Source organism: Pseudomonas sp. PDM28, from assembly GCF_019219115.1.
Taxonomy (GTDB): domain Bacteria; phylum Pseudomonadota; class Gammaproteobacteria; order Pseudomonadales; family Pseudomonadaceae; genus Aquipseudomonas; species Aquipseudomonas laurylsulfatiphila.
In genome coordinates this window covers 1-230686 of record NZ_JAHUWG010000005.1, presented here as the reverse complement: position 1 = coordinate 230686, position 230686 = coordinate 1, and the positions used below count along the sequence as shown (strand labels likewise).

Here is a 230686-nt window from a genome sequence, read left to right as displayed (position 1 = left end):
AGATCCTTCAGCGAGCTGTTCGCATCGCGACGGATGTTGCGCACGGCAACACGGGCATCTTCAGCCACATCGCGAGCCTGCTTGGTGAAACCGCGACGGGTTTCTTCGGTCAGGGCCGGCATGCTGATCAGCAGCAGCTCACCAAGGTTGGTCGGGTTCAGGTTCAGGCCTGCACTACCGATCGCCTTGTCGACGGCGCCCAACATGTTGCGCTCGAAGGCAACGACTTGCAGGGTACGGGCATCTTTGACGGTGATGTTGGCCACTTGCTTGATCGGGGTGTCGGAACCGTAGTACGGCACCATCACGCCTTCCAGAATGCTCGGGTGCGCCTGACCGGTACGAATGCGGCCGAAGTTGTGCGCCAGCGATTCCACGGACTTCTGCATGCGCTCTTTAGCGTCTTTCTTGATTTCGTTGATCATTGTTGGCCTTCCTCGATCAGGGTTCCTTCAGCGCCGCCATGCACGATATTCAGCAGGGCGCCGGGCTTGTTCATGTTAAATACGCGTAGAGGCATCTTGTGGTCGCGGCACAGGCAAATGGCCGTCAGATCCATCACACCCAGCTTGCGATCCAGCACTTCATCGTAAGTCAGATGATCGAACTTCTCGGCATGCGGGTCTTTGAACGGATCAGCGGTGTAGACGCCGTCAACCTTGGTCGCCTTGAGCACGACATCGGCATCGATTTCGATTGCACGCAGGCAGGCAGCCGAATCCGTCGTAAAGAACGGGTTGCCGGTACCGGCCGCGAAAATCACCACGTCCTTGGAATTCAAGTGACGCATGGCCTTGCGGCGATCATAGTGATCGGTCACCCCAACCATGGAAATAGCGGACATCACGATGGCCGAGATGTTGGCGCGCTCAAGGGCGTCGCGCATGGCCAGGGCGTTCATCACAGTGGCCAGCATGCCCATGTGGTCGCCAGTGACCCGATCCATGCCAGCCTTGCTCAGCGCTTCACCGCGGAACAGGTTGCCACCACCGATAACCAGACCGACCTGCACACCGATGCCGACCAGTTGGCCAACTTCCAATGCCATGCGATCCAGAACTTTCGGATCGATCCCGAACTCTTCCGAGCCCATCAGGGCCTCGCCGCTGAGCTTGAGTAGAATGCGTTTATAGCGAGCCTGATAACCACTGCCCTGCTGAGCCATTGCGAATCTCTCCTGCGGCGTATTTTAAAAATTCTTTGCGAGCTGTTTACAGCTGGCGTTCACTCTAGCTTGGCGCTGCTTCAGCGCCATCGGAACATGGCTTTGTAAGCCAGTTCCAAAAGGAAACCAATAAAAATTGGTGCCCCATCTGAAAAGAGGCTGCGCGCGTGAGCGGGCAGCCTCTTCTGGGCGACAGTTAAAAAACCGTCTTATTGCTTGGCGGCAGCCAGCTGGGCAGCAACTTCTTCTGCGAAGTTGTCCACTGGCTTCTCGATGCCTTCGCCTACCTTGAAGTAAGTGAAGGAAACGATTTCAGCGCCGGCTTTCTTGGCCAGAGCACCAACGGTAACTTCCGGGTTCATCACGAAAGCTTGCTCGACCAGGCTGGCTTCAGCCAGGAACTTGGTGATACGACCAGCGATCATCTTCTCGACGATTTCAGCTGGCTTGCCTTTCATCTTGTCTTCGTTCAAAGACAGGAAAACGGCTTTTTCGCGCTCGATGGCTTCTGGCGAAACCTGCGATGGCAGCAGGAACTCAGGATTGCTTGCCGCCACGTGCATGGCGATCTCTTTGGCCAGCTGAACATCGCCGCCCTTGAGAACAACAGCAACACCGATCTTGTTACCGTGCAGGTAGGTGCCGACAACGTCGCCCTCTACGCGCACCAGGCGACGGATGTTGACGTTTTCGCCAACTTTGGCAACCAGTGCTTCACGAGCCGATTCCTGAGCGGCGATCAGCGGAGCTGCGTCGGTCAGTTTTTCGTCGAAGGCTTTCTCTACGCTGGCAGCAACGAAGTTCTTGAAGTCGTCTTGCAGGGCCAGGAAGTCGGTCTGCGAGTTGACTTCCAGCAGCACGGCTGCCTTGTCGTCAGCCTTGATGGCGATAGCGCCTTCAGCGGCTACGTTGCCGGCTTTCTTGGCGGCCTTGATGGCGCCCGAAGCACGCATGTCATCAATAGCTTTCTCGATGTCGCCGCCAGCCTTGGTCAAGGCCTTTTTGCAATCCATCATGCCTTCGCCAGTACGCTCGCGCAGTTCTTTGACCAACGCTGCAGTAATCTCTGCCATTTCAAAATCCTCTTGGATAGGTTTTCAACCATTCCACCCGATCGAACGGGCGATCAATTCTTCCCGAACCACCCTTGTTAGCTGCCGCACGTTACAGATAGAGCGGTGGGCGCCGACAAATGGTTTTCGAGGTGGCAAAAAGGGGGCCAAGCCCCCTTTTTGCTTACTGAGTCAACGCCAAGGCGTCAATTACTCAGCTGCTGCTACCGGAGCTTCTTCAACGAACACTTCGGTGCCGCCGGCAACGTTGTTGCGGCCACGGATCACAGCGTCAGCCATCGAACCCATGTACAGCTGGATAGCGCGGATTGCGTCATCGTTGCCTGGGATGATGTAGTCAACGCCTTCCGGGCTGCTGTTGGTATCGACTACGCCGATGACCGGGATGCCCAGCTTGTTGGCTTCGGTGATCGCGATGCGCTCGTGATCAACGTCGATAACGAACAGAGCGTCTGGCAGACCGCCCATGTCCTTGATACCACCCAGGGAACGATCCAGCTTTTCCAGGTCACGAGTGCGCATCAGCGCTTCTTTCTTGGTCAGCTTGGCGAAAGTACCGTCTTCGGCTTGAACTTCAAGGTCACGCAGACGCTTGATGGAAGCACGGATGGTCTTGAAGTTGGTCAGCATGCCGCCCAACCAGCGGTGATCGACGTACGGCGAACCGCAACGTGCTGCTTCTTCAGCAACGATCTTGCCAGCGGAACGCTTGGTGCCGACGAACAGAATCTTGTTTTTGCCCTGGGCCAGACGCTCTACGAAAGTCAGAGCTTCGTTGAACATTGGCAGGGTTTTTTCAAGGTTGATGATGTGGATCTTGTTACGCGCGCCGAAAATGTACTTGCCCATTTTCGGGTTCCAGTAACGGGTCTGGTGACCGAAGTGCACACCGGCCTTCAGCATATCGCGCATGTTGACTTGGGACATGATAGTTCCTTAATAAGTCGGGTTTGGCCTCCACGTATCCCAATGACCAACCAGCAGCATCAGCTGAAGGCACCCAGGTCATCGTGTCGACACGTGTGTGGATTTAGGCTTTTCGGGACATCCCCGGAAAGCGGCGCATTTTATATCACAAGGCAGGGCAAAACGGAACCCGGATTCTGAAATCCTGGCGAGCGCTTTGCGCCATCCCTTGGAATCCTCCAAGAATGCACCATTCTATAGAGAGAAGCGATGCACACAGGCGCAGATTTGCGCTGATCGTCTGGTAGAATCGTATTTTTCAGGGCTGCGAAGATCCATCGCGCAATGCCCTTTCCGTTCAGAAAGCGCCGCCTGGCGCAGAGAGAGCCTGTATGACCGTCACCCTCAAAACGCCCGAGGATATCGCCAAAATGCGTATCGCCGGCAAACTGGCCGCCGATGTGCTGGAAATGATTGCCGAACATGTCAAGCCGGGCGTTACCACTGATCAACTGAACCAGATCTGCCACGACTACATCGTCAATGAGCAGAAAGCCATCCCTGCCCCGCTCAACTACAAGGGCTATCCAAAGTCGATCTGCACGTCGATCAACCATGTGGTCTGCCACGGCATCCCGAACGACAAGCCGCTCAAAGACGGCGACACCCTGAACATCGACGTCACCGTCATCAAGGACGGCTACCACGGCGACACCAGCCGCATGTTCCATGTCGGCAGCGTGCCGGTCTGGGCCGAGCGCCTGTCCCAGGTGACCCAGGAATGCATGTACAAGGCGATTGAAATCGTCAAGCCCGGCTGCCGCCTGGGCGACATCGGCGAAATCATCCAGAAGCACGCTGAAAAGAACGGATTCTCGGTGGTCCGCGAGTTCTGCGGCCACGGTATCGGCAAGGTGTTCCACGAAGAGCCGCAGATCCTGCACTACGGCCGCGCCGGCACCGGCATGGAACTCAAGGCCGGCATGACCTTCACCATCGAGCCGATGATCAACCAGGGCAAAGCCGACACCAAGGTTCTGGGTGACGGCTGGACCGCGATCACCAAGGACCGCAAGCTCTCGGCACAATGGGAACACACCCTGCTGGTGACCGAAACCGGTTACGAGATCTTCACCCTGCGCAGCGATGACACCATCCCTCGCGTTTCGGCCTGATCTCGCCAGCGTATCTCGCCTATAGAAAGGAAAGCCAATCGATGCCGCAGGTGGATCCCGAACTCTTCGACCGAGGCCAGTTCCAGGCTGAACTGGCCCTGAAGGCAAGCCCGATCGCGGCCTTCAAGAAGGCGATCCGCCAGGCCCGCGAGGTGCTCGACGCACGTTTTCGCAATGGCCGGGACATTCGTCGACTGATCGAGGATCGCGCCTGGTTCGTCGACAACATCCTGCAAAAGGCCTGGGAGCAGTTCAGCTGGAGCGAGGACGCCGACATCGCGCTGGTCGCGGTCGGTGGCTACGGCCGCGGTGAATTGCACCCTTATTCCGACATCGATTTGCTGATCCTGCTGGACAGCGCGGACCACGAAGTTTTCCGCGACTCCATCGAGCGCTTTCTGACACTGTTGTGGGACATCGGCCTGGAGGTCGGTCAGAGCGTTCGCTCGGTCGAAGAGTGCGCCGTCGAGGCCCGCGCCGACCTGACGGTCGTCACCAACCTGATGGAAAGCCGCACCATCGCCGGCCCCGAGCGTTTGCGCCAGCGCATGCTGGACGTCACCAGCACCGGGCACATGTGGCCGAGCAAGGACTTCTTCCTGGCCAAGCGTGCCGAACAAAAGGCCCGGCACCACAAGTACAACGACACCGAATACAACCTGGAACCCAACGTCAAAGGTTCACCCGGTGGCCTGCGGGATATCCAGACCATTCTTTGGGTTGCTCGTCGCGAGTACGGCACCCTGAACCTGCGGGCACTGGCCGGCGAAGGCTTCCTGGTCGAGAGTGAAAACGCCCTGCTAGCCTCTTCCCAGGAATTCCTGTGGAAAGTTCGCTATGCCCTGCACATGCTCGCCGGTCGCGCCGAAGACCGCCTGCTGTTCGATCACCAGCGCACCATTGCCGGGCTGCTGGGCTTCAAAGGCGACGACGCCAAGCAAGCCATCGAAAATTTCATGCAGCAGTATTACCGGGTGGTGATGAGCATCGCCCAGCTCAGCGACCTGATCATCCAGCACTTCGAGGAAGTCATCCTCGCACCGGAAGACGAGGCACCACCGCAGCCGATCAACTCGCGCTTCCAGCTGCATGATGGCTATATCGAAGCACGCAACCACAACGTTTTCCGCCGCACGCCGTTCGCCATGCTGGAAATTTTCGTATTGATGGCCCAGCAGCCGGAAATCAAGGGCGTACGTGCAGACACCATTCGCATGCTGCGGGAAAGCCGTCACCTGATCGACGACGACTTCCGCAACGACATTCGCAATACCAGCCTGTTTATCGAGCTGTTCAAGTGCAAGATCGGTATCCACCGCAACCTGCGACGAATGAATCGCTACGGCATCCTGGGTCGTTATCTGCCCGAATTCGGCTTTATCGTCGGGCAGATGCAGCATGACCTGTTCCACATCTATACGGTCGATGCCCATACCCTGAACCTGATCAAGCACCTGCGTAAGTTGCAGTACACCCAGGTGTCGGAAAAATTCCCACTGGCCAGCAAGCTCATGGGCAAGCTGCCCAAACCCGAGCTGATCTACATGGCCGGCCTGTACCACGACATCGGCAAAGGCCGGCATGGCGACCACTCGGACGTCGGCGCGGTCGACGCCGAGGCGTTTTGCCAACGTCACCAGTTGCCAGTGTGGGACAGCCGCCTGATCGTGTGGCTGGTGCAAAACCATCTGGTGATGTCGACCACCGCCCAGCGCAAGGACCTGTCCGACCCGCAGGTGATCCACGACTTCGCACAGATCGTCGGCGACGAAACCCGCCTTGACTATCTGTATGTGCTGACCGTTGCCGACATCAACGCCACCAACCCGACGCTGTGGAACTCCTGGCGCGCCAGCCTGCTGCGCCAGCTCTACACCGAAACCAAGCGCGCCCTGCGACGTGGCCTGGAGAATCCGGTGGATCGCGAAGAGCAGATCCGCCAGACCCAGAGCGCCGCCCTGGACATTCTGGTGCGCGGCGGCACCGATCCGGACGATGTCGAGCAACTGTGGGCGCAGTTGGGTGATGACTATTTCCTGCGTCACACCGCCGGCGATGTGGCCTGGCACAGCGACGCGATCCTCCAGCAACCGGCTGATGGCGGACCACTGGTGCTGATCAAGGAGACCACCCAGCGCGAGTTCGAAGGCGGGACCCAGATTTTCATCTACGCCCCCGACCAGCACGACTTCTTCGCCGTGACCGTGGCCGCGATGGACCAGCTCAACCTGAACATCCATGACGCCCGGGTCATCACCTCCAGCAGCCAGTTCACCCTCGACACCTACATCGTGCTCGACACCGACGGCGACTCGATCGGCGACAACCCGGCACGGGTCAAACAGATCCGCGACGGCCTGACCGAGGCCCTGCGCAACCCGGACGACTACCCGACCATCATCCAGCGCCGGGTACCGCGCCAGCTCAAGCATTTCGCCTTTGCACCACAGGTGACGATCCACAACGACGCCCAGCGGCCGGTGACGGTGCTGGAACTCACGGCGCCCGACCGCCCGGGACTGCTGGCGCGGATCGGCACGATTTTCCTGGAGTTCGATCTGTCGCTGCAAAACGCCAAGATCGCCACCCTCGGCGAGCGCGTGGAAGACGTGTTCTTCATCACCGACGCCCACAATCAGCCGCTGTCCGACCCGCTGCTGTGCAGCCGGTTACAAGATGCAATCGTCGAACAGTTGAGCGTCAACCAGGAACCCGATATCAAACTGTCGCGCATCAGCATCTGACTTAACAACGGCCCGCCTTTTGTAGGAGCGAGCTTGCTCGCGATGAACTCAAATACACCGCGTTATTCTGGGAAGAACGCGTTATCGTTGACGACCATCGCGAGCAAGCTCGCTCCTACAGGGACCAGCGCCGCTCCAACACCGAACGAGATTTATCGATGAACAACGCTCTGTCCCAGCTCCAGCCTTACCCGTTCGAAAAACTCCGCGCCTTGCTCGGCAGTGTCACGCCCAACCCGGACAAGCGCCCTATTGCGCTGTCGATTGGCGAGCCTAAACACCGCTCGCCAAGCTTCGTCGCCGAAGCCCTGGCCAGCAATCTCGATCAGATGGCCGTGTACCCGACCACCCTCGGCATCCCGACCCTGCGCGAAGCCATCGCCGCCTGGTGTGAACGTCGTTTCGATGTCCCCAAGGGCTGGATCGATCCCGCGCGCAACGTGCTGCCGGTCAACGGCACCCGCGAAGCGCTGTTCGCCTTCACCCAGACCGTGGTCAACCGTGGCGATGACGCGCTGGTGGTCAGCCCGAATCCGTTCTACCAGATCTACGAAGGCGCGGCGTTCCTCGCCGGGGCCAAGCCGCATTACCTGCCGTGCCTGGACGAAAACGGTTTCAACCCGGATTTCGACGCGGTTTCGCCGGACATCTGGAAACGCTGCCAGATCCTGTTCCTGTGCTCGCCAGGCAACCCGACCGGCGCACTGATTCCGGTCGAGACCCTGAAAAAACTGATCGCCCTGGCCGATGAGTACGACTTCGTGATTGCCGCGGACGAGTGCTACAGCGAACTCTACTTCGACGAACAAACGCCGCCACCAGGCCTGCTCAGCGCCTGCGCAGAACTGGGCCGCAAGGACTTCAAGCGCTGCGTGGTGTTCCACAGCCTGTCCAAGCGTTCGAACCTGCCAGGCCTGCGCTCCGGTTTTGTCGCCGGTGACGCCGACATTCTCAAAGGCTTCCTGCTTTACCGCACCTACCACGGCTGCGCGATGCCGGTTCAAACCCAACTGGCCAGCGTTGCTGCATGGAATGACGAAGTGCATGTGCGCGCCAACCGTGCGTTGTATCGCGAGAAGTTTGATGCGGTACTGGAAATCCTCAGCCCGGTGCTGGACGTACAGCGTCCGGACGGCAGTTTCTACCTGTGGCCGAATGTGGCCGGTGACGACGCAGCGTTCTGCCGCGACCTGTTCGAGCAGGAGCACGTGACCGTGGTGCCGGGTTCTTACCTGTCGCGGGATGTCGATGGCGTCAATCCAGGCGCCGGGCGCGTGCGCATGGCGCTGGTTGCACCATTATCAGAATGCGTTGAAGCGGCGGAACGTATTCGCGACTTTATCACTCGCCGCAACTGACACTAACAAGGCCTGTGCTGTGCAACGCAGTACAGGCCGCTCATCCGCAACAACATCTCACATACAGCAACTTTACAGCGCGACTCTCATTTAAATAATCTCCAACTCGAAACCAATTAATTGAGCAAATTAAACCTCGAGAAGGAGAGTAAAAATTCCAGATCAAGCCCCCTGCAAAACTATATAAAAGCCCCATCAACAAACCGTAAACAAACCAAACCAAAAATTCTCACTCCAAACAAACCACAACCGACAAAAGACATGGACGTCACCCCTTATGAAAATTGGAACTTGCAGTATCCTTGAAAGCATTGACCCAATTGCAGCCTATGAGGCCGCGATCAGTGAGCGCAGTGATAATGTCGAACCCAACACTTCCAGACGCGCCAAGAGAAGTGTCGCTGCGCATACTAAATTCTGGAAGCCTGGTCGAACCCTGAAAATAGCCATGTACGACGAAGACCAGAAAACCATCGACAAAGTCAAAAGCATTGCGAGCAAATGGATAGAGCATGCCAATTTGAAGTTTGAATTCGTTTCAGGAGCAGAGGGCGATATTCGTATAAAAATCGAGCAAACCCAATACGGCGATTCTTACTCCTATCTCGGTACAGATGCGCTCACCCGCCCCCCTGAAAAAGAAACAATGCAAATAGGGCTGCCTTTAGAAGATGATGAGTTTGAATTCAGCGTATTACATGAGTTTGGACACGCACTTGGCCTCGCCCATGAACATCAGCACCCGGACGCAGATATTCCTTGGGATCGGGAAAAAGTTTACGCATGGTATAAAGAAGAATTCAACCTTGAACGCGATCAAGTTGACAGAGACGTTCTCCCACTACCCCGCAACACAAACTACACCTACGGTGATTACGACTCCTTGTCAATCATGCACTACGACATCGATAGCAGACTTACCATAAACAACTGGAGCCACCCAGGAGGCTCCACACTAAGCAGGAAAGACCTGGAGGTAGTCAGTAAGATTTACCCTCACGGGACACCATACATACCCCACTCACTGATTGAGTTACTTAACAAAATAAAGGCGCCATTTACTGGCAGTTCCAATTAAAACATCCTGAAGATATCCTCCAACAAACTGATCGTTTCTTGAGGACTATTATTTTCAATGCATCTTCCATGTACGCCACGCAACAATGGAAACATGTACATTATTACTTGACCGTTCCAAGCTTGGCCTCACTCAGATCAAGCTCCCCCAGCACCTCACGCAACACGTCATCGCCAATCTGGTGCTGACGACTGAGTCTGTACAACTCTAGGCGCTGCGCCCGCAGCGCCTTCAAGCGCAAGCGCCGCTCCAGCAAGTCCATCTGAAAGGCCAGGGCCTGGGCTTCGGCTGAATCGTTGAACACCTCCAACTGGTGTCGGTACTCGGACATGATCCGTGCCTTGAGTTCGGCGGCCAGCGCGGACTCGGCAGCGTCCTGCGGGTTGACCTCTTCTGTCTCAAGCGCATGAATGGCCGCTTCGGCGGTCTTGCGCCAGGCGTCGCGCACTTCATTGCGCCGCTTGTCGTCCGGGCTGGCTTCGATGCCGCGCAACAACAGTGGCAGCGCGATGCAGGCCGTAATCAACGACAGCAGAATCACGCCGGCGGCGATGAATATCAGCAGATCGCGCTCGGGAAACGCACTGGCCCCCATGAGCATTGGCACCGACATCACACCCGCCAGCGTCACGGCCCCACGCACACCCGCCACAGTCAGTAACCAACAGGATCGTGCCGTCGGCACCTGGGTCACCTCACCCTTGCCGCGCAGGCGCCGCAGCAGCACCGACAGCCGCCAGATGCTTTGCACCCAGACGAACCGCAAAACCAGCAGCACCAGGAAAATCGCCACCACGTCCAGCCCGCGATACAACAACGTCGGCCAAAGCGAGGTTTCGTGACTGGCCACCGCCTTGATGATGTCCGGCAACTGCAGGCCCAACAGCAGGAAAATCAAGCCGTTGAAAGCGAACTCCAGCAATGACCAGACACTGCGATTGAGCAGGCGCGTGTTGGTCTGGCGCGGCAGCAGATCGAGCCAGCTCTGCATCATCCCCGCCGCCACCGCCGAGAGAATGCCCGATACCTCCATGCGCTCGGCCAGCACGTAGGCCGCAAACGGCAGCAACAACATGAACACCACGTGCGTCGCGGGGTCATCCCAGCCGCGCGCGATCATCCACGCCCGCAGACGGCCAACCAGCCAGCTCAAGGCCACGCCGACGGCCAGCCCGCCGACGGCGACCAGCACGAACGTCAGGCTGGCATTGGCCAGTGAGAACACGCCGGTGACCGCCGCCACCAAGGCAAACTTGAACGTCACCAGGCCCGAGGCGTCGTTCATCAGCGCCTCACCCTGCAAGATGTGCATCAATGGCGTGGGCAGCCGATTGCGGGAGATGGCCGACACCGCCACCGCATCCGTCGGCGACAGCACCGCCGCCAGGGCAAACGCCACCGGCAACGGCACACCGGGCAGCAGCCAATGAATGAAATAGCCGGCGCCCACCACGGTAAACAACACCAGGCCCACCGCCAGGGTCAGGATCGGTCCGCGCAGGTGCCAGAATTCGCGCTTGGGCATGCGCCAGCCGTCGGAGAACAGCAACGGTGGCAGGAACAGAAACAGGAACAACTCGGGATCCAGGGCCACATGCAACCCCAGAGTCGGCCACGCAAGCAATGCCCCGGCGGCGATTTGCACCAGCGGCAACGGCAGCGGGATCACCCGTCCGATCAGGCGCGAAACGCCCACCAGCATCAACAGGATCAGGACGGTGTAGGCGGTTTGCATAAAGCGTGGTTCCCGGACAATCGACAGCATTGAAGTGCCATATTAGCTGCTTAGACTGCTTGGGGACCCTTGCACCAATGTCGCACAACGGAATATCGCCTTCCTGTAGGAGCAGCCGGTCGACGCTCGATTGATCGCGATGGTCGTCAACGATGACGCGGGCTGCCTGATACCCCGCGGCGCTCTCGGGTTCATCGCGAGCAAGCTCGCTCCTACAAGGGATTTATGGCATGACACCCATACAAACCCGACCACAGCCGCCGCGAAACCGTCCGGCCATGGCATAATCCTCCACCTTTTATTTCCAGCACCTGCAAAGGGGGCAATTCCTTGACCGTTTCAAGCAAAACGTTGCACCTTTTCGGCATCAAAGCCTGCGACACCATGAAAAAGGCGCGCACCTGGCTCGATGAACACGCTGTCAGCTATGACTTTCATGATTACAAAGCGGTCGGTATCGACCGTGAACACCTGACCCAATGGTGCAGCGAGCACGGCTGGGAAGTGGTGTTGAACCGTGCAGGCACGACCTTTCGCAAGCTCGACGACGAACGCAAAGCCGATCTCGACCAGACGAAAGCCATCGAACTGATGCTCGCACAACCTTCGATGATCAAGCGCCCGGTGCTCGATCTCGGTGACCGAACCCTGATTGGCTTCAAGCCAGATATCTACGCGGCCGCGCTCAAGTAAGCAGCCCGTTCAATTTTGTTAGAGGTATTCACATGTCCGCTACCCTGTTCAGCCTGGCCTTCGGCGTCGGCACTCAAAACCGTCAAGGCGCATGGCTGGAAGTGTTCTACGCCGCCCCGGTTCTCAAGCCATCGGCTGAAGTCGTCGCCGCTATCGCACCGATCCTGGGCTACACCGAAGGCAATCAGGCCATCGCATTCAGCACCGCCCAGGCCTCGCAACTGGCCGAGGCCCTCAAAGGCGTCGACGCCGCCCAGGCTGCCCTGCTGACCCGCCTGGCCGAGAGCCACAAGCCGCTGGTCGCCACCCTGCTGGCTGAAGATGCCCAGCTGTCGTCCACCCCGGAGGCGTACCTCAAGCTGCACCTGCTGAGCCATCGCCTGGTCAAGCCTCACGGCCTGAACCTGGCCGGGATCTTCCCGCTGCTGCCGAACGTGGCCTGGACCAGCCAGGGCGCTGTCGACCTGAGCGAGCTGGCCGAGTTGCAACTCGAAGCCCGCCTGCGCGGCGAGCTGCTGGAAGTGTTCTCGGTGGACAAGTTCCCGAAAATGACCGACTACGTGGTTCCGGCCGGCGTGCGTATCGCTGACGCTGCGCGCCTGCGCCTGGGCGCTTACGTGGGCGAAGGCACCACCGTGATGCACGAAGGTTTCATCAACTTCAACGCCGGCACCGAAGGCCCGGGCATGATCGAAGGCCGTGTATCCGCCGGCGTATTCGTCGGCAAGGGTTCGGACCTGGGCGGCGGCTGCTCGACCATGGGCACCCTGTCGGGCGGCGGCAACATCGTGATCAAGGTTGGCGAAGGCTGCCTGATCGGCGCCAACGCCGGTATCGGTATCCCGTTGGGCGACCGCAACACCGTCGAGTCGGGCCTGTACGTGACCGCCGGTACCAAAGTCGCGCTGCTGGACGAAAACAACCAGCTGGTCAAAGTGGTCAAGGCCCGTGAACTGGCCGGCCAGCCGGACCTGCTGTTCCGTCGCAATTCGGAAACCGGTGCCGTGGAATGCAAAACCCACAAATCGGCCATCGAGTTGAACGAAGCGCTGCACGCCCACAACTAAGCGTCACCTGTACCTGTAGGAGCGAGCCTGCTCGCGATGATCAAATGAACGACACGGGATGTCTGGTACCCCGCGTTATCGTTGAGGTCCATCGCGAGCAGGCTCGCTCCTACAGGGGTCAGGCGTACAGGCGAACACCATGATGATTCTCTCTCCCTGGCGCGCCGATTTTCCGGCCATCGCCGCCCTGCAGCGCCAAGGCCAGACCTATCTGGACAACGCCGCCACCACGCAAAAACCTCAAGCCCTGCTGGACGCCCTGGCGCACTACTACGCCAATGGCGCGGCCAACGTGCATCGGGCGCAACACTTGCCCGGCGCCCACGCCACCCAGGCGTTCGAGGACAGCCGTCGCAAAGTCGCGCAATGGCTCAATGCCGGCGATTGCGGGCAGATCATCTTTACCCACGGCGCGACGTCCGCGCTGAATCTCCTGGCCTATGGCCTGGAACCTCTTTTCAATCCGGGCGACGAAATCGTCATCAGCGCCCTGGAGCATCACGCCAACCTTTTGCCGTGGCAGCAACTGGCGCACCGTCGCGAGCTGAAGCTGGTGATCCTGCCGCTGGGCGCCGACGGCGTGATCGACCTTGAAGCCGCCGCCGGTTTGATCGGTCCACGCACGCGTCTGCTGGCCGTCAGTCAACTGTCCAACGTGATTGGCGCGTGGCAACCGCTGCCTCAATTGCTGGCACTGGCCAAGGTGCACAACGCCCTGACCGTGATTGATGGCGCCCAGGGCGTGGTCCATGGCCGCCACGACGTACAAGCATTGGGCTGCGATTTTTATGTGTTCTCCAGCCACAAGCTCTACGGCCCCGATGGCCTGGGCGTGCTGTTCGGGCGCAATGCAGCGCTGCAACAGCTGCGTCCCTGGCAGTTCGGCGGTGAAATGGTGCTGGATGCCAATTATCACGACGCACGCTTTCGCCCGGCCCCCCTGGGCTTCGAGGCCGGGACGCCGCCGATTGCCAGTGTGATCGGCCTGGGAGCAACCCTCGATTACCTCGCCGGGCTTGATCAGGACGCCGTGTCCGCCCATGAAACGGCGCTGCATGCCTGTCTGCTCAAGGGTCTTGAGGCACGTCACGGCATCCGCTTGCTGGGCAAGCCGCAAGTGGCACTGGCCAGTTTTACCGTCGAGGGTGTACATAACGCCGACCTGGCGCATTTGCTGACTGAGCAAGGGATTGCAGTGCGCGCTGGCCATCACTGCGCCATGCCGTTGCTCAAACACTTTGAACTGGCGGGGGCGATTCGGGTGTCGTTGGCGCTGTACAACGACTCCGAAGACCTGCAACGGTTTTTTGAAGCCCTGGATCAGGCGCTGGAGCTGCTGCGATGAACCTGCCTGCCGATGCCGTGACCGCACTCGATACCTTTGGCAAAGCCGCCGGCTGGGAACAACGGGCACGCCTGCTGATGCAATGGGGCGAGCGCCTGCATGCCTTGAGCGACGCGCAAATGTGCGACGCCAACCGGGTGCACGGCTGTGAAAGCCAGGTGTGGCTGGTGGGCGAATTGCGCGACGGCCATTGGCAGTTCAGCGCCAACAGCGATGCACGGTTGATTCGCGGGTTGGTGGCGTTGCTGCTGGCGCGGGTCAACGGCTTGTCGGCGGCTGAATTGCAGCAGGTGGATTTGCCGGACTGGTTCAATCAGCTGGGATTGGGGCGGCAATTGTCCGAATCCCGAAGCAATGGCTTGAATGCGGTGCTACAGCGGATGCGTGAGCTGGCCGCCTGATCGCCCCCAAACGCCCTGTAGGAGCTGCCGCAGGCTGCGATCTTTTGATCTTGTTTTTAAAAGGGCAAAGTCAAAAGATCGCAGCCTGCGGCAGCTCCTACAGGTCGAGCTTAGGCTTGGGGTTTGATGCGCTCCGCCGGCCGCCGCACTCCCGCCACGATCTTGTCCACAGCCTTGGTCGCCGCGACCATGCCGAAGGTCGCCGTCACCATCATCACCGCGCCAAACCCGCCGGCGCAGTCGAGCTTCACGCCATCACCGACAAAACTCTTCTGCAGGCAAATGCTGCCGTCCGGTTTCGGATAACGCAGCTGCTCGGTGGAAAACACGCACGGCACGCTGTAATGGCGGGTCACGGTGCGTGAGAAACCGTAGTCGCGGCGCAGCGTTGAGCGCACTTTCGACGCCAGCGGGTCGTTGAACGTGCGGTTCAGATCGCAGACCTGAATCAAGGTCGGGTCGATCTGCCCTCCCGCGCCGCCGGTGGTGATGATCTGGATCTTGCGACGCTTGCACCAGGCGATCAGCGCAGCCTTGGCGTTGACGCTGTCGATGCAGTCGATCACGCAGTCGATGTTCGGCGTGATGTACTCGGCCATGGTGTCGCGGGTGACGAAGTCCGGCACCGCGTGCACCGTGCAGTCCGGATTGATCCCGCGCAGACGCTCGGCCATCACCTCGACCTTGGGTTTGCCGACGGTACTGTCCAGCGCGTGCAACTGACGGTTGGCGTTGCTGACGCAGACGTCGTCCAGATCGAACAGCGATATCTCGCCCACGCCACAACGGGCCATGGCTTCCGCCGCCCAGGAACCGACACCACCGACGCCGACAATCGCCACATGGGCTGCGCGCAGGCGCTCAAGGCCTTCGATGCCATACAAACGGGCAATGCCGGCAAAACGCGGATCTTCAGTACTCATGACCATTACCCCAAAAACCGGCGGGCATTATATGGCGATATGAAGACAAAATCAGTTACAGGAAAAATAGAAAGAACTTTAACGAAATCAGATTGCCCAACGTCCGGCAATTCCCTGTCCGCCGTAGGACCAGAGAATGCCCGGTATAGGATGCGCGCCCCTTGGCGACGGCCGACCGTTCCTCCGTTCCACAGTCTTTGGAACCCGAAATAGCTATGTCATCGCGTAAATTTGGACTCAACCTGGTCGTGGTGCTCGCCATCGCGGCCTTGTTTACCGGCTTCTGGGCGCTGATCAACCGTCCGGTCACCGCCCCCAACTGGCCTGAACAGATCTCCGGCTTCTCGTACTCGCCATTCCAGCAGGGCCAGTTCCCGCAGAAAGACCAGTACCCGACCGACGATCAAATGCGTCGCGACCTGGAGATCATGAGCAAGCTGACGGACAACATCCGCATCTACTCGGTCGATGGCACCCTGCAAGACATCCCGAAACTGGCGGAAGAGTTCGGCTTGCGGGTAACACTGGGGATCTGGATCAGCCCGGACCAGGAACGCAACGAACGGGAAATCACCCGCGCCATCGAAATCGCCAACTCCTCGCGCAGCGTGGTTCGTGTGGTGGTCGGCAACGAAGCGATCTTCCGCAAGGAAATCACCGCCGCTGAGCTGAGCGTGATGCTCGACCGAGTCCGTGCTGCCGTGAAGGTGCCGGTGACCACGTCCGAGCAATGGCACGTCTGGGAGGAACACCCGGAACTGGCCAAGCACGTCGACCTGATCGCCGCGCACGTCCTGCCTTACTGGGAATTCATTCCAGTGGACAAGGCCCAGCAGTTCGTTCTGGATCGCGCTCGCGACCTGAAAAAGATGTTCCCGAAAAAGCCGCTGCTGCTGTCCGAAGTGGGCTGGCCGAGCAACGGCCGCATGCGCGGTGGCGCCGATGCGTCACCGGCAGACCAGGCGATCTACCTGCGAACCCTGGTCAACAAGCTCAATCGCCAGGGCTTCAACTACTTCGTGATCGAAGCGTTTGACCAGCCGTGGAAAGCCAGCGACGAAGGTTCCGTAGGGGCCTATTGGGGCGTGTTCAACGCCGCGCGCCAGCAAAAGTTCAACTTCGAAGGCCCGGTGGTGGCGATTCCACAGTGGCGCGTACTTGCCGTTGGTTCGGTGGTATTGGCGCTGTTGTCGCTGACACTGCTGATGATCGACGGCTCGGCCCTGCGCCAGCGTGGTCGCACCTTCCTGACCTTCATCGCGTTCCTCTGTGGTTCGGTGCTGGTGTGGATCGGCTACGACTACAGCCTGCAATACAGCACCTGGTTCAGCCTGACAGTGGGTTTCCTGCTTGCCCTCGGTGCGCTTGGGGTGTTCATCGTGCTGCTGACCGAAGCCCATGAACTGGCCGAAGCGGTGTGGGTGCACAAGCGCCGGCGTGAATTCCTGCCGGTGGAAGGCGATTCCGGCTACCGCCCGAAAGTGTCGATTCACGTGCCCTGCTACAACGAACCGCCGGAGATGGTCAAACAGACCCTCAACGCCCTGGCCAACCTCGACTATCCGGATTTCGAAGTCCTGATCATCGACAACAACACCAAGGACCCGGCGGTCTGGGAACCTGTGCGCGACTATTGTGAAACCCTCGGCCCGCGCTTCAAGTTCTTCCACGTGGCACCGCTGGCCGGCTTCAAGGGTGGCGCGCTGAACTACCTGATTCCGCACACCGCCAAGGACGCCGAAGTGATTGCCGTGATCGACTCGGACTACTGCGTCGACCGCAACTGGCTCAAGCACATGGTGCCGCACTTCGCCGACCCGAAAATCGCCGTGGTGCAGTCGCCGCAGGACTACCGCGACCAGAACGAAAGCACCTTCAAGAAGCTCTGCTACGCGGAATACAAAGGCTTCTTCCATATCGGAATGGTCACCCGCAACGACCGCGACGCGATCATCCAGCACGGCACCATGACCATGACCCGCCGCTCGGTGCTCGAAGAACTGGGCTGGGCCGACTGGTGTATCTGTGAAGACGCCGAGCTGGGCCTGCGCGTATTCGAGAAAGGCCTGTCGGCGGCGTACTACCACACCAGCTACGGCAAAGGCCTGATGCCCGATACCTTCATCGACTTCAAGAAACAGCGTTTCCGCTGGGCCTACGGAGCGATTCAGATCATCAAGCGCCACACCGCCAGCCTGCTGCGCGGCAAGGACACCGAGCTGACCCGCGGCCAGCGTTATCACTTCCTCGCGGGCTGGTTGCCGTGGGTGGCGGACGGCATGAACATCTTCTTCACCGTCGGTGCACTGTTGTGGTCGGCGGCAATGATCATCGTGCCGCAACGGGTCGATCCACCGCTGCTGATCTTCGCCATCCCGCCGTTGGCGCTGTTCGTGTTCAAGGTGGCCAAGATCATCTTCCTCTACCGTCGTGCGGTCGGGGTGAACTTGAAGGATGCCTTCTGCGCGGCGCTGGCCGGTCTGGCGTTGTCCCACACCATCGCCAAAGCGGTGCTGTACGGCTTCTTCACCAGCAGCATTCCGTTCTTCCGCACACCGAAAAACGCCGACAACCATGGTTTCTGGGTGGCGATTTCGGAAGCACGCGAAGAGCTGTTCATCATGCTGCTGTTGTGGAGCGCGGCGCTGGGGATTTATCTGGTCAACGGCATGCCGAGCAACGACATGCGCTTCTGGGTCACCATGCTGCTGGTGCAGTCGCTGCCGTATCTGGCGGCGCTGATCATGGCGTTCCTGTCGTCGCTGCCGAAACCGGCCGCCGAGCCTGAAACGGCACCTGTCGTCTAAATATCCGCGGAAACACTAAACGGCGGCCAATGGTCGCCGTTTTGCTTTAAGATAACCGCCATTTTGCGGGGCTTGGGCATGTCGCGGTTTACCAATCGCCCCCAATTCCTGTGGGAGCGGGCTTGCTCGCGAATGTGTTGTAACAGTTGAGGCATATATTGACTGACACACCGCTTTCGCGAGCAAGCCCGCTCCCACATTGAAGCCCAAGCCCATATCTCATGATTCCGGAGTTTTCCATGACGGCCCACGCCGACCTTTCGCCGACCCTTCAACTCGCCATCGACCTGATCCGCCGTCCGTCCGTGACGCCGGTCGACGCCGATTGCCAGAAGCAGATGATGCAGCGCCTGGGCGATGCCGGTTTCACCCTGGAACCGATGCGCATCGAGGATGTGGATAACTTCTGGGCCACCCACGGCCAGGACGACGGTCCGGTGCTGTGCTTCGCCGGCCACACCGACGTGGTCCCGACCGGCCCGGTAACGGCCTGGCAGATCGAGCCGTTCAACGCGCTGATCGACGAACACGGCATGCTCTGCGGCCGTGGCGCCGCCGACATGAAAGGCAGTCTCGCCGCCATGACCGTCGCGTCCGAGCGTTTTGTCACCGACTACCCGAATCACAAGGGCAAAGTCGCGTTCCTGATCACCAGCGATGAAGAAGGCCCGGCGCACCACGGCACCAAGGCAGTGGTCGAACGCCTCGCCGCGCGCAAGGAGCGTCTGGACTGGTGCATCGTCGGCGAACCGTCGAGCACCACCCTGGTGGGTGACGTGGTCAAGAATGGCCGTCGCGGCTCCCTCGGCGCCAAGTTGACCGTGCGCGGCGTGCAAGGTCACGTGGCTTACCCGCACTTGGCCAAGAATCCGATCCACCTCGCCGCACCGGCCCTGGCAGAACTGGCCGCCGAGCATTGGGACCACGGCAACGATTTCTTCCCGCCGACCAGCTTCCAGATCTCCAACGTCAACTCCGGCACCGGTGCGACCAACGTGATCCCGGGTGACCTGGTGGCGGTGTTCAACTTCCGTTTTTCCACCGAGTCCACGGTCGAGGGCCTGCAAAAGCGCGTCGCCGACATCCTCGACAAACATGGCCTGGACTGGCACGTCGACTGGGCCTTGTCCGGCCTGCCGTTCCTCACCGAGCCGGGCGCGCTGCTGGACGCGGTGTCGTCGAGCATCAAGGACGTCACCGGCCGCGACACCAAGGCGTCCACCAGCGGCGGCACCTCCGACGGGCGCTTCATCGCGACCATGGGCACGCAAGTGGTTGAGCTGGGTCCGGTCAACGCGACCATCCACCAGGTCAACGAACGCGTGCTGGCAGCCGACCTCGATGTGCTGACTGAAATCTACTACCAGACCCTGATCAAGTTGCTCGCCTGATGCTTGCCTGCCCTATCTGCAGCGCACCGCTCAATGCGGTGGACAACGGTGTGGTCTGCCCCGCCGGGCATCGTTTCGACCGTGCGCGCCAGGGTTACCTGAACCTGCTGCCGGTGCAGCACAAGAACAGCCGCGACCCTGGGGATAACCAGGCGATGGTCGAAGCCCGCCGTGACTTCCTGAATGCCGGGCACTATGCGCCGGTGGCCAGGCGTCTGGCGGAGCTGGCCGCCAGCTATGCGCCGCAACGCTGGCTGGACATCGGCTGTGGCGAGGGCTACTACACCGCGCAGATCGCCGAGGCGCTGCCGGATGCCGAAGGTTATGCCCTGGACATCTCCCGCGAAGCGGTCAAACGCGCCTGCAAACGCAACCCGCAGCTCACCTGGTTGATCGCCAGCATGGCGCGGGTGCCGTTGGCTTCCGGCAGTTGCCAGTTCCTCGCCAGCGTCTTCAGCCCGCTGGACTGGGAAGAAGCCAAACGCCTGCTCAGCGTCGGCGGCGGCCTGATGAAAGTCGGGCCGACCAGCGGCCACCTGATGGAATTGCGCGAGCGGCTGTACGATGAGGTCCGCGAGTACATCGACGACAAGCACCTGGACCTGGTACCGGAAGGCATGGCGCTGGCGCACAGCGAAACCCTGGAATTCAAGCTGACGCTCCACAGTGGTCAGGACCGGGCGAACCTGCTGGCCATGACGCCCCACGGCTGGCGCGCCAGTGCCGAACGCCGTGCTGCCGTTATCGAGCAGGCCGAGCCGTTCGAGGTCACCGTGTCGATGCGCTACGATTATTTCGTTCTTCAATAACTTCAAACATTTTTGGTCTTGGGCAATGGCTCAAGACCGGCTAAATCCGCGAATGGATTTTTCAGACCCGCAGTGAGGACATCCATGCGCCAACCCGATATCGAGATTTACCTGAAAGACGCCGACGTCGATCACAAAGCCATTGCCGCCTGGCTCGGCGCGGCACTTGGCCCATGTTCGGATTGGGTCCAGAAGGGCCAGACCTACAAGTGCAAGGCCGGCAACGTGCCGGTGACCTGGCTGCCAAAAGCGGTCGGCAAGTGGAACAGCCTGTACCTGGAAAGCGACCAGACCCCATGGGACGACGACATCGCCTGCGCCCGCGCTGCATTTGCCGCGCTGAACGTCGAAGTGCGTTGCGCGCCGGGAACCTGGGTCGAGGAAGAAGGTGAAGAGACGGCGGACCGCTGGATTCGCATCAGCGCCGACGGTGAAGAAGAGATCACCTGGAAAACAGCTTAATAGCCAACAACACCGATCAAATGTGGGAGCGGGCTTGCTCGCGAATGCGGTGGATCAGCCGGCATCAACTGCGACTGGCACACCGCATTCGCGAGCAAGCCCGCTCCCACAATGGTTTTGCGTGATTACAGACCTACAACATCCTCAGCCTGCAACCCCTTCTGCCCTTCGACCACCGCATACTCAACCTGCTGGCCTTCGGTCAGTGAACGGTGCCCCTCGCCACGAATCGCGCGGTAGTGCACGAACACGTCCACCCCGTCCTCGCGCTGAATAAAGCCGTAGCCCTTGGCGTCGTTGAACCACTTCACGTTGCCGGTTTCGCGTGTTGCCATTTGTTCATACTCCCTTTTTATTATTGATCGGGCTTTTCGCAGGAAAGCCTCGGGAACGTCAGCCTGCGCATACCGGTCCCATGAGGGCAACGGCGACAGAGCGCCGAGTATATGACAGACGCTGAAACTCTCAATAGCACTTTACTTCGCCGCTTTTTTGCCGATTTTCGACGAATCCGGCACACTACGCAGCGCCCGAGCAAACGCTTGGTTTCATTCACTCATGCAGAAGCCGTATGACCCGCTCCCCGTTCCGCCGTCTTGTGTTTGGCACCCTGCGCCGACTGCTGTACCTCTGGGTTCGCTCGGAGACGATCAACCAGTCGTCGTTCACCCTCAACCTCGACCGCAGTCGTCCGGTGTTCTACGTCCTGCAAAACCCTTCGTTGACCGACCTTGCCGTGGTTGACACCGAGTGCAGCAAGGCCGGTCTGCCGCGCCCCGTGCTACCGGTATCGGTGGGCAACCTGCTGGAACCGGCCGCGTTCTTCTACCTGACGCCGGACCCGGACTGGCTCGGCCGTCAGGACAAGCGCGGCGCGCCGCCAACCTTGACCCGCCTGGTCAGCGCCCTGAGCCAGAACGCCGCCGAAGACGCGCAGATCATTCCGGTCAGCGTGTTCTGGGGTCAGTCGCCGGACAGCGAAAACAGCCCGTGGAAACTCCTGTTCGCCGATAGCTGGGCGGTGACCGGGCGTCTGCGGCGCTTGCTGAGCATCATCGTATTGGGGCGCAAGACCCGCGTGCAGTTCTCCGCGCCGATCCACCTGCGCGAACTGATCGAGCACAACAAGGGGCACGAGCGCACCGTGCGCATGGCCCAGCGCATCCTGCGGGTGCATTTTCGCAACCTGAAGGCGGCGGTGATCGGCCCGGACATTTCCCACCGTCGCAACCTGGTCAAGGGCCTGCTGAACCAGCCGCAGGTCAGACAAGCGATCCTCGACGAAGCCGAACGCGAGAACATTTCACCGGAAAAAGCCAAGGCCCAGGCCCTGCGCTATGGCAACGAAATCGCCTCGGACTACACCTACACGGCCATCCGTTTTATGGAAGTGGTGCTGAGCTGGTTCTGGAACAAGATCTACGACGGCATCAAGGTCAACCACATCGAAGGCGTGCAGAAGATCGCCCAGGGTCACGAAGTGATCTACGTCCCCTGCCACCGCAGCCATATCGATTATCTGCTGCTGTCCTACCTGCTGTTCCGCAACGGCCTGACCCCGCCGCACATCGCCGCCGGGATCAACCTGAACATGCCGGTGATCGGCGGCCTGCTGCGTCGTGGCGGCGCGTTCTTCATGCGCCGAACGTTCAAGGGCAACCCGCTGTACACCTCGGTGTTCAACGAATACCTGCATACCCTGTTCACCAAGGGCTTCCCGGTGGAGTATTTCGTCGAGGGCGGCCGTTCGCGCACCGGGCGCATGCTGCAACCGAAAACCGGGATGCTGGCGATCACCCTGCGCAGCTTCCTGCGCTCATCGCGCATGCCCATCGTCTTCGTGCCGGTATACATCGGCTACGAGCGCGTACTGGAAGGTCGGACCTATCTTGGCGAGTTACGTGGTGCGGCCAAGAAGAAAGAATCGATCTTCGACATCTTCAAAGTCATCGGCGCACTCAAGCAGCGCTTCGGCCAGGTCGCGGTGAACTTCGGCGAACCGATCAAACTGGCGCAATTCCTCGACAGCGAACAGCCAGACTGGCGCCAACAGGAACTCGGCCCGCAGTTCAGACCGGCCTGGCTCAACGAAACCACCAACCGCCTCGGCGAGAAGGTCGCCCGACATCTGAACGAAGCCGCAGCAATCAACCCGGTCAACCTCGTTGCCCTCGCACTGCTGTCCACCAGCCGCCTGGCCCTGGACGACCGCGCCATGGCACGGGTGCTCGACCTGTATCTGGCGCTGCTGCGCAAGGTGCCGTACTCGCCGCACACCACCCTGCCGGACGGTGACGGCCGGGCGTTGATCGAGCACGTGAAGGACATGGACCTGCTGTCCGAGCAGAGCGATGCCCTGGGCAAGATTCTGTATCTGGATGAGCAGAACGCCGTCCTGATGACCTACTACCGCAACAACGTGTTGCACATCTTCGCCCTGCCGGCACTGCTGGCGAGCTTCTTCCAGAGTGCCTCGCGCATGAGTCGCGAACAGATCCTGCGCTACACCCGCGCGCTGTACCCGTACCTGCAAGCGGAGCTGTTCATTCGCTGGTCGCTGGACGAACTGGACGGGGTGATCGATCAATGGCTGGAGGCGTTCGTCGAACAAGGCCTGCTGCGTTTCGAGAAGGATGTGTACCTGCGCCCGGCGCCAAGCTCACGGCATTTCGTGTTGCTGACGCTGCTGTCGAAAAGCATCGCCCAGACCCTGCAGCGCTTCTACATGACCGTGTCCCTGCTGCTCAACAGTGGCCAGAACAGCATCAGCGCCGAAGAACTGGAAGACCTGTGCACGGTCATGGCCCAGCGCCTGTCGATCCTGCATGGCCTGAATGCCCCTGAGTTCTTCGACAAGAGCCTGTTCCGCCACTTCATCCAGACCCTGCTCGACCTCGAAGTGCTCAAGCGCGACGAAGCGGGCAAGCTCAGTTATCACGAACTGCTCGGCGAACTGGCCGAAGGCGCGGCCAAACGGGTGTTGCCGGCGGAGATCCGCCTGTCTATCCGGCAAGTGGCGTTGCATCGCAGTGAAGATGCGGCGGAGTTGGTAACGCCAATCTGATACAGCGATGTAAAGGCCTTACAGAAGCAAGGAAGCTTCTCACCCATCCCGCTATACATTCGCTACCGATCGCAGGACTTCCCCTACGCGGGATTCGGCGCCCAAGCGATACGCTGCCAGCTCGTCACTATCGACGAATCATTGGATAAGGAAATCAAAATGAGCAACGACACCGTCATCAATATCAGCGGCAACGTGTATTACCTTGAACGAATTGCGCTGCTGCCGAATTCGACACTTTATGTGAGCCTGCTGGATGTCACCGTCTCCGGTGTGCCCGGCAAATTACTCGACCAGCAAGTCACCCCTGATGCAGATATGGCCGGGTTGAAGTTTACCCTGTCGTATCGTGCATCTGACGCCGTGCCTGGCCGCCAGTATGCGATCAGCGCCCAAATCAAAAATGACGACAAACTGATTTTCGTAACCGCCAAACGTCACTCGGTGATACTGGATGGCACTAGTCTGCCTCCTCAGGAAGTGCTGGTCCGTGCAGGCAACGGAAATGGCAGCGTCCGCAATCCTGATCGTCCATGACCCTTGGAAGTTGCCGGTCGATATTGCCAGCAAAATTCGCTGGAATGATGCTGCGGAATTGGTAATGCCCCTGTGAATCACTCCCATGACTGCGCGTGGGTTTTATGGCTGAAGCAAGGACGCTTCTGACCCATGCCACTTGCTTTTCGCCCCTGCTCGCAAGAGTTCCCCTACATAACAAACGCTGCCTCGACCCTATGCTGGGCCCTCGTCACTACCGACGATCAATCGATAAGGAAATCAATATGAGCAACGAACTCCTCAGCATCAGCGGTAAAGTGTATTTCCTGGAAAATACTGTACTGCGGCGTAACTCGACTCTTTATGTCCGTCTGGAGGATGTCAGTCTGCAAGATGTCGCAGCAAAAGAGCTGGCCGTACAGATCACTACCAATGCAGAAAAAGCCGGGCTGAACTTCAACCTGACGTACAAGCTTGCTGATGTCCTGCCCGGCCATCGCTATGCACTCAGCGCGCGCATCAACCACGAAGACCATCTGCACTTCATCTCCACGCAAACTCACCCGGTGGAACTGGGTGTCGATCATGTGAAGGAACAGGAAGTGCTGGTCCAGCTCGTCTGAGAACACTCCCCAGGCAAGTTAGGCGATATCCTCGGTAAAATCCGTTAAATTGTCGTTGGCGCCGGTCTTCTTCGGGCGCCAATGACAAGGATCCGCTTCATGAAAAAACTCTCTCTCCTCGGGCTTACGGTTTTGCTCGGCGCCTGCCAATCCCTGCAACCGGCCCCGAAAGCCAGCCTCGACGGCGAAGTCTTTTACCTGCAACGCAGCGCCCTGCCGCCCACCGCTACCCTGAGCGTGAGCTTGCAGGACGTGTCCCTGGCCGACGCACCGGCCATTGTCCTCGACGAACAGAACGGCCCGGTCAAAGGCCAGGTGCCACTGCCGTTTCATCTGAGCTACGATCCGGCGCAGGTCAAACCCGGCCATCGCTACTCGGTCAGCGCGCGCATCGAAGTCGACGGAAAACTGATGTTCATCAGCACCGAAAACCATGCCGTGCGTCTTGATGGCAAGGACCCGCAACCGCTGAAAATCCGCGTTGACGCCGTTCGCTAACTCTCTCTTTTCTGAACAAGGAAGCTGCCATGCTCCGCCCTACCCTTCGTTTTGCCGGCCTGTGCGCAGGTTTGATGATCTGTGCCAACGCCCTGGCGCTGTCCCTCAGCGACCTGTCGCAGAAAGACGCCACCGGCGGGCTCAAGGACGCACTCACCCAAGGCGCGCAACTGGCCGTGAAACAACTCGGCACCCCGGGCGGCTTCAGCAACAACCCGGAAGTAAAAATCGAACTGCCGGGCAAGCTGGGCAAGGTCGCCAGCAAAATGAAACAGTTCGGCATGGGTGACCAGGTCGATGAACTGGAAGCCAGCATGAACAAGGCGGCCGAAACCGCCGTGACCCAGGCCCAGCCAATCCTCGTCGACGCCGTGAAGAAAATGACCGTGGAAGACGCCAAGGGCATCCTCAGCGGCGGCAACGACTCGGCCACCCAATACCTGAACAAGACCAGCCGCGAACAGATCCGCGCCAAGTTCCTGCCGATCGTCAAGCAAGCCACCGACAAGGTGGGCCTGGCCCAGCAGTACAACTCGTTCGCCGGGCAAGCGGCGACCATGGGCGTAGTGGACGCGAAGAATGCCAACGTCGAAAACTACGTTACCGAACAGGCGTTGAATGGCTTGTTCGAAATGATCGGCAAACAGGAAGAAACCATCCGCCAGAACCCCGCGGCGGCGGCGACCAGTTTGGCGAAGAAGGTATTCGGCACGCTCTAGGTCCCAAGAAACCGCTGTGGTAGCGAGCCTGAACTGGTGGGCTGCATTGTAGTGAAGATGCGGCGGATCTTGTCGAACGCAACTGACCGTCACCTTTCCCGGAAACAGGGACGTTTCCGATCAATCCCATATGCGATTCGCCTTCTCACAGAGAGCTTTTCCTACGCAAGGCTTGATTGCGTTGGGGGTACGCTCAGCGCTCGTCATTTCGACGAACCAACGGATAAGGAAATCATTATGACGCAACATACAATCAACGCACTTTTGCACTTTCCTCCGGACTACGAAGTACCGGAAGGCTGCGACATCAATATCAGAGTACAAAACGTTACCGACAGAACTATGCCGACCCTTCACGGGATATGGGGCAGCAACACACTTCCCTCGGCACGCCCCATCAATTTCGCTGTCCATGTCCCTTCAAACCGGTATGACGTCGGAAGTCGCTTTGTCATCAACGTAAAAATCTCCCATCAGAACACCGCGCTCTTGCTGGATATAGAGCGAGAGTTCCATTGGGCAGGTGGGGATCACGATGCAGACATTTACTTGAGCCCCTTGGGCTACATCGCCGTGGAAAAGACCTGGATGCCGAGGATTGGTTACCCTGCGGACTCGAAACTGTATGTAAATCTGATTGAACCCGTTAGCGATGAGAACGACGAGACCCTTGTGTGTGAAGGGGTCGGCTTGACCGCGGAACCCAATTTCTATCTGAAATATGACCCCTCCATGATCAAACCGGGCCGACGTTACACGCTGGTCGGTTCATTTTAGACCTATGGCCAGCGTCGACTGTCGCTGGGACTTCATCCAAACAATCTGATACTGAAACCAAATGATGTTGTTCCTCTTCCAGGTTTCGGTGCCTCTACCTAAAAGCCTGCGGATCGACACTTGACGCAAGATCCACTTATTTCATGTCACCGGCGTCAGTACTCTACTGGCGCCTTCGATATGGCGTTGCTCATAAAAACACTGATCCTGCGCCAAGGGCATCCTCAGCGGCAACCACGGGCGTAGTGGACGCGAAGAATGCCAACGTCGGGAGTGGGCCTGCTCGCTCCCACATTGGTTCAGGTCACGGAGGCAGGTCGTAGAAAAAACACCCACTCCTGTCCCATCTTCCGTTTCTCAAATAACTTCAACTCGACCAGCCCATTCAATGTGGCTGATGCCGTGTTGTAAGAGCACCCCAGATTTTCCTTCACATTGACCGCAGTAAATTCCTTGGCCATTCCGCTCTTGGCCACTTGAAACACGGCCCGCTGATTCTCCGTGAGTTGCTCGAGAAAACCACTTTCCCGCAACCATCGATCAAAGCACTCGGCATCAACCAGACTTTTCCGATACGCCTCGGTAAAACTGGCCACGGCACGCAGCACCACCGAACACTGGAAATCGATGAAATACGTCAGATCCAGATCATCCGCCTCGGTATCCAGGTATGAGCGCCCGTACTTCACCGGTGCATTGCGTAACAAGACGCTGATCGCGATGTAGCGAAACGCCGAGAAGTCATTCTTGAACATGAACCAGTAAAACAGCGCCCGCGCGACCCGACCGTTGCCGTCACGAAAAGGATGCTCATAACCCAGGGCAAAATGCAGAGCGATGCCTTTGATCAAAGGATGAAGGTAATCCGCTTGATGGAGGTTGTTATGGGAATGGTTGATCCATTGCGCCAGCGCCTGCAAACGCGACCCAATGCCTGCTGCGGGCGGTGGTGTATGAACGGTGTTGCCCTCGCCATCCTGCACCACGACATCATCACGGCTTCTGAACACCCCCGGCGAATACTGCAGATCATCGATGCCCTCGACGCCAACGCGGTGCATCGCCGCGATCAACTCAACGCTCAGAGGCTCGTAGCGCTGCTCCCAGGCGAAGTTCATCATCTTGAAATTACCGATGACCATTCGCTCGTCCGGCGTGCGCGGCAGGCGGTGACGCTTGAGCATGTCCTTGGCCACACGTGTCGTGGTTGCCGCGCCTTCGAGCTGGCTGCTACTGATGGCTTCATCTTCAATCAGGTCATTGAGCAGATAACTGAAGTGCGCACGCTCGCCGATCTGGCTGGTCATGTACTCCAGCACGGCCGTAGTGGTTTGCCGGTCTACCGCGGAAATAGCCTTTTGCGCCAGCGGCGTCAGCACGAATTGCAGCCACCGCACCGGATCACCCAATGGCAAAAGACTCGAATACTGCGCCGTCCGGGCTTTCTTGACCAAGGCCCAGCACAAACTGGAATCCAGACCCGGCGCCCAGCGATAGCGCAACGCATCGAATGGCAGATAACGCCCCTGATCGTCCAGGGGCTTGAGCAGAGCCAAGTAATCCGCGAGACGTTCCTTGTGAGGCGACTGCCCTAGCCGATCAAACACCGGGTCGGTCCGTCCCCGCAACTTGGGTGGGTTCTTCATACGCACTGTCTCAAACATTCACAAAACCGGGGTTTGAGTACAACACCTGGCCTCATGAGCCTCAATATCAGACGAGTCCGAGATAAATGTAGGAACAATGAGGGCCCGCTGATGGGTACGGGTTCAGCGGGCTTCTTCCTATTGCTATTGCTGCTGATCCAACTGATCGAGGACGCGATTCACTGATAGTTGCGCGAGGACAATCATCTGCTGAATGCCGAGTACCAGATTGCAGGTTGGGCCGTTCAGGATGGACGACAGTTCGGTTGCCATTACATTGGCTGAGGCGAGGGTTTCGTAGGCATGGACCAGCAAGGTTTCGGAGTCGACGCCTGGGTGGATGGTGAAAATTGGGCAGGGGCGGTTTGAAATTCTCGTTTGTTTCTCGGATTCAGAGGCAGAGTAATCAGGACTGTCTTTGATCATTGCGAAGCTCCCAAAGTAGGCGCCTAACGACTATTCGCGGGCTTGCAGTCCCGGTCGCTGAATTGGCAGCGACGGACAAAGGCTAGAGATCGTGCTTCTGACGGGCAAGCTGAAAGTCTTGTGGGAATGGTCTGAATGGTTGGCTTTGGCGGTAAACGTTGTTGACTGTTGGGCAGCCATCGCGAGCAAGCTCGCTCCCACAGTTGGGCCGGGGACACCTGAAAGAAATTGGTTGGCTGGCAGGACGCCTTCGCGGGCAAGCCCACTCCCACAATTTGACCGAGTACATCTGAAAGAAATTGGTCGGCTGTCAGGCCGCCTTCGCGAGCAAGCTCGCTCCCACAGTTGGGCCGGGGACACCTGAAAGAAATTGGTTGGCTGGCAGGACGCCTTCGCGGGCAAGCCCGCTCCCACAATTTGACCGAGTACATCTGAAAGAAATTGGTCGGCTGTCAGGCCGCCTTCGCGAGCAGGCTCGCTCCCACAGAAGAGCAAAGGCAGATCGGCGTACACCCACGCTTCTCACCACTCATCAGGTCGAGCGTTAGCTCGCCTGCAGCTTTTGATCTACCCGCCCCCTCGGCAGGCTGAGTGGAGGCGTTCATCCGGGGGTGGGCGCGCAGCGCCGTTCGGCGCAGCCGAACTCATTGCATGTAGGTCGAAGCGAAGCCGACCGGAGGGCAATGCCCCCGGATGAATGCCGGAGCGAAGGAACCCCGAGCCTAAGCGAGGGGCCGTACGTTCGGGGCGAGCGTTTTTTTGGTTACTTTTTTTAGGCGCTTGTAAAAAAAGTGACTCGCCGTAAGGGCGAAACCGCCAGCCGCCGTTACCGAAGAAACGGATATGCCCCCGATCAAACGGACTCCTTCCTGACCCGAAACCAAGCCGCATAAAGCGCAGGCAAAAACAGCAGCGTCAACGCCGTGGCCACAATCAACCCCCCCATGATCGCCACCGCCATCGGCCCAAAGAACACACTACGCGACAACGGAATCATCGCCAAAACAGCAGCAAGTGCCGTCAACACAATCGGCCGGAACCGCCGCACCGTCGCCTCGATGATCGCCTGCCAAGGCTTCAACCCGGCAGCAATATCCTGCTCGATCTGATCCACCAGAATCACCGAGTTACGCATGATCATTCCCGACAAGGCGATAGTCCCCAGCATCGCCACGAAACCGAACGGCTGGCGGAACACCAACAGAAACAGCGTCACCCCGATCAACCCCAGCGGCGCCGTCAGAAACACCATCGCCGTGCGCGAGAAACTGCGCAGTTGCAGCATCAGCAGGGTCAACACCACCACGATGAACAACGGTACGCCGGCCTTCACCGAGTTCTGTCCACGCGCCGAGTCTTCAACGGTGCCGCCGACATCCAGCAAGTAGCCGTCAGGCAGTTCGGCGCGGATCGGATCGAGGGTCGGCATGATCTGCTGCACCAGTGTCGCCGGTTGCTGCTTGTCATAGATGTCGGCGCGAACCGTCACGTTAGGCAGGCGGTTGCGGTGCCAGATGATGCCCTCTTCAAAGCCGTACTCCAGGGTCGCGATCTGCGACAGCGCGACGCTGCGACCGTTATCGGTCGGCACCGCCAGGCTCGGCAGCAATGACAGCTCGGTGCGTTCATGCACGGTGCCGCGCAACAGGATCTCGATCAACTCGTTGTCTTCACGGTACTGGCTGACGCTGGAACCGGTGAGGGAGCTTTGCAGGAACTTCGACAGGTTCGCCGTGCTCACGCCCAGCGCCCGCGCGCGGTCCTGATCGATGTTCAGGTACACCACCTTGCTCGGTTCTTCCCAATCCAGGTGGACGTTGACCACATGCGGGTTCTCGCGAACCTTGGCCGCCACTTTGCGCGCCAGCGCCCGCACCTCCTCGATGTGTTCCCCGGTCACGCGGAACTGTACCGGGTAGCCAACCGGCGGACCGTTTTCCAGACGCGTGACCCGCGAGCGCAGAGCGGGGAATTGCTCGTTGAGGGTTGAGATCAACCAGGTGCGCAGGGCTTCCCGTTCTTCGATGGTTTTCGCCAGGACGACAAACTGGGCGAAGCTCGCCGCCGGCAGTTGCTGATCCAGCGGCAGGTAAAAGCGCGGTGAACCGGTGCCGACGTACGCCACGTAATTGTCGATCCCCGCCTTGTCCTTGAGCAGCGCTTCAAGGCGTTTGACCTCGTCGGCGGTGTTGCTCAGCGAAGCACCTTCGGCCAGTTTCAGGTCGACCATCAACTCCAGGCGACCCGATGCCGGGAAGAACTGCTGCGGCACAAACTTGAACAGCACAATGGATGCGATGAACAACAGCACAGTCGCGGCGATCACGGTTTTGCGCCAGCGCACGCACCACTCCACCAGACGCCGGACGCGCTGGTAGAACGGCGTGCCATACGGATCGGGTTGGCCGGCACCGTGCTTGGCGGCGTGGATTTTCGCCAGATCCGGCAGGAGTTTTTCCCCGAGATAGGGTACGAAAACCACCGCAGCCACCCACGACGCCAACAACGCGATGGTGACCACCTCGAAGATCGAACGGGTGTATTCGCCAGTGCCCGATTGCGCCGTGGCAATCGGCAGGAAGCCGGCCGCGGTGATCAGCGTACCGGTGAGCATCGGGAACGCTGTGCTGGTCCAGGCGTAACTCGCGGCTTTGACCCGGTCGAACCCCTGCTCCATTTTGATCGCCATCATTTCCACGGCGATGATCGCGTCGTCCACCAGCAAGCCCAGCGCCAGTACCAATGCACCGAGAGAAATCTTGTGCAGGCCGATGCCCAGGTAATACATGCTGGCAAACGTCATCGCCAGCACCAGCGGAATCGCCAGGGCCACCACCATGCCGGTGCGCACGCCGAGGGAGAAGAAACTTACCAGCAACACGATGGCCAGCGCCTCGACCAGCACTTGCACGAACTCGCCAACCCCGGTTTTCACCGCCGCCGGCTGGTCGGAGACCTTGCGCAGCTCCATACCGGCCGGGAGGTTTTTCTGGATGCGGGCGAATTCGACTTCCAGTGCCTTGCCCAATACCAGGATGTCACCGCCGTCTTTCATCGCCACCGCCAGGCCGATGGCGTCTTGCGCCATGAAGCGCATGCGCGGCGCCGGCGGATCATTGAAACCACGCCGTACATCGGCCACATCGGAGATACGGAAGGTGCGATCACCGACTCGGATCGGGAAGTTCTTGATCTCGTCGACCGTCTGAAAATTCCCTGTCACCCGTAACTGCAAGCGCTCGCTGCTGGTTTCGAAGAAGCCTGCCGTGGACACTGCGTTCTGCTCTTCAAGGGCTTGCTGGACAGCCGCTAGCGGCAAGCCAAGGGTGGCAAGCTTGACGTTGGAGAGTTCGATCCAGATTTTTTCGTCCTGCAACCCCAGCAGTTCGACCTTGCCCACATCCTTGACCCGTTGCAGCTGGATCTGGATACGGTCGGCGTAATCCTTGAGCACGGCGTAGTCGAAACCCGCGCCGGTCAGGGCGTAGATGTTGCCGAACGTGGTACCGAACTCATCGTTGAAGAACGGCCCCTGAATCCCCGGCGGCAGGGTATGACGGATGTCGCTGATTTTCTTGCGCACCTGATACCAGAGCTCCGGGATCTCTGCCGAGTGCATGGAATCACGCGCAATGAAGGTGACCTGGGATTCCCCGGGCCGCGAGAACGAAACAATGCGCTCGTACTCGCCGGTTTCCATCAGCTTTTTTTCGATGCGTTCGGTGACCTGGCGCGAGACTTCCTCGGCGGTCGCGCCCGGCCAGTTGGTGCGAATCACCATGGCCTTGAAGGTGAACGGCGGGTCTTCACTCTGGCCGAGCTTGGTGTAGGAAAGTGCGCCGACGATGGCCAGCAACAGCATCAGGAACAGGACGATCTGGCGATTACGCAGCGCCCATTCGGAAACGTTGAAGCGCATCGGGGCTTACTCCTTGTTCGCCAGATTGACCACGCGATTGGAGCGATCCACCGGACGCACCTGCTGCCCTTCGAGAAGCACATGGACACCGGCGGCCACGACCCAGTCGCTGGCGTTGAGCCCCTCGAGCACCGGTACGGTTTTCTCACCGAAGGCACCCACTCGCACCGGGGTTTTCTTCAAGGTGTTGTTGGCGCTGACGACCCAGACATAGGTCACGCCGTTTTCTGCGGTCAACGCCGACAGCGGAACGGACAGAGGTACCACGTCGGCGGCCTGCACGAACACCCGGGCGCTCTGGCCCAGCTCCACCGGCACCTTGCCGGAGGTGAAGGCGATGCGCGCCGCGAAGGTGCGGGACTTTGGATCAGCCGCTGGCGACAGCTCACGGATGCGCCCTTCGAAACGCTGGCCGGGCTGGGTCCAGAGCTCCACCGCCACCGCTTCACCGACCTTGAAGCGGCCGAAGTTCTGCTCCGGCAGGCTGATCAACACTTCACGCTCGCCATCGGTCGCCAGTGTGAATACCGTTTGCCCCGCAGCCACGACTTGCCCGACTTCCACCAGACGCTTGGCAACGACGCCGTCCTGCGGCGCACGCAGCACGGCGTAGCTGGCCTGGTTGTTGGAAACGTTGAATTCGGCCTTGATTTGCTTGAGGCGCGCTTCGCCAGAGCGGTAGAGGTTTTCGTGATTGTCGTACTGCGAACGGCTGACCAGCTGACGCTCCATCAGGGTTTTGTAGCGATCACGCTCGGCACGCACCATGCTCAGATTCGCTTCAGCTGCAGCGACCTGCGCCCGGGTGGCCTCCAGTTGCAGGCGCACGTCCTGAGGATCGAGCTCCGCCAAGGGTTGATCGGCCTTGACCCGCTGCCCTTCCTCGACCAGTCGTCGGCTGACTTTACCGCCAATACGGAACGCCAGGTCCGGCTCATAACGCGCACGGACTTCCCCTGGATAACTTTCCATGGACTGTGCCGAAGGCTCTGGCTGAACCACCATGGCCGGGCGCACGCTGACTGGCGGCACTTCGTCGGAGCCACACGCAGACAGTAAAAAAGCCAGGGTGACTGGCAACGCGAGGGGCAAGGCATAGCGGAACATGGTGAAGGACCTTTCGCTAATGGTGCTTTGAATAATTATACTGAGCAGTATGTTATTAATAGCAAACTCACCAGTCCAGTAATAAAAGCGAATATGCCAAACAATCTTTCAGCACCCAATGGCCCAGGCAGACCCAAGGATCTGGTCAAGCGCCAGGCGATTCTCGATGCGGCGAAAGTGCTGTTTCTGAGTAAGGGTTATGCCAATACCAGCATGGATGCCGTCGCAGCCGAGGCCGGTGTATCGAAGCTGACGGTCTACAGCCACTTCAACGACAAGGAGACGCTGTTCTCCTCCGCCGTGGTGGCCAAGTGCGAGGAACAGTTGCCCCCGCTGTTCTTCGAGTTGCCCGAAGGCGTGGCGGTGGAAACCGTGCTGCTGAACATCGCGCGCGGCTTTCATCAGCTGATCAACAGTGATGAATCAGTGAACCTGCACCGACTGATGATGACCTTGGGCAGCCAGGACCCGAAACTCGCGCAAATCTTCTTTGAGGCGGGCCCGGAGCGCATGCTGCATGGCATGGAACGCCTGCTGAGCCGGATCGACGAGAGTGGCGTGCTGAGCATCGACAAGCCACACAACGCCGCCGAGCACTTCTTCTGCCTGCTCAAGGGCGCCGGGAATTTCCGCTTGCTGTATGGCTGCGGCGAGCCGCCGGTCGGTGAGGAGGCGGAGAGCCATGTGCGGGAAGTGGTGGGGTTGTTTATGCGGGCTTATCGGCCTCAGTGAGCCTGACAGCATTGCGTTGACTGTACCGACGCCTTCGCGGGCAAGCCCGCTCCCACAGGGTCCGAGGTGTACTCGAATTTTGAACCCGGCACAAAACCTGTGGGAGCGTGGCTTGCCCGCGATGAAGGCGACTCGGTCTTAAGGCTTGAGCGCTTTCTTCGGATAAATATCGTACCGGCTCGACTTGCCATCCAGCGCATGGCTCGGCTTCGGTCCGTCGATGCACGGCGCCTTGCGCGGGCGCTTGACCACCACCCGGTGGCTGGCCAGGGCCAACGCCGCTTCGAGCAAGGCCGGCGCATCCGGGTCATCGCCCACCAGTGGCCGGAACAGGCGCATTTCCTTCTTCACCAGCGCGGTTTTCTCACGGTGCGGGAACATCGGGTCCAGGTAGATCACCTGTGGCGGTTCACCCTCCCAATTGCGCATCACCTCGATCGAGTTGCCCTTGAGCAGCCGCATGCGCGCCACGATCGGCGCCACGTCGAAGTCTTCCGCGCCACGGGCCAGGCCATCCTCCAGCAAGGCGCCGATCAGCGGCTGACGCTCGATCAGGCTCATCTCGCAACCGAGGCTGGCCAGCACGAACGCGTCCTTGCCCAGCCCTGCCGTGGCATCCAGTACCCGCGGGCGCACGCCCTGGGCGACACCAACAGCCTTGGCGATCATCTGCCCGCTGCCGCCGCCGTACAACCGGCGATGGGCCGCACCACCCTCGACGAAATCCACCCGCACCGGCCCCGGCGCGTCCGGCCCCAGCTGTTGCAACTGCAAACCCTGGTCGCCCACCTGCAAGGCAAATTCGCCGTCCGCCACTTGCATCGGCAAGCCCAGGCGCTCGGCCCATTGCTCGGCTTGTGACTCGAAAGCCGCGTCCAGGGCCTGGACATGGATGCGGCAGGCCGCGGGTTGATCAATCATCGGAAAACACGCTCAAAAAATTAATGATCGGCAAAAACTGCCGATAACAAAACTATCGAGCATTTTGCCAGAGCTGAGCGTCGACCGAGAGAAATGTCAGACATTCAACCCACAATCACAGGTTTTATATCGCCCTACGGCAATTACAACCTGCGAAATACCCAGGCACTGAGCGGTGTCAGTCACATCTGGCAGGATTTCTTTGCCCGTGCGCTGGCCGATCAGTCGGGTGATGTGCTGCCTGAATCACTGAATTTCCCGCCGGTCGATCTCGAAAGCCCGGTCGAGCCGACCGTTGGCAGCGATCTGCTGGAACACATCGTTTCCCAGCGTGAGTGCGACGTCAAAGAGACCGAGGTCCGCCCGCCAGAGCCTCTGTTCCTGCCAATTGCCGAATTCGAAATGGACCTGGCCGACAAGCCATTCCCACCGTTCCCGGCGGATGAAATCATCGCCCAGCAAAAACAACAGGACTTCGAAAGCGGCTGGGTTCGCCCGCTCGTGCTCAACGCCGGTCAGCCACTGCCGGAAGCCGGCCCTGCCCCGCAACCGCGCCCGCTGCACCTGCCGATTGCCGAATTCGAACTCGATCTGCTCGACAAGCCGTTCCCGCCGTTCTCTCCGGAAGAATTGGTGGAACAGCAGAAACAACTCGATTTCGACAATGGTTGGGCGCGCCCGATCATCCTGCAAAACCTGCGCATCGCCGCCTGACCCTCAGCCTTTGAAGAACTGATTGGCCTTCTGGTAGGGCATCGACCGTGAAGTGAAGCCGAACGTGCCTGATGTCTGGATTTCTTCGGCAGCGCGGAAGAATTCACCATAGGCCGCCAACGCCAGCGCCGAACCGACGCTGATGCGTTTGACGCCCATTTCAGCCAACTGCGCGACCGTCAGCTTCAAGCCGCCCGACATCAACACATTCACTGGCTTGGGCGCCACCGCGCGCACCACCGCCAACACATCCTCGGCACTGCGCAGACCGGGTGCGTAAAGCACATCGGCACCGGCCTCGGCGAATGCCTGCAAGCGGCGGATGGTGTCGGCCAGATCAGGATTGCCGTGCAGGAAGTTTTCGGCCCGGGCGGTCAATGTGAAGGGGAACGGCAAACTGCGAGCGGCAGCCACAGAGGCCTCGATGCGCGCCACAGCATGGTCGAAACAGTAGATCGGACCTTCTTCGCGGCCGGTGGCGTCTTCAATCGAACCCCCGACGGCTCCGACCTCTGCCGCGCGCAAGATGCTTTTCGCGCAGTCGGCCGGGTTGTCGGCAAAGCCGTTTTCCAGGTCCACGGCAACCGGCAGGTCAGTGGCGGCGACAATCGCCTGAACGTTCATCAGGGTATCGTCGAGGCTCAAGCCGCCATCGGCACGCCCCTGGGAAAAGGCATAACCGGCACTGGTGGTCGCCAGCGCCTCGAAGCCGAGGCTGGCGAGCATCTTCGCTGAACCGGCATCCCACGGATTGGGAATCACAAAAGCGCCGGAGCGTTCGTGAAGGGCTTTGAACGCCTGGGCTCGAAGGGTTTGCGCATCCATGGGGCAGCTCCTGAAGAGGGGGAAAGAATCCGCTTCAGAGCAGGCCAAGTTGCTCGGCGGCGGGTTCTCTGTATAGCTCAGGCAGCGCCGGCAAGCCAGGCAGACGCCGCATCAGCCTGGCGTGAAAACGCTGCGCCAGTTTCGCGGCCAGCAGGTTGTCGGCGGTGTGCAGGAAGATATACGGCGTGCGCCCTTCTTCGATCCACAGCGCGATTTTCTCGACCCAGGGCTCCAGGAACGGATCGTTGGCCTCAAGCACCGGATGGCCGATAAAACGCACCTGCGGACACTGCGTGAACGCCGCCGGACGCGGAGGCACACGGGGCTTCTTCGATTGAGCGTGAAGCACTGACGGCTCGGTCGATGTGCAACTGAACAACGCTCGGGGGTCAAGACAGATGCGTTCAACACCGCGATCCAGCAGCAGACGATTGAGCATCCGCTCGCTGTCACCCTTGGCGAAAAAATCGCCATGGCGCACTTCAACGGCCAGCGGGCGCTGCAGGGCATCGATAAATCCGGCCAGCTCGGGCAAGCGTTGGGGCGTGAAGTTTTTCGACAGCTGCAACCACAATGGCGACACCCGATCACCCAGCGGACTGAGCAATTGCAGGAAGGTTTCGGCGGCTGTCAGCTGTTCGCGCAGATCGCCACCGTGACTGATCTCGCCGGGAAACTTGGCGGTAAAGCGAAAGTGCTGCGGCATGGTTTCGGCCCAACGCTGCACGGTGCTGGCAGCCGGGCTGGCGTAGAAGGTCGTGTTGCCTTCTACGGCATTGAATACCTGGCAATAGAGATCAAGAAATTCAGCGGGTCGGGCGTGCGGTGGATACAGGTAATCGCGCCAGGCGTTCTCGCTCCAGGACGGGCAACCGAGGTAATACGGCAGCACCATCAGATGTACAGGTCGAGACCCAGCACGTCCGTATCCCAATCGACGAAACCGGCGGTACTCAGGTAGCTGGCCAACGCCGTCGCCACGCTTTTGCTCATGGCTCGGTGGTAAAGCATGTCTTGCTGACGGGCGGGAAGATTGCTCAGTTTTTGCGCAGAGGCTTTGGCGGCGCGGGCAGCCAGTTGCTCTTCAGTCGGGAATTCGGCCTCGCCTTCGATATCAATGGCGTCGTCTTCCACCACACGGACTTTGCGTGGCTTGCGCTTGATGGGGTAGGACTGAGAGGAAACGCCGTCGATACGCATACGTGCATACTCGGAATCAGTGATGGCAGTTTAGTGGCGCAAAACCCACTTCGCAAACCGCCGAGTGATAACTAGAACACATAAAAGGCAAAAGGTTTAAAAGCTGGGGTTAGAAAATGACGATTGGCAGAATTAGAGCAGAACACCAACTCTGTGGGAGCGGGCTTGCTCGCGAAGACGGTGTGTCAGGCAACAGAAATGTCGAATGTCATACCGCCTTCGCGAGCAAGCCCGCTCCCACAGGTACTGCGTGAATCAACGCGCTTTAGGCGTCGCCACTTTGTCCCGCAGATAAACCGGCTGTGCCTCGTCGGCCACGATCGCCTCGCCACGCGCCCAGGCAAATTGCGCCAGGGTCAACAGGTCTTCAGCGTGAGGCAACATGGCCGCGTCCTGGCCGCTCAGGTTGACCGCGATGCGTTCGCCATACCCCCAACCGGTGCCAGCGCCGAACCACTCGCCGCCGGCATCGGCCGGCAATGCCGCGGACTCCGGCGGCAGTACCGCTTCAGCGCCAACAAGACGCATCTCCCCGGTCGTTTCGCGGTAGCAACCCCAATACACTTCATCCATGCGCGCATCGATGGCAGCGGCGACCTGAGTGGCGCCATGTTCGCGCAATGCACGTTGCGCCAGCACGGCCAGGTTCGATACCGGCAGCACCGGGCGATCCAGGGCAAACGCCAGACCTTGCACCACGCCGATGGCGATGCGCACACCGGTGAAGGCACCCGGGCCACGGCCGAACGCAATGGCATCGACCGCTTGCAGGGTGGTGCCAGCATCGGCCAGCAATTGCTTGATCATCGGCAACAGCTTCTGCGCGTGCAGGCGCGGGATCACCTCGTAATGGCTCGTGACCTTGCCGTCATGCAGCAAGGCAACGGAGCAAGCTTCAGTCGCGGTGTCCAGGGCCAGCAAGGTGCTCATCGATGTATCCGTAACAAGAGGTCAGAAAAAGTGCGTCAGTATAAACAACTACGGCCCGCAAGCGGGCCGTGGATGATGAAGCGATTCAGACTTTTCAGCTCAGGGCTGCAAGCACCTTGGCGGTGATCGCTTCAACCGAACCGACGCCTTCGATATGGCTGTACTTCGGCTTGCCATTGGCAGCCGACAGCGTCTGGTAGAACTCCACCAGCGGCTTGGTCTGGGAGTGGTAGACCGACAGGCGATGACGCACGGTTTCTTCAGTGTCGTCCTTGCGCTGTACCAGCTCTTCACCGGTGATGTCGTCCTTGCCGGCGATTTTCGGCGGGTTGTAGACAATGTGGTACACGCGGCCGCTGGCCTCGTGAACACGACGACCGGCGATACGCTGGACGATTTCTTCGTCCTCGACGGCGATTTCAACCACTGCGTCCAGCTCGACGCCGGCAGTCACCAGGGCTTCGGCCTGGGGAATGGTGCGCGGGAAGCCGTCGAACAGGAAACCGTTGGCGCAGTCGGACTGGGCAATGCGGTCCTTGACCAGTGCGATGATCAGGTCATCGGACACCAGGCCACCGGCATCCATGATGCTCTTGGCCTTGATGCCCAGCTCGGTGCCGGCCTTGACCGCTGCACGCAGCATGTCGCCGGTGGAAATTTGCGGAATACCGAATTTTTCGGTGATGAACTTAGCCTGAGTACCTTTACCGGCCCCGGGAGCTCCCAGCAGAATGACGCGCATCGATGTGCTCCTCAATTTTTTATATGGATAACGTCAGATTCGCCTCGTGGGGCCAATCTCAAAAAAAGGGTCGTGGCCGCCCAAACGGCCAAAGGCTGATCAAGATACACAGCAGGCTGCGCCCACACAAGACGCCAAAAGTCGGAGAAACCGCTGCCTCCTGCGACCATTGCGCACGGTTCCCCAAGTCGCAACCCCAACATTAACTGTCGCCTGACAGCACTTTTCAACCCGTCCTGCGGCGGCATCCGCCTCACCTGCCGGATGCCTGCCCCCAAGGCAAAAACCTTAGCCGGTGTTACGCAAACCGGCGGCAATCCCCGCGACAGACACCAGCAGGGCCTGTTCTACCGGGCTGCCCTGCGCCACGTCCTGCACGCGTGAACGGGCCAGCAACTCGGCCTGCAATAGATGAAGCGGGTCGAGGTAAGTGTTGCGCAAGCGGATGAATTCAAGGGTCGCTGGGCTATGTGCCAGCAGCTGCGACTGCCCGGTCAGGCCGAGGACGATGGAGCACGCCTGCGACAATAGGTCGCGTAAGTGCGCACCCAATGGCAACAGATTCGGCTCCACCAGACGCTCGTCATAGGACTGGGCAATGTCGGCATCCGCCTTGGCCAGGACCATCTCCAGCATATCGATGCGGGTGCGGAAGAACGGCCATTGCTCACGCATCTGCCCCAGCAGTTCACCTTCACCACGCTCCAGTGCCTTGCTCAGGGCGGCTTCCCAACCCAGCCAGGCCGGCAACATCAGGCGCGTCTGGGTCCAGCCGAAGATCCACGGAATCGCCCGCAGGCTTTCGATCCCCCCGGCCCGGCGCTTGGCCGGACGACTGCCCAGGGGCAATCGACCGAGTTCCTGCTCCGGCGTGGACTGGCGGAAATACTCCACGAACTGCGGATTCTCCCGCACCACGGCGCGGTAGGCGCTGACACCGTCTGCGGCCAGTTCGTCCATCAAATGGCGCCACTCAGGCGTCGGTGGCGGCGGCGGCAGCAAGGTCGCCTCAAGCACGGCGGCCAGGTACAGGTTGAGGTTTTGCTCGGCGATGTCCGGCAGGCCGAATTTGAATCGAATCATTTCGCCCTGTTCGGTGGTGCGGAACCGCCCCGCCACCGAACCCGGCGGCTGCGACAGGATCGCCGCATGGGCCGGGCCGCCGCCACGCCCCACGGTGCCGCCGCGACCGTGGAACAGCAGCAGCTCCACTTGTTGTTCGCGGCAGATATCCACCAGTCGTTCCTGCGCCCGGTACTGCGCCCAGGCCGCCGCAGTGGTGCCGGCGTCCTTGGCCGAATCGGAATAGCCGATCATCACTTCCTGCGGCCCTTGCAGACGCGAGCGATAGCCGGGCAACAGCAGCAGTTTCTCGATCACCGGGCCGGCATTGTCGAGATCGGCCAGGGTTTCGAACAGCGGCACCACGCGCATCGGCCGCAGCACGCCGGATTCCTTGAGCAACAATTGCACCGCCAGCACATCGGAAGCGGCACCGGCCATCGAGATCACATAGGAACCGAGGGACGCCCCCGGTGCAGCGGCGATTTCCCGGCAGGTCGCCAGCACTTCGGCGGTATCGGCGGAGGGTTTGAAGTACGCCGGCAGCAACGGCCGGCGGTTATTCAGTTCACGCATCAGGAAGGCGATGCGTTCTTCCTCGCTCCAGTCCTCGTAGCGCCCCAGGCCGAGGTAGTCGGTGATTTCGGTCATGGCAGCGGTGTGTCGCGACGAATCCTGGCGCACATCCAGACGAACCAGGAACAGGCCAAAGGTCACCGCCCGGCGCAGGCAGTCGAGCAACGGTCCGTCGGCAATCACGCCCATGCCGCACTCGTGCAACGAGTGGTAGCACAGCTCCAGCGGGTCGAGCAGTTCGCGGTTGTTTTGCAGCACATCGGCCGGTGCCGGTGTGGGTGTCGACAACGAGGTGTGCGCCCAGTTGCGCGTCGCGCGCAGGCGTTCGCGCAGCTGTTTGAGCACTGCCCGGTAAGGTTCGGCGCTGTCACCCGCCTTGGCCTTCAATTCATCGCTGGCCTGCTGCATCGACAGTTCAGCCGCCAGGTGATCGACATCGCGCAGGTACAGATCAGCCGCCATCCAGCGCGCCAACAGTAAAACCTCTCGGGTCACCGCCGCCGTCACATTAGGGTTGCCGTCGCGGTCGCCGCCCATCCACGAGGCAAAGCGAATCGGCGCCGCCTCCAGTGGCAAGCGCAGGCCGGTAGCGGCGTGCAGGGCCTGGTCGGCCTTGCGCAGGTAATTGGGAATGGCCTGCCACAGCGAATGCTCGATCACCGCGAAACCCCACTTGGCTTCATCCACTGGTGTCGGACGCGTGCGGCGGATTTCCTCGGTGTGCCAGGCTTCGGCGATCAGGCGCTGCAAGGTGGCTTTGATCTGCTCGCGCTCGGCACGGGTCAGGTCACGGTGATCCTGCGCCGCCAGTTGCGCGGCGATGGCGTCGTACTTCTGGATCAGCGTGCGGCGCGCGACTTCGGTCGGGTGCGCGGTCAGCACCAGTTCAATCTCCAGTCGCCCCAATTGCCGGGCCAGTGCATCGGCACCATGGCCCTCGGCACGCAGGCGAGCGAGCAATTCGGGCAACACCCGGGCTTCGAACGGCGCCGGTTGAGACTCCTCCCGACGGTGAATCAACTGGTATTGCTCGGCGATATTGGCCAGGTTGAGAAACTGGTTGAACGCCCGCGCTACTGGCAACAGTTCGTCTTCGCTCAACTGGTTGAGGCTGGCGCTGAGCTCGGCGTCCATGGAGCCGCGCCGGTCCGCCTTGGCGCCCTTGCGGATCTGCTCGATCTTGTCGAGAAAACCGTCACCATATTGTTCACGAATGGTGTTGCCCAACAGCTCACCCAACAGGTGAACGTCCTCGCGCAAGCGTGCATCAATATCGGTCATCAGCAGGTCTCCAGCAAAAAATCCGGGCGGCTTGGAACCTAGAGAGTGCCGTCCCAGACAGGTTCTTACAAGCAAGTCGACGAAGGGCCTTCAAACCTTGCCTGTTGAAGCTAGTCTGAAGATAAGCCGTACAACGGCTATCGCCGGCCAACGCCGGACACTCACCCTGCCCGCCACGAGCGGTCGCGCCATGAGGTCACTATGAAAATCCGCGAGCTTGCCCACCACTGGGAAGAAAACGCCAAGGGTCGCCTGACCGACACCGGCTACTCGATTCATCTGGATGTGGAGTCTGCCGCACGGCTGGCCGCGCTCGTCGAGATGTACCCCAAGCGGCATCCCGAAGAACTGCTCGGCGATCTGATTGGCGCCGCACTCGAAGAGCTGGAAAGAAGCTTCCCGTACATCAAGGGCTCGACCGTGGTCGCCACTGACGAAGAAGGCGACCCGCTGTACGAAGACATCGGACCGACCCCGCGTTTTCTGGCGCTGTCCCGTCGGCATCTGCACGACATGTCGGTGCCGGACGACAAACAGAAACACTAATTATCCACAGAACCTGTGGGAGCGGGCTTGCTCGCGAAGGCGGTTTAACATTCAACATCTATGTTGATTGATACACCGCCTTCGCGAGCAAGCCCGCTCCCACACTGGCCCGTTTTTCACTTCAAAAATTGCGTTACTCCGGGCCTGAAAAGGTCCGGTATAGCGCTGTGCGTGACGTAAATCCCCGTCTTAGAGCCCTGTCGACCCGGTCAAAGTTTTTTCGATAGCTGGCTAAATTCTCTGAACTTTCAAAAAACGCCTCGGGTCAACCCAAGTAACCACGCCTGGGACGAGCGTTTCAAAACACCCCGCAATTGATGGCTTCAGCGCCCTGCCCAGGATGGATTCAATGCTTTTCAGGAGTTAGCCCAATGGAGTTGAAGACCATGAAAACCCGAACCGGCACATCCTCGTTCACTCATTCGCGCGGCCTCCAATTGGCGGCGCTGGCCCTCGGCAGCAGCCTGATCCTGGCCGGTTGCGCCGGTAATCCGCCGACCGAGCAGTACGCGGTGACCCAATCGGCCGTCAACGACGCCGTGAGCGCCGGCGGCACCGAGTTCGCCGCGGTGGAAATGAAGTCGGCCCAGGACAAGCTCAAGCAAGCCGAAATTGCCATGCACGACAAAAAATATGACCAGGCCCGGACACTTGCCGAACAGGCCGAGTGGGACGCTCGTGTCGCCGAGCGCAAGGCCCAGGCGATGAAGGCCGAACAATCCGTGAAGGACGCGCAGAAAGGCGTTCAGGAATTGCGTCAGGAAAGCCAGCGCACTGTTCAGTAAGCGGCGCGGCGCCACGCATTCCCACTCGACTAAAAGGACGAAATCATGAAACGCATTCAACTGATGATCCCAACCCTGCTGGCTGCCACCGTCGCTCTGGCGGCCTGCTCCACGCCGCCCAACGCCAACCTCGAACAGGCCCGCACCAACTACACCGGCCTGCAAGCTGACCCGCAGGCCAGCAAAGTCGCAGCCCTGGAAACCAAGGAGGCCAGCGATTATCTGGACAAGGCCGACCAGGCCTACAGGGACAAGCAAGACGCAGCCAAGGTTGACCAGCTTGCCTATCTGACCAACCAGCGGGTTGAAGTGGCCAAGCAGACCATTGCCCTGCGCACCGCTGAAGCCAATCTGAAAAACACTTCGGCACAACGGGCCGAGGCCCGTCTGGCAGGCCGCGATCAGCAGATCAAACAACTGAAGGACAGCCTCAACGCCAGGCAGACCGAGCGCGGGACACTGGTAACTTTCGGGGATGTGCTGTTCGCCACGGACAAGGCCGAACTGAAATCCAACGGCCTGATGAACATCAACAAACTGGCGCAGTACCTCCAGGAAAACCCCGACCGCAAAGTGATTGTCGAGGGTTATACCGACAGCACCGGTACCGCATCGCACAACCAGTCGCTCTCGGAACGTCGTGCGGATTCCGTGCGAGCGGCTCTGGTGAAGATGGGCGTCGACCCGGCGCGTATCGTTGCCCAGGGGTACGGCAAGGAGTATCCGGTGGCGGATAACTCAAGCACCTCTGGCCGGGCGATGAACCGCCGGGTGGAAGTGACGATTTCCAATGACAACCAGCCGGTGATGCCGCGTTCGGCGGTGAGCGCGAACACTCAATAGTTGGCCGGTGAACTAAACAAAAGCCCCGTCTGATCTGTTCAGACGGGGCTTTTTGTTTTTACTTCGTCGTCACTGTTATTTTTGATAGCAGATAAAACTCCTCGCAAAAGTTATGAAGGGCTTCAAAACTTTGAGGAAGGAACCATGAAACTGTCAGCTGCTTTATTACTGTCCTGTTTGATCGCAACAACGATGGCTTACGCGAACGCACCAGATGCCGTGAACAACGATGCCATTCTTACCGACATCCCCCTGCCTGAAACCGGCGTTGACCAGCGGCCCGTTGTTGGGGAAAAGACCGTCTTGTTGATAGCCACTCACTGGCAAGACAGTAAAGGAATAGACATGCAAAAACTTTATGCAGACACCGCCTCAGAACAACCCGGGTCTCTAAGTGATTACATACGACAAGCCTCAATGGGCAAATTAACGTTTAAATGGACGACGACTACCGTGAGGATTCCTATGCCGTATCCAGGATGGGCAACCGCTATCAGGGACGCTGCAGAGGAGGCCCTGAAACAGGGCCATGATTTTAAACAGTACGACTTCTTTATGGTTATCGAAAACGGCCCTGGCGGAGGTCAAGCATGGATGCCGGGGAGCTCGCTGATTGTGCGCGGGCAGTATGGAGGCCACTATTTATGGGCACATGAGTTCGGTCATAACCTCGGATTCAATCACGGAGAAACCTACACGAAATGTCCAAAAGACAACGATACGGTCTTTGCTCCCGATCAATGCGAGATCAAACCGGCTATCCCCGCAACCGACACCGGGGATCCGGTATCACAGGGAAGAGGCCTCTATCCTGCAAATTATCGTTGGTATGCCGGTTGGCTGGATAACTCTCAAGTAGCGGTAATCGAGCGCTCTGGCATCTATCGCCTGGGTGTACTGGGCCAAAGTGGACCGCAACTGTACCTCATCAATCGCACTGGATTGACTCCGAGGCAAATCGCACTTGAGTACCGCCAGCCCAGCTACTACGACAACTTCCCACTTACCGACAATCGAGTGAACGGCGTTTGGGTGAGATATACAAGCATCGGAGGAACCGTAAGTAACATTCAACTCGATGCTACACCGGAAACTGCCACGACGAGTGACCCGACATTACAACCGGGAAGAACATTGGTTGATGACAGCGCCAAAATAAAAGTCAAGGTTTGCTCCACTGATACGTCGGGGGCCTCGATAGCCGTCTCCGTCGGCGGAGAAACATTACCTGACTGTGATCCTCCAACATAAGTATCCACTGCAAGATGCAGTTACCGGTCCTGTCCCGATGTTTCCGGCGGCTCTTCATTACCAGCTGCCACAATTACTGTAATTACAGGGACTGGTACATCGAAAAGCCTGTCACTAACAGACAGGCCTTCCTCATCCTCAGCTAAAAAACTAGGGTTCGAGCTTCTGCGGCGTCTCCTGCCCCATGCAACGCACGGCTTTTTTCTTGCTGTCGACCAGCACGCCCGTCAGGCCTTTCTGTTCCATGTCAAACAGCACCAGCACGCCATCGATGCACTGCGCCACTTGTGCCGCCGGTTCCAGTGAGACCTTGTAGTCTTCGCCCGGAATGGTCTTGAGCATGGTGAATTCGTTGAGCAGCAACGCATCCTCAGGCTTGGCGAAGTGCAGGTAGCCGTACCACCACAGGGCACCGACGGTGCCGAGGATGCTGCAGATACCGGTGATTATCAGCGGGATGGCGTTACGTTCTTCACTCATTGCGGACTCTCTGGTGGTTCATCTTCAGAATTCGGGGGTGCCGGGTAATTGGGGATTTCACCCAGGCGGCGCAGGCCGTTGAAATGCTGCGGGTCATCGAGATAGCGCAGCATGACGTTACGCCAGACCGGGTCGGCGAACGTCTGCACGTGACCGCCACGGGTCAGTTGCAACACCCGCGGCGGCGGCGCAGCTTGATACAGTCGGATGCCGTTGGAAAGAGGCACGATCGGATCGTCGATGCTGTGGTAGATCAGTTTCGGCACGTCTTTAAGCTGCGCCATGGAGTTGATCGCGCTGTCGCCGTCCGGCACCAGCCACGACAACGGCACCTGGAACGTCCAGAACACCCATGAATTACTCAACGCATAGCGACCGACGCTGCGGTAACTGGCGGGTACGCCGTCGAGGACAAAAGCCTTGAGTTGTTTCTGCCGTTGCGGGTGCTGGACCAGGTAATGCACGGCCATCGAGCCACCGAGACTCTGGCCGAGCAGGATCAGCGGCTTGCCTTGAACCTCCGGCGCCTTGTCCAGCCAGGCGAACGCCGCATCGATGTCCTGGTAGATGGCCGGCAGGCTCGGTTCGCCTTCGGACAGGCCGTAACCGCGATAGTCCACAAGCAACACCTGGTAACCATTTTTCGGCAACCAGAAGCTGCCGCCAAGGTGCATGGGCAGGTTTCCGCCATTGCCGTGCAAGTGCAGCACCGTACCCTTGACCTCAACCCCCTGCTTCACCGGCAGCCACCAGGCATTCAGCTTGAGGCCATCGGCGGTGTTCAAGGTGATGGTGCGATACTCGAGCCCGGCCTTTTCCGGGGTGAACAACTGGCCGGGTTCCGGGTAGAACAGTAGCGAGCTGCAGCCATTCAAGACCAGGAAAAGGCAAAGGATGCCGAGGATTCTCATCCGTTGAAACCTCGCAAGTATTGAGTTGGAACACATCACCTGTGGGAGCGAGCTTGCTCGCGATGGCGGTGTATCAGACAACAGAAGTGTTGAATGTGAGACCGCTATCGCGAGCAAGCTCGCTCCCACAGGGGAATTCATTGTTCACAGGATATTGGAGTAATCCGCCTCGATCCGGTCCAGGCTCAAGTGGTTCAAGAAGTTCGAGAAGCACATCCACGCCGACAACGCGTTCATGTCGCGGAACTGTTCCGGCAGGTACTTGGGCGGCACCACCAGCCCTTCATCCACCAACTGGCGCAAGGTACGCATGTCTTCTAGGGTGGTCTTGCCGCAGAACAACAGCGGTATCTGCTCCAGCTTGCCTTTGCGCACGGCCAGTTGAATGTAGTTGTAAATCATGATGAAGCCCTTGAGGTAGGACAAGTCTTTGGTAAATGGCAGACCTGTCGGCACCGAGCCGCGGAACACGCGGCTGGCGTTGCTGTAGCTCTCGGGCATCTCGAAGCCTTGCTCACGGAAGAACTCGAACACCTGCAGGAAATCCGCGCCCTCTTCCACCATGTGAATCGCACGCGTACGGTTGGTCAGTTTGCGCAGACGGCTCGGGTACGAGGCGAAGGTGATGATTTCCATCAGGATCGCCAGACCTTCCTGGGTGACTGTCGACGAAGGCGGGCCTTTGGCGAGGAAGGTGCAAATCGGCTGGTTCAGGCCGTTGAGCGTGGTGCCGACGTGCACCAGCCCTTCATGGACCTCCAGGGCGCGCACATCGCGCTGGTTGAACATCGCGTCGGAGCGGATCTTGATGTAGTCGGCGCCGGCCGCCGCATCGGCGACGATGCCGTCGGACTCGAACACCCGGATGGTTTCCTCGGCTTCGCCAAACACCTTGTTCAACCGGTGCTGCAACAGGTCGACCGCATCCTTGGCCGTCAGCGTCTTCGGTTCGTCCTTGAGGTCGCCACGGCCGTCGATGTTGTTCAGGTATTCGGACAGCATCATGCCCAGGTCGGACAGGGTCGGGTCGCCGGCATGGAATGCGTCGGACGCGGCGCCGTACAACTCCTGTGAAATCAGACCGAAATCCTCGGTGCCGCGCGCTTCGAGCATGCGCACCACCATGCGGTACTCCTTGCACATGCGCCGCATGATCTGGCCGACAGGGTTGAACTGGCCGAGCTGGCGGGTGATGTCGCGCTCGATGTTCTGGAACTCCAGCTTCACTTTGCTGGAGTCGAACGCCAGCGGCCGGTTGAGGTAGTAGTCGCGGTCCACCGCCGGCATTTCCTTGCCCTTGGCCTTGAGGAAGCCCTTGCGAATGTTGTCGTCCCATTTGACCGCATCGAGTACGCGGATCGGCGTCTGTGCCAGCACGATGCGATCGGACAAAATGCGTATCGACTGTTGGTAATCGTCCACGCGAAACTCCTGTAGAAACCTGTGGGTGCTGCTTACTTGGCTTTGGCCTGGCGCTGATAGCGCACCGCTTCGACGAACACATCGGAATTGGCCGGGTCGTCGAGGTAGGCGGTGACTTGATTCATGTGGCTGTCGATCAATACGCCATCACCATCGCTGGTCTGGAAGCTTTCACCGCTCAGGGCGTTCTGCTTGATGGCCTGGTTGATCTGTTCGAGGTCGAGGTTGTAGACCACCAACTCATGTTTGTCGGTCAGCTCAAAACCGCCGAGGGTGAAATGCCCGCCGAACTGCGCCGGCACCTTTGCCGACAGGTACCAGCGGCTGCCATGACGCGACACTGTGAAAGGATAGGCCTCCCGCGCCCCGGGCCTGGCCCGGTAATAGCTGACGGCCTGATAGCGGTTGTCGCCGATGCGGGTCAGTTCGAGGTTGAGCGCTTCGCCCCAGGCATTGGTGCTGGTCCATTTGCCGAGTAATCCTTTGGGCGCGGGGTCGCTTGCAGGCAGCGGCTCCTTGAAGGACACCAGACAGCCACTGAGCAGCAAGAACGACAAGGCGATCACAACGACACGCCAGGCTTTCATTCAATACTCCCTATGAATACACACCGCCCTAAGGTCGACACATTCCCCTGTGGGAGCGAGCTTGCTCGCGATGACGGTGTGTCAGACAACATTAATGTTGAATGGTAAACCGCTATCGCGAGCAAGCTCGCTCCCACAGGGGAAAGCACCAGCCGGGACTACTCCGACGCCAGCACCAGGTGCATGTAGCGCGTCAGGATGCCGAGCATTTCCTCTTCGGCGGCAGGCTCGTCTACGTTGAGCAGGCCCTGATATTCCATCCGGCCGATAATCGCCGTCAACACCTTGGCATCCTGATGCGGCTCCCGCGAGCCCAGCACCTGGAACAGCTGGCAAGAGCCCTGCAACAGGATTTGCTGATGCGAACGCACCAGTTCGGCCAGGCGCGGGTTAAGCAACGCCTCTTGGCGGAACGCCTGCTCGGCCATCAGGTGTTCGCGGCGATTGATCAGTTGCCGGTGAACGTAATCGGTCATCAGCCGTGCAATATCGTCCGCCAGTTTCGAGCGCGCCTGCGGGCTGCCATCGCCACTGGCGATCATGTCACGCAGCAGGCCCTCGTTGTTCACCCACAGCTTGCCCATGTACGCGGCACTGCGCTCCACGTATTGGGCGAAGGTATCGGTGAGCAGGTCATCGATATCCTTGAAATAGTAAGTGGTTGCCGACAACGGCACCTGCGCCTCGGCGGCCACCGCACGGTGCCGTACGGCGCGCACGCCGTCGCGCACGACAATGCGCATCGCAGCGTCGAGAATGTCCTGTCGACGCTGCTCACTGCCCTGTCGGCTGGCCTTGCGACCCTGGTACTGAACACTTTCAGCGACCGCAGTGGCGATACCCGCTGCACCTTCTTGAGCCATTGCACGAATCACGACAGGTATTTCCTCTCAGATGAAAGTAACAAGTTGATACGTTTGTACCAGACAGGCAATAAAAAAGCCGCCTGAAAAGGCGGCTTTTTTAATTGAAACACTTACGCTTGCGGCCGCATGTGCGGGAACAGGATCACGTCGCGGATCGACGGGGAGTTGGTCAGCAGCATCACCAGACGGTCGATACCGATGCCTTCACCCGCCGTTGGCGGCATGCCGTACTCGAGCGCACGCACGAAGTCGGCGTCGTAGTGCATGGCTTCGTCGTCGCCGGCGTCCTTGTCGGCCACCTGGGCCATGAAACGCTCGGCCTGGTCTTCCGCGTCGTTCAACTCGGAGTAGGCGTTGGCGATTTCACGACCACCGATGAACAGCTCGAATCGGTCGGTGACGTTCGGGTTGTCGTCGTTACGACGGGCCAGCGGCGACACTTCGAACGGGTACTGGGTAATGAAGTGCGGCTGTTCCAGCTTGTGCTCGACCAGCTCTTCGAAAATCATCACCTGCAGCTTGCCCAGGCCTTCGAAGCCCAGCACCTTGGCGCCGGCTTTCTTGGCGATGGCGCGAGCCTTGTCGATGTCGTTCAGGTCGTCGGCGGTCAGCTCGGGGTTGTACTTGAGGATCGAGTCGAACACCGACAGGCGCACGAACGGCTCGCCGAAGTGAAACACCTTGTCGCCGTACGGCACGTCGGTGCTGCCCAGAACCAGCTGCGCCAGTTCACGGAACAGTTCTTCGGTCAGGTCCATGTTGTCTTCGTAGTCGGCGTAGGCCTGGTAGAACTCCAACATGGTGAATTCAGGGTTGTGACGAGTCGAAACGCCTTCGTTACGGAAGTTGCGGTTGATCTCGAACACCTTCTCGAACCCGCCAACAACAAGCCGCTTGAGGTACAACTCCGGTGCAATGCGCAAGAACATTTCCATGTCCAGCGCGTTGTGGTGGGTTTCGAACGGCTTGGCTGCCGCGCCGCCCGGAATGGTCTGCAGCATCGGCGTTTCCACTTCCAGGAAATCACGCTTCATCAGGAAGCTGCGGATGTGGGCGATGACTTGCGAACGCACGCGGAACGTCTGGCGCACGTCTTCGTTGACGATCAGGTCAACGTAGCGCTGGCGGTAGCGCTGTTCGGTGTCGGTCAGGCCGTGGTGCTTGTCCGGCAGCGGACGCAGGGATTTGGTCAGCAGGCGCACGCTGGTCATTTCAACGTACAGGTCACCTTTGCCGGAACGGGCCAGGGTGCCTTCGGCGGCAATGATGTCGCCCATGTCCCAGGTTTTCACCGCGGCCAGGGTTTCTTCGGACAGGGTCTTGCGATTGACGTAGACCTGGATACGACCGGTCATGTCCTGGATCACCATGAACGAGCCACGGTTGAGCATGATACGACCGGCAACCTTGACCGGGATCGCAGCCTCTGCCAGCTCTTCCTTGGTCTTGTCCGCGTACTGTTTCTGCAGTGCATCGCAGTAGTTTTCGCGGCGGAAGTCATTCGGGAAGGCATTGCCCTTGGCGCGCTCGGCAGCAAGCTTTTCCTTGCGCAGGGCGATCAGGGAGTTTTCTTCCTGTTGCAGGGCTTGCGGGTCGAGTTCTAGGTCGCTCATGTCTTTAAATATTCCATCTGGTTCGTTTTCCCCGGCCTGCGGCCGGGGATCGCCGGCAAGCCGGCTCCTACAGGGGATCGCGGTGTGTCAGTAACTTACAGCCCGGACTTCAGGCTCGCTTCCAGGTATTCGTCGATGTCGCCATCGAGCACCTTGTCACAGTCGCTGCGTTCGATGTTGGTGCGCAGATCCTTGATCCGCGAGGCATCGAGCACGTACGAACGGATCTGATGACCCCAGCCGATATCGGACTTGGTGTCTTCCAGCGCCTGGGACGCCGCGTTGCGTTTCTGCATTTCCTGCTCGTACAACTTGGCCCGCAGCATTTTCATGGCGGTGTCCTTGTTGGCGTGCTGGGAACGTTCGTTCTGGCAGCTGACCACGGTGTTGGTCGGTACGTGGGTGATACGTACGGCCGAGTCGGTGGTGTTTACGTGCTGACCACCGGCACCCGAGGAACGATAGGTGTCGATCCGCAAGTCTGCCGGGTTGATTTCGATTTCCACCTTGTCATCGATCTCTGGCGAGACGAACACCGCGGAAAACGAGGTGTGGCGACGGTTGCCGGAGTCGAACGGGCTCTTGCGCACCAGACGGTGCACGCCGATCTCGGTACGCAACCAGCCAAACGCATACTCGCCCTTGATGTGCACGGTCGCGCCCTTGATCCCGGCGACTTCACCGGCGGACAGTTCCATGATGGTCGCGTCGAAACCGCGCTTGTCGGCCCAGCGCAGGTACATGCGCAGCAGGATGTTGGCCCAGTCCTGGGCTTCGGTGCCGCCGGAACCGGCCTGGATGTCCAGGTAGGCGTTGTTCGGGTCCATTTCGTGGCTGAACATGCGACGGAATTCCAGCTTGGCCAGACTTTCCTCGAGACGGGCCAGCTCGGCGACGACATCGTCCACTGCGCCTTCGTCGTTTTCTTCGACAGCCATGTCCAGCAGGTCGCGGCAATCGGCCAGACCGGTGTTCAGTTCGTCCAGGGTATCGACGATCTGCGCCAGCGCAGCGCGCTCGCGGCCCAACTCCTGGGCGTATTCAGGCTTGTTCCAGACACTCGGATCTTCAAGCTCGCGATTGACTTCGGTCAGACGCTCATGCTTTTGATCGTAGTCAAAGATACCCCCGAATGGTTTCGGAGCGCTCGGACAGGTCCTTGATGGTGTTCAGGATCGGGTTGATTTCCATGACGGGCAGCACTCGTTGGCGAACTTTTGAAAGCCGGCGAGTATACCGGGAAACAGCCGAAAACGGCAGTCCGCTTGGCCGAAATGCCAAGTCCCTGTAGGAGCGAGCTTGCTCGCGAGAAACGCTCAGGCACCGCGTTTATTCAGATAGCCATCGTCATCGTTAACGACCATCGCGAGCAGGCTCGCTCCTACGGGGGCGTGGTGTTCAGCCGATTCCCACCTGATTACGCCCATTGTTCTTCGCCAAATACAGCCCCTTGTCCGCCGCCAGGATCAGGTCGCGGCAGTTGCTGCCCGCTTTCGGGGTGATGGTCGACAGGCCGATGCTGATGGTCAGGCTCGACCCTTCGGTTGGCGAGTTATGCGGGATCTTCAGGGCTGCCACGGTCTGGCGCAGCTTCTCGGCGACAAGCCGCGCGCCGCCCTGGGAGGTATTGGGCAGCACCAGGGCAAATTCTTCGCCTCCGTAGCGGGCCGGCAGGTCCGAAGGGCGGGCACTGGCCTCCTTGATCGCCGTGGCGACCTTGCGCAGGGCTTCATCGCCTTCCAGGTGGCCGAAACTGTCGTTGTAGGTCTTGAAGTAGTCGACATCGATCATCAGCAACGACAACTGGCTCTGCTCACGCAGCGAGCGGCGCCACTCCAGTTCCATGTACTCGTCGAAGTGCCGACGGTTCGACAACCCGGTCAGGCCATCAGAGTTCATCAGGCGTTGCAGGACCAGGTTGGTGTCGAGCAGTTGCTGCTGGCTGACCCGCAACGCGCGGTAGGCCGCGTCCCGTTGCAGCAGGGTCATGTAGGACCGTGAGTGATAGCGGATGCGCGCGACCAGTTCGATGTTGTCCGGTAGCTTGACCAGGTAATCGTTGGCCCCGGCCGCGAAGGCCGCGCTCTTGATCAGCGGGTCTTCCTTGGTCGACAGGACGATGATCGGAATGTCCTTGGTCGCCGGGTGATTGCGGTATTCGCGCACCAGGCTCAGGCCGTCAAGGCCGGGCATGACCAGATCCTGCAGGATGACCGTCGGCTTGATGCGCACCGCGTGGGCGATGGCCTGGTGTGGATCGGCGCAGAAGTGGAAATCGATGTTCTCTTCGTTCGCCAGGCCCCGGCGCACGGCTTCGCCGATCATGGCCTGATCGTCCACCAGCAACACCATGGCGGCGTTTTCGTCGGTCTTGAAGTCATCGAGCTGTAATTCATTCATGTGCGGTCACCTGAGTACTACCTGAGCCAGGAATGAGGAAAAAAGTGCTCATTTGGCGAAAATCTCCAGCAATCGTGGCGCTATCTTGTCCAGCGGGCGAATCTCCACGGCAGCGTCGATGGCTGCGGCCGCCTTCGGCATGCCGTACACCGCACTGCTGCCCTGGTCTTGTGCGATGGTCAGGTAGCCCTGTTGGCGCATGAGTTTAAGCCCCTGGGCGCCATCACGCCCCATACCGGTGAGTAAAACCCCCACGGCGTCACCGTTCCAGTAACTGGCCACGCTCTCGAAGAACACATCGATGGAGGGCCGGTAGATCTCGTTGACCGGTTCGGCGGTGTAGGCCAGCGTGCCGTTTTTCAGCAAGCGAATATGGTGATTGGTGCCGGCCAGCAATACCGTGCCGCTTTGCGGCGGCTCGCCTTCCTCGGCCAGGCGCACGTTGAGGCCGCTGGCACTGCCGAGCCATTCAGCCATGCCGGCGGCAAACACCTGGTCAACGTGCTGCACCAGCACGATGGCCGGAGAGAAATCACGCGGCAGGCCCTTGAGCAAGACTTCCAGCGCCGCCGGCCCACCGGCGGATGAGCCAATGGCGATCAGGCTCTGGCGCGAGCCAGAACTGCGCAACGGTGCCGGCGCCGGGCGCGGGCGATTGCCCTTGTCGCCGATCAGCCAGCCGATGTTCATGATCTTGCGCAACAACGGCGCAGCCGCGTCCTGGGCATTGCCGGCGCCGACGGTCGGGGTGTCGACCACGTCCAGTGCACCGTGGCCCATGGCCTCGAACACCCGGTGCACGTTCTGCTGGCGATCCACGGTGACGATGACAATGGCGCACGGGCTCTCGGCCATGATCCGCCGCGTGGCCTCGACGCCATCCATCACCGGCATGATCAGGTCCATCAGGATCAGGTCCGGTGTGTCCTGCGCGCACAGGCGCACCGCTTCGGCGCCATTGCCGGCGACCCAGACCACCTCATGTGTCGGCTCGAATGCCAGGGCGCGGCGCAGGGCCTCCACCGCCATGGGCATGTCGTTGACGATTGCGATCCTCATGCCCGCGCTCCTCCGATGAGCTCGACCACTGCATCGAGCAAGGCGTCGTCATGAAAACTGGCCTTGGCTAGATAATAGTCGGCGCCGGCATCCAGTCCACGGCGCCGGTCCTCCTCACGATCCTTGTAGGACACCACCATCACCGGCAGCGATTGCAGGCGATTGTCCCGACGCAGCAACGTAACCAGTTCGATGCCGTCCATGCGCGGCATATCGATGTCGGTGATCAGCAGATCGAAATCCTCCGAACGCAACGCGTTCCAGCCGTCCATGCCGTCTACCGCAACCGCCACGTCGTATCCGCGATTGAGCAACAGCTTGCGCTGCAACTCTCGCACGGTCAGGGAATCGTCCACCACCAGAATTCGTTTGCGGGCCGCCTCGACCACCTGGTTGCTGTGGCGGGCGATGCGTTCCAGGCGCCCGGTGTTGAGCAGTTTTTCCACCGAACGCAGCATGTCTTCGACGTCGACGATCAGCACCACCGAGCCGTCGTCGAGCAGGGCCCCGGCGGAAATGTCCTGCACCTTGCCCAGACGTTCATCCAGCGGCAGTACCACCAATGTCCGCTCACCGATAAACCGCTCCACGGCCACGCCGTAGATCGCATCGCGCTCGCGAATCACCACGACTTTCAGGGTTTGCCCGCTGTTCTGGCTGGCCGGGCGATGCAGCAACTGACTGGCCGCCACCAGCCCGACATGCCGGCCTTCGTGCCAGAAATGCTGGCGACCTTCGACCTGCACGATGTCCGCCGGCTCCAGATCACACATGCGCTCAATGTGCGCCAGCGGAAAGGCATAGGCCTCGTCGCCGACTTCCACCACCAGGCTGCGCACCACCGACAGGGTCAACGGCACTTCAAGATGGAAGCGACTGCCCTCGCCCGCCGTCTGCTCCAGCACCACCGCACCGCGCAACTGCCGGACCATGTGCTGCACCGCATCCAGGCCGACGCCACGACCGGACACCTCGGTGACCCTGTCGCGCAGACTGAAACCGGGCAGGAACAGGAACGTCAGCAGTTCTTCTTCGCTCAACTGCGCGGCGGTTTCTGCGGGGGACAGATTTCGTTCAACGATACTGCGACGGACTTTCTCCAGGTCCACGCCGTTACCGTCATCGCTCAATTCAAGCACCAGCAAACCGGCCTGATGCGACGCTCGCAGGCGAATCAAACCTTCCGCCGGCTTGCCGGCCAGCAGGCGTTGTTCCGGAAGTTCGATGCCGTGATCGACCGCGTTGCGCAACAGGTGAGTCAGCGGCGCCTCGAGCTTTTCCAGCACGTCGCGATCGACCTGAGTCTTCTCGCCTTCAATCTCCAGTCGCACCTGTTTGCCCAGGTCGCGCCCCAGATCACGGACCATGCGCACCTGCCCGGTCAACACATCGGCAAAGGGCCGCATGCGGCAAGCCAGCGCCGTGTCGTACAACACCTGCGCCCGCTGGCTGGCCTGCCAGGCGAACTCATCGAGTTCGGCGTTCTTTTCCATGAGCAATTGCTGGGATTGCGCGAGCAAGCGCCGCGCATCCTCAAGGGCCTCCTGGGCTTCCAGGCTCAAGGCGTGATCCTTGAGATGAACATTGAGATTCTCCAGCGCTCGCAGGCTGTTGCTCTGCATGCGCTTAAGTCGCTGCATGGTCGCCAGGTGCGGCTTCAGGCGCTGGGTTTCCACCAGGGATTTACTGGACAGATCAAGCAGGCTGTTCAGGCGCTCGGCGGTGACGCGCAACACACGTTCGCCATTTTCGGTAGTGCGCTTGGTCTTGCGCGGGGCTGGTGCCGGAGGCGGTTCGACGACAGACGTCGGCGGCTCGACCTTGGGGGCAGGTGCTTCGAGCATGAGCTCGGCGATAATCGATTCGGCCATGACCGGTTCGGCAGGCGCAACCAGCGGCGCTGTCGGATCCAGCAAGCGTGCCATCAAGGATACGTAAGCCTCAATGTCCGAGGCCTGCGGGTTATTGCCCGGCGTGGCGATGCGCATCAGCAGATCGGTGCCTTGCAGCAACGCATCGATGTGTTCGGGGCGCAGCAACAGGCGTCCTTCCTGGGCACTGACCAGGCAATCCTCCATGACGTGGGCGACGCTGACCCCGGCATCGACGCCCACGATCCGCGCCGCGCCCTTGAGCGAGTGCGCCGCACGCATGCACGATTCAAGCTGATCGGCCAGGGTCGGATCGCGCTCAAGCGCCAGCAGGCCGGCACTCAAGACCTGGGTCTGGGCTTCGGCCTCCAGGCTGAACAGCTCCAGCAAAGAGGCGTCGCGCATTTGCTCGGGGGTCATGTGAGGCTCCGGGTCACGGCGGACAACAGCTGTTCTTCATCCAGCCAACGCAGGCTGCGACCTTTGAATTGCAATACGCCACGGGTGTATCTGGCGCTGGCCTGGGCCCCCGAGCGCGATGCGCTATCGAGGACATGCTCGTCGATGGCGTGAATCCCGTCGACTTCGTCCACCGGCACCACCACCGGCCCGCCGTGGGCCGCGATGATCAGCATGCGCGGCATGACTCGCGCACCCGGTGCCACATTGCCGGTGCCGTCGAGCCCGAGCAGCTCCACCAGCGACAGGCAGGCGACCAGCGCGCCGCGCACATTCGCCACGCCGAGCAAGGCCCGGGAGCGTTGGTGCGGCAAAGAGTGAATCGCCTGCAACGGCGACACTTCCACCAAGCTGCGCGTGGCCAGGCCCAACCACTCCTCCCCCAGACGGAACATCAACAACGAGCGGGTTTTCACCTCACTCTCGAGCGCGACGGACACTGGCCCGCGCTCTTGCTGCTGCAAGGCATAACGATCGAGCAGACGCGTCGCAGCGGCCGAATACACCGCACAATTGCGACAATGAATATGTTCGGCCAGCAACGGGCAGGACTTGTCGCCGTGGATACCGATGCGGTTCCAGCAATCGTCGATGGCCTGGGCATCCCGGGTGACGCTTAAGGTGTCGGAGGCGATCATCGTTTACGCTCACTGTCGGCGGCGCGTGCGCTGCGGGCGGCACGTTCCTGCAATCGTCTGGCCCCCGCCGCGTCACCTTGAGCCTGCAGCAAGGCGGCCAGGTGCATCAACGCTTCGGGATGTTGCGGTTCGAGGTACAACGCCTTGCGATAAAAGCCCTGGGCTTCCAGGACATTTCCCGCTACATCGCTGAGCAGGCCCAGCCAATAGAACACCTGGGCTACCGGTTCATGACTGCGCAAATAGCTGTCACACGCGGCCTTTGCCTCGGCGCTTTTGCCTTCGTTGGCCAGCCCTGCGATGTTCGCCAGCAGCACGGCTGTATCGGTGCCAGTGGTTTTCGGCACAGGCGCCAGTGGCACAACACCGGCGAACGGACGGCTGCGCACCGGCGCTGTTGGTCGATTGCGCAACGGTTGCGGCACAGGCAAGGGGGTTGGAACGAATGTCGGCAGGGGTTCAGGCTCCGCAGCCCCTTGTCGACTGAAGGCGAAGGACTGCGCGATACCGATCGAGCGCATCCCCAAACGCCCCAGCAGACTGCCTTCGGCCGGGCCGATAAACAGCACGCCGTCATCGTGGGTCAGGCGCTTGAGCACTTCAAAGACTTGCTTCTGGGTCGGCTGGTCGAAATAGATCAGCAGGTTGCGACAAAACACGAAGTCGAATGGCGGTTCACCGGCCAGCAAGGCCGGGTCCAGCAGATTGCCGACCTGCAAGCGCACCTGTTCCTGCACGCGCGGGTCCAGGCGATAGCCGTCGCCTTCGGCAATGAAATGGCGGTCGCGATATGCAATGTCGTCGCCCCGAAAGGAATTCTTGCCGTACAAGGCTCGCCTGGCTTTATCCACCGACAACGGACTGACGTCCATGCCGTCGACCTTGAACTGGTGCGGCTTGAGTCCGGCATCGAGCAACGCCATGGCGATTGAGTACGGCTCTTCACCGGTGGAACACGGCAGGCTGAGAATCCGCAGTGCGCGCAGGTTGTTGATTTCGCCCAGACGCTTGTTCGCCAGTTTCGCCAGGGTGGCGAAGGATTCCGGATACCGGAAGAACCAGGTTTCCGGAACGATCACCGCTTCGATCAATGCCTGCTGCTCGTCCCGTGAGCCCTGCAAGGCATGCCAATACTCATCGGCCGAGGCTGCTTGCGCAGCCACGCTGCGCTGGCGCACCGCCCGCTCGATGATGGCCGGCCCCACCGAGGTCACGTCGAGTCCGATACGCTCCTTGAGGAAGTCGAAAAAACGCTGATCGCTGCTCATCGCCGCACCTCCAGCAACACCGGATCCATTGGCGGCGAAGGAAACAACAAGGCGCGCACCTGATCGTTCAGCAGATCACTGACCCGTACCCATTGCAGCAAGCCTTGCTCGTCCTTGCGCACCGGTCCCAGGTAAGGCGCCTGGCGATTGTCCAGGCCGTAGGGCTGGAAGTCCGAAGGATCGCAGCGCAAGGTGTCGGTCGCCTGCTCCAGAATCAGCCCGAGCAGTTGTGTCTCGCCTGCTTCATCCGGGCGGTAGTTGACCAACACCAGCCGGGTGCTGGTACGGGCCTGTGCCGGCGCGCCAAACGTCAGTGCACTCAAGTCGATCACCGGCACCACGGCACCCCGATAGGCGAACACCCCGGCGACCCACTCGGGGGCATGGGCAATGGGCTTCAAGGGCAGGCGCGGCAGCACTTCAGCCACTTCGACAGCCTTCAAGGCATAGCGCTCGCTGCCGATGCGAAACACCAGAAACAATGCATGCAGCGCCTGCTTCACGGCAGAGCGCTTGGCCGTGATTTCGCTCATCAGACTTTGAATCGCGAAACGCCGCTGCGCAGCCCGACGGCCACCTGGCTCAGTTCATCGATGGCGAAACTGGCCTGGCGCAGAGACTCGACTGTCTGGCTGCTGGCATCACCCAACTGCACCAGCGCATGGTTGATCTGCTCGGCACCGGTAGCCTGGGCCTGCATCCCTTCGTTGACCATCAGCACCCGCGGCGCCAGCGCCTGGACCTGATGGATGATCTGAGACAATTGCTCGCCGACCTGCTGTACCTCGGACATGCCGCGACGCACTTCTTCGGAAAACTTGTCCATGCCCATGACCCCGGCCGAGACCGCTGACTGGATCTCGCGCACCATTTGCTCGATGTCGTAGGTGGCCACCGCCGTCTGGTCCGCCAGGCGCCGTACTTCGGTGGCGACCACGGCAAAACCGCGCCCGTACTCACCGGCCTTCTCGGCCTCGATGGCGGCGTTGAGCGACAACAGGTTGGTCTGGTCGGCCACCTTGACGATGGTCACCACCACCTGATTGATGTTGCCGGCCTTCTCGTTGAGGATCGCCAGCTTGGCATTGACCAGGTCGGCAGCGCCCATCACCGAGTGCATGGTTTCCTCCATGCGCGCCAGGCCCTGCTGCCCGGAGCCGGCGGCCACGGAAGCCTGATCGGCGGCGGTGGAGACCTCGGTCATGGTGCGCACCAGATCCCGGGAGGTGGCGGCGATTTCACGGGAGGTCGCGCCGATTTCCGTGGTGGTGGCGGCGGTTTCCGTGGCAGTGGCCTGCTGCTGCTTGGAGGTGGCGGCGATCTCGGTGACCGACGTGGTCACCTGCACCGATGAGCGCTGTGCCTGGGACACCAGTGAAGTGAGCTCGGCCATCATGTCGTTGAAACCGGTCTCCACCGCACCGAATTCGTCCTTGCGCTCCAGGTTGAGACGGCGGCTGAGATCGCCCGTACGCATGACTTCGAGGATCTGCACGATACGGTTCATCGGCGCCATGATCGCGCGCATCAACAACAGACCGCATAGACCGGCAGCCAGTACCGCCACCAGCAGGGAAATGCCCATGATGGTTTTTGCTGTGAGCACCGCATCATCGATGGCCGCAACATCCTGGTCTGCCACCGATTTATTATGATGCAGAATTTCACTGAGCTTCATTCGACCAGCCGTCCAGGCCGGGGTCAGTTCTTCGTTGAACATCTTGATGGCTTCGGCGTCCTGGTTGCGTTTATGCAACTCGGCAACGGAAAGCAGGATCCGGTGGTAATCCTTGTGGATGATTTCAAACGCGGCGTACTCGACCCTGTCCTCATCCGTTGTGATCGTTTCACGATAAAGCTCCATCTGCTCTTGCAGACGCGCGGAAAAATCCTTGAAGTCCGACGCATCCTTGTCGGTGAAGCCCTGTCCATGCTCCAGCCCCAGCATCCCCATCATCCGCAAATAACTGTCGGACCAGGCGCCGCGGATCATCGAGCTGTAATACAACCCGGGCAGAGCATCCTCACGAACGCTGGCTTCGCTGCTTTCGATCTTCAACAACCGCGAATACGAGACGACCACCATCAGCAGCATGATGGCGATAATGACCGCAAAACTCGCCAAAATGCGTTGGCGCAATGTCCAGTTCTTCACAGTCAATCCTCAGGCCTGATTCGAAATGCGGGGAGTATAGCCGAGGGCGGTGTTTCATTTATAAGACGGATGCACGCCACTTCTCATCCCGTTGAAAAAAGGCGGGATGGGCTCTGGAGGGGACTGTCCGCTAATTGAGGGAAGGGGTGTTAGGGGTGATTGGGTAGAATCGGGCGATGGATCGACCATTAGGGATGTGCCGTGGCTGAAAACGAGGACCTGTGGGAGCTGGTTTGCCAGCGAAAGCGTCGTGTCAGACAACCGATTACTGACTGAATGACCGCCTTCGCTGGCAAGCCAGCTCCCACAATTACATCGAAGCCTGGCGAACCTGCTTCTCCAGTTCAGCCTTCAACCCCGGTTCCAGCTTGAGTTGCCGTGCCAGTTCATCCAGGTAGGACTTCTCCATGAAGTTCTCCTCGTCGACCATCATCACACTCGCGATGTACATCTCGGCGGCAGTCTCCGGCGTACGCGCGGCACGGGCGACGTCGGCGGGGTCCAGCGGTTTGTTGAGTTCGGCATGCAGCCAGTGTTGCAGCTCCTGGTCATTGTCGAGCTTGACGAACTCGCCCTCGATCAGTGCGCGCTCACGTTCGTCGACATGCCCATCAGCCTTGGCCGCGGCCACCAGCGCCTTGAGAATCGCCTGGCTGTGCTGCTCGACTTGCGCGGCAGGCAAGCGGTCGAGGGTTTGCGGTTCAGTTTCTGGCGCAATGCCCTGCTGGGCCTGCCAGTTGCCGTAGGCCTTGTAGGCCAGCACGCCCAACGCGGCGAGGCCGCCGTAGACCGCAACCTTGCCGCCCACCTTGCGGGCCTTCTTGCTGCCGAGCAGCAAGCCCATGGCGCCTGCTGCCAATGCCCCGCCGCTCGCGCCGGAAAGCAAACCGCCGAGGGCACCGGTGCCAGCGCTCGCGCCCTTTGGCTGTGAGCCACCGACCTTGTTCTGCAGCAGGTCCTGGCCGGACTTGAGTAGTTGATCGAGCAATCCACGGGTGTTCATTTGCTGCCTCCACAGGACGTTTAACCTGAAATCAAGGGCACCAGCCTAGATCGAAAGTGCCGACGCCCCGTGCGCGAGAGTGCTTCCAGATGTTGCATCGCCAAGGCACCTGGCGCTGACCATCGAAAAAAAAGATATACACTCCAACAAATCGATAAAAACAGCCCACCGGGTGCTTCCCCCATGATGACCTTGCGTCAGATTCGCCATTTCATCGCTGTGGCCGAGACCGGTTCGATCTCCGCCGCCGCGCAAACCGCGTTCATTTCCCAGTCGACCCTGACCCTGGCCATCCAGCAACTGGAGGAGGAAATCGGCGTCAGCCTGTTCAGTCGCCATGCCAAGGGCATGACCCTGACCCACCAGGGCCATCAATTCCTGCGCCAGGCGCACTTGATCCTGGCCACCGTGGATAACGCCAAGCGCAGCCTGCAACAGAGCACCGACCAGGTCGCCGGGCAATTGATCGTCGGCGTGACCAGCCTGGTGGCCGGTTATTACCTGGCGGATTTGCTCACCCGCTTCCAGCGCGCCTACCCCAACGTGGAAATCCGCGTGATGGAAGACGAGCGCCCGTACATCGAGCATTTGCTGGTCAGCGGCGAGATCGATGTCGGCGTGCTGATCCTCTCCAACCTCGAAGACCGTCACGCCTTGCAAACCGAAGTGCTGACCCACTCGCCGCACCGGTTATGGCTGCCGGCCCAGCATCCCTTGCTGGAACACGACAGCATCAACCTCGCCGACGTGGCCCGCGAGCCATTGATTCAACTGAACGTCGATGAAATGGACCGCAACGCCCAACGCATGTGGTCCGCCGCCTCGCTGCAACCGCGCATCACCCTGCGCACGGCCTCGACCGAAGCGGTGCGAAGCCTGGTGGCTGCCGGCTTGGGCGTGTCGATCCAGCCCGACATGACCTATCGCCCGTGGTCACTGGAGGGCGACATCATCGAAGCACGGGCCATTGCCGACCTCAGCCAGACCCTGGATGTCGGCCTTGCCTGGCGTCGCGGCACGGCCCGGCCGGCGCTGGTGGACCCGTTCCTGACGGTCGCCCGCGAACAACCCCATGGCGGGCGCAAGCCATCTATTTAATCGAACGCAACCTTCAGTATTTAGTATTTGTTGTCCTCGGGCCCGCGAACTAGTCTTGTTACATCTATATAAGACGGCCGGGTCCCAACCACTGGGAACACCATGGCCACACAAGAAAAGAGAACCCGAAAAATGGCTGGCGCGCAGACTCCGTTGTTCACCGCATTGTTGATCGATGGTGAATTAGTCGCCGGTCAAGGCTGCGTCGAGCCGATTCTCAACCCGGCCACCGGCGAAGTCATCACACAGATCGCCGAAGCCAGCACCGAGCAAGTCGAAGCCGCGATCCTCGCCGCCCACCGCGCCTTTGCCGGCTGGTCGCGGACCACCCCGCAGCAACGCTCGAACCTGTTGCTGGAGATCGCCAACGCCATCGAAAAAAACGCCGACCTGCTGGCCCGCCTCGAATCCATGAACTGCGGCAAGCCGTTGCACCTGGCCCGTCAGGATGACCTGAGTGCCACGGTCGACGTGTTCCGCTTTTTCGCCGGCGCCGTGCGTTGCCAGACCGGCCAGCTCAGCGGCGAATACCTGCCGGGCTACACCAGCATGGTGCGCCGCGATCCTATCGGGGTGGTGGCGTCGATTGCGCCGTGGAACTACCCGATCATGATGGCCGCGTGGAAAATCGCCCCGGCCCTCGCCGCCGGCAACACCCTGGTATTCAAGCCGTCGGAACACACGCCGTTGTCGATCCTGGCCCTGGTACCCGCGCTCGCCGAGATCCTGCCACGGGGTGTGATCAATATCGTTTGCGGGGGTGGCGAAGGCGTCGGCAGCCACCTGGTGAGCCACCCTAAAGTGCGCATGGTGTCGCTGACCGGCGATATCGTCACCGGGCAAAAAATCCTCCAGGCCGCATCGAAAACCCTCAAGCGTACCCACCTCGAACTCGGCGGCAAGGCTCCGGTGATCGTCTGCAACGATGCCGACATTCAGGCCGTGGTCGAAGGTGTGCGGACCTATGGCTACTACAACGCCGGCCAGGATTGCACCGCCGCTTGCCGCATTTATGCCCAGGCCGGGATTCACGACCGCCTGGTGGCCGAGCTCGGCGCGGCCGTCAGCAGCCTGCGCTTCGCCGGCAAACGCGACGCCGACAACGAAATCGGCCCGCTGATCAGCACCCGCCAGCGCGACCGCGTGGCCAGCTTTGTCGAACGCGCCCTCGGCCAGCCGCACATAGAGCGGGTGACCGGCGCGGCCGTGCATTCCGGCGCCGGCTTCTATTACCAGCCGACCCTGCTGGCCGGCTGCAAGCAAAGCGATGAGATCGTCCAGCGCGAAGTGTTCGGACCGGTGGTCACCGTGACCCGTTTCGATGAATTGGAACAAGCGGTGGACTGGGCCAACGATTCGGAATACGGCCTGGCATCGTCGGTCTGGACCCAGAACCTCGACAAGGCCATGCAGGTCGCGGCGCGCCTGCAGTACGGCTGCACCTGGATCAACAGCCATTTCATGCTGGTCAGCGAAATGCCCCATGGTGGCCTGAAGCGTTCGGGCTACGGCAAGGACCTGTCCAGCGATTCGCTTCAGGACTACAGCGTGGTGCGGCACATCATGGCCCGCCATGGCGAGCATCTCTGACTACGCTAATAACAAGCCACCAACGGCATGCTTCACCACGTTCAAAACACTGCCCCGACCATAATTAAAGAAGAGGGAATTCCCATGTTCGTGCACAAGACCGCACTGCTCAGTGCAATCACCACCGCACTGCTGGCCAGTGCCAGCCTCCAGGCCGCCGAGCCGCTCAAAGCTGTCGGGGCTGGCGAGGGCCAACTGGATATTGTGGCCTGGCCTGGCTACATCGAACGTGGCGAGAGCGACAAGGCCTACGACTGGGTGACCGGTTTCGAGAAGGAAACCGGCTGCAAGGTCAACGTCAAGACCGCGGCCACTTCCGATGAAATGGTCAGCCTGATGGCCAAGGGTGGTTACGATCTGGTGACGGCGTCGGGCGACGCCTCCCTGCGCCTGATCGTCGGCAAGCGTGTACAGCCGATCAACACCGCGTTGATCCCGAACTGGAAAAACCTCGACCCGCGCCTCAAGGATGCACCCTGGTACGTGGTCAACAAGCAGACCTACGGCACCCCCTATCAGTGGGGCCCGAACGTGCTGATGTACAACACCAACGTGTTCAAGACCGCGCCGACCACCTGGGGCGTGCTGTTCAATGCCGAAAACCTGCCGGACGGCAAGCCGAACAAGGGTCGCGTGCAAGCCTATGACGGCCCGATCTACATCGCCGACGCGGCGCTGTACCTCAAGACCGCCAAACCGGAACTGGGCATCCAGAGCCCGTACGAACTGACCGAAGCCCAGTACAAGGCCGTGCTCGACCTGCTGCGCGCCCAGCAGCCGTTGATCCACCGCTACTGGCACGACACCACCGTACAAATGAGTGACTTCAAGAACGAAGGCGTGGTCGCCTCCGGCGCGTGGCCGTATCAGGTCAACGGCCTGATGAACGAGAAACAGCCAATCGCCTCGACCATCCCGAAAGAAGGCGCCACCGGTTGGGCCGACACCACCATGATGCACACCGAGGCCAAGCACCCGAACTGCGCCTACAAGTGGATGGACTGGTCGCTGCAACCGAAAGTCCAGGGCGACGTAGCGGCGTGGTTCGGCTCGCTGCCAGCGGTCCCGGCGGCATGCAAGGAGAGCGAACTGCTCGGCGCCGAAGGCTGCAAAACCAACGGTTTCGACCAGTTCGACAAGATCGCCTTCTGGAAAACCCCGCAGGCTGAAGGCGGCAAGTTCGTGCCGTACAGCCGCTGGACCCAGGACTACATCGCGATCATGGGCGGCCGCTGATCCTTGAAGTGAAGGAAATACCTGTGGGAGCGGGCTTGCCCGCGATGGCGGAGTGTCAGGCAACACGATACTGACTGAGCGGCCCCCATCGCTGGCAAGCCAGCTCCCACAATTGATCACCTCTGTTGCCACTGCCGAGCAAGGCATCCGGCTGTAGTTGACCGTTATTCGTTTTTTCAGAAGTCCAGGCAGGGCCGCTGCGACGGCCTTCGCCTTTTTGGAGCACCGCACCATGACGCTTGCAGTCCAGTTCACCAACGTTTCCCGTCAATTCGGCGAAGTGAAAGCCGTAGACCGGGTTTCCATCGACATCCAGGACGGCGAGTTCTTCTCCATGCTGGGGCCTTCCGGCTCGGGCAAGACCACCTGTTTGCGCCTGATCGCCGGTTTTGAACAACCGAGCGCAGGCTCCATCCGCATTCATGGCGAAGAGGCCGCCGGCCTGCCGCCGTACCAGCGTGACGTGAACACCGTGTTCCAGGATTACGCGCTGTTCCCGCACATGAACGTTCGCGACAACGTCGCCTACGGTTTGAAAGTCAAAGGCGTGGGCAAGGCCGAACGCCTGAAGCGCGCCGAAGAAGCACTCGATATGGTGGCCCTCGGCGGCTATGGCGACCGCAAGCCGGTGCAGCTCTCCGGCGGTCAGCGCCAGCGTGTGGCCCTGGCCCGCGCCCTGGTCAACCGTCCTCGCGTACTGTTGCTCGACGAACCACTCGGCGCACTCGACCTGAAACTGCGCGAGCAAATGCAGAGCGAGCTGAAAAAACTGCAACGCCAGCTCGGCATCACCTTCATCTTCGTCACCCACGACCAGACCGAAGCACTGTCGATGTCCGACCGCGTGGCGGTATTCAATAAGGGCCGCATCGAACAAGTCGACAGCCCGCGCAACCTGTACATGAAACCGGCCACCACCTTCGTCGCCGAATTCGTCGGCACCTCCAACGTGATCCGCGGTGATCTGGCGAAGCAAATCAGTGGCAATCCGCAGCCGTTCTCGATTCGTCCGGAACACGTGCGTTTCGCCGAAGGCCCGCTGGCCAGCCACGAAATCGAAGTCACCGGCTTGCTCCACGACATCCAGTACCAGGGCAGCGCCACGCGCTATGAACTGAAACTGGAAAACGGCCAGACCCTGAACATCAGCCAGGCCAACAACCAGTGGCTGGACACCAGCGCACAACACCAGACCGGTCAGCGCATCAGCGCACGCTGGGCGCGTGAAGCCATGATTCCGTTGCACGACACCGTTGCGGGCGGGGTGTGAGATGAACACCGTAGCTATCCCTCAATCGCCGGCCAGCGGCTCGCTGCTGCGCAGGTTTTCCAATCTGCTGTATCGCCGGCCGAATTTTTACCTGTCGCTACTGCTGGTACCGCCGCTGCTGTGGTTCGGTGCGATCTACCTGGGCTCGTTGCTGGTGCTGCTGTGGCAAGGTTTCTACACCTTCGATGACTTCACCATGGCGGTCACCCCCGACCTGACCCTGGCGAACTTCACCGCGCTGTTCCAGCCGTCGAACTTCGACATCATCCTGCGCACCCTGGGCATGGCGATTGCCGTGTCGATTGCCAGCGCCATCGTCGCGTTCCCGATCGCCTACTACATGGCGCGCTACACCACGGGCAAGACCAAGGCGTTTTTCTACATCGCGGTGATGATGCCGATGTGGGCCAGTTACATCGTCAAGGCCTACGCCTGGACCTTGCTGCTGGCCAAGGGCGGCGTGGCGCAGTGGTTCGTGCAGCACCTGGGGCTGGAACCGGTCCTGCAATGGGTGCTCGGCATTCCCGGCGTCGGCGGCAGCACCCTGTCGACCTCACACCTGGGCCGCTTCATGGTGTTCGTCTACATCTGGCTGCCGTTCATGATCCTGCCGATTCAGGCTTCGCTGGAACGCCTGCCGCCCTCGCTGCTGCAAGCCTCCGCCGACCTCGGGGCCAAGCCGCGCCAGACCTTCATGCAAGTGATTCTGCCGCTGTCGATCCCGGGCATTGCCGCCGGTTCGATATTCACCTTCTCGCTGACCCTGGGCGACTTCATCGTGCCGCAACTGGTCGGCCCGCCCGGCTACTTCGTCGGCAGCATGGTCTACGCCCAGCAAGGCGCCATCGGCAACATGCCAATGGCTGCCGCGTTCACCCTGGTGCCAATCGTGCTGATCGCCATCTACCTGTCCATCGTCAAACGTCTGGGGGCCTTCGATGCACTCTGAAAAAGCATCTCTCGGGCTACGCCTCGCGGCCTGGGGCGGATTGGTGTTCCTGCACTTCCCGATCCTGATCATCTTCCTGTACGCCTTCAACACCGAAGACGCGGCGTTCAGCTTTCCGCCCAAGGGCTTTACCCTGAAGTGGATCGGCGTGGCGTTCTCCCGACCGGACGTGCTCGAAGCCATCAAGCTGTCCTTGCAGATCGCCTCGATTGCCACGCTGATCGCCATGGTCCTTGGCACACTGGCTTCGGCGGCGCTGTACCGCCGGGACTTCTTCGGCAAGCAGGGCATCTCACTGATGCTGATCCTGCCGATCGCCTTGCCGGGGATCATCACCGGGATCGCGTTGCTGGCGACCTTCAAGACACTGGGCATCGAGCCGGGGATGTTCACCATCATCGTCGGCCACGCGACCTTCTGCGTGGTGATCGTCTACAACAACGTCATCGCCCGCTTGCGCCGTACGTCCCACAGCTTGATCGAGGCCTCGATGGACCTCGGCGCCGACGGCTGGCAGACCTTCCGCTACATCATCCTGCCGAACCTTGGCTCGGCGTTGCTGGCCGGCGGCATGCTGGCGTTTGCCCTGTCGTTCGACGAAATCATCGTCACCACCTTCACCGCCGGCCATGAACGGACCCTGCCGCTGTGGCTGCTGAACCAGCTCAGCCGCCCACGAGACGTGCCGGTGACCAACGTCGTGGCGATGCTGGTGATGATCGTGACCATGCTGCCGATCCTCGGCGCCTATTACCTGACCCGTGGCGGTGAAAGCGTTGCGGGCAGTGGCGGGAAATAAACTCAAAATAGACACCACTACCCCCTGTGGGAGCGAGCTTGCTCGCGATGAGGCCATTACATTCAGCATGGATGGTGGCTGACACACCGCCATCGCGAGCAAGCTCGCTCCCACAGGGACTGGTTTCAAAACAAGATCTGCATTGATGAGGACAAATGTCATGCAAACCAAACTATTGATCAACGGCCAACTGCAAGACGGCGAAGGCCCCGCCCAACCGGTGTTCAACCCCGCACTGGGTCGTGTGCTGGTGGAAATCAACGAAGCCAGCGAAGCCCAGGTCGATGCCGCCGTGCGCGCCGCCGATACCGCCTTCGACAGCTGGTCGCAGACTCCGCCGAAAGAACGTTCGCTGCTGCTGCTCAAACTCGCCGATGCCATCGAGGCCCACGGCGAAGAGCTGGCCAAACTGGAATCGGACAACTGCGGCAAACCTTACAGCGCCGCGCTGAACGACGAGATCCCGGCGATTGCCGACGTGTTCCGCTTCTTCGCCGGCGCCAGCCGTTGCATGAGCGGTTCGGCCGGTGGCGAATACCTGCCCGGCCACACCTCAATGATCCGCCGCGACCCGGTGGGCGTGATCGCCTCCATCGCGCCGTGGAACTATCCGCTGATGATGGTCGCCTGGAAAATCGCCCCGGCCCTGGCCGCCGGCAATACCGTGGTGCTCAAGCCGTCGGAACAGACCCCGCTGACCGCCCTGCGCCTGGCCGAACTGGCGGCCGACATCTTCCCGGCCGGCGTGCTCAACCTGGTGTTCGGCCGCGGTCCTAGCGTCGGCAGCCCACTGGTCACCCACCCGAAAGTGCGCATGGTGTCGCTGACCGGTTCGATCGCCACTGGTTCGAACATCATTTCCAGCACCGCCGACAGCGTCAAACGCATGCACATGGAACTGGGCGGCAAGGCCCCGGTGATCATCTTCGACGACGCCGACATCGACGCCGCTGTCGAAGGCATTCGCACCTTCGGTTTCTACAATGCCGGCCAGGACTGCACCGCCGCCTGCCGCATCTACGCGCAGGCAGGCATCTACGAGAAATTCGTCGAGAAACTCGGCGCCGCCGTCAGCAGCATCAAGTACGGCTTGCAGGACGATCCGTCGACCGAACTCGGCCCGCTGATCACCGCGCAACACCGCGACCGCGTCGCCAGTTTCGTCGAACGCGCCATCGCCCAGCCGCACATTCGCCTGATCACTGGCGGCAAGGCTGTCGAGGGCAATGGCTTCTTCTTCGAACCGACCGTGCTGGCCGATGCCCAGCAGGACGACGAAATCGTCCGTCGCGAAGTGTTCGGGCCGGTGGTATCGGTGACCAAATTCAGCGATGAAGCGCAGGTGCTGGGCTGGGCCAACGACTCGGACTACGGCCTGGCCTCCTCCGTGTGGACCGCCGATGTCGGCCGCGCCCATCGCCTGTCGGCCCGCTTGCAGTACGGCTGCACCTGGGTCAACACGCACTTCATGCTGGTCAGCGAAATGCCCCACGGCGGGCAGAAGTTGTCCGGGTATGGCAAGGACATGTCCATGTACGGGCTGGAGGATTACACCGTCGTTCGGCATGTGATGTTCAAGCATTAACAGCGAAAAGATCGCAGCCTTCGGCAGCTCCTACAAAGAGCGCCGTACACCCTGTAGGAGCTGCCGCAGGCTGCGATCTTTTCCGCTGACACAAGGATGACGTCGTCGATTGCATCAAGGATTCACCGCAACACCAAAAAACAATAACCACCGATCCTGGCAGCGCCCTCAAGGCCCCGCCACGGTTTCGGACATCCGAAATCTGCCGATTTTCCGGAGCAATCACACATGAGTGCATCACCCGATCTCTCTGCAGTCCTTGCCGACAGCGATGCCGAGCAACTGCGCAAACTGGGTTACACCTCCAACTTCAATCGCAGCATGAGCCTGTGGGAAAACTTCGCCCTGGGCTTCACCTACCTGTCCCCGGTCGTCGGGGTTTATACCCTGTTCGGCCTGTGCCTGGCCGCAGGCGGGCCACCGATGTTCTGGGCTTATCTGCTGGTCGGTTGCGGCCAGTTGCTGGTGTGCCTGATCTTCGGCGAAGTGGTCTCGCAGTTCCCGATTTCCGGCGGCGTGTACCCGTGGGCCCGCCGTCTGGTGGGCAAGCGCTGGGCGTGGATGGTCGGCTGGATCTACTCCATCGCCCTGTGCGTGACCATCGCGGCGGTTGCCGTGGGTGCCGGTCCGTACCTGGCCGCCATGATGGGCTTTGAACCGAACAACAACACCAACATTGTCATTGCCCTGGTGCTGACGCTGTTCGCCACCCTGGTCAACCTCAGCGGCACCAAAGTGCTGGCGCGCATCGCCATGTTCGGCTTCCTCTGCGAACTGGTCGGCGCAGTCATCGTGGGTGTTTACCTGCTGATCTTCGAGCGTCATCAATCGATCAGCGTGCTGTTCAACACCTTCGATATCAGCGTCGATGGCTCGTACCTGCCGGCGTTCCTCACCGCTTCGCTGGCGGGGATGTTCCTGTACTACGGCTTCGAGGCCTGCGGCGACGTGGCCGAAGAAACCCCGAACCCGAGCAAGCAGATCCCGGTGGCGATGCGCATGACCATCTACATCGGCGGCATCGCAGCGATGTTCGCTTGCCTGGCGCTGATCCTCGCGGTGCCGGACATGCAAGCGGTGATTAATGGCACCGACAAGGACCCGGTCAGCACCATCCTCAACAACGCGTTCGGGCCGGTGGGTTCGAAAGTGGTGATGGGCGTGGTGATGATTTCCTTCATCTCCTGCGTCATCAGCCTGCAAGCGGCGGCCAGTCGCCTGCTGTATTCCTACGCCCGTGACGAAATGGTCATCGGCAGCCGACTGCTGAAGAAGATTTCCCCTACGACGCAGGTTCCGGTTGCCGCGCTGTTCGTCTCCGGTGTCCTGCCGGCGCTTATCATCATCCTCGGTTTCTTCCTGCAGGATGCGGTCGCCACCATCGTCAGCTTCGCGGCCATCGGCATCTACCTGGCGTTCCAGATGATCGTGCTCGCGGCCCTGTACGCCCGCATGAAGGGCTGGAAACCAAGCGGCAAATTCACCCTCGGCGCCTGGGGCTGGGCGGTGAACATCGGCGCACTGGTCTATGGTGTCGGGGCCATTATCAACATGGCCTGGCCACGGACACCGGATGCCGCGTGGTACATCAACTACGCCATGGTATTGAGCACGGCCATCGTGATTGGCCTGGGCCTGCTCTACATGTGGATCGCCAAGCCGTATGACCACGGCACCGCCCCGGCGGGCGATGCCTGGAAAGTCAGCCGGTAACGGCATTCGCCCCGGTGCCGTTGTGGTGCCGGGGCGATCTGAAGAATCAACAAGGATTGAATATGGATATCACCCGCCGCGACTTTTCGTTCGAGCAACTGGAAGCGCAACTGCGTGACCAACTGCAACGCATGCTAGGCCCTGGCGGCTTCAACCACGAAACCGACATCCTCGCCATCACCGTCAACCGCTGGTCACACGGCTACGCGTACTTCTCCAACAGCCTGTACGACGATGCCGACGAAAGCGAAAAACTGATGAACCTGGCCCGTCAGCCGATTGGACGGGTGAGCATCGCCAACTCGGACGCGGCGTGGAGTGCTTATGCTCATGCGGCGATTGATGAGGCGTATCGGGCGGTGGGGGAAGTGGGCTGATTGAGCACCCTGCCCGCAGCGATGCGGGCAGGGTTTGATGTTAAATCGGCTGCGGCTTGGAGAGGTTTTCGAATTCATCCATAAGCAGGTGGATTTCGGTGCTGGGGTTTGGATCGCCGCTGATGGCAACGTCCTCAAGGATCTTCGGTGCCAAAGCTCTTGCAGTTTGGAACGGCGCTCCCAACAGCTGGGCAAAGTAGTTGATGTCTTTGCCCTTCTCATATTTTTCCATGGTTGGCTTCTCTCGCAAACTCTTGCTCACCAACTCGCCAGGGGAATGCTTCCCGACAGCTCTGAAGGGTTTTCGGTTGAAACCAAAGTGCAGCAGTAGCCAAAACCCAAAACAGGGATACGATGCAATGACTTTGATCTTTGGATGAGGCTGCGCAACATTCAATGCACGCTGAAAGCAAAGGTGTGTATCTCGATCCAATACACAAAACACTTTGTCGAAGTACTTCTGCCGGCTGATTGCTCGCTCAACAATGCCACTCGGATGTGTGACGCCGCAGTGAGCAATTTCCACCTGGGCCTTGGCCCGAAAATAAAAGGCAGCCTCCTCCAGATAGCGTTTTCCTGACTTGCTGTCTTCACAGAGCACCAACACTTTAGGTTGAGGCTTGTACCGTGAAATCCTGCGATCAAATAACTTGCCTGAACTCACCATTGCTCAGCCCTGCCTTATCAACGGTAGCCCGCGATAACGGCCTTCAAAGTAGCGCTTCTCGACATCCTCACTTTCGCACCCCTCAAAATCGTGAATGGAAAACAAACTGGTCGCGCCGTTGGCATCACGTTCGGTAATCCAGAACTGATCCCGCCGCAAAATCTTTTCGTTCATCAGATGAGTGTCGTGCGTTGTAAAAATCAGCTGGGTATCGAGGCCACTGTCCAGATGCTTGTCGATCAAGTCAGCGACGATGTCGGGATGAAGGCTGCTGTTGAGTTCATCGACACAAAGCACTCCGCTACCCCCCGCTTGATTCATCATGAACCAGGGCAACCAAAAGCCAATCAGGTTCTTTGTACCGCACGACTCCTCCGAAAAATCAAACTCCGCAGCACCTAAATGACTGGAGTGTGTGAGGGTCACCTTGTTCTTTTGAACCGCAGCGAAGATCTCCTTCAAGGTAGGTTCTTTATTGTTCTGAACGGCATCGACCTCGTCTGAATTGAGCTCAATGATAGAGACCGGAATGTCCAATGCCTTGAGAAAGTCCCGAAGATCGTTCGTATGGCTCGACACCATCTGAAGAAATCGGATCGACGCCGTCGACAGCTCCATCATGCTGTTCTGCTCGACCACGAGAAGTCCGGTTTGGAACCAACTGAACGGCATTCGCAACTGAGTCATTTCTTCATTGCTGTTCTTCACGGCCTGCGCGAGGAAGAGCATTTTTGGGCTCGTCAGACGCCGCCAGGCGCCATGCACTTCTTTCCCACCCTCCAGCGCCGTCCCGAAAACATAACGCTCCCCTTCGGCGTCGAATTGGCGGTCATACAGAAGCGTTTCGTTCCCTCCTGGATAAGAGAGCAACTGCTCTTTGACGATCCGCTGCCCAGTTAACCCCAGCACAAACCGATAGCGCTGCCCTCCTTGAATGAAGTTGTATTCAAATACGCTGGGCGCATCCTTCAACGCGCGATCAAAACGAAAAGGCGAAACCGATAGCAACGCGTCAATTGGATTGGTTTCCATGGCAAGCAAGCGCCCGACGACCCCCATCGCGCGGACCAATGAAGACTTGCCGGAAGCATTTGGGCCGTAAATCGCAGCCACCTTCAACAGGTCGGGGAGCTTTTCTGCGCAGGGCGGCTTGAATGTATTACGCGTTTTGCTCAGGAGAGGAGTCGCCGCCATGGACAAGGTTTGCTTGTCACGGAACGAACGGTAATTGGAAACCGAGAATTCGATCAGCATGGAAAAAGACCTGCAGTTCGTTTGCTGGACTCGAATACATAAAGGAAAAAGCGCGCTTCAGGTGCCGCTTCTCTGCAGTCAATGCAAAAACAGAAAAATCCTACAGATCGCACCTTCGAACACCGGCGCCGATTCCTACAACAAGCGTAGCCAGAGTAGACTTGGCGCCGCGAGCGCCTGACCGATAGGCTTCAATCCGTCGCTGCCAAATCAGCGGCCCGGAGTCGAAGCCGGAACATATCAACATGGCGCATCCGCGCCCCCATATGAGCTGGGGCATTTTTTTGCCTTTCAGTTTCGCGTTATGGCGGGCCGTGTGGCGCGGGCCTCTCGGCTTCCATGTTGATCGAGAATGTTCCGACTTCGAACGCCGCACGGTCCGCCACCCAAATCTGTCGAAGGATTAGTGGCGGCTCCTTTTTCAACATGGAGTCGAAAAATGCACAAGCACACATCACATCCGACTGAAATTCCTTCCTGCTTCATCCCTAAAGTCTTCACTCGCCACAACCGCTTCCTCCATGCCTTCATGCAAAACAACCAAGCCTGGTTCTGCGCCCAGGATCTGGGTCGCTTGATGGGCAAACCACTCAATGAACGCCTGACCCTGAAACTCGATCCCGACCAACGTCGCAGCGTCTGTCTGCTCAAGGACGGCAAATCGGTCGAAACACTGATGGTCAGCGAATCAGGCATGTACGCCTTGCTGGTTCACCACTTCGTCCCGGAAAACCGCAACCTGCGCCAGTGGTTGAGCAACGAAGTCATACCCATGATGCGGGAAACCAGCACCACACCTGTGGAAAACCGCCCGAGCCTGAGTTCAGTGCATTGGGCCGGCGTCACTGTGCCCCTGCTGCACTGGCAACAACAGGCCTGGGTGAAGTGGCGTGATGTGCCTGAGCTGATGCATGGACAGCGACCTTCTCCGGCTTCCAGGGCTTGATACATGACCTGTGGCGAGGGAGCTTGCTCCCGCTGGACTGCGAAGCAGTCCTCGTTTTGAAGGTAAAGCGAGGGCCGCTGCGCGACCCAGCGGGAGCAAGCTCCCTCGCCACAGCAAGTTGATGGATCTGGCCACCGTAAAAGCCAAATGGCTCTCACGGTAACCAGCCCTGCTTCAAAACCGCGAAACACTCCTCATCGCATCCACCAGATACCTCATCGCGATCCTGTCGCTCTCCGACAGCTCCCGATACCGCTCCACCAGTTTCATTTCCTCGTTATTAAGCCGGCGCCTGCGTCGCCCGATGGCCAGGCACGGAAAGATTCCCAACATTTCGGTGATGCCTTGTACTTTCGACATGGACGATGTCCTTCTCTATACGTCAAAGAAAACTGCAAAAAACCGCATCGCCCTATCCCTTTTTCAGCAGCCGCTGGGTGCCCACTGAACCGCACCGGTCCGAAGGGCATAAACCGGTCATGTGCACAGAATAGAAATTTTCCGGGCGCTGAAAAGCGGTTTTTAGAGTAATTAGTCGAAAAAAGCAGAAATGCCCTGTAAATCAGAAACCCCTGTCGGAATTGTTTCCCGACATGTCTTGTTTCATTGCTGAACCGGCGCTGTGCCATCAATCAATTTTGCTCTGCAATCGAACGGTTTAAGCTGTCGGGCATCTGCTTTACAGTCCGTTGCGTTTGGCCGAAGGCATGTCCGAACCGTTTTTTCTGATCCAGCACGTGCCAGGAACGGCGCGGGATTGCTCACGACAGGTTGTATTTATGCACCGCAGGAACTTGCTCAAAGCCTCCATGGCCATCGCGGCCTACACCGGTTTGTCCGCCACGGGCCTGCTAGCCGCCCAAGCCTGGGCCGCCAGCGGCGGCACCGCTGATGGCGAGGCCAGCGCATTCGATTTCGAGGCGCTGAAGCTCCAGGCCAAACAGCTCGCCAGCAATCGCTACCAGGACACCAAGCAACAGTTGCCGCCGACCCTGGCGACCATGACGCCGCAGAACTTCAATGCGATCCGCTACGACGGCAATCATTCGTTGTGGAAAGAACTCAAGGGCCAACTGGACGTGCAGTTCTTCCACGTCGGCATGGGGTTCAAGCAGCCGGTGCGCATGTACAGCGTCGACCCGAAAACCCGGATGGCCCGCGAGGTGCATTTCCGCCCGTCGCTGTTCAACTATGAAAACACCACGGTCGACACCGCCCAGCTCAAGGGCGACCTGGGTTTCTCCGGCTTCAAGTTGTTCAAGGCCCCGGAGCTGGACAAGCACGACGTCGTATCCTTCCTCGGCGCCAGTTACTTCCGTGCGGTGGACGCCACCGGCCAGTACGGCTTGTCGGCCCGCGGCCTGGCCATCGATACCTACGCCAAGAAGCGCGAAGAATTCCCCGACTTCACCAAGTTCTGGTTCGAGACACCGGACAAGGACAGCACCCGCTTCGTGGTCTACGCCCTGCTCGACTCGCCGAGCGCCACCGGTGCCTACCGCTTCGATATCGACTGCCAGGCCGAGCGCGTGGTGATGGAGGTCGATGCCCACATCAACGCCCGTACCGCCATCGATCAACTGGGCATCGCACCGATGACCAGCATGTTCAGCTGCGGCACCCACGAACGCCGCATGTGCGACACCATTCACCCGCAAATCCACGACTCCGACCGCCTGGCCATGTGGCGCGGCAACGGCGAGTGGATCTGCCGCCCGCTGAACAACCCTGCGACCCTGCAATTCAATGCCTTCGCCGACAAGGACCCGAAAGGTTTCGGCCTGGTGCAGACCGACCACGAGTTCGCCAGCTATCAGGACACCGTCGACTGGTACAGCCGCCGCCCGAGCCTGTGGGTCGAACCGACCACCGCATGGGGCGAAGGCTCCGTCGATCTGCTGGAAATCCCTACCACCGGCGAGACCATGGACAACATCGTCGCCTTCTGGACTCCGAAGAAACCGGTGGCTGCCGGCGATTCGCTGAACTACGGCTACAAGCTCTACTGGAGCGCGTTGCCACCGGTCGGCACGCCGCTGGCGCGGGTCAACGCCACCCGTTCCGGGATGGGCGGTTTCACCGAAGGCTGGGCGCCGGGCGAGCATTACCCGCCCGTCTGGGCCCGTCGTTTTGCCGTGGACTTCACCGGCGGCGGTCTGGACCGCCTGCCCGAGGGCGCGGGCATCGAGCCGGTGGTCACTTGCTCGAATGGCGAGGTCAAGGATTTCAGCGTGCTCAAGCTCGATGACATCAAGGGTTACCGTGTCCTGTTTGACTGGTACCCGACCAATGACAGCGTGGAGCCTGTCGAGCTGCGCCTGTTCATCCGCACCAACGACCGCACGCTGAGTGAGACCTGGTTGTACCAGTACTTCCCGCCAGCCGCGGACAAGCGCAAATATCCCTGACTGCCCCCCGTAGGAGCCGGCTTGCCGGCGATGGCGCCCTTGAGAGCGCTATCGCCGGCAAGCCGGCTCCTACAAAAAGCGATGCAGGCAATCCGCCATTCGGTTTTCCGAACGCGACCTGCGGGTCGGTTCGGTTAACCGGATCATCTCACTGAAATTCCAGCGCAATAAAAACTTAATTTCCTTATAAATCAATACTTTGACTAATACCGACTGGTCTGGCACGAGTCATGCTCTACACTTCTTCGACGAATGTCCTTTGCGCTCACTCATCGTAGCGCTCAGGTGTTTTGCAGCACAAAAGGGCCGATGAACTGGCTCCATAAAAAAAACAAAGTCGAGGAAAATTTGATGCGCATCGTTCCCCATATCCTGGGCGCAGCCATTGCTGCCGCTCTGATCAGCACTCCGGTTTTCGCCGCCGAACTCACCGGCACCCTGAAGAAGATCAAAGAGTCCGGCACCATCACCCTGGGCCATCGCGACGCTTCCATTCCGTTTTCCTATATCGCGGATGCTACCGGCAAACCGGTCGGCTACTCCCACGACATCCAGCTGAAAGTCGTCGAAGCGCTGAAAAAAGACCTCGACATGCCGAACCTCCAGGTCAAATACAACCTGGTGACTTCGCAAACCCGTATCCCGCTGGTGCAGAACGGCACCGTGGACCTCGAGTGCGGTTCCACCACCAACAACGTCGAGCGTCAGCAGCAGGTCGACTTCTCCGTCGGCATCTTCGAAATCGGTACTCGCCTGCTGTCCAAGGCAGACTCCAAGTACAAGGATTTCCCTGACCTGGCCGGCAAGAACGTCGTGACCACCGCCGGCACCACGTCCGAGCGCATCCTCAAGGCGATGAACGCCGACAAGCAGATGGGCATGAACGTCATCTCCGCCAAAGACCACGGCGAGTCGTTCCAGATGCTGGAAACCGGCCGTGCCGTTGCGTTCATGATGGACGACGCCCTGCTGGCCGGTGAAGCGGCCAAGGCCAAGAAGGCCAGCGACTGGGCCGTGACCGGCACTCCACAGTCCTACGAAATCTACGGCTGCATGGTGCGCAAAGGCGACGAGCCTTTCAAAAAGGCTGTGGATGACGCCATCAAGGCCACCTACGCATCGGGCGAGATCAACAAGATCTACGATAAATGGTTCATGCAGCCAATCCCGCCAAAAGGCCTGAACCTGAACTTCCCGATGAGCGACGAGCTCAAGGCCCTGATCGCCAATCCGACTGATAAAGCGGCTGACGACAAGAAGTCCTGATTTCTGACTAACCTTATCCCCTGAAAGGGCCGTAGCCCTTTCAGGGGAATGCACTCCCTGCTGGCATTTCTGGAAACACTCGAACCGGTGGCTGTCGAGCCGAGCGCGTGTGCCTGTCCCCCAAGGACAGGCGGGAACGGAGCTTCCCCCAAGCGGGCATTTGTACATCGATCGAATCCGAGGGGAGACCCTAATGAATTACAACTGGGACTGGGGCGTGTTCTTCAAGTCCACCGGCGTGGGCAGCGAGACCTATTTCGACTGGTACGTGTCCGGTCTGGGCTGGACCATCGGCATCGCCATCGCGGCCTGGATCATCGCCCTGACACTGGGCTCGATCCTGGGCGTCATGCGTACCGTGCCGAACCGCATCGTATCGGGCATCGCCACCTGCTACGTCGAACTCTTCCGTAACGTGCCGCTGCTGGTTCAGCTGTTCATCTGGTACTTCCTGGTACCCGACCTGCTGCCTGCCGACCTGCAAGAGTGGTACAAGCAGGACCTGAACCCGACCACCTCGGCCTTCCTCAGCGTCGTCGTGTGCCTGGGCCTGTTCACCACCGCCCGGGTCTGCGAACAGGTGCGCACCGGCATCCAGGCCCTGCCCAAAGGCCAGGAATCCGCGGCCCGCGCCATGGGTTTCAAGCTGCCGCAGATCTACTGGAACGTGCTGCTGCCCCAGGCTTACCGGATCATCATTCCGCCGCTGACCTCGGAATTCCTGAACGTCTTCAAGAACACCTCCGTAGCCTCGCTGATCGGCTTGATGGAGCTGCTTGCGCAGACCAAACAGACCGCCGAGTTCTCCGCCAACCTGTTCGAAGCCTTTACCCTGGCCACGCTGATCTACTTCACCCTGAACATGAGCCTGATGTTGCTGATGCGCCTGGTCGAGAAGAAAGTCGCCGTACCGGGCCTGATCTCCGTAGGGGGTAAATGATGGAATTCGACTTCTCGGGCATCATCCCGTCCCTGCCGGGCCTGTGGAACGGCATGGTCATGACCCTCAAGCTGATGGCCATGGGTGTGGTCGGCGGTATCATCCTCGGCACCATCCTGGCGTTGATGCGCCTGTCCCACAACAAGCTGCTGTCGAACATCGCCGGCGCCTACGTTAACTACTTCCGTTCGATTCCGTTGCTGCTGGTGATCACCTGGTTCTACCTGGCGGTGCCGTTCGTGCTGCGCTGGATTACCGGCGAAGACACGCCGATCGGCGCGTTCGCCTCGTGCATCGTGGCGTTCATGATGTTCGAAGCGGCGTACTTCTGCGAAATCGTCCGTGCTGGCGTGCAGTCGATCCCCAAGGGCCAGATGGGCGCAGCCCAAGCGCTGGGCATGTCCTACGGCCAGATGATGCGCCTGATCATCCTGCCGCAGGCGTTCCGCAAGATGACGCCGCTGTTGCTGCAGCAGAGCATCATCCTGTTTCAGGACACCTCGCTGGTCTACGCCGTCGGCCTGGTGGACTTCCTCAATGCTTCGCGCGCCAGTGGCGACATCATTGGCCGCTCCAATGAGTTCCTGATTTTCGCGGGTCTCGTGTACTTCATCATCAGCTTTGCCGCCTCGCAGCTGGTCAAGCGTCTGCAAAAAAGGTTCGCCGTATGATCTCTATCAAAAGCATCAACAAGTGGTATGGGGACTTCCAGGTTCTGACTGATTGCAGCACCGAGGTCAAAAAAGGCGAAGTGATCGTGGTGTGCGGGCCATCCGGTTCCGGCAAGTCGACCCTGATCAAGTGCGTCAACGCCCTGGAGCCCTTCCAGAAGGGCGACATCGTGGTCGACGGCACTTCCATCGCCGACCCGAAGACCAACCTGCCGAAACTGCGTTCGCGCGTGGGCATGGTGTTCCAGCACTTCGAGCTGTTCCCGCACCTGACCATCACCGAAAACCTGACCATCGCGCAGATCAAGGTATTGGGCCGCAGCAAGGAAGAAGCCACCAAGAAAGGCCTGCAACTGCTCGAGCGCGTCGGTCTCTCGGCCCATGCCCACAAGCATCCTGGCCAACTGTCCGGTGGTCAGCAGCAGCGCGTGGCGATTGCCCGTGCGCTGGCGATGGACCCGATCGTCATGCTGTTCGACGAACCGACCTCGGCGCTGGACCCGGAAATGGTCAACGAAGTGCTCGACGTGATGGTGCAACTGGCCCACGAAGGCATGACCATGATGTGCGTGACCCACGAAATGGGCTTCGCCCGTAAAGTGGCGGACCGGGTGATCTTCATGGACGCCGGCAAGATCATCGAAGACTGCAAGAAAGAAGAGTTCTTCGGCGACATCAGCCACCGTGCCGAGCGTACGCAGCACTTCCTCAACAAGATTCTGCAGCACTAAAGCCACACCGCCGCCGCCCCTGTAGGAGCTGCCGCAGGCTGCGATCTTTTGATCTTGCTTTTGATTCTGGCGAACGTCCGGTCACAAAAGATCAAGATCAAAAGATCGCAGCCTGCGGCAGCTCCTACAAGGACGCGTCAAGGCGGTAGTGGTGGTTGACCCAAGGCATCTGTGATGAAATGCGACCCTAATCTTTATCGCGCAGCGTCGCCATCACTCGCCGTGAAACCCCGTCTGGTTCGTCATTTGTTCCTGCCGCCACTGATCATCGCCATGATGATCGGCCTGGGCTATATCGGCTTCTGGATCAGTGAGCACTATGGCATTCGCAACCTCGGCGAAAACGGCCAGCGTCAGCTGGAACTGCACGCCCGTGCCGTCGAAAGCGAAATCAGCAAATACACCTACCTGCCCAGCCTGCTGGAACTCGAAACCAGTGTTTCGCAGTTGCTGGCCGACCCGACCCCGGAACACCGGCAAACGGTCAACGATTACCTCGAAGGCCTGAACCGGCGCAGCCGCAGTCGGGCCATCTACGTGATGGACACCACCGGTCGCGTCATGGCCACCAGCAACTGGCGCGATGTCGACAGTTACCTGGGTGAAGACCTGTCCTTTCGCGCCTATTTCCAGAACGCCGTGCGCGGTCAACCGGGACGCTTCTACGGCATCGGCAGCACCAACGGCGAACCCGGTTACTACCTGGCCCATGGCCTGGAAGAACACGGCAAGATCATCGGCGTCGCGGTGGTCAAGGTTCGCCTGGAAGCCATGGAAGAGCGCTGGCAACGGGCGCGGCTGGAAGCCTTCGTCAGCGACGAGAACGGCATCATCATTCTCTCCAGCGATCCGGCTCGACGCTTGAAATCGGTGGTGCCGCTGAGCGAAGAAACCAAGGAAAAACTTGCCCGTAGCCTGCAGTACTACTGGTTCCCGCTCAACGAACTGCAGCCGCTGGCCCGGGAAACCCTGTCCGAAGGCGTGGAAAAACTCACGTTCCCGGCCAACAGTGAACTGCTGCTCCAACAAGATCGCGACGATGAAAACATCAGCTACCTGTCGCAAACCCGGCCTTTGAGCGATACGCCGTGGAATTTCACCCTGCTCACGCCGCTCCAGGACCTGCGCCGCGAAGCGATCAACCAGGGGATTCTGGTGGCCGTGGCGTTTGCCCTCTGCGCCTTTCTGTTGATCGCCTGGAACGAGCGGCGCAAGGTGATCGCCACCCGCCTCGCGGCCCGGGAAGCCTTGCAGGAAGCCAACAACCAGCTGGAGCGTCGGATTACCGAACGCACCACCGACCTGCGCGCCAGCAACGAACGGCTCAAGGGGCAGATCCGCGAACGCCGGCACGCCGAAGAGACCTTGCGCCGCGCCCAGGACGAACTGGTACAGGCCGGAAAACTCGCGGCCATCGGCCAGATGTCCACCAGCATCGCCCACGAACTGAACCAGCCGCTGGCGGCGCTGCGCACCTTGTCCGGCAATACCGTGCGCTTCCTCGAACGCGGCCAGCTCGACGTCGCCAGCACCAACCTCAAGACCATCAACGAACTGATCGACCGCATGGGCCGCATCACCGCCAGCCTGCGCTCGTTCGCCCGGCGCGGTGACGACAAGGGTCAGGCCTGCCTTGGCAAAGCGGTGGACGCGGCCCTGCAATTGCACGGCGCACGGGTGGAAAACACGCCTTTGCAATTGCACCGCCATTTTGACGCTGTGCAGGTGCAAATCGACCAGACCCGCCTGGAGCAGATTCTGGTCAACCTGATCGGCAACGCCCTCGACGCCATGCAAGCGCAGCCGCAACCCGAGCTGTGGCTCGAAGGCGAAACCTTCGATGGCAAATACCGGCTGCGCGTGCGTGACAACGGCCACGGCATCGACGCCGAAGCGCGCAAGCACCTGTTCGAACCCTTCTTCACCACCAAACCCGGCGAACAGGGCCTGGGCCTCGGCCTGACCCTCTCTGCCAGCCTGGCCGCCGCCACTGGCGGTCACCTGGGTGTCGAGCACCCGGCCAGCGGTGGTACCGCATTCGTCCTCAGTTTACCGTTGGTAAGCCCCACTCCCGCCGAGCCAATATGAACAACGACCTTAGTGTATTGATCGTCGAAGACGACCCCCATGTGCTGCTCGGCTGCCAACAGGCGCTGACCCTGGAAGACATTCCCTGCATTGGCGTGGGCAGCGCCGAAGAAGCCCTGGAGCGGGTCGGCGACAACTTCGCCGGCATCGTCGTCAGCGACATTCGCCTGCCGGGCATCGATGGCCTGGAGTTGCTGACCCGGCTCAAGGAGCGCGACCGCAGCCTGCCGGTGGTGCTGATCACCGGCCACGGCGACATCTCCATGGCCGTCGGGGCGATGCAGAAAGGCGCCTACGATTTCATGGAAAAGCCGTTCTCCCCGGAGCGCCTGGTGGACGTGGCCCGCCGCGCCCTCGAGCAACGCAGCCTGGCGCGGGAAGTGTCGTCGCTGCGCCGGCAACTGGCCGAGCGCGACTCCCTCGAAGGGCGGATCATCGGGCGCTCGCCGGCCATGCAGAACCTGCGGGAACTGATCGCCAACGTCGCCGATACGTCGGCCAACGTGCTGATCGAAGGCGAGACCGGCACCGGCAAGGAACTGGTTGCGCGCTGCCTGCATGATTTCAGTCGGCGGCACACCAAGCAGTTCGTCGCGTTGAACTGCGGCGGCCTGCCGGAGAACCTCTTCGAAAGCGAAATCTTCGGCCACGAAGCCAACGCCTTTACCGGTGCGGGCAAACGGCGGATCGGCAAGATCGAACACGCCGACGGCGGCACATTGTTCCTCGACGAAGTGGAAAGCATGCCCCTGCCCTTGCAGATCAAGCTGCTGCGGGTATTGCAGGAACGCACCCTCGAACGCCTCGGTTCGAACCAGAGCGTGGCGGTGGATTGCCGCGTCATCGCGGCGACCAAGTCCGACCTCGTCGAGTCGAGCAAGGCCGGCGAATTCCGCAGCGACCTGTACTACCGCCTCAACGTGGTGACCCTGGAGCTGCCGCCGCTGCGCGAGCGCCGCGAGGACATCCTGCAACTGTTCGAACACTTTCTGCAGCAGTCGTCCCTGCGCTTCGACCGCGCGGTGCCGGAGCTGGACAACCAGACCGTTTCCAACCTGATGAGCCACGACTGGCCGGGCAACGTGCGTGAGTTGCGCAACGTTGCCGAGCGCTTTGCCCTGGGCCTGCCGGCGTTCAAGAAAACCGGTGCCGGCGGCAGCAATCAAGGCCTGGCGTTTGCCGAAGCGGTGGAAGCCTTCGAGCGCAACCTGCTCAGCGATGCCTTGCAACGCAGCGGCGGCAACCTGACCCAGGCCAGCCAGGAACTGGGCATGGCCAAGACCACGCTGTTCGACAAAGTGAAAAAGTACGGCCTGAGCCATTGAGCTGTGTGGACCTGACTCTCAAAGCGACCCTGGGCGCGGCGTTGGTGGTGAGCCTCGCTGGCCTGGCTACGCTTTCACAGAGAAATACATTCTCCTGTGGGAGCGGGCTTGCTCGCGAAAGCGGTGTGTCAGTCAACTCAAATGCCAACTGATACTCCCTCTTCGCGAGCAAGCCCGCTCCCACATTGGATCGGGGGGGGGGGTTAGAGGAGATTGTGATCGGCCACAGGCTCGATCTGCGCCCAGTGCGAAGTGTCTTCACGGTGCTCGCGCAAGTACGGCAACACCGCCCCCAGCAACGGCGCCTTGAACGCCTCCTGGAAACGATGGGCCAGGCCCGGAATCAAGACCAACTGACTGCCACGCAGATGCGCCGCCAGATGCACCCCGTGCATCACCGGCAGCAAGGGGTCGGCCGTGCCATGGACCACCAGCGCCGGCACCCGCAACCGGTTGAGCAGCGCGACCCGGCTCGGCTCGGCGAGAATGGCCATGATCTGGCGTTTCACACCCTCGGGATTGAACGCCCGGTCATAGGACTGCGCCGCCTGATGCAGCAGCACCTGACGATCATCGCTCACCATCGGGCTGCCCAGCGCCGCCAGCAAGTCGGCCTGTTGTTCCAGGGCCACCTCGCGGTTCGCTGCGCCACGTCGCGCCAGCAATTGCACCAGCGCCGCACTCGGCGCCGGCAAGCCTTCGGCCCCGGAGCTGGTCATGATCAGGGTCAGGCTCTCGACCCGCTGCGGGGCCATGGCCGCCATGTGCTGGGCGATCATCCCGCCCATGCTGGCGCCCAACACGTGGAATTGATCGATGTGCAAGGCATCCATCAAGCCCAGGCCATCGTCGGCCATGTCGGTCAGCGAGTACGGCGACGACACCGGCAAGCCAAGTTTGTAGCGCAGTACTTCGAACGTCAGGTTGGCTTCGGCCGGTGCTTGCCGCCAGGTCGACAGGCCGACATCGCGATTGTCATAGCGAATCACCCGGAACCCCTGCTGACACAGGGCGACCACCACCTCGTCCGGCCAGTGGATCAACTGCCCGCCCAGGCCCATCACCAGCAGCAAGGCCGGATCCGACGCACGACCGATGCTCTGGTACGCCAGGCTTACCTGGGCCAGATCCACCCGCTCGGTCGGAACATTGACGTCACAACGCGAGGCCGCCAACGACGGCAGGCCGAACAACAATGCGGCCAGAAATACGATTCGTGAAAAAAATGCAGCACCCATGGAAAAACACCAAAACGCAGAACCCCAGTAGAGCGCGAGTCTGATGAAGTTTGTTCAAGCGCGCTGCCACAGTTCCATGACAGTTTGATGAAGGGCGCCGGGCGGTCATCCGGCACCACACCCGGTTTCGCGATAACTATGTACCGCCCCTCCTCCTGTCGACTGTCGCCTAATGCCCGTACCGCCGGCACGGCCCGGCTTTCTGGAGACTCATCGTCATGGTTGACGAAACCACACCCCTTACGGCCGATTTCGGCCTCATCTACCCATTGCCCGCCAACCCGGACCAGGGCCTGAGCCTGAGCACCTCGGCACGCTGGGAAGAATGCCGCGAGCAGTGGCTCAGCCTCATGGCGCAAAGCTCGCAAGCCCGGCTCGACACCACTTGGTGGAGCGCACGTGCACTCGGCACCGATCGCTCGCGTCGGGAACAAGCCATCCGCTTGTATCGCCAGCATTTCGAGGTGTCGAGCCAATGGGCGTTTGCCCAAGGCATCCTCGATGACGGGCAGATCAAAACCTTACTGGCGCTCATCGACCCGCCAGCGCCAACACCAACGCCTGACCAGCACCCCGTGTACGTCGAACAGCTGAGCCTCATAGATGACAATGGCCTGTCTACCCCGCTGTCGGGCGCGCTGGTCATCACCCGGGATACCGATCAACCGGTCGCTCAGCTGTTGTACCTGCCTTCACACTCATCCGCCTGGATGACCTTTCAAAGCAGGATTGAACTGGAGCGCTGGCTGACCGAGCATCAGCCACAGAGGTTCGACCAGCCCCGGCTGTCGATGGACAAGGGCAGCGTCGATTACACGGTCCTCGACAAGGCTGTGCTGCGCACTGGCGCCGAAGCCCTGTTGTCCCGATTGTCCGTCGCCCCCGCGGACCGGCCCGGCAATGCTGCCGTGCTGGCCGCGCCCCCCGACCTGCCCCTTGTGGAGACTGACGACGACGCGGCCCTGTTCGGCCAGCTCAGTCCCGATATTCCCTTGGGCATGCGGCACCGCGCGCTGGCACAACAACGCACGGCCCTGGAGAGTCTGCTCGGCGATGACTTTGCGGGTGATGCCAAGGATCCACGTCTGCAACGCCTGCAACAGCAACTCGAGACCCTCAGCGCTGCCGAGCAGGCCAGTAGCGCCGCCGCGACGGCGCTACTGGACGCCGCCGATGGCCTCAAATGGCTAGAGCTGCGCCACCAGCCGGGCCCGCATTACGCCACCCTGCTCCAGGCACGCCAGGACGGTTTGCGCGCCGAAGCCGAACTGCAATTGAGCCTGAATCAGATCGACAGTGAAGAGCATCAATGGCTCATCAGTGTGCTGGATGCCCCCGATCAGCCCCGAGCGGCCGACCTGGTGGTCGCGCGGCTGGAACTGTCGGCAACCGACACCGAAGGCGACACCCGCCGCACGCAAACCGAGGAACTGGACGGCGTTCTGCTGTTTGCCAAACCCTCGGCGCTGCTGGCGAATTCGACCGACAGCCTGTTGCTCTACTGGCCCGGACGCTTCGGTGGACTGCAACGGTTTGCCTCTCGACAGCTGCTGGAACAATCGCTGTTCAAACGCCCGGTCAACGACCCTGCCCTGGCCGTGCACGTTTTGCCGCTGAGCGGCTCGCCGTTTAAATACGCCCTGCAAATCCAGCTCCACAGCTGTGAACAACAAGCGGCCCGGATCATTGCAGCCAATCCTGTTCCGCTTCGTACCCGCCAGCGTGCGGCTGAACTGGAAAAACTGCGGGAGCAGACCCTCACCTGCCTGACCGTCCCCCAATCGGCCGCCCGGGACTGGGTGTACGCACGCATCCTCGAGCAAAACCAGAGCAGTGCGCTGGCCGCTCAATTGCCGTCGTGGCATCGCGAACTGCCCGCCGTGCAGCGTGACCGGCTCAAGACGCTGTTCAAATCCTGGATCGGCGCGATGCAGCGCTCCCACGCGTGGCTCGAACGTGAACTGCCGCCACGGCAAGCCTTCGCCATCAAGGCTGTCGACGCCCGGCTGCGCGAGGACTTCGACCTCACTCAAGCGGTACAGGTGCTGCTCGACGTTCCGGACTCAACCAGCTGGCGCAAAGTAGTCATTGAAGGTGCAGCTCCGGGCACCCCTCAGCAAAATGTGCTGTTCGCCAGCGAGCAGCGCAGCAAGCTGTCCCTGGGTGAGCTGGCGCTGGGCAACATCGATCAGGAAATGGGGTGGCGGCTGTCGTTCATGCAGGTCGAGGTCAGCGGTGCCGACGCCGCACAACAGCTGCAACTGAAAAGCGCCATCACCACGCCCTGGCTGCGCAAGCTGGTCACTGAGCTGGATCTGGCCGGGCAATATGAAAGGCTGATCCGCGAGACGTTCCTCGGCACCTCGATGACATCGACGTTCGGTAATGAATATCGGCGCGAATGCCTGAGTGAGCCGTGGCGCCTGATGCTTCGCCTGCAAGGCGAATTCGCCGAGTTGGCAAAGGACATCGATGCCAACGGCCGGCAAGTGCTGGAAATCGCCATCGACGCCAACAGCCGTGAAGCCTTTGCCAGCGACGGCAAGCGCATCGAGTTGCTGCCCGCGCACCTGACCGTGGGCGGCAAGGACACCCACGCCCAGGGACCGAGCACGTTGTCCGGCGTCACCTTTATCGTGGAGCACGTCAGCGGCCTGACCCTGCTGTATCTGCCCGACAGCCCCGACGGCGTTTATCTGCGCCAGTTCGACAGCCTTGAACAGGCACGGATGCGACTGTTCAACGATTGCCTGCGCAACTCGATGGTCAACTACCTGGCCGGCCGGGCCTTGACGGGCGATGTCGCCCATCACGTCAGCCGGATCAACCAGGCCGTTTTGAAAAACTTCGACGGGCTGATCGGCGTCGGTACGCCCTGGCCAGCCAGCACCTCCCTGGCGGCGCATCTGCTGAATGTACACATGGGCCGTTTGCTGGAAGCCCATCGGGCGACATCGCGCTCCAATGATGCGTTGTACCTGGAGCAAGTAGCCTTGAAGTCCGGCGCAATGTTCAACTACCTGAAAATGGCTGTGGGCATGCTGCCCTTTGTCGGTACGACCATCGCCCTGTACGACGCCTGGAACAGCGCCAACCTGGCGGTGGCGGCCTTTCTGCGCGGTGATGTCGGCCATGGCCTGGCCGAGGTGGAGGCGGTGCTGTTGTCGCTGATCGACGCGGCCATGGACATTCTCCCCGGCACCTCTGCCACCCCTGCTACTGCCCGCGTCGCCACGCGCAGTCGTCAGTGGCGGGCGCTGGGCAAAAGTCCGCGAGCCCTGCAGCTATCGACGCAACCCCAGGCGCGGCGGTCGCTGGAGCGCTTCAAGGGTTATGAATATGAAAAACCGATTTCCCTCGCGGACCTGCAACCGGGCAGCGAAGGCATTTATCGCAACGTGTATCGCCACGCCGACGGCGACTTCATGCTCAGCCAGGGAAGAATCTATCGCATCGAACTGGAAGGCGAACCACCCCGCTGGCGCTTGAGTGGCACCAGCAGCCGGACCTACAAACAGCCAGTCGCCCTCGATGAGTCAGGCCACTGGAACACCCACTACGCGGTGTACGGCACCGTGATCGAAGGGGGTGGCGTGGGCGGTGGCGCGGTGCTCGGGCACATGGCCGACGGGCTTGACCCACTCTGGCCGGCCGCCATTCGCCGTTGGCTGCCGCGCTGGTGGACCGACCGCGCCTTGCGCCGGCAATTGACCCTGACTAATACCGCCGACGCCTACACGCTACGGCTCGATACCCAGACCCGCAGCAGCAACACCTTGCTTGAGCACTATTTCGGCCTCGAACTCGAGCAGCGCCCGGCCCTTCGCACCCGTGCCGATGTCGCCTGCGCGAACGATATCGACCTTGCCCAGGCCCAATACCTGAATCTCGATGAGCTGATGCTGTATAGCCATGGCCGCAAACGCGTGCAGATCGAAGGCATCCAAAGTCGCTGCGCCTGGATCATCGTCGACCGTTCGGTGCGGCGGATCGGCCTGGCCAAGGAACGGCTGGTGGAACACCTCAATCGTATCGATCAGCTGATCGCCCGATCAGATGCCACAGCGATCACCGATACCGCCGCGCACTTGCAGTTCATGGCGCAACGCAAGGAGATCCGCAAAAACTTTCTCAAAGATTTCGATCAGCTGCATACGACGGTCGAGGAAGCCAATCGCTGGAACCGCCGTATCACTAACCCGGCGCAAAAAAAGGAGATTGCGAAGGCCATGACGAACGTGAATGAGAAACTCAGCGAGGCCAATCACTACTACCTGAAAACGGCGCATACCCTGGAAATCATCACCCGTTATGACGCGGTGACCGACCTGTCCTGGACGTACTTCCAATTGCAGTTGAAAGTAGCCCGCAACAAGGTCGGCCGCGCGCTGCTGACGCAACATCAGCTACCCCAGGTGAGCGCCAACGTCAGCCAGCGCAGTAAAGTCCTCGAAGACTGCCTGGCCACCTATACCGAGTTCCGGCGTCAGCTGGGCGCCTGGACCCTCGGCTATCCGCAGCATTTGGACCTGGAACAGGTCACCGCGTTTCTGGACAACCTGGACAAGGTTGAAGATTTTGCACGCCGGGCCATCAAGACGCGACCTTCTGTGGTGCCCAAAGAAGGCCGGCCCGGACAGCAACTGTTCGAGACCGAGGACAACCAATTGCTGATCGGCATCGCCAGCACCGACGCCGTCACCCGACAAAAGCGCATCACCATCGAAGGGGTCGATGGCCACACGGAAACCTGGCTGCCGCGCTCCGGCGGCAAATATCGCCTCAGCGAGCCAACGGCTTCCGTGCAGCCGGAACTGCCCACTGATGTCGGGCCACTGCTGACAGAAGCCAGGAACAGGCTGGAGGCGGCAAACGCCTACACCCGCAAAGTCGAAGGCTATGCGCGGCAGGACATGCTCCCGGTCGACCTTGAGCACATGATGGGCAGCGAGGCCACGGAGTTGACCATGCGTGCCCAGGCCATCGAACGCTTGTCGCCCACCGATGCCGTAGCGCTGCAACTGCGCAAGCGGGCGGATGAGATGTTGAGCACGGGGCGTACCTTGCGCATCAATCAAAGCATGAGCAGCAAAACCCCGACCGAAGGCTATCTGGACTATTTGGTTGAACAACAGAGGGTGGATATCCGCAAGGAAGGTGGCTTGCGCGACCTGGGCAAACGCGCCGACGGACGACGGGATTTCCTGCAGGAGTACGAGGTGCGCGACCTGCGCAGCGAACCGGCGCAAACCCTGTGGTACGCGCACTTCCACTACACCTCGGCCCAGCCGGCATTCGGTGAATTCGTCAAAGGCCATCTGAAACTGCCGGAACAACGCAACCTCGGCCTGAAATGGCAACAGGCCGTGGCCGCCAGTGGCGGTACGGTCGACGCGATCTGGCGCGGCGACATCGGCAAACCGCTGGGCAACAAACACTTTTCCACGCTGTAAAATGACAACGGCGGGGCACGCAATGTGCCCCGTCGTGGACAGCGGCATCAACATGAGACAAACTCAACCTTTTCGGTTTATCTACAAGTTTTACTCATGGAGCAACCCGGTGCTTGAAATCCGTCACCTCAAGACCCTGCACGCCTTGCGCGAAGCCGACAGCCTGGTGGATGCGGCCGATCGCCTGCACCTGACCCAGTCGGCCCTGTCTCATCAGTTCAAGGAGCTGGAAGAGCGCATGGGCATGCCGTTGTTCGTGCGCAAGACCAAACCGGTGCGCTTCACCAGCGCCGGTTTGCGCCTGCTGCAATTGGCCGACGCCACCTTGCCATTGCTGCGCGCCGCCGAACGCGACATCAGTCGCCTGGCCGGGGGTACCGCCGGGCGCCTGCACATGGCCATCGAATGCCACAGTTGCTTCCAGTGGCTGATGCCGACCATCGACCAGTTCCGCGATGCCTGGCCGGAAGTCGAGCTGGACTTGGCCTCGGGCTTCTCCTTCGCCCCGCTGCCGGCCCTGGCCCGTGGCGACCTGGACCTGGTGGTGACCTCCGACCCGCTGGATCTGGCCGGGATCACCTATGTACCGCTGTTCACCTATGAAGCGATGCTCGCGGTGGCCAACCAGCACCGCCTGGCCGGCAAGGCCTATATCGTCCCCGAAGACTTGCTCCCGGAAACCCTGATCACCTACCCGGTGGAACGGGACCGGCTGGACATCTTCACCCGCTTCCTGGAACCCGCCGACATCGAACCGGCCCAGGTCCGCACCTCGGAACTGACGGTAATGATGATGCAGCTGGTGGCCAGCGGTCGTGGCGTGTGCGGCATGCCCCATTGGGCGCTGCATGAATACAGCTCGCGGGGTTATGTGAAAGCCAAGCGGCTGGGTGAGAAAGGTTTGTTCGCCACGCTGTATGCGGCGATCCGCGCCGACATGCTCGATGCACCGTACATGCGCGACTTCTTGCTGACGGCCAAAGACACGTCGTTTTCTACATTGGATGGCGTGAGTGCGGTTCGATAGGAAAACATACCCCCCTGTGGGAGCGGGCTTGCCCGCGATGGCGGCGGCAGATCCAACATTGATGTATCAGACATATCGCTATCGTCGGATCGCCGCCCGGAGCAAGCCCGCTCCCACAGGGATCGCGGTGATCCTTATATTTCGCGCCACATGTGGATCTTGTCGAAGTAATCCTCCCCCACCCGCACGGCCATCGGTTCCAGGCCGAACTGGACGAAACCGCAGCGCCGGTAGAGGTTGAACGCGGCATCGTTGCCGGCGGTGACGGTCAACTGGATCAGGCGCAAACCACCATGGTGCTGCGCCTCGGTCAGTGCCGCCTGAACCAGTTCATAACCGAGCCCGCGCTGGCGGACCCCGGCGGTCACGTACATGCCAAACAGCGTCACCTTGTGCCGGGCCTTCTCCCGAGGCTCGAAGGCGAGGCCGACAATGCCGGCCAACCGGCCGTCCTCGAACGCCCCCAGCACCACGTCCAGCTTGCTCGTCAGGCGCGACTCCCACCAACCCAGCGGCATCGCCGCCCGCTCGCGCACACTCGAGGTGAAGGCTTGCGGGTGCAGGTCGTAGGCCTCAAGCATCAGTGCCCGATAGTCCAGGGCATGGCTGGCATCCAGTCGCTCGATCCACATGCTCAGGCCATCCGTTTTTGCTCAAGCATCAGCCGCAGCGCCAGTGCTGACAATACGAAGCCCATGAAATAGCGCTGCATCGCCAGCCAGGTGGGATTGTTGACGAACCACGAGGCGATACCCGCGGCAAACATGGCGATCAGCAGGTTGACGCAGAAACTGACGCTGATCTGGGTCAGGCCGAGGATGAGGCTCTGGCTGAACACCGAGCCATGCTCCGGTGTGATGAACTGCGGAAACACCGACAGATAGAACACCGCGATTTTCGGGTTAAGGGCACTGGTCAAAAAGCCCATGGTGATCAACTTGCGCGAAGAATCCGGGGGCAACTGCTGGGCCTCGAACGGCGAGCGCGCACCGGGTCTGACCGCCTGCCAGGCCAGCCACATCAGGTACAGCGCACCGGCCCACTTCAACACCTCATAGGCCATCGGCACCGCCAGGAACACGGCGGTCAAACCGGCGGCCGCAGCAAACAGGTGCACGAAAAAACCCGCGACCACGCCGAGCAAGGAGATCACCCCGGCCTTGCGCCCCTGGCAGATCGAACGGGAGATCAGGTAGATCATGTTCGGCCCCGGCGTCAGTACCATCAGCAACGCGGCAGCGGCAAAAATCAGCAGGTCTTGGAGCGGGATCATGGGCGAGGTCCTTTGCGTGATGATCAGGCGATCGCGGTCAGCGATGCTCGATAAAACGGCAGGATCAGGTCCCGTGTCAATGGCGCCAGAACGACACCGCCCTCGGTGGCCGGGTCGATCCAGATCACCTCTTCGATCTCCGCCGCCGGAGTGACATCCGAATCAATGTTCAGTTGAAAGAGCTCGGCGTGTACGACAAAACCCGGTTCGTTGGCCGCCGGTGCCGAGAAGGGACCGAGGTAAACGGCCTGCGCCGGGTCGACGTCCAGACCCAATTCTTCTTCCAGCTCCCGGGCAAGCGCATGAACCGGCAACTCGTGAGGCTCGATCTTGCCGCCCGGCTGCATGAACGCCGTGGTGCCGCGCTTGCGCACCAGAAGCGTACGACCGTCAGGGCCGATCAACAGCGCGGCGGCGATGTGGATGAGCCTGGAGTGATTGGGTGAAACATTCATAGAAGAGGACATCGCTGACCATAGGTCCATGTTGAGGGATGCACAGAATCCCATGCCTTCAAAACTCGGCCAAGGGTGAATCCGGAACTCTCCGCCAATGAGCCCGGAAATTTCCCACAAGCGACTTTGGTAGCGTGTTCTGCCGATCTTCACCGGTCAATCGCCCTCCTCCGCCACTGGAATCCCTCGCATGTCCGACATTTCAACGCTGAAAGAAAAAATCAACATCAAGACATTTCACTTCCTTCTCTTGTCGGTGCTGACGTTTGGGCTCTACTCGTACGTCTGGCTATACAGGGTTTCGACGGCTGTTGAAGAGGTCACCCGCACAAAGGTTATGACCGAGACATTTCTGGTCGGATTTCTGACGCTGTCGGGGTTGGGGACTTTGCTGATCATAACTCCCGTCGCCTATGCCGAGGAGCTAAGCCATTTGTGGAACGTTACGACTTTGCTGGTTTCTTTGGTCTGGTGTTTCCGCGTACGCAGGGCAATCCGGGCGTATGCGTTGGCCAAATACAATTTCGAACCACCCATGAATCGTGTCTACACGGTGTTGTTCGTTTTTTGCCATATCAATTACTGCATCAACGCCCTGCCCGACGACAAAAAGAAACACGAACGGGGCCAACAACCGACCGACCGCTCCTTGGACGCTTGAGTTTCATGTAAGAGCCGCCGCCAGGCCGATGAAATGACAGGGTGCGTCGCAAGCGACGTCATGAGCGACTACTCCGAATTTTATTGGATTTATGGCAGAGCCGAGTTCGGCGCAAATTACGGGTATGGCATTGTCGTGCTTGGGTGAAGGGTCAAACAGGTGTGTTGTCTGTCAGGGCCTCTTCGCTGGCAAGCCAGCTCCCACAGAATTTGTGTCAGCCACAAAACCTGAATCCACAAAAGATCCCTGTGGGAGCTGGCTTGCCAGCGATGGCGTCAGCGGTTCAACGCGAAGGAATCAGCAGCTCCCGCAATCCAGATGCATGCTCAACCACTTCCCCCGGCAACTTCAGCCGCTGATCATCCAGATACCGATAATCCTGACGCGCCGCCGTCAACCGCTTCAGGTCCAGCTCAACGACAAACAGCCCTTCCTCGCGCCCGGCCTCGAACAGCAGCCTGCCCATCGGATCGACCAGCGCACTGCCGCCGGCAAACAACAAACCGCCATCGCCCTCTTCCACCCGGTTGACCATCAGCGCAAAGGCCTGGTTTTCCTGGGCGCGGGCCATGATGGCGGTGCGGTGGGTCGGGCCGTAGGGGTCCATGTTGCCGTTGGTGACGATCAACAGCTCGGCGCCCAGTTGCGCCAGGGCGCGGGCGCTTTCGGGGAATTCGATGTCGTAGCAAATCAGCAGGCCCACGCGCACGCCGTTCCACAGGCAGGTGGCGTAGCGATCACCCGCCTCGTACACACCGCGATCCGAGGCCCACAGGTGGGTCTTGCGGTACTTCAGCGCGATGCCTTCAGGGGTGATCAACAGCGTGGTGTTGTAGAAGCGACCGTCGTCGTTCTCGGCCAAGCCGATGGCCACGGCAATATTGCGTTCGCGCGCAGCGGCGATTACCGCGCTGACGGACGGCCCCTCAAGGGATTCGGCGACATCGGTCACGGACTCCGCCGAAGGGAAACCCATCAAATGACCTTCGGGGAACAGGATCAGCTGCGTATCGGCTGCGCATGCGGCGATGGCCGCCAGGGTGCGTTCGAGGTTGTAGGCCGTGTCGTTGTCACGGCCTGCCAATTGGGCGAGTTCGACCTTCATGGGTATTCCTTGTTATGGACCGGGCGGCAGAAAGATTGCCCGGTCGGTGTCTGTGCGCCAGTATGCGCAGCAAGCAAGCGGGCGGGGAATCACGCCGCTGGGGTAACACGATAGGGGTAGATGCATGGCACTCTCGTTGGACGACATCGCCTGGCACCGCTCGGTGGGGCAACTGATCGACGCCCTGGACAAGCCCAATTTCTGGACCCAGCTTGTCCGGTTGCTGGATCAGTACGTGCCCTTCGACAGCTGGGTGGCCCTGCTTTTCAGCGCCGATCAGCGCCCACAGGTGTTCGCCGAATGCCCCGGCGAGGACGGCAGCCCCGACCAGTTGTTCCAGGATTACCTGCGCGGCCTGTACCTGCTCGACCCCTTCTACATCGCCTGCCGCGAGCAGTCGCGCACCGGGCTGTATCGACTGTCGGAAGTGGCCCCGGAGCACTTCGAGCTGACCGAGTATTACCAGCGCTACTTTCGTCTGAATGTGGTGGCCGACGAAATCCAGTTCAATTGTCAGCTCGAAGGCGACCGCACGCTGTGCCTGTCCCTGGGCAGCACGCAACGCTTCAGCGGCCAGCAGATCGCTCTGTTGTCGTTGATCCAGCCATGGGTGCTCGGCCTGTTGCGCCAGCGTCTACCCTATGAAATCAACGAAGTCGTGGCCCTCGCTCCCGCACCGCCACAAGCCGACTGGCGGGTGCAACTGGAGGCTTCGGTGCAGCAACTCAAAGGTGCGCAGTTGACGGCCCGGGAGCTGGATGTCGGGCGTTTGATGCTCAGCGGTTGCTCCAGCAAAGAAATCGCCCGTAAGCTGGAAATCTCTGTCGAAACCGTGAAAGTCCACAAGAAACACATGTACAGCAAGCTGGGGATCAAATCCCAGTCCGAGCTGTTTTCGATTTTTCTCCAGGCACAAAATGCCTGAAAAGATCGCAGCCTTCGGCAACTCCTATATGGATCGCATTCCCCTGTAGGAGCTGCCGAAGGCTGCGATCCTTAAAACTCAAGGAAACCGTATGAGCCTGTCACTCCTGAGCCGCTACGCCTTCTTTGCCGTCTGCGTGATCTTCACCCTCGCCAGCCTGCCCTTTCTTGACTATGACTGGCTCTGGCCGATCACCGCCGTCACCGGCGTCCTCAGCCTGATCGGCCTGTTCGATCTGCTGCAAAGCCCCCACGCGGTGCGCCGCAATTACCCGATCCTCGGCAATATCCGCTACCTGGTCGAAGGCATCCGCCCGGAAATCCGCCAGTACCTGCTTGAATCCGACAGCGACGCCCTGCCCTTCTCCCGGGCCCAGCGCTCGCTGGTTTACTCCCGGGCCAAGAACGAAACCGCCGACAAACCCTTCGGCACCCTGATCGACGTGTATCAGTCGGGTTTCGAGTTCATCGGCCACTCCATGCGCCCGGCACCGTTGAGCGACCCGAGCAGTTTCCGCGTCACCGTCGGCGGCCCGCAGTGCACCCAGCCGTATTCGGCGTCGGTGTTCAACATTTCAGCCATGAGTTTCGGTTCCCTCAGCGCCAACGCCATCCGCGCGTTGAACCAGGGCGCCAAGCTGGGCAATTTCGCCCATGACACCGGCGAAGGCAGTATCAGTCCCTATCACCGGGAACACGGCGGCGACCTGACCTGGGAACTGGGCAGCGGTTATTTCGGCTGCCGCACCAGCGACGGTCGCTTCGACCCGGAACGCTTCGCCGCGCAAGCCCGCACGCCACAGGTGCGGATGATCGAAATCAAGATGAGCCAGGGCGCCAAGCCCGGCCACGGCGGCATCCTGCCCAAGCACAAGGTCACCAAAGAGATCGCCGAAACCCGCGGCATCCTGATGGGCGAGGACTGCGTGTCACCCTCGCGCCACACGGCGTTTTCGACGCCGATCGAAATGATGCATTTCATCGCACAACTGCGTGAGTTGTCCGGCGGTAAACCGGTGGGCTTCAAGTTCTGCCTCGGCCATCCGTGGGAGTTCATGGGCATTGCCAAGGCCATGCTGGAAACGGGCATCCTCCCGGACTTCATCGTGGTCGATGGCAAGGAAGGCGGCACCGGCGCCGCGCCCGTGGAGTTCACCGACCACATCGGCGTGCCGATGCGCGAGGGCCTGCTGTTCGTGCACAACACCCTGGTGGGCCTGAACCTGCGGGACAAGATCAAACTCGGCGCCAGCGGCAAGATCGTCAGCGCCTTCGACATCGCCAGCGTGCTGGCCATCGGTGCCGATTGGGCCAACTCGGCGCGCGGTTTCATGTTCGCCATCGGTTGCATCCAGTCACAGAGCTGCCACACCAACAAATGCCCGACCGGCGTCGCCACCCAGGACACCCTGCGCCAGCGCGCGCTGGTGGTGCCGGACAAGGCCCAGCGTGTGTTCAACTTCCACCGCAACACCCTCAAGGCCCTGGCGGAAATGCTCGCCGCTGCCGGCCTCGAACATCCGTCGCAGTTGTCGGCCAAGCATCTGGTGCGACGCATGTCGGCGACCGAGATCAAGCTGTTCTCGCAGCTGCATGTGTTCCTCAAACCGGGGGAATTGCTGACCGGCGAAGTGAACGGCGAGTTCTACTCGCGGATGTGGCAGATGGCCCGGGCCGACAGTTTCGAGCCCAACGAGGTAGCCGCCGCCTGACCCAGCGTATAGGAGCTGCCGCAGGCTGCGATCTTTTGATCTTCGCCCGTCACCACCGCAGCGTTTTGCTCGGGACCGGCTCCTTCATCACGATAAAACCGTAATCGCCAATCAGGTAAATCCGGTAGAACTGGCTGTCCACCAGCGCCGGATAGCCCTGATAGCCAACCCGCGTCGCATTGCGCCGCTCGCGCTCCGCCACCACATTGGTGATGCCCGCTTTCGGCAGGTTCTCGGCCAGCATGTAAAAGTCGATGTTGAGCAGGTAGTGCAGCACCGGCATCTGCTTGAACGAGCCTGCCGCCGCCACCAACCAATGGTCGGAGTAAGTCACCGAGAGGTAGATCCGTCTGGCCTCGCGCAGCGACTGATGGCTGGCGATGTCGTAGGCAAGGCTGGCCAGTGCCGTGGACGCGAAGGTTTTCTGCACCGTCAGCACCCGGCCATAGGCGAACGACAAAGACAGCATGGCCAGCAGCGGAATGATCAACAACAGTGGCAGTCGCTCATGAATCGACGCCAGCGCCAGATGGCTCAAATAGCACAGCAACACCAGCAGCACGGCGAAGCCCATCAAGGTGCGGGCGCCCTCGTTGAAGTCGCGGAAAAACAGCGCGACACCGGACACCAGCAGCGTCACCACCGGCAATGTCAGCAAGCACATCAGGCCGATCAAGAGCTTCCTCGGCCCGTCGTCCTGACGCGCCGCCACGTTCAGCCCCAGCCGCACCGCCCCGGCTATCGCCAACAACAGCAACCCGCCGAATACCCAGAGCCATCCGCCATGGAACAGCAACACGACTTTCTCCAGGACCCGGGCAATGTTGATCTGGATCTGCAATAAAGGATGCGTCGTCCAATCGAGCAGCAACGTGCGATTGGAGTCCATGAACGGATAAGCGCTGACGCTGTAGATCAACCCGCCGAGGATGACCTGGGCGGCTTTCCAGCCCAGCAGGTCGCGCCATGGCACCGGGGCGGTTTTATCGTTGGCAGCCCTGAGCAATTCCAGGCAACACAGGCCCAGGAACACATTCAGGCTGATCTGATACAACCCCAGCGCCAGTGCAATCAGGAACGAGGGCACCAGCCATTGCACGCTGCGCCACGGGTGACGAAAGGTGATCGCGTAGATCACCGCCACCAGGCTCAGCGTCGTAGCGGGACCGTCGTATTGATAAGACAGGTTCTGCAGGAAGAACGGGTTGTACCAGAGCGGCAACAGCACCAGACAACAAGCAATGGTCGGCTGGCGAAAGTAATGGAAGGTCAGGCTGCTCAGCGCGGCCGCCATGGCCAGCGTGGCGATCAACAGGGGCAAGGGAAAGATGTTCGGCGCGGCATGGCTGAAGGTCAGCGCGTTGTAGAACAGCTGGGCGAAAAGTCGACCCTGTTCGGACCAGGCCATGCCCGCCGCCAGCGAGCGCCAGTTGTCGTCGATGTAGGGATAGTCCGCGAGGATCAACGGCAGGACATACACCAAGGTGGCGAGCAAAAAAAACCGCCAGACCTGATGCCGGCTGAGTTCGCGAACGAAAAAGTCGCTGAACCGGCCCATGCTAGTGCCCGCCCCGGTCTTTGCCGCCGACGATGTCCTTGATCACATAACGCGGCCGGTGCTTGGCCTCGATGTAGATGCGACCGATGTATTCGCCGAGGATGCCGATGCCGATCAACTGCACGCCACCGAGAAACAGGATCGCGGTCATCAGCGACGGATACCCGGGGACGTTGTTGCCGAAGAAAATCTTGTCCAGCACCATGTACACCGCATAAAGCACCGCGAAAACCGACACCGCGCCACCAACGTAAGTCCACAAGCGCAGCGGTACGGTGCTGAACGAGGTCACGCCTTCCAGGGCCAGGTTCCACAGCTTCCAGCCATTGAACTTGCTGCTCCCCGCCACCCGCCCGGCCCGCTCGTACTCCACCATCACGGTGTTGAACCCGGCCCACGACAACACGCCTTTCATGAACAACTGATGCTCGGGCAGGGAACGGATCACGTCGACCACCTTGCGATCCATCAGCCGGAAATCCCCGACGTTTTCCTCGATCCGGGTGTAGGCGATGCGATTGAGCACGTGGTAGAAAATCGACGCGCTGTGACGCCTGAGGTAACCGTCGACGTCCCGATTGCGGCGCTTGGCAAGCACCACATCGGCACCCTTCTGCCATTGCTCGACCAACAGCGGGATGACGCTGATCGGGTCCTGCAGGTCAACATCCATGGGAATCACGGCATCGCCGCTGGCGTGTTCCAGGCCGGCAAACAGGGCCGGTTCCTTGCCGAAGTTGCGCGAGAAATTGATCAGCAGCACCTGCTCATCGGCTTCGGCCAGCGCCGTCGCCTGCTCGGCTGTGCGGTCGGAGCTGCCGTCGTTGATGAAGACGATTTCGACCTCGATGTCGCCCAGTTTCAACTCTCGGCGCACCGCCTGGTAAAACAGGTTGATCGACTGCTCCTCGTTGAACACCGGGACGATGAGCGAGATTTTCATTGATCACGCTCGCGAAACACCACGTATTTGGAATACAGGAAACCGAACACCAGGCTCAACGCCGAAAACAGGGCCACGGTGAGCAAGCCGTGCAATCGCCAGACATCCCCCAGATGGCCGACACCCAGGCTCAACGCCCCCATGCCCGATAGAAACAGCAGATAACCGCCGACCGAGGCACTGGCGGTGAAGGTAAATTGCGCGTTCATGTAGAAGGAAAACGACGCAGCCACGCAGAAGGCGCTCAGGTTGCTGATCGCCTGACTGAGGCCGGCCGCTACGCTCAACAGGAAAAAGATCTGCCAGTGAATCAGGGTGTTGGCGACCCCGATCACCGTGTAACTGGACAGCCCTTTCCACAACAGTCTCATGTGAGGCTCCCGTTTGAAGAACGTTGCACTTATGAGTATTTGAGCCTGTCTGCTGTCAGAAATCGCAGATTGACGGACCTTTCAGACCAGCGGTTGAGCTTTGGAGCAACGCCCGAGACATCCGGTAATATCCCGGTTTTGCAATTCACTGCGAATCACGCCACCCTGCGCGCCGCCGACTTGGCGCGCGGCCCTTTGCGCCCGCAGCCAATCCCATTTTCACTCGCTGATACGAGCCTGCTGTCATGACGTTAGCGCGCGATCACCGGATCGACTTTTTTCGTGGCTTGGCACTGATCTTCATCTTTTGGGATCACGTGCCCCACAACCCATTGGGGCAAATCACCCTGCGTAACTTCGGTTTCAGCGATGCGGCCGAGGTTTTCGTGTTTCTGGCCGGTTACGCGGCGGTGCTGGCGTACGGCAAAGTCCTGGCGCGCGAAGGCTTTCTGATCGCCTGCGTGAAGATCCTGCGCCGGGCGTGGGTGCTCTACGTGGTGCATATCTTCCTGCTGGCGATGCTGATGGGCATCGTGTTTTTCGCCAACAGCCACGTGGAAACACGGGATCTGGTGGAAGAAATGGGCATGCATCATTTCATCAGCAACCCACAGCAGGCCCTGATCGATGAACTGCTGTTGCGCTTCAAGCCGAACCTGATGGACCCGTTGCCGCTGTACATCGTGCTGCTGGCCGGGCTGCCCCTGGTGCTGCCGATACTGGTGCGCAAGGCCTGGGTGGTGGTCGCGATGTCAGTGGCGTTGTACCTGATGGTGCCACTGGTGGGCTGGAACCTGGCGGCCATCAAGGACGGCGTGTGGTACTTCAATCCGGTCGCCTGGCAGTTGCTGTTCGTGCTTGGCGGCGCCGCTGCGATTCACAGCCAGCGCCCGCGCTTGCCCGAAAACCGCCCATTGGTACGCCAGCCCTTGTTTGTGAGTGCGGCGCTGTATGTCGTGGTCGCGGGGGTGTTGACCGTCCTGTGGCGTTGGCCGGACCTGCACGATGCCGTGGTGCCGGCGAGCCTGCAAAACGTCTTCTACCCCATCAGCAAGACCAACCTGTCCCCCGTGCGCCTGCTGCACTTCCTCGCGCTGGCCTACGTCACGGCGAAACTGATGACCGACAGCGGATGGACGCAAAACTGGCTGGCGCAGCAAAGCTGCCGCATGGGCCGTTTCTCGCTGGAGATTTTCTGCCTGGGCGTGCTGCTGGCGCCCTTGGCGGACATGGTCAATGCCCTGACCGACGATGCGTTTGCCATGCAGATCTTCACGGCGCTGGTGGGCGCCGGGCTGATGGCGTTGCTGGCAACCTGGCTTGAGTTCAACAAGCGTTTGAACCAGCCAATCAAAAGATCGCAGCCCGGCATGTCCTTGTAGGAGCTGCCGCAGGCTGCGATCTTTTGATCTTCAAAACCAAAAAGCCCCGATCATATCGACCGGGGCTTTTGTCTTTCAGACATTACGACTCAAGAAACCGAACGCACCGCCCCCTGCGACACATTGGTCGGTTGCAACTTGAACACATAGAACAGCACCGTCAGCAGCACCAAAAACGCAGGCCCCACATACAACGCCACGCGGGTGTCCGGGAAGTACGCCATCAGGCCGACCACCAGCACCAGGAACGCCAGCGCCAGGTACGAACTGACCGGATACAGCCACATGCGATACTTCAGGCCAGCCGCTTCGCTGGCGCTCAGGCCTTTGCGGAATTTGAGCTGGGCCAGCAGGATCATCACCCAGGTCCAGATCGCGCCGAAGGTGGCAATGGCCGTCACCCAGACAAACACCTTTTCCGGCACCAGATAGTTCAGCAACACGCCCAACAGCAACGCGCCAATCGACAGCAGCAATGCACGACGCGGCACGCCGTTGTTCGAGGTCTTGGCAAAGCCGGCCGGGGCCTGGCCGTTCTGCGCCAGGCTGTAGAGCATGCGCCCGGTGCTGAAGATGCCACCGTTGCAGGACGACAACGCCGCCGTGATCACCACGAAATTGATGATACCCGCCGCGGTCTTGATGCCCAGGCGCTCGAAGGTCATCACGAACGGACTGCCCTGGGTACCGATTTCATTCCACGGGTAGATCGACAGGATCACGAACAACGCGCCGACGTAGAACAGCAGGATCCGCCAGAACACCGAGCCGATCGCGTTCGGAATAGTCTTCTGCGGGTTCTTCGCCTCACCGGCGGTCAGGCCGATCATCTCCACGCCCAGGTAGGCGAACATCACCATTTGCAGGGACATCAATACGCCTTGGACGCCGTTGGGCATGAAGCCGCCGTGGGTCCACAGGTTGGAAACCCCCAGGGCCACGCCGTCGTTGCCGAAACCGAAGGCGATGATGCCGATACCGCCGAACACCATCGCAATGATGGTGACGATCTTGATCAAGGCAAACCAGAACTCGAACTCACCGAAAGCCTTGACCGCGATCAGGTTGATCGAGCCCATGCTGATCAACGCAGCGAGCGCCCAGATCCAGCGCGGTACATCGGGAAACCAGATCCCCATGTACACCGCCACGGCCGTGATTTCCGCGACGCAGGTCACCAGCCACAGGAACCAGTAGTTCCAGCCGGTCAGGAAGCCCGCCAGCGGGCCCAGGTAGTCTTGGGCGTAACGGCTGAACGAGCCGGCAACCGGGTTGTGCACGGCCATCTCGCCGAGGGCGCGCATGATCACCAGGATCGCCAGACCGCCGATGATGTAGGACAGCATGATGGCCGGGCCGGCCATTTCGATCGCCTTGGCCGAGCCCAGGAACAGGCCGACGCCGATACAGGCACCGAGTGCCATCAGGCGAATATGCCGCTCGCCGAGTTCACGTTTAAGCGGACCACCCTGAGCGGTCTCGCCTTGGTGCAGGTGATTGCCTATAGGCATTGGGGACAACCTCGTCTTGTTATTGGATATGACCACCGAGTGGCGAAGCGCAGGCCGATAAGCCATCGCATCCCGAACCGGCCCTGCCTCGTGGGCAACGCCGTCCTGTAGGAAAAACCCGCAAGATCAGTGGGAAAAGCGGCGCCGAGTATTGCACAACAATGGTGCATCGTCATGCCCCTGCCAAAGCCGTATTTACCCCTTCGACATGTCTAAATCAGCTATTTCAGCCCCCCTTTCCAGCCACAGCAGTACCTGTGGTGAGGGGGCTTGCCCCCGTTGCGCTGCGAAGCGGCGCCAAAACCTGCAACCGATAAAGGTCTGGCACACCGCGGTTACCGGATTTGCGACTGCTTCGCAGCCGAACGGGGCGGTGCGGCGTTCCGACAAGCCCCCTCGCCACAACAACAACAACAACAACAACAACAACAACAACAACAACAACAGCCTTCTCATGCCGTCATTCCTTCACAGCTATCAGCACTTTCACTCAACACATGCGGATCTACCCTGGACAACCGGGTACTAGCCTTGAATCTGCAATTGATAACCTCAAGGGAAGCAATGGAATGCCAACTCACCCCAACTCCCACCGCTTGCGTCAGGGCCGATATTCCGAAAGCGGTCGGGCATATCTCATCACCGCCGTTGTCCATGATCGTCAACCGGTCTTTTCGGATTGGCATTTGGGACGCTTACTTGTTGCAGAACTGCGCCGAGTTCATGAAACCAACGTAGTGAATTCCATCGCATGGGTGATCATGCCCGATCATTTTCATTGGTTGATGCAGCTGGAAGAAAGCAATCTGGGGCGCGTTATCGGAGCCATCAAGTCACGCTGCACCCGTGAAGTGAACGAAATCACCGGCCGCCGTGGCCCACTCTGGCAAACCGGTTTCCACGACCGGGCCATTCGCGATGGAGAGGACCTTCTGCCGTTCGCCCGCTACATTGTTGCCAATCCACTCAGGGCTGGGCTTGTGGATAAAATTGGCGACTACCCGCTCTGGGATGCGTGCTGGCTGTAAACGCAGCGCCCATGGATCAAGCTCTTTGTGGCGAGGGGGCTCGCCCCCGTTCGGCTGCGAAGCAGGCGCAAATTCGGTAACCACGGTGTGTCAGGCCTTTATCGGTTGCAGGTTTTAGCGCCGCTTCGCAGCGCAACGGGGGCAAGCCCCCTCGCCACAAGTGCTTCAATTGGCCTGATTATTGGTGCGTCCGTGCATCATTTTGCCCTGCACATTTTTTTCACCCTCGCCAACCACCGTCTAAGCTTGAGTCAAGTCCGATCAATCTGCGTGAATGGATCAGTCGACTATGGGCGCATTGTGGCAAACCGATTCGAGTAAAACCGTGGTTCCGACTGAGAGTGTGGATGAAGCGCCTATACCTGAAAAACCCCGTCGTTCCAGGCACGGATGGGGAGCGTTCTGGCTATTGCTGCTGATTATCGCGATTGTCGTGGGGCTGGCCGCCATGAGGGAGATGCGCACCTCGAAGTTCCAGGCCCGGGAAGTCAGCAAATACGCCGCGTCACTGAACTATGAGCTCAAACCCGGCCCCAGCGATGCGATTCGCTATCCGGGCGAAGGCCCGTTCGATCGGCGCCTGGGCTACAGCTCGCTGGATGAGTTCCTGCCGCGCCTGATCAAGCGCAACTTCGTCGTTGAGGCGCAAACCCGCTTTTCTCCGGAACTGCTGAAGTACACCGACAAAGGCCTGTTCGTGCCTTATGCCGAGAAAATCCAGGCCGGGTTGTCGATCACCGATTGCCGCGCAGCGCCGCTGTACCAGTACAACTACCCGCAACAGCTTTATTCAACCTTTGCCTCGATCCCGCCGGTGGTGGTCAACAGCCTGCTGTTCATCGAGAACCGCTTCCTGCTCGACCCCAGGCAGCCGCTCGCCAACCCGGCGGTGGACTGGCCGCGGTTCGGCATGGCGGCGTGGTCCCAGTTGGCCAAGATGTTGCACGTGCCCGGCCAATCCGCCGGTGGCAGTACCCTGGCCACGCAACTGGAGAAGTACCGGCATTCCCCCGATGGTTTGACGGTCAATGGCGCGGAAAAAATTCGCCAGATGATTTCTGCCACCGTACGCGCCTATCAGGCCGGGCCACAAACCCTCGAAGCCCGGCAGAACGTGGTTCGCGACTACCTCAACAGCGTGCCGTTGTCAGCCGTACCGGGCCACGGTGAAGTGCATGGCATGGCTGAGGGTTTGCGTGTGTGGTACGGCTCCGATTTCGAAAGCGCCAACAAGGTGCTGAACAGCCCGGCAACGGATCCAAAGACCATGGCGGAAAAAGGCCTGGTCTTGCGTGAAGTGCTGTCATTGATGATTGCGCAGCGCCGCCCGTCGCATTACCTGACCAAGGGCCATGATGAACTGGCCGACCTCACCGACAGCCATATTCGCCTGCTGGCGCAAAACCATGTGATCGACGCCGAGTTCGCCGCCGCCGCCCTGGCCAGCAAAGTGACCTACCGCGACTGGGCCACCCAGCCGACCATGCAACCGATCGAAACCAACAAGGGCATCAGCGTGGCGCGCAGCCGTCTGGCCGGCATGCTCAACCGCCCGCTGTATGACCTCGACCGCCTCGACCTCTCCGCCACCAGCACCCTGCAAGGCGAGTTGCAATCCGAGGCCACCGCGTACCTGAAAAAACTCGCCGACCCTGAGTTTGCCACGCAAATCGGCCTGATCGGCGAACGCCTGCTGACCACCACCAGCACTACCCAGGTGCGCTACAGCTTCACCTTGTTCGAACTGACACCGGATGGCTCGCGGGTTCGGGTACAGACCGACAGCACCGACCAGCCCTTCGACATCAATGAAGGCAGCAAACTGGAACTGGGTTCCACCGCGAAAATGCGCGTGCTGACCACCTACCTGCAAATCATCGCCGAGTTGCACGACAAATACGCCGGCATGGCCGTTCCGGAACTGAAGAAAGTCGACGTACCGGATCAGGACCGCCTGAGCCGTTGGGCCGTTGATTACCTGGTCGAAAACAAGGACCGCGACCTGCAAAAAATGCTCGGCGCAGCCCTGGACCGCAAATATTCCGCCAGCCCGGGCGAGGCGTTTTTCACCGGGGGCGGCCTGCATGTGTTCCACAACTTCCGCAAGGAAGACAACGGCCGGATACCGACCCTGCGCGACGCCTTGCGCGAGTCGATCAACCTGCCGTTCATTCGCCTGATGCGGGACCTGGTGCGCTACACCACCTACTCCGGCCCGAACAGCAGTGCCGAACTGCTCAAGGACGACCGCGACCCGCGGCGCCAGGAATACCTGGCCGAATTCGCCGACCGCGAGGGCACTTCGTTCCTGCTCAAGTTCTGGAAGAAGTACAGGAACAAGGACACCCAGGAACGGCTCGAAACCTTCCTGGACGGCATGCGCCCGACGCCGATCCGCATGGCCGCCGTTCATCGCTACCTGCTGCCACAGGCCAGTCAGGAAAGCTTCAACGCCTTCGTGCGCTCGCACCTGACCGGTGCCAAGCTCACGGAAAAACTCACTGACGAACGTCTCGTGCGGCTCTACGAAGCCTACGGTCCCGGCGCCTACGACTTGCCGGACCAGGGCTTCATCGCCAAGGTTCACCCGCTGGACCTGTGGATGATGGGTTACTTGCTCAATCACCCCGACGCCAAGTGGGCCGACGCCGTCAAAGCCAGCCAGTTCGAGCGCCAGGAGGTCTACAGCTGGCTGTTCAAAAGCCGGCACAAGGGCGCCCGTGACAGTCGCATCCGCACCATGCTGGAGATCGAGGCATTCCTCGACATTCACCAGCGCTGGCAGCAAGTCGGTTATCCGTTCGACCACCTGGTGCCGTCGCTGGCCACCGCCATCGGCAGCTCCGGTGACCGCCCGGCAGCCCTGGCCGAACTGATCGGCACCATCCTCAACGATGGCGTGCGCATGCCGACCCTGCGTATCGACAGCCTGCATTTCGCCGCGCACACACCCTATGAAACCCAACTGATCAATGACCCCGACGTCGGCAAACGGGTGATGCCGTCCGAAGTCGCCACGGCCATGCGCGAAGCCCTTTCGCAAGTGGTGGATGCCGGTACGGCCAAACGCGTGGCTGGCAGTTTCAAACTGCCGGATGGAACCCCGCTGGCCATGGGCGGCAAGACCGGCACCGGTGACAACCGCATCGAGGCCATCGGTTCGGGCGGACGGATCCTGAGTTCCAAATCACTCAACCGCACGGCCACGTTCGTGTTCTACATCGGCGATAACCATTTCGGCACGCTGACGGCGTTCGTGCCGGGCCGCTCGGCGGAGAACTTCACCTTCACCTCGGCGTTGCCGGTGCAGGTGCTCAAGGGCATGGCGCCGATCCTGACGCCGTACCTGCAACCGGGCACCCACACGATGTGCCAGCCAAAGGCGACAACCGAGGCAACCGCCCGCCGCTAGGCATGGATCGGCAGATAAGTCCGCGTGGCTGTAACTATGTATTTTTCACTCCTGATTTTTACCGGGTTCGGGGCGCAATCGACGTCGTTCCGAACCGGTTTTTGCGCTTTTTTTGGGACTGCCGCCTGCCTAGTCTGATCGCTCCATCCATGATCAACGGACGATCAGGCAATGCCACAACCACATCGAATTTCAGACCCGGATCAAAGCATCCACTTCGACCTGGTCAGGAAGGCCCTCCCCTCCTGGCTATCAGAGGCTTCACTCCCCCGTATCAACGCACTGAAAACTGACCGGGTAAGCATTCCCGACTGGCAGGCTGACGCCGCAAAAGCGTTACAGGAACGCTTGAAACAGGGGATCAAGCTCGGCTGGAGCGCGCAAAACGATGTCGATAGAGCGTTCAGCAAACTGCAGGATGTCTACGCCTTCGCCAAACCCTTGTTGCAACAGGCACTGAACGAACGTTTCGGCGTTGAAGATGACGTCGAAGAGACCTGGTTGCGGCTGTATGCACCAGCACAGTCATGGGGTCATAACTTTACCGGCGCAACCACCAGCCGTACCGTCTCGCTGCTGGATGCTGCCCTGCACAATTTTTCCAGTAAGGAGGTGTTCACCCAGGACTCCGAGTTCATCACCCGCCCCGACGTTCGCGGGCATTTCAGCGTGGTACAGCTCAAGCACAAGCTGAGTATCGAGCAGTTCAAGTCGCTGTGCCGCGAACTGGATATCGGCAGCCGTTACCAACAACACCTGAAAGATTTCCTGCTGCCGCATAACCGGGTGGCCAGCAACGTCCTGCGCCACAAAGTCAGCCTCAGCCACAAGACCGCGCTCAACATCGCGGCGAACATGGCGCTGATGAAAAACGACATCGGGCAGGATGCTTTTGAACTGGTGCAGGGACTGCTCGATGACCGCAAGAACCTGCGCTGGAGGGGCCGCTCCGTCGACTGCTACAACCTGTCGATGATGGACATTCACCTGACCGGCATCGTGCTGATCACCCCTGATGCCAACACCGCGACCGATACCGTGCCCGTGATCGCCTATGTTCCCCATGACCCGCAACACCCGCTCAAGCAGTACCCGTCGTCGCTCGAATTCATGGCCGAACTGACACGCCAGTTGCGCGATGCCAGCGCCCCCCGCAGCTACCAACAATTCTTCAGCCAGTTCGTGCCCCATCAGCAGCGCGGACATTTCTTTGCCGGGTTGAACGACCGACTGAGCAAGGTCAAATGGCAACCGGCCCCGGCCGGCTCCAACTTGCCGAGCTGGCGGGAAACGCCGGTGGATAACCCCAACCTGCAATTTCAGCTGTCGAGCGTCAGGAACGATCGGGACACTGTTTTCAACGGCGACCTGTGGGGCTACTTCCACCGACAAAAAATCAACAAGGTGCTCAACGACGCATGGGACATCGCGATTTCCACCGAGTACGCCGACCGCATGGCCCGCTGGGCCTGGTGGGACAACCTGGAGAAAATGCTCTCGGGCATTCTCAATGCCGCGTTGCTGGTGGTGACGCCACTGGTGCCCGGCTTGGGTGAACTGATGCTGGCCTACACCGCGTATCAACTGACCGATGAGGTGGTCGAGGGTCTCGTCGATCTGGCCGAAGGCCGCGTCGCCGAAGCTGGCGAACAAGCCATCGGCGTGCTGCAAAGCGTGGTGCAACTGGGTGCGTTCGCCGCGGGAGGTGCGATCGGCAACGTCGCAAGGGCGAAACTCTCGCCGTTTTTCGAAAGCTTGAAACCGGTGCAGTTGGCGAACGGTGAGACCCGCCTGTGGAACCCTGACCTCAGTCCCTATCAACGAACCGACGTGGATTTACCCACGGACGCCCGACCTGATGGACAGGGTCTTCACCAGCATCAGGGCCGGCGCATCCTGCGCCTGAACGATCAACACTTCGAAGTGCTGGACGATCCGGTCACCGGACAACAGCGCATCCGCCATCCGCAGCGTTTCGATGCCTACGCACCGACCCTGCGCCACAATGGTCACGGGGCCTGGGTCTGCGAAACGGAAAACCCGCGCGAGTGGGAAGGCTCGACATTGATGCGGCGACTTGGTCATACAACCGATACCTTCAGCGATCAACAACTGGAACAGATTCGCCAGATCAGCGGCACCCATGAAGCCGCACTGCGGCGGATGCACATGGACAGCTCGGCACCACCACCATTGCTGACCGATACCCTGCAACGCCTGGGCTCACCCGTGCCTGCCAGCACCCCGCTACCCGCCGACAGCGTTGCGCTGTTCAGCGAATTCCCCGACCTGCCCGACACGGTGGCACAAGGCATTCTCGCCAACGCCAGCGCCGCGGAACGCCAACAGATCGAGCAGAAAAAGCGCCTGCCGCTGCGCCTGAAAAGCCAGGCGCGAGAACTGCAATTCGAGACGCAATCGGTGCGCGCCGCCCACGGTCTATACGATGACGCGTTGATCAACATCGACACGGAACGCCTGGTGCTGGGCACCTTGCGCATCAACAGCGACACCTTCGGTGAGCTGCGCATCGAGATCAGGGAAGGCACATTCGACGGTGAACTGCGCTGCAGCGCCGGGCCCGAGAGCGCAGCGCGGGTCCGGGTGTTGATTCATGATGACGCGGGAAAATATGAGGTGCGTGACGGGTCGAATCAGCCAATCCATGCAGCGCAGGGCTTTTTCGAAGCCTTGCTGCAGGCGACCCAGCACAATGGGCAAAACGCGCTGGGCTTCAAGCCTGGGGACACCGAACGCCTCAGGCAGTGGGCCATGGTCAAGATCGAGCCTCTCGGCGAACGTCGAACGATACTCGCCGCACCGCCCATCCGCGCCGTGCCCGAGCATCAGACACTGCTGCTGGTGCGAGGCGCATTTACCAGCCGGGCCGGTGAAACCCTGCACGAGCGAATCCTCGACCTGCACAAGGACTTCAGTGACCGCGAAGTCGACGCCTTCGCCAACGCCCTGATCGCCAAAGGCGAGCCGATGCAAGCCATCGAGCAGCGGGAAAACGATCTCGATGAACTGCGCGTGATCCTCAATCGTTGGGAGTATCAGCAGGAACCCACCTGGGGGCCGCACAGCACGGCTTTTCGTGATGAAGGCGGCCAACATATCGCCGAGAGCCTGCTCAACAGCTTCAAGCGAAAGTACAGCGATATCGGGCGCCGTGCCGATCCGGACAGCTACTCGCTGGACCTCTCCACCGAGATGCTGCCCCTGAACCTGGAAACCTGGTGGTCAAAGCGCCCCCCGGAGCTGCAAAAGTTCCTCGACAAAATCACCGTCCTGAAACTCGGCAATACGCGGTTTTCCAGCGAGGCGAACGGCTTGCTCAAAGCCTTCCCGAACCTTCGCGAACTCAGCGCCAGGCGTTGCGACCTGACCAGCCTTCCACACAGCATCGGTTCCCTGCACCGACTGGAACGACTGCAACTGAGCGATAACGCGATCGTGTTGGATGCCGGCGCCGTCAAACAACTCAAGGACCTGACCTACCTGGAAATCCTCAGGCTCGACGGTAATCCACTGGGGTTGTCACCAGACATCAGCCGCATGCCGAGGCTGAAAGTCGTGGCCCTGAACAAAACCGGACTGACCACATGGCCCGAGGGCACGCTGGCGAAAACCAGACCACGCGGTTTCTTGCTGGACCTGCGGGAAAACCCCCTCGACTTGATTCCCGAAGTTGTCCCCGGCTCGGCAAAAGCCTGGGTGATCTCGCGCACCCTGCTGGATGTCGCGGATCTGTCGGAGCTGAATCAGTTGCAATACCAGCAAATCCGACGCTCAGTGAATTTGCCGCCGACGCCCCTCGAGGCATCCACCAGTCTGATAAATGTGGTGATCCACGCCACCGACCCGAACAACTGGACCGATGTGCCCGGCTGGGGAGTGGAGCGGACGGCAAACTGGCTTGAACTGACCGACGACCCGCAGGCCCATCGGTTCCTGACCGTGGTGCACGAAACGAAAAACTCTGCCGATTATCTCGTCGGCGGTGAACCCCGCAGGCAACTGATGCAACGCGTGGTACGCATGCTCGATGCCGTCTACATCGACACCGCACTGCGGGAAAAGCTCTACACCATGGCCATCGCCCCGGTCGATTGCGCCGATGCAGGGGCGCAGTTATTCAACAACATGGGCATACAGGTGCTCGCATCCGAGGCTTACTCCTACTCCACGGACCCCGCGGAGCTGGAACGCAAACTGGTCACCCTGGCCAAAGGCACCGCGCGGCTGGAGCACGTCAACGAGATCGCCCGCGCCGATGTCGCCAGTCGTGGCGGCAACCCTGACGATGTCGAGGTCTATCTGGCGTATCAGACCGGTCTGGCGGATCGCCTGCAGCTGCCCTGGCAATCCGAAGGCATGCTGTTCAGGCCAGTATCCGGTGTCACCGACGCCATGATCGATCAGGCGTACGACACGGTGCTGGCGCTGGGCGAAGGTGATGGCCTGGTGAACAAGATGCTTGAGCAGGCATTCTGGGAAACCTGGCTGGGTGAAACTTACCCGATTCAGATCGAGGCGAATAAACGGGAGTATCTGAACAAATACGAGTGGCTGGAGACCCTGCGATCCACCCAGCGCGAATGGGTCGAATCCACGCAATTGACGGATGTGGAACGAGCGGCACTGCGCAACAGGCTCAGAGATCTGGCCAACGACCTGCCGGTTGCCGAGACGGTTGTCTTTGCCGATGAACCGATAAGCGAAGCGAACTTCGACCGGTTCCTCGTCGATCTGGGGGACGGCGAAAAAGAACTGTCCAGGCGTTTGACGCGCGCGGCGTTGAGCAGGGCCGGGTTGTAATAGCGGCGGCATCGTGAGGCAAACCTGACGGCATTCGTTGCGGTCAGGTTTGCCGCAACCACGTCAGATATCCGAATCCCAGATCACCGTGACATTGCCGGAATAGCGGCTGGCCACGCCCGGCTGCAGCATGAACTCCATCTGGCTTTTTGCAATTTCGAAATGCAGAGTCCCGGGAGCCCGATCAACATAGAAACCAGGTTGAAACTGTTGCGAATTGGCTTGCCCGGTTCGCAGGCGCTGACGCCTGACCGGTTGCCCGGACAGGTCCGTCAGGCCATTGGGCAGACTGACGCTGACCTGAAGCTCGACCGATCGCCTGGAGACGGGATCATTCAACATGCATTCGTAGGGAAAACCGCCGAACTGACATTCAATATGCATCTTGAAGCGCGATGAGGCCGAGATATTGAAGGTCTGGTCGCGGAACAGGCTCACTGGCCGGCGGCCTGCCTGCAGCCAGCTCTGCCAGCCACCGACCGGCACCAGGTGGACCTTGTTGCCACCCGGCGGAATATCGACCTTGAGCGTGTGTTGAACGTCGAGGTTGAAGTTCATGGTCAACGTTGAACTGCTCGGCAGCATGACGTCACCAAAATCGAAGTCGCCGTTCGGGCCAACCGTGTAAGTCAGTGCACCGAGGTAATGCCCCGAGGACATACCCAAAGGATTTGGGGTTTCCAGTTCATAGGCAAAGTCGAGATAGTCCAGGCGCAGCCAGGGAATATCGAACTTGGCCTGTTTTGCGCACACCTCTGGTGCCGGTGTTTTCCAGAAAAATCTGTAGGCGATCGAGTTAAACCAACCCACACCACTGTAAACACAGGGCGCCGGGCTATACACCCAGCTCGTTCCCCATAAAAGATTGTGCGCGACCCGGTAGTCTTCGGCGCCCCCCACCAATTGCATGACATCCTCCGTCACGTACTGGGAGCCGATACCCACGATCCGAACCCTTACCGTTTCCGGTTCGCCAGTGGTTTCGTGGGTAACCGTCAGCTCTCGCCATTGCGCCGGTACTTTCAACATTGCCCCCTCTCGAGGCGAGGCATGGTTGGCGCGAATGGGGGCGCGTGAATCAAATTGAATCGGCACCTGCAAACTGAAGGTCTGGTGTTCTACGCATTGCCCTGGGTAATTGGCGCAATAACCACTGAGCGGTGTGGTATTGAGGAACTTGTTCATATGCGGGCGCGCCGAATCCGGCTTGAACAATGCGGTGATATCCACCTGCTCGGCCTGCACCGGCGCCGCGATCATCCCCAGCAGCCAAGCGCTCGACAACCAATGAGCAATCTTCATCTTTCCCCGACTCCAGTCATGCTGTTCGTTTTGGAGCAAACCCGACTTCAAGGCGCCGCCGCACTGAAGACCAGATTCACGTTGCCGTAGTAGCGACCCGGCTTGTACCCGCCCGCGGGTACCTTCGGCTGGATCTGCAGGGCAAAGCGCCCGCCCGCGACAGCCTGCTCGCGCGAGAGCACTTCAAGGGGTTGCGGGTCGTGGCTCAACGTCTTGCCGTTGAAGCTGACGAGCAGGTAGATGTTCTGCTCATCGCGGCCGTTGGACAGATAGGGTTCGCTCTCCAGCCGCGCGTGGATGGCGCTGGTGTCGTGCTTGACGTCGAAATTCTTGCGCAGCCCCTCCAGCGACCGGGTGTGGATGTTCCACGGCAGAACTTGCTCGCGATGAATCCAGTCCGACTCGGCCGGTATCACGTAGAAACCCAAGGTCGGAATATCCACCGACACTTCGAATCGGTGCTCTTCGCGGGCGGCGAATGCCAGGGAACTCATCAGTGCCGCGACGCCTGTCGACAGGGCGATGGCCGAAAGCTTGATCATTTCAGGTACCTGTTACGTCCAAAAAAGCAGCGGGCAAAGGCGGTCACTCGTGTGTGCCGGCGGTTATTGGCTGGCAACGCGCAAGGCCTTTTTCGAGGCGCCCTCGACCAGGTTGAAGCGGTATTCACGTCCCGGCTTCTTGTCGAATGCGAACTCTTTTCCCGCACGAATGTGGTGCTTGGTGGTGGGCTCGCACTCGTTTTCCTGCTTGATCGAGCAGTTGCGGAATTCGTCGACGACCACCGACGTGTTGCCGTTGTTGCGAATGCGATAAGTACTGGCGCCGTTGTCGATCTGGCTGTCGTACCGGCTGTTGTTCGGCCTGACGAAGAACACCGTGCCGAACCCGGTCATGACGTTGACGCCGGCCGAGAGGTTTTTCTTGTAGTTCTCGCGCTCGTCGCTGGACACCGCGAATTCGTCTTCCTTTTCCGGCACCACCGGGATGAAGCGCACGCGGAAATAACGCTCGGTGTCGCGCTCGCCCATGAACAACAGCCGAGTGCCCTGCATGCCGTTGGCCGGAATGATCAGGCGTGCGGGGCTGGCCATCAGCCCGTCGCGCGATGCCGCGCCCGGGTCGCTTTTGACCGGCACTTCGCTAGGGGTGCCATCGGCGTCGTAGACGATTTCCAGGATGTTGACCTTGACGAAGGCCGTGCTGTCGCCACTGTTGAACACGCGCTTGAGGTAGGTGCTTTTGTCGCCATCCAGATAGTCGTACACCGTTCCGACGTTGATTTGCGGCCCGGCTTGAAGGCCCAGGGAAAATCCGCTCAAACCGATCAATAAAAACACACGCTTCATAACTTTTAGTCCTTGGTCATTGAACACACTGCCGGTACGACTGATCGATGCGTTGGCCATCAGATTTCCGAGTCCCAGATCACAATGACAATGCCGGTATAGGTGCCGGCAACACCGGGCCTCAGCATGGATTCCATGTACGATTGCTCAACTTCGAAATGCAGGGTTCCCGGTGCCCGGTCCACATAGAAGCCGGGCTTGAACTGCTGCTCATTCCCCGCACCGGTCCTCAATCGCAGGCGTCTCACGGGTTGGCCTGAGAGGTCGGTTATGCCATTAGGCAGGCTTACGCTGATGTGTAAGACGACTCGACGACCGTTATCCGCACTGTTCTCCAGTCCGCATTCGCCACCTATTCCGGGCCCGCATTGCATCAGTATCTTGAATCGCGTCGAGGCCGATATATTGAAAGTCTGGTCACGGAACAGTCGCACCGGCCGGCGTCCGGCTTGCAGCCAGCTTTGCCATCCGCCTTGCGGCTCCAATCGGATTTTGTTACCACCTGGAGGGATATCGACCTTGAGCGTGTGCTGAACATCAAGGACAAAATTCAGTGTCAGATCGGAATCGTTGGGCACCATCACGTCGCCCATGTCAAAGTCACCGCCCGGCCCGATGCGATAAGTCAGGTCGCCGGTGTAGAGCCCTGAAGACATACCAAGCGGATTGGGCGTACGCAGTTCATAGGCGAAATCCAGGTACTCGTAGTACATGGTCGGAATCCTGAAACTGGCAGTTTTTACGCAGGTACCCCGAATCGGGGTTTTCCAGAAAAACTGGTAATAATCATCGGTGTACCAACCGACGCCGCTGTACTGACACGGTGACGGGGGGTTCACCCAGCTGCCATACGGGCCGCCCCACAAGGCCCGGTGCCCTTCAAGCGTATTGGGTGCACCTGTAAGGTTGGTGACCTTGTCGTCGAGCACGTACCGCGATCCAAATCCGGCAATGCGCATCTCGACCTGTTCCGCCTCACCGGTTTCGGCATTCGTAACTGTCAATGCACGCCATTGCGCCGGCACGGTGAACATCGAACTGTTGCGCTGCGAGTCATGGGGTTGCATGGCCCTTGCGGAATCGAAGCGTATGGGCAGGCGGATGCTGAAGGTCGCGTTCTGTTCGCACTGATCGGGATAGTCCGCGCAGTAACCGCTGACCGGGGTTTTGTTGATGAACGTATTACGTTGCGGGTTTGCCGGGTCAGGCCGGAACAACGCCCTGATCTCCTGATTGACCGCCTCGGCCGTAGGCGTCACAAACAGTGCCAACAAGCACAGCCACTGCGGTATACACGTCTTGAAATTAACCATTCAACTGGCCTCCTGGCGAATCAATGACGCATCCGCCAACGTATCCGGCGTGCACCGCAGATCACCGATCATCAACACGTTGTTTTCACTGCGGTGCTTGTCGGTATCGAGCCGGAACTGGCACAGCAACTGGTCGGCGTAGCGCACTTCGAGAGTCGGTGAACCGGCATGCATTTCCATCGAGAAGAAGCCATCGACTTCACTCACCCCACGACTGGCGTGGTTGATCACGTGGTGGCCCTTGAGCGGCCGGCCTTGTGGGTCGACAAGACGTCCGAGCACGGTCAGGGTTTTCATCACCCGCACCTTGCGGTACTCCACGCCGCCCTTGTTCAGGTGATAACGAGTGCGAGCCGGCTCGATGCTGGCCGCTGGCGCGTGATTGCCTTCGAAATCGAAGCTCACGGAGCTGTTCCTGTAGGCCGTCAGCGGTATGAAATTGCGCCCCGGACGCAATGCCGCGCTGCCGCCGCTGAGGTCGTCGGCGCGTAACGCGATGCCGTCGATATCAGACTCGACATCGACGATCATCCCGGCCCCTCGTCCTTGATGCTGACTGGTCAGGGCCATGCGCTGGCCACCGACGACCACGGTGCTGTCCAGGTTCAAGCCGCCAGTGAAGTTGTCGTTGAACGATGAGCGCTGGATAAAGCCGTCGCCGTTGATCGCGTCTGTGCGAAAGTTCGCCAGGCTCGACAGGCCAACGCCGTAGGTGTCGGTCAGCGCAGTCACCGAGACGCTCTGCAGGATGTGGTCTTGCAGGTCTTTGCGATAACCGAGCGAGGCGTTGGTGTCGCGGCTGCCATCACGGGCGGTGCGGCTGCCGATGCTGCCGGAAACCTGTTGACCCGGCCCGCCGAGCGCCACGCTGATGCTCAGGTCGACCCCGCGATTGCGCGCGTCACCGCTGCTGTAGCTACCAGGACGATCGAACAGTGACAACCGCCAGTTGGCGTCGCTGCCCAGCAGCATGGTGCGTTGCGTCCAGCCCAGATCGGCACCGACGCCTTCGACGTTGCCCTCACTGTGGGAGACCCGCGCGTTGAGCGAACTCTTGCGGCTGATGCGGTGGTTCAGTGCCAGCGATGAATTGCTGGTCTCGCCGGTGAACACATTGCGTTGGCGCACGCGGGTGCCGTCGGGCAGCGTGTCGTAGGTGTTGGTGGTGTCGAGCCAACTGCGGTTGTGGCTCACCACCAGACTGCCGGAACCATAGTTGTAGAGCGCTTGCAGATCGGCGCCGGTGCCGTGGTCTTCGGTCTGGTACAGATTGGCATAGAGGCTGACGCTATTGGCCAGGCTCCAGTCGATGGAGCTGCCGTACTGCAGCGTGTTACGCACCTGACGTGCCGACAGCCCGAGGATTATCCGTGGATGCAGCAGGTAGTTGATCGCGGCACCTGCCGTCGCATCGCCACTCTCCTGTTGATCCCAGTTGCTCAGCAGTTTGCTTTCCTGGCCGGCGAACAGGTTGTAGCGCCAGCGCTCCTCAACGTTGCGCCAGTTGGTCGGTTTGTAGATCAGCTCCTGAGTAGTCGAGGTGACCTGGCCATCTTCTATCAAGCGCACTTCCACATCGTAGATGCCGCCGGGCAACGGGCGGGTATCGAGGGTTTGCAAACCGGCGGGCACCGATTGGGTGTTGAGCAGCAGACCATCGCGATAAATCTCCACCGACGCCTGGCGATTGGCGGTGACATAGATCGGATAAACGCTGGGTTTGGGGCTGTCGATCGCCAGGCTGTCGGAACTGCCGTACATCACGCCCACGGCGGTGTCGGGGCTGGTGCCGAACGAACGGGGTTGGCGGCTCAGGCCTTCGGAATTGGGAGTGAAGTAGCCCAGGCGGAAAAAACTGCCTTGCAGTTCGCGCTGGGTGTAGAGCTCATGCACCGCGTGATAAGTCTTGTCATCCGGCCCGCCGAGACGCGCCAGTTGCATGTTGAAGGTCTGGCTCCAGTTGCCCAGGCTGCCGCTGGCCTCCAGGCCATAACGCCCGCCGAGGTTCTGATCCTGGCCGCCGTTGAGGTTGAGTTGGTTGCGCACCATCAGGCCGCTGCTGCCGCCTTCGGGTTGGTCGTAGAAACGTTTGGCCTCAGTGTCGCGCTCGGCATTTTCAGTGACGATCGACAGCAATGAGTTTTCCAGGTTGTAGTGCACCGCCAACATCTGCTCGGGGCATTGGCCGCTGCAGGTGCCCAAAGCCACGCCGGGTTTCAGAATGCTGGCCCAGGTGTCGCGTTCACCGGCGCTGAAACGACTGTCGCTGGTGTCGGTGAAATCGAGCAAGGTGACCCGGTCATCGCGGGACAACACGATCATCGCCTCGCCGAGGGGTTGTTGATCAAGCTCGACCCGCACGGCCAATGGCACATCGAAGAAATGTTCCTCGAAATCGGCCGGCAGACCCTTGGCCTGGGCCAGTAAACTTCGAGGCGTATTATCAACGGAAGTCGGCGCCGCAAATGCGCTGCTACATAACAGCAACGCAAGCGTTGCCGCGATGGGCGTCATCGGGAACATGAACAAATACTCTGATTACAAGGAAGTCAAAGCCCGGCCGGCAAACTTGATAGTTTGCCGGCCGGTTACGTTACTTTGAGCAAGTAAACGCTTTACCGTCGCAGCTGTTACTTATACGGAAGGTTCAACGACCAGCATGACGACACCGGTGTAATCACCTGCATCAGGTTTACCGCCCAGTGCACTGATCTTGAACGGCGCACGATAGCGGACGTTGGACTCAGCTTCGCCAACAACTTCCTGCGAATTGGTGGTCAGCGTCTTGCCGTTGAGCTCGACTTTCAGGTCGATGGTCTTGTTCCCGGCGATCAGTTTCGGCACGCCTTCCAGGCGGGCGTTCACTTTGCCGGCGGTGTGCAGCACATCAAAGTGCCCGTCGACGGTCTTCATGGAATCAGTACCCGGGTTGTAGCTCATGTCCTGGTCTTTGTTGACCAGGTCCGAATCAACCGGCACCGCGTAGAAATCGTCGGATGGAACATGGGCCACAATGCTGATGGAGTGTTTGGCTTCGGTGGCGGCAAACGCCATCGAGGAACTCAGAGCCAGAACAGCCAGAGGAGCAGCGAACGCGATTTTCTTGAACATCTTTCAGTACCTGTCGTTTAAAAAAAGGATCTAAGTATTGAAAGTTTCGCTGAAGCAAAACAGTCACGAGCAGTGATGTTCCAGCGCAACTATCAACGCCGAAAGATGATCGATCAAACAATCTGGAAAGTAAGCAGGCAAGTTCCTCAAAGCGCGTAGCCAAAGGGCCACGACCATGGCATGAAAAATACTTGAATATTGTTAAAGTCACTGTTCTGCTGTCAGATTCAGACTACATAAAGCCAATGCACAGGCAATTAAGGTCGACAACGACACAGTAACTTCTGTAGGAGGAGTATTACAAATCCAATGTATTAAGGCGTGAATCGTTAATTTAGAGAGTTAACACTAATTTCAACTTGTTCGCGCGTCTTAAAAGCCTTTTTCGGCGCCGCGAAAGCGCCATTTTCAGTGGCGGTTTCGCCTGGCATGGTGATCAGCCGTTGGTCGGGGGGTCTTGCGGACCACTAAAGATATATCTTAAGTTGTATCTAAACACGACGAGAGAGAACGAAAAAAATGAGAGACCATCATTCCCCCCACCGCGAACACGGCGACGGCCGCGACGGCTTCGAGAAACGCCCTGGCCGCGAACGCGGTGGTCGTGGCCCGCGGGTATTTGCCCCCGGCGACCTGAAACTGCTGCTGCTGGCGTTGATCGCCGAACAGCCGTGCCACGGCTACGACCTGATCCGCCAGATCGAAGGCATGTTCGACGGCGCCTACAGTCCCAGCCCCGGCGTGATCTACCCGACCCTGACGTTTCTTGAAGAAAGCGAATTGATTACCGGCGACGCCGAAGGCGGGAAAAAACGCTACAGCGTGACCGACGCCGGACGCCAGTCGCTGACCGAGCAAGCCGTCGCCCTTGAAGGTGTGCGGGTGCGCATCGATGTCAGCAAGCGTTCGTTGCGCGGTCATGATCGCCCGGCCGAAATCCACGAGGCGGTGCACAACCTGCGCCATGCCCTGCAACTGCACCACGGCCGCTGGAGCGCGGAAGAAATCCAGCGCGTCGCGGCCCTGCTCAACGACACCGCCAAAGCCATCGTCGACGGCCCTGCCGTTCAACCCGTTCAGGAGAAAGCCGAATGACTGAAGTGATCGCGCAAACCATTCACCGCGTCATGCACGAAATCAAACGCCGTCGCCTGGAGGTGTTGCGCGTGGTCGACCTGACCCCGCGCATGCGCCGGATTACCCTGGGCGGGCCGGAGCTGGCAGGCTTCGTCAGCCTGGGTACCGATGATCACGTCAAACTGTTGTTCCCGCAGAACGCCGAGCAGGCTGCGGCCCTGGAAACCCTGGTGCTGGGCGCCGGCAAGGACAACGGCCCGCTGCCCGAGATGCGCGACTACACGCCGCGCCGCTATGACCTGAACACCCTGGAACTGGACATCGACTTCGTGCTGCACGGCGACGGCCCTGCCTCGACCTGGGCCGAACAGGCCAAACCGGGGCAGTTCCTGCACATCGGCGGGCCGCGGGGCTCGATGATCGTGCCGGACATGTTCGACAGCTACTTGCTGATCGGCGACGAAACCGCCCTGCCCGCCATCGCCCGGCGGCTCGAAAGCCTGGCGGCCAACCGCCGTGCGCTGGTGATCGTGGAAGTGGAAAACGGCAAGGAGCAGCAGGTGCTGGAAAGCGCTGCCGAGGTCAACGTGATCTGGGTGCTGCGCGAAGGTGGCAAGGACAATCTGTTGACCACCGTGCGCCAGATCCAGGTGCCGGCCGGCAGCCTCTACGCGTGGGTGGCGACCGAGAGCAAGGTGTCGCGGCGGATTCGTCGGGTGTTGCTCGATGAGCATGGGCTGGATGAGCAGTTCGTCAAGGCGGTGGGCTATTGGCGACTGGATGACACTGACGAGGAGTGACAGGGTTACCCTGTGTGGCGAGGGGGCTTGTCGGATCGCCGCACCGCCCCGTTGCGCTGCGCAGCAGTGCTAAAACCAGCGACGAGGTGTTTCTGAATCACCGTATGAGCAGATTTTACGACTGCTACGCAGCCGAACGGGGGCAAGCCCCCTCGCCACAAAAAGCACTCCACACCGCCTTATCCGCGGTTACATTCGAGCGCGCCACCGATCCAGCGCCACCACCCACAACGCGATCACCACAAACCCTGCCAACAATCCCCCGGCATTGATGAACACCTGTGGATAACCCAGTTTGTCCACGTCAATGAACGGGTACGGATAGGTCGCCAGCACATGCCCGCGCAGCAGCGAGTAAGCGAAGTACACCAGCGGATAAATCACCCACAACGCGATATGCCCCCAGCGCAACGAGCCTTTCGGTACGCAGAACCACCAATACCCCAGAAACAGCAGCGGCATGACGTCATGCATCAGCTCATCGGCCAGCCATTGCCAGCCTTCGGGATGCCATAGATGGCGAAGCAATACGCTGTACGCCAGGCCGACGACAGTAATGCTCACAGCAACGCCACTACTGACCCAGGGCTGTAAAAACCAGCGTCGCGCGGCGGACTCGCGGGACGTCAGTTCACAGGTCAGCACCGTCGCCACCAGGGTGTTGCTCAGCACGGTGAAGTAGCTGAAAAAACTCATCAGCCCACCGATCAGACTGGCCTCCAGCGTCCAGCGCGAATAGAAAATCAGGTACATCTGGATGCTCAATCCCGCCCAGCCGAGCATGGTAGCCACGACCACAAAACGGCGGCGCAACGCGCACGGACTGACCATGTTCAGAGCGGTCGTTTGGTGCGCATCAACTTCACATACAGACGTTCGACCTTCTCCCGCGCCCACGGGGTTTTACGCAGGAACGTCAGGCTCGACTTGATGCTCGGGTCGCTCTTGAAGCAGCGGATATCGATGCGTTCGGCCAGCCCCGACCATTCGTAGTGTTCAACCAGGGCGTTGAGGATTTGCTCCAGCGTCACGCCGTGCAGCGGGTCGATGTTGTGTTCGGTCATGCCGGGCCTTCAAGCAGAGTGGGAATTGGAAGTCGCGCACCTTACGTTAAATGTAGGTGAAACGGAAAAGATCGCAGCCTTCGGCAGCTCCTACATTGGAATGCGATCCCCCTGTAGGAGCTGCCGAAGGCTGCGATCTTTTGTCACTGTTACCAAATCCGAAAGGCTGCATGTCAGTAAAAGCCCTTTCTCTATTTGTAACAGATCATTATCCTTGCGCCTGCTTTAGCTGAAACGCTTCTGCTAGTCATTTCTTCCGTTTAATCCCCAGAAAAAGATCAAGAATTTCTTCTCTATGCCTGATTTCCAGCTTTCGAAAGACAGCGCTGTCTTCAAACCTGTTGCCTGCCGAAAAACCTTGAACCTGATAGGCGGACTCACCGCTTTGGGCCTTGCCACTTGCGCTCACTCGGCTCCGGCCTTCGATAGCGATTCACCGTGGATGCTCGGCGACTGGAATGGCACCCGCAGCGAACTTGCGGAAAAAGGCTACGACTTCAAAGTCGATTACACCGGTGAAATGGGCAGCAACCTGCACGGCGGTTACGACCACGACCGTACTGCCCGCTACAGCGACCAGTTCGGCCTGGGCACCCATCTGGACTTGCAGAAAATCCTCGGCTGGGACGACGCCGAGTTCCAGCTGACTATCACCGAACGCAGCGGCAACAACATCAGCAACGACCGCATCAACGATCCGCGTGTCGGTGGCTTCACCTCGGCCCAGGAAGTCTGGGGTCGCGGCCAGACCTGGCGCCTGACACAGATGTGGTATCAGCAGAAGTTCTTCGACGAAAAACTCGACATCAAGGTCGGCCGTTTCGGCGAAGGCGAAGACTTCAACAGCTTCCCTTGCGACTTCCAGAACCTGGCGTTCTGCGGCTCCCAGGTCGGCAACTGGGCGGGCGATATCTGGTACAACTGGCCGGTCAGCCAGTGGGCAATGCGGGTCAAATATCACCTGACGCCAGAGCTTTATGCACAGGTCGGCGCGTACGAGCAAAACCCGTCGAACCTCGATCGCGACAACGGCTTCAAGCTCAGCGGCAGCGGCACCCAGGGCGCGGTCCTGCCGGTGGAACTGGTGTGGACGCCGAAACTCAACGGCCTGCCGGGTGAATACCGCGCCGGTTACTACTACAGCAGCGCCAACGCCACCGACGTCTACAAGGACAGCAACGGCCAGCCTGCCGCCCTGAGTGGCGAAGCCTACCGCAGCGCCTCGAGCAAACACGGCATGTGGCTGGGCCTTCAGCAACAAGTCACCAGCCTGGCCAGCGATCATTCCCGCGGCCTGAGCCTGTTCGCCAACGGCACGATGCACGACAAGAAGACCAACGCCATCGACAACTACGTCCAGGCCGGTCTCGTCTACAAAGGCCTGTTCGACGCACGGTCCAGGGACGACATCGGTTTTGCCATGGCCCGCGTCCACGTCAACCCGGCCTATCGCAAGAACGCTGAGGCGACCAATCAGGCCAATGCCGTTTTTGACTACGACAATCCGTCCTACCTGCCACCCCAGGACACCGAATACAGCGCCGAACTCTATTACGGCGTGCACGTGACCAACTGGCTGACCGTGCGCCCGAACCTGCAATACATCCGCCATCCCGGCGGCGTGAACGAGGTCGACGACGCGCTGATTGGCGGGATCAAGGTCCAGTCGTCGTTCTGAGCAACACCATAAAACCCTGTGGGAGCGACATGTGGCGAGGGGGCTTGCCCCCGTTGGGTTGCGAAGCGACCCCAATACCTGCAACTGCGGCGTGTCAGGCACACCGAGTGCAATGCTTTGCGACTGCTTCGCAGCCGAACGGGGGCAAGCCCCCTCGCCACAGAGCTCGCTCCTACAAGGACTGCGTCAACCACACCGGTTTTATGAACCATGCCCGCACAAGATCGTCATCTACAGTGAACTGGCGCGGGTCTACTTGAAACATCACGGAGAATCACACTATGAGCACTGATGGTGCCTTGGGTCGAAGCCGTCTGTTGCCGACCCTGCTCGGCATACTGCTTCTGCTAATGGGCCTGGCCATGCTGGCCGGGGGGATCAAGCTGAGCATGCTCGGCGGCTCGCTGTACTACCTGCTGGCCGGCATCGGCATCGCTTTGAGTGGCGTGCTGCTGATCGCCGCCCGCCGCGCGGCGTTGGGCCTGTACGCACTGGTGCTGTTCGCCAGTACTGTTTGGGCGCTGTGGGAAGTCGGCCTCGACTGGTGGCAACTGGTGCCGCGCCTCGCACTGTGGTTCGCCCTCGGCGTGGTGATGCTGCTGCCGTGGTTCCGTCGTCCATTGCTGATCAACGGCCCTGCCCCTGTGGGCACGGGCGCCTTGAGCGTGGCCGTGGTCCTGGCCGGTGTCACCGCCGTGGCCAGCCAGTTCACCCACCCGGGCGAGACCTTGGGCGAATTGGGTCGTGACTCGGCTGACATGACCAGCACCGCGCCGCAGATGCCCGAAGGCGACTGGCAGGCCTATGGCCGCAGCGAATTCGGCGACCGCTACTCGCCGCTCAAGCAGATCACCCCGACCAACGTCGGCAAGCTGCAAGAAGCCTGGCGTATCCAGACCGGCGATCTGCCAACCGCCGATGACCCGGTGGAACTGACCAACGAAAACACCCCGCTCAAGGCCAACGGCATGCTCTATGCCTGCACCGCCCATAGCAAGGTGCTGGCGCTGGACCCGGACACCGGCAAGGAACTGTGGCGTTTCGACCCGCAGATCAAGAGCCCGGTGGGCTTCAAGGGCTTCGCCCACATGACCTGCCGTGGCGTGTCGTACTACGACGAAGCGGCCTACGCCCAGTCTGAAAACGCGGCCTCCGCCGTGATTTCCGAGGCCGGCAAAGCCGTCGCCCAGGCCTGCCCGCGTCGCCTGTACCTGCCAACTGCCGATGCACGCCTGATCGCACTCAACGCCGACACCGGCAAGGTCTGCGAAGGTTTCGGTAAAAACGGCGTGGTTGACCTGACTCAAGGCATCGGACCGTTCACCCCCGGTGGCTACTACGCCACCTCGCCGGCAGCGATCACCCGTGACCTGGTGATCATGGGCGGCCACGTCACCGACAACGAGTCGACCAACGAGCCCTCCGGCGTGATCCGTGCCTTTGACGTACACGACGGCCATCTGGTGTGGAACTGGGACAGCAATAATCCTGACGCGACCGAACCGCTGCCAGAGGGCGAACACTACAGCCGCAACTCGGCCAACATGTGGTCGCTGGCCAGCGTCGACGAAAAACTCGGCATGGTCTACCTGCCACTGGGCAACCAGACCCCTGACCAGTGGGGCGCAGACCGCACCCCGGGCGCCGAGAAGTTCAGTGCCGGCCTGGTCGCGCTGGACCTGGCCACTGGCAAGGTGCGCTGGAACTACCAGTTCACTCACCACGACCTGTGGGACATGGACGTCGGCAGCCAGCCAACCCTGCTGGACATGAAAACCGCCGACGGCATCAAGCCAGCCGTGATCCAACCGACCAAGCAAGGCAGCCTGTACGTACTCGACCGTCGTGACGGCACGCCGATCATCCCGATCAAGGAAATCCCGGCTCCACAAGGCGCCGTGAAAGGTGACCACACCGCACCGACCCAGGCCCGTTCGGACCTGAACCTGCTGGCCCCGGAACTGACCGAAAAAGCCATGTGGGGCGCCAGCCCGTTCGACCAGATGCTGTGCCGCATCCAGTTCAAGGAATTGCGCTACGAAGGCCAGTACACCCCGCCGTCGGAACAGGGCAGCCTGATCTATCCGGGTAACGTTGGCGTCTTCAACTGGGGCGGCGTTTCGGTCGACCCGGTTCGCCAGATGCTGTTCACCAGCCCGAACTACATGGCCTTCGTCTCGAAAATGGTGCCTCGCGCCGAAGTCGCGGCCGACAGCAAGCGCGAGAGCGAAACCGCGGGCGTGCAACCGAACACCGGCGCACCTTACGCGGTGATCATGCACCCGTTCATGTCGCCGTTCGGCGTACCGTGCCAGGCGCCGGCCTGGGGCTATGTAGCCGGCATCGACCTGACCACAGGCAAAGTCGTGTGGAAACGCAAGAACGGCACCAGCCGCGACAGTTCGCCATTGCCAATCGGCCTGACACTCGGCGTGCCAAGCATGGGCGGTTCGATAGTCACCGCCGGCGGTGTCGGCTTCCTCAGCGGCACGCTGGATCAGTACCTGCGCGCCTATGACGTCAACACCGGCAAGGAGCTTTGGAAAGCGCGCCTGCCGGCTGGCGGTCAGGCTACGCCGATGACCTACACCGGCAAGGACGGCAAGCAGTACGTGCTGTTGGTCGTCGGTGGCCACGGCTCACTGGGCACCAAGATGGGTGACTATGTGATTGCGTACAAACTGTCCGAGTAAGTTTCAGCGGCAGTAAAACGAAAGGCGACGCCCGTGAGGACGTCGCCTTTTTTGTGGCCGCAGATTTCCAGGCACCCCCGGACTACTGTGGGAGCGAGCTTGCTCGCGATAGCGGTCTGACAATCACTTCAAGGGTATCTGTCATGCCCCCATCGCGAGCAAGCTCGCTCCCACAGGGGATAGTGTCGCCGCAAAATCCAGCTAACCTGTCTCTGCGCTGAACACGCCTTCGAAACACGGCGTTGCAGAAAATGACCGTTGAAACCACCGCCAACCTGCCCCATCTAAGACCCATACCCATTGTGCAGGTGCCCCCATGAGCGACCAGCAAGAATTCCCCGAAGACCCAAGCGAATACGCCGATCCGCAAAGCGCCCCACAGCACAAACCCGGCAAAGGCCTGGCCCTGCCCGGTCAGAACCTGCCGGACAAGGTCTACATCATCCCGATCCACAACCGGCCATTCTTCCCGGCCCAGGTCCTGCCGGTCATCGTCAACGAAGAGCCGTGGGCCGAGACCCTCGACCTGGTGGCCAAGTCTGAACACCACTCCCTGGCCCTGTTCTACATGGACAGCCCCCAGGAAGATCCGCGCCACTTCGACACCTCGGCCCTGCCGCTCTACGGCACCCTGGTCAAGGTGCACCACGCCAGCCGCGAAAACGGCAAACTGCAATTCGTCGCCCAGGGCCTGACCCGTGTGCGTCTGAAAACCTGGCTCAAGCACCATCGCCCGCCGTACCTGGTGGAAGTCGAATACCCGCACCAGCCCACCGAGCCGACCGACGAGGTCAAGGCCTACGGCATGGCGCTGATCAATGCGATCAAGGAACTGCTGCCGCTCAACCCGCTGTACAGCGAAGAGTTGAAGAACTACCTCAACCGCTTCAGCCCCAACGACCCGTCGCCACTGACCGACTTCGCCGCCGCGCTCACCTCGGCCACCGGCAGTGAGCTGCAGGAAGTGCTCGACTGCGTGCCGATGCTCAAGCGCATGGAAAAAGTCCTGCCGATGCTGCGCAAGGAAGTCGAGGTCGCGCGCCTGCAAAAAGAGATTTCCGCCGAAGTTAACCGCAAGATCGGTGAACATCAGCGCGAGTTCTTCCTCAAGGAGCAACTCAAGGTCATCCAGCAGGAGCTGGGCCTGACCAAGGACGACCGCAGCGCCGACCTCGAACAGTTCGAGCAGCGGCTGGTGGGCAAAGTCCTGCCGGCGCAGGTGCAGAAACGCCTCGAAGAGGAAATGAACAAGCTGTCGATCCTCGAGACCGGCTCGCCGGAATATGCAGTCACCCGCAATTACATCGACTGGGCGACCTCGGTGCCGTGGGGCGTGTACGGCGAGGACAAACTCGACCTCAAGCACGCGCGCAAGGTGCTGGACAAACACCACGCCGGCCTCGACGACATCAAGGACCGCATCCTCGAATTCCTCGCCGTTGGTGCCTATAAAGGCGAAATCAGCGGCTCCATCGTGCTGCTGGTGGGGCCGCCGGGCGTGGGCAAGACCAGCGTCGGCAAATCCATCGCCGAATCCCTGGGCCGGCCGTTCTATCGCTTCAGCCTTGGCGGCATGCGCGACGAAGCCGAGATCAAGGGCCACCGCCGCACCTACATCGGCGCGCAGCCGGGCAAACTGGTGCAAGCGCTCAAAGACGTCGAAGTGATGAACCCGGTGATCATGCTCGACGAGATCGACAAGATGGGCCAGAGCTACCAGGGCGACCCGGCCTCGGCGCTGCTGGAAACCCTCGATCCGGAACAGAACGTCGAATTCCTCGACCACTATCTGGACCTGCGGATGGACCTGTCGAAGGTGTTGTTCGTGTGCACCGCCAACACCCTCGACTCGATCCCTGGCCCGTTGCTCGACCGCATGGAAGTGATTCGCCTGTCGGGCTACATCACCGAAGAAAAAGTTGCCATCGCCAAGCGTCACCTGTGGCCCAAGCAGCTTGAGAAAGCCGGCGTGTCCAAGGGCAGCCTGAGCATCAGCGATAGCGCGCTCAAGGCGCTGGTCGACGGCTATGCCCGTGAAGCCGGCGTGCGCCAGCTGGAAAAAAACCTCGGCAAGCTGGTGCGCAAAGCGGTGATGAAACTGCTCGACGACCCAAAAGCGGTGATCAAGCTCGGCCCGAAAGATCTCGAAGCGTCGCTCGGCAAACCGGTGTTCCGCAACGAGCAGGTGCTGGCGGGGGTCGGCGTGATCACCGGCCTGGCCTGGACCAGCATGGGCGGCGCGACCCTGCCGATCGAAGCCACGCGCATCCACACCCTCAACCGTGGGTTCAAGCTCACCGGGCAACTGGGTGACGTGATGAAAGAGTCAGCGGAGATCGCCTACAGCTACGTCAGCTCGCACCTGAAGTCCTATGGCGGCGATCCGAAGTTCTTCGACGAAGCCTTCGTCCACCTGCACGTGCCGGAAGGCGCCACGCCGAAAGACGGCCCGAGCGCCGGCGTGACCATGGCCAGCGCCCTGCTGTCGCTGGCACGCAACCAGCCACCGAAAAAAGGCGTGGCCATGACCGGTGAGCTGACATTGACCGGGCATGTGCTGCCGATTGGCGGGGTTCGCGAGAAGGTGATTGCAGCGCGGCGGCAGAAGATTTTCGAGCTGATCCTGCCGGAGGCCAACCGGGGTAATTTCGAGGAACTGCCGGAGTACCTGAAGGAGGGGATTACCGTGTACTTTGCCAAGCGGTTTGCGGATGTGGCGAAGGTGTTGTTCTGATGCTCTTGTAGCGCCTGTACTGCCGTCTTCGCGGGCAAGCCCGCTCCCACAGGAAATTGAGTCGGTCACAAAACTTGTGTGCACCCTCAATCCCTGTGGGAGCGGGCTTGCCCGCGAAGGCGTCAGTCCTGACACCACCGTCCAGGCTGACTGTCACACTTTGTCTCATCTTAAGTTATGCTCGCCGTTCGTCGTGAACGCCGGAGCCCCCGACCCTATGTCCTCCATTCGCCTGCTTGTCCCCCTCGCGCTCGCCTTGCTGGCCGCGTGCGCCACGCAACCTGCACACAACGTGACTGTGGAAAAACAGAGCGAATGCCCGGTGAAACTCACCAACGGCCAAAACCTGATCCTGACCCTGCCGAGCAATCCGACCACGGGTTATCGCTGGTCGATCCAGGATTCGGCCGGCGGCGTACTGCACGCCTTGGGGCCGGAGGTGTATCGAAATCCGGAAGATGCCGGCATCGTCGGTTCGGCCGGGGTTTCGACCTGGCGCTTCCAGGCTTTTGCGACCGGCACGGGACGTTTGCGCCTGACCTCGCAACAGCCGTGGGCGCCGGAAGTGCTGCCGGTGGACTCGTTCGACTGCGCGATCTCGGTTAACTGACCGTGGGCTGGCTGATTCTGGCGCTGATGGGCGCGGTGACCTTTCTTTATGGCCTGAGCGTGCATGCCTCCATGCTGTGCCTGCTGGTCAAGCCGTTGCCGGTGCTGGCCTTGCTCGGCTGGCTGCACGACGCCCCACCCGGCGAATATCGGCGCTGGATCAGCCTGGGCCTGATTTTCTCCTTGATCGGCGACGTGTTGCTGGCCTTGCCGGGAGACTTGTTCGTGTTCGGCCTCGGCGCATTTCTGGTCGCCCACCTGGCGTATCTGAAAGCCTATTTGAGCGATTGCCGGCGTCTGGCTCTTTTACCCTTGATCATCGCCCTCGGCGTTGGTGCAGTGCTGCTGGGGATTCTGATTTCTCATGGATTGGGGCCACTACTGGTTCCAGTGATCGTCTACGGCCTGGCGATCAGCGCCATGCTCTGGCGCGCGCTGGCGCGGCTTGGCAGTGATGTGCCCAAGCGTTCGGCCCTGCTGGCCGCCGGTGGTGCGGTGGCGTTTGTGTTTTCGGACAGTGTGATTGGCATCAGCCGGTTCGTGGTGCCGTTCGATGCGGCACCCTATGTGATCATCCTCAGTTATTGGCTGGGGCAGTGGGGCATCACTGCCTCGGCATTCACTCAGAAACCGCGTTAAACCCATCGCGAGCAAGCTCGCTCCCACAGGTATTGCGCAGTCCTTGTGGGAGCGAGCTTGCTCGCGATAGCAATATCACTGAACACAAAGACTTTGCAGGCTGCTTGGCGGTTTATCAGACAACCCGCGCATCCCCGCGCCAACTTGGCTAAAATGCCGGCCTTTTCACCGATACCGCTGGAACCGCCGTGAGCAAAGAACCCGATCGCCTTTTCGCCCAGCCTTTGACCCAGGTGCCTGACTTCGCCTTTAACGAGGACGTGGTGCGGGTGTTCCCGGACATGATCAAGCGCTCGGTGCCGGGCTATCCGACCATCGTCGAAAACCTCGGCGTGCTCGCCGCGCAGTTCGCCCAACCGGGCAGCGTGCTCTACGACCTGGGCTCGTCCCTGGGTGCCGTGACCCAGGCCCTGCGCCGGCATGTACGCACCGATGGTTGCCGCGTCATCGCTGTGGATAACTCCGCCGCCATGGTCGAGCGCTGCCGCGAATACCTCAATGGCCAGGATTCGATGTTCCAGGAGTTGCTGCCGGTCGAGGTGATCGAGGGCGACATCCTGGCGCTGGAGTTCCAGCCGGCCTCGGTGGTGGCGCTGAACTTCACCCTGCAATTCATCGCCCCGGACCAACGCACCGCGCTGTTGACGCGTATCCGTCAGTCGCTGTTGCCCGGCGGTGCCCTGATCCTCTCGGAAAAACTGCGCTTCGAAGACGAGCAGGAACACGCGTTGCTCACCGACCTGCACATCGCCTTCAAACGCGCCAACGGCTACAGCGAGCTGGAAATCGCCCAGAAGCGCAGCGCCATCGAAAACGTCATGAAGCCCGACAGCCTCGAAGAACACCGCGAACGCCTGTTGGCCGCCGGGTTCTCGAAAGTCGTGCCGTGGTTCCAGTGTCTTAACTTTGCCTCGTTGATTGCCCTGCCATGATTGATCTGTCTCCCCTCGCCCGCCGTCTGGCCGGCACGCCGCTGGCCGAATGGGCCAACACCCTGCAGGCGCAACTCGACAAGAAAATGGAAAAGGGCCATGGCGACCTGGAGCGCTGGCAAAGCGCGCTGGACGCCCTGCCGCAGATCCAGCCGAGCGAAGTCGATTTGCTCAACGGCCTGAAGCTGGACACCGATTGCGACGATGAAACCCGCGCACAAATGCGTTCCGCATTGATGGGCCTGTCGCCGTGGCGCAAGGGTCCGTTCGACCTGTTCGGCGTGCACGTCGACACCGAATGGCGCTCGGACTGGAAGTGGTCGCGGGTCGCCCCGCATCTGGACCTCGTGGGCAAGCGCATCCTCGATGTCGGCTGCGGCAACGGCTACTACATGTGGCGCATGCTCGGCGCCGGGGCCGACAGCGTGATCGGTGTCGACCCGAACTGGCTGTTCTTCTGCCAGTTCCAGGCGGTACAGCGCTACCTGTCCGAACCGAACGCCTGGCACCTGCCCTTCCCCTTCGAAGACCTGCCGCCGAACCTAGAAGGCTTCGACACGGTGTTTTCCATGGGCGTGTTCTACCACCGCCGCTCACCCATCGAGCATTTGCTGGCGCTGAAGGATTGCCTGGTCAAGGGTGGTGAGCTGGTGCTGGAAACGCTGGTGGTCGAAGGCGACAAGCACCAGGTGCTGGTGCCGGAAGACCGCTACGCGCAGATGCGCAACGTGTGGTTCCTGCCGTCGGTGCCGGCGCTGGAGTTGTGGCTGCGACGTGCCGGGTTCAGCGATGTGAAGTGCGTGGATGTGAGCACCACCACTGTCGAGGAACAGCGCGGGACCGAGTGGATGAAGTATCAGTCGCTCAGTGACTTCCTCGATCCCGAGGATCACAGCAAGACGATTGAAGGGCTGCCGGCACCGATGCGGGCGGTGATTGTGGCCCGTAAATAACAGCAAGATCAAAAGATCGCAGCCTTCGGCAGCTCCTACAGGGGGGTCTGTGTTTAGTCTGAAGGTTTTGCTCTTCGGGCCTTGAAGAACTCACTTAAAACAGCCCCGCACTCCTCCGCCAACACCCCCCCCTCATGCAACACCCGGTGATTCAAAAAGCCCTGGGTAAAAAACTGCCCCTGGCTCTGCACAATCCCCGCCTTCGGCTCCAGCGCGCCATACACCACCCGAGTTATCCGCGAATGCACGATCAGCCCGGCGCACATGCTGCACGGCTCCAGCGTCACATACAGCGTGCTGCCGGGCAGGCGATAGTTGCTGACAGCCTCGGCGGCGGCGCGAATCGCGACCATCTCGGCGTGGGCACTGGGATCGCTGGTGCTGATCGGGCAGTTGAAGCCACGCCCGATGATTTCACCGTCCTGCACCAGCACCGCGCCCACCGGCACTTCGCCCAGGGCCGCGCCTTGGGCGGCCAGGGCCAGGGCTTCACGCATGAATTCGCGATCACGGCTGCGGTCGATGATGGCGGCGGGACGAATCTGACGCATCACGCCACCTCGATGGCGGCCATCAGGCCGGTTTCCATGTGGTCGATCACATGGCAGTGGAACATCCAGACCCCGGGATTATCCGCTACCAGCGCCACTTGCGCGCGCTCGTTCTTGCCCAGCAGATAAGTGTCGGTGAAGTACGGAATCACCTTGTGCCGGTTCGAGGCGATGACCTTGAAGCTCATGCCGTGCAGGTGAATCGGGTGCTGATACTGGGTCATGTTCTTCAATTCGAAAATGTAGCTCTTGCCCTTTTCCAGCTTGGCAATCGGGCGGTCGGCGCAGGTCTTGTCGGTGATGTCCCAGGCCTTGCCGTTGATCTGCCACAGGCTCGGCGGCTTGCCGTTGTCGACGTTGACCGACACCGAGCCGACCCATTCGAAATTGAAGTTGAGTTTCTCGGCATTGGCCAGGTCCGGTTCGGCGATCGGGTTGGCCGGCAGTGCCGGCGGCCATTCGCTCGGTGCGTCGATATTGGCCACTGAACGCAAGGTACCCAGGCGCACCGGACCATTGCGCAAGGACAATTCTTCACCGGCCGCAGGCGCCTTGATCGCCAGGCAAATGCGCATTCCGGGGCCGAGCCAGTATTCCTTGCCCAGCGGGCGCGGTTCGATGGGGTTGCCGTCGAGCGCATAGATCTGCGCTTCGACGCCGGGAATGTTCAGGCGATAGGTCAGGGTGTTGTCGAGGTTGAGAATGCGCACCCGGGTGATCTGCCCGGCCGGCAAGTCGATCACCGCCTGCGGCACACCGTTGATGGTCGCCAGGCGCCCCGCCGTGCCGCCACGGGCCGCTTCCCGGGGAATGCTGAACTCGACGAAATTGCCGACTTCGTCGACATGCCAGCTCTTCAGGCTCAATGTCTTTTCGTACTTGAAACCGGTGGGCTCGCGCTCTTCGATGATCAGCGGTCCCACCAGGCCACGGCCGAGCTCTTCGCTGCTGTTCACATGCGGGTGATACCAATAGCTGCCGGCATCCGGTACACGGAATTTGTAGTCGAAGTACTCGCCCGGCAGCACCGGCAATTGCGAGACGTAGGGCACACCGTCCATTTCCAGCGGCAGGCGGATGCCGTGCCAGTGAATGGTGGTCGCCACCGGCAGGTGGTTGATGAAGCGCACCCGCAGCCATTCACCCTGGCGCACCCGCAACTCGGTGCCCGGCGCCGACGGACCGAAGGCCCAGGCCTGGGTCTTGTGCCCGGCCACCAACTCCACGTCCAACGGCGCGGCGATCAACTCATAGTCGTGACCGGCATCCGCATCGGCCATCTTGCCTAGCCAGTAACGCGACGCACCACCGGCTCCCACGCCAACCACCACAAGACCGGCCAGACCACCGAGTATTTGTCGACGGGAAAAGGACATTAACCAACCACCTCGCGAATCGGACAGGCCCCGGGGACCCGCAAAAGGCGAATACGATACACCTGCGATTGCGAAACAGTAAGGGCAGCGCGGCGGATGGACGCAGATGGCCTTGTCTCTACACCCATTCCGCGGACAAAGAGACATAACTATGCAGTGCATTTTCATCGAACGAGGGCAGCATCCTCGGCATTCGAATTCTCAAGGAAAGAGAGTGCAATGAACTCGACACAAACCCAGCCGTTGCCCAACGCCGCCGACAAGGCCGCCCTCAAGGCAATCGCCACCACCGTGATCCAGACCTGCCCGAGCCTGCAGGACACAGCCCACGAAGTCGCCAGCAATTTGCTGACGAAGTACCACGTCACCGGCCTCGATCCGGACAAGGTCTATTTCCACCGTTTCGACGCTTCCCAAAGCAGCTCGAAAGCCTTCACTGGCTGGGAGCACGTACACGCCACGCCCACGTCAACCATGACCCTGACGCAACTGGTGATCCAGCGCTTTCGGGTCGGCGACCAGGACAACGCCGACCTGCTCGACGTGTACGGCGGCTTCTATACCGCAGGCCCCAACGCCGACATCTACAACGAAAGCAATGAAGTACGCCTGCATGGCAACCAAGTGCTGAACGACTTCTGGAGCATCAATTTCAGCGCGCTGTACGAGGAACGACTGACCACCTTCTGGAGCCGGTCCGGCGACGATTTCCGTACCCTGGCCAAATGCAACTTCCTCATCAAAGCCGTAAAGGCCCGGGACAAAGGCCAGTTGAGTGACGAGGATTTCCAGTACGTCACTCAAGCCGTAATCGGCCCTGTCACCTGGCCCGTCAGTCTGCAGATGCTGCAAGCGCTGCACCCATGCGCCGGCAACGTTCGCAGCCTCGATGTCGCCGGCTACGTCGCCATCAATGCGCTGCGCATTGTCGCGCCCAAGGGGCGGCAGATCGTCTACCTGCCCGGTGAGATCAATGCGTTCACGGTATTGGAAACCGCGACGGACATGCACTTCTGGGTGTTGCAGCAGATGAACAAGAAACAAGTGCGCCGGCAGTTCATGACGCACTTCTCCCAGGCTGACCGGCAGGCAATCGACGAGAACATCACCGACCTCATGAACCGGCTGGTGAGCTCCTGGGGCCAGTACGATCATCACCTGATCAACCAGGAAGATCAGGTCGTCAGCGGCGATGCCTTCACCTGGCTGCGCGACTCGACCAAGGACGCGATGTTCGCCGAAGCCGCGCTCTCGCTGACCTCCAATGGCGACCTGCGCAAAAAACTCTGGCTCGGCTACCTCAGCGCCGGTATGAAAGTCTTCGGCCCGATGGCGGTGGTCGGTTGGCCGGTCGCCCTGCCCGTGATCGGCGCCAGCATCGCCAGTATCGGTCTGAACATCGATCAAGCGGTGAATGGCAAAACCGCGCAGGAGCGCAAGGCCGGGATCCTCGGTGCGGTGCTCAGCGGCATTGATTTGCTGTTCAACCTGCTGGTCCTAAAGGGCCCGGGCTCGCTGGAGGAAATCGGCCCTGATATCGAAGCCGCCGAAGCCAAGGAAATGTCCGATCTGCTTGAATCGACCGAACCCGCGGTTAAACCAGCACCGAGGGAAACCGGTCTGCCCACCGAGCGCACGCCAACGCTGCCGGACAACTTCAGGATCGACGTGCCGTTGTCCGAGGACACGCTGATGCGAGAGCCCGGCAAGTTCCAGGGCATTCATCAGCTCGCGTCCAACCCGTCCACCGCGATCGAGCTCAACGACAGCGCGTACTACGTGCGCTATGAAAGCGATCTCAACGGTCGCGGCCACTGGGCCATCATCGACCCGGCCAATCCCAACGCCCTTTCCGGTTCGATTCCCGTGCGTCTGGCCGCCGATGGCAAGTGGGAAGTCATTCCGCGCCTGGGGTTGCAGGGCGGTATGGACGTGCCACCGGTACCGGATGCAAGCGCAACGGGCGCGCCCGTCGTCGAAGAGTGGGCGCGATCGGAGGGCATTCATGTGCCCGGACTGGATGACCCCGAAATGCGGAGCTGGGCACTCGGCGGCGCCGAGGTGCGCACGGCATTCACCACCGAATCAGGGGCAACGGTGTCGGTGAGCGAGTTCGATCTGGCCCAGGATGTACCTCGCCGAAACCTGATCAGCGATGCCAACGCGCATTACCAGCTTCATCCACCGACGCTCCGCCTGCCGAGGCCTGCTGCCGAACTGATCGAAACCCCGGCGCAATTGCTCGACACTGCATTCGCAAGCAAGCCGGGGCTGGTCTTCGGCGAGAGCCGCGGCGCCATCGGCAGCAAACAGTTCCTGATCGAGAACATGCCCGAACTGGCTCGGCGTGGGGTCAAGACGCTGTACTTGCAGGAACTGCTGGCGAACGCCAATCAGCTCGACCTGGACGCCTTCGCCCGCAACGCAGAGATGTCCGAAGAACTGGAGAACTACCTGAACAAACTCGACTTGAAGGCGGGCAACGATCCCGAAGGTCAATTCAATCTCAAACAGTTGGTGAAAGCGGCCAATGCCCAGCGCATCCGGGTGCAGGCCATCGACATGTCCACCACTTACAACGTCAATGACGACCCGTTCGACCCGGAACCGCAGAACCAGATGGTGCGAGGTTTTTTCGCCAGTGAAGTGATCAACTTCAACGAACAATTGAAGGAGTCGTCGAAATGGGTTGCCCTGGTCAATCAAGAAAACATGACGGCATTCAGAGGTTACCAAGGCATCAGCGAACAGACCGATGCATTGAGTGTGCGCATCGCTGACGTCACGCCGGGACAGGCACTGCCCGTCAGCGCCGATCCCGGGATAGCGGTAGAGTTTGCCGACTATCCGGACTCCCCCGTTTTTGAAACGGACGGTGTGGCCGATCCCGACAGCCTCCAGGACTGGATCAAAGGCGACTGGCGTGTGCAAGTGGAAACCCCGTGGGCCTACAGAACGCCACAAGACCTGCGGGCGCTGTTGCCGGAACCGGGGATGTTCACCTTCCAGCGCTACCGCAGCAGCGTGCTGGTGGTTTATCGCAACGCCGAGGGGCGCATGGCCGACAGTGTTATCCGTTTGACTCCCGGCGGCAGGATCAATCTGGATACCCCACTCGCGCCGACCTACGAGTCGATGACGGTGGATAATTACGAGGAACTGAAACAGGCACTGATCGCAAAAGGCATGCGGCCAATGGGCTGGCCGGTACTTCAAGACGCGGCAGAGACGTTGCCTGAGATCCCGCGCCCGACCATTCCCTCCAACTGGCAGGCCAACGAACTGCTTGAAGGTGAAACGATGGTCGATGAGCCCGGAAAATTCCAGGGCATCTATCGACTCAACTCCAACCCTTCAACCGCCATCATGCTCGATCACACGCCTTACTACGTGCGTTGGGAAGCCGACCTCAACGGCGGCGGGCACTGGGCCGTCATCGACCCGGAAAACCCTCACGCGTTCTCCAACTCGATCCCCGTGCGCCTGAACGCTCAGGGTGAATGGCAAACCATGCCGCGCGGCGGGCTCAACGGTGGTGGCAAGACACCCATGCTGCGCTTGCCCGCCTCGGAGTACGACATGCCCGAGCAGTTGAAGGCCGAACTGAAAGGTGGCGCGAACGGCCAGGACGACGAGTCGTTACGCGACTTCTACGACAGCCTCAACGAGCACGATCCCTACCGCGACTTCAAGGCGATCAGAAAACGCCTGCATCGCGATGCCGTGCGCTTTTACGCCGAGCTACAACTTCCCGCACGTCCGCCGATCCCGGCGCTTGCTCCCGAGGCCAGTGCCAAAGACATCATCGCGAAAAGCCTCGAACATGCTCGAGGCCTGGTGATCGGCGAAAGCCATAGCTCCATCGCCAGCAAACAATGGCTGATCGAGAACATGGAGCTGCTGGCCAACAAGAACGTGAAGACCCTGTACATGGAACATCTGCTGACCGATTTCCATCAAGCGGCGTTGGATACGTTTTTCGAAACAGGGACGATGGCGAAAGATCTGGAGAGCTACCTCAACGCACTCGATGTCGGCAACATGACCGACCCGCTGGGGCGCGATACGTTTCTGCAACTGGTCAAACAGGCGCGCCGTTTCAAGATTCGGGTGCAGGCCATCGATTGCATGGCAAGCTACCGGCTCAACGGCATGGAGAAGGTCGGATCGCTGGAGCCTGCGGTTGAGCCCACGGCGCGACAGAAAATGATGAACTACTTCGCCCGCTCGATCATCCGCAGCGACCAGGCCCTGCGTGGCGCGCACAAATGGGTGGCGCTGATGGGCAACTCCCACTCCAACACCTTCGAAGGCGTGGCGGGCGTCAGCGAACTGGAAGAAGCCATCGGCATACGCGTTGAAGATGTCGCCGAAGGCGCCCCGGTGGGCATCGAGGCCGACCCGGGAAGAATACTGCCGTTGGGCGGAACCGCGTTCGATCGCAGCGCCTTGGTCAAAGGTGATTTGCTCCTGCGAATGGCAACGCCATGGACAGCGCAGACCCAGTCGGAAATCGAAGCGGCCTTGCCCCACCGCGGGATGTACACCTTGAAACTGCAACCGCGCATGACCTTCCTGGTGCACCGCAGCCGCAGCAATGCAGTCGTGCGTACGCTCATCGAGAACGATAACGGCCGCTTCTACATCGAACGCCCCGAATGGCCTTCGATCAATGGCAAGCGCTTTGGCAGCATGAAAGCGCTATTGAATGGGCTGGATCAGATGGGCATGACACTGGCCGGCTGGTCGCAACCGCTGTAACCGGCGCACAAAAAAACCGTGTGAAATCGGATTTCACACGGTTTTTGTGTTCCAGCCTTCAGAACATCAAGGCTGGCGCGGGATCATTCCCACTCAATGGTCGCCGGCGGCTTGCTCGACACGTCGTAGGTGACGCGGGAGATGCCTTCGATTTCATTGATGATGCGGCCGGATACGGTTTCCAGCAGTTCGTAAGGCAGGTGAGCCCAACGCGCGGTCATGAAGTCGATGGTTTCCACGGCACGCAGGGCCACGACCCAGGCGTAACGACGGCCATCGCCGACCACGCCAACCGATTTCACCGGCTGGAATACCACGAAGGCCTGGCTGACCTTGTGGTACCAGTCGGCCTTGCGCAGTTCTTCGATGAAGATGTGGTCGGCGCGACGCAGCAGGTCGGCGTATTCCTTCTTCACTTCACCGAGGATGCGCACGCCCAGGCCCGGGCCCGGGAACGGGTGACGGTAGACCATGTCGTACGGCAGGCCCAGCTCGAGGCCCAGACGACGGACTTCGTCCTTGAACAGTTCGCGCAGTGGCTCGACCAGTTTCAGGTTCATTTCTTCCGGCAGGCCGCCCACGTTGTGGTGCGACTTGATCACGTGGGCCTTGCCGCTTTTCGCGCCAGCCGACTCGATCACGTCCGGGTAGATGGTGCCCTGGGCCAGGTACTTGATGTTGTCCAGCTTGCAGGATTCGGCATCGAACACGTCGATGAAGGTGCGGCCGATGATCTTGCGCTTCTTCTCCGGGTCGGCTTCGCCGGCCAGGTTGTTGAGGAACTGGTCCTCGGCGTTGGCGCGGATCACCTTGACGCCCATGTTCTCGGCGAACATGGCCATCACCTGCTCGCCTTCGTGCAGGCGCAGCAGGCCGTTGTCGACGAACACGCAGGTCAGCTGATCGCCGATGGCCTTGTGCAGCAGTGCGGCAACCACGGACGAGTCGACACCGCCGGACAGGCCGAGCAGGACGTTGTCGGTGCCGACCTGGGCGCGAACCTGGGCGATGGCGTCTTCAGCGATCTTCGACGGGGTCCACAGCGCTTCGCACTCGCAGATGTCGAGGATGAAGCGCGACAGGATGCGACCGCCCTGCTTGGTGTGGGTCACTTCCGGGTGGAACTGCACGCCGTAGTAACGGCGCTCGTCGCTGAACATGCCGGCGATCGGGCAGCTCGGGGTGCTGGCCAGGATGTGGAAGTCTTCCGGCATCCGGGTGACTTTGTCACCGTGGCTCATCCATACGTCGAGGCCGAACAGGCCGTCGGCGTCGATGTGGTCTTCAATGCCGTCGAGCAAACGGCTCTTGCCAACCACGTCTACGCGGGCGTAACCGAACTCACGCAGCTCGGAACCTTCAACCTTGCCGCCCAGTTGTTCGGCCATGGTCTGCATGCCGTAGCAGATACCGAAGACCGGCACGCCCAGGTCGAAAACGGCTTGCGGGCAGCGAGGGCTGTTGGCTTCGTGAACCGACTCCGGGCCACCGGCGAGGATGACGCCTTTAGGAGCGAACTCGCGGATCGCATCTTCGTCCATGTCGAACGGATGCAGTTCGCAGTACACACCGATTTCGCGCACGCGGCGGGCGATCAGCTGGGTGTACTGGGAACCGAAGTCGAGGATCAGGATGCGGTGAGCGTGAATGTCGAGGGCCATGATTCAGTCTCGTCTAAAAAATTCGGAAACAGTCGTGATTCAGAAACAACTCGGGGCTGAATAAAACAGCCCCGGTCGTTAACTTTTTGCTGGAAGGCTCAACCTACGCGGTAGTTTGGCGCTTCCTTGGTGATCTGCACGTCGTGGACGTGGGACTCGGCCATGCCGGCGCCGGTGATCCGCACGAACTCGGGCTTGGTGCGCATTTCTTCGATGTTGGCGCTACCGGTGTAGCCCATGGAAGAACGCAGGCCGCCCATCAGTTGATGGATGATGGCGCTCAGGGTGCCCTTGTACGGAACACGCCCTTCGATGCCTTCCGGAACCAGCTTCTCGGCGCCTGCCGAGGAGTCCTGGAAGTAACGGTCGGACGAACCCTGGGCCTGGGACATGGCGCCCAGCGAGCCCATGCCGCGATAAGCCTTGTACGAACGGCCCTGGAACAGTTCGATCTCGCCCGGTGCTTCTTCGGTACCGGCGAACATCGAGCCCATCATCACGCAGGAGGCACCGGCCACGATGGCCTTGGACAGGTCACCGGAGAAACGGATGCCGCCGTCGGCGATCAACGGCACGCCAGTGCCTTCAAGGGCAGCGGCGACGTTGGCGATGGCACTGATTTGCGGTACGCCGACACCGGCGACGATACGGGTGGTGCAGATCGAGCCAGGGCCGATACCGACCTTGACCGCGTCAGCGCCAGCTTCGGCCAGGGCCTTGGCGGCAGCGCCGGTGGCGATGTTGCCGCCGATGACCTGCACTTCAGGGAAGTTCTGCTTGACCCAGCGAACGCGGTCGATCACGCCTTTGGAGTGACCGTGAGCGGTGTCGACCACCACCACGTCAACGCCGGCGTTGACCAGGGCCGCGACGCGGTCACCGGTGTCTTTACCGGTACCGACGGCAGCGCCAACGCGCAGACGACCTTGATCGTCCTTGCTGGCCAGCGGGTAAGCCTTGGCTTTTTCGATGTCGTTGACGGTCATCATGCCCTTGAGGGCGAACTTGTCGTCGACGATCAGCACGCGCTCGATGCGGTGCTTGTGCAGCAGCTCACGCACATCGTTCTTGTCGGCGCCTTCCTTGACCGTGACCAGACGCTCTTTAGGCGTCATCACTTCACGGACAGTGGCTTCCAGACGGTTCTCGAAACGCACGTCACGGGAGGTGACAATGCCGACCAGGTCGCCATTGTGCAGCACCGGAACGCCGGAGATGTTGTGCAGGCGGGTCAGTTCGAACAGTTCGCGCACGGTAGCGTCGGCGACGATGGTGATCGGGTCCTTGACCACACCGGCTTCGTAACGCTTGACCTTGCGCACTTCGGCAGCTTGCTGCTCGATGGTCATGTTCTTGTGGATGATGCCGATACCACCTTCCTGAGCCATGGCAATTGCCAGACGGGCTTCAGTGACGGTGTCCATGGCAGCGGAGACCAGTGGAATATTCAGCTCGATGCCACGGGTAAGGCGGGTCTTGAGACTGACTTCGTTAGGAAGCACCTCGGAATAACCGGGCACTAGGAGAATGTCGTCGAATGTCAGAGCTTCTTGGCTGATACGCAGCATCGCGGGGGCTCCCGAGCGGGAAAATGGAAGCGCGCCATTATAGTCAGACACCCCCTCGGGTTCAATGTAAAACTCTGACTATTATTGGCATTACTGACATACGGGGCGCTTTTTTGTAGGAGCGAGCTTGCTCGCGATGGTCGTGAACGATAATGCGGGTTGCCTGGAAACCCGCGTGGCCTGAAAGTTCATCGCGAGCAAGCTCGCTCCTACAGGGTTCAGAGTTCTACTTTCACCCAACTCACGGGCTGATCCAGCCAATCGGCGAATTCGTCGAGAAAGCTCTGTTTGAACCCGGCTTCGGCCCAGTTGTTGAAGATGAATCCGAGGTTGGAGAAGCCGCATTCCTGCAGGAACAGAAAGCCGTTGATGTCGTCTTCATGCCCGCATTCCGGACAGGTGAAGTTATCGGTGCGCCCCGGCATCCAGTCTTCCAGGCTTTCGAACAGGGCTTCACCGACCTCCTTGCGACACTCGGCGCAGCCGGCTTCTTCAAGGAAACCCTTGGCCGGCGTATAGATGCAGCGTTTGGTGATGATCTCCAGGCCATTGACCGGCTCGCCGAACGGCAGGGCTTCGGGGTGCAGGACCACTGCGCGGGCACCGTCGGCGATGGCATGGGCCATGCGATTGCCGGTGCGACCACAGGTGGTCAGCTCTTCCTGGATGATGTTCTTGCGCACCAGCCAGCGCACAACGGCCCGGGCCCGGGGCTCGTGCACCGGCAGGGTGGAGATTTTCGGGACGATGATGCTTTGGGAATTCATGGGTACAGGCCTGGAGCATTGATGAAGGGTCTTGGGCATCCACAAATTATAGGTCGACCCTGACCTGATGCCTGGCACCGATCCTGTGGGAGCGGGCTTGCCCGCGAAGACGGTGGGTCAGTCAACACCTAGTTTGATGTGCCGACGCCTTCGCGGGCAAGCCCGCTCCCACAGGGATTGCAGACTTGCCCGAGAAGTTTTACAGCTCTACCACAACCGCCTGCGAAGCACGGGTCGCCTTGGCGCGGGCGGCTTCGATCGATTCGTCGCGCGCCAGGGCCACGCCCATGCGGCGCTGGCCGTTGACTTCAGGCTTGCCGAACAGGCGCAGCGCGGTATCCGGCTCGCTCAAGGCGGCACCGAGGTTGGCGAAAGCGGTCTGGGTCGACTGCCCTTCCACCAGAATCACCGCCGAAGCCGATGGCCCGAACTGACGGATCAACGGGATCGGCAGGCCGAGAATGGCCCGCGCATGCAGGGCGAACTGCGACAGGTCCTGGGAGATCAGCGTGACCAGGCCGGTGTCGTGCGGGCGCGGCGAGACTTCGCTGAACCACACCTGATCACCCTTGATGAACAACTCGACGCCGAACAGACCACGGCCACCCAGGGCTTCGGTCACGGCTTTGGCGACGCGTTCGGATTCAGCCAGGGCAATCGGGCTCATGGCCTGCGGCTGCCAGGACTCCTGGTAGTCGCCCTTCTCCTGACGGTGACCGACCGGCGCGCAGAAGGTGGTGCCGCCAACGTGGCGCACGGTCAGCAGGGTGATTTCGTAGTCGAAATCGATGAAGCCTTCGATGATCACCCGACCTTTACCGGCACGGCCACCTTCCTGGGCATAGTCCCAGGCTTTCTGCACGTCATCGACGCTGCGCAGCAGGCTCTGGCCCTTGCCCGAGGAACTCATGACCGGCTTGACCACGCATGGGAAACCGAGGTCCTCAACGGCTTTGCTGTAGTCCTCGAAGGTGTCGGCGAAGTGGTACGGCGAGGTCGGCAGGTCCAGCTCTTCAGCGGCCAGGCGACGGATGCCTTCGCGGTTCATGGTCAGTTGCGCGGCGCGGGCGGTCGGGATCACGGTGAAACCTTCGGCCTCCAGCTCCACCAGGGTCGCGGTGGCGATGGCTTCGATTTCCGGGACGATGAAATGCGGCTTCTCGGCCTCGATCACGGCACGCAGGGCAGCACCATCCAGCATGTTGATCACGTGGCTGCGGTGCGCCACCTGCATGGCCGGCGCGTTGGCGTAGCGATCCACGGCAATCACTTCAACGCCCAGGCGTTGCAGCTCGATCACCACTTCCTTGCCCAACTCGCCACAGCCACACATCAATACGCGGGTCGCGGTGGGCGACAATGGAGTTCCGATACGGGTCATCTGAAGGTCCTCAAGAAGCGGATCATCGAGGGAAGCACGCTTCCCATGGGGAGAAAGCGCGGCATTTTACATGAACTTCAGCTGACGACAGCCTGTTTGCGCAGGCGCCAGGCCATGATCAGCCACACGGCGGTGACCCCGGCGAATTTCGAACCCAGGGCGGTCAGGATCACCCCCGGCGTCAGGGCGTCGATCATGCCGAAAAAAATAAAGGTGTCGAGGGGAATGCTCAGGGCCGAACTTATCCACAGGCGATCATGCAGCGGGCGCTTGGTGATGCTGAACACCAGCCAGTCGATGCACTCGGAAACCGCAAACGCCGTGGCGCTGGCCAGGGCGATGGACGGATCGGAGGTGACGTAGGACAACACCAGCGCCACCAGCATCGCCACGAGGGCGCCATGCCCGAAACGGGTTTGCACCATGTCGCGCAAAATAAACACCAGCCCGCCCCAGGCCGACCAGATAATGTCCAGGTGGGGGGCGGTGGAGAAGGCGAAGTTGATCAGCACGACGCTGCTGATGTAGGTGATCAGGAAGAGCATGGGAGCAGTAGTACCTGTCAATTTTGTGCACAGGGTACTTCATCTTCGGTACACAAATAACCTGTGGCGAAGCGCTTTTGTGGCGAGGGGGCTTGCCCCCGTTGCGCTGCGCAGCAGTCGTAAATTCAGCGGGCCAGGTTGGTCAGACAGAATGTGATTGCAGGATTTGGCGCTGCTGCGCAGCGCAACGGGGGCAAGTCCCCTCGCCACAAAAGCGCGACCGACTTAGTTATTGGATTTGGTGGGCAACATCCACACTAACCCACTGGCCTTGGCCCGCTCATGACACAACCCCAGCACCGTGCGCCGTTCGTCGTTGGTCATGCGGCTCCAGCGGGTGATTTCCTCAACCGTACGCTGGCAACCGGTGCAGATATCATCGTCATCCAGCGCACAAATACTCACGCAGGGCGATGCCACCGGGCGTTCGGGCGTGCTCATTCTTCCTGCTCGACCAGATCGCGGGCATAACGCTGCGAGTTGTGCACATAGTGGGCTGCGCTGGCTTCCAGCATCTTGATTTGCGGTTCGGTCAATTCGCGCACCACTTTGCCGGGCGAACCCATGACCAGCGATCCGTCCGGAATTTCCTTGCCTTCGCCGATCAGCGAATTGGCGCCGATGATGCAGTTCTTGCCGATCTTCGCGCCATTGAGAATCACCGCGTTGATGCCGATCAGGCTGTTGTCGCCGACGGTGCAGCCGTGGAGCATGGCGTTATGGCCGATGGTCACGCCGGTGCCGATGGTCAGCGGATAGCCCATGTCGGTGTGCATCACGGTGCCGTCCTGGACGTTGCTGTTCTTGCCGATCAGGATCAACTCGTTGTCGCCGCGCAGCACGGCGTTGAACCAGACGTTGGCGCCCTCTTCCAGCTTGACCTTGCCCACCAGCACGGCATTGGGGGCGACCCAGCTCTGTGGATGGGTTTCGACACGGGCGTCGCCCAGGCGGTATTTCATTGTTGTTTTCCTCAGGGCTCGGGCAGTGCCATTCGAACGATGGCTTCAGGTATTAATAAAGCTTTTGGGAGGTTGATGCAGGCTGATTTTGGCGTCATACAGCAGGTTGATCAACTCGACGATCATGATCGCCGTCAGTCCCCAGATCTTGTATTCGCCAAAGCGATAGCTCGGCACGTACCAACTGCGGCCCTGATAGTCGATGCGATGGGTATGTTCGCGGGGGTCTTTGCGGAAGAATTCCAGGGGCACGCTGAACACCGCGGCGATCTCGGCATCGTTGGCCCGGTATTCGACAAAATCCGGGATCACCCCAACATAGGGCGTGACCATGATGCCATGCAGGCTGATCAGCGGGCTGAGCGGGCCGATCACCTCGACCAGCCCCGGCGGCAGGCCTATTTCTTCTTCGGCTTCACGCAGGGCGGTGAAAATGAGGTCAGAGTCTTCGGGGTCGCGGCGACCACCGGGGAAGGCGACTTCGCCGCCATGGGTCGACAGGCCGCTGGCACGCAGGGTCAAAACCAGCTCGGGCTCGTCACTGCGGGTGATGGGCACCAGCACTGCGGCCTCGGGAAAACGACGATCGGTCTCCAGCGTGCGTGGAGTGTGGTTACTAACCCGATGCAGTAGCTCGTCCAGCATGAGTGTTCTCGATTTGTGCCTTACCCGGCATCATGCACCAATCGCTGCGGTCGCCCAAGCCCCGCAACCGCCCCATGTCGCGAAACGACAACTTGCCGACCGGCACCGCAGCACGCCAAGATAGGCGCAGCATTCAGGAACCCCAGCATGAAATTTTGCAGCCAGTGCGGTAACCCGGTGACCCAGCGCATTCCCGAGGGCGATTCACGCCTGCGTTTTGTCTGCGACAGCTGTCAGACCATCCACTACCAGAACCCCAATATCGTCGCCGGCTGCGTGGCGACCTGGGGCAGCAAGGTGTTGCTGTGCCGGCGGGCCATCGAGCCGCGCCGCGGCTACTGGACCCTGCCCGCCGGTTTCATGGAGAACGGCGAGACCATCGAACAGGCCGCCATTCGCGAAACCGCCGAGGAAGCCTGCGCCCGGGTGCGCAACCTGAGCATCTATACCCTGATCGATGTGCCACACATCAGCCAGGTGCATGTGTTCTTCCGTGCCACGCTTGCGGACCTGGATTTTTCTGCCGGCCCCGAGAGCCTGGAAGTGCAACTATTCGACGAAGCGGACATTCCTTGGGATGAGCTGGCTTTCCGCACGGTGGGCCGTACCTTAGAATGCTTCTTCGCTGACCGGCGGACCGAGGTCTATCCCGTACGGTCTGAATCGATTCCGCCGCTTGCTCAACCTGCCATAATCTGATGCCATATTGGTATCATTCGTAGTCGCTGAAAAATCGTCCGAACGCGGCCCGAGCCTTCGACAGCTCCTACATAAAACATCTATAAATAAATAGTCGCGACACCTCCTGGGGAATCGTTTCAATGCGCTGGTTGCTTGCCCTGTTCTGTTTGTCTTTCGTCGCGGTGTCCCAGGCTTCTGCCCTGGAACCCCTGGACGGCAAGGTCATCGAGAAAATCCTGGTTCTCAAGTCGTCCCATCAATTGCAATTGATCAATGACGGCAAGCCGCTCAAGACTTATCGCATTTCCCTGGGCAAGCGTCCCAAGGGGCCGAAACTGATGGAAGGCGACAAGCGCACCCCGGAAGGCCTCTACTGGGTCGACTGGCGCAAGGTCAGTGATAAATTCAACCTGGCGATGCACATTTCCTACCCGAACATCAGCGATTCGGCCCGCGCCCGTCGTGAAGGCGTCGAGCCCGGCGGCATGATCATGATCCACGGCACCCCGGACACCGAGGACACCCCGGAGGACCTGTTCCACACCCTGGACTGGACCGACGGCTGCATCGCCATGCGCAACATGGACATGCGTGAAGTCTGGAACCTGGTGCCGGACGGCACGATGATCGAAATTCGTCCGTAATTCCCTCGACCATTGGTCGGCATCAAAAAATAAAATCGAAAGATCGCAGCCTGCGGCAGCTCCTACAGGGTTGATACCAATCCCACCTGTAGGAGCTGCCGCAGGCTGCGATCTTTGTCGTTTTAAAGCCCACCGCTAATACCACTTAAAACCACCCGACCTCCAGTCAGCCACAATTGGCACATTCTTGTAAAACACCCGCGTTGACATGGTATGCAAGTGGTATTAGTTTCGCCTCACAACCGGGCGACAACAATCCTATATCCGCATCGGACATTGCCTACATGAACGACCTACAGGCCCTGCGCCCCGACGACACCCAACCCACGCCGTTGTACCTGCAACTGGCACGCAATCTGGAAGCGGCGATCCATGCCGGCCAGTGGAAAGCCGAACAGGCCATGCCGTCGGAGCGCCATCTGAGCGAAACCCTGGGCATCTCCCGCGTCACTGCACGCAAGGCGCTGGAAGTATTGTTCGAACAAGGCCTGATCCGCCGTAACCAGGGCTCCGGTACCTTCATCACGCCGCGCCTCGAACAACCGCTGTCGCGTCTGTCCGGTTTCAGTGAAATGCTCCGCCTCAAGGGTTTCGTGCCCGGTTCGCAATGGCTGGAGCGGGAAATCACCCTGCCGACCCACGAAGAGCTGATCCGCCTCGGCCTGTCGCCCAACGACAAGGTCGCGCGCCTCAAACGCCTGCGCAAGGCCGACGACACCGTAATGGCCATCGAGATGAGCACCCTGCCCGCCTCGATCATCCCCAAGCCGCAATCGGTGGGCGACTCCCTCTACGAATTCCTCGACGGCATCGGCAAGCCGGTGGTGCGCGCCTTGCAGCACATCCAGGCGATCAACGCCTCGGACGAGTTCGCCGCGCTGGTCGGCATCGCCCCCGGCACCGCCATGCTGCTGATGACCCGGGTCGGCTACCTGGAAGACAACACGCCCATCGAAGTCACCGACACCTATTGCCGCAACGACTACTACGACTTTGTGGCAGAGCTGCGTCGCTGACAAACAGCCGGCCGCTAAAAACCGAGATCCCGACATGTCCGAAGACAACATCCTCACCGCCCGCGGCTGGGTTCGCGGCCGACTGGTCCATGCCCACGGCAAGGTCGTGTCCATCGAAGGCGTCCCCTGCGATCCGACGGACAACGACCTGCCTTATCTGCTGCCGGGTTTCATCGACCTGCACGTTCACGGCGGTGGCGGCAAAGACATCATGGAAGGCACGCCCGCCTTCGAAACCATCACCCGCACCCACGTGCGCTTCGGCACCACGTCGCTGCTGGCCACCACCATGACGGCGCCGAGCGAAGAGATCACCAGCGTGCTCGAAGCCGTCGGCAAATTCTGTGAGCAGCGGCCACAAGGCTGCGCGCGGGTGCTCGGCGTGCACCTCGAAGGCCCCTACATCAACCCCGGCAAGCTCGGCGCGCAACCCAACTTCGCCCACACCGCGTTGATGGCCGAGGTCGAAGCGTACCTGGCACTGGCGCCGATCCGGGTGATCACCATTGCCCCGGAAATCGCCGGTCACGATGCCTTGATCCGCGACCTCAGCCGCCGCGGCATCCGCATGCAGATCGGCCACACCCTGGGCAGTTACGAGGAAGGCGTCGCGGCGCTGGAGGCCGGCGCCAGCAGTTTCACCCACCTCTACAACGCCATGAGCCCGCTGCATCACCGCGAGCCGGGGATCGTCGGCGCTGCACTGGCCCACGCCAAATACGCCGAACTGATTCCCGACCTGCTGCACGTGCACCCCGGCGCCATCCGCGTCGCCCTGCGCTCGATCCCGTGCCTGTATTGCGTCACCGACTCGACCGCCGCCGCCGGCATGCCCGACGGCGAGTACAAACTCGGCAGCCACACCGTGACCAAATGCCTGGGCGGCGTGCGCCTGCCCGACGGCACCCTGGCCGGCAGCACCCTGACCATGGATCAGGCCTTGCGCAACCTGGTGAAAATCGGCCTGCCCATCGCCGAAGCCTCGCAGCGCCTGTCGCAATTCCCCGCCGACTACCTCGGCCTCACCGAACGCGGGCGCCTGCAACCGGGGGCCTGGGCCGACTGCGTGCGGCTGGATCGCTCACTGAAACTGACCGCCGTCATGGTCGAAGGAGAAGACATTGACTTCAAAAATGCTTGAAGAGGCGCTGTCCTCGTTCGAGGCCGTGCAAGCCCAATTGCAGCAACTCGACCCGCAGATGATCGAGATCGCCGGACGCCTGCGTCGTCAGCCGCCGCAAGTGGCCATGACCGTGGCCCGCGGCAGCTCCGACCACGCCGCCAGTTACTTCGCCTACCTGACCATGCAGCTGCTGGGCATCCCGGTGGCGTCGTTGCCGATGTCGGTGGTGACCATGCAGCAGGCGCCGCTGAAGGTCAGCGGCCAGGTGGCATTCGCCTTCTCGCAATCGGGGCAAAGCCCGGACCTGGTCAACAGCCTGCGCCTGTTGCGCAAGCGCGGTGCCTTGAGCATTTCGCTGGTCAATGCCGAAGACTCGCCGCTGGAAGCCGCCTGTGAATTCAGCCTGCCGCTGTGTGCCGGCACCGAAAGCAGCGTCGCCGCGACCAAGAGTTTCATCGCCACCCTGAGCGCCAGCGCGCGGTTGATCGGGCACTGGAAGGAAGACGCCGAACTGCTCGAGGCCGGCTTGGCCTTGCCCGACGGCCTGCGCAACGCCGCGCAACAGGACTGGAGCCCGGCCATCGAGGCCTTGCGCGATTGCCAGCGCCTGATGGTGATCGGCCGTGGCGCCGGTTTCGCCATCGCCCAGGAAGCGGCGCTCAAATTCAAAGAGACCTCGGCGATCCAGGCCGAAGCCTTCAGCAGCGCCGAAGTCCGCCACGGCCCGATGGCCCTGATCGGCGACAACTACCCGCTGCTGGTGTTTGCCCCACGGGGCGCCGAACAGGCCGGCCTGCTGAGCCTGGCCGCCGACATGCGCCAGCGCGGCGCCCGTGTCCTGCTGGCCGCACCGGATGACGTGCTCGAGCGCGACCTGACCCTGACCCGCGCCGAACACCCGGCCCTCGACCCGATTCTGGCGGTCCAGAGTTTCTACGTGATGGCCGCCGGCCTGGCCGTGGCCCGCGGCATGGACCCGGACCAGCCGCGGCACTTGAGCAAAGTCACCCGCACCCATTGAATCATTGTCCCCTGTGGGAGCGAGCTTGCTCGCGATGGACGTCAACGATGACGCGTTCTTCCTGAATGAACGCGTTGTTCTCAGGTTCTTCGCGAGCAAGCTCACTCCTACAGGTGGCGAGCTGATCTGAATTTTTGATGAGACCGAGCCATGCATAACAACAATAAAGAGCTGACTTTAAGCGCCCCGCTCAGCGGCCCGGTGCTCACGCTCGCCAAAGTCCCGGACCCGGTGTTTGCCAGCGGCGCCATGGGCGACGGCATCGCCATCGATCCGCTCAACGACACGCTCCACGCCCCCTGCGCGGGTGTGGTGGTGCATGTCGCGCGCACCGGTCACGCGCTGACCTTGCGTGCCGACAACGGCGCGGAATTGCTCCTGCACCTGGGCCTCGACACGGTCGAGTTGCAGGGCCAGGGCTTCTCGATGCTGGTCAAGGAAGGCGCGCGCGTCGCCAACGGCCAACCCCTGCTGCGCTACGACCTGGACAAGGTCGCGCAACAGTGCAAAAGCCTGGTCAGCCTGCTGATCCTCACCAACAGCCAGGACTTTCAGGCGCGGCCCATCACCCTCAAATCGGTGAAAGTCGGTGAGCCGCTGCTGCACATCATTCGTCGACAGACATCGACCGCAGAGGTCGATATCGAGTTTGCCGGCGCAGAGATTGTCGGCCACGTACGCATTGCTCACCGTGGCGGCCTGCACGCGCGGCCGGCGGCGTTGATCCGTCAGACCGCGCAAGGTTTCAAAAGCAAATCGCAGCTGCACTTCGCCGGTAAGTCGGCCACCTGCGACAGCCTGATCGGCCTGATGGGGCTGGCCATCGGCGAGCAGGCAGAAGTCCAGGTCAGTTGCCAGGGCCCGGATGCCGAAGCCGCGCTGCAAGCCTTGCTCACCGCGTTATCCACGGCCCTGGCCGAAGACAGTCACGCCGCCGCGCCACCGACGATCGCCCAACGCAATCGCCCTGCCGAAGCCGGTGTGTTGCACGGCGTCTGCGCGGCGCCAGGCCTGGTCGGCGGGCCGCTGTTTCGCCTGAATGCGATCAGCCTGCCAGTGGACGCCGGCCAGCATGATCCGCAGCAGCAACGCCAGGTTCTGGACGCGGCACTGGGCCAGGTGCGCAGCGAAATCGACCACACCCTGGCCCAGGCGAAAAAACACAAGGACAGCGCTGAGGAGGCCATTTTCGCTGCACACCTGGCACTGCTCGAAGACCCGGCCCTGTTGGACGCCGCCCGTCAAACCGTCACCCAGGGCACGGCCGCGACCCACGCCTGGAGCCAGGCCATCGACACGCAATGCGAAGTGCTCCAGCAAACCGGCAGCACATTGCTCGCCGAACGTGCCAACGACCTGCGCGACCTCAAGCAACGGGTGCTGCGCGTATTGCTCGGCGATACCTGGCATTACGACGTGCCGGCCGGCGCCATCGTCGCGGCTCATGAACTGACCCCCTCCGATCTGCTGCAACTGAGCCAGCAAGGCGTCGCCGGGCTGTGCATGGCCGAGGGCGGTGCGACCTCCCACGTAGCGATTCTGGCTCGGGGCAAAGGCCTGCCGTGCATGGTCGCACTGGGCTCGACGCTGCTCGATCAGCAACAGGGGCAACCGGTGGTGCTGGACGCCGACGGCGGCCGCCTCGAACTGACACCCGGCACACAGCGCCTGGCCGACGTGCGCCAGCAGCAACTGCAACAGCAAGAACGCCGGGCCGAACAACAGGCCCAGGCGCATACACCGGCGCTGACCACCGATGGCCTGCACATCGAAGTCGCCGCCAACGTGGCATCCAGCACGGAAGCGGCAGACGCATTGGCCAATGGCGCCGACGGCGTCGGCTTGCTGCGCACCGAGTTTCTCTTTGTCGACCGCCACACCGCCCCGGACGAACAGGAACAACATCAGGCCTATCAGGCCGTGCTCGATGCCATGGGCGACAAGTCAGTGATCATCCGCACCATCGACGTCGGTGGCGACAAGCAACTCGACTACCTGCCACTGCCCGTCGAAGCCAACCCGGTGCTAGGCCTGCGCGGCATTCGCCTGGCCCAGGTCCGCCCGGAACTGCTCGACCAGCAACTGCGCGCGCTGCTGCACCTGCGCCCGTTGTCACGCTGCCGGATCCTGCTGCCGATGATTACTGAGGTCGATGAACTGCTGCACATCCGCCAGCGCCTCGACGCCTTGTGCACCGAACTGGGTCTGGCGCAGCGCCCGGAGCTGGGGGTGATGATTGAAGTGCCGGCCGCCGCGTTGCTGGCCGAGCAACTGGCGGAGCACGCGGACTTCCTGTCCATCGGCACCAATGACCTGTCGCAATACACCCTGGCCATGGACCGCGACCACGCCGGGCTCGCCGCGCGCGTCGATGCGCTGCACCCGGCCCTGCTTCGGTTGATCGCCCAGACCTGCGCCGGTGCGGCGCAGCACAAGCGTTGGGTCGGTGTGTGCGGTGCACTGGCGTCCGACCCTCTGGCCACGCCGGTGTTGATCGGCCTGGGGGTCAGCGAGCTGTCGGTGAGCCCGGTACAGATCGGTGAAATCAAGGACCGCGTGCGTCATCTCGACGCCAGCGAATGCCGGCGCATCAGTCAGGGCCTGCTCAAGCTGAGCAGCGCCAGTGCCGTGCGTCATGCCTGTCACCAGCACTGGCCTCTGAGCTAACTCTTTACAAAAGAAGAACAAAAATCCAGGGAGATCCGCCATGTACCAACTTTTCATTGAAGGCCTGCAACGCCTCGGCCGCGCGCTGATGCTGCCGATCGCGATCCTGCCGATTGCCGGCCTGCTGCTGCGCCTGGGTGACACCGACCTGCTCAACATCGCGATCATCCACGACGCCGGGCAGGTGATCTTTGCCAACCTGGCGATGATCTTCGCCATCGGCATCGCGGTCGGTTTCGCCAAGGACAACAACGGTACGGCGGGACTTGCCGGGGTGATCGGTTACCTGGTGATGATCGCCACCCTCAAGGTGCTCGACCCGAGCATCAACATGGGCATGCTCGCCGGGATCGTCAGCGGCCTGATGGCCGGCGCGCTGTACAACCGCTTCAAGGACATCAAACTGCCGGAATACCTGGCCTTCTTCGGTGGCCGACGGTTCGTGCCGATTGTCACCGGGTTCGCCGCCGTGGGCCTGGGCGTGGTGTTCGGCTATATCTGGCCGCCGATCCAGCACGGCATCAACAGCTTCGGCACGCTGATGATGGAGAGTGGCAGCATTGGTGCGTTCGTCTTCGGCGTGTTCAACCGCTTGCTGATCGTCACCGGCCTGCACCACATCCTCAACAACATGGCGTGGTTCGTGTTCGGCAATTTCACCGACCCCACCACCGGTGCGCTGGTCACCGGCGACCTGTCGCGCTACTTCGCCGGCGACCCGAAAGGCGGCCAGTTCATGACCGGCATGTTCCCGGTGATGATCTTCGGCCTGCCCGCCGCGTGCCTGGCGATGTACCGCAATGCCCTGCCGGAGCGGCGCAAGGTGATGGGCGGGATTTTCCTGTCGATGGCACTGACCGCGTTCCTGACCGGCGTGACCGAGCCGATCGAATTCGCCTTCATGTTCCTCGCGCCGCTGCTGTTTCTGCTGCATGCGTTGCTGACCGGCCTGTCGATGGCCATCACCAATGCGCTGAACATTCACCTGGGCTTCACATTCTCCGGCGGCTTCATCGACATGGTACTGGGCTGGGGCAAGTCCACCAACGGCTGGCTGGTGTTCCCGGTGGGCCTGGCGTATGCCTCGATCTATTACGTGGTGTTCAATTACTGTATCCGTCGTTTCGACCTGAAGACACCGGGCCGCGAAACCAGCGCTGCCGCCCCGCCAGTGACGGTGGCCGACAATGAACGCGCCGGGGCTTACATCAAGGCCTTGGGCGGCGCGGAAAACCTGATCACCGTCGGCGCCTGCACCACGCGTTTGCGCCTGGACATGGTGGATCGCAACAAGGCCTCGGATACCGATCTGAAGGCGCTCGGCGCCATGGCCGTGGTGCGTCCGGGCAAGGGCGGGAGTTTGCAGGTAGTGGTAGGGCCGATGGCCGATGCGATTGCCGATGAAATTCGCCTGGCGATGCCGGCACTGGGGCGTGCCATCGTGTCGTCGCCGGCAACAGAAATCGACGCGCCTCCACCTGACGCCGTGGCAACACCCGAGGCGCAGCAATGGCTCAATGCGCTGGGGGGTGGCGACAATGTGCTGCAACTCGACTGCATCGCCATGACGCGCATCCGTCTGCAACTGGCCAATGGCAAGGCGTTGTCGGAGTGTGATTTGAAAGCGCTGGGTTGCCAGGGTGTGAGTCAGCTGGAAGGCGGGATCTGGCATCTGTTGGTTGGCGACAAGGCGCCGAGTTTGAGTGATGCGCTGGAAGCGCTGGTCAATCGCAGTGAGGTCAGTGCCAAGGTTTAGATCCTCGGTGCCTTATAGGCCGCCATCGCGAGCAAGCTCGCTCCCACATTGGATCGGCAAACACTGGACCATTGTGGGAGCGAGCTTGCTCGCGATGAGGCCATTACTAACACCACAAAAACCCGGTCAACAAAAAACCCGCTGAAATCACTTTCAGCGGGTTTTTCATTTCAGCGGCACGAGAATCAGAAATCCTCCAACCGCCACACTTCATAAGCCGGCGTCTCGTAGGGATGGCTCTGTTTCAGAGCCGCCACCACCGAGCGAATCAACTCATCGGCCACTACAAGCTCGACCTTCCACTCCTCGACCTGTTCGACCTGCCCTGCCTCGCCAATGAACGGCTGACTGCCGTCCAGTGGGCGAAACTGGCCGAGGCCCAACACTTGCCATGCACAGTGGTCGTAAGCGCCGATCCGTCCGCCACCGGCAGCGAATACGGCACTTTTGACCTGTTCCACATGACTGCTCGGAACAAAGAAGCTGAGCTTGTACATCGCTATCAGTTAACCCACACGCGAGCATTACGGAACATGCGCATCAGCGGTGCATCTTCGTTCCAGTCATCCGAGCGCCACGAGTTCTGCACGGCGCGGAACACACGCTCCGGGTGCGGCATCATGATGGTCACGCGGCCGTCGCGGCTGGTCAAACCGGTGATCCCGCGCGGCGAGCCGTTCGGGTTGGCCGGGTAGCTTTCGGTGACCTTGCCGTGGTTGTCGACGAAACGCATCGCCACGCAACCGGACAGATCGGCTTCCAGCAGTGCTTCCTCGCTGGCGAACTCGGCATGACCTTCACCGTGGGCGATGGCGATCGGCATGCGCGAACCGGCCATGCCCTGCAGGAAGATCGAGTTCGACTCCTGGATCTGCACCATGGCAACACGGGCTTCGAACTGCTCGGAACGGTTGCGCACGAAGTGCGGCCAGAACTCGCTGCCCGGGATCAGCTCGTGCAGGTTGGACATCATCTGGCAACCGTTGCACACGCCGAGGGTGAAGCTGTCGCTGCGCTCGAAGAAGCCCTGGAACGCATCGCGGGCACGGCTGTTGAACAGCGCGGATTTCGCCCAGCCTTCACCGGCACCCAATACGTCGCCGTAGGAGAAGCCGCCGCAAGCGACCATGCCCTTGAACTCGTTCAGGTCGACACGGCCGGCCAGGATGTCGCTCATGTGCACGTCGATCGCGTTGAAACCGGCGCGGTCGAACGCCGCCGCCATTTCCACCTGACCGTTGACGCCCTGCTCACGCAGCACGGCAACCTGTGGGCGGATGCCTTTCTTGATGTAAGGCGCGGCGATGTCCTGGTTGATGTCGTAGCTCAGCTTGACGCTCAGGCCCGGGTTGTCTTCTTCCAGCAGCACGTCGAACTCTTGCTCGGCGCAGTCGGCGTTGTCACGCAGGCGCTGGATCTGGTAGCTGGTCTCGGCCCACTGGCGTTGCAGCAGACGACGCTGGCCTTCGAACACGGTGTCACCGTTGAAGGTGATGCCGATCTCGCCATTGTTGATTGGCTGACCGATCACCGACACGCAATCGCCCAGGCCGGCAGCGCTGAACTGCGCGAGGATGTCCGGGGTGGCGTCCTGGCGAACCTGGATCACGGCACCCAGTTCTTCGTTGAACAGGATCGCAGCGATGTCGGCGGAGGAATCCGCCAGGCTGTCGAGGTTCAGGCTCAGGCCGCAGTGACCGGCGAAGGCCATTTCGACGACGGAGGTCAGCAGACCACCGTCGGAACGGTCGTGGTAAGCCAGCAGGTGACCGTCGGCGTTGAGGCCCTGGATCACGGCGAAGAAGGCCTTCAGGTCTTCGGCGTCGTCGACGTCCGGCGCCTGTTTGCCGAGTTTGCCGTGAACCTGCGCGAGGATCGAGGCGCCCATGCGGTTCTGGCCGCGGCCCAGGTCGATCAGGATCAGGTCAGTGGTGCCCTTGTCCATGCGCAGTTGCGGGGTCAGGGTCTGACGGATGTCAGTCACTGGCGCGAAACCGGTGACGATCAGGGACATCGGCGACGTGACGGACTTGTCCACGCCTTCATCGTTCCAGCGCGTGGCCATGGACATCGAGTCCTTGCCCACCGGAATGGTGATGCCCAGCTCAGGGCACAGTTCCATGCCGACCGCTTTCACGGTGTCGTACAGACGCGCGTCTTCACCCGGGTGACCGGCAGCGGACATCCAGTTCGCCGACAGCTTGATGTCGGAGATCTTGCCAATGCGCGAGGCCGCGATGTTGGTCAGGGTTTCGCCGATGGCCATGCGACCCGACGCCGGAGCGTCCAGCAGTGCCAGCGGAGTCCGCTCGCCCATGGCCATGGCTTCACCGGTGTAGACGTCGAAGCTGGTGGCGGTGACGGCAACGTCGGCCACCGGCACCTGCCACGGGCCGACCATCTGGTCACGGGCCACGAGGCCGGTGATGGTGCGGTCGCCGATGGTGATCAGGAAGCTCTTGCTGGCCACGGCCGGGTGATGCAGGACGCGCTCGACGCAGTCGGCAATGTTCAGGGTCGACGGATCGAAATCGTCGCCCAGCTCGGCTTCACGTACCACCGAACGGTGCATGCGCGGCGCCTTGCCCAGCAATACTTCCAGTGGCATGTCCACCGGGCTGTTGCCGAAATGGCTGTCGGTGACGGTCAGCTGCGGCTCGGCAGTGGCCTCGCCGACCACGGCAAACGGGCAACGCTCACGTTCGCAGATCGCCTTGAAACGCTCGAAGTCAGCCGGGCCAACCGCCAGAACGTAGCGCTCCTGGGATTCGTTGGACCAGATTTCGTGCGGGGCCATGCCCGGCTCGTCGTTCGGAATGTTGCGCAATTCGAAACGGCCACCGCGGTCGCCGTCGTTGACCAGTTCCGGGAAGGCGTTGGACAGACCACCCGCACCCACGTCGTGGATGAAGCTGATCGGGTTCTTGTCGCCCAGTTGCCAGCAACGGTCGATGACTTCCTGGCAGCGACGTTCCATTTCCGGGTTTTCGCGCTGAACCGAAGCGAAGTCCAGGTCCGCCGAGCTGGTGCCGGTGGCCATGGAGGAAGCCGCGCCGCCACCCAGGCCGATCAGCATCGCCGGGCCACCGAGCACGATCAGCTTGGAGCCGACGACGATCTCGCCTTTCTTGACGTGTTCTTCGCGGATGTTGCCCATGCCGCCTGCCAGCATGATCGGCTTGTGGTAGCCACGAACTTCGTCACCGTGTGGCGTGGTGATCGATTGCTCGAAGGTACGGAAGTAACCGGTCAGCGCCGGACGGCCGAATTCGTTGTTGAACGCAGCGCCGCCCAATGGACCTTCGATCATGATGTCCAGCGCGGTAACGATGCGCTCAGGCTTGCCGTACGGCACTTCCCACGGCTGTTCGAAGCCCGGGATCTGCAGGTTGGACACGGTGAAACCGGTCAGGCCGGCCTTTGGCTTGGCGCCACGACCAGTCGCGCCTTCGTCACGGATCTCGCCACCGGAACCGGTGGATGCGCCTGGGAACGGGGCAATCGCGGTCGGGTGGTTGTGGGTCTCGACCTTCATCAGGATGTGCACCGGTTCCTGCACCGCGCCGTACTGGCGGGTTTCAGGGTCCGGGAAGAAGCGACCGGCCACGGAGCCGACGATCACCGAAGCGTTGTCCTTATAAGCCGACAGGACACCTTCGTTGTGCATCTGGTAGGTGTTCTTGATCATGCCGAACAGGCTTTTTTCCTGGCTCTCGCCATCAATATCCCAACTGGCGTTGAAGATCTTGTGACGGCAGTGCTCGGAGTTCGCCTGGGCGAACATCATCAGTTCGATGTCATGCGGGTTGCGCTTCAAGCCGACGAAGGCGTTGACCAGGTAGTCGATCTCGTCTTCGGCCAGGGCCAGGCCCAGCTCGGTGTTGGCTTTTTCCAGCGCGGCGCGGCCGCCACCCAGCACGTCGATGGCGGTCAGGGGTTTCGGTTCGGCGTGGCTGAACAGGCCGGCGGCCTGTTCGAGGTTGCCCAGGACGATCTGGGTCATGCGGTCGTGCAGACCGTCAGCGATCAACCGGGCTTCAGCGTCGCTGAACTGGCCGGCCACGTAGAACGCGATGCCGCGCTCCAGGCGCTGGATTTTCGCCAGGCCGCAGTTGCGGGCGATGTCGCTGGCCTTGCTCGACCACGGCGAGATGGTGCCGAAACGCGGCAGCACCAGAAACAGACGACCGGTCGGTTCTTGTACCGGAACGCTTGGACCGTACTTCAGAAGGCGCGCGAGCACCTGCTGTTCGTCGCCGGTCAGGACGCCGGTAACCTCGGCGAAGTGAGCGAATTCAGCATACAGGCCGCTGACAGCCGGAACCTTCTGGCTCAGTTGCTCAAGGAGCTTGCTGTGGCGAAAGGCGGAAAGGGCAGGAGCGCCGCGCAGGATCAACATCTTCGGGACAGCCTCGGGAAGGGGTGTGCTTTGAGGCCGTGCATTCTAGCCTAAACAGCCCGCGACATCACCCGAAACGCTACGCACGGTTGCACTCGGGTGTCGATCTGTGTTTCTGCCCCGAAAGTCAGGTTAACCGGGCGTGTGACGACAGCTTATTTTTACTGTAACAAAACGCAGAAAAGCCCCGTTCCTGCGGGGTTTCGGCCAGATTTGTGATCGCTAGCAGACAACCCCTTCACTGTCGAGATATGGCGCCCGCGGTCCTTTGCGTATACTGCGCAGATGTTTTTCCCAATGGCTTTGCGTCCGCGGTACGCCAAATGGCTGATCGCAACCGGACTCTTCCTGATGCTCGGTGCCTGTGTTGATAAACCCAACACGCTCGAGCGCGTAAAGGAGGATGGTGTGCTGCGGGTGGTTACCCGAAACAGCCCCGCCACCTACTTTCAGGATCGCAACGGTGAAACCGGCTTCGAATACGAGCTGGTGAAGCGCTTCGCCGACGATCTGGGGGTCGAGCTCAAGATCGAGACCGCCGACAACCTCGATGACCTGTTCAACCAGGTCGGCAAGCCCAACGGCCCGGTGCTGGCAGCGGCCGGCCTGGTCAGCAGCGAAGAACGCAAGAAGCAGGTGCGCTTCTCCCACTCCTATCTGGAAGTCACCCCGCAGGTCATCTACCGCAACGGCCAGTCACGGCCGACCGACGCCAAGGACCTGGTGGGCAAGAAGATCATGGTGCTCAAGGGCAGCACCCACGCCGAACAGCTGGCGCAGCTGAAACAGAAATTTCCCGGCATCGAATACGAAGAGTCTGACGCAGTCGAGGTCGTCGATCTCCTGCGCATGGTCGACGAAGGCCAGATCGACCTGACGCTGGTCGACTCCAACGAAGTCGCGATGAACCAGGTGTACTTCACCAACATCCGGGTCGCCTTCGACCTCGGTGACGCCAGCAACCAGAGCTGGGCCGTAGGGCTGGGCGACGACAACAGCCTGCTCAACGAAATCAACGACTACCTCGACAAGGTCAAGAAAAACGGCACCCTGCAACGCCTCAAGGATCGTTACTACGGGCACGTCGACGTGCTCGGCTACATGGGCGCCACCACCTTTGCCCAACACTTGCAGCAACGCCTGCCCAAGTACGAACAGCACTTCAAGTCGTACGCCAAGAAGGAGAAAGTCGACTGGCGCCTGCTGGCGGCTATCGGCTATCAGGAATCGCTGTGGCAACCGACCGTCACGTCCAAGACCGGTGTGCGCGGCCTGATGATGCTGACCCAGAACACCGCGCAGGCCATGGGCGTGTCCAACCGCCTCGATCCGAAACAAAGCATCATGGGTGGCGCCAAGTACCTGGCCTACATGAAGGACCAACTCGACGACTCGATCCAGGAACCGGACCGCACCTGGTTTGCCCTGGCGGCCTACAACGTCGGCAGCGGTCATCTGGACGACGCACGCAAACTGGCGGCCAAGGAAGGATTGAACCCGGACAAATGGCTGGACGTGAAGAAGATCCTGCCGCGCCTGTCCGAGAAGAAGTGGTACAGCAAGACCCGTTACGGCTACGCCCGCGGCGGCGAACCGGTGCATTTCGTGGCGAACATCCGTCGCTACTACGACATCCTGACCTGGGTAACCCAGCCGCAGCTTGAAGGCGACCAGGTCGCCGAGGGCAAACTGCTTGTGCCGGGGATCGACAAGAGCAAGCCGGCGCAGGAGCCTGCGCCGCTCTGACAGCCACCACCAAACAAATGTGGGAGCGAGCTTGCTCGCGATGAGGCCCTTTCAGTCACATCGATTGTGTCTGTCAGACCGCTATCGCGAGCAAGCTCGCTCCCACAGGGTTTTGTGTTGTTTTTTAAGCCTTGGCAGCCGCCGCCAGAATCAGCGCCTTCATCTCCGAAACAGCCGACTTGAAGCCAACGAACAACGCATGGGCCACCAGCGCATGCCCGATGTTCAGCTCGTTGATGCCCTTGATCGCCGCCACGGCTTCCACGTTGTGATAATGCAGGCCATGCCCGGCATTGACGATCAACCCCTGGGCCAGGCCGAAGGCCACGCCATCGGCGACACGCTTGAGTTCTTCGGCGACTTCGGTCGGTGTCTCGGCATCGGCATAACGCCCGGTGTGCAGTTCGATGGCCGGGGCACCAACACGGCGCGAGGCTTCGATCTGACGCTCATCGGCGTCGATGAACAGCGACACTTCGGAGCCGATCTTCGACAGGCGCTCGACCGCCGCCTTGATCCGCGCTTCCTGCCCCGCCACGTCCAGTCCGCCTTCGGTAGTCAGTTCCTGACGGGTTTCCGGCACCAGGCAAATGTGCGCCGGGCGGATGCGTTCGGCGAACTGCATCATTTCTTCGGTGATGCCCATTTCGTAGTTCATGCGGGTTTGCAGCACGTCCTTGAGCACCAGAACGTCGCGTTCCTGAATGTGCCGGCGGTCTTCGCGTAGGTGCACGGTGATGCCGTCAGCGCCCGCCTCTTCCGCGTCCAGCGCTGCCTTGACCGGGTCCGGATAACGGGTGCCCCGGGCCTGACGCAGGGTGGCAACGTGGTCGATGTTCACGCCAAGAAGAATACGGGTGCTGGTGGTCACGGAAAGCGCTCCAGAAGAAGAGAAAGTTCGGTGCACAGCATACGGTGTGATCAGGGCTTGCGAAACAGCTCGCGACTGACAAGTGGACGGCCGCCCAGGTGAACGGCCAACGCCTGGCGCATCAAGCGCTTGGCGGCAGACAGAGCGCCAGGGGCAGACCAGTCGGCCTCAGCCATGGCCAGCAGTTCGGTGCCGTTGAACAGACCCGGTTGCAGCAGGTAGACCCGCTCCAGCCCGGCATCCACTTGCAAACGGTAGAGGCCGTCCGGTGCGATGGGCTCATCATGGATATCCGTAGTCAGTGAGAATCCGTAGCCGAGGTCATCGAGCAAGCGCCATTCGAAGGAGCGCAGCAAGGGCTCCAGGGGTCGACCTTCGGCCAGGGCCAGCAAGGTGGCGGCGTAATGATCGAACACCGAGGGGAGCGGATCTTCAGCGGGCAACAGGCGAATCAGCAATTCATTGAGGTAAAGACCGCTGAACAGCGCCTCGCCATTGAGCCAGGTGGAAACACCGGCACTTTCCATGCGCCCGACGTTCTTCAGCTCACCCTTGCCCCGGAACTCGACTTCCAATGGCACGAACGGCCGCGCCAGCGTCCCGGCCTTGCCCCGCGCACTGCGCAATACTGCCCGCAGCCGGCCTTGCGGCGTCAGGAAATCCACCAGCGCACTGTTTTCACGGTAGGCGCGGGAGTGCAGGACGTAGGCGGGTTGGCCGATTGGCGGGGTTGAGGACATGGCAATCAGAATTCTCAAGATGGGAACACGATCTTACAAACACCCCAAAACCAATGTGGGAGCGAGCTTGCTCGCGATTGCGGTCTGTCAGTCAACATTGACGTTGAATTTCAGTTCCTCATCGCGAGCAAGCTCGCTCCCACAGGGTTTCTCTGGTGTATCAGGAACCGAGTCTTACAGGTCGCCATAACCCAGCGAACGCAGCGCACGCTCGTCATCGGACCAGCCGCCCTTAACCTTGACCCACAGGTTGAGCATGATCTTGGAGTCGAACAGCAGCTCCATGTCCTTGCGCGCTTCGGTGCCGATTCGCTTGATGCGCTCGCCCTTGTCGCCAATGATGATTTTCTTCTGGCCATCGCGCTCGACGAGGATCAAGGCATGGATGTGCAGGGTCTTGCCCTGCTGCTTGAACTCTTCGATCTCGACGGTGATCTGGTACGGCAGCTCGGCGCCCATCTGGCGCATGATTTTCTCGCGCACAAGCTCCGCGGCGAGGAAGCGGCTGCTGCGGTCGGTGATCTGGTCTTCCGGGAAGAAGTGATCGTTTTCCGGCAAGTGCTCGGCAATCACGCGCTCCAGTGCATCGAGGTTGTGCCCGTGCTGTGCGGAAATCGGGATGATCTGCGCATTCGGCAGCTGCTCCTGCAACCAGCTCAGGTGCGGCATCAGCTCGGCCTTGTCTTCGATGCGATCGGTCTTGTTCAGGGCCACGATCAGCGGGCCGGTCACGTACTGGACGCGCTCGAGCACCATCTGGTCTTCTTCGGTCCACTTGGTGCGGTCGACCACGAAGATCACCACGTCGACGTCTTTCAACGCCGCCGAAGCAGTCTTGTTCATGTAGCGGTTCAGGGCCTTCTCGCCCCCCTTGTGCATACCGGGGGTGTCGACGTAGATCGCCTGCACGTCGCCCTCGGTCTTGATACCGAGCATGTTGTGACGGGTGGTTTGCGGCTTGCGCGAGGTGATCGCCAGCTTCTGACCCAGGATGTGGTTCAGCAGCGTGGACTTGCCCACGTTCGGACGGCCGACGATGGCAACATAGCCACAGCGCGTTGCGTTTGTATCAGTCATTGCCATTCTCCACACCCAGGGCAATCAGTGCTGCGGCGGCCGCTACCTGTTCGGCAATACGACGGCTCACACCCTGACCTCGGCTTTTTTCATTCAGTAAGATGATTTCGCATTCGACGAAGAACGTCCGGCAATGCGGCTCACCCTGGATATCCACCACTTCGTAACGCGGCAGCTCACAACCACGGGACTGCAGGAACTCTTGCAGGCGGGTCTTTGGATCCTTGTTGGTGTCGACCAGCGTCAGGCCTTCGAACTCTCCGGCCAGCCAGGCGAGCACACGCTCGCGGGCCACTTCCATGCCGGCATCGAGGTAGATCGCACCGATCAGCGCTTCCAGGGCATCGGCCAGAATCGACTCGCGACGGAAACCGCCGCTTTTCAGCTCGCCCGAGCCCAGGCGCAGGTACTCGCCCAGATCGAAACCACGGGCCAGTACGGCCAGGGTCTCACCTTTCACCAGGCGTGCGCGCAAACGCGACAACTGGCCTTCGCGGGCCAGCGGGAAACGCTCGAACAACGCCTCGCCGGCGACGAAGTTGAGGATGGCGTCACCGAGGAATTCCAGGCGCTCGTTGTTACGCCCGGCAAAACTGCGGTGGGTCAGGGCCAGGACCATCAGTTCCTGATCCTTGAAGGTGTAGCCGAGCTGACGCTCTAGACGGCTTAAGGAGACGCTCACGGTTTACCCACGCTGAGTTCGTGGTTCGATTGCACTGCCATCGCCGAGAGGCGGCGCAGGCTTGGGACAATTAACGCTGTGTTCAAAAATAACGTCCTGAATATCATTGGCTTCATGCTTTTTTCCGTCACCTTCTTCAGGTTCCAGAAATGCATTCGGCGCTGTGTTCAACAGCGCCGTGTTTGATTACTTGATCAGGCCAACCCGCGAGAAATTCGGCAGGTGACTGAGTTTGGGTTCCGGCCAGCTCATCCAGACCGCGAAGGCCTTGCCGACGATATTCTTGTCGGGAACCATGCCCAGCAGATCCTTGGGAATGCTTGGGTCATCCCAGTAGCGACTGTCGTTCGAGTTGTCGCGGTTGTCGCCCATCATGAAGTAGTGCCCGGCCGGCACGGTCCACGAATGGTCCGGCATGGCGCGGTAGCGACTCATCTCTTTACGGATCATGTGCTCGGCGGCACCGAGTTTTTCCTTGTAGAGCTCGGCGCTGCCCAGCGTGCCCGGCTCGGAGCCGACCAGTTGCTCGGCAATCGATTGACCGTTGACGAACAGACGCTTGTCGGCGGTGTAGCGAACCGTGTCACCTGGCAAGCCAACCACACGCTTGATGTAGTTGACGTTCGGATCGCTCGGGTAGCGGAATACCATCACATCGCCGCGCTGCGGATCACCGACTTCGATGACTTTCTTGTCGATCACCGGCAAGCGGATCCCGTAGGAAAACTTGCTCACCAGGATGAAGTCACCGACATCCAGGGTTGGCTTCATCGAACCGGAAGGAATCTGGAACGGTTCCACCAGGAACGAACGCAGCACCAGCACGATGAACAACACCGGGAAGAACGACTTGCCGTACTCGACCAGCAGCGGCTCTTTGTTCAACTGCTCGACCACGACCATGTCAGGCTGGCTGACGCTGCCCTGATAGGAAGCGATGGCGGCACGCCGACGCGGGGCCAGGATCAACAGATCGAGCAACGCCAACAGGCCGCAGACAAATACGGCGATGACCAGCAACAGCGGGAAATTTAGTGACATAGGACCTAACTATCCAACCTGAGCACTGCAAGGAAGGCTTCCTGTGGAATTTCCACGTTGCCGACCTGCTTCATGCGTTTCTTACCGGCCTTTTGCTTTTCCAGCAGCTTTTTCTTACGGCTGACGTCACCACCGTAGCATTTGGCCAATACGTTCTTTCTGAGCGCCTTGACGGTTGTCCGCGCCACAATCTGCCCGCCAATGGCGGCCTGGATTGCCACGTCGAACATCTGCCGCGGAATCAGATCCTTCATCTTCTCGGTCAACTGGCGACCTTTGTAGTGCGAATTGTCACGATGCACGATCAGCGCCAGGGCGTCGACCTTGTCACCGTTGATCAGCACGTCCAGTTTCACCAGGCTGGCCGATTGGTAACGATCGAAATGGTAGTCCAGAGAAGCATAGCCGCGACTGGTGGATTTCAGGCGATCGAAGAAGTCCAGCACCACTTCGTTCATCGGCAAGTCGTAGGTCACTTGTACCTGAGAGCCGAGGAACAGCATGTCGACCTGTACACCGCGTTTTTCGATGCACAGGGTAATGACGTTGCCCAAGTGCTCTTGCGGCACAAGAATATTGGCACGCACGATCGGCTCGCGCATGTCTTCGATGGCAGACAGGTCCGGCAGTTTCGACGGGTTATCGACGTAGATCGTCTCGCCGGTCTTGAGCAGCAGCTCGAAGATTACCGTCGGCGCCGTGGTGATCAGGTCCAGGTTGTACTCGCGCTCCAGGCGCTCCTGGATGATTTCCATGTGCAGCATGCCGAGGAAGCCGCAACGGAAGCCGAAGCCCAGGGCGTCGGAGCTTTCCGGCGTGTATTGCAGCGACGAATCGTTGAGGGTGAGCTTTTGCAGCGCCTCGCGGAAGTCTTCGAAGTCGTCGGAGCTGACCGGGAACAGGCCGGCGTACACCTGCGGCTGGATGCGCTTGAAGCCTGGCAGCACGTCGACGTCCGGCGTCGAGCTCAAGGTCAGGGTATCGCCCACTGGCGCACCGTGAATGTCCTTGATGCTGGCGATGATGAAGCCCACTTCGCCGGCCTTCAGGTCAACGGTCGGGGTGTGTTTCGGGTTGAAGACACCGACGCTGTCCACCAGGTGGATCTTGCCGGTGGACTTGACCAGGATCTTGTCGCCCTTCTTCACGCGGCCGTGGCGCACGCGCACCAGGGACACAACGCCCAGGTAGTTGTCGAACCAGGAGTCGATGATCAACGCTTGCAGCGGATCTTCGATGTTGCCGGTCGGCGCCGGAATGGTGGTCACCAGGCGCTCGAGCACTTCATCGACGCCCAGACCGGTCTTGGCAGAGCAAGTGACCGCGTCGGTGGCATCGATGCCGATGATTTTTTCGATTTCTTCCTTGACGCGCTCAGGATCGGCCTGCGGCAGGTCGATCTTGTTCAGCACCGGCATCACTTCCAGGCCCTGCTCGATCGCCGTGTAGCAGTTGGCAACCGACTGTGCTTCAACGCCTTGACCGGCGTCGACCACCAGCAGCGCGCCTTCACAGGCCGCCAGCGAACGGCTGACTTCGTAGGTGAAGTCAACGTGGCCGGGGGTGTCAATGAAGTTCAGTTGGTAATTGATACCGTCTTTGGCTTTGTAATACAGAGTAACGCTGTGCGCCTTGATGGTGATCCCGCGCTCGCGCTCGAGGTCCATGGAGTCCAGGACCTGGGCTTCCATTTCGCGCTCGGCCAGGCCGCCACACATCTGGATGAAGCGATCGGCCAGCGTCGACTTGCCATGGTCAATGTGGGCGATGATGGAGAAATTGCGGATATGACTCAAATCACTCACGGATCAACACTCAAAAAGGCTGCAGGCATAGCCCGCCGAAAAATAGCCGGGAATTGTACCTGATCCACGGCACAAGCGTCACGTTCGCAGGTCAGACGGCACCTACAAAAACGCCCCGGTCTTGCGACAAGGGCGTTTTTGATCGTCAAAGCGCTCGGAAAAGGCCCGCCATCAACCGGCCCGGCGCAACAGCCAGAGCCCGGCCACGGCACAAATACCCGCCGGCACCAGCACCGAAAGCAAGGGTGGGAAGCCGAACACCTGGCTCGAAGGGCCCAGCAAATCCTGAACGATGCGGAATGTGAAGCCCACCAGCACGCCGGTGAACACCCGTTGACCCAGGGTCACCGAACGCAGCGGACCAAAGATGAAGGAAATCGCCATCAACACCAGGGCGGCAGTCACCAGCGGTTGCAACACCTTGACCCAAAATGCCAGCCAGTAACGGCTATTGTTCAACCCCTGGTCCGCCAGGTAGTGGATATAACCCCACAGACCGCTGATCGACAGCGACTCTGGCACCATGACCACCGTGCTCAGCAATTGCGGACTCAAGGCCACGTTCCAACGCTCGACCGGGGTCGACACCACTTCAGTGCTGCGCTCGTGGAACACCGTGGTCGTGACGTCCGTCAACTGCCAGTGATCCGTGTCGAACTCGGCACGCTTGGCGAAACTCGCCGACAGCATGTGCCGTTCGCTGTCGATACGATAGCGGGTCACGCCGTACAGGATGCCGTTAGGCTGCACCGAGTTGACGTGAATGAACTCATCGCCCTGGCGGTGCCACAAACCGTGCTTGGCGCTTTGTGCATCGCCGCTGCCCTGGGCCAGCGAGCGATTGGCCTGCGCGGCGGTTTCAGCAGGCGGAGCGACGTACTCGCCGATCAGCAAGCCCGCCAGCATCAACACCAGCATCGGTTTCATGACCGCCCAGACGATCCGGCCGATCGACACACCGGCGGCGCGCATGATCGTCAATTCACTGTTGCTGGCCAGAGTGCCCAGGCCGATCAGGCAACCGATCAGCGCGGCCATCGGCAGCATTTCGTACATCCGGCGCGGCGCGGTCAACAACACATAACTCAGCGCATCGACCAGGGTGTAGGTGTCGCTGACTTCACTCATCTCGTCGATGAAGGCAAACAGCGTCGCCAGACCAAGAATGATCCCGAGCACCGCCAGAATCGCCATGAACACGCTGCTACCAATGTAGCGATCCAGCTTAACCACGGGCCACCTCCAGCGCGCTGCGGCGACTCGCCCTCATCAAGCGCAAGGGTTCCCAATAGAGCAGGCCCAGGCCAATGGCCAGGAAAATCCCGTGCACCCACCACAAGCCCACCACTGCGGGGATCTTGCCTTTATCAAGGGCACCACGGGCGGCAATCAGAATGGTCAGGTAAGCCATATAGAGAAGAATCGCCGGCAGCAATTTGAGGAATCGACCCTGACGCGGGTTGACCCGCGACAGCGGCACCGCCATCAAGGTGACGATGAACACCAGCAATGGCAGCGAGATGCGCCATTGCAATTCGGCACGCATGCGAATGTCTTCACTGCCGATCAACGTACTGGTCGGCATCGCGTCACGGTCGGTGACTTCGTCGCTGACTTCCGGCTTTGGCAGCAACACACCGTATTCGTCGTACTTGATCGCCCGGTAGTCGGCCTGACCCGGACTGCCGTCATAGCGATAGCCGTTGTCCAGGATCAGGTAGCGGTTGCCGTCCGGTCGAATTTCCTGACGCCCCTTTTCCGCCACCAGCACAGAAATTCCGCGATCCTTGTTGTTGGAACTGATGTTCTTCTGCGAGATGAACACGCCACCCAGGTTCACGCGATCATCCGACATGCGCTCGGTGTAGGTGACCCGGGTGCCGTCACGCAGGGACTGGAAGCGCCCCGGCTCCAGGGTATCGAATTCGGTGAGGGCATCCTGCTTGTTCAGCAGCAGCTGAAACTGATTGGCTCCCTGTGGCGCCAGGCTCAGGCTCAACCAAGCCACCACAAGTGCAACCAGGGTGGCCGGAAACATCGTCATCCAGACCAGCCGCTGCTGGCTCATGCCGGTGGCCGAGAGCACGGTCATTTCACTTTCGAGGTACATCCGCCCGTAGGACAACAGGATCCCGAGAAACAGCCCCAGCGGCAGGATCAGCTGGAGGAACCCCGGCATGCGAAAGCCCATGATCAGGAACAGCGAGCCCGGATCCAGCAGGCCCGAGGCGGCCTGGGCGAGGTATTTGATGAAGCGACCGCTCATGATGATGACCAGCAGCACGGCGCTGACGGCGCTCAAGGTCAACAGGACTTCGCGGGACAGATAACGGAAGACGATCAAACCAGACACTCCAGGGTTGTCAGGCTAAGGCGGCCAAACAAGCAAACGTATCGGACAGCCCGCAAGACAGAGCCGCCGAAAAAAGATGGCGCATTATCCTGTGATTGGGTGCGCCTGTCACTGCGCAATGCATTGGGGCGCAGGGTGTAGGGGTGAGCTTGTTCCGGGCGGCGTTCCGACGATGGTCGTCAATGATAGCGCGGGGAGCCTGAAGCCCCGCGGTGGTCTCGGGTTCTTCGCGAGCGGGCTCGCTCCTACAGGGCCGTCAATTCCATGAAGATCGTACAACCGAGGGTTGTCAGCCGCCGGTAGCGAGGTTCAAACTGCGGCCTTTGTCGCCGGTCGATCCTGGCGCCTTTCTTTATATAAGCAATCGACGCACATAAGGTGTCGGGTGCATGCGTGATAACCATCAATTCAGGGACCCGGACATGGAACTGGTTGTAAAAAGCGTCAACCCGGAAACGTTGAAGACCGCCACTCTCGTGGTCTCCGTCGGCGAAGGCCGCAAGCTCGGTGCCGTTGCCAAACAACTCGACGAACTGAGCGGCGGCGCGATCAGCGCAGTGCTCAAGCGCGGCGACCTGGCCGGCAAGGTTGGCCAGAGCCTGTTGCTGCACAGCTTGCCGAACCTCAAGGCCGAGCGCGTGCTGCTGGTGGGCGTTGGCAAGGACGACGAACTGGGTGACCGCCCGTTCCGCAAGATCATCGCCGGCATCCTCAACACCCTGAAGGGCCTGGGCGGCAGCGACGCGGTACTGGCCCTCGACGAAATCGTGGTCAAAGGCCGCGACAGCTATGGCAAGACCCGCCTGCTGGCCGAAACCCTGGTGGACGGCGAATACAGCTTCGAGCAGTTCAAGAGCCAGAAAGCCGAACCCCGCTCCCTGAAGAAAATCACCCTGCTGACCATCAAGGCCGCCCAGGCCGAAGTGCAGCGCGCCGTGACCCACGCCACTGCCATCGCCAACGGCATGGCCTTCACCCGCAACCTGGGCAACCTGCCGCCAAACATCTGCCACCCGACTTTCCTCGGTGAGCAGGCGAAAGACCTTGGCAAGGAATTCAAGGATCTGAAAGTCGAAGTCCTCGACGAGAAGAAGATCAAGGCGCTGGGCATGGGTTCGTTCTACGCCGTCGGCCAGGGCAGCGCCCAGCCGCCACGCCTGATCGTCATGCAATACAACGGCGGCAAGAAATCCGAGAAGCCGTATGCGCTGGTCGGTAAAGGCATCACCTTCGACACCGGCGGCATCAGCCTCAAGCCAGGCGCCGGCATGGATGAAATGAAGTACGACATGGGCGGTGCCGCCAGCGTGTTCGGCACCCTGCGTGCCGTGCTGGAACTGAAGCTGCCGATCAACCTGGTGTGCATCCTGGCCTGTGCCGAGAACATGCCGAGCGGCAACGCTTCGCGCCCTGGCGATATCGTCACTACCATGAGCGGCCAGACCGTCGAAATCCTCAACACCGACGCCGAAGGCCGCCTGGTGCTGTGCGACGCCCTGACCTACTCCGAGCGTTTCAAGCCACAAGCCGTGATCGACATCGCCACCCTGACAGGCGCCTGCATCGTTGCGCTGGGCTCCCACACCTCGGGCCTGCTGGGCAACAACGACGAACTGATCGGCCAACTACTGAGCGCCGGCAAGGCTGCCGACGACCGCGCCTGGCAACTGCCGCTGTTCGATGAGTATCAGGAACAGCTGGACAGCCCGTTCGCCGACATCGCCAACATTGGCGGCCCGAAAGCCGGCACCATCACCGCCGCCTGCTTCCTGTCGCGCTTCACCAAGAACCTGAACTGGGCGCACCTGGACATCGCCGGCACCGCCTGGACCAGCGGCGGCAAGGACAAGGGCGCCACTGGCCGTCCGGTTCCTTTGCTGACCCAATACCTGCTGGACCGCGCCAAAGCCTGAAACCAATGACCCTGGGGGGCATTGCTTTCGGGCAGTGCCCCCCCCAGGGCTCAGGAACCGCAATGACCAAAGTCGACTTCTATATCCTGCCCAGCGCCGATCCTTCGGCACGCCTGGATTTCGCCTGCAAGCTCACCGAAAAGGCCTGGCGCATGGGGCACCGTGTCTACCTGCATTGCAGCGACGCCGCCCAACGCAACGATCTCGACGCACGCCTCTGGACGTTCAAGGGTGAAAGCTTCGTGCCCCACGGCCCCGCCGAAAACGAACCGGATGGCCTGATTGTCCTGGGTCTGGGTGACGATTGCGGTCAGCATCAGGACTTGCTGGTCAATCTCGACCTGAAAGTCCCAGCCTTCGCCCAGCGTTTCGCCCGCGTGGCGGAAGTGGTGGTGGAGGACCCGACGATTCGCCAGGCCGCGCGGGAGAGTTTCCGTTTCTACCGCGAACAGGGCTATCCTCTGCAAGATCACCGTTTACAGCGACTCTGAGCCTTCCAATGGACACTCCAAAACCGCTGCAACAGTCCGCGCACCTGCTGGACGACCTTGAGTCGATCCGCCAATTGCTCGGCGATGACAACCTGCAACCGCCCCTGCTGACCGACACGGTCGAGGAAGGCGATCAGGAACAGATTCCCATGTTGTTCGACGCGGTCAGCGAGCCTTCGCCGCCCGTCGAACCGACAGCCCCCGCCCCGATCGTTGAACCGGTCATCGCGGCTGCGCCGGCGCCTGCCGCCAGCAAGAACCCGGATGACCTGTTGCACCTGGACAGCGAACTGCGCGCTGCCGCGCAGTTGATAATGCAAGACGTGATCGACGATTTCGCCCCGCACATCGAGACCGAAATCAAACGCCGCCTCAGTGCACGACTGGAGCGATTGTTGAGCCAGTACAACGACTGAACAACTTGCGGCGAGGGCTCTTCTGTGGGAGCGAGCTTGCTCGCGATGAGGGGGTCACATTCAACATTGATGTGTCTGTTCGACCGCTATCGCGAGCAAGCTCGCTCCCACAAAAAGCCCCCTGCAACAGGTTGAATCTTCAGGTGCTGAGATAGCGCCCGATCAACGCAATCCCACTGGCCAGCACCAGCCACGTCACCAGGCGCACGAACGCCTCGCGAGACATCCGCATAGTCAGGCGCCGCCCGAACCACAACCCCAGCGCCATCGCCGGCAACAAACACACCGCCAGCACCAGCAACGGCAAATCGGCATACACCCCGGCAATAGCAAACAGACTCAAACGGACCACCGTGCTGCAACTGATCAGCGCACTCTGGGTCGCCCTTGCCGCATCTTTCGGCAACCGACTGTTCAGATAAATCGCATAGAGAAAGCCGCCGCTGCCAAACAACGCGCCAAACATCCCGCCCACCGTGCCCATCGGCAGAGCCCACACGGCAGACAATTGCGTCGGGCGGGTTTTGACCCATAGGCTGTAGATCGCATAGGCGCTGATAAAGAGCCCCATCAACAGCAACAACAGATCGGACTTGAGGTTCAGCAGGAAAATCACCCCCAGCGTGCAGCCCACCGCCATGCACGGCAGCAGCCGCAACAACTCCTGTTTTGCCACATCCCGCCGCGAAGGCAACAGATTGCCGAATGCCGCGACAAAATCGAGCAACACCAGCAACGGCACGATCTTCGACAGCGGCATGAACAGAATCAGAATCGGCCCGGCGATCAACGCCGTACCGAACCCGGCGATGCCGAACACAATGTAGGCCAGGGCGATGCCTGCGCCGATGACCAGCCAGTCCATGGCGCTGAAAGGCCATTGGTTCAACAACGTCAATACGCTCATTGCAGCGTTCCTCTACTTTAAGTTCGCTGACTTTAGCCATCGCCGAGCGTTGCGACTAATATCATCAAAGCCACTAACCCATCTCAAAAAGGCATGCCTTGTGCTTTCAACCCGGCAACTGCGTTACTTCGTTGAAATCGCTGAATGCGGCAGCTTCGGCGCCGCAGCCGAGCGCCTGTTCATCGCCCAATCGGCCCTGAGCCGGCAAATCAAGGACATGGAAGTCCACCTGCAAACCCCACTTTTCGAACGTACTGCGCGGCGGCCCCAACTCACTCCAGCGGGTGAGGCTTTCTTACCCCGCGCCAAAAACCTGTTGAGCGAGCTGATCAAAGCCAGCGAGACGGCCACCAGGATCGGCAAAGGTCAGCACGGCACCTTACGTTTGAGCCATTCCAGCACTGTGCCCATGAGCGGCCGACTGCTGCGCAGCGTCGGCCGTTATCTCGAACATCATCCCGGCGTGTCCATGGACATCGCTCAGTTGTCTTCCGAGGCGCAGCTGCAAGAGTTGGCGGACGGCCGACTGGACATCGGCCTATTGCGCCTGCCAGTGCTGCGTCAGTGTGAAGAGGTGCAAATCGACCCGCTGTACGACGAACCTTTGCTGGTGGCAGTCCCGCCCGATCACTGGCTGGCCGGGGACAAATCCGGGCGAAAGATCAACCTGGCGCAGCTACGCGACGAAGCGTTTATTTCCATCCCTCATCCCCAGCGAGGCGGTCTAAGCTACCTTTCTGCCGAGTTGTGCATGCGCCAAGGCTTCTTTCCCAAGGCAGCTCGGGTAATTTCGCGTAAAACCACGCAACTGCAACTGATCCAGGCGGGATTTGGTATCGCCCTCTTGCCGGAATCGATGCAAGACATTGCGCCGCCCAACGTTCATTTCCTGCCTTTGGCAGACCCCGGCAGCCTTAGCTGCGTCGCTCTGGCGTACCGCAAACACCCCCCAGCACTGGTTCAGCAGTTCCTCGAGCATTTGGTGATATAGGGGTCGTGCATTCACTTGAAGAATGCCTTTAAACTGCGCCCCATGATTAAAGATCCCTTTGCAAGACTCGGCCTGGACCGCGAAGTCCTGACCGTCAGCCAGCTCAACGGCCGCGCGCGGGTGTTGCTCGAAGACGTGTTCAGCAACATCTGGGTAGAAGGCGAAATCTCCAACCTCGCCCGCCCGGCGTCCGGCCACGTGTATTTCACCCTCAAGGACAGCGGCGCCCAGGTGCGTTGCGCGCTGTTCCGGCAGAACGCGGCACGGGTTCGCCAGGCCTTGAAGGACGGGCTGGCGGTCAAGGTCCGTGGCAAGGTCTCGTTGTTCGAGGGGCGCGGTGATTATCAACTGATCCTCGACACCGTGGAGCCGGCCGGCGATGGCGCCTTGCGCCTGGCCTTCGATGCACTCAAGGAAAAGCTCAGCGCCGAAGGCCTGTTCAGTGCCGAGCGCAAGGTCCCGCTACCGGCGCATCCGCAACGCATCGGCATCATCAGTTCGCCCACCGGGGCGGTGATCCGCGACATCATCAGCGTGTTCCGTCGTCGCGCACCGCAGGTGCAGTTGACGCTGATCCCCACCGCCGTACAGGGCCGCGAAGCCACCGCACAGATTGTCCGTGCGCTGAAACTGGCGGATGCCCGGGGTTTCGACGCCCTGATCCTGGCCCGGGGTGGCGGTTCGCTGGAAGACCTCTGGTGTTTCAACGAAGAAGCCGTGGCCCGTGCCGTGGACGCTTGCGTGACGCCGATTGTCAGCGCGGTCGGTCATGAAACCGACGTGTCGATCAGCGACTTCGTCGCCGATGTTCGCGCGCCCACCCCTTCCGCTGCCGCCGAATTGCTGGCTCCGGACTCCAGTGACCTGGTGCGTCGGGTCGAGAGCCTGCACCGCCGGCTGGTGATGCGCATGCGTGACCGTTTGATGCGCGACCGCCTGCGCCTGGAAGGTATCTCTCGCCGCCTGCGTCATCCCGGCGAGCGCCTGCGCCAGCAAGCGCAACGCCTGGATGACCTGGACATGCGCATGCGCCGCGCGTTCGAGCGTAGCCTCAACACCCGTCGCGAACGCTTGATCCGTCTGGAAACCCGTCTGGCCGCACAACATCCGGGCCGGCAACTGGCAATGTTGCGCCAGCGCCTCGACAGCCTGGCCGAACGCCTGCCGCGCGCCATCCGCGAAGGGTTGAAGAACCGCCGCCTGCAATTGCACAGCCAGATGCAGACCCTGCATGTGGTCAGCCCGCTGGCGACCCTCGGCCGTGGCTACAGCATTTTGCTGGACGAGCGCGGCAACGCGATCCGCAACGCCGCGCAAACCCACACCGGCCAGCGCCTGAAAGCCAAGCTGGGCGAAGGCGAACTGCAAGTACGGGTCGAAGACAACCACCTGACGCCTGTCACCCTTTCTTTACTGGACTGATCCATGCCGCGTTTCTTGGCTCCATTGCTGTTGCTGCTCCTGACCTTCAACGCCCACGCCGACAGCTACATCACCCGCCTGTTGAACAAACCGGTGCCGGGCGGCGTGGCGGTGGTGGATCTGGGCCCGTCCGCCCAGGCACCAAAAGCCAGTTATCAAGGCAAACCCGTGCTGGTCGTGAAGGAGCAGAACAACTGGCTGGCCATCGTCGGCGTACCGCTGACGGTCAAGCCGGGGGCCCAATCGATCAGCAGCGGCGGCCGCCATCTGAACTTTACGGTTGGCAACAAGAAATACCCGGAACAGCGCATCACCCTGAAGAACACCCAGCAGGTCAATCCGGACCCGGAAAATCTCAAGCGCATCGAGCGTGAACTGGCCGAGCAGATTGCCGCTTACCGCACGTTCAGCCCCAATACGCCAAGCAACCTGCTGCTGGACAAACCGGTGAACGGGCCGCTGTCGAGCAAGTTTGGGGTGCGCCGATTCTTCAACGGTGAGGAGCGTAATCCTCATTCGGGCCTGGATTTCGCCGTGGGCGCCAGCACACCGATCAAGACCCCGGCCGCGGGCAAGGTGATCCTGATCGGCAACTACTTCTTCAATGGCAATACGGTGTTCGTCGACCATGGCCAGGGCTTTATCAGCATGTTCTGCCACATGTCGAAAATCGACGTGAAGGTGGGGCAACAGCTGGCCCGGGGTGGCGTGGTTGGCAAGGTCGGCGCGACCGGCCGGGCGACAGGGCCGCATATGCACTGGAACGTCAGCCTGAACGATGCGCGGGTGGATCCGGCCATCTTCATTGGTGCGTTTCAGCCCTGAATCTTCGCCGAGGCTGATGGCCTCTTCGCGGGCAAGCCCGCTCCCACAGGGATTGCGCTGTACCTGTGGGAGCGGGCTTGCCCGCGAAGGCGGCATTTCAGTCACCAGAAAACCCAAGGCTGCCCCCTGGAGTCCTGCTTCACTCAATTGCGCACCGCTCAAACCTCGCGCAAAAAACAAGATCATCGCAACCATTTGAAGCAATAAAATCTCGATAAATACCCGTCCACGAGTATTCCTCTCAATTTTTTTCGACTGCTTGCCATCCTTTCCCCCCGCGGTTAGGGTTGAAGGCATGAAAACCTCTCACACCCTCATTCAGCTCCGCCAGCACAGCAGCCTGTGCCTTGTCAGTGCACGACTGCCGGGCTGAATCGTGGTGCCTCGTCCCAAGCGTCAGTCCAAGAACTTTTGATCCACCGGCAGGCCGCCTTTTTTCGGCCCACACAATAAGGATTTCCCGATGAGCATGCTCAAAGACCCGTCTTCGAAATACCGCGCGTTCCCGACCATCGACATTCCGGACCGCACCTGGCCATCGAAAACCATCACCGCCGCGCCGATCTGGTGCAGTTCCGACCTGCGCGACGGCAACCAGTCGCTGATCGAGCCGATGGACGCCGTCAAGAAGCTGCGCTTCTGGAAAACCCTGGTGCAGGTTGGCGTGAAGGAAATCGAAGCATCGTTCCCGGCCGCTTCGCAAACCGACTTCGACTTCGTCCGTACCCTGATCGAAGGCAACCACATCCCGGACGACACCACCATCCAGGTGCTGACCCAGGGCCGTGAAGACCTGATCGAGCGCACCTTCGAATCCCTGCGCGGCGCGAAGAAAGCCATCGTTCACCTGTACAACGCGACCTCCCCTTCCTTCCGCCGCATTGTCTTCAACCAGGACAAGGACGGGGTCAAGGCCATCGCCGTGAACGCCGCCAAGCTATTCGTCAAATACGCAGCCATGCAGCCGGACACCGAGTGGACCTTCGAATACTCGCCGGAGACCTTCAGCGCCACCGAACTGGAGTTCGCCAAGGAAGTCTGCGACGCGGTCATCGAGGTCTGGAACCCGACGCCCGAGCACAAGATGATCCTCAACCTGCCGGCCACCGTCGAATGCGCGACCCCGAACATCTATGCCGACCAGATCGAATGGTTCGGCCGCCACATCAACCGTCGTGACAGCGTGATCATCAGCCTGCACACCCACAACGACCGTGGCACTGGCGTTGCCGCCACCGAACTGGGCCTGATGGCCGGCGCCGACCGTGTCGAAGGCTGCCTGTTCGGCAACGGCGAGCGCACCGGCAACGTCGACCTGGTGACCGTGGCCCTGAACCTCTACACCCAGGGCGTGAACCCTGAGCTGGACTTCTCCGACATCGACGGCGTGCGCAAAGTCGTCGAAGAGTGCAACCAGATCCAGGTACACCCGCGTCACCCGTACGTCGGCGACCTGGTGCATACCGCGTTCTCCGGCTCGCACCAGGATGCGATCCGCAAGGGTTTCGCCCAGCAGAAATCCGATGCCTTGTGGGAAGTCCCGTACCTGCCGATCGACCCGGCTGACATCGGCCGCAGCTACGAGGCGGTCATCCGCGTCAACAGCCAGTCGGGCAAGGGTGGTATCGCCTACCTCCTGGAGCAGGAATACGGCATCAGCCTGCCACGTCGCATGCAGATCGAATTCAGCCAGGTCGTGCAGCGTGAAACCGACCGCCTGGGCCTTGAGATGACCGCCCAGCAAATCCACGCGCTGCTGCACAGCGAGTACTTGCAGGCCAACACACCGTACGCGCTGGTCAGCCATCGCCTGCAGGAAGAAAACGGTCACAGCGCCGTCGAAGTGGAAGTGGCCAGCAAAGGCCAGGGCGAGACCAACCTGCACTGGCGCGGCAAGGGCAACGGAGCCTTGGAAGCACTGGTGGCCGGTCTGCCGATCCCGGTGGAGATCATGGACTACAACGAGCACGCCATTGGCGCGGGCACCAATGCCAAGGCCGCGGCCTACATTGAACTGCGCGTGAACGGCGAACGTGCGGTGCACGGCGTCGGCATCGATGAAAACATCACCACTGCCAGCTTCAAGGCCCTGTTCAGCGCGCTGAACCGTTCGCTGAGCCAGCCGGAAGCGAAAGCGGCGTAAGACTTTGCTGCAATGCAAAAGGCCCCGGGGTGAGAATCTCGGGGCCTTTTTGTTTGCCTGCCATTTTTGAGGCGCCTGTCAGGGCCCCTTCGCGGGCAAGCCCGCTCCCACAGGGACCGCGTAATTCCATGAGAATGCGATCAATGTGGGAGCGAGCTTGCTCGCGATGGGGCCCCGTCAGACAGAAAAGATTTCAGGTGAACTCGAAGGTATCGGCATCCAGATTCGCCGGAAACCGTGCGCGATAAGCTTGAAGGTCTGCAGCATTCAGAACGACCTGAAACACCCCATCCGCCTCCCCTGCGCTAAGCAACGTCTCGCCCTGGAAATCCAGCACCTGGCTGTCACCGGTATAGGCAAAGCCTTTGCCATCGGTGCCAACGCGATTGACTGCCGCCACGTAGCACAGGTTCTCGATCGCCCGCGCCGGCAGCAAACGGTTCCAATGCTGACGCCGCGCACCCGGCCAGTTCGCGGTGTACAGCAGCAGATCCGTGTCCTGAGCGTCACGACTCCACACCGGGAAGCGCAAGTCGTAGCAAATCAGCGGCCGCACGCGCCAACCCTTTAGCTCGAACTGCACCTGGCGCTCGCCCGGAGTGTAGTGGTTATGCTCACCGGCCATGCGGAACAGGTGACGCTTGTCGTAATGCAACACCTCGCCATCCGGGCGTGCCCACAACAGGCGATTGCGATGACTGCCGTCGGCGGCCTGGATGATCACGCTGCCGGTAATCACGGCATCAAGTCTTGCCGCCTGAACCCGCAGCCACTTGCTGGTGGGGCCGTTTTCCGATTCCGCGAGGGTTTCGGACTCCATGGAAAAACCGGTGGTGAACATCTCCGGAAGAATGATCAGGTCAGCGCCGCGAGCCTGCTCCAGCAATGACTCAAAATGCTCCAGGTTGGCCTGACGGTCGTGCCAGGCCAGGGATGTCTGGATCAGCGCCACGGTCAGGTTCGGCAATGCACTCAGATCACGCATAGTTTTTCCGCCGCTTCACGCAGGGTCTCCTCACGCTTGGCGAAGCACAACCGCACCAGGCGCTGCCCTTCAGGCGGTGTCTGGTAGAACACCGAGATCGGGATACTTGCCACACCATGCTCGCGAGTCATCCACAGGGCCATCTCGACATCATTGAGGTCCGGGCGGATCTGCGAGTAATCGACCAACTGGAAATAGGTGCCGGTCGCCCGGGTGAAACTGAAACGCGACGGCGCCAGCAGATCGCAGAACAGATCACGCTTGGCCTGATAGAAGTCCGGCAGCTCTTCGACGTGTTCCGGATGTTCGGCCATGAAGTCGGCCAAGGCATATTGCAGCGGCGTCACACCACAGAAATTGACGTACTGGTGCACCTTGCGCAATTCCGCCGTCAGGGCCGGCGGCGCGACCACGTAGCCGGTTTTCCAGCCAGTGACGTGGTAGGTCTTGCCGAACGAGCTGACCACGAAAGCACGCTGATACAGCTCTTCATGGGCCAGCACGCTGACATGGGGCACACCGTCATACACCAGGTGTTCGTAGACTTCGTCGCTGATCAGATAGATGTCGCGATCGCGGATCAAGGCGGCCAACTGATCGAGTTCGGCACGACTGATCAATGCACCACTGGGGTTGTGCGGGGAGTTGAGAATGATCATCCGCGTGCGCGGGCTCAGTGCCTGGGCAAGCTTCTCGAAGTCGATACTGAAATCGTTCAAGCCCAGTTGTACGTGCACGCAACGACCGCCGGCCAGCTCTACCGAGGGTTCGTAGCTGTCGTATGCCGGGTCAAATACGATGACCTCGTCGCCGCTGTGGATAACCGCCTGAATGGCACAGAAAATCGCTTCGGTCGCGCCAGGGGTGACCGTCACTTCAGTATCCGCATCCACCTGCGTGCCATAGCTGCGGGCGATCTTCACCGCAATCTGCTGACGCAACACCGGCAGGCCGGTCATCGGCGAATACTGGTTGTGGCCACTGGCGATATGCCGGCCGACCGCATCGCACAGGGCCTGCGGGGCCGCGAAATCGGGAAAGCCCTGGGACAGATTAAGCGCGCCGGTCTGTGCCGCGAGCTGAGACATCTGCGTGAAGATGGTGATGCCGACATTCGGCAGCTTGCTGGTGATCATCAGTGGTTCCCTGCTCTACACCCGGCTCTACGGCGGCGCGGGGGAGTCCGAGGATAGCCCAAACGGCAGGCATGAAAAAGGGCGCCTTAAAGACGCCCTTTTTCAATTGATCAACACCGTACCTTGTGGCGAGCGGGCTTGCCCGCGTTGGGTCGCGAAGCGACCCCAATCCTGCATTCTCGGTGTGTCTGGCAGACCGCACGTACAGGTATTGCGGCTGCTGAGCAACCGAACGGGGGCAAGCCCCCTCGCCACAACAAGCCCCCACACAAGACAGTGTGAGGGCTTGGACTCAGCGCTTGTCGCGGCGCTTCTTGTCGGCTTTCTTGTGGTGCGACATCAAACGACGCTTCTTGTTGACCTGACGGTCGGTGAGCGTGTTCTTGTTGCCTTCGTACGGGTTCTCACCGCCCTTGAACTCGATGCGGATCGGCGTACCGACCAGCTTCAGGACACGGCGGTAAGTGTTTTCCAGGTAGCGCACGTAGGACTTCGGCACCTTCTCGATCTGGTTGCCGTGGATCACGATGATTGGCGGGTTTGCACCACCGAGGTGGGCATAACGCAGCTTGATCCGGCGGCTGTTGACCATCGGCGGCTGGTGCTCGCTGACCGCGTCTTCGAGGATCTGGGTCAGGCGGCTGGTCGGCCAACGGGTAACCGCGGACTTGAACGAGTTCTGTACCGACGCGTAAAGGTTGCCCACGCCGGTGCCGTGCAAGGCCGAGATGAAGTGGATATCGGCGTAGTCAACGAAGAACAGCCGACGTTGCAGCTCAACCTTCACGAAGTCGCGCTCGCTCGGCGTCATGCCGTCCCACTTGTTGATCGCGATGACCAGCGCACGACCCGATTCAATGGCGAAGCCCAACAGGTTGAGGTCGTGATCGACCACGCCTTCACGGGCGTCCATCACGAAGATCACCACGTTGGCGTCTTTGATCGCCTGCAGGGTTTTGACCACGGAGAACTTTTCGACTTCTTCGTGGATCTTGCCGCGCTTGCGCACACCGGCCGTGTCGATCAGCGTGTACTTCTCGTCATTACGTTCGAACGGGATGTAGATACTGTCGCGGGTGGTGCCGGGTTGGTCGTAGACGATGACCCGGTCTTCACCGAGCATGCGGTTGACCAGGGTCGACTTGCCGACGTTCGGACGGCCGATGATCGCGATCTTGATCCCGTCTTTTTCGCTTGGGCCAGGAATGCGCTTGGCTTCCTCGCCTTCAGCGACGACCTCTTCCTCTTCGCCTTCCTGCGGCTCGTCTTCGTCACGCGGGAATTCACTCAGTGCAGCTTCCAGCAACTGGGTGATACCACGGCCGTGGGCACCGGCGATCGGGATCGCATGGCCCATGCCCAACGGGGCGAATTCGGCGCGGGCCATTTCCGGGTCGATGTTGTCGACCTTGTTGGCGACCACGTGGGAACGCTTGTTACGTTTGCGCAAATGCTCGGCGATCATCTGGTCGGCGGCGGTAAAACCGGCCTTGGCATCTACCAGGAACAGAACGACATCGGCTTCTTCGATGGCCAGCAGCGACTGCTCGGCCATCTTTTCGTCCATACCGTGCTCGTCACCGGAGATACCGCCGGTGTCGATCAGAATGTAGGAACGCCCTTGCCACTTGGCCTCACCGTACTGGCGATCACGGGTCAGACCGGACAAGTCGCCGACGATGGCGTCGCGAGTCCTGGTCAGGCGGTTGAACAAGGTGGACTTGCCGACGTTCGGTCGGCCCACCAGGGCGATTACGGGAACCATGCGGCTCTCCACTTCGTTATTTCAGAAAATACAAAAGCCGCTGCGAGGCAGCGGCTGGTGCTCGGGGCAATCACGTTGTCATTTGTAGGAGCGAGCCTGCTCGCGAAAAACGCCAAGACACCGCGTTTATTCAGGCCGCCAACGTCATCGTTAACGTCCATCGCGAGCAAGCTCGCTCCTACAGTCCTACAAACGGTGAAGCCGCTTGGGGGTTAAAACCCAAGCATAGTCGTTACTTTATGGTCAGGGCTTCCAGTTTGCCGCTGTTGCCATACACATAAATCGTGTCACCCACCACCAGCGGACGGGCACGCAGGCCGTCGCTGTCGATGCGCTCGCGGCCGACGAATCGACCGTCTACCTGACTCAGCAGGTGCAGGTAACCTTCCAGGTCACCGACTGCAACGTAGCTGGAGAACACTTCCGGGGCCGACAGTTGACGGCGGGCCAGCGAATCGTTGCTCCACAAGGCTGTGGTGGAACGCTCGTCGACGCCTTCAACGGTACCCGAAGACAGGCTTACATACACGGTGCCAAAGCCCTGGGCGACACCGGCGTAGCTGGAAGCATCACGCTGCCAGAGCTGACGGCCGCTTTGCAGGTCCAGAGCGGCAACGCGCCCCTGATAGCTGGCGACATACAGCGTCTCGCCCGACAGCAGCAAGCCACCGTCGATATCGACCACGCGCTCCAGCTCCGAGCGACCTTGCGGGATCGCTACGCGCTGTTCCCACACCGGTACGCCGTTGGAGATGTCCACGGCAACCACTTTACCGGTCGACAGGCCAGCCACCGCGAGGCGGTTGGTCACGATCGGCGCACTGGTGCCCCGCAGGGTCAGAACCGCAGGCGTGCTGTCGTAGATCCAGCGACGATCACCGGTGGAGGCATCCAGGCCGATCAGGCGATCGTCCTGAGTCTGAACCACCACAACGTCACCGTTGTTGGCTGGCGGTGCCAGTACTTCGCTGGACACGCGAGCGCGCCACTTTTCTTCACCGTTGATCGCGTCCAGGGCAACGATTTCACCCTTGATCGTACCGATCGTGACCAGACCGTAACCAACGCCGACAGCGCCGGAAACAGGCAGCTCGAGATCTTTCTTCCATTTGACGTCGCCCGTGTGGCGATCCATCGCCATCAACACGCCAGTGACGTCGGCGGCATAGATGGTATCGCCATCGATGGCCGGAACCAGCATGTTGTAGGTTTCGCCCTGACCGTCACCGATCGAACGACTCCACTGCTTTTGCAGAACCACTTCTTCCTTGAAGTCGACCAGTTCGGCCGGAGGCAGTTCTTTTTTGCTGTTGCTGCTGCAACCCGCGGCCAAAATGGCCAGGGCCAGCAATGCTGCATGTTTCCAACGAATCACGTCACGCATCCCCTTTGGCCAGGTCGTCCAGCTTGATTTGCAGGCCACCGACCGCCGCCTCATCCGACAGTGCCGCCTTGGCTTTTTGATACGCAGCGCTCGCCTCGTCGGTACGACCCAACTGCACCAGCAGGTCGCCCTTGAGTTCTTCGCGAGTGGCCAGGAATGCCTTGTCGGCATCGCCTTCGAGCAGCTTCAGGGCTTCGTCGGCCTTGTTCTGCGCGCCGAGTACCTGGGCCAGACGCTGACGGGCGATTTCGCCCAGCGCCGGGTTGGCCGGTTTGGCGACAATGGCTTTGAGCTCGGTGGCCGCGTCGTCCAGCTTGCCGCTGTCGACCGCTACCTTGGCCACGAACAGGCTGCCGTACTGCGCGTAGGCGCTGCCGCCGTACTCGCTGTTGAGCTTGCCGGCCAGGTCCGTAACACGGGCAGCATCAGGCTTGCCGTCAGGCGTCAGCGTGGTTTCGAGCAATTGCTGATAGAGAATCGAGGCGCCTTGCGACTGATTGCTCTGATACTTGTGGAACGCCTGCCAGCCGAACACGATGACCAGCGCCAACAGGCCGCCAGTGACCAGGGGCTTACCGTTGCGTGACCACCATTCCTTCAGTTCCATCAAATGTTCGTCTTCGGTACTCGACACCCCAATACTCCTTAATCGCTAATTCGGCTGTTTAGACAGCTTCAACCCTGCACGACGCAGGTGGCCAGGTGCGCTGCAAGCGCATCCCAGGCAATGCTTTGTTGTTCGCCCTGGCCACGCAGGGGTTTGAAACCTACCACTTGCTGGGCCATTTCGTCGTCACCGAGGATCAGCGCGTACAGCGCACCGCTCTTGTCGGCCTTCTTGAACTGGCTTTTGAAACTGCCGGCGCCGGCATTCACTTGCAGGCGCAGGTTGGGCAACTGGTCACGAACGCGCTCCGCCAGGGTCAGCCCGGCGAGCTCGGCGGCTTCACCGAAGGCGCAGAGGTAGACGTCAACCTGACGGGAGATCTCCTCCGGAATCTGCTCCAGGGTTTCCAGCAACAGCACCAGGCGTTCGATGCCCATGGCGAAACCAACGCCGGCGGTCGGCTTGCCGCCCATTTGCTCCACCAGGCCGTCGTAACGGCCACCGGCGCAGACGGTGCCCTGGGCGCCGAGCTTATCGGTAACCCATTCGAAAACGGTCTTGCTGTAGTAATCCAGCCCGCGAACCAGCTTCGGGTTGATCACGTAAGGAATGCCGGCGGCATCCAGGCGAGCCTTGAGGCCCTCGAAGTGCACGCGGGATTCTTCGTCGAGGTAGTCGGCCATCTTCGGCGCATCGACCAATACCGCCTGGGTGTCGGCGTTCTTGGTATCAAGAACCCGCAGCGGATTGGTTTTCAGGCGACGCTGGCTGTCTTCGTCGAGCTTGTCCATGTGCGCCGAAAGGTATTCGACCAGCGCTTCGCGATAACGGCCGCGGGATTCGCTGGTACCCAGGCTGTTGAGCTCGAGCTTTACCGCATCGCGGATGCCCAGCTCGCCCCACAGGCGCCAGGTCAGCACGATCAACTCGGCGTCGATGTCCGGACCGTCGAGGTTGAACACTTCGACACCGATCTGGTGGAACTGGCGATAACGGCCTTTCTGCGGACGCTCGTGGCGGAACATCGGGCCGATGTACCAGAGTTTCTGAACCTGGCCACCGCCGGTAATGCCGTGCTCCAGCACCGCGCGCACGCAGGCCGCCGTGCCTTCAGGGCGCAGGGTCAGGGAGTCGCCGTTGCGGTCGTCGAAGGTGTACATCTCTTTTTCGACGATGTCGGTCACTTCACCGATGGAGCGCTTGAACAGCTCGGTGAACTCGACGATCGGCATGCGGATCTGCTTGTAACCGTAGTTATCCAGCAGGCGCGAAACGGTGCCTTCGAAATGACGCCACAGGGGAGTCTGTTCGGGCAGGATGTCGTTCATGCCACGAATGGCTTGCAATGACTTGCTCACTTAAATTCCTTAATTCGTTCGATCAGCCACGCGCAATTACGGCAGCGTCAGCTTCGACCTTTTCGGCCGCTTTCTGACGGATCAAGCGTTCAAGCTCATCCACCAGATTGTCATTCGTCAGTTTCTGCGACGGCTTGCCGTCGATGTAAATCAGGTTTGGCGTGCCGCCGGTCAAGCCGATATGGGCTTCCTTGGCTTCGCCCGGGCCGTTGACCACGCAACCGATGACCGCGACATCCAGCGGCACCAGCAAATCCTCGAGGCGCCCTTCCAGCTCGTTCATGGTCTTGACCACATCGAAGTTCTGCCGCGAGCAGCTCGGGCAGGCGATGAAGTTGATGCCACGGGAACGCAGGTGCAGGGATTTGAGAATGTCGTAGCCGACTTTCACTTCCTCGACCGGGTCGGCCGCCAACGAGATGCGGATAGTATCGCCAATCCCTTCGGCGAGCAGCATACCGAGGCCGACGGCAGATTTCACCGTGCCGGAACGCAAACCACCGGCTTCGGTGATGCCCAGGTGCAGTGGCTGGACGATTTCCTTGGCCAGCAGGCGGTACGCTTCGACGGCCATGAACACGTCGGAGGCTTTCACGCTGACCTTGAAGTCCTGGAAGTTCAGGCGTTCAAGGTGCTCGACATGACGCAAGGCAGACTCGACCAGCGCAGCAGGCGTGGGCTCGCCGTATTTCTTCTGCAGGTCTTTTTCCAGGGAACCGGCGTTCACACCGATACGGATCGGGATCCCGCGGTCACGGGCGGCATCGACCACCGCGCGCACGCGGTCTTCGCGTCCGATGTTGCCCGGGTTGATCCGCAGGCAATCGACACCCAGCTCGGCGACGCGCAATGCGATGCGGTAGTCGAAGTGAATGTCGGCAACCAGGGGGACTTTGACCAGTTGCTTGATCTTGCCGAAGGCCTCGGCGGCGTCCATGTCCGGGACGGAAACCCGCACAATATCGACGCCGGCCGCTTCCAGGCGATTGATTTGCGCGACCGTGGCCGCGACGTCGTTGGTGTCGCTGTTGGTCATGCTCTGCACAGCGATAGGCGCATCGCCGCCAACAGGCACGTTACCGACCCAGATCTTGCGGGATTCGCGACGTTTGATTGGAGATTCGCCGTGCATGACTTATTGACCCAACTTCAGGCGAGCAGTCTCGCCACTGGTGAACGGAGCGACATCGACTGGCTGGCCGTTGTAGCTGACCTGAGCGCCACGGGCAAAGCCCAGGCGTACGGAAAACGGTGGTTTGCCATTGACTGCCAGGCTGTCGCCTTTGCGTTTGAGACCGCTGAACAGCACCTTGCCGCTACCGTCGGTCACTTGTGTCCAGCAATCGGAGGTGAACTGCACCTGGACCTGGCCTTGACCGGCCACAGGTGCGGCGGCCGCTGGAGCAGGAGCCGCAGCGGCTACCGATGCAGTCACCGCGGGGACCGGGGCGGCAGGCGCTGCTGGAGCCGGAGCCGGAGCCGGAGTTGCCGGGGTCACCGGCGCTGCGACAACGGGCGCAGGGGTATGCGCGGGTGCGGCTGGCGTGGTCGGCGCTGCCGGGGCGGCCGGTGCAGTCACTTGAGCCTGTTCCGGTGCTTCAGCCGAAGTCTCGGCCTGTGGTAGCGCGAGAGCAGTGCCGCCTTCGGTCTGACCTTCCGCGACGGCCTGGTCTTCCGGCTCGTCCAGCGGATGAATCTGAGTGGTACCGTCGGCACCTTCGACTTCTACGTGTTCTGGTGCCAGACCGATCAGGTCCTTGGTGCGCATCGAGGTCTGATCCTGCCACCAGACGAAACCGCCACCGATCACCGCGACCAGCAACAGCAGGCTGACGATTCGCAAAATGGTGTGGGAAACCCGGACCGGCTCTTCAATACGACCCAGGCTGTGAACATTGCTGCCCTGGGAGTCGGTGCCGGTGGATTGATCGAATTGCTGGACCAGAACGGCCTGGTCCATGCCGAGCAACTTGGCATAGGCGCGAATGTAACCACGGGCAAAGGTATGCCCGGGCAGCTTGTCGAACGCGCCGGCTTCCAGATTGCTCAAGGAAGTGGTGGTGAGGTTGAGCTTGAGGGCCACTTCGGCCAGCGACCAGCCATTGCTTTCGCGGGCCTGGCGCAAAGTCTCACCAGGGTTAACGCGATTCGCTGCTACAACTTCGGGATGCGCCGCTTTCATCATTGCTCCGACAGGTATTGCTGATATTCCGGCGTACCGGGATAGAGTCTTTTTAGTTGCAGGCCTTTACTTGCAGCCTTGTCGCGATCTTCGAACACTTTTGCCAGCCGAACGCCGAGCAATAGACTACGTGCATTTTGCTCGGAGAGCTGGCTGAAACGGTCGTAATAATCTCGCGCGGGCACATAATGCCTGTCTTCGTAAGACAACTCAGCCATTTCCAGCAATGCACGAGGTTGTTGCCGGTTCAGGCGCAGGGCTTTTTCCAGTTGCTGCTGGGCCAGATCACGCTGGCCGAGCATCGCAGCGGTCATGCCCAGGTTCTCGAAAACCCGCGAACGTTCAGGGTACAGCGTATCGGCAGCGGCTTGTTCAAAGCGCTCGTAGGCTTCCTTGTAACGTTTCTGCTCGAAAAGAAAACTGCCGTAATTATTGAGGATTCGTGCGTCGCCCGGACGGGAAGACAGCGCCTTGCGAAAATGCTCGTCGGCCAGCTCCGGCTCCATCTCGGCCTGGAACACCAGCCCCAGCGCCGCGTTGGCATCCGGGTCGGAGCCATCCAGTTCCAGGGCTTTTCTCAGCGGAACCTTGGCGCGCTCGGTCATGCCTTGCTGCAAATACCCGATACCGAGCTGCACATACGCCTCACGCGCTTCATCACGGCCCTTGCTGGTCTTCATCGGGTTGTAATCACCCGAAAGCACGCAGCCAGCACACAGGCTGGCCAACAGCAAAAGCAGCGCAAAGCGCAGGGACATAGAGATCCTCTCTTAATTGTTGTTCGCAGTGCTCGAAGCAACATCGCTGTCGGCGTTCAATTCACGCACGGCGATATAACGTTCGCTGCGACGGGTGCGATCCAGCACCTGCCCTACCAATTGACCACAGGCGGCGTCGATGTCTTCACCACGGGTGGTGCGGACGGTGACGTTGAAACCGGCATGATGAAGCTGATCCTGGAAACGACGAATGGCGTTGTTGCTCGGACGCTCGTACCCGGAATGCGGGAACGGGTTAAACGGGATCAGGTTGATCTTGCACGGGATGTTCTTGAGCAGCTCGATCATTTCCACGGCGTGCTCAAGCTTGTCGTTGACGTCCTTGAGCAAGGTGTACTCGATAGTCAGCACACGTTTTTCGCCCAGGGACGACATGTAGCGCTGGCACGACTCGAGCAGCATCTTAAGCGGATACTTCTTGTTGATCGGCACCAATTGGTTACGCAATGCGTCATTCGGTGCGTGCAGGGACAACGCCAGAGAGACGTCGATGTGCTTGGAGAGCTCATCGATCATCGGTACCACGCCGGAGGTCGACAAGGTCACGCGGCGCTTGGAAATGCCGTAGCCCAGGTCGTCCATCATCAGATGCATGGCCGCGACGACGTTGTCGAAGTTCAGCAGCGGCTCACCCATGCCCATCATCACCACGTTGGTGATGGCACGGTCGACGGTTGCCGGGACGCTGCCAAAGGATTTGTTGGCAATCCACACCTGGCCGATGACTTCGGCGGCGGTGAGGTTGCTGTTGAAGCCTTGCTTGCCGGTGGAGCAGAAACTGCAATCCAGGGCACAGCCTGCCTGGGACGAAACGCACAAGGTGCCGCGTTTGCCCTGGGGAATGTACACGGTCTCGACGCAGCTGCCGGACGCCACGCGCACCACCCACTTGCGGGTGCCGTCGCTGGAGATGTCCTCGCTGACCACTTCCGGACCACGGACCTCAGCAACAGCCTTGAGCTTTTCGCGCAAGGCCTTGCTGACGTTCGTCATGGCATCGAAATCATCGACACCAAAGTGGTGAATCCATTTCATTACCTGACCGGCACGGAAACGCTTCTCCCCGATTGAGTCGAAGAATTTTTCCATTTCCTGTTGAGTCAGACCCAGCAGGTTAGTTTTTACAGTCGATGTAGTCATGGATTCACCTTCACTCTTAAGCCAATGCTTAGCGAGTGGTTACTTCAGTAGCTGCGAAGAAGTACGAGATTTCGCGAGCGGCAGCGGCTTCGGAGTCCGAACCGTGTACGGCGTTGGCGTCGATGGAGTCAGCGAAGTCAGCACGGATGGTGCCGGCAGCAGCTTCTTTAGGGTTGGTAGCGCCCATCAGCTCACGGTTCAGAGCGATAGCGTTTTCGCCTTCCAGAACCTGAACGACAACCGGACCGGAGATCATGAAAGCAACCAGGTCGTTGAAGAAACCACGTGCGCTGTGCTCAGCGTAGAAGCCTTCGGCTTCAGCTTTGGACAGTTGCTTCAGTTTCGAAGCTACAACGCGCAGGCCGGCTTTTTCGAAACGAGTGGTGATCTCGCCGATCACGTTTTTAGCAACGGCGTCAGGCTTGATGATGGAGAAAGTACGTTGAACAGCCATGGTGTAACTCCAGAAACGGTAATTTACGAAAAATTAAACCCGCGAATTATACGCGGGTTCTCGGGTATTGCCTAACCTGCGGCGTGGCTCAGTCGCGTTCTTCGATCCAGTGGGCCTGAATGGCCTCCAGGATCTTTTCGCCACAATGCTCAGGCATGTCGTCGAAATCGGGTAATTCCATTACCCATTTGCGCAAATCGACGAAGTTGACCGACATAGGGTCCACGTCGGGCTTGCTTTCAGCCAGCTGGATCGCGATCTCCAGCACATCAGTCCACTTGAGTTTCATGACAATTCCTTGAATCAGTGCGGCGCTTCGGCGGCGTGGTTGAGCGAGTACTTCGGAATTTCGACCGTCAGGTCTTCGGTACCGACCTTGGCCTGGCACCCCAGGCGGGACTCGCGCTCAAGGCCCCAGGCCTTATCAAGGTAGTCTTCTTCCAGCTCGTCGGCCTCTTCCAGCGAGTCGAAACCCTCACGGATGATGCAGTGGCAGGTGGTGCAGGCACACACGCCGCCACAGGCGCTTTCCATCTCGATGTGGTGCTCATGGGCCAGCTCGAGGATGGAAACCCCCGTCTCAGCCTCAACAACCATGCCTTCGGGGCAAAACTTCTCGTGTGGCAGAAAAATGACCTGCGGCATCGTTATTCCTCAATCTCATTCAGGTTGCGCCCCGCCAGCGCGGCTTTCACCGTCGAGTCCAGGCGGCGGGCAGCAAAGGCGTCGGTCACTTGCGACAGACGCTTGGTCTGCTGCTCGATGGCGTAACCATCGGTACCTTTCATCAGTTCGGTCAGTTCCTGCACCTGCAGGTCGATGACCAGGCGCTCTTCGGCGTCGAGCAAACGCTCGCCATCAGCCTCCAGAGCGGCCTGCACGGCTTCGATCAGGCGCTGGGCGTCGACCTGCTGCTCGCGCAGTACACGGGCAACCTTGTCGTCATTGGCGTGCTGGAACGAGTCCTTGAGCATTTTGGCGATTTCGCCGTCGGTCAGGCCGTAGGACGGCTTGACCTGAATACTGGCTTCGACGCCCGAACCCAGTTCGCGAGCGGAAACACTGAGCAGACCGTCGGCGTCGACCTGGAAGGTCACGCGAATCTTCGCCGCACCCGCCACCATTGCCGGGATACCGCGCAGTTCGAAGCGCGCCAGGGAGCGGCAGTCGCTGATCAGCTCGCGCTCGCCCTGCAACACGTGGATCGCCATGGCCGACTGGCCATCTTTATAGGTGGTAAAGTCCTGAGCGCGAGCGACGGGGATCGTGGTGTTGCGCGGAATCACCTTCTCCATCAGGCCGCCCATGGTTTCCAGACCCAGGGACAGCGGAATCACGTCGAGCAGCAGCAGTTCGCCACCATCGCGCTTGTTACCGGCCAGGGTATCGGCCTGGATCGCAGCACCGATGGCGACCACTTGATCCGGGTCGATTTCAGTCAGCGGCTCGCGACCGAACGCTTCGGCAACGGCTTCACGAACGCGGGGTACGCGAGTCGAACCACCGACCATGACCACGGCGTGCACGTCTTCCAGCTCGATACCGGAATCCCGTACCGCACGACGACAGGCTTTGAGGCTGCGCGCGACCATCGGTTCGATCAGCGCATTGAAGGCTTCACGGGTCAGCTCGGCTTTCCAGTCGCCATAGGCAACTTCAACGGCCGCCGCATTGGTCAGGGCTTCCTTGGCGGCACAGGCGGTTTGCAGCAGGTTGCGCTGCGCACCTGGATCGAGGTCGGCGGACAGACCGGCGCTCTCGATGATCCAGCCAGCGATTGCGTGGTCGAAGTCATCGCCGCCCAGGGCGCTGTCGCCGCCGGTGGCCAGGACCTCGAAGACACCGCCGGTCAGACGCAGAATCGAAATATCGAAGGTACCGCCGCCCAGGTCGTAAATGGCGACCAGGCCTTCGGCATGCTGATCCAGACCATAGGCCACAGCGGCTGCGGTCGGCTCATTGAGCAAGCGCAGCACATTCAGGCCGGCCAGCTTGGCCGCATCCTTGGTGGCTTGACGTTGAGCGTCATCGAAATAGGCCGGAACGGTGATCACCGCCCCCACCAGCTCACCGCCCAGGGTCGCTTCGGCGCGCTGGCGCAGGACCTTGAGGATATCGGCGGACACTTCGACCGGGCTTTTCGGGCCCTGGATCGTGTCGATGAACGGCATGTGCGACTCGCCGCCGACAAAGCGGTAGGGCAGTTGCTCGCCCAGCTGCTTGACGTCGGACAGACCACGCCCCATCAAGCGCTTGACCGACAGCACGGTATTCAAGGGATCGGTGGCGGCAGCCAGCTTGGCGGATTCGCCAACCTCGACGCGATCGGCGTGATAGCGCACGGCAGACGGCAGGATGACCCGCCCTTGCGCGTCAGCCAGAGGCTCGGAAAGTCCACTGCGCAATGCAGCGACCAGCGAATTGGTAGTGCCCAAGTCGATCCCCACAGCCAGACGACGCTGGTGCGGTTGAGGACTTTGGCCGGGTTCGGCGATCTGCAGTAGGGCCATCGTTATCAGGACTTATCTGTATATCAGGCGTGCGACCGGAGCGGCACTGGGTTAATCGTCGAGGCGCTCTTCTAACTGGCGCACTTCGTAGGTGAGCTTGTCGAGGAACTGCATGCGCCGCATCAGGCGTTCGGCCCGTTCACGTTGCGCGGCATCGTTCCAACAAGCTGCGAAGCTTTGGTTCAGTTCATCCTGGGCAGCCTTCAGGCGACGCTTGAAGACGGCAACGCCATTGAGATCGGCACTGTCCTGCAGGTCTTCGAGCTCTTCACGCAGCTCCATCTGCTGCAGAAGGAACTCCGGATCATGCACCGTGACCTCCAGCGGCAGCTCGCCACCATTCAAGGCGAGCAGGTAACGCGCGCGCTTGGGTGGACTCTTGAGCGTCTGGTAGGCCTCGTTGAGGCTCGCGGATTGCTCCAGCGCCAGCCGCTGCTCGCGCTCGGAAGCGTCTGCAAAGCGGTCCGGATGAACGCCGCGCGCCAACTCACGGTAGCGCGTAGCCAGCTGATCGAGATCCAGATCGAAACTCGGTTGCAGCTCGAATAAAGCGAAATGACAAGGAGTACCCACGACAAGCCTCAGATGTTGAAGCTTTCGCCGCAGCCACATTCACCGCGCACGTTGGGGTTGTTGAACTTGAAGCCTTCGTTCAACCCTTCCTTGACGAAATCGAGCTCGGTGCCGTCCAGGTAGGCCAGGCTTTTCGGGTCGATAATCACTTTTTCGCCGTGACTTTCGAACACCTGGTCCTCAGCAACCACCTCGTCGACAAACTCCAGCACGTAGGCAAGGCCGGAACAGCCCGTGGTGCGGACACCCAGACGAATCCCTTCACCCTTGCCGCGCCCGTCGAGGGAGCGCCGCACGTGCTTGGCCGCCGCTTCTGTCATGCTGATAGCCATCGTTGACTCCTTACTCGTCGCCAAATGCTTAGATCAAGCCTTTCTTCTGCTTGTAGTCGCGAACAGCCGCCTTGATGGCGTCTTCAGCGAGTACCGAGCAGTGGATTTTCACTGGCGGCAGGGCCAGTTCTTCAGCCAGCTGAGTGTTCTTGATGGTTTCCGCTTCGTCCAGGGTCTTGCCCTTCATCCACTCGGTGGCGAGGGAGCTGGACGCGATAGCCGAACCGCAGCCGTAGGTCTTGAACTTGGCATCTTCGATGATGCCGGCGTCGTTGACCTTGATCTGCAAGCGCATCACGTCGCCGCACGCCGGAGCGCCGACCATGCCGGTGCCGACATCAGGATCTTCCGCGTCCATCTTGCCGACGTTGCGCGGGTTTTCGTAGTGGTCGATGACCTTTTCGCTGTAAGCCATGATTCTCAATCCTCACTCATCAGGGCCGCTCTTGAGACCCTGTAGTTGCGCTGCATTTACCGCCGCGCTGCTACAGGACCTGTATCCGGCGGCTTCTATAGTTAGTGTGCCGCCCACTCGATCTTCGAGATATCGACGCCGTCTTTGTACATGTCCCACAGCGGCGACAGAGCGCGCAGCTTGGTTACGGCCTCGCAGACTTTCTGCGCGGCGTAGTCGATTTCTTCTTCGGTGGTGAAACGGCCGAAGGTGAAGCGGATCGAGCTGTGAGCCAGTTCGTCGTTGCGGCCCAGGGCGCGCAGTACGTACGAAGGCTCAAGGGATGCCGAGGTGCAGGCCGAACCGGACGAAACCGCCAGATCCTTGAGCGCCATGATCAGCGACTCGCCTTCAACGTAGTTGAAGCTCAGGTTCAGGTTGTGCGGAACGCGGGCGGTCAGGCTGCCGTTGACGTACAGCTCTTCCAAGTGCTCGACCTGCTTGTAGAAACGGTCGCTCAGAGCCTTGATGCGTGCGTTTTCGGCAGCCATGTCTTCCTTGGCTACGCGGAAAGCTTCACCCATGCCAACGATCTGGTGGGTCGCCAGGGTGCCGGAACGCATGCCGCGTTCGTGGCCGCCACCGTGCATGGTCGCTTCGATACGTACGCGCGGCTTGCGGCTTACGTACAGGGCGCCGATACCTTTAGGACCGTAGGTCTTGTGGGCGGAGAACGACATCATGTCGACTTTCAGCTTCTGCAGGTCGATCTCGACCTTGCCGGTGGACTGAGCGGCGTCGACGTGGAACAGGATGCCCTTGGAACGGAGCAGTTCGCCGATCGCCGCAATGTCGTTGATGGTGCCGATTTCGTTGTTCACGTGCATGACCGACACCAGGATGGTGTCGTCGCGCAGTTCGGCTTCGATCATCTCTGGAGTAACCAGGCCATCGGTGCGAGGCTCGATGTAGGTCACTTCGAAACCTTCACGCTCCAGTTGGCGCATGGTGTCCAGGACAGCCTTGTGCTCGATCTTGGTGGTGATCAGGTGCTTGCCTTTGGTGGCGTAGAAATGTGCCGCACCCTTGATTGCCAGGTTGTCGGATTCGGTGGCACCGGAGGTCCAGACGATTTCACGCGGGTCGGCATTGACCAGGTCGGCCACCTGACGACGGGCGTTTTCAACGGACTCTTCAGCTTTCCATCCGAACACGTGGGAACGGGACGCCGGGTTACCGAAGTTTCCGTCGACCAGCAGGCATTCACTCATCTTTTGCGCGACACGCGGATCAACCGGGGTGGTCGCAGAGTAATCAAGGTAAATCGGCAATTTCATGGACTATCTCCTAAATCAGGCTGGCTGGCGTGCCGCTAGCTCTTTGGCTGTCATTCGACGGCGGACGCTTCAATCTTGTCCAGGCGTGGCACCTTGCTGTTGCAACGGCGCTGGTCCTGACGCTGGGCTACTTCTTGCACCTCACGGCGAGTCACAAGGTCAGCCAAGCTGATACCGCTCAGAAATTCGTGAATCTGCAGGCTCAGGTCGCACCACAAGTGGTGGGTCAGACAGGTGTCGCCTTGATGGCAATCACCCTGCCCCTGGCATTTGGTGGCATCGACCGATTCGTTCACCGCATCGATCACCTGGGCGACCTGGATGCCCTGCATGTCGCGGGACAATTGGTAGCCACCGCCCGGACCACGCACGCTGGACACCAGATTGCTGCGGCGCAATTTGGCAAAAAGCTGTTCGAGGTAGGACAGGGAGATGCCTTGGCGCTCGGAGATATCGGCCAGGGACACGGGCCCGTGCTGCGCGTGCAACGCCAGGTCAAGCATGGCGGTCACGGCGTATCGGCCTTTTGTAGTCAGTCGCATGGACAATTACCACGGAGTTCGGAATGAGGCGAGTATGCAATTCCCGAGTATTTAAGTCAACTATAAGACCTAGTACTTTAGTCAGGATTACCCGCAAAGAGCGGGCGCATCATAGCAGGGTCTGCGGCTTAATGGCACACCGCTTAGCGCAGCGCCAATACCCAAATACGACCCCCGATCCCGGTAGGAGCCGCCGAAGGCTGCGATCTTTTGATCTCGACCTTAAAAGATCGCAGCCTGCGGCAGTTCCTACACAAAGGCGTCAGCTGGCCTGACTCTGATCCTTATCCTTCACACAGGCGAAATCCTCTTCGCGCAGTTCAGGCAGATCTTTCGCACAGTAATTACTGCCCAGATCCTTCAACGCCCCGCACATCCCCTCCAGACGCCCATCGACCGCCTGCAGGTGGTCGAGCAACTGGTTGATGGCCCGAGCCACCGGGTCAGGCATGTCTTCAGTCACGCCGTAGGCATCAAAACCAATCTTCTCGGCCATGGCCTTGCGCTTGGCATCCTGCTCTTCGTCGGATTTGACGATGATCCGCCCTGGAATCCCGACCACGGTCGCCCCCGGAGGCACTTCCTTGGTCACGACAGCATTGGAACCCACTTTCGCGCCGGCACCGACAGTGAACGGGCCGAGCACCTTCGCGCCCGCCCCGACCACTACGCCGTCACCCAAGGTCGGGTGACGCTTGCCCTTGTTCCAGCTGGTGCCACCCAGGGTCACGCCCTGGTAAATAGTGACGTCGTCGCCGATCTCCGCGGTTTCACCGATGACGATGCCCATGCCATGGTCGATGAAGAAACGTCGACCGACCTTGGCCCCCGGATGGATCTCGATCCCGGTCAGCCAGCGACCGAAGTTCGACACCAGCCGCGCCAGCCACTTCAGGTCCGCGCGCCACAGCATCGCCGACAAACGGTGAATCCAGATGGCGTGCATGCCGGGGTAGCAGGTCAGGACTTCAAAAGCGTTACGCGCCGCCGGGTCTCGATGGAATACGCTCTGGATATCTTCACGCAAACGCTCAAACATCATTAATCCTTCCGCTTTAGAAGCTCACCACGGGCCGCCTTCTGGGTTTCCGTGAGGATGCCACGCAAAATATTCATTTCCGCCCGGCTGACCGAGCTGCGTCCGTACAACCGGCGCAGGCGCGCCATCAAGTGCCGCGGTTTTTCCGGATCGAGGAACTCGATGGCCACCAGGGTTTGCTCCAGGTGTTCATAGAATCGCTCAAGCTCGTCCATAGTCGCCAGCTCGGCGCTCTTGACCGAAGCCACCTCTTCCTTCTCGACCTTGCTTGGCTGGCCTTGGGCGGCCAGCCAGGACATGCGCACTTCATAGCTCAACACCTGCACCGCCGCCCCAAGGTTCAGCGAACTGAACTCAGGGTCGGATGGGATGTGCACGTGATAATGACATCGCTGCAGCTCTTCGTTGGTCAGGCCGGAATCTTCACGACCGAACACCAGGGCGATTTCCGCGCCCTGCCCGGCTTCCTCGACCACCTTCGTTCCGCATTCGCGGGGATCGAGCAGCGGCCAGGGAATGCGCCGGTCGCGGGCACTGGTACCCAGCACCAGATTGCAGCCGACCAGGGCATCTTCCAAGGTGGCGACGACTTGCGCGTTTTCAAGGATGTCACCGGCACCGGAAGCACGGGCGTCGGCTTCGTGATGCGGAAACTGACGAGGCTCGACCAGCACCAGCCGCGACAAGCCCATGTTCTTCATGGCACGCGCAGCCCCGCCGATATTGCCCGGATGGCTGGTATTGACCAGGACGACACGAATGTTATGCAGCAAGGGAGGCGCTCTCGAACACGATAATCGGGAGCGGAATCTTACAGCTGAAGCTACCGTTAAGCCATGAAAGCGAACGTCGTCCTTCTCCTGTAGAAACTTTCTGATAGAATGCCCGGCTTTCTTTAACAACCTTAGGTGACACATCCATGCAGCCCATGCTGAATATCGCGCTGCGCGCCGCCCGCAGCGCCAGTGAATTGATCTTCCGCTCCATCGAGCGCCTGGATACCATCAAGGTCGACGAAAAAGACGCCAAGGATTACGTATCCGAGGTGGATCGCGCCGCCGAACAGAAAATCATCGACGCCCTGCGCAAGGCGTACCCGAATCACTCGATCCTGGGTGAAGAGACCGGCATGCACGCCGGCACCGGCATCGAAGGCGAAGAGTACCTGTGGATTATCGATCCGCTGGACGGCACCACCAACTTCCTGCGCGGCATTCCTCACTTCGCTGTCAGCATTGCCTGCAAATACCGCGGTCGCCTGGAGCACGCTGTTGTTCTGGACCCGGTTCGCCAGGAAGAATTCACCGCCAGCCGTGGTCGCGGCGCCCAACTGAACGGTCGTCGCCTGCGCGTCAGCGGTCGCACCAGCCTGGACGGCGCCCTGCTGGGTACCGGCTTCCCGTTCCGTGACGAGCAGATGGACAACCTCGACAACTACCTGGGCATGTTCCGCGCCCTGGTTGGCCAGACTGCCGGCATCCGCCGCGCCGGTTCCGCGAGCCTGGACCTGGCCTACGTGGCTGCCGGCCGTTTCGACGCCTTCTGGGAGTCGGGCCTGTCCGAGTGGGACATGGCCGCTGGCGCCCTGCTGATCCAGGAAGCAGGCGGCTTGGTGAGCGACTTCACCGGCGGTCACGACTTCCTCGAGAAAGGCCACGTCGTTGCCGGCAACACCAAATGCTTCAAGGCAGTTTTGACGGCGATCCAGCCGCACCTGCCGGCCTCGCTGAAGCGCTAAGCTTCCCGCGACAGAAAAAGCACCCTGCGGGGTGCTTTTTTTATGCCTGTAATTCATCCCTCAAAAACACCACAACCCCATGTAGGAGCGAGCCTGCTCGCGATGGTCGTCAACGATAACGCGGGAATTCTGGATAAACGCGGCGTCCTTCGGTTTTTCGCGAGCAGGCTCGCTCCTACATGGGGTTGCGGTGCTGCATAAATCCCGGGCACAAAAAAAGCACCCCGCAGGGTGCTTCTTTTTGAATCCGGTTTCAGCAGATCAATGAGCCACCTGATTCTCCGACAGGATCAACTTGCCTTCCTTATCCACCGGAATCTGGTTGCCCGGATCACGATCCATGCGCACCTTGCCTTCCTTGCCGTCCAGCGAATACTGCACGTCGTAACCTACAACCTTGTCACTGATGTCGTTGACCGTGTTACAGCGGGTCTGGGTCGTGGTGTAGGTATCACGCTCTTGCATGCCTTCCTGCACCTTGTTGCCGGCATAACCGCCACCGACAGCACCCGCGACCGTGGCGATCTTCTTGCCGGTGCCGCCACCGACCTGGTTACCCAGCAAACCACCTGCCAATGCACCGACCACCGTACCGGCGATCTGATGTTGATCTTTCACTGGCGCCTGCCGGGTGACCGTTACATCCTTGCACACTTCACGTGGAGTCTTGATTTGTGTCTTGACCGGCTCAACGGCGAGTACTTGTGCGAACTCAGGACCGCTTTTAACCAGGCTGTAGGTGGCCACAGCGCCCCCGGCAGTCACACCGACAGCACCCAGTACAGCACCAACCAGCATCGACTTGTTCACATGAACCTCCTGGACCATCACATGCGGAACATGTCCGCGCTTCTCCCAGCCTTGGAGCACAAAAAAAGGCGCGAGTTCAACTCGCGCCTTTTTTGGACTACATCGCAGAGAGAAGCTTCCCTCAAGGACGGTCGTCGACTTCCTTCTCGGTATTGGCAGGAGGAATCAGGTCTTCCGTGCTCAGGTTCAGCCAGATCAGCACCACGTTCGCGATGTAGATCGACGAGTAGGTACCCGCCAGCACACCGATGAACAGGGCGATGGAGAAACCGAACAGGTTGTCGCCGCCGAAGAACAGCAGGGCCGCGATCGCCAGCAAGGTGGAGATCGAAGTCGCCATGGTCCGCAGCAGGGTTTGCGTGGTCGAGATGTTGATGTTCTCGATCAGGCTGGCCTTGCGCAGTACACGGAAGTTCTCACGAACCCGGTCGAATACCACGATGGTATCGTTGAGCGAGTAACCGATGATCGCCAGTACCGCCGCCAGCACCGTCAGGTCGAAGGTGATCTGGAAGAACGACAGGATACCGATGGTCACGATCACGTCGTGGATCAGGGACACGATCGCACCGACTGCAAACTTCCACTGAAAGCGGAACGCCAGGTAGATCAGGATGCCGCCCAGCGCCATCAGCATGCCGAGGCCGCCCTGGTCGCGCAGCTCTTCACCCACCTGCGGGCCGACGAACTCGACGCGCTTGACCGACGCCGGGTTCTCGCCGCCGACCTTCTGCAAGGCGTCAGCGACCTGGTGACCCAGTTGCGGGTCTTCGCCAGGCATGCGCACCAGCAGATCGGTGGTTGCACCGAAGTTCTGCACGATGGCTTCGTGATAACCCGCGGTCACCAACTGCTCACGCACCTTGGTGACATCGGCCGGACGCTCGTAGGTCAGCTCGATGAGCGTACCGCCGGTGAAGTCCAGGCCCCAGTTCATGCCCTTGTGGAAGACACTGAACAAAGCCAGTGCGGTAAGGAACAATGTGACGCCGAACGCAAAGTTGCGAACGCCCATGAAGTTGATTGTACGTAACATGGCAGCCCCTTAAATCCACAACTTCTTGAAGTCACGACCGCCGAAGATCAGGTTGACCATCGCGCGGGTCACCATGATGGCCGTGAACATCGAGGTAAAGATCCCGAGGGACATGGTCACTGCGAAGCCCTTGACCGGGCCGGTGCCCATGGCAAAGAGGATGCCGCCGACCAGCAAGGTGGTCAGGTTGGCGTCGAGAATCGCGGTGAATGCCCGGCCGAAGCCTTCGTTGATTGCGCGCTGCACGGTCATGCCGGCGGCGATCTCTTCACGGATCCGCGAGAAGATCAGCACGTTGGCGTCGACCGCCATACCCATGGTCAACACGATACCGGCGATGCCCGGCAGGGTCAGCGTTGCACCCAGCAGCGACATCAGCGCCAGCAGCATCACCATGTTCACCGCCAGAGCGACGGTGGCGATGAGGCCGAAGAAGCGGTAGATGGCCATGATGAACAGCGAGACGAACAGCATGCCCCACAGCGACGCATCGATACCCTTGGTGATGTTGTCGGCACCCAGGCTTGGACCAATGGTGCGTTCTTCAGCAAAGTACATCGGTGCAGCCAGACCACCGGCACGCAGCAGCAGCGCCAGCTCGGACGACTCGCCCTGGCCGTTCAGGCCGGTAATACGGAACTGGGCACCCAGCGGCGACTGGATGGTCGCCAGGCTGATGATCTTCTTCTCTTCCTTGAAGCTCTGGACCGGCACGTCTTTCTCGACGCCGTTGACCACTTGCTTGGTGTAAGTGGTGACCGGACGCTGCTCGATGAAGATCACCGCCATGCTGCGACCAACGTTCGAACGGGTCGCACGGCTCATCAGCTCGCCGCCGTGGCCATCCAGACGGATATTCACTTCTGGCCTGCCGTGCTCGTCGAAGCCGGCCTTGGCGTCAGTCACCTGGTCACCGGTGATGATCAGGCCGCGCTCGATCAGCGCAGGAGGACGGCCGCCTTCACGGAACTCGAAGGATTCGGAAGTGGCTTTCGAAGCACCCGGCTCAGCGGCCAGACGGAACTCGAGGTTGGCCGTCTTGCCGAGGATACGCTTGGCTTCGGCGGTGTCCTGCACGCCCGGCAGCTCAACCACGATGCGGTTGGCGCCCTGGCGCTGGACGATCGGTTCGGCAACACCCAGCTCGTTGACGCGGTTACGTACCGTGGTCAAGTTCTGCTTGATGGAGTATTCGCGGATTTCCGCCAGCTTGGCCGGGGTCATCGCCAGACGCAGCACCGGTTGACCATTGAGGTCGGCCGGAACAATGTCGAAATCGTTGAAGTTCTTGCGGATCAGCACACGGGCCTGTTCACGGCTGTCTTCATCAGCGAAGCCCAGCTGGATGGCACCATTGAGTTGCGGCAGGCTGCGATAGCGCAGCTTATCTTTACGCAGCAGGCTCTTTACATCGCCTTCGTAGACTTTCAGACGTGCATCGAGGGCTTTGTCCATGTCCACTTCCAGCAGGAAGTGCACACCACCGGACAAGTCCAGACCCAGCTTCATCGGGTGCGCAGCGAGGTTGCGCAGCCATTGCGGGGTGGTTTGTGCCAGGTTCAATGCAACGACGTAGTCATCACCCAACGCCTTGCGTACAACGTCCTTGGCCGGCAGCTGGTCTTCAGCCCTGGTCAGGCGAATCAGCCCGCCCTTGCCGCCCTCTGCCAGCGTGGCAGCCTTGACGTTGATCCCGGATTCCTTGAGCGCAGCGCTCACACGATCCAGATCAGCCTGATTGACCTGCAGCGCAGTGCTTGCACCGCTGACCTGAATGGCCGGGTCATCAGGATAAAGATTGGGAGCGGAATAAATCAGACCGACCGCCAGCACCGCCAGGATCAGAATGTATTTCCACAGAGGATATTTGTTCAGCATCACGCCGCCCGTTTATGACGCGGGGCGCCTTGCGCGCCCCGTCGATTGAAAATGAAGTTGAAACTTAGATCGCTTTGAGCGTGCCTTTTGGCAGCGTCGCGGCGATGGCGCCTTTCTGGAATTTCATTTCGACGGTGTCGGAAACTTCCAGAACGACGAAATCGTCGGCCACTTTAGTGATCTTGCCGGCGATACCGCCAGTGGTCACAACTTCGTCGCCTTTCTGCAGGCTGCTCAGCAGGTTTTTCTGCTCTTTGGCGCGCTTGGCCTGTGGACGCCAGATCATCAGGTAGAAGATGACCAGGAAGCCGACCAGGAAAATCCACTCGAAACCGCCGCCCATAGGGGCTGCCGCAGGGGCTGCAGCGTCTGCCATGGCATTAGAGATAAAAAAGCTCATTTAGCACTCCAGTTGCAAATGTTGAATCTTGGGGTCAGGAAACTCAGTCCAAAGGCGGAACAGGTAACCCGCGTTTGGCATAGAAGGCATCGACAAAGGCGGCCAATGTACCCTGTTGAATAGCCTCGCGCAAACCAGCCATAAGCACTTGATAATGACGCAAGTTATGGATGGTATTGAGCATGCTTCCCAGCATTTCGCCGCACTTGTCCAGGTGATGCAGATAAGCGCGGGAGAAGTTCTGGCAGGTATAGCAATCGCAGGTCGGATCGAGCGGCGAATCATCATGGCGATGGAACGCGTTTCGGATCTTCAGCACGCCGGTATCGATGAACAGATGCCCATTGCGGGCATTACGGGTTGGCATCACGCAATCGAACATGTCCACACCGCGGCGCACACCCTCAACCAAGTCTTCCGGTTTGCCAACGCCCATAAGGTAACGAGGTTTGTCAGCCGGCATCATGCCCGGCAGGTAATCCAGCACCTTGATCATCTCGTGCTTGGGCTCGCCCACCGACAGGCCGCCGATGGCCAGGCCATCGAAGCCGATCTTGTCCAGGCCTTCCAGGGAGCGCATGCGCAGGTCCTGGTGCATGCCGCCCTGAACGATGCCGAACAGCGCCGCGGTGTTGTCGCCATGGGCTTCTTTCGAACGCTTGGCCCAACGCAACGACAATTCCATGGAAATACGGGCGACGTCTTCATCAGCCGGGTACGGCGTGCATTCGTCGAAAATCATCACGATGTCGGAGCCCAGGTCACGCTGGACCTGCATCGACTCTTCCGGGCCCATGAACACCTTGGCGCCGTCGACAGGGGAAGCGAAGGTCACGCCCTCCTCCTTGATCTTGCGCATGGCGCCCAGGCTGAACACCTGGAAACCGCCGGAGTCAGTCAGAATCGGGCCTTTCCACTGCATGAAATCGTGCAGGTCGCCGTGCTTCTTGATCACTTCCGTGCCCGGGCGCAGCCACAGGTGGAAGGTGTTGCCCAGAATGATTTCAGCGCCAGTCGCCTCGATATCCCGTGGCAGCATGCCCTTGACCGTGCCGTAGGTGCCCACCGGCATGAAGGCCGGGGTCTCGACGGTACCGCGCGGGAAGGTCAAACGACCGCGACGAGCCTTGCCATCAGTGGCCAGCAGCTCGAAAGACATACGACAGGTGCGACTCATACTGTTTCCTCTGGGCCCGATTCTTTAGGGGCAGTCGGCGCAGGATTACGCGTGATGAACATCGCATCACCGTAGCTGAAAAAGCGGTAACCGTTATCGACGGCGGCCTTGTAGGCGGCCATGGTCTCGGGATAACCGGCGAACGCCGAAACCAGCATCAACAGCGTGGATTCGGGCAAATGGAAGTTGGTGACCAGGGCATCGACCACATGAAACGGCCGGCCAGGGTAAATGAAAATGTCTGTATCGCCGCTGAACGGCTTGAGCACGCCATCGCGCGCAGCACTTTCCAGCGAACGCACGCTGGTGGTCCCCACGGCCACCACGCGACCACCGCGCGCGCGGCAGGCGACAACGGCATCGACCACGTCCTGGCCGACTTCCAGCCATTCGCTGTGCATATGGTGGTCTTCGATCTTCTCGACCCGCACCGGCTGGAACGTCCCTGCGCCAACGTGCAGGGTCACGAACGCCGTCTCGACGCCCTTGGCGGCAATCGCCTCCATCAGCACCTGATCGAAATGCAGCCCTGCCGTCGGCGCCGCCACCGCGCCCAAACGCTCGGCGTAGACGGTCTGGTAACGCTCGCGGTCGGCACCTTCATCCGGGCGGTCTATATAAGGAGGCAGCGGCATGTGCCCGACGCGGTCGAGCAGCGGCAACACCTCCTCGGCAAACCCCAGCTCGAACAACGCATCGTGCCGCGCCAGCATCTCTGCCTCGCCACCGCCGTCGATGAGGATCTTCGACCCCGGCTTGGGCGACTTGCTGGAACGCACATGAGCCAGCACGCGATGACTGTCGAGCACCCGCTCCACCAGGATTTCCAGCTTGCCGCCGGAAGCCTTCTGGCCAAACAGCCGCGCCGGAATCACCCGGGTATTGTTGAACACCATCAAATCGCCGGGGCGCAAATGCTCCAGCAAATCAGTGAATTGACGGTGTGCCAGGGCGCCGCTGACCCCATCCAGGGTCAACAGACGACTATTGCGACGCTCGGCCAAAGGATGGCGGGCAATCAGCGAATCAGGGAGCTCGAAAGTAAAGTCAGCAACGCGCATGATGGGGTTCGTCTAGCAGGGCCGGGAAGTCTAGCGGAATTATCAAAAATTCTCCATGTACCTGATTGACCAGCGGTTATCTCATCTCTATACTTCGCCGCCATTGAGCCCTGATGGCGGAATTGGTAGACGCGGCGGATTCAAAATCCGTTTTCGAAAGGAGTGGGAGTTCGAGTCTCCCTCGGGGCACCACATAGCAGTATCTGAGAGTCTCTACCAGCCTCTCAGACCCAGAGAAACCGGCCACTTGGCCGGTTTTTTTGTGCCTGTCTGTCTACCCCTGTCTCCCCTTATCCGTTGTATCCCTGTATCCCTGCTTGTATCCTGAGAAAAATACCGAACTTTGGGATACAAGGATGAAGCGCGCAGACATCAAGCGCCGCCCTCTCGCTGACACGACACTTGCGGGGTTGGAGCCGGAATCAAAGGAATACCGGGAACTGGATGGAAACGGCCTCTACTTCAGGGTCAAACCTGATGGTGGTAAATCCTGGCAGCTCCGCTACAAACGTCCGGCGGGCAATTGGGCTTGGATGGGGCTTGGGGGTTACCCGGAAGTAAGTGGTGCGTTGGCACGAGACAAAGCTGCTGAGCTGCGCAAGGTAGTTAGCAGCGGGGCCGATCCTCTCGAACAGAAACGCTCTGCCAAAGCTGCCATTGATGCTGCCAGGACTCGGACCTTCCGAGCTGCTGCTGAAGCTTGGCTCAAGGCCAAAGAAGAAAAGGGCCTCGCTCCCTCCACTCTTAACAAAATCCGCACTTACCTCGATAAGGACATCCTCCCGGCATTGGGAGATAAGCCCCTCGACGAAATCACCCGTACCGACTGCGCAGAACTTCAGGCATCCCTCGAAGCGCGAAACGCACACAACGTGGCGGAAAAGTGCCGCACCTGGATCAATCAGATCTTCGGCCGAGCCATCGGATTAGGACTCACCGAGAACGATCCGGGCAGCCGCCTCCGTGACATTGCAGCCCAAGCCCCCAAGACTCAGCAGCATCCACACCTGCTGGAACCTGAGCTGGCTGAATTCCTCCACGCACTCAAAAACACACCGAGCAGACTGACAGCCCGCACCGCCGCTTGGCTTTGTGTCTGGACAGCATCGCGCCCTGGTATGGTCCGCTTGGCTGAGTGGAAAGAGTTCGACCTTGAGAAAGCTATTTGGACGACACCTGCTGCCAAGATGAAGATGCGTCGGGATTTTGTATGCCCCCTTCCCCATCAAGCTGTTACCGCTCTGAAGGATCTGTACTGCTTAACAGGACGGAGTCGCTGGCTTTTCCCCGGCGTAGGAGCCAAGAACCCAACTATTAGTGAAAACACAATCAACAAAGTCTTTGCCACCATCGGCTACAAGGGTCGCCTCGTTGGACACGGTACTCGGCACACCGCAAGCACGTTGCTTCGAGAACATGGCTGGCCGAAGGAGCATGTTGAAGCGCAGCTGGCTCACAAAGAGGAAGGCATCTCAGGGGTATACAACAAGGCCCAATACCTTGAGCAACGCGTAACGATGATGCAGTGGTATGCCGATCATCTTGATGGACTTGCAGCTGGCAATGTAGTGCAAGCCCAGTTTGGAAAGGCGGTATGAGATCACTTACCCAGGCTATCTCTAAAACCGGTGTAACGGGTGTTACTCGTGTAACAAGTCGATACAACCTATTGAAAATATTAGATTTTCTTAAGGTTACACCGAATCCAAGCTCAACGAACTCCGCGTGTAACGCTGCTGACGCGTGTAACCGTCATCGAACCACAAGCCCCCTGCTGGCAGCTGTTTTGCCAGATACACCTCGCTGGGGCAGTACGCACGGTACGGGGCGAGGGGTATCTTAATGAACAGGAATCTTGGCACCGAAGCTTTAGAGCTTGAGATTGCCGGAGTAGACGTTGGCTGCCTGCTTTGGGATCTTGATGAGGTCGAACTCGCTGTCCGTGAGTTGGCGCTATACAGCCAATTCTCCGAGCACTTCCGTGATGCGTTTACCTGCATCCACAATGCAACATTGTTCTGGCTCGAGGACGGCCAATACGCTGACTGTGCTGAATCGACGACAAAGACAATGTTTCGACTTCGCGACCCTATTGAAGAGCATTTCTACTTTTCCGAACCGACCTCACTGCCCAGAGTCGTTCGCCGCTTCCTTGGCATTGATCATCCCGCAAGCGACACACAACTCGTAGCGACTTATGCGCTTATTCAAGCTGTGCAGGCGGTTGAAGTCCTTGCGAACTGGCTATTCGACCTAGAACGCTCCCTCTACGATCTGGATCTAGATCTGGTGGAGCAGCTCAGACAGACCGACCCCAAACAATACCTCCTCCTCATTCAGAGAGAACGAAAGCGAAAGAGCGACTTCGAAATCGATGCACGAGAGGAGTTTGCTGATTTCAATGGCGAGGCCTCCATGATTTTGATGCTTGCTTCACTTTATCAACAAGCGGACTGGGCGGACATTTCGCGCAACGACTTTAGCGCATCAGGTTTTCTGCGAAGAGCGCTGGAAAAGGCTTTTGCCGCAAAAGCGTCGGAAAAGGGCAAAGCGGCCGGAAAGGCTAACGCCAAGCCAGGCACAATCAAGCAAGAGAACACCAAGAAGCTTTTTGAGGACATAAGCAAAGCGGCAAAAAGCCAAATCTCTGCCGACCCCAACATAACGGAAACTGAATTAGTCAAAGCGCTAGTCGACCTGGGCAAGGCATCTGCCCCGACCGTTAGAAAATACCTGAGAAAAGGTAAATTTCTCCCTAGATAAATTTTCGCTGTACCGACGAAAAGCAAACCATGTTTGCTTTTTTTTCGTCTTTTAGTCTGCGCCTGTCTCTCACCTTACAGGCACGACTATGTCTAACTCCCGCGCGTCAACAATCAACCAAATTCCTTATCGCGACCCCGCGACAACCTTGATCAGAATCTCCGAAGTCATGGCTATCGTTGGCCTGGCACGCCCCACTATTTACAAGCTAATGCAGTGCCCAAAGAGCGGCTTTCCTCGCCCTGTAAAACTGAGCACAAGCACCGCACGCGGAGCGCCAGTGGCGTGGGTTCTTTCCGAAATCCAAGCATGGGCACGCAGCCGCATTGAGGCGCGTGATCAGGTGGCCGCATGAATCGCCAGATCGCAGAGAACGCTTTGATGCATCCGTTTTCAGTGCTGCGCCTGATCGGTTTTTCACCTCGACTCATGCAGCGACTCGAGCGCTATCGCAGCCAACAGGACAAACAAGGTCGCGTAGTCGGCGTCCTCAGCTGGGCCGATGGCACCTGGTGCGCCCTCTCCTTCCACTGCGAAAAGATCGGAGCCGTGATCGTCGACGAAGGCCAGCAAACGCAAGCCTACGAAGACGCCCGCTCCATGCTCAGCGGTGGCTTCCTGCCCCTCCTTTCCCTGAGCTGGGAAGCCCATGCCTGAAACGAAAACGCCTCCGGGGGCGATCCGGAGGCGTTGAGGTAAATCTACATGCACGAGCAATTTATGCCGCACCCAAAAAATTCGCAAGCCATCAGCGCGGTTGCACTTTCGAAAAACGGACGTTACTCTCAGGCCGTCGCTGCAAATTCAGCGACCGGACTTGGCCGTCCGAACTGCAAAAGGCGCACAAGCGCCCTCCATCCGATAGCAGGCGCTTTTTTTGTGCCCGTCGTATCGTGTTATGGCGGCTGTGCGTGGGACACCTTCGGGTGTGCCGGGTCCCTTTTGCCCCGGTCGGCCAACCTGCGTACAGCTGCCACCATTCCTTGCTTGGCCGCAAGCGGTGGCAGCTCCTCAGCAAAAGGAGCTCTACATGCACACCCTCAATCCGTCCAAAATTCGCGCCGCTGCACACCGTGCAATGGCTCTCGCCGCTTTACACGCCAATTCCAGCCTCGCAACACGCCTCTCTCGTTACAACGTCCATATGTCCAAAGCTCGCGCCTTGGAAGCCGCAGGGGGTGCCCAATGAGCATGCTCCCAGGCTTTGCACTACCTGAGGATTTACTCTGCGTCAGCAAGCAAGCAGAAGCCGGCATTCCTATCGATGCCATCACCTGCGCAATTGAGCGCGCAGACTCTGTGCTGACCCTGCTCGAAGACCACTTCGACAGTGACAAGCCACGACTCGCCAATCACGTGCTTGCCGCGGTTATTTGGGATGTACGCGGCACTCTCGGCCTGATCAAAACGCTCGCCTTGCATGGCGACACGACCTCGACTCCTGCTGTGCAAAAAGGAGGTGCGCTATGAGCAGCTCCACAATGAGCGATCAGAGCGATCGTTTCAGCTGGCCAGCTCTGTATCTGGGCGAGGTGGCCAAAGCGCTGATCGATGACATCCACGACGCGCTGTTTCTGCAGAGGGCTGATACATGAGCCAACGCCCGAACAGCACCGCAAAACGTCCGAGCTTTGCCGACGTGAAAGCAGCCGCGCTGAAAGACATTGATCGTGTCCTGTCGCACTGGCTGCCCAACGGCAAGCGCGTAGACGGTGGTAAGGAATACACAGCCCCGAATCCTACCCGCAGCGATAAGCGCGCCGGATCGCTCAAAATAAACTTGAGTAAAGGCACCTGGGCCGACTTCGCCACCGGCGACAAGGGCGGCGACCTGATCGATCTGGTGCGCTATCTGGACGGCGGTACCGACATCGAAGCCTGCAACAAGCTGGCTGACTTGCTGAGTGTTTCGCCCGGCGCCGCACAGTCGAAGGCAACACCCAGCAAGCCCAAAGCACCGACATGGAACGCCATCCAGCCAATCCCGACCGAGGCCATGAACAAGTGCCCGGCCAAGCACCGGGATCACGGTGCGCCGTCCAAGGTGTGGATCTACCGCGACGCTCAGGGCCAGCCCCTCATGGCGCTCTACCGCTTTGACCTCGACCCCGATGAAGACGGCAAGCCGAAGAAGGTCTTTGCTCCATTGACGTGGTGTCAGCGCGCAGACAGCCAGACCATGCAATGGCGCTGGCAGGGTCTGCCAGATCCGCGTCCCCTGCTGCGCCTTGATGAACTGGCCCAGCACGGTGACACGCCGGTTGTTCTATGCGAAGGCGAGAAAGCCGCTGACGCCGCCGCTGAACTGCTACCGGGCTACGTGGCCACCTGCTGGCCGAATGGCTCCAACTCCTGGCACAAAGCCGACCTGACACCACTCAAGGGTCGCGACGTTGTGTTGTGGCCGGACAATGACGACATCGGCAAGGCCTGCATGGAAACCGTTGCCGAGAAGCTGCGCGAAATCGACGCTGCCTCGGTCCGAGTCATCGTGCTGGATGTGTTCAAACGCAAGCCCACGCTAAAGAACGACCGCGCCGCTTTCGCCAAGGGTGGTCAATGGGACGACGGCGACGATGCTGCCGATGCACTCGCCAAAGGTTGGACAGCCGCCCATTTCGTCGAGCTGGAAAACAGCGGTGAACTGTTCGTTTTGCCTGTGGAAAAGTCGGCGAAGGAACCGAGCGAAGCCAAACCGGGACCGAACACAAAAGCTCCGGCAAAGCGCCCGGCGAAATCGAAAAATGACCTAATGCCCAGTGGTTTTCGCCTCACGTCCGAAGGCGTGTTTTATGCCGGCGATGACGGCGAGGCGCGCCCGGTGTGTTCGCCTCTGGCGATCCTTGCCCGTACCCGTGACGAGAAAGGCCACAACTGGGGCTTGCTGGTCGAGTTCGACGATCCCGACGGTACCAAGAAGCGCTGGAACATCCCGGCGCGCACCATGACCGGCGACTTCGGCAAGGACGTGCTCGGTCCGTTGGTCGACATGGGATTACGTCTCGCCGGTAGCCGTTCGGGACGTAACGCACGCAACGACCTGCAGAGCTACCTCGGCGGCTTCGACAGTGCACAACGGGCACGACTGGTCACACGTTTGGGATGGCACGACAGCGCGTTTCTACTGCCTGAGCAGCAAGTCGGCACGCACAGCGAACACCTGCATTTCTATGAGGCCGGTGCGCAGCTTCCACCCATCAGCGAAGCAGGCACGCTCGAACAATGGCAACAGCAGATCGGTGCGTTATGCATCGGTAACCATCGTTTGGCGTTTGTCGTCGGTGTGGCGTTCGCAGGCCCCCTGCTGCACATGCTCGGTCATGAGTCAGGTGGCTTCCACCTGTACGGCGACAGCTCAGGCGGCAAGACCACTCACCTCCGGGTTGCCGCCTCGATCTACGGCGGCCCACGCTTGGTGCGCTCATGGCGTTCCACCGACAACGCGCTGGAATCCATTGCCGCCGCGCATTCCGACGGCCTCCTGGTACTGGACGAAATCGGCATGTGCGATCCCCGCATCATCGGCGAGACGGTCTACATGCTCGGCAATGGCACCGGCAAGGCTCGCGCCAATGATCGAGGACAAGCAGGCCGACAGGTACAGGAGTGGCGCTTGCTGTTCCTCTCCACGGGCGAGAAGACCTTGGCCCAGCACATGGCCGAGGCCAACAAGGAGCTGAAAGCGGGCATGGAAGTGCGCATGCTCGCCGTCCCAGCCGACGCCAGCAAAGGCCTCGGTATGTTCGACGCGCTCAACGGTTTCGAGGATGCGGCGGCATTGTCTGACGCGCTCAAGGCACGGGTAGCGAATTACTACGGCACTCCGCTCACTGCCTTCCTGACGGCACTGTGCGAACCCGGCAAGTATCACGGCTGGTCGGTCATCCTGCGCCGCACGCTGGAGGGCTTTATCGCCAAATCGCTTCCGGCTTCCGCCAGCGGACAGGCACACCGTGCTGCCGCACGATTCGGCCTTGCGGCGGCAGCGGGCGAGCTGGCCACCGCGATGGGCATCACCGGCTGGCCTGATGGGACCGCAACTACTGCGGCCCGAGTGTGTTTGAACGCCTGGTTAAACGAGCGTGGCGGCGCCGGTAACTTTGAAGGTGATGCAATCTTGGCACGGCTGCGCCAGGTCATTGAGCGTTTCGGTGAAAGCCGTTTCACCCGCTGGGAATCGGCGGCGGCGAAGATCGACGAACACGGTCCGCGCACCATCGACCGCCTCGGCTTTCGCAAGACGCTGGAGCACGGCATGGGCGACACCATGCACACCACAAACACTTATTACGTGCTCCCTGAGATGTGGCGCTCCGAGATCTTCCGGGGCATGAACATCAGCGCCGTGAACAAGGCACTGCTGCAACTCGGAGTGCTGGAGCCGGGGAGTGACGGCAAGGCGTCGAGCCTGGTCCGGCTGCCCGGTCTCGGTCCGCAACGCTGCTACATCGTGAAGACGATTCCGGGAGCGGATGAGAGCGAGGCTCGGGCTGCCTGATGGCATCTCTCCTGATCGAGGTAGCGCCGGCTCATTCCCGGCCTCGCCAGCCGCTCATTCAACCCATTATCTGATTGCACAGGAACAACGCAGATGAACGAATTTCAAGAATCTACAGAACAACGCGAATTGCTGACCAATGAAATGCAGAACCTTCAGGCCACCTTGCTTCCTGAGGTAGCGTCGGACAGCGTCGAAACGACCGATCAAAGGAATTGCGCAGATCAAACGCTGCTTAACGAGATCCAGGAACTCAAAGGCCGACGTGACCAACTACTCAGCGAAGCAGAACGCCTACATGCCGAAATGCTTCCATATGAAGAAGCGGTGGTAAGCGAGGAGCCCATCGACCCCGATCAAAGACGAGAAACACGCGACAAATACAACGACCTGAAAAGGGATTTCGATTCGCGCGAATACAACGCAAGCCTTTTGGATCAGAGGATCAATCGTCGCGAAAACCTCGTAAATTGTGACTCCCTCATGGCGGCCTACGTTGAGGCGATGACTAATTGGAATGCTGATGAGCAGGAGCTAAACGAAAAGCGTCAAAGTATCAGCACCCGTCTGGAGCAGGTCCGTCAGAAAGCAATCGATGATATGGCTAACGCCCGACAAGCAGAAACTGATGCAGCGACGGCCTATGCGCAGGCGGTGGCCTGGGGCGACACAGAGGGCGAAAAAAACGCCAACACCGAGGCACTGAAGGCTGCCAAAAGCCTTGCGACTGCCACCGAGCATAATCGTCGACAACAGCTGATCATCACCGCTCTGGAGCAAGAGCTGGTTACGGTTGATCGATACATTGCCGAAGCTCAAAAAGAGCACCAAGCCATCGAAAGAAAAGCCCTTCACCTGGCGCATACCGTGCTGGAGGAAAAGTGGAATCAAGCGGCCGAGGCATTGCTCGATGTCGGCGGTAAGCTTTGGGCTTCTTATCGCCTGATTGATCGCGATCAGATCGGTCTTATGAAATTGGATCTTCCGGAGCAAGGTGAAAACTTTGGTAGCTGGAAATTCGGTGAACTGGCAGATCGTTCTTATAAGTACACCGTGCAGGACGTGCTAGCGATGTAACGAACCGTCTTACCCGAAACAGCTCACGGACGTGGGCTGTTTAGAACAACGCAGGAAATCAATCATGAACACACCAATACGCAACGTCTCAAGCTTTACTGACGCCCTGAAAGCGAGAAGAGCCCACCTAGCCGGTTTGCTGACTCTTCTGGACGTGAAAAAGGAAAAATCGAACGAGATAGAGAAGCTCTCCATTGAAGCACTAAAAACTATGATTAGTGCACTGGACAGCCAGCTAAAAAAAAGAAACTGAAGGGCAGCACAACAGAATGACAACTACCAGCCGATTCTGTTGAAAAAGTCGGTCCATCCAGACTGCCCGCATACTGACTGCTGCAAAACGCCTTTTTTGCACGCAGCCACGCGAAATCTGAGCCCACCCTATAGAAGCAGGGTCTACAGTAACTTGGACGCACCGCATAGCGCTATTCCACTTATTGGTGAAGATTAATGGGGATAGAAGGCCATAAATTTGACCATCACTGATGGCATATTGATAAGGTTGACCAACCTAGTCATGTGCCTGGCTTTCACCAGATGAGCTACCAAGGACGAAAATGCCGATTTCGCTGGAATACTACGACCATCCAACCCTCTGTCATGGTCAGGTTTGGACAATCACGGACGAAAATCTACTCGCAGAGCAGATCGCGCGGGTTGCTTTGGGCCAGTCCAGACACGTCCAAAAAATTATAGCGGGAACGAATGTTGGCACGCCGGCATCAAGGGCCAGCGCTGCTCAGGGCGCGATAGGCTTACTTACAGTTCCTTCTGGTGAAGATCCTTGGCATAGAGATGGTTGGATCTTTCAGGTGATATCGTGGATAGCTGCCCAAAAAGCCGATCCGGGCGCACTTATTCGGCCCCCTCAAATGATTCATGCCTTGAAAGGATTCGATGGGCTCCGTCTCGAATTGAATGACGGGGAGGTTGTTGCTGCAACCATATTTGAAGACAAAGCCACGGATGATGCGAGAAAAACGGTTCGTGATTTGGTTTGGCCAGAGTTTAAATTGCTCGATCAGGGAGATAGGGAGAACGTTTTAGTTGCGGAGGTCGTTGCTTTATTGGAAACCAATAGGGAAGTAGATCCTGATCTCGCGATCGAGAACATAATATGGAAAAACGTTAGACATTATCGAGTTAGTATAACGGTTGGTAAATATCACTCCACGAGCACGGGGCGAGTAAAAGTTTTTAAAGGTTACGATAAAGTTATTGAAGGCAAGGTGAGCAAGCGAGGTGGAGAAATCTTCTATGTAGAGCATTTGCGCCCCTGGATGTCTTCGCTAGCTGAGAAATCAATTGCTCACATTAAGATTATGGTGGCTGCTCATGTTTGATAACGATACCGTAGAACTGATTAATAGTGCTCCTAAATTGGACGGCCTCGATCTTGCTGAGCTGCCAAAACAACTGACTGAAGCTTACGCATCGATAGTTTCTGCTCGTGTTTGCTTACGAGAAGGAGCGGAACAGGTGGGGTTGCCTGATGAGGTGACAGAAATAGTCAAACGAATGACGCGCCTTGCTTTCTCTCACGAGGCTATAGTGTCCGCTTCAGAAGATATGGAAAACCGAGCTGCCGCAGCCTTCGTCGCCGGTTCGGCTCATCATGTAATACTGCTTGCTCAGGAGTTGATGTCAAGAAGTATTCAATTTAGCACATTGAGTGCATTTGGCGTCTCCCCTGAGGTTTCGGCAACTTTGCTGTTCCTGATCGCGGAAGCAAGTTCTGATGCTGCCGAAACGGCAAAAAATATTGTGGTGAGCGCTGAAGGCTCTGTTGAAGCAACTTTGCTTAAAGCAATTTATCACTTGGCAAATGGAAGTCTTCTAAAAATACTTGCTATGCCCGTGCCCGGACCAGAAAGTTTTCATAGCGCTGACAGTATGGGGCAAGCCGTTGACTCGCTGTATTACATGCTATTGCATGGGGTCCGTGCGATGGCAGCATCATTGCTCGGAACCAATGATGAATTTGATTTGATAGACCATAACTCAAAAGTAATTTTTGATAGAGTTAAAGGACTATGCGTCGAAAAAATTGATGGTTTAGTTGGCATTGGAAATCACCCAGTACATAACGTCTTTCCAGGACCACTGCATTTGGCATCCCTTTTAGCGATGGTCGCGGACCACCTTATTCCATCAGGGGTTATAAATACAGAACCACCAAAAGGTATCGAGGCGGCTAAATGGTTTACGATGAAGCAAGGCATAGCGTCAATTAGGCCCTACCTATGGAGGAATCATCGACAGGCGATATCCTCAGGTTATTTGGAAATAGGGGTTTCCTCTGTAATAAGCTTTCCAACCGGAGCAGGAAAATCTACGCTTTCCGAGTTGAAAATTGCTACCGCGCTGCTGCGAAATGTGAAAGTGGTTTTTTTGGCGCCAACGCTTTCATTGGTGGATCAAACAACTAGGGCTCTAGCTAATACGTTTCCAAATGCAGACGTTCAGCGAGAAATCGTGGATGAATTGTTATTTGATTTGGAGAATGACGTACTTCCTGCTATTTCTGTTATGACACCAGAAAGATGCTTGGCAATGTTGAGCTTTGATCCGGAGATATTCTCGAATGTAGGGCTGTTGGTGTTCGACGAGTGCCATTTGTTGCACCCAAGGGACGCGGATCACAGCCGGCGCTCGATAGATTCTATGCTTTGCCTTCTTAATTTTACATCGGTAGCTCCTAACGCTGATTTGCTTTTATTGTCGGCAATGATGAAAAACTCTGAAGAGATTGCAGGTTGGGTCTCAGAGCTAACTAAAAGACCTTGTTTGCCCATGTCATTGACATGGAAGCCTACGCGTCAAGTTAGAGGATGTGTGGTTTATGCTGGCGATGAAATATCCAAACTAAAAAAGCGCTTAAGAGCCGTGCGGTCTGAGGTAACTAATATAAATGCGCCTGCCTCTTTGAAACGAGAGCTGCTTGTACAGCCATTCGGTTTCTTTTGTTTGAATCAAACTTGGCATTCAGCAAGCCGTAAAGATTACGCATTAATGCCGGTTCTTAGCGAAACTGTCCAATTATCAACAGGTACCGTTCCAGAAGGGGGTTGGTATTTAACGCCTAATGGTAATCAGGTGTCGGCTACAATCGCAGCTTCAACAGCCAGACAAAAAATCAAGACTTTAGTTTTTACACAAACAATACCGCTCGCGAATAACGCATCAAAAAGAATTTCAGACAATCTTGAATCGTCTGGATGTATTTTGACTGAAGAGGAAGTGCGCCTTTACGAGACAGTAGTCGATGAATTTGGAGGAAAAGAGCATATCTACATCGAAGTGTCGGAAGAAGGCAGGTTAATATCCTCTAGTGCGTGCCATCACGGACTTTTGCTTACTATGGAGCGACACTTGCACGAATCGCTTTTTAAGCGAGCGGATGGATTGAATGTTTTGGTGGCAACATCAACTCTTGCGCAGGGAATGAACCTTCCCAGTGAAGTGGTCATTATTAGTGGCGATAGTAGATTTGATCAAGAAGCCGATGCGATGCAACGCTTGGAGGCTCATGAGCTTCTAAATGCAGCGGGGCGGGCTGGCAGAGCGGGCGACAGTTCCTACGGATTTGTATTGGTAGTACCGAGTAAAGTCGTTAACTTTAATAATAGCACTAACCAAATACATAATCATTGGATGGATTTGAGGTCGATATTTTCTCAGAGCGATCAATGCTTAATTATTGATGACCCTCTCACGGTAATTCTCGACCAAATACATAGTGAGGTGTTACCTCTCTCTGGCGTAGCAAGCTATTTTTTGAGCAGGTTACCGGTCGATTATGACGAAGAGCAAGAAGGGCGAGATATATTAGCTCGCGCGACTATTAATCGTTCGTTCTCAGCCTTCCGAGCTAGGAAAAAAGGAGATCAACAGTGGATAACATCAAGAATAGAATCAGCAATACTGTCTAGAAATTCCAATCTAGACATCTCTCAACTGCTCACTTGGGCTGATCGATTGGCAGCAGCATCAGGAATATCGGTAGGGATAATTCGAGAGCTTGGTGAACCACTTTCTAAAAATGTCAATCATTGGGCAACTACGGATGCTTGGTATCAATGGCTTCGCGAATGGTTAAAACATCGACCCGCTTTGCTTCCAACTCTTATTAGGAAGGAGACGTTGGAGGGTTTTTTTGGCAGCAATTATAAGAAGCTCAAAGATGATAATTCAAGAGGGAAACATGCTGCTGAAATATTATTCCCATTGCTGGAACTCTGGATGGCAGGTCATACACTAGCCAGCATTGAGGCCTCGACTGGCACTCCAACTAATAAAGTCGGAAAATGTGAGTTTGCTAGGGAATTTGTATTGAGGATAATCCCCGATCTCTCTTATATATTTGGTCTTCCTAATCAGATTTTTAGGGCAATTACCGTTGATAGAGGTGAAGACCTTGAATCACCTGTCGGCCTTAACTGTTTGGCCTTGTGCGTCAAGGAAGGCTTGAACAGTGTTGAGAAAGTGGCTCTGCGTGAAATAAGTAAGAAGCGCTTAGCCAGAAGGGAATTGCACCGTAAGTATCAGATTATCGAGGCCTACGCAGGCGTACTTACAGAGGGTGAAAGCTTTGGTGACGTATTGAGCCGTATCACTCAAGCCTTGAAAGTAGTGGATCTTTAAATATCCACATTTGAGTCAAGCGGATTGGCCATCAGAACATCATGTACGGATCTGTTTTATGCTCCAACTTAAATGAACTGTAGTGGCAGGAGTACATCGAGGGCGACCCGCTGACGTTCGCGTGCTCCGCGCATTGCGCTTCTGCATTCCCTCTCTTATGTGAGTATCCAAAATCTGCTTCTGGCCGAGAGCTGCCCACCGTGAAAGGCTGCCTCTGGCCAGAAGCGGTTCGTAGTCTGTTCAAGATGAACCACAATTCGGAAGCTATGCACATTTAATTGGCCTAACTCATCTATTCGGCCAGGGAAGCGATCCTCCGCTAAATAAGCCTCAAGTTTGGAGAGCCCTTCTTAACTTTAGATCCATTAGTTACACTTCCTGAAACCACTGACAACCTTGTCAACTGGAAGGTTAAAGCATTAATTTCATCTATGCTTACACTCAGGCTTTCTGCAATTTCACGACGGCCTTGCTTTCGGCTTTGCAGAGCGTCTAAAACTTTAGTGAGTAACTGTGATGTTTCTCGCTCCATCGGCTCAGGTTCATTAGCCCGATATCCACTTTTGGCGATATCTATACAAAGACTACGGTAATTCCACTCACTGACCAATCCCAATGAATTAAAACGGTATGCCATAGCTGCAAGCGACACACCCCAATAATGCTTGAGCTTCATAAGATACTTAATAGAGTAAGTGGGTGGCTGATTAGCAGCCACACTCTCCTTAGGCATTAGAAAGGCTGCAGCAAATGCATCAGCCTGGCGCTCCATTTCAGGTCCGTGCGCTTGGCCGTGCTGCATGGTGTAAACGTCGCGCACCAAATGGCCTAGCTCATGTGCCGCGTCAAAGCGGCTCCGCTCCGCGGATTTGATGGTGTTAAGGAAAACAAATGGCTTGCCCTCATACCACGTACAAAAAGCATCAACCTCTCGGGTTTCCTCGGCCAGCGAAAAGACGCGAATACCTTTCGACTCAAGCAAGTGAATCATATTGGGAATGGGAGCATTACCTAGTCCCCATACGCGGCGAAGTGTGGCAGCTGCTTCTTCAGGTGCTAGATCGCTCAGGTCGGGTAACCCTGCCGAGGGAAGATTAAACCTTTCCTCTATCCAATGGTTGACTCTAAACGCGATGGCACCTGCCGCAAATGTGCAAGCTTTCAACGCGTCGGTCATTTTTGAAAGTTTACGAAAACTTACTGAATCTTCTCTCAACTCCGGCATATCTTCATCAATGAAAAAAAACTGCAGAGGGAAGTTCAATAGTCTTGCGATTTTCTCCAAGGCCGCCGGCTCAGGATAAGAAGCACCACTTTCGTAGTTCTGCAAACTACGACTAGTAATACCTAACTCCTTTGCCAGCTGAGCTTTAGTTAAACGCCTTCTCACCCTGGCAAATGTGATTTGCTTGGGATTTATTTCGGACATAGCCACTTACTCATAACATACCTATTTTAGGCTCTACTTCCACCGAAATCTGAGAACTCGATTCATCTTTACGAATGGTGAAATCATCGGGATTATTAGAAACACTACCCAAGAGTATACGAACACCCCAGTTAGTAATTTTTTTATTACCGAACCCGGTCGGCAAAGACAACTCATATCGAACTTCCTTAAGCACCTTATCATAGTGATAAAGCAATGCCCATACTTGGGTTTCTCTCTGATGTTCCTTGGCTAATTGGAACGAGACACTATTGAATAGCTCTAACTGACGATTATTTGTATAAACAAAGCCCTCAGCAACCGCTCCTTTCTCAGCCTGGTTCGTCGGTTCATCAATTCCATTCTTGCCGGTTTCGCTGTTTCCGGTCATGACCACGATAGAAATGCTCCGATCAGGCGAGCTGATGAAAGGGCAGTTTTGCTGTTCATGGATATGCCAGTGAGCTGTCGCCAATAAAGTGCGCAGGTCTTCAACAGTCTTCAACCATTGCTGAACGCCAGCCGCAGTCGGCGCGGACGCACGATTGGTCTCATTGCGTCCTCGGAGACCGCCAGTAATTGCATCACGGAGTAGGACTGGGTCCAAGTCAGAATGCAGCTCCCGCAAACTCACATCCACGTCCGCGGGCTCATCAATAATTTTCGCTCGCCGAGTGAAAGCGTTTGAGGCCGTCAATTCAAATGTGCTCATCGCCGCTCCGTGCCTGTTTCCGAAAATGATCCCTCATGTTGAGGTATAAAAAGCGGAAACACAAGGACCGCTAGCCGAGAATACTTGGTAGTCCGCTCAACGCCATTTACTGGCAAGAGACCATTGTCCGCTTCCGCGATTGCTGCCTATCGGCGGCTCTCTTTCCAGCCAATTTGGAGCAATCAATAGCCGCCGATAGCGCTCACTCAGCTGTTGAGCGATGTTGGCTTTTCGACACCCGAAGGCAAGCCAAACAGCTTCCGTAAACGTTACACCGATCGGCATTGTCACACCGCACGCTGGGAAGGCACCCAGTCAGTGTAACGTTATTTTTATCGTTTAAATTCAGTCGCTTAAATAGATACGTTACACCGAAAACACGAGTTACACGACATTTGATAGGTATCCGCCCCACTCCCCGTAAGTAATGAATTCCATCAGCGAGCAGATTTCAGCAAGCGCCGAGGCCCCTGAGGCAATGAGACAGATACGGGGTCGGAAACCCGCGTGATCGTGTTAGCGGAAAAGTGCTCACCTGTGCATTTGCCCTATCGCTTGGTAGCTCGCCGGGGACCCTGGGCATTTCGAATGGGTACGGGGCAGAAAACCCGCGCGTTCTTGTTAGTGGCTGTTTTTTTATAGTTGGTTGACAGGTTGACGTGGTTGACGCGCCTCACCCTGGTTGACAGCCCCCTAGTGTTCGCAATCAACCACACCGAAGGACACCCTTACAGATACTGTAAAGGTGTGCCCTTTTCTTCAAAATCCTTTCAATTTCAAGGTTGATATTTCAGTAAGCTGGGATGAATGTCACTACCACGATCCCGCGGGTTTCCGACCCCGTGAACTACGCAAATCCTTAGGGTCCCCGGCGTCTTTCCAGCATACGAAATCGACGAGGTGTGCTAAAAAACGCACCCGGCTCGTAAATGGATATTACCGTCCATCCACCTACTTGGAAGAAGGTGCACCATGACTGACTCTCTAGCTGACATCGATGCTTTAGCGTTGAAGTGTAGAGCGGAACGCTCTCGGGACTACATTGCAGAATCGATTCAATGTTATCGAGCTGGGGCGTATCGCTCTTCCATTGTCCACACCTGGATCGCCGTAGTATTCGATCTGGTGGACAAGATCAGAGAGCTTGCTCTAGCCAACGACCCCATTGCGGTTCGTATCAATGCAAAGTACGAAACCTACATTACCCAGATCAACCAAGGTAATGATCAGGGGGTCAAAAATGCTCTTGAGTTCGAACGTACGATTCTGTCGATATGCCGAACAGAGTTAGATTTTTTCAACCACCAACAAATTACGGATCTTGAGCGACTGCGTGAAGACCGTCACCAGTGTGCACACCCCTCGTTCCAAAGAGCCGGCGTGCCGCATCGCCCCTCAGCCGAGCTAGCCAGACTACATCTCAGAAACGCAGTCGAACACGTGCTCTCCCAACCTCCGATCCAAGGTCGTCCTGCTATCGCAGAGATCATCACAACCATCGCATCAGAATACTTTCCTAAAGATCGACATCAGGCTGCGACCGCACTGCGCCAGACACCTTTGGCCAATCCCTCAGAAGCATTGGTTCGCGGGCTTGTTGACGAATTAGTATTTAAATACGCTGAGGCAGATAGCCCTTTGTATGGAAAAATTCAGGTCGGGGCTGCTTTATCTTCACTGCTGGATACCCATCGTGACATTGCAGAGACCAGAATTGCCCAAAAGTTGAGCACACTTGTTCGCCGTGTTGACGACAACGGACTTCCTGCCGTAGCACGTCTTATTGGGGCAATACCCGAAGCCGTTGCGCTCATCGACGAGGCAGCGCGCCTCCGGCTGAGTGAGTTTGTGCGGGTAGGTCCAGACCTAGACGTTCTTCCAGCAATGGCGGGATTGGGTCGTCATCCCTTAATAACCGAAATTGTCCGAGCCAGGATTCTTCGTTTTGGGACAGGCTTGCTCGTGACCGCTATTCAGGAATACGAGCTGGCTGACCTAGCAAAGGAACGCGTATTTGTAATAATTTCAGAATCCAGCAACTGGCACGAGACGAACGATGTCTTTGATCGGTTGGTTTCGCCTTTGTTTTCCCATCTGACGAGGGATGATATCGAGAGAGTAATCCGCATGCCGACTGAAACGACCGCGGATTTAATTGGCTCCAACAGATTCGAACAATTCATCGACCAGGTAGGTCGCACGGGGATGATCCCAGAAGCAGAACTGGATACGTTGCTGGGCAACAATCGCATGGAGTACCTCGTGCGTGAACGGCAACGTGAGCGTCAACGTGTTACGCCTCAAGCCTGAGTGAGCCAGGAACTAGCAGCATGTATCCCTACCTGTATCCCTAATAGTATAATTCCGCCACAAGGCAGGAATTATATGAAACGCTCGAGTCTCCCTCGGGCACCAAAATTAAGAAAGGTCTTGCTTAGCAAGGCCTTTTTTTTCGCCTGCGATAAAGTGGCCAGCCCCCCCCACCGACAAACACCCCGACAACGCACCAACCTGCAGGAGCTGCCGAAGGCTGCGATCTTTTGATCTTGCTCTCTTCTGCCCCTCTCACCGGAAGAACATTTCACAAGGATTCCCCCCATGGAATTGCACCTGGAAACCGTCGCCCTCTTCTCCCTCAAACTGGCTTATGAATCGGAAGGCCAGAGCCCGATTTTGCGGGATGATTTGGTGATGGGGGATTACCAGCGGGACGTGTTTGAGCTGCTGGTGCGGCGGGGGGATATTGAGGGGATTCAGGTGAAGGTGGGTGAGTGTGTGGGGTTGGCGTTGGAGGCTGTTGGGGGTGTGGATAGGCCGTTGGGGCGGGAGTTGCGGAGGTTGGCGGGTGAGTTTGCCGGGATTCAGGCGATGGGGCAGCTTGATGCGCCGCTCGTTGCACTCAAGGATTATCTGAAAGACATTCAATGAATGAAGGCAGGGGGACTAAAATAGAGAATTCGTCGAGGGTGTTCTGAAGTTTGTGTAAACGGTCATTAGGCGCACACTGCCTTTCCCAAGGAGTTTCAATGACCGAGCCCAAGCGCACTAAACGAGTCAAACCCGATCCTGAGCTGGTGAAGCTGGCCGACAGTCTGTTGGCCAATTACCGAAAGCCTGAAGATCTGATCGGCGAAAATGGTCTGTTCAAGCAGCTCACCAAGATGCTGGCCGAACGCGCCCTGGAAGCTGAAATGACAGAACATCTGGGGCATGACAAAAGCGCAGCGGTGACCAATGCAGAAGGAAATGTCGCGCTGCTGAGAATGTGGGATAAGCGCCAGGCGGGTTACAAAGCGATGGGCTACCGCATGGCTGTAACCGTCCGGCCAACACATCTTCCTGATCCCCGCGTTTAAGGCTACGGGGTCTGCCTTTGTCGATGTCAGCTACGCGGATCGAGCTTCGGCTCTAGATAGATCTACGGAAGCTCTGATGGCATCAATTACGTCTTGAGCGAGCGCCATAACTGTCGTTGTACTGATTTCAATCCGACTGATAATGTCTTCTCTCGGGCCCTGTTTCCAGGCAGCGCTTGCGTAAAAAGCATCTTGAGATACTTGGCGATGGTTCTCGCTTTCATAGGAACGAATCAGGTGATAGCTGTCACAATCATGTAATGAGCTGCCATAAGAAACGACATCTATGCCAGCTTCTAGGTGAAGCGGAACACTTACATTCTGCATTATTTGATGAAAGTCCAATCCCGATCCTGGCTTTAAGGTGTACATCAGGATTTCAATAATTCGAGTCATTCCAAGTCTTCCATGTGGAGTTTCAACGTGAGCATCCGTACATCCCAGCTTACGTTATTAGACGGGAGTCCAGCTATGCGGTAGCAGTTGCGTAATCTCACTCGCTCGCTGCGTCGGCAGGCGCGTAAGGACGTCCTTCAAATAAGCATACGGTTCATGCCCGTTGAGCCGCGCAGACTGGATTAAGCTCATGATTGCCGCCGCCCGTTGTCCGCTGCGTAGCGACCCTGCGAAGAGCCAGTTGTTGCGTCCAAGAGCCCACGGCCGGATCTGGTTCTCTGCCCAATTATTGTCAATGGGTACGACCCCGTCATCAAGGTAGCGCGACAGCGCTGCCCAGCGTTTCAGGCTGTAATCCAATGCTCCGCTGATGGCTGAGCCTTCAGGCACGAGATCACGCGGGGCAATCATCCAGGCATGCAGCATATCCATCACCGGTACCGCTTTTTCTTGCCGTTTTCGGCGCCGTAAATCCGGCTCTAGATCGTGGACTTCACGTTCGATTTCGTAAAAGCAACTGGATATAACCAGGGCCTGTTCGGCGAGCTGGCTCTTGTTGGTGGCGTGCAGCTCGAAAAACTTGCGCCGCGCATGGGCCATGCAACCGATCTCGGTGACGCCGAGTTCAAAACTGGCTTTGTAGCCGCCAAAATCGTCGCACACCAGCTTGCCCTTCCAGTCTTGCAGGAAGTTACGTGCATGTTCTCCGGCGTGGCTGGGGCTGAAGTCGTAAACCACCGCTGCCAAGTCCGAGAACTGGCTGGTGGCGTAGGCCCAAACATAGGAGCGGTGGGTTTTCTTTGAGCCTGGAACGAGCATCTGCACGGGTGTTTCATCGGCATGAATAACCTGCTGCCCGAGCACTACGTCCCGCAGCGCATCGACCAGAGGCTGTAACTGCACGCCAGTCACGCCAACCCATTGAGCCAAAGTTGAACGTGGAATCGCCAAGCCAGCTCGACCGAAAATCGATTCCTGACGGTAAAGAGGCAGATGGTCAGCAAACTTCGCGATCATGACGTGGGCGAGCAACCCTGCGGTCGGGATGCCTTTGTCGATGACCTGCGCCGGAACGGGTGCCTGGATCAGCGTTTCGCAGTCATCGCACACCCACTTTCCACGGACATGGCGTTCAACGGTAAACACGCCGGGCGTGTAGTCCAGCTTCTCGCTGACGTCTTCACCGATACATTTCAGTGCGCAGCCACATGGGCAGTGGGTGTTGTCCGGTTCGTGATGGATCAGCGTGCGTGGAAACTCTGCCGGCAACGCAGTGCGCTTGGGCTTTTGCTTTTTCTCGGTCGGCGTTAGAGCTGTTTGCAGGGCTTGAAGCTCTGCTTCAATCGCCGCGATATCGGTATCGATCAAGTCATCGAGTAAGCTGGCCTGCTGCGGATTCAACTGCTCGCTGCTCTTGGCAAACTTCAAGCGCTTGAGTTGTGCGATCCCGTGGGTCAGCTTCTCGATAACCGTTTGGTCGCGGTTGATCTTCTGGCCCATGGTCTCGACCGTCTTGCCCATCGTCTCGACTTGCTGGTCGAGCGTCTCGACACGCCGTATCAACTGCGCCGCCAACGCGCGCAGTTGTTCAGGATTCAGGTGGTCGGGATTAGGGAGAGTCATGGTGCCGATTTTGCCAGAGCAGGCAGTTCGCGGCGATGGATCGATAGGATAATGGCAGTGTGATCGCGCCTCTGGAGCCCGCGCGTTGCCATGGCAGGCCCAATACCAGGGCTTGAAGTTGTTCGGTATCTAACTGCATTTCAGAGCCATGGTGAATGCCTAGCCAGTGGAACTTGCCTTGATTCAACCGGCGAGCAGCCAGCCAGATCCTGAAGCCGTCATGCACCAGAACTTCCATTCGAGTGGCGCGGCGGTTGGCGAACAGATAAGCACAGTGCGGCTTCGCCGCACCAAACACCGCGATCACTCTGGCCAACGCCGTCTCGGTACCGGCGCGCACGTCCATAGGCTCGGTGGCGAGCCAGATGGAGTCGATGCGAATCATCGCAGCAGGTCTCGAAGAAAGGTCGTGCAGGCAGCAGCACTTTCGGTTGGCCAGTTCACTTTGACGGTGCCGCGTGGGTGCTGGATCTCAACGCAGATATTCGATGATGCTGCGTGCGAATTAGCTCCGGCCAGCTGCATGGGTAACGGGATAAATGCAGGTTGCAGCGCTGTTTTTTTCTGCGCTTGCACCCGAATCCATTTGTGGACGAGGTTAGCGTTGAGGCTATGGCTGAGTGCGATACTGGCAATCGAAGCGCCGGGCTGGGCACACTCCTGAATGACCTGGGCCTTGAAGGACTTGGAGTAGGAACGGCGTTGTGGCTGCATGAAATACCCGCTTAAAAGGCTAGAACCGGTGCCCACTTAAATTTAAGTGCACACCATGTCCTGGCTTTGCGGGGCCGGGTAGATGACTTGGCCGGACGGATACGCATGGCTGACTCCATGGCCACCATGGACCTACTCTAACGTGGTTGACGGTCAACCTCCGTACCAGTCTCAGGATGCTTTTTTCGAGGACAAACAAAACCCCAACTGCTTTCGCAATTGGGGTTTCGGAATTTAATCTTGACGATGACCTACTCTCACATGGGGAAACCCCACACTACCATCGGCGATGCATCGTTTCACTTCTGAGTTCGGGATGG

195 protein-coding genes, 1 tRNA gene and 3 pseudogenes (1 of these 199 cut by a window edge) are annotated in these 230686 nt (G+C 59.8%); 91 read left to right on the top strand and 108 right to left on the bottom strand.

What is annotated here, in order from left to right; translation table 11 throughout:
- From frr to rpsB, 4 genes are all read right to left on the bottom strand, one after another.
- Positions 1 to 425 carry the 5' portion of a ribosome recycling factor gene (frr, locus tag KW841_RS13025; protein ID WP_007978385.1) on the bottom strand. Its footprint begins 133 nt before the window's first position, so only the first 425 of its 558 coding nucleotides appear in the window; the start codon lies at positions 423 to 425; the stop codon falls past the left edge of the window.
- On the bottom strand, positions 422 to 1165 hold the full coding sequence (gene pyrH / locus KW841_RS13020; RefSeq protein ID WP_003222124.1) for a UMP kinase: 744 nt from the start codon (positions 1163 to 1165) through the stop codon (positions 422 to 424). The genes frr and pyrH overlap by 4 nt, the downstream gene beginning before the upstream one ends.
- Positions 1166 to 1374: 209 nt before the next feature.
- Positions 1375 to 2238, bottom strand: a complete 864-nt coding sequence (gene tsf, locus KW841_RS13015) for a translation elongation factor Ts (protein ID WP_015093762.1) — start codon at positions 2236 to 2238, stop codon at positions 1375 to 1377.
- Between the two features lie 189 nt (positions 2239 to 2427).
- Complete coding sequence (gene rpsB / locus KW841_RS13010) at positions 2428 to 3165, bottom strand: 30S ribosomal protein S2 (RefSeq protein ID WP_007978390.1); 738 nt, start codon at positions 3163 to 3165, stop codon at positions 2428 to 2430.
- Between the two features lie 371 nt (positions 3166 to 3536).
- Here rpsB and map point away from each other — a divergent pair, with 371 nt between their 5' ends.
- The 4 genes from map to KW841_RS12990 all read left to right on the top strand — a co-directional run bounded on the left by map (position 3537) and on the right by KW841_RS12990 (position 9499).
- Positions 3537 to 4319, top strand: coding sequence for a type I methionyl aminopeptidase (gene map, locus KW841_RS13005; protein WP_007978392.1), 783 nt, complete (start codon positions 3537 to 3539; stop codon positions 4317 to 4319).
- A gap of 41 nt (positions 4320 to 4360) precedes the next feature.
- Positions 4361 to 7063, top strand: coding sequence for a [protein-PII] uridylyltransferase (locus tag KW841_RS13000; protein WP_116582990.1), 2703 nt, complete (start codon positions 4361 to 4363; stop codon positions 7061 to 7063).
- A gap of 158 nt (positions 7064 to 7221) precedes the next feature.
- Positions 7222 to 8421, top strand: a complete 1200-nt coding sequence (gene dapC / locus KW841_RS12995) for a succinyldiaminopimelate transaminase (RefSeq protein WP_218476579.1) — start codon at positions 7222 to 7224, stop codon at positions 8419 to 8421.
- Positions 8422 to 8698: 277 nt separating this feature from the next.
- Entirely contained in the window at positions 8699 to 9499 is an 801-nt protein-coding gene (locus tag KW841_RS12990; protein WP_218476577.1) for a M12 family metallopeptidase, read from the top strand.
- Between the two features lie 103 nt (positions 9500 to 9602).
- Here KW841_RS12990 and KW841_RS12985 read toward each other — a convergent pair whose 3' ends face one another.
- Positions 9603 to 11234 carry a Na+/H+ antiporter gene (locus KW841_RS12985; protein ID WP_218476574.1) on the bottom strand — a complete coding sequence of 544 codons (1632 nt, stop codon included), beginning with the start codon at positions 11232 to 11234 and terminating at the stop codon, positions 9603 to 9605.
- Positions 11235 to 11564: 330 nt separating this feature from the next.
- Between KW841_RS12985 and KW841_RS12980 the strand changes: the two genes are divergently transcribed.
- The 4 genes from KW841_RS12980 (at position 11565) to KW841_RS12965 (ending at position 14740) form a co-directional block, all read left to right on the top strand.
- Complete coding sequence (locus KW841_RS12980) at positions 11565 to 11927, top strand: ArsC family reductase (RefSeq protein WP_007978403.1); 363 nt, start codon at positions 11565 to 11567, stop codon at positions 11925 to 11927.
- 32 nt (positions 11928 to 11959) lie between these two features.
- Complete coding sequence (dapD, locus tag KW841_RS12975; protein WP_116582987.1) at positions 11960 to 12994, top strand: 2,3,4,5-tetrahydropyridine-2,6-dicarboxylate N-succinyltransferase; 1035 nt, start codon at positions 11960 to 11962, stop codon at positions 12992 to 12994.
- 139 nt (positions 12995 to 13133) lie between these two features.
- Positions 13134 to 14339, top strand: a complete 1206-nt coding sequence (locus KW841_RS12970; RefSeq protein ID WP_218476572.1) for an aminotransferase class V-fold PLP-dependent enzyme — start codon at positions 13134 to 13136, stop codon at positions 14337 to 14339.
- The gene (locus KW841_RS12965; RefSeq protein ID WP_218476570.1) at positions 14336 to 14740 is read left to right on the top strand and encodes a SufE family protein; all 405 of its coding nucleotides are present in this window, start codon (positions 14336 to 14338) and stop codon (positions 14738 to 14740) included. The genes KW841_RS12970 and KW841_RS12965 overlap by 4 nt, the downstream gene beginning before the upstream one ends.
- 110 nt (positions 14741 to 14850) lie before the next feature.
- Here the strand turns inward: KW841_RS12965 and tcdA are convergent, their stop codons facing one another.
- A complete protein-coding gene (gene tcdA / locus KW841_RS12960) occupies positions 14851 to 15669 on the bottom strand; it encodes a tRNA cyclic N6-threonylcarbamoyladenosine(37) synthase TcdA (protein ID WP_218476567.1) in 819 nt (272 codons plus the stop codon).
- Between the two features lie 209 nt (positions 15670 to 15878).
- On the opposite strand from tcdA, the gene KW841_RS12955 reads away from it, so the two are divergent.
- The 4 genes from KW841_RS12955 (at position 15879) to KW841_RS12940 (ending at position 21132) form a co-directional block, all read left to right on the top strand.
- On the top strand, positions 15879 to 18470 hold the full coding sequence (locus KW841_RS12955; protein WP_218476565.1) for a glycosyltransferase: 2592 nt from the start codon (positions 15879 to 15881) through the stop codon (positions 18468 to 18470).
- 239 nt (positions 18471 to 18709) lie between these two features.
- Positions 18710 to 19861: a succinyl-diaminopimelate desuccinylase gene (gene dapE / locus KW841_RS12950; RefSeq protein WP_218476563.1), complete on the top strand. Its 1152-nt coding sequence runs from the start codon at positions 18710 to 18712 to the stop codon at positions 19859 to 19861.
- On the top strand, positions 19861 to 20670 hold the full coding sequence (locus KW841_RS12945; RefSeq protein WP_217837362.1) for a putative RNA methyltransferase: 810 nt from the start codon (positions 19861 to 19863) through the stop codon (positions 20668 to 20670). Before dapE ends, KW841_RS12945 begins: the two co-directional genes overlap by 1 nt.
- An 84-nt stretch (positions 20671 to 20754) precedes the next feature.
- On the top strand, positions 20755 to 21132 hold the full coding sequence (locus KW841_RS12940) for a hypothetical protein (RefSeq protein ID WP_007978418.1): 378 nt from the start codon (positions 20755 to 20757) through the stop codon (positions 21130 to 21132).
- 125 nt (positions 21133 to 21257) lie between these two features.
- Here the strand turns inward: KW841_RS12940 and KW841_RS12935 are convergent, their stop codons facing one another.
- The gene (locus tag KW841_RS12935; RefSeq protein ID WP_007954750.1) at positions 21258 to 21467 is read right to left on the bottom strand and encodes a cold shock domain-containing protein; all 210 of its coding nucleotides are present in this window, start codon (positions 21465 to 21467) and stop codon (positions 21258 to 21260) included.
- Positions 21468 to 21703: 236 nt separating this feature from the next.
- Here KW841_RS12935 and plsB point away from each other — a divergent pair, with 236 nt between their 5' ends.
- The 6 genes from plsB to KW841_RS12905 all read left to right on the top strand — a co-directional run bounded on the left by plsB (position 21704) and on the right by KW841_RS12905 (position 27311).
- Positions 21704 to 24196: a glycerol-3-phosphate 1-O-acyltransferase PlsB gene (gene plsB, locus KW841_RS12930; protein ID WP_218476561.1), complete on the top strand. Its 2493-nt coding sequence runs from the start codon at positions 21704 to 21706 to the stop codon at positions 24194 to 24196.
- A 159-nt stretch (positions 24197 to 24355) separates the two neighbouring features.
- Positions 24356 to 24733: a YbaY family lipoprotein gene (locus KW841_RS12925; protein ID WP_218476548.1), complete on the top strand. Its 378-nt coding sequence runs from the start codon at positions 24356 to 24358 to the stop codon at positions 24731 to 24733.
- A gap of 245 nt (positions 24734 to 24978) precedes the next feature.
- A complete protein-coding gene (locus tag KW841_RS12920; RefSeq protein WP_007978424.1) occupies positions 24979 to 25317 on the top strand; it encodes a YbaY family lipoprotein in 339 nt (112 codons plus the stop codon).
- A 99-nt stretch (positions 25318 to 25416) separates the two neighbouring features.
- Complete coding sequence (locus tag KW841_RS12915) at positions 25417 to 25815, top strand: YbaY family lipoprotein (RefSeq protein ID WP_218476536.1); 399 nt, start codon at positions 25417 to 25419, stop codon at positions 25813 to 25815.
- Positions 25816 to 25844: 29 nt separating this feature from the next.
- A complete protein-coding gene (locus KW841_RS12910) occupies positions 25845 to 26534 on the top strand; it encodes a DUF4197 domain-containing protein (RefSeq protein WP_007978428.1) in 690 nt (229 codons plus the stop codon).
- 237 nt (positions 26535 to 26771) lie between these two features.
- Positions 26772 to 27311, top strand: coding sequence for a hypothetical protein (locus KW841_RS12905; RefSeq protein ID WP_256357810.1), 540 nt, complete (start codon positions 26772 to 26774; stop codon positions 27309 to 27311).
- A 299-nt stretch (positions 27312 to 27610) separates the two neighbouring features.
- On the opposite strand, the gene KW841_RS12900 is transcribed toward KW841_RS12905, so the two are convergent.
- From KW841_RS12900 to KW841_RS12885, 4 genes are all read right to left on the bottom strand, one after another.
- Entirely contained in the window at positions 27611 to 28957 is a 1347-nt protein-coding gene (locus KW841_RS12900; protein ID WP_218476533.1) for a Fic family protein, read from the bottom strand.
- A 144-nt stretch (positions 28958 to 29101) separates the two neighbouring features.
- A complete protein-coding gene (locus KW841_RS12895; RefSeq protein WP_102699397.1) occupies positions 29102 to 29383 on the bottom strand; it encodes a DUF6124 family protein in 282 nt (93 codons plus the stop codon).
- 853 nt (positions 29384 to 30236) lie between these two features.
- Positions 30237 to 33302, bottom strand: a complete 3066-nt coding sequence (locus tag KW841_RS12890; RefSeq protein WP_218476523.1) for an efflux RND transporter permease subunit — start codon at positions 33300 to 33302, stop codon at positions 30237 to 30239.
- Between the two features lie 6 nt (positions 33303 to 33308).
- Positions 33309 to 34409 carry an efflux RND transporter periplasmic adaptor subunit gene (locus tag KW841_RS12885; protein WP_218476506.1) on the bottom strand — a complete coding sequence of 367 codons (1101 nt, stop codon included), beginning with the start codon at positions 34407 to 34409 and terminating at the stop codon, positions 33309 to 33311.
- Between the two features lie 93 nt (positions 34410 to 34502).
- Between KW841_RS12885 and KW841_RS12880 the strand changes: the two genes are divergently transcribed.
- Entirely contained in the window at positions 34503 to 35141 is a 639-nt protein-coding gene (locus tag KW841_RS12880; RefSeq protein ID WP_218476504.1) for a TetR/AcrR family transcriptional regulator, read from the top strand.
- A gap of 138 nt (positions 35142 to 35279) precedes the next feature.
- Here KW841_RS12880 and KW841_RS12875 read toward each other — a convergent pair whose 3' ends face one another.
- Positions 35280 to 36062: a class I SAM-dependent methyltransferase gene (locus KW841_RS12875; RefSeq protein ID WP_007975001.1), complete on the bottom strand. Its 783-nt coding sequence runs from the start codon at positions 36060 to 36062 to the stop codon at positions 35280 to 35282.
- A gap of 93 nt (positions 36063 to 36155) precedes the next feature.
- On the opposite strand from KW841_RS12875, the gene KW841_RS12870 reads away from it, so the two are divergent.
- Positions 36156 to 36776: an energy transducer TonB gene (locus KW841_RS12870; protein WP_218476501.1), complete on the top strand. Its 621-nt coding sequence runs from the start codon at positions 36156 to 36158 to the stop codon at positions 36774 to 36776.
- A 3-nt stretch (positions 36777 to 36779) separates the two neighbouring features.
- On the opposite strand, the gene KW841_RS12865 is transcribed toward KW841_RS12870, so the two are convergent.
- The 6 genes from KW841_RS12865 to ppc all read right to left on the bottom strand — a co-directional run bounded on the left by KW841_RS12865 (position 36780) and on the right by ppc (position 43392).
- Entirely contained in the window at positions 36780 to 37601 is an 822-nt protein-coding gene (locus tag KW841_RS12865; RefSeq protein WP_218476499.1) for an oxaloacetate decarboxylase, read from the bottom strand.
- Between the two features lie 34 nt (positions 37602 to 37635).
- Positions 37636 to 38496: a DUF72 domain-containing protein gene (locus KW841_RS12860; protein WP_217837353.1), complete on the bottom strand. Its 861-nt coding sequence runs from the start codon at positions 38494 to 38496 to the stop codon at positions 37636 to 37638.
- Complete coding sequence (locus tag KW841_RS12855; RefSeq protein WP_218476497.1) at positions 38496 to 38801, bottom strand: hypothetical protein; 306 nt, start codon at positions 38799 to 38801, stop codon at positions 38496 to 38498. Before KW841_RS12855 ends, KW841_RS12860 begins: the two co-directional genes overlap by 1 nt.
- A gap of 255 nt (positions 38802 to 39056) precedes the next feature.
- Positions 39057 to 39731 carry a tRNA (adenosine(37)-N6)-threonylcarbamoyltransferase complex dimerization subunit type 1 TsaB gene (gene tsaB / locus KW841_RS12850; protein ID WP_218476495.1) on the bottom strand — a complete coding sequence of 225 codons (675 nt, stop codon included), beginning with the start codon at positions 39729 to 39731 and terminating at the stop codon, positions 39057 to 39059.
- 94 nt (positions 39732 to 39825) lie between these two features.
- Complete coding sequence (gene adk / locus KW841_RS12845; RefSeq protein WP_218476484.1) at positions 39826 to 40473, bottom strand: adenylate kinase; 648 nt, start codon at positions 40471 to 40473, stop codon at positions 39826 to 39828.
- Between the two features lie 288 nt (positions 40474 to 40761).
- Positions 40762 to 43392, bottom strand: a complete 2631-nt coding sequence (ppc, locus tag KW841_RS12840) for a phosphoenolpyruvate carboxylase (protein WP_218476465.1) — start codon at positions 43390 to 43392, stop codon at positions 40762 to 40764.
- A 201-nt stretch (positions 43393 to 43593) separates the two neighbouring features.
- Between ppc and KW841_RS12835 the strand changes: the two genes are divergently transcribed.
- The 4 genes from KW841_RS12835 (at position 43594) to KW841_RS12820 (ending at position 46817) form a co-directional block, all read left to right on the top strand.
- A complete protein-coding gene (locus tag KW841_RS12835; RefSeq protein WP_007975019.1) occupies positions 43594 to 43938 on the top strand; it encodes a hypothetical protein in 345 nt (114 codons plus the stop codon).
- A gap of 371 nt (positions 43939 to 44309) precedes the next feature.
- Positions 44310 to 44723, top strand: coding sequence for a DUF4398 domain-containing protein (locus KW841_RS12830; RefSeq protein WP_102699407.1), 414 nt, complete (start codon positions 44310 to 44312; stop codon positions 44721 to 44723).
- A gap of 45 nt (positions 44724 to 44768) precedes the next feature.
- The gene (locus KW841_RS12825; RefSeq protein WP_218476463.1) at positions 44769 to 45566 is read left to right on the top strand and encodes an OmpA family protein; all 798 of its coding nucleotides are present in this window, start codon (positions 44769 to 44771) and stop codon (positions 45564 to 45566) included.
- Between the two features lie 144 nt (positions 45567 to 45710).
- Positions 45711 to 46817: a transposase gene (locus KW841_RS12820; RefSeq protein ID WP_218476461.1), complete on the top strand. Its 1107-nt coding sequence runs from the start codon at positions 45711 to 45713 to the stop codon at positions 46815 to 46817.
- Positions 46818 to 46967: 150 nt separating this feature from the next.
- Here the strand turns inward: KW841_RS12820 and KW841_RS12815 are convergent, their stop codons facing one another.
- From KW841_RS12815 to KW841_RS12745, 15 genes are all read right to left on the bottom strand, one after another.
- Positions 46968 to 47297, bottom strand: coding sequence for a hypothetical protein (locus KW841_RS12815; RefSeq protein WP_007975029.1), 330 nt, complete (start codon positions 47295 to 47297; stop codon positions 46968 to 46970).
- Positions 47294 to 48208: an alpha/beta hydrolase gene (locus tag KW841_RS12810; RefSeq protein WP_104450707.1), complete on the bottom strand. Its 915-nt coding sequence runs from the start codon at positions 48206 to 48208 to the stop codon at positions 47294 to 47296. The genes KW841_RS12815 and KW841_RS12810 overlap by 4 nt, the downstream gene beginning before the upstream one ends.
- A gap of 144 nt (positions 48209 to 48352) precedes the next feature.
- Complete coding sequence (locus tag KW841_RS12805; protein WP_007975033.1) at positions 48353 to 49630, bottom strand: flavohemoglobin expression-modulating QEGLA motif protein; 1278 nt, start codon at positions 49628 to 49630, stop codon at positions 48353 to 48355.
- Between the two features lie 32 nt (positions 49631 to 49662).
- Positions 49663 to 50217: a hypothetical protein gene (locus KW841_RS12800; RefSeq protein ID WP_218476451.1), complete on the bottom strand. Its 555-nt coding sequence runs from the start codon at positions 50215 to 50217 to the stop codon at positions 49663 to 49665.
- Between the two features lie 158 nt (positions 50218 to 50375).
- Complete coding sequence (locus KW841_RS12795; RefSeq protein ID WP_081500975.1) at positions 50376 to 51080, bottom strand: TetR/AcrR family transcriptional regulator; 705 nt, start codon at positions 51078 to 51080, stop codon at positions 50376 to 50378.
- Between the two features lie 113 nt (positions 51081 to 51193).
- On the bottom strand, positions 51194 to 52696 hold the full coding sequence (gene lysS / locus KW841_RS12790) for a lysine--tRNA ligase (protein ID WP_150732066.1): 1503 nt from the start codon (positions 52694 to 52696) through the stop codon (positions 51194 to 51196).
- Positions 52697 to 52791: 95 nt separating this feature from the next.
- Positions 52792 to 53887, bottom strand: a protein-coding gene (gene prfB, locus KW841_RS12785) for a peptide chain release factor 2 (protein WP_095965010.1) whose coding sequence is annotated in 2 segments (ribosomal slippage) — positions 52792 to 53814 and positions 53816 to 53887 — 1095 coding nt in all. Because the reading frame shifts where the segments join, the coding sequence is not laid out codon by codon here.
- A 207-nt stretch (positions 53888 to 54094) separates the two neighbouring features.
- On the bottom strand, positions 54095 to 55096 hold the full coding sequence (locus KW841_RS12780) for a PleD family two-component system response regulator (protein WP_218476449.1): 1002 nt from the start codon (positions 55094 to 55096) through the stop codon (positions 54095 to 54097).
- Positions 55097 to 55144: 48 nt separating this feature from the next.
- Positions 55145 to 56155, bottom strand: a complete 1011-nt coding sequence (locus KW841_RS12775) for a chemotaxis response regulator protein-glutamate methylesterase (protein WP_218476447.1) — start codon at positions 56153 to 56155, stop codon at positions 55145 to 55147.
- Entirely contained in the window at positions 56152 to 58446 is a 2295-nt protein-coding gene (locus KW841_RS12770; RefSeq protein WP_218476445.1) for a hybrid sensor histidine kinase/response regulator, read from the bottom strand. The genes KW841_RS12775 and KW841_RS12770 overlap by 4 nt, the downstream gene beginning before the upstream one ends.
- A complete protein-coding gene (locus KW841_RS12765) occupies positions 58443 to 59123 on the bottom strand; it encodes a chemotaxis protein CheW (protein ID WP_218476443.1) in 681 nt (226 codons plus the stop codon). Before KW841_RS12765 ends, KW841_RS12770 begins: the two co-directional genes overlap by 4 nt.
- Positions 59120 to 60391: a protein-glutamate O-methyltransferase CheR gene (locus KW841_RS12760; protein WP_218476442.1), complete on the bottom strand. Its 1272-nt coding sequence runs from the start codon at positions 60389 to 60391 to the stop codon at positions 59120 to 59122. The genes KW841_RS12765 and KW841_RS12760 overlap by 4 nt, the downstream gene beginning before the upstream one ends.
- Positions 60388 to 60924, bottom strand: coding sequence for a chemotaxis protein CheW (locus KW841_RS12755; RefSeq protein ID WP_218476440.1), 537 nt, complete (start codon positions 60922 to 60924; stop codon positions 60388 to 60390). The genes KW841_RS12760 and KW841_RS12755 overlap by 4 nt, the downstream gene beginning before the upstream one ends.
- Positions 60924 to 62546, bottom strand: a complete 1623-nt coding sequence (locus KW841_RS12750) for a methyl-accepting chemotaxis protein (RefSeq protein WP_218476438.1) — start codon at positions 62544 to 62546, stop codon at positions 60924 to 60926. The genes KW841_RS12755 and KW841_RS12750 overlap by 1 nt, the downstream gene beginning before the upstream one ends.
- A 310-nt stretch (positions 62547 to 62856) precedes the next feature.
- A complete protein-coding gene (locus KW841_RS12745) occupies positions 62857 to 63549 on the bottom strand; it encodes a tellurite resistance TerB family protein (protein ID WP_218476436.1) in 693 nt (230 codons plus the stop codon).
- A 183-nt stretch (positions 63550 to 63732) separates the two neighbouring features.
- Between KW841_RS12745 and KW841_RS12740 the strand changes: the two genes are divergently transcribed.
- The 9 genes and pseudogenes from KW841_RS12740 to KW841_RS12700 all read left to right on the top strand — a co-directional run.
- Complete coding sequence (locus KW841_RS12740; RefSeq protein WP_218476434.1) at positions 63733 to 64647, top strand: LysR family transcriptional regulator; 915 nt, start codon at positions 63733 to 63735, stop codon at positions 64645 to 64647.
- A 102-nt stretch (positions 64648 to 64749) separates the two neighbouring features.
- Positions 64750 to 66237: a gamma-aminobutyraldehyde dehydrogenase gene (locus KW841_RS12735; RefSeq protein WP_218476431.1), complete on the top strand. Its 1488-nt coding sequence runs from the start codon at positions 64750 to 64752 to the stop codon at positions 66235 to 66237.
- Positions 66238 to 66321: 84 nt separating this feature from the next.
- Entirely contained in the window at positions 66322 to 67473 is a 1152-nt protein-coding gene (ydcS, locus tag KW841_RS12730) for a putative ABC transporter substrate-binding protein YdcS (RefSeq protein ID WP_116581966.1), read from the top strand.
- 232 nt (positions 67474 to 67705) lie between these two features.
- The gene (locus KW841_RS12725; protein ID WP_015093714.1) at positions 67706 to 68743 is read left to right on the top strand and encodes an ABC transporter ATP-binding protein; all 1038 of its coding nucleotides are present in this window, start codon (positions 67706 to 67708) and stop codon (positions 68741 to 68743) included.
- Position 68744: 1 nt separating this feature from the next.
- Positions 68745 to 69692, top strand: a complete 948-nt coding sequence (locus KW841_RS12720) for an ABC transporter permease (protein WP_218476429.1) — start codon at positions 68745 to 68747, stop codon at positions 69690 to 69692.
- Complete coding sequence (locus KW841_RS12715; RefSeq protein ID WP_007975065.1) at positions 69682 to 70491, top strand: ABC transporter permease; 810 nt, start codon at positions 69682 to 69684, stop codon at positions 70489 to 70491. The genes KW841_RS12720 and KW841_RS12715 overlap by 11 nt, the downstream gene beginning before the upstream one ends.
- A 160-nt stretch (positions 70492 to 70651) precedes the next feature.
- A complete protein-coding gene (locus KW841_RS12710) occupies positions 70652 to 72076 on the top strand; it encodes a gamma-aminobutyraldehyde dehydrogenase (protein ID WP_218476427.1) in 1425 nt (474 codons plus the stop codon).
- Positions 72077 to 72304: 228 nt separating this feature from the next.
- The gene (locus KW841_RS12705; RefSeq protein WP_116581964.1) at positions 72305 to 73789 is read left to right on the top strand and encodes an APC family permease; all 1485 of its coding nucleotides are present in this window, start codon (positions 72305 to 72307) and stop codon (positions 73787 to 73789) included.
- Positions 73790 to 73875: 86 nt separating this feature from the next.
- Positions 73876 to 74166, top strand: a pseudogene (locus KW841_RS12700) (spermidine dehydrogenase); the annotation flags it as partial.
- A gap of 40 nt (positions 74167 to 74206) precedes the next feature.
- On the opposite strand, the gene KW841_RS12695 reads toward KW841_RS12700, so the two are convergent.
- Together KW841_RS12695 and KW841_RS12690 are read right to left on the bottom strand one after the other, a co-directional pair.
- Positions 74207 to 74833, bottom strand: coding sequence for an RloB family protein (locus KW841_RS12695; RefSeq protein WP_218476415.1), 627 nt, complete (start codon positions 74831 to 74833; stop codon positions 74207 to 74209).
- A 3-nt stretch (positions 74834 to 74836) separates the two neighbouring features.
- Positions 74837 to 76087: an ATP/GTP-binding protein gene (locus KW841_RS12690; protein ID WP_218476413.1), complete on the bottom strand. Its 1251-nt coding sequence runs from the start codon at positions 76085 to 76087 to the stop codon at positions 74837 to 74839.
- A 439-nt stretch (positions 76088 to 76526) separates the two neighbouring features.
- On the opposite strand from KW841_RS12690, the gene KW841_RS12685 reads away from it, so the two are divergent.
- Positions 76527 to 77033: a Bro-N domain-containing protein gene (locus tag KW841_RS12685; protein ID WP_218476411.1), complete on the top strand. Its 507-nt coding sequence runs from the start codon at positions 76527 to 76529 to the stop codon at positions 77031 to 77033.
- Positions 77034 to 77207: 174 nt separating this feature from the next.
- On the opposite strand, the gene KW841_RS12680 is transcribed toward KW841_RS12685, so the two are convergent.
- The gene (locus tag KW841_RS12680) at positions 77208 to 77393 is read right to left on the bottom strand and encodes a hypothetical protein (RefSeq protein WP_007975077.1); all 186 of its coding nucleotides are present in this window, start codon (positions 77391 to 77393) and stop codon (positions 77208 to 77210) included.
- 419 nt (positions 77394 to 77812) lie between these two features.
- Between KW841_RS12680 and KW841_RS12675 the strand changes: the two genes are divergently transcribed.
- The 7 genes from KW841_RS12675 (at position 77813) to KW841_RS12645 (ending at position 86462) form a co-directional block, all read left to right on the top strand.
- Positions 77813 to 79441, top strand: coding sequence for a glucan biosynthesis protein D (locus KW841_RS12675; RefSeq protein ID WP_218476408.1), 1629 nt, complete (start codon positions 77813 to 77815; stop codon positions 79439 to 79441).
- 351 nt (positions 79442 to 79792) lie between these two features.
- Complete coding sequence (locus tag KW841_RS12670; RefSeq protein WP_116581995.1) at positions 79793 to 80707, top strand: glutamate/aspartate ABC transporter substrate-binding protein; 915 nt, start codon at positions 79793 to 79795, stop codon at positions 80705 to 80707.
- Between the two features lie 193 nt (positions 80708 to 80900).
- Positions 80901 to 81647, top strand: a complete 747-nt coding sequence (locus tag KW841_RS12665) for an amino acid ABC transporter permease (protein ID WP_007975080.1) — start codon at positions 80901 to 80903, stop codon at positions 81645 to 81647.
- A complete protein-coding gene (locus tag KW841_RS12660; protein ID WP_102699059.1) occupies positions 81647 to 82318 on the top strand; it encodes an amino acid ABC transporter permease in 672 nt (223 codons plus the stop codon). Before KW841_RS12665 ends, KW841_RS12660 begins: the two co-directional genes overlap by 1 nt.
- Positions 82315 to 83049: an amino acid ABC transporter ATP-binding protein gene (locus KW841_RS12655; protein ID WP_007975082.1), complete on the top strand. Its 735-nt coding sequence runs from the start codon at positions 82315 to 82317 to the stop codon at positions 83047 to 83049. The genes KW841_RS12660 and KW841_RS12655 overlap by 4 nt, the downstream gene beginning before the upstream one ends.
- 174 nt (positions 83050 to 83223) lie before the next feature.
- Positions 83224 to 85137, top strand: a complete 1914-nt coding sequence (locus KW841_RS12650; protein ID WP_218476406.1) for a sensor histidine kinase — start codon at positions 83224 to 83226, stop codon at positions 85135 to 85137.
- On the top strand, positions 85134 to 86462 hold the full coding sequence (locus KW841_RS12645) for a sigma-54 dependent transcriptional regulator (RefSeq protein ID WP_218476404.1): 1329 nt from the start codon (positions 85134 to 85136) through the stop codon (positions 86460 to 86462). The genes KW841_RS12650 and KW841_RS12645 overlap by 4 nt, the downstream gene beginning before the upstream one ends.
- Before the next feature lie 203 nt (positions 86463 to 86665).
- Here KW841_RS12645 and KW841_RS12640 read toward each other — a convergent pair whose 3' ends face one another.
- A complete protein-coding gene (locus tag KW841_RS12640; RefSeq protein ID WP_218476402.1) occupies positions 86666 to 87700 on the bottom strand; it encodes an alpha/beta fold hydrolase in 1035 nt (344 codons plus the stop codon).
- Between the two features lie 218 nt (positions 87701 to 87918).
- On the opposite strand from KW841_RS12640, the gene KW841_RS12635 reads away from it, so the two are divergent.
- Positions 87919 to 93153 carry a dermonecrotic toxin domain-containing protein gene (locus KW841_RS12635; RefSeq protein WP_218476400.1) on the top strand — a complete coding sequence of 1745 codons (5235 nt, stop codon included), beginning with the start codon at positions 87919 to 87921 and terminating at the stop codon, positions 93151 to 93153.
- A 109-nt stretch (positions 93154 to 93262) separates the two neighbouring features.
- Positions 93263 to 94180: a transcriptional regulator MetR gene (gene metR, locus KW841_RS12630; protein WP_015093694.1), complete on the top strand. Its 918-nt coding sequence runs from the start codon at positions 93263 to 93265 to the stop codon at positions 94178 to 94180.
- A gap of 134 nt (positions 94181 to 94314) precedes the next feature.
- On the opposite strand, the gene KW841_RS12625 is transcribed toward metR, so the two are convergent.
- From KW841_RS12625 to KW841_RS12615, 3 genes are read right to left on the bottom strand one after another with little or no spacing between them, the layout of a single operon-like run.
- Positions 94315 to 94812, bottom strand: a complete 498-nt coding sequence (locus KW841_RS12625) for a GNAT family N-acetyltransferase (protein ID WP_116581955.1) — start codon at positions 94810 to 94812, stop codon at positions 94315 to 94317.
- A gap of 2 nt (positions 94813 to 94814) precedes the next feature.
- On the bottom strand, positions 94815 to 95453 hold the full coding sequence (locus KW841_RS12620; RefSeq protein WP_218476390.1) for a LysE family translocator: 639 nt from the start codon (positions 95451 to 95453) through the stop codon (positions 94815 to 94817).
- Between the two features lie 23 nt (positions 95454 to 95476).
- A complete protein-coding gene (locus KW841_RS12615) occupies positions 95477 to 95908 on the bottom strand; it encodes an NUDIX domain-containing protein (protein ID WP_218476388.1) in 432 nt (143 codons plus the stop codon).
- Between the two features lie 190 nt (positions 95909 to 96098).
- Here KW841_RS12615 and KW841_RS12610 point away from each other — a divergent pair, with 190 nt between their 5' ends.
- Positions 96099 to 96569 carry a DUF4234 domain-containing protein gene (locus tag KW841_RS12610; RefSeq protein WP_218476386.1) on the top strand — a complete coding sequence of 157 codons (471 nt, stop codon included), beginning with the start codon at positions 96099 to 96101 and terminating at the stop codon, positions 96567 to 96569.
- Positions 96570 to 96852: 283 nt separating this feature from the next.
- Here KW841_RS12610 and KW841_RS12605 read toward each other — a convergent pair whose 3' ends face one another.
- On the bottom strand, positions 96853 to 97674 hold the full coding sequence (locus KW841_RS12605; protein ID WP_218476384.1) for a carbon-nitrogen hydrolase family protein: 822 nt from the start codon (positions 97672 to 97674) through the stop codon (positions 96853 to 96855).
- Positions 97675 to 97798: 124 nt separating this feature from the next.
- On the opposite strand from KW841_RS12605, the gene KW841_RS12600 reads away from it, so the two are divergent.
- Both KW841_RS12600 and KW841_RS12595 read left to right on the top strand, forming a co-directional pair.
- Positions 97799 to 98599 carry a LuxR C-terminal-related transcriptional regulator gene (locus KW841_RS12600; RefSeq protein WP_218476381.1) on the top strand — a complete coding sequence of 267 codons (801 nt, stop codon included), beginning with the start codon at positions 97799 to 97801 and terminating at the stop codon, positions 98597 to 98599.
- A 91-nt stretch (positions 98600 to 98690) separates the two neighbouring features.
- Positions 98691 to 100310: an FMN-binding glutamate synthase family protein gene (locus tag KW841_RS12595; protein WP_218476362.1), complete on the top strand. Its 1620-nt coding sequence runs from the start codon at positions 98691 to 98693 to the stop codon at positions 100308 to 100310.
- Positions 100311 to 100359: 49 nt separating this feature from the next.
- Here KW841_RS12595 and KW841_RS12590 read toward each other — a convergent pair whose 3' ends face one another.
- Genes KW841_RS12590 through KW841_RS12580 form a run of 3 tightly spaced genes read right to left on the bottom strand, consistent with a single transcriptional unit; the run spans position 100360 to position 103182 of the window.
- On the bottom strand, positions 100360 to 101868 hold the full coding sequence (locus KW841_RS12590) for a glucosyltransferase domain-containing protein (RefSeq protein ID WP_218476360.1): 1509 nt from the start codon (positions 101866 to 101868) through the stop codon (positions 100360 to 100362).
- Position 101869: 1 nt separating this feature from the next.
- A complete protein-coding gene (locus tag KW841_RS12585; protein WP_218476358.1) occupies positions 101870 to 102811 on the bottom strand; it encodes a glycosyltransferase family 2 protein in 942 nt (313 codons plus the stop codon).
- On the bottom strand, positions 102808 to 103182 hold the full coding sequence (locus KW841_RS12580) for a GtrA family protein (RefSeq protein WP_218476356.1): 375 nt from the start codon (positions 103180 to 103182) through the stop codon (positions 102808 to 102810). Before KW841_RS12580 ends, KW841_RS12585 begins: the two co-directional genes overlap by 4 nt.
- Before the next feature lie 245 nt (positions 103183 to 103427).
- Here KW841_RS12580 and KW841_RS12575 point away from each other — a divergent pair, with 245 nt between their 5' ends.
- Positions 103428 to 104564 (top strand): OpgC family protein, encoded by a 1137-nt coding sequence (locus tag KW841_RS12575; RefSeq protein ID WP_218476354.1) that lies wholly within the window; start codon positions 103428 to 103430, stop codon positions 104562 to 104564.
- An 89-nt stretch (positions 104565 to 104653) separates the two neighbouring features.
- On the opposite strand, the gene KW841_RS12570 is transcribed toward KW841_RS12575, so the two are convergent.
- Both KW841_RS12570 and KW841_RS12565 read right to left on the bottom strand, forming a co-directional pair.
- Entirely contained in the window at positions 104654 to 106075 is a 1422-nt protein-coding gene (locus KW841_RS12570; protein WP_218476352.1) for an amino acid permease, read from the bottom strand.
- A 195-nt stretch (positions 106076 to 106270) separates the two neighbouring features.
- A complete protein-coding gene (locus KW841_RS12565) occupies positions 106271 to 106531 on the bottom strand; it encodes a hypothetical protein (RefSeq protein ID WP_218476350.1) in 261 nt (86 codons plus the stop codon).
- 113 nt (positions 106532 to 106644) lie between these two features.
- Between KW841_RS12565 and KW841_RS12560 the strand changes: the two genes are divergently transcribed.
- The 3 genes from KW841_RS12560 to KW841_RS12550 all read left to right on the top strand — a co-directional run bounded on the left by KW841_RS12560 (position 106645) and on the right by KW841_RS12550 (position 115336).
- A complete protein-coding gene (locus KW841_RS12560) occupies positions 106645 to 107103 on the top strand; it encodes a transposase (protein WP_218476348.1) in 459 nt (152 codons plus the stop codon).
- A gap of 289 nt (positions 107104 to 107392) precedes the next feature.
- Positions 107393 to 110515, top strand: coding sequence for a transglycosylase domain-containing protein (locus tag KW841_RS12555; protein WP_218476346.1), 3123 nt, complete (start codon positions 107393 to 107395; stop codon positions 110513 to 110515).
- A 171-nt stretch (positions 110516 to 110686) separates the two neighbouring features.
- Complete coding sequence (locus tag KW841_RS12550; RefSeq protein WP_218476344.1) at positions 110687 to 115336, top strand: dermonecrotic toxin domain-containing protein; 4650 nt, start codon at positions 110687 to 110689, stop codon at positions 115334 to 115336.
- 63 nt (positions 115337 to 115399) lie between these two features.
- On the opposite strand, the gene KW841_RS12545 is transcribed toward KW841_RS12550, so the two are convergent.
- The 6 genes from KW841_RS12545 to KW841_RS12520 form a co-directional block, all read right to left on the bottom strand.
- A complete protein-coding gene (locus KW841_RS12545) occupies positions 115400 to 116638 on the bottom strand; it encodes a hypothetical protein (RefSeq protein ID WP_007975125.1) in 1239 nt (412 codons plus the stop codon).
- Between the two features lie 47 nt (positions 116639 to 116685).
- Positions 116686 to 117180 (bottom strand): CS1 type fimbrial major subunit, encoded by a 495-nt coding sequence (locus tag KW841_RS12540; protein ID WP_007975126.1) that lies wholly within the window; start codon positions 117178 to 117180, stop codon positions 116686 to 116688.
- Positions 117181 to 117243: 63 nt separating this feature from the next.
- A complete protein-coding gene (locus KW841_RS12535) occupies positions 117244 to 117987 on the bottom strand; it encodes a hypothetical protein (RefSeq protein WP_007975127.1) in 744 nt (247 codons plus the stop codon).
- Positions 117988 to 118046: 59 nt separating this feature from the next.
- Positions 118047 to 119300: a hypothetical protein gene (locus KW841_RS12530; protein ID WP_218476341.1), complete on the bottom strand. Its 1254-nt coding sequence runs from the start codon at positions 119298 to 119300 to the stop codon at positions 118047 to 118049.
- Positions 119301 to 121823: a CS1-pili formation C-terminal domain-containing protein gene (locus tag KW841_RS12525; RefSeq protein ID WP_218476339.1), complete on the bottom strand. Its 2523-nt coding sequence runs from the start codon at positions 121821 to 121823 to the stop codon at positions 119301 to 119303.
- Positions 121824 to 121934: 111 nt separating this feature from the next.
- Positions 121935 to 122411 carry a CS1 type fimbrial major subunit gene (locus tag KW841_RS12520; RefSeq protein ID WP_007975130.1) on the bottom strand — a complete coding sequence of 159 codons (477 nt, stop codon included), beginning with the start codon at positions 122409 to 122411 and terminating at the stop codon, positions 121935 to 121937.
- 519 nt (positions 122412 to 122930) lie between these two features.
- On the opposite strand from KW841_RS12520, the gene KW841_RS12515 reads away from it, so the two are divergent.
- Complete coding sequence (locus KW841_RS12515; RefSeq protein ID WP_007975131.1) at positions 122931 to 123506, top strand: PadR family transcriptional regulator; 576 nt, start codon at positions 122931 to 122933, stop codon at positions 123504 to 123506.
- Positions 123503 to 124288, top strand: coding sequence for a siderophore-interacting protein (locus KW841_RS12510; protein WP_218476338.1), 786 nt, complete (start codon positions 123503 to 123505; stop codon positions 124286 to 124288). Before KW841_RS12515 ends, KW841_RS12510 begins: the two co-directional genes overlap by 4 nt.
- A gap of 189 nt (positions 124289 to 124477) precedes the next feature.
- Here KW841_RS12510 and KW841_RS12505 read toward each other — a convergent pair whose 3' ends face one another.
- Together KW841_RS12505 and KW841_RS12500 are read right to left on the bottom strand one after the other, a co-directional pair.
- Complete coding sequence (locus KW841_RS12505) at positions 124478 to 125119, bottom strand: Pr6Pr family membrane protein (protein WP_218476336.1); 642 nt, start codon at positions 125117 to 125119, stop codon at positions 124478 to 124480.
- Positions 125120 to 125121: 2 nt separating this feature from the next.
- Positions 125122 to 125352: a VF530 family DNA-binding protein gene (locus KW841_RS12500; RefSeq protein WP_007975135.1), complete on the bottom strand. Its 231-nt coding sequence runs from the start codon at positions 125350 to 125352 to the stop codon at positions 125122 to 125124.
- A 295-nt stretch (positions 125353 to 125647) separates the two neighbouring features.
- On the opposite strand from KW841_RS12500, the gene KW841_RS12495 reads away from it, so the two are divergent.
- The 7 genes from KW841_RS12495 to cmoB all read left to right on the top strand — a co-directional run bounded on the left by KW841_RS12495 (position 125648) and on the right by cmoB (position 135590).
- Positions 125648 to 127030, top strand: coding sequence for a carbohydrate porin (locus KW841_RS12495; RefSeq protein ID WP_218476335.1), 1383 nt, complete (start codon positions 125648 to 125650; stop codon positions 127028 to 127030).
- Positions 127031 to 127311: 281 nt separating this feature from the next.
- A complete protein-coding gene (locus KW841_RS12490; protein ID WP_218476333.1) occupies positions 127312 to 129723 on the top strand; it encodes a glucose/quinate/shikimate family membrane-bound PQQ-dependent dehydrogenase in 2412 nt (803 codons plus the stop codon).
- Positions 129724 to 130039: 316 nt separating this feature from the next.
- Entirely contained in the window at positions 130040 to 132457 is a 2418-nt protein-coding gene (lon, locus tag KW841_RS12485) for an endopeptidase La (RefSeq protein ID WP_256357808.1), read from the top strand.
- A 217-nt stretch (positions 132458 to 132674) separates the two neighbouring features.
- A complete protein-coding gene (locus KW841_RS12480; RefSeq protein ID WP_218476330.1) occupies positions 132675 to 133067 on the top strand; it encodes a protease inhibitor I42 family protein in 393 nt (130 codons plus the stop codon).
- Between the two features lie 2 nt (positions 133068 to 133069).
- Positions 133070 to 133705, top strand: a complete 636-nt coding sequence (locus KW841_RS12475) for a lysoplasmalogenase (RefSeq protein ID WP_218476328.1) — start codon at positions 133070 to 133072, stop codon at positions 133703 to 133705.
- Positions 133706 to 133893: 188 nt separating this feature from the next.
- Positions 133894 to 134637: a carboxy-S-adenosyl-L-methionine synthase CmoA gene (gene cmoA / locus KW841_RS12470; RefSeq protein ID WP_218476325.1), complete on the top strand. Its 744-nt coding sequence runs from the start codon at positions 133894 to 133896 to the stop codon at positions 134635 to 134637.
- On the top strand, positions 134634 to 135590 hold the full coding sequence (gene cmoB / locus KW841_RS12465) for a tRNA 5-methoxyuridine(34)/uridine 5-oxyacetic acid(34) synthase CmoB (RefSeq protein WP_218476323.1): 957 nt from the start codon (positions 134634 to 134636) through the stop codon (positions 135588 to 135590). The genes cmoA and cmoB overlap by 4 nt, the downstream gene beginning before the upstream one ends.
- A 53-nt stretch (positions 135591 to 135643) precedes the next feature.
- On the opposite strand, the gene tadA is transcribed toward cmoB, so the two are convergent.
- Both tadA and KW841_RS12455 read right to left on the bottom strand, forming a co-directional pair.
- Entirely contained in the window at positions 135644 to 136141 is a 498-nt protein-coding gene (gene tadA, locus KW841_RS12460; RefSeq protein WP_007973921.1) for a tRNA adenosine(34) deaminase TadA, read from the bottom strand.
- Positions 136141 to 137517 carry a multicopper oxidase family protein gene (locus KW841_RS12455; RefSeq protein ID WP_218476320.1) on the bottom strand — a complete coding sequence of 459 codons (1377 nt, stop codon included), beginning with the start codon at positions 137515 to 137517 and terminating at the stop codon, positions 136141 to 136143. Before KW841_RS12455 ends, tadA begins: the two co-directional genes overlap by 1 nt.
- A 219-nt stretch (positions 137518 to 137736) precedes the next feature.
- Here KW841_RS12455 and KW841_RS12450 point away from each other — a divergent pair, with 219 nt between their 5' ends.
- A complete protein-coding gene (locus KW841_RS12450; RefSeq protein ID WP_218476317.1) occupies positions 137737 to 142278 on the top strand; it encodes a membrane-targeted effector domain-containing toxin in 4542 nt (1513 codons plus the stop codon).
- A gap of 83 nt (positions 142279 to 142361) precedes the next feature.
- Here KW841_RS12450 and guaA read toward each other — a convergent pair whose 3' ends face one another.
- The 8 genes from guaA to KW841_RS12410 form a co-directional block, all read right to left on the bottom strand.
- Positions 142362 to 143939 carry a glutamine-hydrolyzing GMP synthase gene (guaA, locus tag KW841_RS12445; RefSeq protein ID WP_007973927.1) on the bottom strand — a complete coding sequence of 526 codons (1578 nt, stop codon included), beginning with the start codon at positions 143937 to 143939 and terminating at the stop codon, positions 142362 to 142364.
- 98 nt (positions 143940 to 144037) lie between these two features.
- Positions 144038 to 145507 (bottom strand): IMP dehydrogenase, encoded by a 1470-nt coding sequence (gene guaB / locus KW841_RS12440; RefSeq protein WP_218476314.1) that lies wholly within the window; start codon positions 145505 to 145507, stop codon positions 144038 to 144040.
- 218 nt (positions 145508 to 145725) lie between these two features.
- Complete coding sequence (locus KW841_RS12435) at positions 145726 to 146274, bottom strand: hypothetical protein (protein WP_007973932.1); 549 nt, start codon at positions 146272 to 146274, stop codon at positions 145726 to 145728.
- Positions 146275 to 146473: 199 nt separating this feature from the next.
- A complete protein-coding gene (gene purT, locus KW841_RS12430; RefSeq protein ID WP_007982831.1) occupies positions 146474 to 147655 on the bottom strand; it encodes a formate-dependent phosphoribosylglycinamide formyltransferase in 1182 nt (393 codons plus the stop codon).
- 77 nt (positions 147656 to 147732) lie between these two features.
- Positions 147733 to 148200 (bottom strand): VUT family protein, encoded by a 468-nt coding sequence (locus KW841_RS12425; protein WP_102699096.1) that lies wholly within the window; start codon positions 148198 to 148200, stop codon positions 147733 to 147735.
- 225 nt (positions 148201 to 148425) lie between these two features.
- Positions 148426 to 148641 (bottom strand): DUF1289 domain-containing protein, encoded by a 216-nt coding sequence (locus KW841_RS12420; RefSeq protein WP_007973937.1) that lies wholly within the window; start codon positions 148639 to 148641, stop codon positions 148426 to 148428.
- The gene (locus KW841_RS12415; protein WP_102699098.1) at positions 148638 to 149162 is read right to left on the bottom strand and encodes a gamma carbonic anhydrase family protein; all 525 of its coding nucleotides are present in this window, start codon (positions 149160 to 149162) and stop codon (positions 148638 to 148640) included. The genes KW841_RS12420 and KW841_RS12415 overlap by 4 nt, the downstream gene beginning before the upstream one ends.
- Positions 149163 to 149207: 45 nt before the next feature.
- Complete coding sequence (locus tag KW841_RS12410; protein WP_007973942.1) at positions 149208 to 149807, bottom strand: CoA pyrophosphatase; 600 nt, start codon at positions 149805 to 149807, stop codon at positions 149208 to 149210.
- A gap of 147 nt (positions 149808 to 149954) precedes the next feature.
- On the opposite strand from KW841_RS12410, the gene KW841_RS12405 reads away from it, so the two are divergent.
- The 7 genes from KW841_RS12405 to nagE all read left to right on the top strand — a co-directional run bounded on the left by KW841_RS12405 (position 149955) and on the right by nagE (position 158715).
- On the top strand, positions 149955 to 150506 hold the full coding sequence (locus KW841_RS12405) for an NUDIX hydrolase (protein WP_218476312.1): 552 nt from the start codon (positions 149955 to 149957) through the stop codon (positions 150504 to 150506).
- A 122-nt stretch (positions 150507 to 150628) separates the two neighbouring features.
- On the top strand, positions 150629 to 151132 hold the full coding sequence (locus tag KW841_RS12400; protein ID WP_007973946.1) for a murein L,D-transpeptidase family protein: 504 nt from the start codon (positions 150629 to 150631) through the stop codon (positions 151130 to 151132).
- A gap of 284 nt (positions 151133 to 151416) precedes the next feature.
- Positions 151417 to 152148, top strand: a complete 732-nt coding sequence (locus KW841_RS12395) for a GntR family transcriptional regulator (protein WP_007973947.1) — start codon at positions 151417 to 151419, stop codon at positions 152146 to 152148.
- Positions 152149 to 152182: 34 nt separating this feature from the next.
- Positions 152183 to 153289, top strand: a complete 1107-nt coding sequence (gene nagA / locus KW841_RS12390) for an N-acetylglucosamine-6-phosphate deacetylase (RefSeq protein ID WP_218476310.1) — start codon at positions 152183 to 152185, stop codon at positions 153287 to 153289.
- Positions 153270 to 154292 carry an SIS domain-containing protein gene (locus KW841_RS12385; protein ID WP_218476307.1) on the top strand — a complete coding sequence of 341 codons (1023 nt, stop codon included), beginning with the start codon at positions 153270 to 153272 and terminating at the stop codon, positions 154290 to 154292. Before nagA ends, KW841_RS12385 begins: the two co-directional genes overlap by 20 nt.
- A gap of 150 nt (positions 154293 to 154442) precedes the next feature.
- Positions 154443 to 156959 carry a phosphoenolpyruvate--protein phosphotransferase gene (gene ptsP / locus KW841_RS12380; RefSeq protein WP_218476304.1) on the top strand — a complete coding sequence of 839 codons (2517 nt, stop codon included), beginning with the start codon at positions 154443 to 154445 and terminating at the stop codon, positions 156957 to 156959.
- A gap of 40 nt (positions 156960 to 156999) precedes the next feature.
- Entirely contained in the window at positions 157000 to 158715 is a 1716-nt protein-coding gene (gene nagE, locus KW841_RS12375) for an N-acetylglucosamine-specific PTS transporter subunit IIBC (RefSeq protein ID WP_218476302.1), read from the top strand.
- A gap of 185 nt (positions 158716 to 158900) precedes the next feature.
- Here the strand turns inward: nagE and KW841_RS12370 are convergent, their stop codons facing one another.
- Both KW841_RS12370 and purL read right to left on the bottom strand, forming a co-directional pair.
- Positions 158901 to 159212 (bottom strand): YqfO family protein, encoded by a 312-nt coding sequence (locus KW841_RS12370; RefSeq protein WP_218476299.1) that lies wholly within the window; start codon positions 159210 to 159212, stop codon positions 158901 to 158903.
- A 5-nt stretch (positions 159213 to 159217) separates the two neighbouring features.
- A complete protein-coding gene (gene purL, locus KW841_RS12365) occupies positions 159218 to 163114 on the bottom strand; it encodes a phosphoribosylformylglycinamidine synthase (protein ID WP_218476296.1) in 3897 nt (1298 codons plus the stop codon).
- A gap of 285 nt (positions 163115 to 163399) precedes the next feature.
- Between purL and mltF the strand changes: the two genes are divergently transcribed.
- Positions 163400 to 164860, top strand: coding sequence for a membrane-bound lytic murein transglycosylase MltF (gene mltF / locus KW841_RS12360; RefSeq protein ID WP_218476294.1), 1461 nt, complete (start codon positions 163400 to 163402; stop codon positions 164858 to 164860).
- 124 nt (positions 164861 to 164984) lie between these two features.
- On the opposite strand, the gene pdxJ is transcribed toward mltF, so the two are convergent.
- The 8 genes from pdxJ to lptF form a co-directional block, all read right to left on the bottom strand.
- Positions 164985 to 165731, bottom strand: a complete 747-nt coding sequence (gene pdxJ, locus KW841_RS12355; protein WP_218476292.1) for a pyridoxine 5'-phosphate synthase — start codon at positions 165729 to 165731, stop codon at positions 164985 to 164987.
- A 50-nt stretch (positions 165732 to 165781) separates the two neighbouring features.
- Positions 165782 to 166471: a DNA repair protein RecO gene (gene recO, locus KW841_RS12350; RefSeq protein WP_218476290.1), complete on the bottom strand. Its 690-nt coding sequence runs from the start codon at positions 166469 to 166471 to the stop codon at positions 165782 to 165784.
- 174 nt (positions 166472 to 166645) lie between these two features.
- The gene (gene era / locus KW841_RS12345) at positions 166646 to 167548 is read right to left on the bottom strand and encodes a GTPase Era (protein WP_007973959.1); all 903 of its coding nucleotides are present in this window, start codon (positions 167546 to 167548) and stop codon (positions 166646 to 166648) included.
- A complete protein-coding gene (gene rnc / locus KW841_RS12340) occupies positions 167541 to 168230 on the bottom strand; it encodes a ribonuclease III (protein WP_007973960.1) in 690 nt (229 codons plus the stop codon). The genes era and rnc overlap by 8 nt, the downstream gene beginning before the upstream one ends.
- A 186-nt stretch (positions 168231 to 168416) precedes the next feature.
- Positions 168417 to 169271, bottom strand: coding sequence for a signal peptidase I (gene lepB, locus KW841_RS12335; RefSeq protein ID WP_015093643.1), 855 nt, complete (start codon positions 169269 to 169271; stop codon positions 168417 to 168419).
- 5 nt (positions 169272 to 169276) lie between these two features.
- The gene (gene lepA / locus KW841_RS12330) at positions 169277 to 171076 is read right to left on the bottom strand and encodes a translation elongation factor 4 (RefSeq protein WP_007973962.1); all 1800 of its coding nucleotides are present in this window, start codon (positions 171074 to 171076) and stop codon (positions 169277 to 169279) included.
- A 171-nt stretch (positions 171077 to 171247) separates the two neighbouring features.
- Positions 171248 to 172309 (bottom strand): LPS export ABC transporter permease LptG, encoded by a 1062-nt coding sequence (lptG, locus tag KW841_RS12325; protein ID WP_218476288.1) that lies wholly within the window; start codon positions 172307 to 172309, stop codon positions 171248 to 171250.
- Positions 172302 to 173420 carry an LPS export ABC transporter permease LptF gene (gene lptF, locus KW841_RS12320; protein ID WP_218476286.1) on the bottom strand — a complete coding sequence of 373 codons (1119 nt, stop codon included), beginning with the start codon at positions 173418 to 173420 and terminating at the stop codon, positions 172302 to 172304. Before lptF ends, lptG begins: the two co-directional genes overlap by 8 nt.
- 431 nt (positions 173421 to 173851) lie before the next feature.
- Here lptF and KW841_RS12315 point away from each other — a divergent pair, with 431 nt between their 5' ends.
- The 3 genes from KW841_RS12315 to KW841_RS12305 all read left to right on the top strand — a co-directional run bounded on the left by KW841_RS12315 (position 173852) and on the right by KW841_RS12305 (position 176249).
- Positions 173852 to 175342, top strand: a complete 1491-nt coding sequence (locus tag KW841_RS12315) for a leucyl aminopeptidase (RefSeq protein WP_218477248.1) — start codon at positions 173852 to 173854, stop codon at positions 175340 to 175342.
- A 62-nt stretch (positions 175343 to 175404) separates the two neighbouring features.
- Positions 175405 to 175833 (top strand): DNA polymerase III subunit chi, encoded by a 429-nt coding sequence (locus tag KW841_RS12310; protein ID WP_015093639.1) that lies wholly within the window; start codon positions 175405 to 175407, stop codon positions 175831 to 175833.
- Between the two features lie 8 nt (positions 175834 to 175841).
- Complete coding sequence (locus KW841_RS12305) at positions 175842 to 176249, top strand: DNA polymerase III subunit chi (protein WP_102699111.1); 408 nt, start codon at positions 175842 to 175844, stop codon at positions 176247 to 176249.
- A 139-nt stretch (positions 176250 to 176388) separates the two neighbouring features.
- Here the strand turns inward: KW841_RS12305 and KW841_RS12300 are convergent, their stop codons facing one another.
- Positions 176389 to 177156, bottom strand: a complete 768-nt coding sequence (locus tag KW841_RS12300; protein WP_218476284.1) for a sulfite exporter TauE/SafE family protein — start codon at positions 177154 to 177156, stop codon at positions 176389 to 176391.
- 100 nt (positions 177157 to 177256) lie between these two features.
- Between KW841_RS12300 and KW841_RS12295 the strand changes: the two genes are divergently transcribed.
- The 4 genes from KW841_RS12295 (at position 177257) to leuA (ending at position 182537) form a co-directional block, all read left to right on the top strand.
- Entirely contained in the window at positions 177257 to 178147 is an 891-nt protein-coding gene (locus KW841_RS12295) for a LysR family transcriptional regulator (RefSeq protein WP_218477246.1), read from the top strand.
- A gap of 42 nt (positions 178148 to 178189) precedes the next feature.
- A complete protein-coding gene (gene xseA, locus KW841_RS12290) occupies positions 178190 to 179569 on the top strand; it encodes an exodeoxyribonuclease VII large subunit (protein ID WP_008053235.1) in 1380 nt (459 codons plus the stop codon).
- A gap of 3 nt (positions 179570 to 179572) precedes the next feature.
- A complete protein-coding gene (locus KW841_RS12285; RefSeq protein WP_218476282.1) occupies positions 179573 to 180394 on the top strand; it encodes a peptidoglycan DD-metalloendopeptidase family protein in 822 nt (273 codons plus the stop codon).
- 463 nt (positions 180395 to 180857) lie between these two features.
- Positions 180858 to 182537, top strand: coding sequence for a 2-isopropylmalate synthase (gene leuA, locus KW841_RS12280; protein ID WP_095964827.1), 1680 nt, complete (start codon positions 180858 to 180860; stop codon positions 182535 to 182537).
- Between the two features lie 193 nt (positions 182538 to 182730).
- On the opposite strand, the gene KW841_RS12275 is transcribed toward leuA, so the two are convergent.
- The 21 genes from KW841_RS12275 to trmJ all read right to left on the bottom strand — a co-directional run bounded on the left by KW841_RS12275 (position 182731) and on the right by trmJ (position 201827).
- Positions 182731 to 183522 (bottom strand): amidohydrolase, encoded by a 792-nt coding sequence (locus KW841_RS12275; RefSeq protein ID WP_218476280.1) that lies wholly within the window; start codon positions 183520 to 183522, stop codon positions 182731 to 182733.
- The gene (locus tag KW841_RS12270) at positions 183510 to 184658 is read right to left on the bottom strand and encodes a pyridoxal phosphate-dependent aminotransferase (RefSeq protein ID WP_218476278.1); all 1149 of its coding nucleotides are present in this window, start codon (positions 184656 to 184658) and stop codon (positions 183510 to 183512) included. Before KW841_RS12270 ends, KW841_RS12275 begins: the two co-directional genes overlap by 13 nt.
- 292 nt (positions 184659 to 184950) lie before the next feature.
- Entirely contained in the window at positions 184951 to 186423 is a 1473-nt protein-coding gene (der, locus tag KW841_RS12265) for a ribosome biogenesis GTPase Der (protein WP_007973987.1), read from the bottom strand.
- 232 nt (positions 186424 to 186655) lie between these two features.
- Positions 186656 to 187807: an outer membrane protein assembly factor BamB gene (gene bamB, locus KW841_RS12260; RefSeq protein ID WP_218476276.1), complete on the bottom strand. Its 1152-nt coding sequence runs from the start codon at positions 187805 to 187807 to the stop codon at positions 186656 to 186658.
- Positions 187800 to 188441 (bottom strand): tetratricopeptide repeat protein, encoded by a 642-nt coding sequence (locus KW841_RS12255; protein WP_218476274.1) that lies wholly within the window; start codon positions 188439 to 188441, stop codon positions 187800 to 187802. Before KW841_RS12255 ends, bamB begins: the two co-directional genes overlap by 8 nt.
- Positions 188442 to 188482: 41 nt before the next feature.
- The gene (hisS, locus tag KW841_RS12250; RefSeq protein ID WP_007973994.1) at positions 188483 to 189772 is read right to left on the bottom strand and encodes a histidine--tRNA ligase; all 1290 of its coding nucleotides are present in this window, start codon (positions 189770 to 189772) and stop codon (positions 188483 to 188485) included.
- A gap of 22 nt (positions 189773 to 189794) precedes the next feature.
- Positions 189795 to 190904 carry a flavodoxin-dependent (E)-4-hydroxy-3-methylbut-2-enyl-diphosphate synthase gene (ispG, locus tag KW841_RS12245; RefSeq protein WP_003185136.1) on the bottom strand — a complete coding sequence of 370 codons (1110 nt, stop codon included), beginning with the start codon at positions 190902 to 190904 and terminating at the stop codon, positions 189795 to 189797.
- 3 nt (positions 190905 to 190907) lie between these two features.
- Positions 190908 to 191954, bottom strand: a complete 1047-nt coding sequence (locus KW841_RS12240) for a RodZ family helix-turn-helix domain-containing protein (protein ID WP_218476270.1) — start codon at positions 191952 to 191954, stop codon at positions 190908 to 190910.
- Entirely contained in the window at positions 191954 to 192712 is a 759-nt protein-coding gene (gene pilW, locus KW841_RS12235; RefSeq protein WP_218476268.1) for a type IV pilus biogenesis/stability protein PilW, read from the bottom strand. Before pilW ends, KW841_RS12240 begins: the two co-directional genes overlap by 1 nt.
- Positions 192713 to 192724: 12 nt before the next feature.
- On the bottom strand, positions 192725 to 193873 hold the full coding sequence (gene rlmN / locus KW841_RS12230; protein WP_015093627.1) for a 23S rRNA (adenine(2503)-C(2))-methyltransferase RlmN: 1149 nt from the start codon (positions 193871 to 193873) through the stop codon (positions 192725 to 192727).
- Positions 193874 to 193901: 28 nt separating this feature from the next.
- Positions 193902 to 194327 (bottom strand): nucleoside-diphosphate kinase, encoded by a 426-nt coding sequence (ndk, locus tag KW841_RS12225; protein WP_007903599.1) that lies wholly within the window; start codon positions 194325 to 194327, stop codon positions 193902 to 193904.
- Positions 194328 to 194415: 88 nt separating this feature from the next.
- Positions 194416 to 194616: a Fe-S cluster assembly protein IscX gene (iscX, locus tag KW841_RS12220; RefSeq protein ID WP_007973999.1), complete on the bottom strand. Its 201-nt coding sequence runs from the start codon at positions 194614 to 194616 to the stop codon at positions 194416 to 194418.
- A 14-nt stretch (positions 194617 to 194630) separates the two neighbouring features.
- Positions 194631 to 194972, bottom strand: coding sequence for an ISC system 2Fe-2S type ferredoxin (gene fdx, locus KW841_RS12215; RefSeq protein ID WP_015093626.1), 342 nt, complete (start codon positions 194970 to 194972; stop codon positions 194631 to 194633).
- A gap of 2 nt (positions 194973 to 194974) precedes the next feature.
- Entirely contained in the window at positions 194975 to 196837 is a 1863-nt protein-coding gene (hscA, locus tag KW841_RS12210) for a Fe-S protein assembly chaperone HscA (RefSeq protein ID WP_218476265.1), read from the bottom strand.
- Between the two features lie 51 nt (positions 196838 to 196888).
- Positions 196889 to 197410 carry a co-chaperone HscB gene (gene hscB / locus KW841_RS12205; protein ID WP_007974002.1) on the bottom strand — a complete coding sequence of 174 codons (522 nt, stop codon included), beginning with the start codon at positions 197408 to 197410 and terminating at the stop codon, positions 196889 to 196891.
- Between the two features lie 8 nt (positions 197411 to 197418).
- A complete protein-coding gene (iscA, locus tag KW841_RS12200) occupies positions 197419 to 197742 on the bottom strand; it encodes an iron-sulfur cluster assembly protein IscA (protein ID WP_007974004.1) in 324 nt (107 codons plus the stop codon).
- Positions 197743 to 197770: 28 nt separating this feature from the next.
- A complete protein-coding gene (gene iscU / locus KW841_RS12195) occupies positions 197771 to 198157 on the bottom strand; it encodes a Fe-S cluster assembly scaffold IscU (protein ID WP_007974006.1) in 387 nt (128 codons plus the stop codon).
- 101 nt (positions 198158 to 198258) lie between these two features.
- Positions 198259 to 199473 carry an IscS subfamily cysteine desulfurase gene (locus KW841_RS12190; protein ID WP_007974008.1) on the bottom strand — a complete coding sequence of 405 codons (1215 nt, stop codon included), beginning with the start codon at positions 199471 to 199473 and terminating at the stop codon, positions 198259 to 198261.
- Positions 199474 to 199523: 50 nt separating this feature from the next.
- Positions 199524 to 200015: a Fe-S cluster assembly transcriptional regulator IscR gene (gene iscR / locus KW841_RS12185; RefSeq protein WP_007974010.1), complete on the bottom strand. Its 492-nt coding sequence runs from the start codon at positions 200013 to 200015 to the stop codon at positions 199524 to 199526.
- Positions 200016 to 200277: 262 nt separating this feature from the next.
- Positions 200278 to 201054 (bottom strand): serine O-acetyltransferase, encoded by a 777-nt coding sequence (gene cysE, locus KW841_RS12180; protein WP_007982740.1) that lies wholly within the window; start codon positions 201052 to 201054, stop codon positions 200278 to 200280.
- 2 nt (positions 201055 to 201056) lie between these two features.
- Positions 201057 to 201827 carry a tRNA (cytosine(32)/uridine(32)-2'-O)-methyltransferase TrmJ gene (gene trmJ / locus KW841_RS12175; RefSeq protein WP_007974014.1) on the bottom strand — a complete coding sequence of 257 codons (771 nt, stop codon included), beginning with the start codon at positions 201825 to 201827 and terminating at the stop codon, positions 201057 to 201059.
- A 146-nt stretch (positions 201828 to 201973) separates the two neighbouring features.
- On the opposite strand from trmJ, the gene suhB reads away from it, so the two are divergent.
- The gene (suhB, locus tag KW841_RS12170; protein WP_007974015.1) at positions 201974 to 202792 is read left to right on the top strand and encodes an inositol-phosphate phosphatase; all 819 of its coding nucleotides are present in this window, start codon (positions 201974 to 201976) and stop codon (positions 202790 to 202792) included.
- A gap of 261 nt (positions 202793 to 203053) precedes the next feature.
- Here suhB and KW841_RS12165 read toward each other — a convergent pair whose 3' ends face one another.
- From KW841_RS12165 to queA, 6 genes are all read right to left on the bottom strand, one after another.
- Entirely contained in the window at positions 203054 to 203602 is a 549-nt protein-coding gene (locus KW841_RS12165) for a glycine zipper 2TM domain-containing protein (RefSeq protein WP_218476263.1), read from the bottom strand.
- Between the two features lie 121 nt (positions 203603 to 203723).
- Positions 203724 to 204638: a protein translocase subunit SecF gene (secF, locus tag KW841_RS12160; protein ID WP_218476261.1), complete on the bottom strand. Its 915-nt coding sequence runs from the start codon at positions 204636 to 204638 to the stop codon at positions 203724 to 203726.
- 9 nt (positions 204639 to 204647) lie between these two features.
- Positions 204648 to 206516, bottom strand: a complete 1869-nt coding sequence (gene secD, locus KW841_RS12155) for a protein translocase subunit SecD (RefSeq protein ID WP_218476259.1) — start codon at positions 206514 to 206516, stop codon at positions 204648 to 204650.
- A 64-nt stretch (positions 206517 to 206580) separates the two neighbouring features.
- The gene (gene yajC / locus KW841_RS12150) at positions 206581 to 206916 is read right to left on the bottom strand and encodes a preprotein translocase subunit YajC (protein ID WP_007956696.1); all 336 of its coding nucleotides are present in this window, start codon (positions 206914 to 206916) and stop codon (positions 206581 to 206583) included.
- 43 nt (positions 206917 to 206959) lie between these two features.
- Positions 206960 to 208075 carry a tRNA guanosine(34) transglycosylase Tgt gene (gene tgt / locus KW841_RS12145; RefSeq protein ID WP_162130301.1) on the bottom strand — a complete coding sequence of 372 codons (1116 nt, stop codon included), beginning with the start codon at positions 208073 to 208075 and terminating at the stop codon, positions 206960 to 206962.
- A 14-nt stretch (positions 208076 to 208089) separates the two neighbouring features.
- A complete protein-coding gene (gene queA, locus KW841_RS12140; protein ID WP_218476257.1) occupies positions 208090 to 209154 on the bottom strand; it encodes a tRNA preQ1(34) S-adenosylmethionine ribosyltransferase-isomerase QueA in 1065 nt (354 codons plus the stop codon).
- A gap of 107 nt (positions 209155 to 209261) precedes the next feature.
- On the opposite strand from queA, the gene KW841_RS12135 reads away from it, so the two are divergent.
- The 12 genes and pseudogenes from KW841_RS12135 (at position 209262) to KW841_RS12080 (ending at position 222136) form a co-directional block, all read left to right on the top strand.
- Positions 209262 to 209346 (top strand) — tRNA-Leu (locus tag KW841_RS12135).
- A gap of 164 nt (positions 209347 to 209510) precedes the next feature.
- The gene (locus tag KW841_RS12130) at positions 209511 to 210752 is read left to right on the top strand and encodes a tyrosine-type recombinase/integrase (RefSeq protein ID WP_130932032.1); all 1242 of its coding nucleotides are present in this window, start codon (positions 209511 to 209513) and stop codon (positions 210750 to 210752) included.
- 244 nt (positions 210753 to 210996) lie between these two features.
- Positions 210997 to 211917 (top strand): hypothetical protein, encoded by a 921-nt coding sequence (locus KW841_RS12125; protein WP_218476255.1) that lies wholly within the window; start codon positions 210997 to 210999, stop codon positions 211915 to 211917.
- Between the two features lie 88 nt (positions 211918 to 212005).
- Positions 212006 to 212272: an AlpA family transcriptional regulator gene (locus tag KW841_RS12120; RefSeq protein WP_085655305.1), complete on the top strand. Its 267-nt coding sequence runs from the start codon at positions 212006 to 212008 to the stop codon at positions 212270 to 212272.
- Entirely contained in the window at positions 212269 to 212574 is a 306-nt protein-coding gene (locus KW841_RS12115) for a hypothetical protein (protein ID WP_218476253.1), read from the top strand. The genes KW841_RS12120 and KW841_RS12115 overlap by 4 nt, the downstream gene beginning before the upstream one ends.
- A gap of 528 nt (positions 212575 to 213102) precedes the next feature.
- Positions 213103 to 213387 (top strand): hypothetical protein, encoded by a 285-nt coding sequence (locus KW841_RS12110; RefSeq protein ID WP_218476252.1) that lies wholly within the window; start codon positions 213103 to 213105, stop codon positions 213385 to 213387.
- A gap of 5 nt (positions 213388 to 213392) precedes the next feature.
- Positions 213393 to 213512 (top strand): annotated as a pseudogene (locus tag KW841_RS12105) (DUF3077 domain-containing protein); the annotation flags it as partial.
- On the top strand, positions 213509 to 216415 hold the full coding sequence (locus tag KW841_RS12100) for a DUF927 domain-containing protein (RefSeq protein WP_218476248.1): 2907 nt from the start codon (positions 213509 to 213511) through the stop codon (positions 216413 to 216415). The pseudogene KW841_RS12105 and the gene KW841_RS12100, both read left to right, overlap by 4 nt.
- Before the next feature lie 93 nt (positions 216416 to 216508).
- On the top strand, positions 216509 to 217492 hold the full coding sequence (locus KW841_RS12095) for a chromosome segregation protein SMC (protein WP_256357805.1): 984 nt from the start codon (positions 216509 to 216511) through the stop codon (positions 217490 to 217492).
- A 64-nt stretch (positions 217493 to 217556) separates the two neighbouring features.
- On the top strand, positions 217557 to 217745 hold the full coding sequence (locus KW841_RS12090) for a hypothetical protein (RefSeq protein WP_218476246.1): 189 nt from the start codon (positions 217557 to 217559) through the stop codon (positions 217743 to 217745).
- A gap of 304 nt (positions 217746 to 218049) precedes the next feature.
- Positions 218050 to 218835: a hypothetical protein gene (locus KW841_RS12085; RefSeq protein ID WP_218476244.1), complete on the top strand. Its 786-nt coding sequence runs from the start codon at positions 218050 to 218052 to the stop codon at positions 218833 to 218835.
- On the top strand, positions 218828 to 222136 hold the full coding sequence (locus tag KW841_RS12080) for a DEAD/DEAH box helicase (RefSeq protein ID WP_218476242.1): 3309 nt from the start codon (positions 218828 to 218830) through the stop codon (positions 222134 to 222136). Before KW841_RS12085 ends, KW841_RS12080 begins: the two co-directional genes overlap by 8 nt.
- A gap of 319 nt (positions 222137 to 222455) precedes the next feature.
- Here the strand turns inward: KW841_RS12080 and KW841_RS12075 are convergent, their stop codons facing one another.
- Complete coding sequence (locus KW841_RS12075; RefSeq protein ID WP_218476240.1) at positions 222456 to 223565, bottom strand: XRE family transcriptional regulator; 1110 nt, start codon at positions 223563 to 223565, stop codon at positions 222456 to 222458.
- A gap of 10 nt (positions 223566 to 223575) precedes the next feature.
- Positions 223576 to 224277, bottom strand: a complete 702-nt coding sequence (locus KW841_RS12070) for a hypothetical protein (RefSeq protein WP_218476238.1) — start codon at positions 224275 to 224277, stop codon at positions 223576 to 223578.
- 972 nt (positions 224278 to 225249) lie between these two features.
- Between KW841_RS12070 and KW841_RS12065 the strand changes: the two genes are divergently transcribed.
- The 3 genes and pseudogenes from KW841_RS12065 to KW841_RS12055 form a co-directional block, all read left to right on the top strand.
- Positions 225250 to 226587: a hypothetical protein gene (locus tag KW841_RS12065; protein ID WP_218476234.1), complete on the top strand. Its 1338-nt coding sequence runs from the start codon at positions 225250 to 225252 to the stop codon at positions 226585 to 226587.
- 288 nt (positions 226588 to 226875) lie between these two features.
- Entirely contained in the window at positions 226876 to 227205 is a 330-nt protein-coding gene (locus KW841_RS12060) for a hypothetical protein (RefSeq protein ID WP_218476232.1), read from the top strand.
- 98 nt (positions 227206 to 227303) lie between these two features.
- Positions 227304 to 227525: pseudogene (locus tag KW841_RS12055) on the top strand (IS256 family transposase); the annotation flags it as partial.
- Between the two features lie 138 nt (positions 227526 to 227663).
- Here KW841_RS12055 and KW841_RS12050 read toward each other — a convergent pair.
- The 4 genes from KW841_RS12050 to KW841_RS12035 are packed head-to-tail and all read right to left on the bottom strand — an operon-like array spanning position 227664 to position 230366.
- Positions 227664 to 228029, bottom strand: a complete 366-nt coding sequence (locus tag KW841_RS12050; RefSeq protein WP_218476229.1) for an NIPSNAP family protein — start codon at positions 228027 to 228029, stop codon at positions 227664 to 227666.
- A gap of 57 nt (positions 228030 to 228086) precedes the next feature.
- Entirely contained in the window at positions 228087 to 229652 is a 1566-nt protein-coding gene (locus KW841_RS12045) for an IS66 family transposase (protein ID WP_218476227.1), read from the bottom strand.
- Positions 229639 to 230037: an IS66 family insertion sequence element accessory protein TnpB gene (gene tnpB, locus KW841_RS29685; protein ID WP_256357804.1), complete on the bottom strand. Its 399-nt coding sequence runs from the start codon at positions 230035 to 230037 to the stop codon at positions 229639 to 229641. The genes KW841_RS12045 and tnpB overlap by 14 nt, the downstream gene beginning before the upstream one ends.
- A complete protein-coding gene (locus tag KW841_RS12035; protein WP_256357803.1) occupies positions 230034 to 230366 on the bottom strand; it encodes a transposase in 333 nt (110 codons plus the stop codon). Before KW841_RS12035 ends, tnpB begins: the two co-directional genes overlap by 4 nt.
- Between the last annotated feature and the right edge of the window lie 320 nt (positions 230367 to 230686).

What these genes read in the sequence shown, in the direction of transcription:
- pyrH (WP_003222124.1), bottom strand. Translation starts at nt 1,165, where the DNA reads ATGGCTCAGCAGGGCAGTGGTTATCAGGCTCGCTATAAACGCATTCTA.
- tsf (WP_015093762.1), bottom strand. Translation starts at nt 2,238, where the DNA reads ATGGCAGAGATTACTGCAGCGTTGGTCAAAGAACTGCGCGAGCGTACT.
- rpsB (WP_007978390.1), bottom strand. Translation starts at nt 3,165, where the DNA reads ATGTCCCAAGTCAACATGCGCGATATGCTGAAGGCCGGTGTGCACTTC.
- map (WP_007978392.1), top strand. Translation starts at nt 3,537, where the DNA reads ATGACCGTCACCCTCAAAACGCCCGAGGATATCGCCAAAATGCGTATC.
- KW841_RS13000 (WP_116582990.1), top strand. Translation starts at nt 4,361, where the DNA reads ATGCCGCAGGTGGATCCCGAACTCTTCGACCGAGGCCAGTTCCAGGCT.
- dapC (WP_218476579.1), top strand. Translation starts at nt 7,222, where the DNA reads ATGAACAACGCTCTGTCCCAGCTCCAGCCTTACCCGTTCGAAAAACTC.
- KW841_RS12990 (WP_218476577.1), top strand. Translation starts at nt 8,699, where the DNA reads ATGAAAATTGGAACTTGCAGTATCCTTGAAAGCATTGACCCAATTGCA.
- KW841_RS12985 (WP_218476574.1), bottom strand. Translation starts at nt 11,234, where the DNA reads ATGCAAACCGCCTACACCGTCCTGATCCTGTTGATGCTGGTGGGCGTT.
- dapD (WP_116582987.1), top strand. Translation starts at nt 11,960, where the DNA reads ATGTCCGCTACCCTGTTCAGCCTGGCCTTCGGCGTCGGCACTCAAAAC.
- KW841_RS12970 (WP_218476572.1), top strand. Translation starts at nt 13,134, where the DNA reads ATGATGATTCTCTCTCCCTGGCGCGCCGATTTTCCGGCCATCGCCGCC.
- KW841_RS12965 (WP_218476570.1), top strand. Translation starts at nt 14,336, where the DNA reads ATGAACCTGCCTGCCGATGCCGTGACCGCACTCGATACCTTTGGCAAA.
- tcdA (WP_218476567.1), bottom strand. Translation starts at nt 15,669, where the DNA reads ATGGTCATGAGTACTGAAGATCCGCGTTTTGCCGGCATTGCCCGTTTG.
- KW841_RS12955 (WP_218476565.1), top strand. Translation starts at nt 15,879, where the DNA reads ATGTCATCGCGTAAATTTGGACTCAACCTGGTCGTGGTGCTCGCCATC.
- dapE (WP_218476563.1), top strand. Translation starts at nt 18,710, where the DNA reads ATGACGGCCCACGCCGACCTTTCGCCGACCCTTCAACTCGCCATCGAC.
- KW841_RS12945 (WP_217837362.1), top strand. Translation starts at nt 19,861, where the DNA reads ATGCTTGCCTGCCCTATCTGCAGCGCACCGCTCAATGCGGTGGACAAC.
- KW841_RS12940 (WP_007978418.1), top strand. Translation starts at nt 20,755, where the DNA reads ATGCGCCAACCCGATATCGAGATTTACCTGAAAGACGCCGACGTCGAT.
- KW841_RS12935 (WP_007954750.1), bottom strand. Translation starts at nt 21,467, where the DNA reads ATGGCAACACGCGAAACCGGCAACGTGAAGTGGTTCAACGACGCCAAG.
- plsB (WP_218476561.1), top strand. Translation starts at nt 21,704, where the DNA reads ATGACCCGCTCCCCGTTCCGCCGTCTTGTGTTTGGCACCCTGCGCCGA.
- KW841_RS12925 (WP_218476548.1), top strand. Translation starts at nt 24,356, where the DNA reads ATGAGCAACGACACCGTCATCAATATCAGCGGCAACGTGTATTACCTT.
- KW841_RS12920 (WP_007978424.1), top strand. Translation starts at nt 24,979, where the DNA reads ATGAGCAACGAACTCCTCAGCATCAGCGGTAAAGTGTATTTCCTGGAA.
- KW841_RS12915 (WP_218476536.1), top strand. Translation starts at nt 25,417, where the DNA reads ATGAAAAAACTCTCTCTCCTCGGGCTTACGGTTTTGCTCGGCGCCTGC.
- KW841_RS12910 (WP_007978428.1), top strand. Translation starts at nt 25,845, where the DNA reads ATGCTCCGCCCTACCCTTCGTTTTGCCGGCCTGTGCGCAGGTTTGATG.
- KW841_RS12905 (WP_256357810.1), top strand. Translation starts at nt 26,772, where the DNA reads ATGACGCAACATACAATCAACGCACTTTTGCACTTTCCTCCGGACTAC.
- KW841_RS12900 (WP_218476533.1), bottom strand. Translation starts at nt 28,957, where the DNA reads ATGAAGAACCCACCCAAGTTGCGGGGACGGACCGACCCGGTGTTTGAT.
- KW841_RS12895 (WP_102699397.1), bottom strand. Translation starts at nt 29,383, where the DNA reads ATGATCAAAGACAGTCCTGATTACTCTGCCTCTGAATCCGAGAAACAA.
- KW841_RS12890 (WP_218476523.1), bottom strand. Translation starts at nt 33,302, where the DNA reads ATGCGCTTCAACGTTTCCGAATGGGCGCTGCGTAATCGCCAGATCGTC.
- KW841_RS12885 (WP_218476506.1), bottom strand. Translation starts at nt 34,409, where the DNA reads ATGTTCCGCTATGCCTTGCCCCTCGCGTTGCCAGTCACCCTGGCTTTT.
- KW841_RS12880 (WP_218476504.1), top strand. Translation starts at nt 34,503, where the DNA reads ATGCCAAACAATCTTTCAGCACCCAATGGCCCAGGCAGACCCAAGGAT.
- KW841_RS12875 (WP_007975001.1), bottom strand. Translation starts at nt 36,062, where the DNA reads ATGATTGATCAACCCGCGGCCTGCCGCATCCATGTCCAGGCCCTGGAC.
- KW841_RS12870 (WP_218476501.1), top strand. Translation starts at nt 36,156, where the DNA reads ATGTCAGACATTCAACCCACAATCACAGGTTTTATATCGCCCTACGGC.
- KW841_RS12865 (WP_218476499.1), bottom strand. Translation starts at nt 37,601, where the DNA reads ATGGATGCGCAAACCCTTCGAGCCCAGGCGTTCAAAGCCCTTCACGAA.
- KW841_RS12860 (WP_217837353.1), bottom strand. Translation starts at nt 38,496, where the DNA reads ATGGTGCTGCCGTATTACCTCGGTTGCCCGTCCTGGAGCGAGAACGCC.
- KW841_RS12855 (WP_218476497.1), bottom strand. Translation starts at nt 38,801, where the DNA reads ATGCGTATCGACGGCGTTTCCTCTCAGTCCTACCCCATCAAGCGCAAG.
- tsaB (WP_218476495.1), bottom strand. Translation starts at nt 39,731, where the DNA reads ATGAGCACCTTGCTGGCCCTGGACACCGCGACTGAAGCTTGCTCCGTT.
- adk (WP_218476484.1), bottom strand. Translation starts at nt 40,473, where the DNA reads ATGCGCGTCATTCTGCTGGGAGCTCCCGGGGCCGGTAAAGGTACTCAG.
- ppc (WP_218476465.1), bottom strand. Translation starts at nt 43,392, where the DNA reads ATGACCGATATTGATGCACGCTTGCGCGAGGACGTTCACCTGTTGGGT.
- KW841_RS12835 (WP_007975019.1), top strand. Translation starts at nt 43,594, where the DNA reads ATGAAAATCCGCGAGCTTGCCCACCACTGGGAAGAAAACGCCAAGGGT.
- KW841_RS12830 (WP_102699407.1), top strand. Translation starts at nt 44,310, where the DNA reads ATGGAGTTGAAGACCATGAAAACCCGAACCGGCACATCCTCGTTCACT.
- KW841_RS12825 (WP_218476463.1), top strand. Translation starts at nt 44,769, where the DNA reads ATGAAACGCATTCAACTGATGATCCCAACCCTGCTGGCTGCCACCGTC.
- KW841_RS12820 (WP_218476461.1), top strand. Translation starts at nt 45,711, where the DNA reads ATGAAACTGTCAGCTGCTTTATTACTGTCCTGTTTGATCGCAACAACG.
- KW841_RS12815 (WP_007975029.1), bottom strand. Translation starts at nt 47,297, where the DNA reads ATGAGTGAAGAACGTAACGCCATCCCGCTGATAATCACCGGTATCTGC.
- KW841_RS12810 (WP_104450707.1), bottom strand. Translation starts at nt 48,208, where the DNA reads ATGAGAATCCTCGGCATCCTTTGCCTTTTCCTGGTCTTGAATGGCTGC.
- KW841_RS12800 (WP_218476451.1), bottom strand. Translation starts at nt 50,217, where the DNA reads ATGAAAGCCTGGCGTGTCGTTGTGATCGCCTTGTCGTTCTTGCTGCTC.
- KW841_RS12795 (WP_081500975.1), bottom strand. Translation starts at nt 51,080, where the DNA reads ATGGCTCAAGAAGGTGCAGCGGGTATCGCCACTGCGGTCGCTGAAAGT.
- lysS (WP_150732066.1), bottom strand. Translation starts at nt 52,696, where the DNA reads ATGAGCGACCTAGAACTCGACCCGCAAGCCCTGCAACAGGAAGAAAAC.
- KW841_RS12780 (WP_218476449.1), bottom strand. Translation starts at nt 55,096, where the DNA reads ATGAATGAATTACAGCTCGATGACTTCAAGACCGACGAAAACGCCGCC.
- KW841_RS12775 (WP_218476447.1), bottom strand. Translation starts at nt 56,155, where the DNA reads ATGAGGATCGCAATCGTCAACGACATGCCCATGGCGGTGGAGGCCCTG.
- KW841_RS12770 (WP_218476445.1), bottom strand. Translation starts at nt 58,446, where the DNA reads ATGACCCCCGAGCAAATGCGCGACGCCTCTTTGCTGGAGCTGTTCAGC.
- KW841_RS12765 (WP_218476443.1), bottom strand. Translation starts at nt 59,123, where the DNA reads ATGATCGCCTCCGACACCTTAAGCGTCACCCGGGATGCCCAGGCCATC.
- KW841_RS12760 (WP_218476442.1), bottom strand. Translation starts at nt 60,391, where the DNA reads ATGAGCAGCGATCAGCGTTTTTTCGACTTCCTCAAGGAGCGTATCGGA.
- KW841_RS12755 (WP_218476440.1), bottom strand. Translation starts at nt 60,924, where the DNA reads ATGAGCGAAATCACGGCCAAGCGCTCTGCCGTGAAGCAGGCGCTGCAT.
- KW841_RS12745 (WP_218476436.1), bottom strand. Translation starts at nt 63,549, where the DNA reads ATGAACACCCGTGGATTGCTCGATCAACTACTCAAGTCCGGCCAGGAC.
- KW841_RS12740 (WP_218476434.1), top strand. Translation starts at nt 63,733, where the DNA reads ATGATGACCTTGCGTCAGATTCGCCATTTCATCGCTGTGGCCGAGACC.
- KW841_RS12735 (WP_218476431.1), top strand. Translation starts at nt 64,750, where the DNA reads ATGGCCACACAAGAAAAGAGAACCCGAAAAATGGCTGGCGCGCAGACT.
- ydcS (WP_116581966.1), top strand. Translation starts at nt 66,322, where the DNA reads ATGTTCGTGCACAAGACCGCACTGCTCAGTGCAATCACCACCGCACTG.
- KW841_RS12725 (WP_015093714.1), top strand. Translation starts at nt 67,706, where the DNA reads ATGACGCTTGCAGTCCAGTTCACCAACGTTTCCCGTCAATTCGGCGAA.
- KW841_RS12720 (WP_218476429.1), top strand. Translation starts at nt 68,745, where the DNA reads ATGAACACCGTAGCTATCCCTCAATCGCCGGCCAGCGGCTCGCTGCTG.
- KW841_RS12715 (WP_007975065.1), top strand. Translation starts at nt 69,682, where the DNA reads ATGCACTCTGAAAAAGCATCTCTCGGGCTACGCCTCGCGGCCTGGGGC.
- KW841_RS12710 (WP_218476427.1), top strand. Translation starts at nt 70,652, where the DNA reads ATGCAAACCAAACTATTGATCAACGGCCAACTGCAAGACGGCGAAGGC.
- KW841_RS12705 (WP_116581964.1), top strand. Translation starts at nt 72,305, where the DNA reads ATGAGTGCATCACCCGATCTCTCTGCAGTCCTTGCCGACAGCGATGCC.
- KW841_RS12695 (WP_218476415.1), bottom strand. Translation starts at nt 74,833, where the DNA reads ATGGTGAGTTCAGGCAAGTTATTTGATCGCAGGATTTCACGGTACAAG.
- KW841_RS12690 (WP_218476413.1), bottom strand. Translation starts at nt 76,087, where the DNA reads ATGCTGATCGAATTCTCGGTTTCCAATTACCGTTCGTTCCGTGACAAG.
- KW841_RS12685 (WP_218476411.1), top strand. Translation starts at nt 76,527, where the DNA reads ATGCACAAGCACACATCACATCCGACTGAAATTCCTTCCTGCTTCATC.
- KW841_RS12680 (WP_007975077.1), bottom strand. Translation starts at nt 77,393, where the DNA reads ATGTCGAAAGTACAAGGCATCACCGAAATGTTGGGAATCTTTCCGTGC.
- KW841_RS12675 (WP_218476408.1), top strand. Translation starts at nt 77,813, where the DNA reads ATGCACCGCAGGAACTTGCTCAAAGCCTCCATGGCCATCGCGGCCTAC.
- KW841_RS12670 (WP_116581995.1), top strand. Translation starts at nt 79,793, where the DNA reads ATGCGCATCGTTCCCCATATCCTGGGCGCAGCCATTGCTGCCGCTCTG.
- KW841_RS12665 (WP_007975080.1), top strand. Translation starts at nt 80,901, where the DNA reads ATGAATTACAACTGGGACTGGGGCGTGTTCTTCAAGTCCACCGGCGTG.
- KW841_RS12660 (WP_102699059.1), top strand. Translation starts at nt 81,647, where the DNA reads ATGGAATTCGACTTCTCGGGCATCATCCCGTCCCTGCCGGGCCTGTGG.
- KW841_RS12655 (WP_007975082.1), top strand. Translation starts at nt 82,315, where the DNA reads ATGATCTCTATCAAAAGCATCAACAAGTGGTATGGGGACTTCCAGGTT.
- KW841_RS12650 (WP_218476406.1), top strand. Translation starts at nt 83,224, where the DNA reads ATGAAATGCGACCCTAATCTTTATCGCGCAGCGTCGCCATCACTCGCC.
- KW841_RS12645 (WP_218476404.1), top strand. Translation starts at nt 85,134, where the DNA reads ATGAACAACGACCTTAGTGTATTGATCGTCGAAGACGACCCCCATGTG.
- KW841_RS12640 (WP_218476402.1), bottom strand. Translation starts at nt 87,700, where the DNA reads ATGGGTGCTGCATTTTTTTCACGAATCGTATTTCTGGCCGCATTGTTG.
- KW841_RS12635 (WP_218476400.1), top strand. Translation starts at nt 87,919, where the DNA reads ATGGTTGACGAAACCACACCCCTTACGGCCGATTTCGGCCTCATCTAC.
- KW841_RS12625 (WP_116581955.1), bottom strand. Translation starts at nt 94,812, where the DNA reads ATGTGGATCGAGCGACTGGATGCCAGCCATGCCCTGGACTATCGGGCA.
- KW841_RS12620 (WP_218476390.1), bottom strand. Translation starts at nt 95,453, where the DNA reads ATGATCCCGCTCCAAGACCTGCTGATTTTTGCCGCTGCCGCGTTGCTG.
- KW841_RS12615 (WP_218476388.1), bottom strand. Translation starts at nt 95,908, where the DNA reads ATGAATGTTTCACCCAATCACTCCAGGCTCATCCACATCGCCGCCGCG.
- KW841_RS12610 (WP_218476386.1), top strand. Translation starts at nt 96,099, where the DNA reads ATGTCCGACATTTCAACGCTGAAAGAAAAAATCAACATCAAGACATTT.
- KW841_RS12605 (WP_218476384.1), bottom strand. Translation starts at nt 97,674, where the DNA reads ATGAAGGTCGAACTCGCCCAATTGGCAGGCCGTGACAACGACACGGCC.
- KW841_RS12600 (WP_218476381.1), top strand. Translation starts at nt 97,799, where the DNA reads ATGGCACTCTCGTTGGACGACATCGCCTGGCACCGCTCGGTGGGGCAA.
- KW841_RS12595 (WP_218476362.1), top strand. Translation starts at nt 98,691, where the DNA reads ATGAGCCTGTCACTCCTGAGCCGCTACGCCTTCTTTGCCGTCTGCGTG.
- KW841_RS12590 (WP_218476360.1), bottom strand. Translation starts at nt 101,868, where the DNA reads ATGGGCCGGTTCAGCGACTTTTTCGTTCGCGAACTCAGCCGGCATCAG.
- KW841_RS12585 (WP_218476358.1), bottom strand. Translation starts at nt 102,811, where the DNA reads ATGAAAATCTCGCTCATCGTCCCGGTGTTCAACGAGGAGCAGTCGATC.
- KW841_RS12580 (WP_218476356.1), bottom strand. Translation starts at nt 103,182, where the DNA reads ATGAGACTGTTGTGGAAAGGGCTGTCCAGTTACACGGTGATCGGGGTC.
- KW841_RS12575 (WP_218476354.1), top strand. Translation starts at nt 103,428, where the DNA reads ATGACGTTAGCGCGCGATCACCGGATCGACTTTTTTCGTGGCTTGGCA.
- KW841_RS12570 (WP_218476352.1), bottom strand. Translation starts at nt 106,075, where the DNA reads ATGCCTATAGGCAATCACCTGCACCAAGGCGAGACCGCTCAGGGTGGT.
- KW841_RS12565 (WP_218476350.1), bottom strand. Translation starts at nt 106,531, where the DNA reads ATGAGAAGGCTGTTGTTGTTGTTGTTGTTGTTGTTGTTGTTGTTGTTG.
- KW841_RS12560 (WP_218476348.1), top strand. Translation starts at nt 106,645, where the DNA reads ATGCCAACTCACCCCAACTCCCACCGCTTGCGTCAGGGCCGATATTCC.
- KW841_RS12555 (WP_218476346.1), top strand. Translation starts at nt 107,393, where the DNA reads ATGGGCGCATTGTGGCAAACCGATTCGAGTAAAACCGTGGTTCCGACT.
- KW841_RS12550 (WP_218476344.1), top strand. Translation starts at nt 110,687, where the DNA reads ATGCCACAACCACATCGAATTTCAGACCCGGATCAAAGCATCCACTTC.
- KW841_RS12545 (WP_007975125.1), bottom strand. Translation starts at nt 116,638, where the DNA reads ATGAAGATTGCTCATTGGTTGTCGAGCGCTTGGCTGCTGGGGATGATC.
- KW841_RS12540 (WP_007975126.1), bottom strand. Translation starts at nt 117,180, where the DNA reads ATGATCAAGCTTTCGGCCATCGCCCTGTCGACAGGCGTCGCGGCACTG.
- KW841_RS12535 (WP_007975127.1), bottom strand. Translation starts at nt 117,987, where the DNA reads ATGAAGCGTGTGTTTTTATTGATCGGTTTGAGCGGATTTTCCCTGGGC.
- KW841_RS12530 (WP_218476341.1), bottom strand. Translation starts at nt 119,300, where the DNA reads ATGGTTAATTTCAAGACGTGTATACCGCAGTGGCTGTGCTTGTTGGCA.
- KW841_RS12525 (WP_218476339.1), bottom strand. Translation starts at nt 121,823, where the DNA reads ATGTTCCCGATGACGCCCATCGCGGCAACGCTTGCGTTGCTGTTATGT.
- KW841_RS12520 (WP_007975130.1), bottom strand. Translation starts at nt 122,411, where the DNA reads ATGTTCAAGAAAATCGCGTTCGCTGCTCCTCTGGCTGTTCTGGCTCTG.
- KW841_RS12515 (WP_007975131.1), top strand. Translation starts at nt 122,931, where the DNA reads ATGAGAGACCATCATTCCCCCCACCGCGAACACGGCGACGGCCGCGAC.
- KW841_RS12510 (WP_218476338.1), top strand. Translation starts at nt 123,503, where the DNA reads ATGACTGAAGTGATCGCGCAAACCATTCACCGCGTCATGCACGAAATC.
- KW841_RS12505 (WP_218476336.1), bottom strand. Translation starts at nt 125,119, where the DNA reads ATGGTCAGTCCGTGCGCGTTGCGCCGCCGTTTTGTGGTCGTGGCTACC.
- KW841_RS12500 (WP_007975135.1), bottom strand. Translation starts at nt 125,352, where the DNA reads ATGACCGAACACAACATCGACCCGCTGCACGGCGTGACGCTGGAGCAA.
- KW841_RS12495 (WP_218476335.1), top strand. Translation starts at nt 125,648, where the DNA reads ATGCCTGATTTCCAGCTTTCGAAAGACAGCGCTGTCTTCAAACCTGTT.
- KW841_RS12490 (WP_218476333.1), top strand. Translation starts at nt 127,312, where the DNA reads ATGAGCACTGATGGTGCCTTGGGTCGAAGCCGTCTGTTGCCGACCCTG.
- lon (WP_256357808.1), top strand. Translation starts at nt 130,040, where the DNA reads ATGAGCGACCAGCAAGAATTCCCCGAAGACCCAAGCGAATACGCCGAT.
- KW841_RS12480 (WP_218476330.1), top strand. Translation starts at nt 132,675, where the DNA reads ATGTCCTCCATTCGCCTGCTTGTCCCCCTCGCGCTCGCCTTGCTGGCC.
- cmoB (WP_218476323.1), top strand. Translation starts at nt 134,634, where the DNA reads ATGATTGATCTGTCTCCCCTCGCCCGCCGTCTGGCCGGCACGCCGCTG.
- tadA (WP_007973921.1), bottom strand. Translation starts at nt 136,141, where the DNA reads ATGCGTCAGATTCGTCCCGCCGCCATCATCGACCGCAGCCGTGATCGC.
- KW841_RS12455 (WP_218476320.1), bottom strand. Translation starts at nt 137,517, where the DNA reads ATGTCCTTTTCCCGTCGACAAATACTCGGTGGTCTGGCCGGTCTTGTG.
- KW841_RS12450 (WP_218476317.1), top strand. Translation starts at nt 137,737, where the DNA reads ATGAACTCGACACAAACCCAGCCGTTGCCCAACGCCGCCGACAAGGCC.
- guaA (WP_007973927.1), bottom strand. Translation starts at nt 143,939, where the DNA reads ATGGCCCTCGACATTCACGCTCACCGCATCCTGATCCTCGACTTCGGT.
- guaB (WP_218476314.1), bottom strand. Translation starts at nt 145,507, where the DNA reads ATGCTGCGTATCAGCCAAGAAGCTCTGACATTCGACGACATTCTCCTA.
- KW841_RS12435 (WP_007973932.1), bottom strand. Translation starts at nt 146,274, where the DNA reads ATGAATTCCCAAAGCATCATCGTCCCGAAAATCTCCACCCTGCCGGTG.
- purT (WP_007982831.1), bottom strand. Translation starts at nt 147,655, where the DNA reads ATGACCCGTATCGGAACTCCATTGTCGCCCACCGCGACCCGCGTATTG.
- KW841_RS12425 (WP_102699096.1), bottom strand. Translation starts at nt 148,200, where the DNA reads ATGCTCTTCCTGATCACCTACATCAGCAGCGTCGTGCTGATCAACTTC.
- KW841_RS12420 (WP_007973937.1), bottom strand. Translation starts at nt 148,641, where the DNA reads ATGAGCACGCCCGAACGCCCGGTGGCATCGCCCTGCGTGAGTATTTGT.
- KW841_RS12415 (WP_102699098.1), bottom strand. Translation starts at nt 149,162, where the DNA reads ATGAAATACCGCCTGGGCGACGCCCGTGTCGAAACCCATCCACAGAGC.
- KW841_RS12410 (WP_007973942.1), bottom strand. Translation starts at nt 149,807, where the DNA reads ATGCTGGACGAGCTACTGCATCGGGTTAGTAACCACACTCCACGCACG.
- KW841_RS12405 (WP_218476312.1), top strand. Translation starts at nt 149,955, where the DNA reads ATGAAATTTTGCAGCCAGTGCGGTAACCCGGTGACCCAGCGCATTCCC.
- KW841_RS12400 (WP_007973946.1), top strand. Translation starts at nt 150,629, where the DNA reads ATGCGCTGGTTGCTTGCCCTGTTCTGTTTGTCTTTCGTCGCGGTGTCC.
- KW841_RS12395 (WP_007973947.1), top strand. Translation starts at nt 151,417, where the DNA reads ATGAACGACCTACAGGCCCTGCGCCCCGACGACACCCAACCCACGCCG.
- nagA (WP_218476310.1), top strand. Translation starts at nt 152,183, where the DNA reads ATGTCCGAAGACAACATCCTCACCGCCCGCGGCTGGGTTCGCGGCCGA.
- ptsP (WP_218476304.1), top strand. Translation starts at nt 154,443, where the DNA reads ATGCATAACAACAATAAAGAGCTGACTTTAAGCGCCCCGCTCAGCGGC.
- nagE (WP_218476302.1), top strand. Translation starts at nt 157,000, where the DNA reads ATGTACCAACTTTTCATTGAAGGCCTGCAACGCCTCGGCCGCGCGCTG.
- KW841_RS12370 (WP_218476299.1), bottom strand. Translation starts at nt 159,212, where the DNA reads ATGTACAAGCTCAGCTTCTTTGTTCCGAGCAGTCATGTGGAACAGGTC.
- purL (WP_218476296.1), bottom strand. Translation starts at nt 163,114, where the DNA reads ATGTTGATCCTGCGCGGCGCTCCTGCCCTTTCCGCCTTTCGCCACAGC.
- mltF (WP_218476294.1), top strand. Translation starts at nt 163,400, where the DNA reads ATGTTTTTCCCAATGGCTTTGCGTCCGCGGTACGCCAAATGGCTGATC.
- recO (WP_218476290.1), bottom strand. Translation starts at nt 166,471, where the DNA reads ATGTCCTCAACCCCGCCAATCGGCCAACCCGCCTACGTCCTGCACTCC.
- era (WP_007973959.1), bottom strand. Translation starts at nt 167,548, where the DNA reads ATGACTGATACAAACGCAACGCGCTGTGGCTATGTTGCCATCGTCGGC.
- lepB (WP_015093643.1), bottom strand. Translation starts at nt 169,271, where the DNA reads ATGTCACTAAATTTCCCGCTGTTGCTGGTCATCGCCGTATTTGTCTGC.
- KW841_RS12315 (WP_218477248.1), top strand. Translation starts at nt 173,852, where the DNA reads ATGGAACTGGTTGTAAAAAGCGTCAACCCGGAAACGTTGAAGACCGCC.
- KW841_RS12310 (WP_015093639.1), top strand. Translation starts at nt 175,405, where the DNA reads ATGACCAAAGTCGACTTCTATATCCTGCCCAGCGCCGATCCTTCGGCA.
- KW841_RS12305 (WP_102699111.1), top strand. Translation starts at nt 175,842, where the DNA reads ATGGACACTCCAAAACCGCTGCAACAGTCCGCGCACCTGCTGGACGAC.
- KW841_RS12300 (WP_218476284.1), bottom strand. Translation starts at nt 177,156, where the DNA reads ATGAGCGTATTGACGTTGTTGAACCAATGGCCTTTCAGCGCCATGGAC.
- xseA (WP_008053235.1), top strand. Translation starts at nt 178,190, where the DNA reads ATGATTAAAGATCCCTTTGCAAGACTCGGCCTGGACCGCGAAGTCCTG.
- KW841_RS12285 (WP_218476282.1), top strand. Translation starts at nt 179,573, where the DNA reads ATGCCGCGTTTCTTGGCTCCATTGCTGTTGCTGCTCCTGACCTTCAAC.
- leuA (WP_095964827.1), top strand. Translation starts at nt 180,858, where the DNA reads ATGAGCATGCTCAAAGACCCGTCTTCGAAATACCGCGCGTTCCCGACC.
- KW841_RS12275 (WP_218476280.1), bottom strand. Translation starts at nt 183,522, where the DNA reads ATGCGTGATCTGAGTGCATTGCCGAACCTGACCGTGGCGCTGATCCAG.
- KW841_RS12270 (WP_218476278.1), bottom strand. Translation starts at nt 184,658, where the DNA reads ATGATCACCAGCAAGCTGCCGAATGTCGGCATCACCATCTTCACGCAG.
- der (WP_007973987.1), bottom strand. Translation starts at nt 186,423, where the DNA reads ATGGTTCCCGTAATCGCCCTGGTGGGCCGACCGAACGTCGGCAAGTCC.
- bamB (WP_218476276.1), bottom strand. Translation starts at nt 187,807, where the DNA reads ATGCGTGACGTGATTCGTTGGAAACATGCAGCATTGCTGGCCCTGGCC.
- ispG (WP_003185136.1), bottom strand. Translation starts at nt 190,904, where the DNA reads ATGCACGGCGAATCTCCAATCAAACGTCGCGAATCCCGCAAGATCTGG.
- KW841_RS12240 (WP_218476270.1), bottom strand. Translation starts at nt 191,954, where the DNA reads ATGAAAGCGGCGCATCCCGAAGTTGTAGCAGCGAATCGCGTTAACCCT.
- pilW (WP_218476268.1), bottom strand. Translation starts at nt 192,712, where the DNA reads ATGTCCCTGCGCTTTGCGCTGCTTTTGCTGTTGGCCAGCCTGTGTGCT.
- rlmN (WP_015093627.1), bottom strand. Translation starts at nt 193,873, where the DNA reads ATGACTACATCGACTGTAAAAACTAACCTGCTGGGTCTGACTCAACAG.
- ndk (WP_007903599.1), bottom strand. Translation starts at nt 194,327, where the DNA reads ATGGCTGTTCAACGTACTTTCTCCATCATCAAGCCTGACGCCGTTGCT.
- iscX (WP_007973999.1), bottom strand. Translation starts at nt 194,616, where the DNA reads ATGAAACTCAAGTGGACTGATGTGCTGGAGATCGCGATCCAGCTGGCT.
- fdx (WP_015093626.1), bottom strand. Translation starts at nt 194,972, where the DNA reads ATGCCGCAGGTCATTTTTCTGCCACACGAGAAGTTTTGCCCCGAAGGC.
- hscA (WP_218476265.1), bottom strand. Translation starts at nt 196,837, where the DNA reads ATGGCCCTACTGCAGATCGCCGAACCCGGCCAAAGTCCTCAACCGCAC.
- iscA (WP_007974004.1), bottom strand. Translation starts at nt 197,742, where the DNA reads ATGGCTATCAGCATGACAGAAGCGGCGGCCAAGCACGTGCGGCGCTCC.
- iscU (WP_007974006.1), bottom strand. Translation starts at nt 198,157, where the DNA reads ATGGCTTACAGCGAAAAGGTCATCGACCACTACGAAAACCCGCGCAAC.
- KW841_RS12190 (WP_007974008.1), bottom strand. Translation starts at nt 199,473, where the DNA reads ATGAAATTGCCGATTTACCTTGATTACTCTGCGACCACCCCGGTTGAT.
- iscR (WP_007974010.1), bottom strand. Translation starts at nt 200,015, where the DNA reads ATGCGACTGACTACAAAAGGCCGATACGCCGTGACCGCCATGCTTGAC.
- cysE (WP_007982740.1), bottom strand. Translation starts at nt 201,054, where the DNA reads ATGTTTGAGCGTTTGCGTGAAGATATCCAGAGCGTATTCCATCGAGAC.
- suhB (WP_007974015.1), top strand. Translation starts at nt 201,974, where the DNA reads ATGCAGCCCATGCTGAATATCGCGCTGCGCGCCGCCCGCAGCGCCAGT.
- secF (WP_218476261.1), bottom strand. Translation starts at nt 204,638, where the DNA reads ATGTTACGTACAATCAACTTCATGGGCGTTCGCAACTTTGCGTTCGGC.
- secD (WP_218476259.1), bottom strand. Translation starts at nt 206,516, where the DNA reads ATGCTGAACAAATATCCTCTGTGGAAATACATTCTGATCCTGGCGGTG.
- yajC (WP_007956696.1), bottom strand. Translation starts at nt 206,916, where the DNA reads ATGAGCTTTTTTATCTCTAATGCCATGGCAGACGCTGCAGCCCCTGCG.
- tgt (WP_162130301.1), bottom strand. Translation starts at nt 208,075, where the DNA reads ATGTCTTTCGAGCTGCTGGCCACTGATGGCAAGGCTCGTCGCGGTCGT.
- queA (WP_218476257.1), bottom strand. Translation starts at nt 209,154, where the DNA reads ATGCGCGTTGCTGACTTTACTTTCGAGCTCCCTGATTCGCTGATTGCC.
- KW841_RS12130 (WP_130932032.1), top strand. Translation starts at nt 209,511, where the DNA reads ATGAAGCGCGCAGACATCAAGCGCCGCCCTCTCGCTGACACGACACTT.
- KW841_RS12125 (WP_218476255.1), top strand. Translation starts at nt 210,997, where the DNA reads ATGAACAGGAATCTTGGCACCGAAGCTTTAGAGCTTGAGATTGCCGGA.
- KW841_RS12120 (WP_085655305.1), top strand. Translation starts at nt 212,006, where the DNA reads ATGTCTAACTCCCGCGCGTCAACAATCAACCAAATTCCTTATCGCGAC.
- KW841_RS12115 (WP_218476253.1), top strand. Translation starts at nt 212,269, where the DNA reads ATGAATCGCCAGATCGCAGAGAACGCTTTGATGCATCCGTTTTCAGTG.
- KW841_RS12110 (WP_218476252.1), top strand. Translation starts at nt 213,103, where the DNA reads ATGAGCATGCTCCCAGGCTTTGCACTACCTGAGGATTTACTCTGCGTC.
- KW841_RS12100 (WP_218476248.1), top strand. Translation starts at nt 213,509, where the DNA reads ATGAGCCAACGCCCGAACAGCACCGCAAAACGTCCGAGCTTTGCCGAC.
- KW841_RS12095 (WP_256357805.1), top strand. Translation starts at nt 216,509, where the DNA reads ATGAACGAATTTCAAGAATCTACAGAACAACGCGAATTGCTGACCAAT.
- KW841_RS12090 (WP_218476246.1), top strand. Translation starts at nt 217,557, where the DNA reads ATGAACACACCAATACGCAACGTCTCAAGCTTTACTGACGCCCTGAAA.
- KW841_RS12085 (WP_218476244.1), top strand. Translation starts at nt 218,050, where the DNA reads ATGCCGATTTCGCTGGAATACTACGACCATCCAACCCTCTGTCATGGT.
- KW841_RS12080 (WP_218476242.1), top strand. Translation starts at nt 218,828, where the DNA reads ATGTTTGATAACGATACCGTAGAACTGATTAATAGTGCTCCTAAATTG.
- KW841_RS12075 (WP_218476240.1), bottom strand. Translation starts at nt 223,565, where the DNA reads ATGTCCGAAATAAATCCCAAGCAAATCACATTTGCCAGGGTGAGAAGG.
- KW841_RS12070 (WP_218476238.1), bottom strand. Translation starts at nt 224,277, where the DNA reads ATGAGCACATTTGAATTGACGGCCTCAAACGCTTTCACTCGGCGAGCG.
- KW841_RS12065 (WP_218476234.1), top strand. Translation starts at nt 225,250, where the DNA reads ATGACTGACTCTCTAGCTGACATCGATGCTTTAGCGTTGAAGTGTAGA.
- KW841_RS12060 (WP_218476232.1), top strand. Translation starts at nt 226,876, where the DNA reads ATGGAATTGCACCTGGAAACCGTCGCCCTCTTCTCCCTCAAACTGGCT.
- KW841_RS12050 (WP_218476229.1), bottom strand. Translation starts at nt 228,029, where the DNA reads ATGACTCGAATTATTGAAATCCTGATGTACACCTTAAAGCCAGGATCG.
- KW841_RS12045 (WP_218476227.1), bottom strand. Translation starts at nt 229,652, where the DNA reads ATGACTCTCCCTAATCCCGACCACCTGAATCCTGAACAACTGCGCGCG.
- tnpB (WP_256357804.1), bottom strand. Translation starts at nt 230,037, where the DNA reads ATGATTCGCATCGACTCCATCTGGCTCGCCACCGAGCCTATGGACGTG.
- KW841_RS12035 (WP_256357803.1), bottom strand. Translation starts at nt 230,366, where the DNA reads ATGCAGCCACAACGCCGTTCCTACTCCAAGTCCTTCAAGGCCCAGGTC.